Here is a 227,493-nt window from a genome sequence, read left to right on the forward strand (position 1 = left end):
TGCTGCCTTCGTAGATCTGGGTGATGCGTGCATCGCGGTAATAGCGCTCTACCGGGTAGTCCTCAAGATACCCATAGCCACCGTGAATCTGCACGGCGCTGGAACATACCTGCTCGGCCATTTCCGAAGCGAACAGCTTGGCCTGGGAAGCTTCGGACAGGCAGGGCAGGCCGGCGCTGCGCAGGCGGGCGGCATGCAGCACCAGCAGCCGACTGGCATTGATGCGGGTGTGCATGTCGGCCAGCAGGTTGGCGATGCTTTGATGTTCGATGATCGGCTGGCCGAACTGCACCCGTTCACGGGCATAAACCAGCGCGGCCTCAAAGGCGGCGCGCGCGATGCCGAGGGCCTGGGCGGCAATGCCGATGCGCCCGCCTTCCAGGTTCGACAGGGCAATGGCCAGGCCCTTGCCGCGCTCACCCAGCAGGTTGGCGGCCGGAATCCGGCAATCGCTCAGGCTGATGGCGCAGGTGTCTGAGGCCTTGATGCCCATCTTGTGCTCGCGGCGTTCGACCCTGAACCCTGGGGTGTCGGTGGGGACCAGAAACGCCGACAGGCCCTTTTTGCCCAGCTCCGGGTCGGTCACGGCAAACACGATTGCCAGTTGTGCACGCTGGCCGTTACTGACGAACTGCTTGGCACCATTGAGCACCCAGCTGTCACCTTGTCGTTCGGCGTGGGTGCGCAGATTGTGCGCCTCTGAGCCCGCCTGCGGTTCGGTCAGGCAGAAGCAGCCAATGGCCTTGCCGGTTGCCAGTTTCTCCAGCCAAGCGGCTTGCTGTTCAGCGTTGCCGTACTTGAGGATCGGCCCGCAACCCACTGAGCTGTGCACGCTCATCAGCGTTCCGGTGGCGGCATCGGCGGCGGAGATCTCCTCCACGGCCAGGGCATAGGCGACGTAGTCAAGGTAGCAACCGCCGTATTGCTCGGGGACGATCATGCCCAGTAATCCCAGCTCGCCCATGCGCGTGACCAGGGCGTCGTCGATCCAGCCAGCCTGCTCCCAGGCTTTGGCATGCGGGGCAATTTCGTTGCGGGCGAACTCGCGCGCCATGTCGCGGATCATCACCTGTTCTTCGCTCAGTTCGATGTCGTGCATGATCAGCTCTCCAGTGGGGTGAAGAAACGCTGCACATCTTCTTGCCTGACCGCCTGGACGGTGGCGTGCTTCCAGTTGGGTTTTTGGTCTTTGTCGATCATCAACGCACGCACCCCCTCGATCAGGTCGCCGTGCTCGAACCATTGGCGGTCCAGGCTCAGTTCCAGCTCGAAGCACTCGGGCAATGACAACTGGCGACCGCGGCGCAACAGTTCAAGAGTCACGGCCATGGCCAGCGGCGAGCGGCTGTGCATCGCCGCGACGGTGTCCAGCGCCCATTCCCGGCTGTCAGCCACCGAGACCTGCTGCAGTTGTTCAAGCATGCTGGGGATGTCCGGCAGACCGAAAAAATGATCGATGGCCGGGCGCAGCGCCTGTAATGGCGGGTCTGGCAGGCGCTGGCTGCCCAGCCGGGCCATCACGCCTTGCAGGTCCTTGAGCGGGTTGATATGCCATTTCAGGTGGTCGAGCATGTGGTCAAGGCGCGCCAGCGACTGGCTGGGCATGTGCCAGTCGGCCAGCCCGCAATACAGTGCGTCAGCGGCGCCGATGCGGGTGCCGGTGATCCCCAGGTACAGGCCCACTTCGCCGGGCAAACGCGGCAGGAAGTAGCTGGCGCCGACATCGGGAAAGTAACCGATGGCCACCTCCGGCATGCCCAGTGAGCTGCGCTCGGTGACCACTCGCAGGTCGGCGCTTTGCACCAGACCCAGCCCGCCGCCCAGCACCAGCCCGTCCATCAGCGCCAGGATCGGTTTGTGATAGGTGTGAATACTCAGGTCCAGCCGGTACTCTTCTTCAAAAAAACGCTGATGCTGATCCTGGCCGCTCTGGTGGCTATGATACAAGGCTCGGATATCGCCACCGGCGCAGAATGCCTTGTCACCGGCACCGCGCAGTACCACGGCATACACCGTGTCATCCTCGGCCCAGGCGTCGAGCTGCGCTTGCAGGCTGCGCACCATCTCCAGGTCCAGCGCGTTCAGACCGGTCGGGCGATTGAGCACCAGGTGGCCGATGTGGTTGCGCACCCCGGCAAGGATGGCTTTGTCGCTGCTGTGCTGGGGTTGGCCCGAGGATGAAGCCGATGAACTCATGGTGAACTCCTTGTAGTTGTTGTGGGCTTTGGGCCTGGCCATTGAGGTGTCAGCTCTGAGCATAGCCGGTCGGTGTTCGACTCTGGCGGTTTATGCCCGGTTGCGCTTCACTGCCGGCACTGGCAAGTATTTTTTGCCCGCCATGAGCAATCGATGTGTTGTGAATGTCACAAGGTATTCTGGAAGGACTGCCTCTTGAAAGCTGCCTCATGAAAGATACGTTCGCCCCTCGCCAGTGGCAGCCCCACGAGCGCCCGAGCATGCCGGGTTCGCCGTCCACGCCGTTACATCCCACCCACAAGCGCTGGGCCTTCGCGCTGGTCGGGGTGATCGTGGCATTGACCGGCGGCCTGGGCAATGCGCTGGTCGTCGCCAACCTGCCTTACCTGCAAGGTGCGCTGGGCGCCACCTCACAGGACATCGCCTGGTTGCCGGCAGCCTATGTGATGACCAATGTTTCGATGAACCTGCTGCTGGTCAAGTTCCGTCAACAATACGGGCTTCGGGCCTTTACCGAACTGTTTCTGGTGCTCTATGCGCTGGTGACCCTGGCGCACCTGTTCGTCAACGACATCGATTCGGCCATCGCGGTACGCGCGGCCCACGGCATGGTCGGCGCAGCACTCAGCACCCTGGGCCTGTACTACATGATTCAGGCCTTCCCGCAAAAGTGGCGGCTCAAGGCGTTGGTGCTGGGCCTGGGCACCGCGCAACTGGCTACACCGATTGCCCGACTGGTGTCGGAAGACCTGCTACAGATTGCCGAGTGGCGCGGCCTGTACCTGTTCGAACTGGGCCTGACCCTGCTGTCGCTGGGGTGTGTGCTGATCCTCAAGCTGCCGCCGGGGGATCGTTTCAAGGCTTTTGAAAAACTCGACTTCCTGACCTTTGGTCTGCTCGCCAGCGGTTTTGCGCTGCTCTGTGCGGTGCTGTCGCTGGGGCGTATCGAGTGGTGGCTGGAGGCACCGTGGATCGGCATTGCGTCGGCGGCGTCGATCGCCTTGATCTGCGCGGGCCTGGCCATCGAGCACAACCGCTGCAACCCTCTGTTGATTACCCGCTGGCTGGGCAGCGGCGCAATCCTGCGGCTGGGGCTGGCGGTGGTACTGTTTCGGATCGTGCTGTCCGAGCAGTCGGTGGGGGCGGTGGGATTCTTTCAGACCCTGAACCTTGGAAGCGAGCAATTGCACACGCTGTACCTGGTGATGCTGCTGGGCAGCGTCGCCGGATTGCTGGTCAGCGCCCTGACTATCAACCCGGCGCACCTGATCAAACCGCTGCTGATTTCGCTGGTGATGATGGCGGTGGGCGCCTGGATGGACAGCAGCTCCACCTCCCAGACCCGCCCGGAAAATATGTACTTCAGCCAGTTCCTGCTGGCCTTTGGTGGCACCTTTTTTCTTGGCCCGACGCTGGTGATGGGCATCAGCGGGGTATTGGCCAACCCGCGCAACATGGTCAGCTTCTCGGTGCTGTTCGGCATCACCCAAAACATCGGTGGGCTGATCGGCTCGGCGGCGTTGGGCACCTTTCAGGTGGTTCGTGAGAAATTTCACTCCAGCCAGCTGATGGAGCACCTCACCTTGTTCGATCCGCTGGTGCAGGCGCGCCTGCAAAGCGGCGCGGCCGCCTATGGCGGGGTGATCGCCGACCCGGCTGCCCGTACAGCCCAAGGCATGCGTGCGCTGGCCAGCACCGCGACCCGTGAGGCCAATGTGCTGGCCTATAACGACGTATTCATGCTGATTGCCTTGATCGCCGTGCTGACCATGCTGTGGATCAGCGTGCGCGTGCTGTGGCTGAAGATGACCACCAAACCTATTGCGCCGCTGTCGGCGGCGCCCGTTTCCACCAGTAGTGCGCAGGCTTCATGAACGACACCACTCGCAACGACCCGACCCCGCCAGGCGCATCTTCAGGCGCTTCATCCTCGCCGGCCAGCGCTGCGCCGCCAGCGCCGCTGACCTCGCCGGCGACCAGCAAGCCGCGTTCGACCCGCGCGCGGCTGATATCTTCAACGCTGTTTGGCCTGGTGGCCCTGGCCGGCATTCTGGTGGTGCTGTATGCCTGGCAATTGCCACCGTTCACCAGCCCGATCCAGAGCACCGAGAATGCTCAGGTGCGGGGTCAGACCACGTTGATCGGTCCGCAACTGAGCGGCTATGTGCATGAGGTGCTGGTTCAGGACTTTCAGCACGTCAAGGCCGGGCAATTGCTGGTGCGCATCGATGACCGCATCTACCGCCAGCGGCTGCAGCAGGCCGAGGCGCAAGTGAGCGTGCAACAGGCTGCACTGGCCAATAACCTGCAGCAACGGCGCAGTGCCGAAGCCACCATCAGCCAGCGCGAAGCGGCGTTGCAAAGCTCAAGCGCCCAGGCGCGTAAAAGCGCTGCGGATCTCAAACGCAACAGCGCGCTGGTCACCGACGGTTCGGTGTCGCGCAGCGAACTCGACGTCGCCCGCGCCGCCGATGCCCAGGCCCAGGCGGCCGTGGCCGAAGCCAAAGCGGCATTGCAGATCGCCAGAGAAGACCTGCAAACGGTCATCGTCAACCGCGACTCTCTCAAGGCCCAGATCGAAAACGCCAATGCGGCCCTGGAACTGGCGCGCATCGATCTGGATAACACCCGCATCACCGCGCCAAGAGACGGCCAGCTTGGTCAGATCGGTGTGCGCCTGGGGGCCTATGTCAACTCTGGCGCGCAACTCATGGCGCTGGTGCCAGACACCCTGTGGGTGGTCGCCAACATGAAGGAAACCCAGATGGCCCACGTACGGCTGGGCCAGCCGGTCAGCTTCACGGTGGACGCGCTGGATCATCAAAAACTCAGCGGCAAGGTCGAACGCATCTCGCCGGCTACCGGTTCCGAGTTCAGCCTGTTGCCGGCTGACAACGCCACCGGCAACTTCGTCAAGATCGCTCAGCGCATTCCGGTGCGCATCAGCGTCGACGCCGACCAGCCACTGGCTCAGCGCCTGCGACCGGGGATGTCGGTGGTGGTGAGTATTGATACGTCGTTTGAGAACGACAGTACGACGCCTTAGGTTTTGTACGAAAAGTCGGCGAGCGAAGGCCAGGCCAGGCTGAAACAGGCCAGCAAGTGGAGTTTGGCTGTTGGCCTTAAACAGCCTGCCACTGTACCTGTTGCCAGGTCTGCGCACTGAGCTATTGTCCGGGGCTTGAGCCTATGGAGGGGCATTGATGCTGGACGCGACGAATCTGTACCTGTTCCTGATCGCGGCGATGCTGCTGCTGATCGTTCCCGGCCCGAACATGCTGTTTGTCACCAGTCACGCCATGGCGCATGGCTGGCGCGGCGGCTTTGCCGCGGCGCTGGGGATTTCTGTGGCGGATCTGCTGATGACTGCGCTGGTCAGTGCCGGCGTCGGGGCTTTGGTGATGAGCTGGCAGCCGGCGTTTGATGTGCTGCGCCTGTTGGGCGCCGGGTATCTGTTATGGATTGCCTGGCAGACCTTGCGCGCCGCGTCTGCTGATGATCAGGCCCCGGCAAGGCTGGCCTCGCTGCGCAAGGTCTTCATCCGCGGCGCACTCAACTGCCTGCTCAATCCCAAGGCGCTACTGTTTTTCATGGTCTTTCTGCCGCAGTTCGTCAACGTTGCCAACGGACAGGTTGGCCTGCAATTGCTGATGCTTGGCACCTTGCTGGCGCTGATCGCACTGATCTTCAATACCGTATTGGGAATCTGCGCTGCGCGGCTGGGCGCCAGCCTTGGCGGAAGCCGGGTGGCCCGACGCTGGGGGGATTTCGGGTTTGCCGGGGTGATGACGGCCCTGGCGGTGCGGCTGCTGTTTCTGGAACGGGCGGGGTGAGCGTTGCCCGGGGGCAGGACCGGTCGGCAGGTCCTGCCGCAGCAATCGGTCAGCGGTGTTTCAGTAACCCATGACTGTCGGCCAGTTCAACCGGGCGCCGGTCCATGCTCCTGTTCCACAGCCTGTGCCAGAACCCTGATGGAGGTGGCACCTGTGGAATCAGGTTGGGCATGTCCTGCCAGCGTACCCAGGATTCATTACGCCAGCTCAGCATCAACAGGGTTTTGCCCAGCCACTGCAGGCGCTCCACCTGCGGTTCATCCATCAATAGTTCATCGCGGCGGCGCAATTGCGGTAGCACCTCGTGGGTGAGCCACTGGCGCAGGGCGCGGTTTTCCGGCACGTAATGATGAATGAGCAGGGCAAAGACGCCGGACTCGCTGATCATCACGCATTTTTCCCATTGGCTGTGGCATTCGAGCCAGGCCAGGCGGCGCTGGTCAGGGTCGAGCTTAAGCGTAGAGCGCTCATCCAGACGAATGCCCATCAGTCGCGCCAGATCAGCCAGGCAGAACCACGCCTGACCCAGATGACGCATGGCACGCAGACGTCGGTGATGGCGGAAGAAGGATTCGGCGCGATAGTGTTCTTTGCATGGCGTACAGATATCAAAATTTTGCATAGCGTATTCTCTGTTGATGTATCGGTTATTGCCACTTCACCGTCGCCAAACGATAAGGTGGCAGCTGTGCGCAGGTTGGCGAACCGGCCAACAGATAAACCGGCAGACCCGAGGGTCTCCCACGCACAGCTACCATGACACGCTATCAGGCACTATTGTACGTGCGTGAGAGCGCTATGGTTCGCTATGTGTCTGTTGAGTTCGGGTCGCCAAACCCTACCCGCTGGGTTTCAGCGAGTGACGGGGAGGTTAGTCACGCAGAATACCCGGCTCAAGTGATGGCCGGGTTTTACTGGTAGATCGAAAATATTTCAGAAATACCCTACAAGGCAGGCGGCGGTCTTCGCACACCTTGTCAATACGGTAAGGTTTTATTCAGACACGTACTGCCGTTCATAACGCCGCTGAATCCGCGCCAGTTCGCCCGATGCACGCAGTTGCTCAAGGGCGCGGGACCAGGCGGCCACCTGTTGGTCTTCGCTGTCGAGGCTGAAGGCGATGTAGAGCGTTGAGCGATACAACTCGACGGGAATCCGCCGCAGCATGCCGGGGGCGATCTGCAACTGGCGGCTGTAGTGAGCCACCCCGGCGTCGGTGTCGCCAGCGATGATCGCTGTACGCCCGGCCAGCAGCATGCGATACAGCTGCAGGTTCTCGGTGGCGCTTCTGTCGAGGTTGGTGAAACCCTGCGCTTGCAGCGTGTCTGGCAGCAGGCCGGCGTGCCGGGTAGTGATTTGCGCGGCCCGCATCAGTTGTTCAAGGGTTTCGAGGGGCGCAGCATCGGCCCGTTGCCAGGCGTGGATGGACTCTTCGACGATGGGGCCGACCCACTTGTACAACGGCTCGCGCGCAGCGGTGCGAAACATTGAATACATGATGGTCTTTGAGCGGGTCTGCAAGGTCTGGCTGGCGCGCATGGACGGCAGCAGTGTCACTTCGAAGTCGTCACCGGTCAGGTTCATGATGGCACGCACGATCTCGGTGGTCATACCGGTGAGCCGGTCGCCCTCCAGGTAGTTGTACGGCGCCCACTCTTCGGTCACGACCTGATACGGCCCGGCCTTGGCGAAGGTGCCGAGCGACAGGCAGAACAGTACGGCAATGAGTGTCGATTTTTTCACGTGTTCTGCCTGGCCAAGGGAATGCTGTCAAAGGCGTGTATCGTTTGAAGCAGCAGGCTAAGAATAGCCCGTCGTAGTGTTCTGTTATCGCTATTGCGGCGGGTGGATCAATGCAACGCTCACGTGCAGGAGGTTTTCAGGCAGGCATGGCTGCCATGAGGGAACTTGAGCGAGCTGTGTGAGTCAGTGCGCTGAACCTTGGCCAGGACAATGCCTGGCTGGACCCTGCGCTTTCTTCTCAAGGAAGATAACCCATGATTGCTGTTCTGAAAAAAACAGCGCTGCTGGCGATGGTGGCAGGCGCTGCCATTGTGCTGAGCGCGTGTAATCACAGGGCTGGCTCACAGCCTGACCCACAGACTCGCGAGGCAATGATTGAACAAACGATCAATGCCGCGGTGGTCGATGGCATGAAGCCACTCACCGGCCCGGCAATGCAGTCGGCGCGGGAGGCCGCGTTGGAGGCTGCGATCACCCAACGCAAAGAGACGATGGGCATTGCTCTGAGTCCTCAGTATTGGAGCGAGTACCGGCGCAACATGGATCTGGCGCTGACTGAAATCGAAGCGGGCAAAGACCGTGTATTGCAGTCGACCATCGATTGGTATCGCGATAGCCTGCAAAAAAGGGACCCCGCGCTTCTTAAGTACGGCGTTCCGGGCAATGAACATGCTGACTACCGTGCCATCAGGGCGAGTAACCTGATCTTCGCTGATAAATACAAGCGTGAGTTTCAGGTTGCGCTGCTTGAGTATGGCCGTATCCACCAGGCACGCATGGCCGATCTTGATCGGCGTTACGGGGTTTGCGCGCGCTACCCGAAGTGCTGGAAGGATGATCCGCCCAGTGCAGCCAACCCGGCAGGAGACTTCTGAGGGCCTGCCGTCTTCACTCTTGAAAGGAACTCCTGCATGCAGGCCGCTCGTGACGCTCTGGAAAACAACCAAACCAGCCTCTATTTCATTGCCGTGTTGCTGGCTGGTGCTTCAGCGTTTGCGTTGCCGGCGACTGCTGAGCTAGAGGCGCTGATCAATCCCGCGCTCGCGTTCATGCTGTTCGTCACTTTTTTGCAGGTGCCGGTCGCTGAACTGGGCCAGGCCTTTACCCGGCTGAGGTTTCTCGGTGCGTTATTGACCGCCAATTTCATTGTGGTACCGCTGCTGGTGTTCGCCTTGCTGCCATTGATGCCCGCCGATCCGCTGATCCGGCTGGGTGTGCTGCTGGTGCTGCTGGCGCCGTGTATCGACTATGTGGTGACGTTCACCCATCTGGGGCGTGGTGATGCCCGCCTGCTGCTGGCGGCGACTCCGGCGCTGTTGTTGGCCCAGATGCTGGCCTTACCCCTGTACCTCAATGCCTTTCTCGGTGAAGCAGCAGCGGCGGTGGTACAGGTCGGGCCGTTTGCCCATGCGTTTGCCTGGCTGATTGCGGCGCCGCTGTTGCTGGCCGCTGTGGTGCAGTTGCTGGCTGGCAAAAGCCCGCCAGTTGCGCGCATCAATAGCGTGTTGGGGCTGTGCCCGGTGCCGGCCACTGCGCTGGTGCTGTTTATCGTGGTGGCGGCCGTGGGCCCGCGTATCGAGACTGCGCTGCCAGCCACGCTGGCGGTGATTCCGGTGTACCTGGCGTTTGCCGTGGCAGCGCCGTTGCTCGGTTGGTGGGTCGCCCGCTGCTGGCTCCAGGCGCCAGCAGCGGGCAGGGCGGTAGCGTTCAGCAGTGCGACGCGCAATTCGCTGGTGGTGCTGCCGCTGGGCCTGGCGGTGCCAGGTGCACTTGCGGTACTGCCAGCGGTGATTATCACCCAGACTCTGGTCGAGTTGCTGAGTGAGCTGGTGTATGTACGGGTGTTGCCAAGACTTGGTGCAACCAGCGCGGGCACGCTGGCTGATCAGTAACACCCGGCTGGGTGGCACCGCAGCTGTGGTTCAGGTGCCGGTCTTGAGGAACTTCACACACAACCCCGGGCGCATGCGCAGGTGTTGCACTGGCTCGACGCTCTCTACGCCGTTTTGGCTCTTGATGACCTGTACGCCGCAGTACTCCTGGTCGACGGTCTGATTGAACAGGAAGCTTTGTTTGGGCTGGGTCCAGCTTCCGGCTCGCAGGGTATAGATCGCGCCCGGTTCAGGAATGAACGAGAAGGGCACCTGGCAAACCTTGTCGCCACTGCTCAGTGCATAGGCCAGAACCAGTTCTTTACCGACGTGTACTGGTGTGTCGAAGAAACCATTGGCGCCAGGGGCGGGCGTGTAGCCAGCATAGCAACGGTCTTCGCCAATGCTGATCAGCCGCAGATTAGTGCCTGGCGTGTATTGCAGGCGCACCGTGGCTGAAGGTTCTTCGGGCTTGGGAAAGACATACTGTTTGCCCATCATCAGCGAGCTGCAGCCACTCATGCCGAGCACGGCCCCCAGCCACAGGCAGGTGCCGAAGGTCTTGAAATTTGAACGCATCATCCGCTCCCTGGCAGCTCTGGCGGCGCGGCAGGCGCGCCACCGATATCGAGAAAACATCCCGTTGGGCGCCCCCTCTGACCGCCGATTGCAGGATGAGTTCTGCTGATTGCCAGGCCGGTGCGTTTTCACACGGTGCCGGGTGTTTACACCATCTCTAGCGGCATCTTCCTCTGCGGCGCGGGCCAGGCGCGGTCAAGGTCGGCCAGGTCCTGTTCGCTCAGACGGATGTCCAGCGCCGCGACGTTTTGACGGATATGCTCGGGATTCACCGCCTTGGGAATCGCGATCATATTGTCCTGGCGCAATACCCAGGCCAGGCTGACCTGCGCGGGGGTGGCGTTGTGGCGACGGGCAACGGCTTGCAGGGCCGGGTGCCAGAGCAGGTCGCCGCCCTGGCCGATCGGGCAGTACGCCATCAGCGGCAGATGACGGTCGGCGGCCCATGGCAGCAGGTCGAATTCGATCCCGCGCTGTGACGGGTTGTACAGCACCTGATTGCTCGCGCAGCGCGAGTCGTCCAGCTCCAGCAAGTCTGAGACGTCGAAATTGGACACGCCCCAGGCGCCAATCTTGCCTTGCTCGCGCAGGCGCTCGAAGGCTTGCACGGTTTCGGCCAGTGGATACTGGCCGCGCCAGTGCAGTAAATACAGGTCGATATGTTCGGTGCCCAGTCGGCGCAGGCTGGCTTCGCAAGCCTTGGCCGTGCCCTGCTTACTGGCGTTGAACGGGTAGACCTTGCTGACGATAAACAGCTTGTCGCGTTGCCCGCGAATGGCGTGTGCAACGACCTCTTCAGCGCCGCCATCGGCGTACATTTCGGCGGTGTCGATCAGGGTCATGCCCTGATCGATGCCTTGGCACAGCGCCGCAATTTCGTCCGAGCGCTGATGACTTTTCTCGCCCATGTGCCAGGTTCCTTGGCCCAGCGCGGGCACGGTTTGGCCCGCCAGTTTCAGAGTACGCATATCAAGGGCTCCTGTTGGTCTGGATAACAGGCTTGGATAGGCAATTGCCCGCCGGGTTCAACCCCGGCAGGCCGGTCCTTGCAGCTTGATGGCCCAGGGTCTGTTGCCGTTTCAGCGCAGGCCGCGTTGCAGCGCCAAATCGTGTCAGGCGAGGCGAAGGACGCGGGAAATGGTCACTCCCTTTTCAAGCTCCCTAGACCTTGAATGGCCGCAGCCAGTCATTCAACTGCTGGCTCAGGCGCGCGAGGTTGAGGCTGGCGGCGCTGGACTGCTCGGCCGCCAGGGTGGTGCTCTGCGACAGTTGCGCGGTCTGGGTGACATTCTGGTTGATGTCATCCACCACATGGGACTGCTGCAGGGTGGCGCTGGCGATCGAGGCGTTCAGGCCATTGAGGTTGCGCAATGCCTGGCTGATCGAGTTCAGGCTTTGCCCGGCCAGGTTGGCCTGGTCGATGGTCAGTTGCGAGGCGCGGCTGCTGTCGCCGATCACTTTCACGGCGGCGGCGGAATGGCCTTGCAGGCTTTCGATCATGGTCTGGATCTGCGCCGTGGACTTCTGCGTGCGCTGCGCCAGCAGCCGCACTTCATCGGCCACCACGGCAAAACCGCGGCCCTGCTCACCGGCCCGCGCCGCCTCGATGGCGGCATTGAGCGCCAGCAGGTTGGTCTGCTCGGCAATGCCGCTGATGACTTCCAGCACACCGCCGATCTGGGTGGTTTCGCTGGACAGGGTGCGAATCACTTCGACTGCCTGTTCGATGGTGCCGGACAACTGCTGGATCTGCCGCAGGCTGCCGTCGATGTTTACCAGACCCTGTTGCGCCTCGGATTCGGCATTGCGCATTTCGCTGGCGGCGTGTTCGGCATTGCGTGCCACGTCCTGTACGCCATAGGTGACTTCGTTGATTGCAGTGGCGACCAGCTCCATCTGTTGTGATTGTTGCTGGCTGCGTTCCTGGGCCTGCTCGGCGCTGCCGCCCATTTCCCGCGAGGCTTCGCCCAACGCGACGGCCGATTGCTGCAACTGGCTGATCACATGGCGCAACTGGGCGGTGAAGGTGTTGAAGTGCTGGCTGAGCAGGGTGATTTCGTCATTGCCGTCGGTTTCCAGGGTTCGGGTAAGGTCGCTTTCGCCGCTCGCCACGTTGGCCATGGCCTGAACCGCCTTGCGTAATGGCAATACGATGCTGCGCACGATGACGATCACCAGCAGCGCCATGATCAGGCTGATGCCCAGGCACACCAGCGCAGCCTTGATCACCTGACCGCGGAACTCGGCGGCCACATCATCGACGTACACCCCAGAGCCAAGTACCCAGCCCCATGGCTCGAACAGTTGCACGTAGGAGGTCTTGAGCACCGGCTCGCTGGCACCGGGTTTGGGCCAGCGATAGTCGACGACCCCGGCGCCCTGGCGCTTGGCTATGGCGACCATTTCATTGAACAGCGCCAGCCCGTCCGGGTCCTTGATGGCCGACAGGTCCTGGCCTTCGAGCTTGGTGTTCATCGGGTGCATGACCATGAACGGGCGCAGGTCGTTGATCCAGAAGTAGTCATTCTGGTCGTAGCGCAGCCCGCGCACGGCTGACAGCGCCTGCTGTTGGGCGGCTTCGCGAGTCAGGGTGCCGGCAGTTTCCAGACTGTTGTAATACTTGAGGATACCGCTGACGGTCTGCACCACATGCATGGTTTTCAGGGTTTTGGCCTGGTAGAGATCGTCATGGGTCTGCTTGAGCAACGCTGCGGCAAGCACGAAAAGCATCAGGATGCAGACGACGAGAATCAGCCACAAACGCCGGCTGATAGAGAGATTACGCATGCTCATGGCATTGGTCGCCTTATGTTGTTGTTATTGGGGGAGGGGCTGGCAGCAAGGCACTCTGTTATCAAGACTGTCGGCGTATGCTGACCAAAGTTTAGAAGTCGGTCACGTTAATTTTTATGTCATGTTGCTACTACTTTAGTCGTGTTCGTTTTTCGGGGTTAACTCTGTAAGTTTTTGTTTCTAATGATTTTTTATTAAGGCTATTGATGCTGATCTGCGCTCATGCAAGGGCTGACGGATCATCGTTTGAGCCTTGCCTGCCCAGCCTCCAATCTGCCTGGCACAACAGATCCACTGCCAGATGCATCACGGAGGTCACTGCATGAGTCCCACCACTTCACTGCTCATCCTGGGCGCTGCCATCGTGACGATCGTCGTCATGATCGGTCGTTTTCGCATCCACCCGTTTCTGGCGTTGCTGACCGCCAGCCTCATGGTCGGTGTCGGGGCTGGCATGGCGCCGCTGGCGGTATTGGCCGCCATCGAAAAAGGCGTCGGCGGCACCCTGGGTTTTCTGGCCGGAATCATTGGCCTGGGCAGCATTCTCGGCAAGCTGCTGGAGGTGTCCGGCGGCGCCCGGCGCATCGCCGAGGCCCTGCTGTCGTCGCTGGGCAGCCAGCGTGCAGCCTGGGTCATGATGCTGGTCGGGTTCATTGTCGGCATTCCGGTATTTTTCGAAGTCGGCTTTGTCTTGCTGATCCCGCTTATCTATGTGGTTGCCCGGCAGACCGGTTTGAGCCTGGTCTATCTGGGGGTGCCGCTGGCCGTGTCGTTGATGGTGGTGCATGCCATCCTGCCGCCGCACCCGGCGGCCACCGCAGTGACCAGCCTGCTCGGCGCCGACATTGGCAAGGTGATCATCTATGGCGTACTGGTGGGGCTGCCGACGGCGGTCATCGCCGGTCCCTTGTGGGCCAGATTGTTCTGCCCGCGTCTGGCGCCGCCCGGCCAGCAGGCTTTTCTTGCCGGGCACAACGAGCAACAGCCTCTTGAGGTTCGTGCGCCGGGTGTCGTTCTGACCCTGTTCACCGTGTTGTTGCCGCTGCTGTTGATGGTTGGCAAGACGCTAGCGATTACCGTGCTGGAGCAAGGCAGCGTGGCGTATGAATGGGTCGCTTTTCTCGGCAGCCCGCTGATCGCGCTGCTGATCGCGGTGTCCTTCGCCTACTGGTCGTTCGGTCTGCGTCAGGGCCAGGGGATGGCGCAACTGCTTGAGCTGACCGGACGTTGTCTCGCGCCACTGGCTGGCATCGTGCTGATCATCGGTGCTGGCGGGGCGTTCAACGAGGTGCTGATTGGCAGCGGTATGGACAAGGCAATGGCCGCAGTGCTGCAGCAGTCATCCTTGAACCCGATCATCTTGGCCTGGCTGATCGCGGGGCTGCTGCATTTTGCCGTCGGGTCGGTCACTGTGGCGATGATCAGTGCAGCCGGCATCGTCTTGCCGGTCATGGCCCAGTACCCGCAATACAGCCCGGAAATCATGGTCATTGCGATCGGCGCCGGTGCGATTGGCTGGACCCACGTCACCGACTCGGCGTTTTGGGTGGTGAAAGAGTATCTGGGGCTGTCGCTGTCGGAGGCCATCAAAAAATTTACCGGCGCGACGGTTGTGGCGTCGTTCACTGCATTGTTGGCCACGCTGCTGCTGGCCCGGTTTGTCTGATCTATCTGGAGATACCCCATGATTCACAACAAGACCCTGCCCGCCTGGTACCAGTCTCACCCGGTGCTGGAGACGATGGTCGCACTGCGCGAAACCCAGTGGTTCAACCCGTCTGTCGCGCCCACGGCCCAAGCCCTGGGCGATGTGGGGCTGACCGCGCAGGATGTGGCTGCCGCCAGTGCCCGGCTGCGCCGCTTCGGGCCTTACCTGGCCAGTGTTTTTCCCGAGACGGCCGAGGCTGGCGGGATCATCGAATCTGGCGTGGTGCCGGTCGAGTCGTTGCGTCGACACCTGTTGAGCGAGGCCGGTCTGCACGACAGTGGCAGGTTATGGCTCAAGACCGACAACCAGTTACCGGTGTCCGGATCAATCAAGGCCCGCGGCGGTATTCATGAAGTGCTCAAGCATGCCGAAGACCTCGCGCTGCAGGCCGGTCTGATCGTTCCGGGCGATGACTATCGCAAGCTGGACAGCGACGCGGCCAGGGCATTTTTCGGCCAGTACCGCATCGCGGTAGGCTCGACCGGCAATCTGGGGCTGTCGATCGGCATCATCAGTGCCACGCTGGGCTTCCAGGCCTGCGTGCATATGTCTGCCGATGCCCGGCAGTGGAAGAAAGACCGGCTGCGCGCGCATGGTGTGCAGGTGCTGGAGTACGAGTCTGACTACAGTGTTGCGGTTACCGAGGGTCGGCGTCAGGCCGAGGCGGACCCAATGTGCTACTTCGTCGATGATGAAAACTCGCCACATCTGTTTCTCGGCTATGCCGTGGCCGCTGAACGCCTGGCCGGGCAGTTGAGCGAAGCGGGCATCGTCGTCGACGAGCAGCATCCGTTGTTCGTTTATCTGCCTTGCGGCGTGGGCGGTGGTCCCGGCGGCGTGGCGTTTGGCTTGAAGCTGGTATTCGGTGACGCTGTGCATTGTGTATTTGCTGAACCCACTCATTCCCCCTGCATGTTGCTGGGCGTGTACACCGGCTTGCACGATGCGGTGAGCGTTCAGGATTTCGGCATCGACAACCTCACCGCCGCCGACGGGCTGGCGGTGGGGCGTGCGTCGGGGTTTGTCGGCAAGGCCATGCAGCGGCTGATCGACGGCTACTACACGGTGGGCGATGCGCAACTCTATCGGCTGCTGCGCTGGGTTTTCGAGCACGAAGGCATACGTCTTGAGCCGTCGGCACTGGCTGGCGCGCCAGGGATGCTCAGGGTGTTGCAGGACCTGCCGTACCGCAAGCGTATCGGGCTTGATCCAGAAACAGCCGCCAGGGCAACGCACCTGATCTGGGCTACCGGCGGCAGCATGGTACCGGCTGACGAATTCAGTGACTATTTGCGCAAGGCTCAGCCAGCGCCGACCCTCTTATAATCGCGGCCCGCAGTTTCGCGAAGGAGGTGAGTATGCCGTACTGGGGACACCGGGCAGGAGAACGGCTGACCGGCCGCAACCTGACCAATTTGCATACGTTTCTGGTGGTGGCCCGGCACATGAGCTTTGCCCGGGCCGCCGATGAGCTGTGTCTTACGGCCAGTGCGGTCAGCCACCGGATTGCCCGGCTCGAAGGCAGCCTGCATGTAAAACTGTTCTGGCGCCTGCCCCGGGAAATCAGCCTGACCGATGATGGCGAACGGATCTTCCTGATCATGCAGGGCGCCATGGACAGCTTGTCTGAAGTGTTCCAGCAGCAGGCCGACGCGCCGGTGGCCGGCCCGCTGACCCTGTATGTCAGGCCTTCGATTGCGCGTTGCTGGCTGGTTCCGCAGTTGGGCCGGTTCGCCGCACAGTATCCGCAGGTGCAACTGGACATCCGGGTCGGTAACGAACGAATCGACTACCGTACGCGCAAGATCGATCTGGCGCTGTGCTATTCCAGCGACGGTTTTCCCGGTCTGGTCAGCACGTTGCTGATGAGCGAACGCATCGCCCCGGTGTGCAGCCCGGAGTATGCAAGGCGGCTAGCGCTGCTCCACACCCCGTCTCGCTTGCATGCCTGCACCTTGCTGCATGACGTCGAAGCCTGGGAAAACGCCGCGTTCGATGCCGAGTGGCGACTCTGGGCCAAGGCGGCGGGTGCGCTGGATTATCTGCCGGAACATTCGATCACCTTTGACCGGTCAGACCTGTGCGTGACCAGTGCGCTGGGCCATGGCGGCATCGCGATTGGCCGCGAACGTCTGGTGCGTAGTCATATCAAGCGCGGTGAACTGGTCTTGCCTTTCGGTGACTTCGTCGATTGTGGCAACCATGGCTACTATCTGGTCCATCCTGCTCACTCAAACATGCCCAAGCGCCTGCAGGTGCTGATCGACTGGCTGCGGGCACTGGCCGGGGAGGCAACACAGCCCTGAAACCGGCAGCGCAGAGCGCTTGAAAGAAGTATTTCAGAGCATTTCCGATAAAAGGTTCGGGCAGATGTGAAAAAATTGTGATTTCATACGAACGGTTCTCAAAAGCGCTTATTACTCTTTGTCTTTTGAGAAGCGTCCGTATTGCCAGGAAGGCCTCAATCACTCTTGCCCAGGTACCCCGTTTCATGGCCCTTTGTTTTCCTTCCCGCCCGACCCTGCTCGCACTCTGCTGCTGCGCAAGCTTCACCACTCACGCTGCTGATCAGGTCGTCGAGCTGGGCGCTACTGATGTCAATGCCACGGCCGTTAAAGCCAATACCAGCACCCAGCCCGAGGCGTATGCCGGCGGTCAGGTCGCGCGCGGCGGGCAGATGGGCATTCTGGGCAATCAGGACAACATGAATGTGCCGTTCATCATGACCAGCTACACCTCCAGGCTGATCGAAGACCAGCAGGCTGAAGACGTTGGCGACGTGCTGCTCAACGACCCGTCGGTGCGTCAGTCGTTCGGTTTCGGCAACCAGTCTCAGGTGTTCGTGATTCGTGGCATGCCTCTGAGCGGTGACGACATTTCCTACAACGGTCTATACGGCGTGCTGCCACGCCAGATTCTCTCGATCGATGCGCTGGAGCGGGTCGAGGTGTTCAAAGGGCCGAACGCCTTTATCAACGGCGTGCCCCCCACCGGCAGCGGCTTGGGCGGCGGTGTCAACCTGCAGCCCAAGCGCGCCGGCGACACCCCGACTCGTCGCTACACCCAAGACATCAGCACTGATGGCCGGATTGGCGAACACCTGGATCTGGGCCAGCGTTTCGGCGCAGACAACCGCTTTGGCGCGCGCGTCAACCTGAGCCAGCGCGAGGGCGAAACCGCCATCGACGATCAGGACCAGCGCAGCAAGCTGTTTGTGGCCGGCCTGGACTACCGTGGCGACAATTTCAGGGTATCCAGCGATTTCGGTTACCAGAAAGAGCGCATCAACCACCTGCGCAACACCGTGCAGATCGGCAATGCCACTCGTGTACCCCGCGCGCCGAGTGCCAGCCACAACTATGGCCAGGACTGGACCTACAGCGAGACCGAAGACACCTTCGGCATGCTGCGCGGCGAGTGGGACCTGAGCGACAACTGGACCGCCTACCTGGCCGGTGGCGTCAAGCACACCCGTGAAACCGGGATCTACGGCACCCCGACCCTGGTAGGCAACAACGGCGCGGCAACCGTCGGCGGTTCGGAAATTCCGCACAACGAAGACAACACCACCTTCAGTGCCGGCCTCAACGGCCGCCTGCAGACCGGTCCGGTCAGCCATCAGATTGCTGTTGGTGCGTCGACCATCTGGACCCAGCAGGAAAACGCCTACGTCTTTTACCGCTCGACACCGGGCAACACCAATATCTACAGCGGCGGGCGCCTGCCGATGCCGACGGTGGTTTCCAGCACCGGTGGTGAAATGGGTGATCCGGGCGTGACCGGCAAGACCCGCAACCGCAGCCTGGCGATTTCCGACACCCTGGGGCTGTTCGATGACAAGCTGCTGGTGACCTATGGTTTGCGCCGTCAGCAACTGCGTGTCGAAAACTACCTGTATGACGGCACAAGTTCCAACGGGGTTATCAACCCGGCCAACAACGGCAGCCGCAGTTCGCTCTATGACGAGTCCATTACCACTCCGGTCTATGGCATCGTCTACAAACCGGTTGAAAGCGTTTCGTTGTACGCCAACCGCATTGAAGGTCTGGCCCGTGGCCCCATCGCTTCAGGGACCAACATCACCAACCTGGGCCAGGCCTTCCCGCCGGGTCGCACCAAGCAACTGGAAGCCGGTGTAAAGCTTGACCTGCAGAGCTTTGGCGCCAACCTGGCGGTGTTCCGCATCGAGAAGCCCAGCGACGGTTACGTTGACAGCAACCAGCAGCTTTATATCCGCGACGGCGAGCAGGTCAACAAAGGTATCGAGCTGAGCGTGTTCGGCGAACCGGTCGAAGGCCTGCGCCTGATGGCCGGCGGCACCCGTATGAGGTCGCAGCTGGAAAACACCGCAGGCGGCACCAATGACGGCAACCACGCCATTGGCGTGCCGACCTTCCAGCTCAATGCCAGCGTCGATTGGGACGTGCCGGGTATCGAAGGTTTGGCCCTCAACGCCCGCGCCCTGCGCACCGGTGGCCAGTACGCCAACGCCAGCAACACCCTGAGCCTGCCGACCTGGAATCGTTTCGACGCCGGCGCCCGCTACAGCTTCAAGGCCTGGAAAGACCTGACCCTGCGTGTGAATGTGGAAAACATCACCGACAAAAACTACTGGGCCTCGGCCAACGGCGGCTACCTGACCCAGGGTGAGCCGCGTCTGGTGAAGTTCTCCGGGACGATTGACTTCTAAGCAAGGATCACTGCCCTGCGCGCCGCCTTGCTTTTGCGGCGGCGCTCAGGCCGATGACTGACCAGTGTTGAAAGGGGCCGTCTCAAGCGTTGCGAAGCTGCTCGATCCGAGCGCGACCGGCATGGGTGATGGCGTATTCCCCCTTGTCACTGAGGCGATAGCGTCCTGACTCCAATCGCGTGATCGAGATTCTTACCCATCCGCTTTCGGCAAGCGCTTGGCCGACTTCAAAGCTCATTTCGCGCTCCAGATCAAGAATCCGTAACTCTCCGATCTTGTAGCGGTAAAACGCGATCAACGCTGCATCGACAGCTTCCTGGTTGACCACTTGAGCCTCTTGCATTTGACCTCCTAGGCCTGGCTGGTTGCTCCATGGGGCCTGGCAAAACGTGCCAAGCGACTGATTCGAGGCACACCGTACTACGGGCTTGCGGGCGTAGGTACTGGCTTTGCATCCAACTGGGTGGGTGGCCGGGAGGTGGTGTCGCCAAGAGGCTCATGAGGGTCGGCTTTGTTGAAAAAAACAGTACTAGAAGTCGTCAATGACTTCTTGTCGCTGGCCACTCCAATGGTGGGATACGTCTAGGTCGAGGTTGGTTTTTTGGGGCGCACTGGTCAGCGCAAGCCTGTCTGTTGGCGTTGCCCCACGGCGGCTAGCTGACCCTGGGTGAGCCGAGCCTGGTCAAACTCTCCGGGGATAAATTTTCAAAAGCGTTGCTCTAAGAAACGGTTCAGCTTTGTCTGTTGTTAGATAATGTAACTGCAGTTTGTTGTCTTTTCGGTTCGCTGTGTAGGAATGGTTCTCTCTGTGTGTGGTTTTTGATTTTTGCCTAATAAATTTCTGTTGATATAAATATGTATGTCGAAGCGTATTTTTTGTATCTGTAGCTTCGCCGGTGAACAGCTAATGTTCATCGGTTGCTTTGCTTTGGGATGATCAGTTATGTTCTGTGCGCAAGTATGACGGGCTCGCCTTATTAGTGGGTGCCAGAGGCTGCGTTAAGTAATACCTGTCCGAAGCAAGGCATTAAAAATGCTTCAGTCAGGATGTTGCTTTTGAATACCAATACATTATACCTGCCACCTATCTCGGTATCGGATAGCCGTGATCTAGACGATTTCAGACGACATCAATGGGAGCAAGAGTTTCATCGATACCAGCCTGGTGGCTGGGGAATAGATGCAATGGACTTAAGGGAGTCAATGGGCTCTATTGGCAGCTGGGTAGCGCAATTTAATTCTGCTGCGCAGTCACTTGCACAAGAACACGAGAAGAGTCTGAGTGAATTGGGCAGGGCGCTGTTGGTAGAAATCGACAGCGTGGCGCTGCACAGCCCGTTGTGGGGGCCAAGTCATCTACAACAACTGACGGCGAAAATATCCGCACTTCATCATCTGTATGTTCATAAAGATAACGAACTGACGAGCATCGGTCCCAGAGTGAGTAGGGGCTTCGGGCATGATCGCAACGCCAATCTATCCCATTTCATGAAATGGGCAGGGCACGGCCAAGAGGGTTATGAAAAATGGCATGACTCGATCGTGGCTTGGTACCGAACGCGGGTGCTGTGGGAGGCGAAAAGCTTTCTTGAAAGACACCTGCCTGCGCTGGAACGGGATCTGCAAATCGAAACAGCGGGCCTTGAGCATGAACGACATCTGCAAGTTATGGCTCACCAGCGCGATGTGGAGCGCAGGGCACGGGAGGCTGTTGAGCAACAGGTCAGGCAACTGGCTGCCGAACAGCGTGCCCGCGAGCACGCGTTACAGCAAGCTGCCGCCGAGCAAGCGCGCCTTCAGGCCGAGCAGCAAGCTTTGCAACTTGCACAGCAAGTCGCAGTAGAACAGGAGGCACAGCGGCAGGCTGACGAAGCTGCACAAAAAGCACAGGCCGCCGCAGAGTCTGACCCGCAATCCATCCCGCTTACCGAGTTGAAGCCCCTTACCGGGACGCTGATTCCGGTAATGGGGCCAGGTAGAGTTGCCAGTTGGCTGAACACGCCTCAAGCCAAGGCCGCAGCAGCAAAGGCTGCGGGCTCTCTGGCCAGGTATCTGGACTCATTCATCCGCTCAGCCGATCAGATGGGCGCCGAAGTCTCGCGCCAAGCCGTCAGCGCAGTGGCGTCGCTGCGTACCACGATCCAGGATTTCGGTGGTTTCTTTTCCGGCAGTCTTCCGGCTGCGGATGTCCTGCCGCCAAACCGGGCTGAACTGTCAGATATCGCCGCCCGACAAGGCTCTGTCGAAGTTCCCGGCTGGGGGCTGGTGTTGGGAGAAGTTGCCGGCGCCGTTGAGCTGCCAGAAATCTCGGTCAACGCAGCGGCTCATGTCGAGGTGCGCAGTGCAACGTTCCATAGCGCGAGTAATACCTGGAGCGTGGCGTTGCCGGCCCATCCGGGTGTCAGCCTGATCTGGACCCCGGTGGCGCCACCGCCAGACAGCTCTACTGCTCTGCCTGCCGCTCCGCCTACGGAAATGCCCTACATTGGGGTACCGCTGTCTCCCATCGAATCAGAGACTTATCCGCTACCGGTTGCGCCGCCGGAGCTGCATGGTTTGATCACCGTTTTTCCCGCAGAGTCCGGGGTGGCACCGTTGTTTACGGTGTATAGCAGTCCCTATCCCGGTGCGACAGTCAAAGGGATGCATAGTGGAAGGTTCTATAATTCTGAGAAAGCGGGTGGTTCGATCCAAAATTTGCGATGGGAAGATGCAGTGGTGACTAGAGTCGGTATTGATCTCGTGAAGTTGCATACTGGGCGTTTAAGCTACTCAGCCGCCAATGCAGTAATGATTGAACGATTAGAAATTATTCTTGCTGGTGGTCTGGAAATGAGTGATACGGACAGGCGCTATTATACTCATGAGCTCAGAGAGCTGGAGCGTTATCGGAGCGCCGGTGTGGATGATGGTCCGGTCCCGGAAGGGATCATGGGCGAGGTCTGGAATAATGCTCACACTGCTACGCTGGAGGATTTTAAGTTAAAAGATGATTCAGAATTACTGTACACTCCAGAAGCCAGGGCGGCTGAAGCTGAGCGGGTTCAACGTGAATATAAAGAGATTTTGCGAGGTGTCCAATGAATGTTGTGGAAGAGATTGTCAGAAATGAGCCGCTAGAAGATGTTCTTTCTGTCATTGCGCTTAAGTTTGGTATTCCGTCAATTGATATGACGTATAGCAAGTATCGTAAAGATGTTGTGTTGAGTGGTGAGCTTTTTACTGTGTATCAACGTCTTGTCAGTGACGGCGTGCTTGTCAGTAGTGGGAGTTGGCATGCCGCTAAAGGGCCGAACTGGAAGGAACCTGCATTTGTGAGAGATGGCAAATACTCACACCTTTTAATGGACTGATTTCTCATTTAGTTATTCAGGGCCTCGGCAGCCGGATGACCGTCGAGGTTTTGATATGGGCTTTTCAATGTGTACTTAAGGCTGGCCACTGACTACTGCTTGAACGCCCCACTGAACGAAGTATCGATAATGCCCTTGGTATCGAACGCCTTGGGCAGCGCACCGGTTTGCACCAGAAAATCGGCAGTGCCTTGATAATCCCTGGCTGCCTGTTCGTCCACCGGGCCGACGGTCATGTTGGCCTGGCCGATCCAGTGGCGTGACACGGCCGGGTCGAGGTTGGCCTTTTTTGCCCACTGGTCAGCGTAGGTCTGCTTGTTGGCTTCGACCCAGGCGCGGGCTTTGTGCAGGCGGCCGAGGAAGTCGGCAATGGCTTCACGCTTGGGCTCGATGCTGTCGGCATTGGCCGCAATGCTCGACAGGCCGGGCATCAGGTCACGGGCAGTGATGATCGGCCTGGCGCCTGAGAACACTACCTGCTGTGAGATATAGGGCTCCCAGACCGGGAAGGCGTCGATGCTGCCCCGTGGAAAGGCGGCTGCCGCGTCGATCGGCATCAGTTTGACAAACTCCACGTAGTCATGGGGCAGGCCGACTTTATCGAGGGCGCGAAGGGTCAGCTGTTGACTCCAGGCACCCGGCCAGTAGGCGACTTTCTTGCCCTTGAGGTCTTCAATGGTCTTGATCGGCGAGTCCTTGCCCACCAGCAGGGCGATGGTGTCCGGGTTCTGCCGGGATACTCCGATCAACTTGACCGGTGCGCCTTTGGCGGCCAGAAACAAAAAGCCCGAGTCGCCCAGAAAACCCAGGTCCAGGGCACCCACCTCCAGGCCTTCGGCCACCGGCGCGGCGGACTGGAAGTGTTTCCATTCCACCCTGTAAGGTGCGCCTTCCAGTACCCCGGAGGCTTCCACAGAGGCGCGCACGTTGTAGTAGTTCTGATCGCCAATGCGCAGCACCGTGGTGTCGGCGGCATGGGCGAGCGGGGTGATGATCGCCAGCGCCGCAAGGCTGCGGCGCAGTACACGAGGCAGTTTCATAGGTCAGGTTTCCTTAGCCGACCTTGCGCGGTTGCAAGGTGGCAATATGTTCACGGATCGCCGGGATCAGGCCCCGACCGTAGAGTTCGGCATCGTCCAGCGGATCGAAACCGCGAATCAGAAAGGTGCTCGCCCCATGCTCCCAGTAGCGGCCCAGCGACGCGGCGACCTGTTCAGGCGTGCCGACCAGCGCGGTGGAGTTCCACTGCGCACCGGTCAACCGCGCAACGCCGGTCCATAAGCGCTCATCGAGCACCTCGCCGCGCTGGGCCGCGGCCAGCAGGCGCTGGGATCCGGTGTTGCCTGGCGCATGGCCGTGCAGCGGCAGGCCGAGGCGTTCGCGGTTATCGCGGATGCGTTCGAGAATCTCGGCGGCGCGTTTCCACGCGGCCTCTTCAGTGTCGGCGACGATGGGCCGGAACGACACCGAGATCCGCGGCTGGCGGCCACTGGCCCGAGTGGCCCGGCGCAGGTGCTGCACGTGTTCGGCAAAATCGGCCAATGGCTCGCCCCACAGCATGTAAGTGTCGGCGTGGCGGGCGGCCACTTGCAGCGCGGCCGGGGACGAGCCGCTGAAGTAGATCGGGATGTGCGGCTTCTGCCTGGGCCGCACGTTGGGCAACGCGCCCTTGAAGTGATAGAACTCACCCTGATGGTCCACCGGACCTTGCGCGGTCCAGATTGCCTTGAGCGCTTGCAGGTATTCGTCGGTGCGCGCATATCGCTGATCATGGTCCAGCCAATCGCCATCGCGCTGCTGGTCGACGTCGCTGCCGCCGCTGATCACATTAAGTGACAGGCGGCCGTTGCTGAACTGGTCAAGGGTCGCCAGTTGCCGGGCGGCCAGTGGCGGGGCGATCACGCCGGGACGATAGGCCAGCAGGATACCCAGGCGCTCCGTGGCCGCCGCAATGAACGAACTGACCACTGCGCCTTCGGCACCGTTGGAGAAATAGCCCACCAACGCCTTGTCGAAGCCGGCCTGTTCATGAGCCTGGGCGAAGCGACGCACGAAGTCGGCGTCTACTGCGTCGCCCAGCGGCTGGTCCACCTCGGCACTGGGGGTGGCGGTGATCATGCCGATGATTTCCACGCTCATGAAAACTCCTTCGCTGTTTGCCAGGATATGGTCGTCGGTTATAAGCAAGGCAATGCAGCCTGCCTGATGCTTATAAGAGTATTGGCGAGTGCGTGCGAAGGGAAATTCGTTTTTGATATAAGCTAATATTTTAAAAATGCATCAAAACTAATATTTAAAATGCAATAAATATATTTTAAGCGTGATCATCATGCGTATCGGTCATGCATGAGGTGCAGGCACCCACGTGCCGAGTGTTTTTTTCAACCGCAACAACGGCTTGCCGAGGCTGGTGCCAGAATAATGACGTTGCGCGAAATATCACTGCCGCTTGATCTTTATCTCTGCTGGTATGCAGCTATTCTCCAGCCTGACCCCGCTTTAATCTCACCTGGAATCAAGGTCGCTCTCAATAGCCGGTATTTGAGGAGTCTGCGATGCGCCTGCACTCGATTCGTGTTCAGATGATTTTGCCCATAGCGCTGCTGGCCCTGATTATGGTGGGCTTGCTGCTGTTCATGTTTCTCATGACCCAGGTGCAGCAGGATGCAATGCGCCGTCAGGCGGAGACCTATTTCGAGTCGGTGGCGGTGGTGCTCAACGCTGATCGGGATATCTATCAGGCACTGATCGCGCAAGAGCGGCTGATGGCCGGCGAGGGCAAGGTCGCCGACAACCAGCGCGAATTCACTGAAAACGCCCAGCAGGTGTTTGATCGGTTCCAGAAGTTTCGCGGTTTCATGGCCGATGAACCTCAGGTGCTGGCCCCCTTCGCCAATTTCGACCCGCTGTATCGCGAGTGGCTGGACGCCAGCACCTCATTGAATGCCTCGGCCGAAGCGGGACGCTCGCTGGCCAACACCTTGCAACAGCAGGACAGCCAGTTTCAGATCATCCGCGACATGCTTGACCAGGCCGGCGAGCGCTTGCGTGAGCACACCAGCCAGCGCAAGGCCGAAGCGGATGGCAGTGCTGACTTGCAGCAGTATGTTGAAGCGCTCTCGGAGGTTCTCAATGCCGACCGTGATGTCTATCAGGCGCGGCTGGCCCTGCAGAAAATGGCCGCAGGTTCAGGCGATGTAGCCGAAAATCGCGCATTTTTCGAAGAGAATGTCGAGCAGGCACTGCGGCGTTTCCATAATTACCGCAGCTACCTGATCCGCGAACCCGAGCTGGTTGCGCCGTCAGCGCAATTTGATCTGATCTTTAATCAATGGGTGCAAGCCAGCCGGGCGATGTTCGACTCGCCGCCGGCACGTACCCAGGCCAGCGTGCCGCAGGCCAGAGTCATTGCCGATCAGCGCTTTGCCGCTATTCGTGAGGTGTTGAACAAGGCCGGTGAGTCCGTGACCGCCCACGCCCGCCAGCAGAAAGAGGCGGTTCGCAAGCAGGTTGCCAGCTATGAGCACATTGCGATTGTGGTCATTGCCCTGGCCTTCGGCGTGGCCTTGTTGATCGGCTATTACATGCCGTTGATGCTGACCCGCAAGGTCGAGCATGTGACGCGGCGGATCCGGGAAATCGCTGAAGGCGATGGCGACCTGACCCAGCGCATCAATTCGGGCTCGCGTGACGAACTCGGTGATCTGGCCAGGGAGTTCGACGGCTTTGTCGAGCACTTGCGCGCAATCATCCGCGCCATCCAGAGCCAGTCAGTCACGCTGGGTGGCATGACCGGCGAGCTCAATACCGTTTCCGACCAGGCCGGGCGGATCAGTGAAGGGCTAGTGAGCGCGTCCGACTCGATGGTCAGCGCCGGCAACCAGATGAACGTCTCCAACCAGCAGATGGCCGATCTGGCCAAGGGCACCGCCGATGAGGCCAGCCACTCCAGCCAGTTGACCCATCAGGGCGGCACGGCGGTGAGTCTTTCCAATAGCGCCATCGAACGCCTGGTGGTCGATATCGAACTGGCTCTGGAGCGCTCAGTGGATCTGGAGCAGAGCTCGGCGGCCATCACCTCGGTGCTGGAAGTGATCCGAACCATCGCCGAGCAGACCAACCTGCTGGCGCTCAATGCCGCCATCGAGGCGGCCCGGGCCGGCGAGCAGGGCCGCGGCTTTGCCGTGGTGGCCGATGAAGTGCGGACCCTGGCGACCCGTACCCAGGACAGCACCCGCGAGATCGAGACCATGATCGAGCGGCTGCGCCAAAGTGTCAGCGAGTCGAGCACGGCGATTCGCAACAGCCGCAGCAACGCGCGTAACACGGTGGAGCATATCAATCAGGTCAGCACGATTTTCAGCTCCCTCAACACCTCGTTCGACCGGGTTCAGGAGATGGCGGCGCAGACTGCGCTGGCCACCGATGAGCAGGCCAAGGTTTCCCATCACATCAGCGAGAACCTGACCTCACTCAGAGAACAGACTGACGGTGTGCGCGGCATGTCCAATCAGGTGCATAGCCAGTCCAGGCAGATTTCCGCGCTTTACCAGGAACTCAGCCGCCAGGTAGACAGCTTCAAGGTCTGAGCCGCATTGATTACACCTGGTCGCGCCGGTGCACCTGCTGCCCGGCCGACCAGGTTTCGCGCACCACCCGGTCATCGCCCAGGGTCATGAGCACAAACAGAATCTCTTCAATAGTGCGCGTCTGTTGCAAACGCTGGCTGAGCAACGGCGTGGCGTGATAATCGAGGACCACGAAGTCAGCTTCATTGCCGGGCTTGAGGCTACCGATCCGGTCGTCCAGGCGCAGCGCGCGGGCGCCGCCCAGGGTGGCGAGGTACAGCGACTTGAACGGGTGCAGCTTTGCACCTTGCAACTGCATTACCTTGTAGGCCTCGTTGAGGGTCTGCAGGATCGAAAAGCTGGTGCCTGCGCCAACATCGGTACCCAGCCCCACCCGAACCCGATGCCGTTCGGCCATCGGCAGGTTGAACAGGCCGCTGCCCAGAAACAGGTTCGAGGTCGGGCAAAAGGCGATGGCCGACCCGGTTTGCGCCAGCCGTGCGCACTCGGCATCACACAGGTGTACCCCATGGGCAAACACCGAGCGCTCGCCGAGCAACTGATAATGGTCATAAACATCCAGGTAGCCGCTGCGCTGTGGGTACAGCGCCTTGACCCAGTCGATTTCCTGAAGGTTTTCACTGAGGTGGGTTTGCAGGTACAGACCGGGGTACTCCTGCAACAGGCGTCCGGCCATGGCCAGTTGTTCAGGGGAGCTGGTCGGTGCGAAGCGTGGCGTCACCGCGTAACTGAGGCGGCCCTTGCCGTGCCAGCGCTCGATCAGCGTCTTGCTGTCGGCGTAGGCTGACGCCACCGTGTCTGTCAGATCGTCGGGGGCATTGCGGTCCATCATCACCTTACCGGCGATCATCCGCAGGTTATGCTGCTCGGCGGCCCGGAAAAATGCCTCGACCGACTCACGGTGCACGCTGCCGAACACCATCGCGGTCGTGGTGCCGTTACGCAGCAGCTCATCAATGAATGACTGCGCAGCCGTGGCGGCATGGTGCGGGTCGGCAAATTGCCGCTCGCACGGGAAGGTGTAGGTGTTCAGCCAGTCCAGCAGTTGTTCGCCATAGGCGCCGATCATTGCGGCCTGGGGCAAATGAATATGGGTGTCGATAAAACCAGGCGTGATCAGTGCATCGCGGTGCTCGATCACGCTGACCTCGCTGCCCAGCGTCGGCAGCAGGTCGCCAGCCTCGCCCACGGCGCTGATATGCCCGTCCTCGACCAGCAGCAGGCCGTCGGCGAAATACTGGTAACTGGCCTCAATACCGACCTGGGCAGGATCCTCGATGCTGTGCAGCAAAGCCCCGCGGTGAGCAGTGCGATGGGCTGAAGCAGGACTCATGAATACCTCTTGCAAGACCGGTTGATAAATACAGGTTACAGGACGCCGGTTCGACGTGTTTGCAGCGCTGGAGTTTCCGGATGTTTTGCTCATCCATGTTTGTGCGCTTGAGATACACTGCGCCGCCATGTGTAGCGCGGAATCTGAAGGAATTACATGATGTTCAAGGCGCCGGACAGTCTGGCAGAGCAAATTGCCCAACATTTGGCCGAGCGGATCATCCGTGGCGAGCTTAAACCCGGCGAGCGTATCCAGGAGCAGAAAGTCACCCAGGCGCTGAATGTCAGCCGCGGCTCGGTACGTGAAGCACTGCTGGTGCTGCAGCGCCGGCACCTGGTGGTGATCCTGCCGCGCCGTGGCGCCCAGGTCACGGCGCTCAACGCCCACCATGTGACCAGCCTGTGCAAGCTGATGAGCGAGCTGTACATCCTGCTGGCCATCGCGGTGTCCGAGCGCTGGCAAACGGAAAGTGACCTGCATGGGTTTCTGGCCATCCAGCAGCGCCTGACCGCCAGTTTCGAGCGTCAGGACGTCCAGGCCTTTGTCGATGACAGCTTCAGCATTATGCGCGCGGCGTTTCCGTTCGCCGACAACCCGTACCTGCAAGAAACCATCGAGAACCTGCAGCCGTCGATGAGCCGCAACTATTACCTGGCCCTGGAGCAGCGCAAGGCCGAAATGGGCGATTTCCTGGTGCTGTTCGCGCAATTGCTGCAGGCGGTGATTGATCGCGAGCCGGCGCGCATCCGCAGCGTGCTCGCCGAATACGGCCAGCGCAATTGCCAGCTGGTGCTGGCTGCTTTGACGGCAGCCTGACCCCATGCGCCTCAAATGCATCAAGCTGGCGGGGTTCAAATCCTTCGTCGACCCGACCACGGTGAACTTCCCCAGCAACATGGCGGCGGTGGTCGGGCCCAACGGTTGCGGCAAATCCAACATCATCGACGCGGTACGCTGGGTGATGGGCGAGAGTTCAGCGAAAAACCTGCGCGGCGAGTCGATGACCGACGTCATCTTCAATGGCTCGACCAGCCGCAAACCGGTCAGCCAGGCCAGTATCGAGCTGGTGTTCGATAACTCGGCCGGCACCCTGGTCGGTGAATACGCCGCTTACGCGGAAATCTCGATTCGCCGCAAGGTGACCCGCGAAAGCCAGAACACTTATTACCTCAACGGCGTCAAATGCCGCCGCAAGGACATCACCGACATCTTCCTGGGCACCGGTCTGGGGCCGCGCAGTTACTCGATCATCGAACAAGGCATGATCTCCAAGCTGATCGAAGCCAAGCCTGAAGAACTGCGTAATTTTATCGAAGAAGCCGCCGGCATTTCCAAGTACAAGGAGCGCCGCCGCGAGACCGAAAGCCGTATTCGCCGCACCCAGGAAAACCTGGAGCGCCTGACCGACCTGCGCGAAGAACTCGAACGCCAGATCGAGCGTCTGCACCGTCAGGCCCAGGCGGCCGAAAAGTACCAGCAGTACAAGGCCGAGGAGCGTCAGCTCAAGGCGCAACTGTCGGCCCTGCGCTGGCAGGCACTCAACGATCAGGTTCGCCAGCGCGAGTCGGTGATCGGCGACCAGGAAGTGGCTTTCGAGGCGCTGGTGGCTGAGCAGCGTAACGCTGACGCCGGGATCGAGCGGCTGCGTGACGGCCATCACGAGCTGTCAGAGCGTTTCAATCTGGTGCAGGGCCGCTTCTATTCGGTGGGCGGCGACATTGCCCGGGTCGAGCAAAGCATTCAGCACGGCCAGCAACGCCTGCGCCAGTTGCAGGACGACCTGCGCGAGGCCGAACGGGCGCGGCAAGAGACTGAATCGCACCTGGGCCATGACACCACCTTGCTGGCGACCCTGAACGAAGAGCTGGAAATGCTCGAACCCGAACAGGAAATGACCGCCGCCGCTGCCGAAGAGTCGGCCGTGGCGCTGGAAGACGCCGAAGCCGCCATGCATGGCTGGCAAGAGCAATGGGACCAGTTCAACCAGCAGTCCGCCGAGCCACAGCGCCACGCCCAGGTGCAGCAGGCGCGCATTCAACAACTGGAGCAGGCCCTGGAACGGCTGGCCGAGCGCCAGCGGCGGCTGGCAGAAGAGTTGCAATTGCTCGCAGCCGACCCTGAAGACGCGGCGATCCAGGCGCTGGACGAAGAGTTGGCGACCCGCCAATTGACCCTTGAAGACCTGCACATGAGCGAGGAGCAGGTCGTCGAGCAACTGGAAAGCGTGCGTGCAACGCTGCAGCGCAGCACCCACGACCAGCAGCAGGCGCAAGGCGAACTGCAGCGGCTGCACGGTCGCCTGGCTTCGCTGGAGGCCCTGCAACAGGCTGCGCTGGACCCCGATAGCGGGACCGCCGAGTGGCTGCGTGATCAGCAGTTGAGCCAGCGGCCACGATTGGCTGAAGGGCTGAGCGTCGAATCAGGCTGGGAGCTGGCGGTCGAAACCGTGCTGGGCGCCGATTTGCAGGCGGTGCTGGTCGATGATTTCGCTGGGCTGGATCTGGCCGGTTTCAGCCAGGGCGACCTGCGGCTGGTCAGCCCGGCCGGTGACGCGGCGCGGCTGCCGGGAAGCCTGCTGGATAAAGTCAGCAGCGATACTGACCTGTCGGCCTGGCTGGGCCAAGTGCTGCCAGTGCAGGATCTTGACGAAGCGCTGGCCAAACGTAGCGCCCTGAGCAGCGGGCAAAGCCTGATCAGCCGTGATGGCTATTGGGTAGGCCGGGACTTTCTCCGGGTTCGACGGGTCAGCGAGGCGCAGAGCGGGGTGTTGGCCCGTGGTCAGGAAATCCAGCAGTTGCAGCTCGAGCGTGACGAGCGTGAAGCGGCGCTGGCTGAGCTTGACGAGCGTCTGCAGGGGTTGCGTGAGCAGCAGACTCAGCACGAACAGCAGCGGGAGGAGCTGCGCCGCAAGTTACAGGACGAAAACCGCCAGCAGGGCGAGCTCAAGGCACGCCTGTCGGCAGCCAAAGCCAAGGCCGAGCAACTGACCCTGCGCCGCGTGCGGCTTGAAGAGGAACTGGCCGAACTGGCCGAGCAACGCAGCCTGGAGCATGAAAACCTCGGTGAGTCGCGCCTGCAATTGCAGGAAGCGCTCGACAGCATGGCGCTGGACACCGAGCAGCGTGAAGTGCTGCAAGAGCGCCGCGACAGCCTGCGCGAGCGGCTCGACCGGGTGCGCCAGGAGGCGCGCCAGCACAAGGACCGCAGCCATCAGTTGGCGGTGCGCCTCGGCTCGCTCAAGGCCCAGCACAACTCCACTCATCAGGCCCTGGAGCGGCTGCGCATGCAGTCCGAGCGCCTCAGCGAACGCCGCGAGCAACTGAGCCTGAACCTGGAGGAGGGCGCGGCGCCGCTGGAAGAGTTACGCATGAAGCTCGAAGAGCTGCTGGAGCGGCGCATGGTCGTCGATGACGAAATGCGCACCGCCAAAAATGCCCTGGAAGATGCCGACCGCGAATTGCGCGAGGTCGAGAAGCGCCGCAGCCAGGCCGAGCAACAGGCACAGCTGTTGCGCGGGCAACTGGAGCAGCAGCGCATGGACTGGCAGTCGCTGACCGTACGGCGCACCGCCTTGCGGGATCAACTGCACGAGGACGGTTACGATCTCGATGGGGTGCTCGCCACCCTGTCGGCCGATGCCGACGAGCGTCAGGCCGAGCAAGAGCTGGAAAACATCGCCGCGCGCATCCAGCGCCTGGGGGCGATCAACCTGGCGGCCATTGATGAATACCAGCAGCAGTCTGAGCGTAAGCGTTACCTGGATGCCCAGGACGCCGATCTGGTCGAAGCTCTGGACACGCTGGAGAACGTGATCCGCAAGATCGACAAGGAAACCCGCAACCGTTTCAAGGACACCTTCGATCAGATCAACAGCGGCGTGCAGACGCTTTTTCCAAAAGTTTTCGGTGGCGGCTCGGCTTATTTGGAACTGACGGGCGAAGATTTACTCGATACAGGGGTGACAATCATGGCGCGCCCCCCAGGCAAGAAGAACAGCACCATTCATTTGTTGTCCGGTGGCGAGAAAGCCCTGACTGCTTTGTCTCTGGTGTTTTCGATATTCCAGCTCAATCCGGCGCCGTTCTGCATGCTCGACGAGGTCGATGCGCCGCTGGACGACGCCAACGTGGGCCGCTATGCACGTCTCGTGAAAGAAATGTCACAAACCGTGCAATTCATCTACATCACCCACAACAAGATTGCCATGGAAATGGCTGATCAATTGATGGGGGTCACCATGCACGAACCCGGATGTTCGCGCTTGGTGGCGGTGGATGTCGAGGAAGCCATGGCCATGGTGGACGCCTGATTGCGGGCCGCCATGGCGGCAAATATGGCTTTTTGATAGGACGGTTGTGCGCCAGATAACGGTTCAGGACACAACAGGTGATACAGACGGTGTTAAGTTACCGAAGGTCGTGCTAGTTTAATGACCACTTTTTTATTTCAGCGTGGGCAAAATGCCAGTTAGAACATAGACTTGGCTCCACGTTTTAAAGGGGTTTAACCCCCTGGTTTTCGAATTTCTCATTTGAGGCACTGGATTACATGGAAATCGGTCTGCGTGAGTGGCTGATCGTCATCGGCATTATCGTCATCGCCGGCATTCTCTTCGACGGCTGGCGCCGTATGCGCGGCGGCAAGGGTAAATTGAAATTCAGGCTTGACCGCAGCTACTCCAACCTGCCGGATGACGACGAAGCCACGTCGCCTGAGCTGTTGGGCCCCTCCCGGGTGCTGGAGTCGCAAAAAGAACCGGAGCTCGACGAGCATGACCTGCCATCGATGAGCGCCGAAACGCGCGAGCCGCGTCGGCGCTACAACGACAAGAAGCCGCGCAAGGACGAGCCGCAGGCGGGTGACCTTGAGCTGGACGACGAAACCCCCAGCTTCTCGGCCCGTGATCGTGAGCGTGACCGCGAAGAAGTGCTGGTGGCGGAAGAAAAACCGGCCTCACGCACCTCGTCCGGCTATGGCAATGTTTCTGACGACAAAGAGCAGACACCGCTGGAAGAAGTTCTGGTGATCAGCGTGATTTCCCGCGACGAAAGCGGCTTCAAGGGCCCGGCACTGCTGCAGAACATCCTGGAAAGCGGCCTGCGTTTCGGTGAAATGGACATTTTCCACCGCCACGAAAGCATGGCTGGCAACGGCGAAGTGCTGTTTTCCATGGCTAACGCGATCAAGCCGGGTGTGTTCGATCTGGACGACATCGACCATTTCAGCACCCGTGCGGTGAGCTTCTTCCTGGGGCTGCCAGGTCCGCGTCACCCCAAACAGGCGTTTGACGTGATGGTTGCGGCGGCGCGCAAGCTGGCCCATGAGCTTAACGGTGAACTCAAGGACGATCAGCGCAGCGTGCTGACCGCCCAGACCATCGAACATTATCGCCAGCGCATCGTCGAATTCGAGCGCCGTGCACTGACTCAGCGCCGCTGAGCGAGGCGGGCGCGGCATGCAGGCCCGCCCGTGTTTCACCCTTGCGTACTGAGCAGCCCCGGCTGCTCTTTTGCTTTTTGAGATTGAGAGAACACTTCCCATGAAGGCAGTCGAGACCCGAATCCTGGAACTGCGTGCAGAGCTGGATCAGCACAACTACCGCTATCACGTGCTGGACGAGCCGAGCATCCCGGACGCCGAATACGACCGACTGTTTCATGAACTCAAGGCGCTGGAGGCCGACCACCCACATCTGGTGACCCCGGATTCGCCCACCCAGCGGGTCGGCAGTGCTGCCCTGAGCGCGTTCAGCCAGGTCCGTCATGAGCTGCCGATGCTCAGCCTGGGCAATGCCTTTGAAGAAACCGACCTGCTGGACTTCAACCGGCGGGTCGCCGAAGGGCTGGATTTGCCGGCCGGCGATCTGTTTGGTGGCGGCGCCAAGGTGCAGTACAGCTGCGAACCCAAGCTCGATGGTCTGGCGGTCAGCCTGCTGTACCGTGATGGTGCACTGGTGCGCGGCGCGACCCGTGGGGACGGCACGACCGGTGAAGACATCAGTGTCAACGTACGAACCATTCGCAACGTGCCGCTCAAGTTGCACGGCACGGGCTGGCCTGAGCTGCTTGAAGTGCGCGGTGAAGTGTTCATGTCCAAGGCCGGTTTCGAAAAACTCAATGCCAGCCAGGCAGAAGTGGGTGGCAAGACCTTTGCCAACCCGCGTAACGCGGCGGCTGGCAGCCTGCGGCAGCTGGATTCGAAGATCACTGCCAGTCGTCCGCTGGAGTTCTGCTGTTATGGGCTGGGCCAGGTCACTGCAGATATTTCCGACACGCATGTAGGTGTACTTGAGCAACTTAAAACCTGGGGGTTGCCGGTCAGCCGCGAATTGAAACTGGCTGATGGCGTTGAGCAATGTCTTGAGTACTACCGTGATATCGGTGAGCGGCGTTTAACCCTGCCCTATGAAATCGACGGCGTGGTATTCAAGGTCAATAACCTGGGTTATCAGCGTGAACTTGGCTTTCGTGCCCGTGAACCGCGCTGGGCCATTGCTCACAAATTCCCGGCCCTCGAAGAGCTGACCGAACTGCTGGATGTGGAATTTCAGGTCGGCCGCACCGGCGCAGTCACGCCTGTAGCACGCCTCAAGCCGGTCAAGGTGGCAGGGGTCACGGTGTCCAACGCCACGCTGCACAACATGGATGAAGTGGCCCGTCTGGGGGTGATGATTGGCGACACCGTGATTATCCGCCGGGCCGGTGACGTGATTCCGCAGGTGGTACAAGTGGTCACCGAGCGGCGCCCCGAGGACGCCCGGCCGGTCGCAGTGCCAGAAGCCTGCCCGGTGTGTGGCTCGCATGTCGAGCGCACCCAGCTGGTCAAGCGCAGCAAGGGCAAGGAAACCCTCAGTGAAGGCGCGGTGTATCGCTGTATTGGCCGTCTGGCCTGCGGTGCACAGCTCAAACAGGCCATCATCCATTACGTATCGCGCCGCGCCATGGATATCGACGGGCTGGGCGACAAGACCATCGAGCAACTGGTCGATGAAAAACTCATCGGCTCGCCAGCGGACCTGTACGCACTCAAGTACGAGCAGATCATCGACCTGGAAGGCTTTGCCGAGGTGTCGACCAACAAGCTGCTCAAGGCCATTGACGACAGCCGGCAGCCGCCGCTGGCCCGCTTTATCTACGCGTTGGGCATCCCGGATGTCGGTGAAGAGACCGCCAAGGTTCTGGCCCGCTCGCTGGGCGCGCTGGCGCGGGTCAGGCAGGCCTTGCCACAAGTGCTCACCTACCTGCCGGACATCGGCCTGGAAGTGGCCCACGAGATCCACAACTTCTTCGAAGACCAGCACAACCGCAACGTCATCGACGCCTTACTGGGCGAGCGGGGCCTGAAGCTGCAGGACGAAGGCGAACTGAGCGCGGACTTCGCCGCCAGTGCGACCCTGGGCAGCCTGCTCGACAAGCTGCACATCCCGTTTGTAGGGCCGGGCGGTGCGCAGAAGCTGGCCGAGCGTTTCGGCTCGCTGGACGGCGTGCTGCAGGCCGACTGGCTGGACATGCGCCAGGCTTTGCCAGAGAAACAGGCCAACTCGGTGCGTGAGTTCTTTGCCAATCAAGACAACGTTAAACGCGCCCAAGCCATCGAAGCCCAGCTCAAGGACTTCGGCATGCACTGGCAAAGCGAAAAGAAAGTGGCCGAAGGCTTGCCGCTGGCCGGTCAGACCTGGGTGCTGACCGGCACGCTGGAGCGCATGAGCCGCGATATCGCCAAAGACAAACTGGAAAGCCTCGGTGCCAAGGTCTCAGGCTCAGTGTCGGGCAAGACCCACACCGTCGTCGCTGGCCCCGGTGCCGGCTCCAAGCTGACCAAGGCCAATGAGCTGGGGGTCAAGGTGCTGGATGAAGATGCTTTCGTCGAGTTTCTGGCCGGGCAGGGCATCAGCGTCTGACGCTGCATGGTTTTTTGTGGCGCTCATGCTGCCTCTGAGGGAGCGAATGGGGCGCTGTATCGTTAAACCTGTTGTGGCAGTTGCCGCTAAACCAGGCAGCGAATAAACGGAACCCCTGTAAACACCCATGATCTAGTCATGCAGGCCTACAGGGGAATCCGCCATGTTCCAGTTCTTCGAGCAGTTGAGTTCGCGCATCGCCGCGCCGTTCATCGGTGAAACCCGGCGCAATAGCAAAGTCTGGCAGTGCCGTTGCGGCCAGTCGGTGTTTTTCCCCAATACCCAATGCCTGGCCTGCGAAGCCGCGCTTGGCTGGCTGCCGGAGCAGGGTCGGGTCGTGGCGCTGGAACCGGCCGGTGAGGCCGGTAGCTGGCGGGTTGCGGATGAGGCGGGCGAGGGTGTTTATCGGCGCTGCGCCAACCTGGCCACCCCGGCGGCCTGCAACTGGCTGCTGCCGGTGCATGATGCCGGTGACTTCTGTGTGGCCTGCAGCCTCAATCGCACCATCCCTGACATGAGCATCCCGGAAAATCATGAGCGCTGGCGCAAGGTCGAGACCGCCAAGCGGCGCTTGGTGGCGCAGCTGATCGGCCTGGGCCTGAAGGTCATCCCCAAGAGCGTGGATGAACAGCGCGGTCTGGCCTTCGACTTCATCGGCATCGACCTGGAGGGCCGCAAGCCCACCACTGGCCACGCCAACGGCTTGATCACGCTGGATATCAAAGAGGCCGACGACGCCCACCGCGAAGCGGTACGGGTGCAGATGCGCGAACCCTATCGGACCCTGCTCGGGCATTTTCGCCATGAAGTCGGCCACTACTACTGGGACCGGCTGATTGCCAATACTCACTGGCAAGCGCCGTTTCGCCAGTTGTTCGGCGACGAGCAAGCCAGCTACGCCGATGCGCTGGAGCGGCATTACCAGAATGGTGCACCTGCCGACTGGCAGGCCCGCTATGTCAGTGCCTACGCCACCATGCACCCCTGGGAAGACTGGGCCGAAACCTGGGCGCATTACCTGCACATGGTCGATGCGGTCGACACTGCACTGGGTTTTGGCATGAGCGCCCGTGACATGGAGCTGGACTACCAGCCATTCCCGCTCGACACCCTCTACCAGCCGCAGCACCCCGGCGGTCCTGCGTTCCTGGCCTTCGTCAACGCCTGGATCGAACTGGCCAGCATGCTTAACGAACTGTCGCGCAGCATGGGCCAACCGGACTTCTACCCCTTCGTCCTGACCCCGGCAGTGATCGCCAAGCTGCACTTTATCCACCTGGTGATCCAGGAGGCCGGCGGCAAGGCGGATGAGGTGGTGCAGGTCTGAAGAACTCGCAAGGGGCAGCGTCGAGCCTGGTAGGAGCGAGCTCGCTCGCGAAAAGGCCGGTTGGGGCAATGCATCTCCATCGTCTGAACCGCCGCCACCGCCAGCACCCAAGTGCTTGAACCCCTTAAAATTTTTAATCTCAATCAAAGGTTGTAACTTCGCGTCAGACCGGTACAATGGCGCGGCTCGCTGATGGCGAGCTGCGTTATGGTGACCCCACCGGTCCCCCCGCAACGATTACCCGTTAACCTGGTCAGGTCCGGAAGGAAGCAGCCATAGCGGGAACATTGTGTGCCGGGGTGTGGCTGGTGGGGTTGCCACCAATTACCTAAACCTTTAGAAATCAAAGGGTTAGGAATCTCCTAAACCGTGAGTGTGACAGTCCAGTGGTACACCTAAGTGGTGCGCTCCATCAGTGACTTTATCGAACCGGTTACATTTTTTCTAGTTCTCCATTTTCTGTCTCCTTAGCGTATCTCCAGTCGCCATCGTGTGCGGTTCACGGTCCTATTGGCGCCGACAAGCAACCCCTGCCGCTACGCGCCAGGAAGGACTGTTTATTGGGTACAACTACCCATTGGGCGCAAATCGAAACCTAGTCGACGTCGAATTACTCCGAACCGGCATCGCCTGAGCCCGCTTGACTCCCCTGGCGGGGGAAATGCCACGGGGTGTTGAACATGGACACGGCTCGTCTCAACAGGCTTGCTTGACATCTGTTCGCTTCTATTCTGCGATAGGCGCTAGCGGGTTCCCCTCATCCGTCAGCTCTCTGTCTGTTTTCAGCGTGGAGGGGAGCAAGAGAAAGTAAAAAGGGGCTTGGGAGGTTTGGCTCGCCAGAATCCATGTGCTGCCAACTTCACCCGCTCCCTCTGTGGGCATCCTATAGGATGCTGGGCCATGTTTGTCGCAAGTCTATTGCAGCACAGCAAGGCAGCCCAAGTGCAAAACGGGGCGCGCGGATATCGCGCTGAACCTGATCGACAGGCTCTACGATATCGTACGCGACCTGAAAGCTTTCAGTGACATCGAACGTATAACGGTCTTTGCGAACAACGCCTGCCGGTGCAGGCTCAGTTGAAAAGCGAGATTGGGAAGAGGTAGCCACCTGCCGCTCGATAACGCCGCTGAACCGGCGATGCGCCTTTCCGTGATCGGAAGAAGCAACAGGTGATTGGCGATACGCCCATGGGGCGACGGCCGGTTCTCAACTTTAGAGCACGGTCGAGATTGCCAAAGCCAACGGCCAAGACTTCTGTGCGTGGCTGCGACACGCATACGAGCGGCCTGCCAACGGCGACATCGGTTGAAGATTACAGGGCCTTCGTGCCGTGGAAGCGCTGACCCGCACCAACTAGTTGAGCGCGCTACGCATTTAACCTCGGTGGTGTTTCTGGAGTGCTTCACTGCCACTCGTCGTCCCGCGACATTACAAGCCTGAGCTAACAAGCGTTCAGTTATGAACGTCAGGTTGTCGATGACCTGGGTGGTATCGTCGTACGCAGCGGTGGTAATTACCGGACAGACACTGGCGCTATCTGGTGGCTGATTTTACGTAATTTTTATTGAGCGGGTTGCAAAAAAGATGCACCTAAACCTACGCCTATTAAAACGTGGCGTAATTATTTAGATGCATGTTTTTCTGTGAGGGCAGGAAGTAGTTATTCGGCCCGAAGTTGTGGCTGTTACAGGAGTGGAATACTATAGCCAATTATTAATCGGTTTTGGTCCTGGTCTGAGGTCGCGTTGCCTCTTAAGGACCCGTTACGCCAGCTGAATTTCAATCCTTTGAGGGTTCCAGTTTGCACTAGATAGTCCATCGTAATATCTCTTTCCCATTCGTCCTGGGCTTCACCACGAGTATTTTTTATGTGACTGCCAACAATGTACGCAACTCCAGCGGACAAGCCAGGTAGGCCCACAGATTTAAAGTTATAGTCATATTTAGCGAAGGTTGATTGCTCACCTGCTCGCGTAAAATTGGTGACCAAGCTGTCAGTCAAAATATAGTTGCTGGTGCCGCCGGCTCCTTCTCCTGTACCACCCTGGTTGGGCTGCACAAAATTACTATTGCCGGATACGCGCTGGTGTCCGAGCATCAGGCTATGCCCGTCTTGTTTGTAAGTAAATGCAGCGCTCCATGTATTATTATCGATCTCACCACTACTTCCATGGGTGTATCCACCCACACGGTAACCTTGGGCACGTCCTTGGGCCGAGGCATTGGCACCGTCTGACTCGGTATGAAAATAACGCAGATCGGTCGTTAGAGACCTGTCGCTACCCAGGGGCAAGGTATGCAGAAAGCCTGCAAAATGTTGCCCATAATAGTCTTCCATATTGGCGTAGTAATACTGCAACAGGAGGTTCGGAGTGGCTTTCCATTCTGCCCCTGCGAAACGGAATTTATTGCTTTGAGGCATAAGCCGGCCGGATGGGCCACCTACTGCAAAACCTGATTTGTTGGTTGAGCCACGCCCCACCATATGTTCCAGCTGCCCTGCGACGAGTGTAAGGTTATCGAACTCTTCTGAGGTGATCATGCCTCCAGAATAGGTCTGTGGGAGTACACGTCCGTCGTTGGTTTTGAGGATGGGCAGGATCGGTTGCAATGTATCGCCGTAGCGCAAGACAGTCTTTGATACGCGTAGCTTCGCCGTTGCTCCCGCACGGCTCCATTCGTGTCTGGCAGAACCATCGCTTTCATCCGGGATCATTGTACTTCCCGTGTGTTTTCCTTTTCCTCCATCCAGGCGCAATCCAAGCATACCGAGTGCATCGACTCCCACACCGACGGTCCCGTCGGTAAAACCGGAGCGGTAATTGATGATGGCACCTTGCCCCCATTCTGCTGTGCGCCCAGTTGCATTTCGCGTGTCATTATCGAAATAGAAATTTCGCAAATTAAGTGATGCTGAACTGTCTTTTACAAAGTCAGCCCATGACGAAGAGGACATGAGGAGTGTGCAGGCGAAAAGTGGCAGCGCAAAGCGTTGATTCATATTTCATCGTTCCGTTGGTTTGTCAGTTATCGTTCTATGTTGAACTTTATTTCTGAGGTGCACGAAACTTAAAAACAATAAAGTTCCGAGCTTTTGACTGATTGACGGACAATGCCAAAAAACGGCAGTGCCTATCAAAAGGCGAGCGAGACCGATGCAGCGATAGATATCGCCAGTCAAATAGTAAAATTAATGCAAAGTTTAAAAGTCGCTCAAGCAACTAATGCCAGTATTGTGAGTAATGGGTGTCGACTCTTGCCTTTGGTCGGGCTGTTATAGTTATCAGAAAAATCAAGCTCTCGGAACATCCAGGATTCGTCGGATTCCCTCCAGAGCAAGAATATAGGAGTCAACACCAAAGCCGCAGACGTAGGCCCGTGAAACTTCCGCAGTCGCGGACTTGGTACCCCGTCCAGCAGAGTTTCGGATATGGACCTCAATATAAGGAAGTGTGCTGTCGCGGATGCAGTCTCGTAATGCGAAACCAGAATAGACAAAGCCCGCCGGGTTCATGATCAGGCCATCAACCCCTGAGTCGACAGCTTCATAGATCCGAGCTATCGCTTCACCTTCCACGTGGGTATAAAAGATCTCAATATCGTAGTCGATTTTTTCCGCATATTCATAAAGTAATTGGTCAAGTTCAGCAGCTGTCGTTCGGCCATAAAGTTCGGGTGACCGCTTTCCCAGACGTGACATGTTGGCGCCTTGTACCACCAAGATCTTTCTTCTGCTCATGTATTCTTCACTCTCTAGATGTGTTTGTTAAATAGCATGGAAATCGTAGTTAAGAGTTGGTATGTGTATGGTGTTAATTAGTCGCCTACGAAAACTACTTCTCGTTTTGACCGGATGTGTGGCAGTGCCACCAGCACGAACAACCCAATTGCTAACGCGAGAAAGCTTAGGCTGATAGGGCGCTGGACAAATACCGTCCAATCACCTCTCGACAGCAGTAACGCTCTTCGTAAATTCTCCTCCATCAATGGGCCAAGAATATAGCCGATGACCAAGGGAGCAGGTTCGAAACCGAGCTTTATAAACAAGTACCCAATCGCTGCAAACGCGGCAACTACGTAGATATCGAACGTAGAGTTACTTACGCCGTAGGCACCTATGCAGCAGAGCAATAACACGCCCAGATACAGTAATCGGTAAGGAATACGTAGAAGGGACACCCAGATCCCAATCATCGGGAGGTTGATAATTACCAGCATGAGGTTACCTATCCACATGCTAGCGATAAGTCCCCAAAATAGACCAGGTTGAGCCGTCATTACCTGAGGACCCGGAGTAATGCCATGGATCATCATTGCCCCGGCCATCAGCGCGATTAGAGCATTTGATGGAATGCCTAAAGTCAGCAACGGGATAAATGAGGTCTGTGCGCCCGCATTATTGGCACTTTCCGGTGCAGCCACGCCTTCAATTGCCCCATTGCCAAAGCGCTCTGGCGATTTGGAAATGCGCTTTTCAACCATATACGCGGCGAAGGACGAGAGCAGGGCGCCCCCACCTGGGAGGATGCCTAGAATGCTCCCGATTGTTGTCCCGCGCAGGATTGGACCTACAGATTGCCCAAGCTCCTTGCGTGAGGGCATAAGCCGACCAATCTGAGAGACGGATGCTTGCTCGCCGGGTTTCTTCTCAAGATTGGTAATGATTTCGCCAATCCCGAAAAGCCCCATCGCAACGCCAACAAAGTCGATACCGTCCATCAACTCAAGTACACCAAAGTCAAAACGAGGTATGCCTGAGTTGACATCCATCCCGACCAGCCCTAACAAAAGGCCGAGTAACACCATCCCTACAGCTTTCAGGGCAGAGCCTCGCGCCAGGACAATCGAGGAAACGATGCCGAAGACCATCAGTGCAGTGTAATCCGCAGGGCGAAACTGCATGGCGAGGCTGGTCAGCGAAGGTGAAAATAGAGCGATTAGCAGAGTGGCAACCGTGCCCGCAAAAAAAGAACCGATAGCGGCGATGGCCAAGGCAGATCCTGCACGTCCTTTGCGTGCCATTTTGTAGCCGTCAATGCAGGTGACTACTGATGAGGACTCGCCCGGCAGATTCAATAGAATCGCTGTGGTGGAGCCGCCGTATTGGGCGCCGTAGTAAATGCCAGCGAGCATTACAAGTGCCGTGACAGGGTCTACGTAATACGTCATCGGCAGCAACATCGCGATAGTCGCAAGTGGCCCTATGCCAGGTAGTACTCCGACCAACGTTCCCAGTAACGCTCCAAAAAAACAGAAGAGAAGGTTGATTGGCGTGCCAGCCACTTGAAACCCAAGAGTCAAATTATCAAGTAGCCCGCTCATAGTGGAAAAATCCTGATGGGGAGTCCAAGACCGATGATGAACAACGCGGCAGCGGCTGCTGTCAGACTGATGTAGACAAGCAACACTTCACGAACGCGTGGCTCATAACCACCTAGAGAGCCAATCGAGATAAGCAGGAATGTCGCAACGGCCAAACCTGCACGGTCGATGCTCAAACCAAAGGCGACCATGGCAAGGACCACAAAGCCCACACTGCGTAGGTGGATCCGTTCGATCAGCAGATCGCCTGCCACGAGACTTTTAGTGATCAGCAGCAGGCCAACGATCAATATTCCGAGTGATAGCCCCATCGGGAAATATCCGGGCCCCATCTCGCTCGCAGTGCCGATATGATAATCACGCCCAAAGAACAATCCTGCTGCGCCAACACTGCCAAGCAACAAGCCTGAAACAAAATCTTGTTGTTTGAAGATACGAACTAAGTTCATCTCAGTACCTCAGTGAATCAAAAACATACGACTGACTACCTTACGGCGAAGTCAGAAGTCCGGCGGTGCTTTCAAATTGTTTGTATTCGGCCGCAAGAAACTTTGCATAGTCTTCGGGAGAACCGCCTACGGCGACTTGCCCATTCATAGTCAAACGCTCACGTACATCAGGAAGGCTCAGTACTGTGGCCAGTTCCTTTGCGATCTTCTCGGTGATAGCAGAGGGGGTTCCCTTGGGTGCAACCACGCCATAGGACGCATTGATTTCAACATCGCTAACGCCGTATTCCGCAAGGCTGGGAACCTCGGGCAGTAATGCAAAGCGCTCTTTCGAGACGGTGGCAATCGGCTGCAACTGGTCCTCCTTGATATAAGTCATCGTTCCACCTGGATCGAGGATGACAAGTGGTACTTCATCAGCGAGCAAGGCTGTAACAGCGGGGCCAGCACCGCTGTATGGGATAAAGACCATATCTAAGCCCAGTCTTTTCTTCAGAAGCTCACCTGCCAGATTGCCCGCGCCGCCTTGACCGGTACCGCCATAGCTAAGTTTTTCCCGCGTTTTCTTAGCAAGCGCGACAAGTTCTGGAAGGGTTTTAACCTTGAGCTTGGGATTGGCGACAACCAGCATAGGAGCCTTTGCCAGTAACGCGACGGCATCAAATGCCGTCAGCGGATCGAAAGGGCGCTTGGGTGCCTGGACAACACCCAGAGAGATACTCGCTGTCATCAGTACCAGTGTGTAACCGTCAGGCTTCGCGTGTGCACCTACCGTCGCTCCAAGAAGCCCACCTGCGCCAGGACGGTTTTCCACTACGACTGGTTGGTCCCATTTTTCGGAAAGCTTCTGCGCAATAACACGTCCGAGAACATCAGCGCCCCCTCCTGGTGGGAAAGGCACGATCAAGGAAACGGGCCGCGAAGGATAGGTCTCCGCGAATGCCGAAATTGAGGTTAATAATAAGGCTCCTGTTGTGCAGAGCAGAGAGCGCCACAGTTTATTCATTGGATCAGCACCTGTAATAATTCCAAATTTGGCATGAAGGGTTAATCTGGGCTCGTACGACCTGGCGGTGCTCAAAGGCAGCGTCAGGTGACCGTGTTATAAGCGCCGTGCAAGGGAGCGTATTACTTGTCGATACCATTGGCGGAAGGGACGAAGGGCTCAACGCTAGACGCGTTGTACTGCCAAAGAGTGGTGTGTACTCGACGTGTAATTCGCCAATACCCGTCGACTTTTTCAAGTTCATCCCGATAGCGGACTCCTCGTACCAGTACATGCCCATCTTCGGTTGGCTTGGCGAAGCACAACTGGGCAGAGCCGAAAACATCCGCAGTGGCGCGGTTTCCTTCAATGGAAATGAAAGGACTTGCTGTGAGATGGAGGGTGGCTTCAAAGCGCCCCATAAGACGCACTAGCGTTGAGGCGATTTCGCTTGCACCATTGAAGACAATCTTTCGGCCTTGACCGGTATTTGCCTCGTAGTAAGCCTCGTTGGAAAAGCATGAGTGCAGAGCGTTTTCATCACGGGCATCAAGACCAAAAAAATAACGCTCCAGAACTGAGCGTATTTCGGCGCGAGCTATCACCAGACGTAGCGATTCATGTTCGTGCGGGGTCAATGGCGCTCCGGTTTTGGGTTCGTTCACAAGCGTCTCCTGGGCGAGCCCGAGTCAGGCGCAGGCACAAAATTTCCTGGCGCTGCGCATGAAATGGGTTCGTCATCGTTTCGTACGGTACGGAGCTGAAAACTCGCCGTATAAGGTTGGCTGATACCAAGCGCATCAAGCCTGATGTGGATGGCCGGTTGCCCTGCTACAGAAGAGCGAGCTTGTAGCTGACGATTAATTTGGTTTCGTCGGTGTCGCGTGCGCCGGGAAAGGCCGTTCTGAAGCTACCGTTGCGCCAGATCAGACTCAGGCCTTTAAGGGGCTGCTGCTGAAATGCATATTCCAGTGAAGTTCCGCGATACCATTCGTGGCTGCTGCCGCTACTGGTAGCGATGTGGTCACCTTTGAGATATTCCGCTGCGAACTTAAGCCCTGGAATACCGACCGCCGCGAAGTCATATCCATAATTTGCAAAAACGGTTCGCTCGCCTGCGTGCTGGAACGTGTTCAAGCTACGGTCCGTCGCCAAATAGGCACGTACGCCATCACCCATGGTAAGGAACGGAGCATCACTGCTACCTGTGAGACGCTGATAACCAAGGCCGATGGAGTGACCCGCAAGTGAGTAGGTAAACGCTGCACTCCACGCCCGATTATCGATTTCCCCTTCATTACCATAGCCATTGCCGACATAACCTTCGGCCCTGCCGGCTCGGCTGGCGTTTTTGCCTGTGGAGTCACTGAGAAATCCCCGGAGGTCCGTTTTTAGCGAGCCTACTGGAAGTGCGTGAATATCGGTGAGGCCGAAAAAGTGCTGTACGTAAAAATCTTCGAGCTTGCCGTAGTAGTACTGCGCAACGAGATTTTTAGAGATCGCATAGTCGCCCCCAGCGAACACAAAGCTGTTCACAAAGCGGCCCGTTGTGGCGTTATTCGCCCCCAGAATCGACAACCCCTGATTGTCCGTCGAGTTGCGACCCTTGGCCTGGGTTAGCTTGCCCGCCGTGAGAGTTAATCCATCTATTTCCCGGCTGGTGACCTGGCCGCCAAGGTAGGTCTGGGGAACCATGCGGCCATCGTTGTAAGTCACCACTGGCAATGTAGGTAGCAGGGTGCCGACACGAACCTCTGTCTTGCTGACTCGCGCTTTTAGAGTGGGGCCCAGGCTGGAAAACTCGTCCACCGCCCGGCCATCCTTGTCGGTTGGGAATACCTGGCCACCGCGATTGCTACTGGTGGGGTTGTAATGAGTACCTTTGCCCGAGTCCAGTCGTAGCCCAAGAAGGCCAATAGCATCAATTCCGAACCCGACAGGGCCTTCGGTGTAGCCGGAGCGATAGTTGAGGATGAAGCCTTGGCCCCATTCGGACTGACGAGAAGGGTTGGCTACACCGCTGCGATTGTCGCGATCAATATAGAAATTACGCAGCTCCAAGTCGGCCTTGCTGTCGTCGATGAAACCTGCGGCGCTGATTGCGGTGTGCATGCCTAATGCACTCAGACCGACACATACAACGCTAGAAAATCGCTTGCTCAATGGAACGCTCCACAACTGGTTAAAGGGCTGACCGGAGCGTTCCGTTGTCGAATCGGCTGAAAAGGTCGATACCCTCAAGGGGCAGGACGGGACTCTAAATAAAATTAACTTTTTTCAAAAGAATTGATTTGTTATTAAGTTATGCGTTTTTTGCTGAGCGATGGAGGCTGGTATTCCGGCATAATGCGTTCTGAGAAATTCTTTGACCGTACCTAGCCACGAACCGAGCTGATCGATGAGCAAGACGACTATTTCTTCCATGGGCGTAATCGAAACCGTTTACCAGCAGCTGCGCGTCCGCCTGGTGACCGGCCAGCTACGTCCTGGATTACGATTAAAAATCAGCCTGATAGCCGATGATATTCAGGTGAGTACGGGGGTAGTGCGCGAGGCATTGACGCGTCTGAGCGCAGAAAACCTGGTCATTGCTACTCCACAGCGTGGTTTCAGTGTGGCTCCTATGTCTGCCGCTGAATTGATGGATATCACGCGAACCCGGATTGACATTGAAGGGCTTTGCATTCGGCGCTCTCTGATCGCCGGGGACATAGAGTGGGAGTCTGCTGTCGTGGGTGCCTATCACCGACTGATGCACACGCCTGCACGCGACGGTCATCGCCAAGCCTTGCCTTCAGCGGCTTGGTACAGTGCACACAATCACTTTCACGACACCATCGTCTCGGCCTGCGATAGTCCGTGGTTGCTGAAGCTTCGCGAACAGCTGCATGTTCAGGGTGAACGCTATAGGCTGATCTCTGCCTCGATGATTCATCACGACGAGCGGGATCTGGACCATGAGCATGAGCAATTGCTCAACGCGGTCACCAGCCGTGATGCGGACCTGACCGTTAACCTGATAGGTAGTCATTTTTTCTCGACTGCTCAAGGTCTGCTGGAGCGAGGCGCCGAGTTGTGGCTGGACAATCAGGCATAAATCCCGGCATTCCTGGATTCGCCTTTGCTGCATTGATTCTGGCGACAGTGATCGCCGTGTTTGATTTGAGCATGATCAATCTTGCTCTCCCGCTAATCGCTGCCGATCTCCAGGTGCCTGTGGCGGATGCGCTGTGGCTGAGTAAAACCAACCTTCTTGCATGCGCTTTCTGTATTTTGCCCTGTGCTGCGCTGGGTGATGTGCTTGGCCATCGACGCATGCTGGGCGTGGGACTAGGTGTGACCCTCGCGACAACCTTGGGCTGCGCCTTCGCGAATGAACTAGAGCAGTTGATTGTGCTCCGTACACTTCAGGGTGTCGGTAGCGCAGCCATTATGTGCAGCTCATTGGTGCTGATCAGGGTTGTTTGCCCTGATACATCACTCGGCAAAGCGATGGGACTCAATGCAATGTTCGTGGCCGTCACAACGACTGCCAGTCCCGTGTTGAGCGGACTGTTGCTTGAGCTGTTGAGCTGGCGATGGCTGTTTGTGCTACCGGTGCCACTAGGTTTGGTGGCATTGGCACTGGCGCGAGCAGTACTACCCGTCGCTCAGATACCCCACAAACGTTTCGACAGCCTTGGCGCACTATTGCTGATGGGTGGATTGCTCATGTCGCTGCTGGCATCTGGTGAGCATGCTTACGCTGGGATTGGGGTGGCAGGTGCAATGATCATGATTGGGCTCTTCGTCCTCCGACAGACGCGTTGCAGTTCACCACTATTACCTATGTCGGTATTGCGTAACGTACGTTTTAACACCGCACTGCTTTCCTCCAGTGTGGCATTCATCGGCCAGAGTGCTGTTTTCGTCAGTATCCCCTTATTGTTACAACGCAGCCTGGATTATGGACCTTTAGGTGCCGCTTTCGTTTTTCTGGCATGGCCGCTGACAACAGCTCTGGTTGCGCCTTTTGCTGGGCGGTTGGCAGACAGTCACGACCCGCGCCGGGTTACTCAGGTTGGGCTGTTGTTGCTGACTGTAGGTTTTGCGGCGCTGGCATGGCTGCCCATCGCTCCCTCTGGCTGGGAGGTCGCATGGAGAATGGCTTTATGCGGATTTGGTTTTGGGCTGTTTCAGTCCCCGAACAATCGCGAGATCATGGGTAATGTGATCTCTGTCCACGCAGCACGTGGCGCCGCATTGTTATGCCTCGCACGTATCTGCGGACAGGCTCTCGGGGCGATAGTAGTCGGGATTGGTCTAGGACAAGTAGGGGCTAGCGTTGATCCGCATGGTGATGCGGTAAGGCTGGTAGTTAGCAAGGTTTTCTGGGGATTGGTCGCTCTGCAATTGTTGTCAATTACCTTTGCAACGCATGCACGCTCCCGATGGGCATAATCATCGGATGCTTGGGCCAGGTGATGCCAAGTACGGGATCGGGCTTTGGCAGTATTACCAAGGCCCGTCAGTCGTTGCTTTGGCAGAGAGGACTTACTGTTCTGTGACGTGAGCTAGCTCATGGTACTGGCGATTGAAGTAGACGAGTCCATTTGCTTGCTCAGCGATTGTTACTCCAGTCACTTCGCAAATCATGATGTCGTGAGTGCCCACTTCCGTGACCTGGCTGACAATGCAATCAAAGCAGACGCTAGCATCTTCTAGTCTAGGCAATCCGGAAGACGTTTGTAGCCAGTTGGTCGCATTGAAACGCTCCTGCATCTGGATCTTTCCACCAAAGAGGTTGGACAGGTCTTGATGCCCGGCTCTGAGCACATTTACGCAAAGCACGCCGTTTTTCTTAAAGACCTCATGGACCGATGCCGCTCTGTTAAGGCAGACCAATAAGCTGGGTGGACTGTCGGTCACGCTGCAAACGGCAGATGCTGTGAAACCTGCGCGGCCACCAGGGCCATCAGTGGTCACAATGGAGACTGCGGAGCTTAAGCGCGCCATCGCGTCGCGAAAGACCACTTTTTCAAGTACAGGCGAGCAAGCAGAGGTAATGCAGGTAGAAGCGTTAGGCGTTGTCATGAGCTATTTCTAAAGTGAGTGACGAACTGCATCGAGGCTGATTATGTGAACGTAGCATGTGTTGATCTGTAATCTGCGAGCCATTCCCGTGCACAGGTGATCGGAGTCAGCGGATACTTACTCCGCATGCCGCTCCAGACGGTGCACCACCTACGCTAGGTTTGTGATGTCATGGACTTATGGCTCGTAGCAGGTACTTTCAACTTTCCCCGTTCTGATATGAGTTTCAACGGGTTTCGCTCGCTCTTCCCCCATCGACCGGGAGGCAGCTTCCAGTGATATGAGCGGCGGAAGGCGAGAGTAAAAATGCAACTGCCTGAGCCACGTCTTCTGGCGTTCCCGGACCACCAAGAGCAGAGCGGGCGTTGGCAACTCCCTTCGCCATAAGATCCAGGCGTGGAGAGGCGATCGGCCCAGGAGCAATAGCATTAACCCGGATACCGTATGAGCCGTACTGAGTGGCCAGCCCTTGGGTCAGGAGGTTCAGTGCAGCATTGGCACATGCACCGGGTAAATGCTGTGGCGGGGGAACGGTGCCCCCACGACCACTGATCATTACGATGCTGCCGCTTCGCTGTTCGATCATCGCCGGCAAAACAGCTCGGGCCGGCCGGATAGAACCCAACAACTTGGTATCCAGTACTGCAATCCAGTCTTCATCCTTTAACGCAAGAAAATCGCCAAAGCCAGGAATTGTCGTACAGGTTACTAATCCGTCAATCCGCTTGTGAGTTTTCAGGATACTGTCAAAAGCAGACCTGACGCTGTCGGGATCCGTGACATCAACGTTCACCCGGTGCAACTGATCACGTTCTTCGGGCAATGTATCAAGGTTACGCCCTGAGACGATAACTTGCGCACCGGTCGCAGCCAGTACCTCAGCAATGGCACGCCCCAAAGCGCCTCCGGCGCCGGTGATCCAAAACACTCGTTGTAGCGACTCAGTCATTTTCACTCCAAACACAATCAAGCCTTGGCAGCTCGGTGAGACGTTCAAGCCTGCTTAACACGCCTGAGAAGGCTTCATCAGATGCACCGCCTGCGGCTGCGCACTCTAGGGCCTTCGCTTGCCATTGTTCGTGAGTCAGGGGAGCGGTTGGCGAACCGGGTAGGTCATTGCAGGCATGGTTCAAAAGACGCCCATCTTTCAACTGCACTGTCACACTGGCCGGTGACAGTTCATGAATGTTGTCGAGGTCGACCTGTAGGTGGATGACTGGCAGGCAATTACCTATCACTGGGTCCAGCACGGCCTCAGGTGACAGATGCGGCAAGCTCATAGGCCCACGTACTAACGTCGAGGCCAACTGGTAGCGCAAATTGAATTGCGCGATCACTTGCAGATCTCCGGACGGCTCAAATTCACCGCCGACCAAGCGATGCATGAAAGGCGAAATAGTCGCGGTTAATTTCACGACATCCGTAGACTTAAACCCATCTGCCACTTGTAACTCCCATAAGGCATGCACTGCCGCATGGCTGCATGCGCAGATCGGATAACGCTTTATAAGTGTTTCGAGCACTTGCCAATCTTGCCCCCAGCCTTCGAGGATTAGAGAGTCATCGCCATCTTGGTAAAGGTTACGCATACCAAACTTGCCTTCCAGCGCGAAAACCGGCGCAGTTGCACCGGCTTGGGCTAGCAGCGCAGCGAATACTCCATCGCGAGCGGCCAGAGCCGGCTGTAGACGTTTAGCTAGCGTGTTCTCCAGGTTCGCCTGCTGGCTGCCTGCCGCTTGAGCGGCTGCCAATCCCAAAGCGTGCGTCATCTGAACTTCATCGAGCCCTAACATCAGTCCGCTGGCAATCGCAGCGCCCATACCGCCATAGATCGATGTCCCCGACCAGCCTTTAGAGGGCTTGGTGCTGCCTCGTGACAGGCGACTAACCACTTCACTGGCAATCATATGCGCAGCGACCATCTCGCGGGGCTGCCGCTGACAATGTTCGGCCATTGCCCAGGCAGCTGGTAGGCACACCAGGTCTGCATGCACTGCGGCGTTAAGGCTGTCAAAGTCCAACGCGCCGGCATTCAGGGTATTGATGAATGTCGCATCGACCGGAGGACGTGACTCACCAATGTCCCCAAACCAGATCCGACTGAGCCCAGACGATGAGCCTGTTACAGCACTCATCGCAATGCCACTCGGTTCAGCGCGCCCAGCCGCAGCCGCGATCAATGTGTCAGCGATCAAAACACGTGACTTATCGATCACCGCCGCTGGCAGATCGTCATAACGTAGACCACAAACAGCCTTGGCCACATGCTGCGTTACAGAGTTATCGGACATGCCGATTTACCGGGCGCGCCAGCCCCAAGTGCTCGCGCAAAGTGCTGCCGCTATACTGGCGCCTGAACAGCCCTCTGCGCTGCAACTCAGGGACCACCAGATCGGTGAAATCACGAAGGCCCACTGGTAGGTGCCCTGGCATGATATTGAATCCGTCGGCACCACCTTCTTCCAACCATTGCTGCATGACGTCTGCAACCTGCGTTGGCGTACCAATCACAGTGAGATGGCCGCGCGCTCCCACTACTCGCTGGTAAAGCTGTCTGATGGTGAGGTTGTCCCGACGAGCCATCTCGATCAGCAACTGACGACGGCTTTTCGGACCATTGGCTTCGGGTAGATCGGGTAGCGGGCCGTCAAGGTCGTAACCACTGAGGTCCACCTCTCCCAAGGTAGTCGCCAGAGTGGCCAAGCCTACTTTGGGCAATACCAGTTCCTGAAGGGCGTCAAACTTCGCCTGAGCTTCGGCTTCGGTGGCAGCTACCACCGGCAACAATCCCGGCATGATCAACAATTGGGCTGGGTCACGACCCGCCTCTCGTGCCAAGCGTTTCATGTCGCTATAAAAGCGCTGAGCCCCTTCAAGATTTTGTTGCGCCGTGAAGATCACATCAGCAGTGCTGGCTCCAAGCTGCTTACCCGTATCCGACGAGCCTGCCTGTACCAGGACTGGATATCCCTGAGGCGGCCGCGCCTGGGTAAGAGGTCCTTTGACAACAAAATTCTCACCGTGATGGTCGAGCACATGCAGCTTTGCGGGATCAAAAAATTGCCCAGCTTGTTTATCATCAAGGAAGGCATCGTCTTCCCACGTATCCCATAGGCCTTTAACAACCTCCAGGAACTCCGCAGCACGGGCGTACCGATCCCCATGCACCGCATGTTCAGTGCGACTGAAATTCAACGCTTCCGCTTCATTATTGGATGTCACCAGATTCCAGCCTGCCCGGCCTTGGCTGATGTGGTCCAGTGAAGCGAAACTTCGAGCGAGGGTGTATGGCTCGTTGTATGTCGTAGTCGCGGTGCCGATCAAACCGATGCGTTCGGTGACCATGGCCAGCGCCGAAAGGGCAGTCAATGGATCCCAATGAATGGCTCTAGCGCTGTGTTGAAACGCATCGACATCGTTTGCCCCACGCATGGCATAAGAGTCCTGGATAAACACAAGGTCAAAGCAGGCAGCTTCGGCCAGTTGTGCCAGTTCGATCTGGTGCCGGAAATCCCGCGCAGCGTTCGCAGCAGATGAAGGTTCGCGCCAGCCAGCAATGTGATGACCGGTTTCCTGAAGAAATAACCCCAGACGCAATTGACCTGACATGCTCAGCCCTCAGCGTTGCAGAGTAGAGTCAAAGCTAGCGCCCAGTTGCGCCTGCCCGATGATTTGCGCAGTACGGTCATGCCCGGCATGCACAACGAAAGTCTCAATGTTACGTACAGTGCGGCCCAACGGGTGCTCTTCGAACTGGGCAGTAGCACCTGCGGACAGCAGTACGCTTTGCAAGGCATCAAACGCGGTGTGAGCGGCGGTCGATTTGGCACTCATTGAGCGCAGCTCCGCCTGCACCACATCGCTATGACGCCAGCTTTGGATGGCGCTCTCAAACATGGCAGCAGCAGCATCAAGCTTCATTTTGACTTCACCGACACGCAGTTGTGTGTAAGGGTCATTTCCCTTGTTGCGTCCGCGTTGATATTCCAGATACCAGTCGAAAAGGCCCTCGCTAGTCCCTAGATAATTAGCAGCGAAACCCAAGTGGAAGCGACCCTGCCAACGTTGGCGGGCAAAGGCTCCCGGTTCACCAAGCAGATGGTTATCGGGCACGAAGACGTTTTCAAGACGCATGATCGGGCTGCGCGCTCCGCGCATACCGTGCGGTTGATACCACGCGTCGTCCCAGGTAACGCCTGGCATGTCAGGACGAATCAGCATGATCTGAAGGTTGTCGAGATAGCCTTCTACGCCCTCAAGGGCAACCGATGTCAGGATAAGATCGGCGATTGTCCCGTTTGTAACGAAGTTTTTGACGCCGTTAACCAACCAGCCGCCGTCGACGCGTTGGGCGCGGGTTTTCATTTCATACATGTTGACTCGGCCTGGCTCACTGCCAACGGCGGAGAAAATGCTGCACTTCTGCAATGCTGGTTTGACGAAAAGTTCGATCTGCTCCGGGGTGCCGATCTCCTCCAGTTGCCACAATGCATGGTTGTGCAACTGGAAGCAGTGGCCTGCGGCGCTGTCAGCGCGGCAAATGGCACGCAGCATGTTAAGAAACAGTTCAGGCTGCTTGCCTTTAAGGCTGCCATCCGGCCCTCCTAAAGACGCTGAATGGGTGATGTGAAGCAACCCGCGAGCATGCAGTTGCTCAAGGCTGGCCTTCGGTGCAATTCCTTCGCTATCGGCACGTTCACCTTCTTTGCGAAAATCGTCAGCCAGGGCATAAATCTGTGGCAGCGCGTCGTTGAGGTGTAAGTGTTGAGACATGATTTTCTCCAGAAATAAAGATCACGCTTTAGCGGCTAAGCACCGAAGCATGGAACAAGCGTTGGATCGCAATCGCTTCAGGCAACAGCAACTGATCCACCAGGTAGTCGATAAACCATTCAAGGTTTTTTTGGTTGGCTGCCAATCCCGCAGCAAACAACTCATCACCAAAATCCCGCCGACTTTGATCCCATGCCAGACGACCTAACGGCATCTGGGTGTAGGCATAGTCGTCATAAGCTCGTCGGGTTTTGGCTTGTGCGTCCTCCCAGGCATCAATGAGATACGCTGGCAAGTGAGGGAAGCGCTGCACGGTCTCGTTACGGATCGCCAATACGTGCATGGCCGGAAAGCACTGGCGCTCTCGGAAGTACTCCAGGCACTCGCCACGGGGATCCGTGAACAGATTGCGCACGCCGCACTGGCCCTCCAATATTTCGCGAGGAGGCTTGGGATCGATAAACGCATCGACTTCACCGGACAGCAGCATATGCGCACCCGTCTTACCGGCTGGCATGTTCTGCAAACGCAGGCGTGAATCGGCAAATGTAATTTGCTCTGGGCCTTGTACAACCCAATCGATGTCTTGCCAGTCGACGCCGTAACGGCTTTTCAGATCGCCCTTGGCAAGCACTGACAGGCTTACCTGCCAGCCGCGGATAGCGACCCGTTTTCCTCGAAGGTCTGTCGGCTGGTGAATACCGGCTTTTGCGCCTACATAAATATGGTTCGCGCTGAATAGCCGGCGCGGAAAGATGGGTACTGCCGTGAACGGCGCGCCTCGGGACTTGGCCAGGATGTAGGAGGCTAGTGACACCTCGGCAATGTCGAATTCGGCATCCCGTAACATGCGTCCGTGGCGATCACCTCCATCCCGGCCAGGCGGGCTCATCCCCACGTCCAGCGCTTTCAGATGGAAACCCTCGGCCTCAGGTAGCCAGCCAAGGAAGAACGGCATGTGCCGATCAAAGTTTGCCAGCGCGATTGTCACAGCTGCTGACGTACTCATGAGACACCTTGCATTATGGTGCCAGCCCCGCAACGTTGAGCCCAGTTATCCCAGACTCGCGAGGTTGCTTTAGGACTGCCCATAAGAGCGTTGACTGCCGCAATCTCGCCAGAGCTTAGAAAGGTAACTGGCCCCAGCGCCATGGCAGCTTGCTGTGCCTGAGCGTTGACCTTCAAATACATGGCCACGCGTACTGCAAGTTCGAGCGAAGCTGCTGCCGCAGTAAAACCGTGGCCGCGCATCAGTACGACTCTGCCTTGTCCCAAGGTCGAGGCCAAGGACTGAGCGTGTTCTGTGGTCGTGACCAGAAGGTCGCTATCGCCAAAGTGGTGATTCATATCCCACACGGGAATATCGTCACCGATAATGCCCGCCACGTGCAGCAGGGGGCGCAGTTTTACCGAGGTGACTGTAAAGGGCAGAACAGCTTCGGTGTGTGCGTGAACTACTGCTTGAACGTCAGGGCGCTGGCGATAGATTTCTGCGTGGATAACCCGCTCTGAATACTGCGCACGGGTTGTGGCTATCAGCGTCTGCCCATCAAGTCCGTATTCCAGAATGTCCTCGGGCTTCACTTGTTCGGGGCTTACTGACGCGGACAATAGGAAGCGGCTGGCATCTTCAGGGTGGCGCAGGCTCACGTGTCCATAACTGTCGAATACTTGTTCATGGGCAAGGATTCGGTTAGCAATAGATAGCTCATGTCGCGCTGCCGCAAGAGTGGTCATTGCATAGCCTTTTGAGCCAGTTCCGTGGCTTGCTGAGCTTTGTCTGCGTTCTCTTCAGAGTTGAACGTCACGCCTTTATGAAACGCATCGGCGGTCAGCGCGCTGGCCGCAAGACCAGGTGCTACGTCGGTGCGGCGAGAATTGACGAATCCACGTTTTGCCCAGTCCTCTTGAGCAGGCTGGGACAGGAACCAGTTTATGAATACCTTGGATGCATTGGGGTGTGGGGGCTGGTGCAGCAAGGCGATGGCCCCCCAACCGGGTGTCCATGCAGTTTGCTCTGGAGTTGTTTGCAAAGCGTTAACCGTCTTGGCTAGCCCCTGATCCTTGAGCGTAGCGATCTCTGAAGGGCTGAGTCCTGATGTGATCGGGTAGGCCCCTTGGGCAACCCAGTCGGCCAGTTGACGGTTGGTCGATGCAATCACCGGTTGCTGTTCGGTAAGGAACTGTCGAGCCTTGTCAGCCCCCAAAGCGGTTTGCAATAGGGTAATCAAGTGGCCGCTTCCACGCGTGCGAGGGTCCAGGATCGCAATCTTGCCTTTCCATTTCGGATTAAGCAGATCCTCCAGAGAACTCAGCTCTGACTCGGGGACTACGCTGCGATCAATATTGACGTTGTTTTGTTTGCCAGCCTGAAAGGCGAAGATGTACTGCTGTTTCTTATCAAGAAAACCGGCTGCAAAACCGCCCAACCAATTCTGGTCGGCCAGCACATCTTGTTTGACGATCAAGGGTCTGATCGGGTCAAACCAGCCTTCCGGCAATTGCTGGGTGAATGCCGATCCGCTGAAGCCGAGCACGGTCACGTCCCACAAGTAGCGATTGACCCGTCGCTCACTGCGAACCCGTGCCTCGAACTCAGGAGATGTCACACCCGTATACTGCAACTGGATCTTGGGGTAAGCCTTTTGAAATTGCTCGATGGCTTGTCGGTAGGGCTGGATCACCGGCCCTAGCAGGGTCAGCTTGCCTTCTTTTTCAGCAGCAGCCACCACCTTATCCCAGTCCTCAGCCTGACTGGCTGGTAGATAAGTGGTCCCAATTACCGCTGCGGCCAAGACCCATGAACGTTTGATTAGATGCATGACATTACCCCTGAATATTCAAAATGCTTGCATGAGGGAGAGAGGAAAACTCGATTCCGACCCAAGAACCGGGCGCGCTGAGTTGTCCATGCGACTGGAAGGCCATCAACTGCTGCTGATCACTCAGGCGTACGTACGTTTCATAGCGATCACCAGCAAAAACGCTGTGGCTAACTTGTCCTTGCAACCCGATGCCGGGTTGTGAGAGCTGATTGAGGGTTACAGATTCGGGCCGCACCCATAGCGCGAGTGGAGCGCGATTAGGAGCGATCACTCGCACAGCCAGCTTGACCTCGATACCGCCTAAGGCGGCGAATTCGCCATTGCTTGTCAGGTGGGCTTGTAACTGGCTACCGCGCCCGATGAACCCCTGCACGTAAGCGGTTGCTGGCTCGTTGTGAATCTGTTCTGCCGTTCCGATTTGCTCAACCCGTCCGTCCTTGAGTACGGCAATACGGTCAGACAATGCAAAGGCGTCGTCTTGATCGTGAGTGACCAGGACGACGGTCAGGCCAAGGCGCTTTTGCAGGTCCTTGAGTTCTTGGCGCAACTGCTTACGAAGGCCAACATCCAGGTTGCTGAAGGGTTCATCGAGTAGCAGTAGTGCTGGATCGCCGACAAGCGCCCGAGCCATTGCTACCCGCTGTTGTTGCCCCCCGCTCAACTGGTGCGCAGCTCTCTGCGCCAGACCGCCTAGTCCTACGCTGTGTAACGTCCGCATGACCTTCTCTTGGATTTGCTCCCGAGCAATTTTGCGATTGCGCAATGGGTAAGCGACGTTGTCGAAGACACTCAAATGCGGCCAAACCGCATAGCTCTGGAACACCAGGCCGATCCCGCGTTGCTGAGGTGCGACGAAAGTGCCATGAGAACGGTCAACCCAAGTCTGTCCATCAAAATAGAGCTGGCCTTGATCGGCAGTTTCAAGTCCTGCGAGGATGCGCAGTAGTGTGGTCTTGCCACAGCCACTAGCACCCAGCAGTGTAAAAATCTCCCCCTTACCAATATCCAGCGAGAGGTCGTGAAGTACCGGATGGCCGGTAAAGGATTTAGTGATATGACGAATTTCCAGCATGATCAGACCTGATGAGAAGCGGGACGGTAGCCCAGACGGCGGGCGACTAGAGCAGCAACAATGGCAATTACAGCGATCACCAGTCCGACCACGGCTGAGGCCTCGTTGCGGCCTTCAGCTATGTACTCAAGTTGAAGCAGCGAGAGTGGTCTGTTATCGCTGCTCACCAGCAACGACAGATGGCTGATATCCCGTGCAGCCGATACAAATGCCATCACGCTCACTACTACGATGGAGCGTATGCATAGGGGGATTACGATTGTCAGTACGGTTTTCCAGCGCGAGGCGCCGCTGATCCATGCGGCCTCTTCAAGCTCTCGGTTGATCTGTAGCAACTGGCTACGAATCAGTTGCACACCAAGGGTTACTGAGGCCAGCCCCACAGTGATTACTAGGCTTAATGTTGAGCCGTATAACCAGTCCATCCCGGTATGCAGAATCAGCCAAAGCATGGCGAGAGAGAACAGCACGCCGGGGATACTGAACGGTACCCAGGCTGCAAATTCGAGAATGGCTCGCCCGGCACGGGAGGAGCGTACGATGGTATAGGCAACTACCAAGCTGAGAGCCGCTGCAAAAACGGCACTACCGCTAGCTATAACCAGAGTGTTACGGACAGATCCGAAGAAGATTGGATCGCCTACGACACTCTGCCAATGCTCCAGCGTCCATACACGATCTAGGTTGAAAAAGCCGAAACGGCTCATAAAGCTACTGGTTGCCAGAAAGACCAGAGGTATGACCGTGAGCAACAACGCCAAAGAGGCGACAAGCACACCAAGCGGCCAACGCCATTTCCCCAATGACATTACCGTCGGTTTAGCTTGGCCAGACACCGTGACATGGTTGCCATTCTGCGTACTTTTGCGCGATGCAATTGCCAGCAGTCCCATGATGGCGATGATGAGCATCCCAAGCGCAAAGGCGCTTGCGAAATTGATGGGGTCATAGCGCGTCATGTCGTAAATCAATGTGCTGTACACGTCGATACGCTTGGGCGCGCCCAGTACCAGCTCTATTTCAAACGACTCAAGCGCCCGAATAACGCCCATGATCGCTGTCACAATCAGTGCAGGTTTGAGCAGTGGCAAAGTCACTTTGCAAAGCGCTTTAAAGCGGCTGTCGCCCGCCATCAGTGCTGCTTCTTCGTAGCGTGCATCCATGCTTTGGAAAGCAGGAGTCAACATCATGACCTTGGCCGATACAGTGGTGGTGGCCAGGTGCGCGAAGACAATGCCCCACCAACTGTAAATATCCAACGGTGCTTGTTGCAGACCGAAAGTCTGCATCAGCCAACGGTTGAGCAAACCGTTGTTGGGGTCGAGCAACAACGTCCATCCTTGGACCACTGCGAGTGCAGGTAGGAAAAAAGATACCCAGAACGCGAACTCCAGGCCGCGCCGTCCAGGTAAATCAGTGCGCCCCAATAGCCATGCAAGGCCAATACTCAAGGGCAGAGCAATACCTTGGCTCACCAGAGTCAGGCTGAGGGTATTGCCCAGCGCACCCAGAATCCGTGGCTCATGCAGAAGTGCTCGCCACCCGTCCAAGGTAAAAGGTTGCGCGCCGGCTACCTGATTTTCAAAGCTGCCTTGCACAACTGCCAGAAGAGGCAGAAGTGTCAAGCCAAGGAATGCGATTACCAGCAGGCTGTAAAGGACGCCTTCAAGTGTCAAATAACGCCCGTGGTTGGGCCTGGGCAGGCCAATAGCAAGCCGGGTGGATGTCGACATCTGGACTCTCAACTTATGAAACTGTGTGATAGGCGCCTGATCGCGGCCTTGCCGGTTTGCGATCTTTCATGTGCGGGGCAGTGGACGAACATGCGGACAAGAAAGTCGACGGGCAAAGAGGTTCTTCATGAGTGCGTGTGTGCGCCAGCGAGCTTGTAGGTGGGCACTTTAAATAAAATTAATTTTTTTACAAAGAATTGATTTGTTCTTACGTTATGCCTTTTTGATGATGCTCAGGCGGCAGGTCATCATGCAGGCCGTTGGAGGTGTGATCGAAAAGCAGATGTTTGACCGGCCTTTGTCAGCTCGCATGAAGAAGCCCCCGTCAGAGTCGATCTGTACAGGAGCTTTGCAACACCTTAGCTGCCGGGATATCGCAGGAGTGAGCCCTGCCGTAACAGAGAGGGTCGCAGACGCAATGTATTCATGGTGCTGCCGACCAAGCCTGCATGGGTACCGTAACGGACACTGGTGTATCAATGGACGACGGTCCTAGCGCAAAGCGATATTGACCAGGGGCTACAACCCAGCGCTGAGCCTTGACGTCGAACTGAGCCAAAAGTCGCGGATCAACAGTGAGTGATACTTGTTGTCGTTCACCACTCTCCAGCGAGGGCTTCGCAAAACCCAGTAGCCGCCTGGTGGTGCGCCCGTTGACCTCCGTCAGATACACTTGAGGTACGGCATTACCAGCGCGAGGCCCATTATTTTTCACGTCAAACGTCACAGTAACGCCGTTGCCGGTATCGACTTTCAGGTCCGTGTAATCAAAGTTCGTGTACGACAATCCGTAACCGAACGCAAACAACGGCTGCTCTCCTGTCTTGGCCAGCCAGCGATAGCCCACATCTGCACCCTCTGGGTAACTGACCGTTACTGGGGTGCCTCGTACCACACCCCAACCGGTTAATACTGCTCGTGGATACTGTTCTATCTTTGCTGGAAAGGTCACTGGCAACCGACCTGATGGATTGATGTGACCAAACAGTACATCGCCGATTGCATTGGCGCCGTCAGCTCCGCTGTACCAGCTGGCTAGTACCGCAGCAGTTTGCTTGAGCCAAGGCATAGCTATCGCGCCGCCAGTTTGTAGTACGACTACAGTGTTTGGGTTGGCTTGACTTACTGCTTCGATCAAAGCGTCCTGGCCATCGGGCAAACTTAGATCAGGCGCATCTTCACCTTCAGCCATCCATTGATTGACGAACACAATCACTACATCTGCCTGGCGCGCAAGCTGTGCCGCAGCACCTGGATAGCGACCATCATAGAAACGAACCTGAGCTTGGGGGGCACGTGCACGGATTGCTGCAAGTGGTGACGATCCTTGAAAATGCATGACGCCCCACTTGGACATATCGGCTTCACCACCCAGTTTCACAAAGCTGCGGGGATCGGCATCGGCGGCGACGACTTGCGACGAGCCACCGCCTGAGAGCACACCAAAATCTGCACGCCCACCTACGACAAGAATCGTTTGAGTACCGCTCTTCAACGGCAATGTATTACGCTCGTTCCGCAATAGAACCAGTGCTTCTTGCGCAACCCGACGTGCCACCTTCAAGTTTGCCTGTGTATCAATAATGCCCTCGGGCTGGCCTGCTGGGTGATATAGAGCACCGGTACTGGCCATGCCATGGAGAATCCGTCTGGTCATTTCGACAAGCCGACTTTGCGGTATGTGCCCATCAAGCACCGCTTGTTTGAGCAGGTCCCCGAACCATACCTGACGATCAATCTGCGATCCGGATTGCTGGTCAAGACCCTTGAGCGCGAAATCCGTTGCGCCTACCGCCCCCCAGTCCGAAATCACTGGCCCCGGATAACTCCAGTCACCCTTGAGAACCTGGTTCAGTAGAAAGTCGCTAGCGCAAGAGGGTGACCCATTCACTTGGTTATAGGCACACATCACTGCGCCTGGCTTACCGCGTTCAATTGCCAGTTCAAATGCGAGCAAGTCGGACTCACGCAGGCCGGCCTCATCAATGCGAGCATCCAGATCGTGTCGTGCACTTTCCTGATCGTTGAGCGCGAAGTGTTTAATGGTCGACGTAACAGCGTTCGACTGTACGCCTTGAATGATCTCGCCTGCCATTACCCCCGTTAACCAAGGATCCTCCCCCAGATTTTCGAAGTTACGGCCTCCTCTCGGATCCCGAGCCAAGTTCGCGGTTCCGGCAAGCACGACATTGAAGCCCTTGGCCCGCGCTTCACTACCGATCATCGCGCCGCTGGCATATGCCAGCTCAGGGTTGAATGTAGCAGCCAGGCCAAGTGCAGAAGGCAGAGCCGTAGAGCCTTGGCCAGGCCTTCGGTCGGTAACGCCCGATGCGCCATCGATCTGGTATTGCGCCGGGATACCCAAGCGAGCGACGCCGGGTACGAAGCCACCACCAGGGATTGCGCCCTCGGGAAGTATCCGGCCAGGTTTAGGGATGGCGCTGAAGCCATGCACCAAGGAGATCCGTTCATCGAGTGTTAGTGCGTCGTTAAGACGGTCCACGACCTCTTGCGCCGCTGACGCGGTTGTACCCGCCAAGGCCTGCAATATGGTCAGTGCGAACAAAACATGTCGCATCATATAAAACTCTTTAGCGAAAGGGAGGCATACCGTTTTCCATTCGAAGGCACAGCGGCCTTGTCGAAAGCCGTCTTACCAGTCGTAACTCAGCCGAGCGAAGTAAAACGCTCCGTTGGTACCCCAAGGTGTGTTGCGATTGGCCGTCGGGTTTTCCTCGTTGATTGAGGACGCCAAGCTATCGGGCATGTCAGGCGCACGCTTGTTGAACACATTGTTAGCGCCTGCGGTGGCTTTCAAATTATCGGTAACCCAATAGCTGATGCTGGCATCGGTTGTGAAAGCATCAGTTGTGACAGAATCCTGACTCTTATTGAGCACATTGTTGACCGCTCGTGTTTTAGAGTAGTAGTGCTGAGTCAGTTGAATCTGCACGTTCCCAAGTTGCCAATTCAGGCTCCCGTGTAAGGTGTTCTGTGGGATTGCCTCCTCTAACAGCACTACTCGCTCGCGATCAAGAAGGCTCAGCCCACTGTTGGCCAATACTGCTGGATTATTGATCCGCTTTACGTTCGTCTTGTTCCGCGCATAGGCAAGGCTCCAGTGAGCTTGACCATAGGCGCCATACTGGGCATCGTAGTCTAGTTTCAGCTCGGCCCCTTGAGTTTTAGTGTCACCTACGTTAGCGAAATAGCGAACCTGTTGTTGGCTAGTCAGTCCGGCAGAAGTCAGGGCATTAGCCACTGACGAGTTGTTGAACCCGTTAAAGGCTCCGGTCAGGTAGATTCGGTCACTAATATCAATCTGGTACGCATCGAGGGAAACAGAAAGTTGATCGGTTGGGGTAAATACCAAACCAAGGCTAAAATTGATGGATTTTTCAGGTTTCAGCTCTTTTGCACCTAGCGCTCTAGCCGCAGGTGCGTCGGTACGCAAGGTGTCGTAGTAATATGAGACGTAGGTCGTATTGGTAATCGGATCGTTGACTGGCCTGACCAAAGCACTTTGGTAGTATTGTTCTGCCAGTGATGGAGCCCTGAAACCATTACTGATAGTTCCGCGTACCGCGACCTGCTGATTGAACTGGTAACGATTGGAAAATTTACCGGCCAAGGCCGATCCAAAATCAGAGTAGTTCTCGTAGCGAACTGCAAGGCCTGAGTTCCATTTGTCTGTAAGCTGCTGTGAAAAGTCAGCATAATAGGCGACATTATGCCTGGCTTTATTGAACTCGAATTCGGGGCTATAGCCGGTGAAGAACGAGGATCCGGTCCCGGCAAAGGTATCGCGAAGGTTGGCTGCCGGGTAATCGCTCGGGTATTTATAGCCGCCGTTGGCATAGGAATAGTATTCGCCGGCCCCTAGCGCCAGTGTGTTGTAGCGATACTCAGCCCCCAGTGTCACATTGAGCGGCTGTTCGAACACGTGGGTGTCTATATCTCGTTGGGCAGTGAGTGAGGCGATACTTTCAGTAAATTTTAAGCTGCCAGCGTCCATATTTTGTAGGCTCAACAGTGAGCCAAACGAAGCATTGGTGGTGTTCCACACATTTATATCCGCTTGGTTCTGGCCGTAGCTTAAGCCTGCATCCCATGACCATCCCAGCAACGCTTCGTTTTTAATACCTAAATTGAGTTGGAGATCTTCTTCCTTGGTTTGCAAGTCTGGTGAGTAACCTCCTGGCGTCGTAGCAATGTTGGACGTCGCATTGGTTTCTGAGCGATAGGATCCCTTGGCGGTTGAATTGCGTGGGCTGTAGGTGGCGAAGGAATACAGCGATACGGTGTCGTTGATTGGCAAGCTAATATTATAAGCTGCCTGAATGGTTTCTTGTTTGGGCAGCGTTTCGTACTGACCGTCTTTGACATGCCGGTCAGCTGTGGCTTCGCGGGGATCATCAGAAGCGGCATAGATCTGCCACACTGACTTGGATGGCTGTTTCCAAGCTCCTACAGTATTAACGTCTCCTATTTTCGAATACTGCAAGCTGAGATTGGCAAAGCCACCATTGTCACCTAAAGCAAAACCGGAGTTCAGGCCGGCGGTACTCGTCGCCCCAGCATCACCCAAGTTATGCACTTTTGATACATCATGGTTGTACTCGCCATAGCTGATATCTGCGGAGCCTCCCGACAGTGCTGACTTGAGGATCACGTTTATCACCCCAGCAATCGCATCGGAACCATATTGCGCCGCAGCGCCGTCAGTTAAAACCTCAACCCGCTCAACCGCTGAAATCGGAATCAGGCCCAAATCTGCGGCTGAAGACCCCAAGCTTGCACCGCCGCTATTGTTAATCATTGAGGAGCCATGTCGGCGCTTGCCGTTGACCAGCACCAGAACCTCATTTCCTGACAAGCCTCGCAAGGAAGATCCTCCGACCGTCTTACCCAGCGCGCCACCATTGAAATTGATGGTCGAGAAAGCAGGCGACACGCTTGCCAGCGCTCGGCGTAGATCCCGTTCGCCGGTTGCACGTAAGGAATCACCCTTGATCAACTGAACTGGCGCAAGTGCTTTCAACGCTGTTGTTTCAACCCGAGAGCCAGTGACTACAACGGCGTCCAATTGATCTTGTGGCTGGCCAGGTCCGGCACCAAAGGTACTGGGCGCAATTGTGGCGGCACCCAGATACAGCACGGCACCCACAGAAGGGCGCGTGAGGTTGCGTATTGGCATGGTGTGTAAAACCTCGATGTAGCATCTGCGTTCTTGGTTTTCGCAGTGGTCATTAGATGCTGGCTGGGTGTGCCTGGCGGAAGAGAAGAACAGCCTCAGACGATGGATGACGATTGTGTCGCATCCCATGCCTGAGCTTGCCCTTGGATGGGGCGCAACGCGACGCTAATGAAGCGTCGTCCTTGATGCATGGCCCTGCATCAAGGACGGCGCTCACAGTAGATAAAATTAATTTTATTATGAAGTATTTATTAATTATTAGTTTATTCTATTTTATTCTACTGACACCCTTGGTTTACGCCGCCAATGCCTGTGCTGGCTCCAGAGCACAGGACTGAATACAAGGTATTCTGGCGAGCATTTGCACGCTTCATTTTCGCGTGCCATGTTGAGCTTTGGACTTTGGTTTTGAGTGTCGTAGGGATTCGTCGACACTGTCAGCGAGGGCCGTTTCTGCCGTTTGTAGACGCGTCTAGCTCAGATCTGCATCGTTCAAACCACAGTTTAGAAAGCGTGACTCTCGGTTACCCGAAGACACGACTGTCATGAGCCTGTGACTTGTTCGGAGACTCCTTGGAAATGCCAAGCATTGGATGATTGTGAGAGACCGTTTCTCATGCCAGGATCTGCGAGGCTAGTCATGAGAAATCTAAGCACTTGGGGGGTTGCTCTTCACGATATCCAAGACTGCGCGAGAGGGTGTCAATGAGCCAATGAGTGCGGTGCGAGGAATCTGGAGAGCGCTTATTGAAAGCCTGCGGGAGCGTGACCGTCATTGATACGCTCCCGCAGGATGGTGAAGAAACCAAAGCCCTTGAGCAAGATGCTGGTAATTGACCCGAGGCTCTCAGGCTGGAGCGTTCCGTAGCCCATACCACGCAAGCTCTAGTGCTGCATTCGCCTGCCTGATGTATTTTTCTTCAGTCCGTCTGATCATGAATCGTATGCTGACAAGTAGAATTGTTGATACGACCCACAGGGCGATGTGGAAGTGAACCGTATCTTCAAGCGTCACGCCTTTCTGCACAAAACCGAGCGCACCTATGCCAAGCATCACAAGACCGGCAAGCCTGCTAGCGCCAATTCCGTAGAAGCGCCTGCCGAACCAACTGTAGCCTGTTGCCAGTCCGTATAGGCCGCATACGAATCCAGCCAGGTAGCCGATGACCGGAATGTTAAGCAGGAGGGCGACCCACAGCGCGCTCCATTTCACATCCTGCCCAGCGAGTTCTACAGGAATTTCAGGACTTCGTTTGAACGCAATAATCTGCTTGTCGTGCAAAAACGCTAGGCCGATCTTCGATCCTGGGTTGAGTGGTATTTCGCTGTCTGTGAGCTTTACCTGCCTCACGGCTTGGGTCTGTAAATTTTTGATCCAAGCTTGTTTTTGGTGCGTTGTCGTTATGCCTTCAGAGTTTCCGTGAATAGTGCTCGTGGCGTCAGCATTGAGTACTTCATAAACTGCCGTTGTAATCGTCATGTCATACCTTATGAATCGAGCAGCTACTGGCTGACTTCGACTTCGTTAATGATTCTGCAAAACTCGTTCGACGCGCCTGCTTCGGGTGTATAGATTCCAGCTGCTGCGACAAATACGAGGCTGACCCTGGATCCCATGCCTTCCTTTTCAACGATGGCGTTGAGCGGTGCGCGTTTGTTGCTCAAGTTCACATTCTGGTATGAAGAGATGATTCCTTTCTTCTCGTCGGTGCTCTGGATGTAATAGCCGTCGCGGGCTAGCAGAGTATAAAGCCGTTTAAACGCCAAATCGCTTGACGTTTTTGGGAGGGATGCTGAGGTAGAAAATCGTTTTCCTGTGATGAGGCTTCCCTCAGTATGAAAGTTTGCTTCGCAACCGCTTGGGCTCGTTGTGTGTGTTGAGCATCCTTGCAGCAAGGCAAGGACGCTCAATGTAGAGAATATGCGGCGCATAGAGTGCTCTGCCATCAAGGCTGAATTAATTTAAGGAAATGGTTTCGTGGTGCTGAGTAATCACATTTTTGTGGTCGCTATTACATCACCAGTGGAGTTGTCTACAACATCAACCCGTTGAGGTGCGACCATCACATACCGCCTATCGAACAGCCGTCCGCCAAGCCTTTCACGCTGCACGCTTTGCACATATCCATACACAACCAGGTGGGATTTATCCCGGTTTGCCTCGATTTTTTTGGCCAGAGCTTCGTCTGCTATTTCGAAGAACACTTTTGAGCCACCTACGATGCCAACGTTGAAGTCAGCCATCGTTCGCAGATAGCAACGAGGCTTCTGGGCTCGGCTCATTGCTTGCTGGTTTCGAGATTCTTCTGCGGTGTAATCGAGCTTGTCAGAAAAAAGGCAGCCGGACGTTTTGAACCCTTTTGAATCAAAATTATAAGGGTCTAACCCCTGCCTCGTCTCAACTTTAACTAGCCGATTGTTTTTGCCGACCTTCGCGGCCTCTGCTTTTACAATCGTATAAACCTTTTCCCCTAAGTCGCGTTTTTGGAATGCATCCTCGGTGGTTATTATCCCGTACCCGTATTCATATAGTGGCAGGCTGTCGATTTTCATCGAAGGTGCAATTTGATCTGTCACCGACTTAATTACATCTTCTTTGCTCTCGTCCCAGCTCCGTAAGGCCGTGTAGTAGCGAAGAGGTGCTACTGGGGTGAGCAGATTTTGATAATCCGAGACCTCACCCATCGGGATAGTGGGCAAATCAGTCTTAAGGGGCTGGTTTTCTGCTGCAATTTTGGCAATCGCTTCCAGGTCTTCCTTTGTATGCGATCCATTAACCCCACCTGCCCAACGATGGGTTAACGGTTTACTGTGGCATTTCTGGCGAGCAGTTCCACGGTAGCAGAGCTTCGTAGTCTGCTACTGACGAGGCGTGCGGCAGCCGCTCGAGTACGTGGCGCAGCCACGTATAAGGCTCTTGGCCGTTGACCTTGGCTGTCTCGACCAGGCTGTAGATCTTCGCGCTGGCACCGGCGCCGTTGACGGTGTCGCTGAACAGCCAGGCCTTGCGCCCGATGACAAACGGCTTGATCGCTCTTTCGGCCGCATTGTTGTCGATGGGCAAGTAACCCGCTTCGACGTAGCGCTCCAGCCGGCTCCAGTTATTCACTAGGTAATGCACCGCCTTACCCAGTGCACTTTGTGCCGTCACCTGCGACTGGGTTTTATCCAGCCAGCTTTTCAGTTGCGCCAGGATCGGCAGGCTCTTTTCCTGACGACCGATAAACCGCTGTTCATCGCTGACGTCCTTGAGCTCGCGCTCGGTGCCGTACAGTTTGTTGATCATCGTCAGCGCGATATCAGCCCGTCCGGTTTTACCCTTGGGCTGCACTTTCTGCGCGTCCACGAACTTGCGTCGTGCATGGGCCATGCACGCAAGACGTTCCACACCCGGCTGCAACGCCAGGGCGTTATAGCCCGCGTAATCGTCGGTCATGACATAGCCACGGTAACTCTCCAGCAAGCGCAACGGCACTTCCTGCGCACGGCTGGACGTGTAATCAAACAGCACAACTTTTCGATCCGGCGGGCCACTGGCTTGCACCCACATCCAGGATTGGCTGGTCGGGTCTCGATCCGGCTCTTTCAACACCTGGACGCGGGTTTCATCGCAGTGGATCACTGGACTTTCCAGCAGCCGGTCACGCATCAAATTAAGCAGCGGCTGGAAGTGTTCGCTGCACTGGATGATCCAGCGAGCCAGCGTTTGCCGAGGGATATCGATACCGTGTCGACTGAGTACCGTTTCAAACCGATGCAGCGGTAAACCGTCAGCATACTTGGTGGTGAGTAGCATGGCCAATACGCTCGGGCTGGCCATGCTCTTTTCGATCAGTTGCGCAGGCTTGTCAGCCGTAACCGGGGCTGCTTCGCAGCCTCGGCAACCGTAGATTTTACGGATATGTTTGATGACCCGAATCTGCATCGGCACGATGTCCAGTTGCTCGCTGGTCTCTTCGCCGATGGCGTGTCTGCGGCAACCGCAAACACAGGCCAGTTCGTGTGGGTCATCAGGAAGGTCATCGGGCAGAGAAATCATGGCCCGGATTATACCGGGTCACGCCACGTAGCGCGGCATCAAAACTTGATGGGGACGGTTGCGCCACAGATCAAAACCGTCGAGCAGCCAATTCAGTTCCTGGACGCTGAGGATAATCGCATCGTCCGTGGCGTCGGGCGATGTTTTGAAACGCTCTGACTCCAGACGCTTGAGCCAAAGGCAGAAGCCGTTGCGCTCCCAATACAAGATCGTCACTCGATTGCGGGAGTTGTTGAGAAAGACGAAAAGCACAGGATCGAATACCGCCACTTTTATATCCAATTCGACCAGCGCGGCCAGGCCGTCGATGGACTTTCGGAAGTCCACCGGCTTGGGGTAGAGATAGACTTTTTCGACTTTGGCGTCGGGTCGCATCATGAGGTGCTGGCTCCGGAGGGAATCGGGAGCACAGCATCCAAGATCATCTGGCCGCTTTGAATGTGGGGTTCATGGAGCGGTTACGCTCGTCATCAACGACCGCGCCGACAATCGGCACGGTGACACCCCCATCAGCGCCTGGCCGTTGTGGTTCCGGGAGCAGGTCGGCCAAGCGCAGCCGCTGTTCTATCTCACCCAATCGCCGACTTCGGCGCACCTGTCGATGTTGAGCCAGCAGATCGGTGAGCGCGGCATCGTTCTCAATGATCTGGAGTCCTCGCCTTCGCGCTGGGCCAAGGGTGCGCATCCCTGGTTACCGTTGTGGCTGGCCGGTAACCGGCAGTGCCTGCCGTTCGATCCGGCTTGCGGTGAAGAGGCGCTGGCGATCGTCGCCGGTGCATTACAGTCGTTGTACGTCGATGCTCAGCAAGGTTTCTGTTACCTGACCCTGCATGATGAACCGGGCGACGGGACGGTCTGTGACTGGAGTCAGGCGTGGCTGGGTATGTACCCGCTGGGCCGGGGGCAGTCGTCGAACGCGTCGATGCGCTTGCTCGGTGCCGGGCAGATGCTCGGCGAGGTGCGGGCGGCGGCGCAGTCGCTGGCGCAGGACTGGGGCGTGAGCTGTGAGGTGTGGAGTTGCCCGAGTTATACCCGGCTGGCGCGGGATGCCGAAGCGGCGCGTACCTGGAATCGCCGGCATGCGGATCAGCGAGCACGAGGCTGCCACTTGCTGGACTGTCTGGGGCGCGGTGATGAGCCGGTATTGGCGGTGACCGGCTACGCCGAGTTTGTCGCCGGGCAGATTGGCGCGCATCTAGAGGCGCCGTTTCGGGCGCTGGGGGCCGACAGCCTGGCAGCGGATCAGCGACTGGACCGGCACTGGGTGGTTTATTCGGCGTTGCAGATGCTGGTGAGTACGGGGCAGTTAGAGCGCGGCTGCCTTGATGAGGCGCTTAGGCATTATCGGTTGGTTTGAAAGTGACGCAGCGGGGCCGGACAGAGTATTCGCCGGCAGAGCCAACTCACACCGGTCTGACCAAACAGTCCTGGTTCAGTCCAGGCCGCCGCGCCGCGCATTATTCATCGCATTCTCCAATGCCAGAGCAAACACCTTCTGCTGTTCTTCATCGAACTCGGCCAGAAACAGCTCATCCACCGCCTGTTTGTAAACCTTCCACATCCGCAGGCGCAGGGCTTTGCCGCTGTCGGTAATGCAGGCCAGAGCGGCGCGGCCGTCGTCGGCGACTTTGACCCGTTGTACCAGCTGTTCCTTTTCCAGGCGGTCGACCAGCCGGGTCAGGTTGTAGCGCTCAATGGCCAGCGCGTCGGCCAGTTCATGCATGCGCCGGGTGCCGCTCGGGCCGCTTTCGATACCCCACAGCGTGTCGTACCAGGCGTAAGGCGGCAGCTTTTCATCGGCCAGGCGGCGCTCTATCTCGCGGATCAGGCTGCGGTGGGCACGGATGAAATTGAACCAGAGATCGGGTGCTTTGCTGGCCATTGCGGCTCCATGACAGGTAATTGCAGTTGCAATCATACGTCGCTTGGCGATAGATTCAATTGCAATTGCAACCATTTGGCCTGGCGCATCATCGCGGGCCACTGCCTGTCCAGGAGGATGTTCCATGGCGCAACGCTACCCACACCCAGATGCTGACCCCCAGGAAACCCGTGAATGGCTGGACTCGATCGCTTCGGTCGTCGAGGCCGAAGGCCGCCCGCGTGCACATTTTCTCATCGATCAGTTGCTGGATTTCGATGTGTCCCTGCACGGCGACTTCCATGGCAGAGTCACCACGCCCTACGTCAACAGCATCACCCCTGACCGGCAACTGCCGTATCCGGGTGACCTGGAGATCGAACAGCGCCTGAACGCTTACATCCGCTGGAACGCCCTGGCCATGGTGTTGCGTGCCGGCAAGCACTCCGGGGTAGGCGGGCATATTGCGACTTATGCGTCAGCCGCCGTGCTGTACGACGTGGGTTTCGATCACTTTTTCCGTGGCCGTACCGAGACCTTTGCCGGCGACATGCTGTACATCCAGGGCCATTCCTCGCCGGGTATTTATGGCCGCGCTTTTGTCGAAGGCCGCCTGAGCGAAACGCAACTGGACAACTTCCGCCGCGAGACCGACCGCGACGGCATCTCTTCCTACCCGCACCCACGGCTGATGCCGGACTTCTGGCAGTTCCCCACGGTGTCCATGGGCCTGGGGCCGATTACGGCGGCGTATCAGGCGCGTTTCATGCGTTACTTGGAAAACCGCGGTCTCAAGGAGCACCAGGGGCGCAAGGTCTGGGCCTTTCTGGGTGACGGCGAGATGGACCAGCCTGAGTCCCTGGCGGCGATCTCCCTGGCGGGGCGCGAAAAGCTCGACAACATCATCTTTGTGGTCAACTGCAACCTGCAGCGCCTCGACGGCCCGGTGCGTGGCAACGCCAAGGTTATTCAAGAGTTCGAAAGCCTGTATCGCGCCGCTGGCTGGAATGTGATCAAGGTGGTCTGGGGCAGTGGCTGGGATGCGTTGCTGGAGAAAGACCAGACCGGCCTGCTACGCCAGCGCATGATGGAATGCGTGGACGGCGACTATCAGACCTATAAGTCGCAGAACGGCGCCTATGTGCGCGAGCACTTCTTCGGCAAATACCCTGAGCTGCTGGCGCTGGTCAGCGACATGAGCGACGAGCAGATCTGGAAGCTGTCACGCGGCGGCCATGATCCGCTCAAGGTGTTCAGCGCCTACAGCGCTGCGATGCGCCACAAGGGCCGGCCAACGGTGATTCTGGCCAAGACCGTTAAAGGTTTTGGCATGGGCGAGGCGGGTGAGGGGCAGAACATCAATCACCAGTTGAAGAAAATGGGCAGTGACGCGGTCAAGGCGTTTCGCGACCGCTTTGGCCTTGAGCTCAACGACGAGCAACTGGGTGAGATGCCCTACCTGCGCCCTGCGCCAGACAGCCCGGAGGCGCGTTACCTGCAAGCACGCCGCGCCAGTCTGGGTGGTGTATTGCCGGCCCGGTATGCCGAGGTCGCCCCGCTGGCGATCCCGCCACTCAGTGCGCTGGACGCTCAGCTCAAGGGCACTGGCGAACGAAGCATTTCCACCACCATGGCCTTTGTGCGCATCCTCAGCACCTTGCTCAAGGATCCCGATGTTGGTCGGCTGGTGGTGCCTATCGTGCCGGACGAATCGCGCACTTTCGGCATGGAAAGCATGTTCCGTCAGGTGGGCATTCATTCCCACGTTGGCCAGCTGTACACCCCGCAAGACGCCGGCACGCTGTCATATTACAAAGAAAGCAGCGACGGCCAGATCATGCAGGAGGGGCTTAACGAGTCTGGCGCTACTTCGTCGTGGATCGCCGCCAGCACCTCGTACGCCAACCACGGGGTGATGACTCTGCCGTTCTATATCTTCTATTCGATGTTCGGTTTCCAGCGTGTCGGTGACCTGCTATGGGCCGCAGGCGATGCGCGGGCCAGGGGCTTTTTGCTCGGTGCGACGTCTGGGCGTACCACATTGATGGGGGAGGGTTTGCAACATGACGATGGCCACAGCCATGTGATGTCGGCCACGGTGCCGTGCTGCATCTCCTACGATCCGACCTATTCCTATGAACTGGCGGTAATCATCCATGACGGCATGCAGCGCATGTTCGTCGAGCAACAAGACATCTACTACTACATCACCGTGCTTAACGAAAACTACCCGCACCCGGACATGCCTGAGGGTGTGCAGGAAGGCATTCTCAAGGGGCTGTACCGCCTGCCCATGGAACGGGCTGTCCAAGGGGCGAAGCATGTGCAATTGATGGGCAGTGGGGCGATCCTGCCGCAGGTGATCGCTGCCGCAGAGATGCTGGAGCGCGATTACGGCGTCAGCAGCGAGATCTGGAGCGCCACCAGCCTCACCGAGCTGCGTCGCGAGGCCCAGGCGGTCGAGCGCTGGAACCTGCTGCATCCGCTGGATGAGCCGCAGGTGCCCTATGTGCGTCAGGTGCTGGAAGATCATCCGGGGCCGGTCGTCGTGGCCACAGACTATATGAAGATTCATGCTGACCAGATACGCCCTTGGCTGGGAGACCGGCGCTTTGTAGCGCTGGGTACCGACGGCTTCGGCCAGTCCGATAGCCGCGAGGCGTTGCGTCGGCACTTTGAGGTCGACCGGCAGTTCATTGTCCTGGCGGCGCTCAAGGCGCTGGCTGACGACGGCGTGATCGAGCGCAGCGTGGTGGCCCAGGCGCTGGTGGATCTGGGTATTGATGCGGGCAAGACCGATCCGGTCAGAGTCTGAGTCATGCAGGCGGGCACGGCGTCAGCCTGATGAGTGGGTTATCATGCCACCCAGTCCCCCGCGAGCCTTTCTATATTCATGTTCACCATCACCCGTCTGGAAAACCCGCCGCCCGAGTCGATCAAGAACCAGATCATGCAGATGGTCGTCAATTACGTGACCGATATCGGCATGGCGGGCATCTTGCCCAGCAACCCCTTGTACCCGCTGTACCAGTACGGGGTCGGCTTTGAGGTCAACCGTTATCAGGAAGCCATGGACGGGTCGTTGGGGTTGTCGGTGGAGCTGGTACTGGCGCTGGACGCTGAAGATCCGGCCACGGTCGTCGGCTTTTTGCTGTATTTGCCTTATGAAGACGATCCCCAGGCTTGCGCGGTCGCCTATATGGCGGTGCTGGCCAGCCGGCGCCGGCAGGGTGTGGCGCGGGGCATGCTGGCGGCGATGCTGGCGCGTTATCCGCACGCCGAACTGGCCTGCTTTGCCAGCAAGGTGCCATGCTTTGAGGCACTGGGCTTTCAGGTGCTGGGCGCGCGCGGGCCGCAGGTGTTGATGAACAGCCACTCGCGCAGTTCCGATGGGCGGCTGGCGGTGCTGGATGTTGAGCCGATCTACCGCAGCGAGCAGGTGCAGCAGATCCACGCCTACCTGCTGAACCGTCATGGTCGGCGGGCGATGATCGATGCCGAGAAGAGCCGTGACCGTAACCTTGATCGCCTGGCGCGCCAGGCCGATGCATTGGTAGCCGAGCGGCTGGGCGAGGGCGCGTTGAATGCCGACCGGCGGCCGCTGCGCCTGGTTCAGGCGCCGGGTACTGAGGTGTAACGCTCGATGATCTGCTGAATCTCTCCGGATTCGGTCATGTTCTGCAAGCTGTCCAGAATCTGCCTGACCGGCAGTGCCGGGTCGTTGCGTACCACGCAGGCGGTGGGCTGTTCGCTGATTACTGACACCACTTTCAGGCGCTGCGCGGCGGGCAGTTCACGGTTGATCCAGTTCATCGTCAGTTCGTTACTCACTGCATAGTTATAGCGAGCGGCTACCAGTTTGCGCAGCACATGCTCCTGGTTGCGCGCATCTTCACGCACCAGATTGTGGCGGTCGAACAAGTGTTGCAGTTGCGGGTAGTTATAGCCCAGCACGGTGCCGACCACTTCGTTGTCGAACTGGTCCGGATAAGGGCCGACGGTGACCGGCGAGGCAAGCAGCAGGTCACGCTGGATCAGGATCGGCTGGCTCCAGAGAAAATCACCTTTCAAGGGTGTGATCCAGGCTTTGGCGGTGTAGCAGCGCACGTCGATTTCTGCGCTTTCCAGGGCGGCCTGGATGCGCAGGCGCGGCAACACATGAAATTCAGCCGGGCGCCCGACCTGCTGTGCCACGCGGGTCATGATATCGAACAGAATGCCGGAAGTAGGCTGATGTTCGTCGATCTCGGCCAGTGGCATCGACCAGCTTTCGGACACCGCAAACCGCAGCGCAGGCTCATTGGCCGTGCTGGCCTGGCTGACCAGCAATAACAGGCTCAGCAGAATGCGGTGCATGGAGCCTCGCGGGGATCAACGGATTGAATTGACGGCATCGGCAAAGATTCTGACAGTGTAGATCGGGCTCTGTTCGTACTCTCGCTGCTCAGGGTGGCCGAGAGCAGATGCAATTTTAGCCTTCCTCCATTAGCATTGGCGGTCTTTCTGCTACCAGTCGCGACGGATTTCAATGAGTTATCAGGTTCTTGCACGTAAATGGCGTCCGCGCTCGTTCCGCGAAATGGTCGGCCAGACCCATGTGCTCAAGGCCCTGATCAACGCTCTGGACAGTCAGCGGCTGCACCATGCTTATCTGTTTACCGGTACGCGCGGGGTGGGCAAGACCACCATCGCGCGGATCATTGCCAAGTGCCTGAACTGCGAAACCGGGATCACTTCAACCCCGTGCGGCAGTTGCTCGGTGTGCCAGGAAATCGACGAAGGGCGCTTTGTCGACCTGATCGAGATCGACGCCGCGAGCCGCACCAAGGTCGAAGACACCCGTGAACTGCTGGATAACGTGCAGTACGCGCCGAGCCGCGGGCGCTTCAAGGTCTACCTGATCGACGAAGTGCACATGCTCTCCAGTCACTCGTTCAATGCCTTGCTCAAAACGCTGGAAGAGCCGCCGCCCTACGTCAAATTCATCCTGGCGACCACTGATCCGCAGAAGCTGCCGGCCACCATTCTGTCGCGCTGCCTGCAGTTTTCCCTGAAGAACATGACCCCGGAGCGGGTGGTCGAGCACTTGAGTCATGTGCTCGGTGCCGAGAACGTGCCGTTCGAAGATGATGCCCTGTGGCTGCTGGGCCGCGCCGCCGACGGCTCGATGCGCGATGCCATGAGCCTCACGGATCAGGCGATTGCCTTCGGCGAGGGCAAGGTATTGGCCGCTGACGTGCGGGCGATGCTCGGCACCCTGGACCATGGTCAGGTGTTCGACGTACTCGGTGCGTTGCTCGCAGGCGACGCCCGGGCGCTGCTTGAAGCCGTGCGCCACCTGGCCGAGCAAGGCCCTGACTGGAACGGCGTGCTGGCGGAAATGCTTAACGTGCTGCATCGGGTGGCGATTGCCCAGGCGTTGCCTGAGGCGGTCGATAACGGCCATGGTGACCGCGACCGGGTATTGGCGCTGGCCCAGACCCTGCCCGGCGAAGACGTGCAGTTCTATTACCAGATGGGCCTGATCGGCCGCCGCGACCTGCCGTTGGCACCGGACCCGCGAGGTGGTTTCGAGATGGTCCTGCTGCGCATGCTGGCATTTCGTCCCGCCGACAGTAGCGATGCGCCGAGCCAGGCGTTAAAGCCAGTGGGGGTCAGCCAGGCCAAGGCTGATCCCCGCCCGACACCGGCCGCCGCGGTCAGCCCGGTCTCTGCTGCCAGCCAACAGTCCGCGCCGGCACCGGCGCCCGCCATCGAGCCCGCCCGCCCGGCACCGCAGGCGGCCCAGCCGGCCATTGCCCGGCCTGAGCCCGCGGCTGCACCGGTGGTCGAGCCCGCGCCGGTTATGGCGCCTGCGCCAGTCGTCGAGGCTGCCGAGGTCGTTGATCTGCCGTGGGAAGACTCGCCTGCCAGTGCCCAGCCAGTCCCGGCCACGCCGATCACTCCTGAGCCGGTGCTGGACACCGTCGCCGAGCCTCCCGAGCTGCCGTCGATGCCGGTGCCCACGCCGGCCAGTCCGGTGCCGGATGCTCCGCAAGTGGTCGAGCCTGAGGCCCTCGCGCAGCGCAGTGCCGGTGCGCTCGAAGACATCCCCGACAGCGCCTACCTGTCGGCCCCGCAGCAGCGTGATGACGAGCCGCCGCAGGATGACGATTATGTCGAGCCGGATATCGATATCGACCCGGCCTCGTTCAGCTATCTGGACGAGCTGGCCCAGGATCATGTGCACGCCGATGAAGCCCCGGAGCCTGAGCCTGAACCGGCGGCAATGCCGGCCACGGGGCTTGCCGCGCAATGGCTGGAAATCTTTGCGCAATTGCCGATCTCTGGCCTGACCGGCAGTATTGCCGCCAACTGCACGCTGATCAGCGTTGAGGGCGATCGTTGGTTGCTGCATCTGGATCCGGGGCATGGCGCGCTGTTCAACTCGACCCAGCAGCGGCGCTTGAGTGATGCGTTGAACCAGTACCACGGCAGTCCGATCCAATTGACTATCGAGCTGATCCGTCCGCAGCAGGAAACCCCGGCGCAAGCGGCGTCACGTCGGCGTGCCGAACGTCAGCGCCTGGCGGTGGCCTCGATCCACGCCGATCCGCTGATCCAGCAGATGATGCAGCAGTTTGGCGCGGTGGTGCGTGAAGATACGATCACTCCGGTGGACGCCGCGCAATGATTGACGGCACGCTGTCAGTGACGGCGTGCAAACCAAGTAACCCCCTATTTCGAGGAGATATCCCATGATGAAAGGTGGCATGGCTGGCCTGATGAAGCAGGCCCAGCAAATGCAGGAAAAAATGGCCAAGATGCAGGAAGAGCTGGCCAACGCGGAAGTCACCGGCCAGTCGGGCGCAGGCCTGGTCAGCGTGGTGATGACCGGCCGTCACGACGTCAAGCGCATCACGCTGGATGACAGCCTGATGCAGGAAGACAAGGAAGTGCTCGAAGACCTGATCGCCGCCGCCGTCAACGACGCGGTACGCAAGATCGAGCAGTCCAGTGCCGAAAAGACCGCCAGCATGACCGCTGGCATGCAGTTGCCGCCAGGCATGAAGCTGCCGTTCTGACGGCCGTTCACTGCTGTACACGATGCCAGGCTTGCCCTGGCATCGTGCTTTCTGGCCATTGTTGATCGAACATCAGACGGCGAAGGTGGTCTGCTTTTTATACCCCCAATGCATTCAAGGAGAGGTCCCGATGACCCAAGAGCTGATCCTCAACCAACGTATTGTGCTGGCTTCACGCCCGAAAGGCCGTCCGGTTCCGGAGAACTTTCGTCTGGAGCGTGAAGCACTGCCGGAGCTCAAGGGCAGCCAGGTGCAACTGCGCACTCTGTATCTGTCCCTCGACCCCTACATGCGTGGCCGGATGAGCGACGCGCCGTCCTACGCCGATCCGGTGGCGATTGATGCGGTGATGGAAGGTGGTGCGGTCAGTGTGGTCGAGCAGTCGCTGGACTCGCGGTTTCAGCCCGGTGACCTGGTGGTTGGCCAGACCGGCTGGCAGAGCCACAGCATCAGTGATGGTTCGGCGCTGATCAAGCTGCCTGCCGACTTGCCCAACCCGTCACTGGCGCTGGGTGTGCTCGGCATGCCAGGCATGACCGCTTACATGGGCCTGATGGACATCGGCAAGCCCCAGGCCGGCGAAACCCTGGTGGTCGCGGCGGCGTCCGGCGCGGTCGGCTCGGTGGTCGGTCAGGTCGCCAAGCTGCACGGCCTGCGGGTGGTCGGTGTGGCCGGTGGCGCGGACAAATGCCGTTATGTGGTCCAGGAGCTGGGCTTTGATGCCTGCATCGACCACCGCAGCGAGAACTTTGCCAGTGAACTGGCCGAGGCCTGCCCCAAGGGCATCGATGTCTACTATGAGCTGGTGGGCGGCAAGGTCTTCGAAGCGGTGCTGCCGCTACTCAACCCACGTGCGCGTATTCCGCTGTGCGGGGTGATTGCCCAGTACAACGCTCAGGGCGAATTCGCTGGCCCCGATCAGTTGCCATTGCTGATGCGTACGCTGCTGACCAAGCGCATCGTCATCGAGGGCTTCATCGTGTTCGAGAAATACGCCAGCCGTCGTCAGGAGTTCATCGACGCCATGACCCCGCTGGTCACCAGCGGCAAGGTCAAGTTCCGCGAAGACGTGGTGCAGGGTCTGGAAGCTGCGCCACAGGCGTTGATCGGCCTGCTGGAGGGACGCAACTTTGGCAAACTGGTGGTCGAGGTTTCCCGGCTTTGATTGACGCTGACGACAAGGCGCGGGTATAAACCGCGTCTTTCGATTATCCGGGATCTTTGTTCATGAGCTTCAGCCCCCTGATTCGCCAACTGATCGATGCCTTTCGTGTGTTGCCAGGCGTCGGCCAGAAGACCGCCCAGCGCATGGCATTGCAGTTGCTGGAGCGTGATCGCAGCGGCGGCTCGCGGCTGGCACTGGCGCTGCAACAGGCCATGGACGGGGTCGGGCACTGCAAGAGCTGCCGGACCCTGACCGAACAAGACCTCTGCCCGCAATGCGCCGACCTGCGCCGCGACGATACGCTGCTGTGTGTGGTGGAGGGGCCGACCGACGTGTACGCGGTGGAACAGACCGGTTATCGCGGTCGTTACTTCGTCCTCAAAGGCCACCTGTCGCCCCTCGACGGCCTTGGTCCCGAGGCCATCGGCATCCCACAACTGATCGAGCGCATCGACAGCCAAGGCACCTTCACGGAAGTCATCCTGGCGACCAACCCCACTGTCGAAGGCGAAGCCACCGCGCACTACATCGCCCAGTTGCTCAACGACAAAGGCCTGATCGCTTCACGCATCGCCCATGGCGTACCGCTGGGCGGCGAGCTGGACCTGGTCGACGGCGGCACCCTCGCGCATTCCTTTGCCGGGCGCAAGCCGATTACCCTGTAAGCCCAATGCTGTTCAGATAAGCACTGCGGACCCAGTGGGAAGAGCCGGCCGGCGCCCCGGTCTGCTCGCGAAGAGGCCGGTAAAAACACTACATCTGCTGCGAATGTGCCGCCGTCTTCGTTGGCAACCGGAGCGCCGGCCGGTCGCCAACGAAGGCGGCGGCGCATTAGCGATATATCTTGCGCAGCTTTCGCGACCAAGCTCGGGCCCACCACGTCTCGCCGAAAAACCACTGCATTGGTCGTACAACCACACCCATAGAAAGCCCTTTGCCCTCGCTGGGGCATTTCGCCGTACCTCCGAGAACCTCCGGTATATAAGCCTTTAGTCGATGTCGGGCGCTTTCAAAATGCGTTGTACGATAACATATATCATGCCAGAATTATTTTGAAACAAATTGCCTCGTCGCTGCAAGACGGTAGGGGCGATCACCAGCAATCTAAAAATAATTCAGGTGAAACATGAAAATAAAAGGCATCCGGTGGTGGATGGTTAGCCTCGTGACGGCTGGCCTGGTGGTCAACTATCTAGCCCGCAATACCCTGTCCGTGGCCGCGCCTACGTTGATGACCGACCTGTCGATCACCACCGAGCAATACGCCAAGATCGTCGCTGCCTGGCAGCTCTGCTACGCGTTCATGCAGCCGGTCGCCGGCTGGATCATCGACTTCATCGGTACCAAACTGGGCTTTGCGGTGTTTGCCCTGGCCTGGTCGGTCGCCTGTGCCGGTGCGGCCTTGGCCACGGGTTGGCAGAGCATGGCGTTCATGCGCGGCTTACTGGGTATCACCGAAGCAGCCGGCCTGCCGGCGGGGGTCAAGGCCACTACCGAGTGGTTCCCGGCCAAGGAACGCTCGGTGGCTATCGGCTGGTTCAATATCGGTTCCTCGCTGGGCGCATTGCTGGCACCGCCACTGGTGGTGTGGGCGATCCTGCACAGCGGCTGACAGTTGGCCTTTCTGGTGGTCGGTGGCTCCGGGGTGGTGTGGACTGTGGCGTGGATGCTGCTGTACAAGCACCCGCGCGACCAAAAGCGCCTCAGCGAGGCCGAGCGCGACTACATCCTGAGCGGTCAGGAGTCCCACTTTAAAGTCGAGAAGCGTGAGAAGGGCGCCTGGAAACGCATCTTCAAAGAGCGCAACTTCTACGCCATCGCTTCGGCACGCATCCTCTCCGAGCCGGCCTGGCAGACCTTCAACGCCTGGATCCCGCTGTACCTGATGACCGAGCGGCACATGAACATCAAGGAAGTGGCCATGTTCGCCTGGCTGCCGTTCCTGGCGGCTGACATCGGCTGTGTACTGGGCGGTTACCTGAGCCCGTTCTTTCATCGCCACTTCAAGGTCTCGCTGTTCACCTCGCGCAAGATGGTCCTGGTGTTCGGGGCCAGTTGCATGATCGGCCCGGCCTGCATCGGTCTGGTGCAAAGCCCTTACACCGCCATCCTGCTGCTGTGCATCGGCGGGTTCGCGCACCAGACTCTGTCCGGCGCGCTGTACTCAATCACCTCCGACTCTTTCAGCAAAGACCAGGTGGCGACTGCCACTGGCATGGGCGGCATGTTCGGTTACCTGGGCGCCGCAGTGTTCACCCTGGTGTTCGGCATCCTGGTTACCCAGATTGGCTACAGCCCGCTGTTCGTAGTGCTCGCAGCCTTCGATATCGTTGCTGCGGTGCTGGTCTGGAAGGTTGCGCGGGAGATTCGCCGCGAACCTGTCCGTGAAGCGCCTTTGGCCAGCGGTGGGACGCTCACGCCCGGTCACTGATTGATGTAACGACAAACCCCGCCAAATGGCGGGGTTCTTTGTTTCAGAGCAGCAATATCAGGCTTCTGCATGCCGGCCCTTGAACGCAGGGTTCAGTCGAACGGGCCGACCGCCGCGAAGGCCCCGCCCTGGTATACCATGCTCGGATCGTCAGCCGCGGGTGCCGGCTGCGCTTCAACCTTGGCGCGAAATGGCTCAGAGCTGTCCTTGGGTGTATAGCCGAGGTGCGCGGCATGGCGGTTGTCCCACCACTGTGGCGTATTGTCGGAGGCACCATAGACGATGGTGTGGCCGACATCGGCAGTGAACAGCCCGCGCTCAATGAGCTGCACCAGGTCGTCGTAGCTCAGCCAGGTGCACAGCATGCGCCGATTGTTCGGTTCCGGGAACGATGAGCCGATGCGGATGCTCACCGTCTCGATGCCGTAGCGGTCGAAATAGAAACTGGCCATGTCTTCGCCATAGCACTTCGACAGGCCGTAATAGCTGTCCGGACGGCGGGGCGAGTGGGCGTCGATGCGCTCGTCTTGCCGGTAGAAACCGATGGTGTGGTTGGAGCTGGCGAAAATCACCCGCTTGACGCCGTGTTTGCGCGCTGCCTCGTAGATGTGGAACACGCCGCAGATGTTCGGGCCGAGTATGGCTTCGAAGGAGTGCTCGGTGGACACACCGCCGAAATGCACGATGGCATCCACACCAGCCACCAGTTCGTGAACGGCAGCCTTGTCGGCCAGATCACAGGTCACCACTTCTTCATGGGGGCCAGCAGCCGGGGCCATTACGCTGATATCGGAAAGACGCAGGATCTCGGCGCAGCCCTTGAGGCGTTCACGCAGCAGGGTGCCCAGCCCGCCGGCAGCTCCCGTGAGCAATAGGCGGTTGAAGCGGGGAGTAGTCATCGCCAGGGTTACCTAACTGTTATTAATGTTGTGCGTTATCGTACGACTTGGAAATTATCCATGGCCGCAAAAGCGCCTGTCAACGACTGTTCCAGCACGGCAGGCCAGCCTTTGGTCGTGTAGCCAGGGTGGGGCAGGCCGTTAACATGCTGCCCCGGCGCTCCGGTTGCCGGAGTGCCGGACTACGATTATTTGTAGAAGCTATTCTGATACGGCCTCTTCGCGAGCAGAGCGCCTTCCCACATCACGTGTCTGGCGCTGAGTCTGCGAGCGACCCGGATTTTATCGGAGGGTGCCACTCTTACCGCTGCACGTCAGCTCAAAGCTCATCCAGCGCAAAGCTGGTGAGGCTGAAGGTCGGCACTTGCAGGTCATTCAGGCGTTTTGAGCCACCCAGCTCCGGCAGGTCGATGATCGCCGCCGCCTCATGAACCCTGGCGCCCATGCGGCGAATCAGGTTGACCGCCGCCGTCAGCGTGCCGCCGGTGGCAATCAGATCATCGAACAGCACCACACTGTCGCCGTCGCACAGGCTGTCAGCGTGTACTTCCAGAAAGGCTTCGCCGTATTCGGTCTGGTAACCCTCCGACAACACGTCGGCCGGCAACTTGCCTTGCTTGCGAAACAGCACCAACGGTTTGTTCAACTCGTAAGCCACCACCGAGCCGATCAGAAAACCGCGCGCGTCCATCACACCGATCTGGTTGAAATCAGCGTCGATATAGCGCTGTACGAAATGATCAATCACCTGGCGGGTCGCCTTGGGCGACTGGAACAGCGGGGTGATATCGCGGAACACCACACCGGGCTTGGGAAAGTCCACGACAGGCCGGATATGGGACTTGAGCAGGGAGACATCGAAAGACATGCGTACAATCCAGAACAGGTTTGCCCGACAGTATAAGCTGGACTGCTCTGGATCGCAGTTGGGCACCCCTAAAAACTACCTACGTTGCTATCGCTGCGTTGAAGCCAGGCTCAGAATGCTCATTTACAACCCGTAAAGTCGGACGCGACCCCGGTCGCTTCTTCGCCTGTCTTCGCCTTGCGCTGGCTGCCTCGCTTACGTTTTTAGAGGCGCCCAGTTGTTCTCAAATTTCAGCGTGCAACCGGCAGTGGCTCAGCTTTCCATCGCGCCACCGGCCAGGGCGCACAGCTGGATCGGGTCAATGATGTGGATTTCCTTGCCTTCGGCGGCAATCAGCTCGTTCTGCTGGAAGCGGGTAAAGACCCGCGATACGGTTTCCACAGCCAGGCCCAGATGGTTGCCGATTTCGTTGCGAGACATGCTCAGGCGGAAATGGTTGGCCGAAAAACCGCGGGCACGGAAGCGCGCCGACAGGTTGACCAGAAAGGTCGCGATACGCTCATCGGCGGTTTTTTTCGACAGCAACAGCATCATCTGTTGATCGTCACGAATTTCCCGGCTCATTACGCGCATCAACTGGCGGCGCAGTTGCGGCAGTTGCACCGACAACTCGTCGAGACGCTCGAAGGGGATTTCACACACCGAGGTGGTCTCCAGTGCCTGGGCCGATACCGGATAGGCTTCGGCGTCCATGCCCGACATACCGACCAGTTCGCTGGGCAGGTGGAAACCGGTCAGTTGTTCGGCACCGCCGTCACTGATGCTGAAGGTTTTCAGGGCGCCGGAGCGCACGGCGTAGACTGACTCGAACGTATCGCCCTGACGGAACAGGAACTCACCCTTCTTCAAAGGGCGGCCGCGCTTGACGATCTGGTCCAGCGCATCCATATCTTCCATGTTCAGCGAGAGGGGCAGGCACAGCGGGGCGAGACTGCAATCCTTGCAATGAGCCTGATTATGAGCACGCACCTTGACTGGCTCGGACATCACTTGATTCCTTGTGGGAGAAGCACACATAGGATGTAAGGGTAACTCAGGCGTGATGACTTGGGCCAGCATGGCAGCTCTACCTTGATGTCTGATTGATGTCATATGACGCGTGAAAACCGTTGGCTGCTCGCAGGGTTGAGATAAGCATCAAACAGCATGCACACGGCGCGCACCAGCAACCGACCAGCCGGTAGCACGCGGATACCGTGGTCATCCATCACGATCAAACCGTCGCGGCACATGTTCAGCAACGGTGGCCAGAGTTCATGGAAATAGCCGCGAAACTCGATGGCAAAGGCTTGCTCTATGGCTGCGAAATTCAGTTCGAAGTGGCAGATCAGTTGCTGGATGACCGCACGGCGGATACGGTCGTCCTGATTGCACAGCAGCCCGCGCTTGGTCGCCAGTTGATCGCTGGCCAGCAGGCTCTGATAGTCGCTGAGGTCGTTGCTGTTCTGGCAATACAGGTCACCGATCTGGCTGATGGCCGAGACCCCGAGGCCGATCAGGTCGCAATGGCCGTGGGTGGTGTAGCCCTGGAAATTGCGTTGTAGCGTGCCTTCTTCCTGAGCAATGGCCAGTTCGTCGTCGGGCAGGGCGAAGTGGTCCATGCCGATGTAGCGATAGCCGGCCCCGGTCAGTTGCTCGATGGTGCGCTCAAGCATGCGCAGTTTCTGTTCCGGTTTGGGCAGGGCGTTATCGTCGATGCGCCGCTGCGGCATGAAGCGTTCGGGCAGGTGGGCGTAGTTGAACACCGACAGCCGGTCTGGCTGCAGGGCGATCATCTCTTCCACCGTGCGCGCGAAGCCTTCCGGCGTTTGCAGGGGCAGGCCGTAGATCAGGTCGATATTGACCGAGCGAAACTGCAGGGTGCGCGCCGCTTCAACAATCGCCCGGGTTTGCTCCAGGCTTTGCAGGCGGTTGACGGCGCGTTGCACCGCCGGGTCCAGGTCCTGCACGCCGAGGCTGACCCGGTTAAAGCCCAGCTCGCGCAGCAAGCCCATGGACGACCAGTCGGCTTCGCGGGGGTCGATTTCGATGCCGTAGTCACCGGAGTCATCCTCCAGCAGGTTGAAGTGGCTGCGCAGGCAGGCCATCAATTGGCGTAGCTCACCATGGTTGAGAAAGGTCGGCGTGCCGCCGCCCAGATGCAGTTGCTCGACCACCTGATCGGGTGCCAGATGGCAGGCCAGGGTCTTGATTTCATGCTCCAGGCGCTGCAGATAGGCCGGGGCGCGGCTGCGATCCTTGGTGATCACTTTATTGCAGGCGCAGTAGTAACAGATGTTGGCGCAGAACGGGATATGCACGTACAGCGACAACGGGCGACGCGCCTTGCGGCTGTCACGCAGGGCATGCAGCAGGTCGAACGTGCCCACCTGCGTGCTGAACTGCACGGCGGTGGGGTAGGAGGTGTAACGCGGTCCTGCCAGATCGTAGCGACGGATCAGGTCAGAATCCCAACGAATGACGTCGAGCATGCGGGCATTCCCCTGGTTAGGCTGGCGATGCCCGAGTCTAGATCAGCGTGGGCAGGCGGATCTTGATGTACATCAATGCAGTCAATGCCCCATCAACCAGTGTTGATGCGGGCCTGGCAGGCTCCATAACCCAAAACCAATCACCAGCAGGCCACCGGCGGTGCGTAGGCCACGGCGGCGCAGCAGTGCACGGGTGCGCTCGGCTGCTGCGCCGGTAAGCAGCAGTACCGGGCAGGTGCCCAGACCGAACACCAGCATCAATGCGGCGCTGGTCAGTGCATTGCCCTGAATCGCCGCCCACAGCAGGACGCTGTACACCAGCCCGCATGGCAGCCAGCCCCATAGTGCACCCACTGCGGCGGCGCGGGGCAGGGTGCTGATCGGCAGCAAGCGGCTGGCCAGCGGTTGCAGATGGCGCCACAGGCCACGGCCGAGGCGCTCGATGCGGGTCAGGCCGCTCCACCAGCCGGCCAGGTACAGGCCCATGGCAATTAACAACAGGGCGGCGATGACCCGCAGCACCATGGCCGCCGGGCCGTTGGCCACCGCGTGACCGAGCAGCCCGGTGAGCAGCCCGGCCAGGCCATAGCTGCTGATCCGTCCCAGGTTATAGGCCAGCAGCAGTGGCCAGCGCCGCGGGTTCGGGGCGGACAGGCTCAGCGCGCCCATTAGCCCGCCACACATACCGATGCAATGCCCGCCGCCGAGCAGCCCGAACATCACGGCCGAGCCCAGCAGGGCAAGGATTTCAGGCATGCCGGTCGCGGTCCTTGTCCTGTTGTTGGCGGATCGCGGCCTGGTGACCGGGGTCCTGATCGTCGAACAGGATGCTGTGCGCCGGGCTGTCGAGATCGTCGTACTGGCCGCTGTCCACCGCCCAGAAAAAAATCCAGATGGCCAAGGCGACCAGTAACAGCGCGGCGGGAATCATGATGTAGAGCGCAGGCATGTTTGCTCCGTGACCACAGGTGAATCGGAGGTGGCCGGCATGCGGCTCAGGCGCAGGGCATTGAGCACCACGGCCAGTGAACTGAGCGACATGCCGATGGCCGCCCACACCGGGGTGATCCAGCCCAGTGCGGCGAACGGCAGCATCAGGCCATTGTACAGCGCAGCCCACAGCAGGTTCTGGATGATGACTCGTTTGCTGCGCCGCGCCAGACGCAGGGCATCAACCAGCGTCTGCAACCGGTTGGACAGCAGTACGGCATCGGCGCTGGTCTTGGCCAGGTCGGTGGCCGAACCCATGGCAATGCTGATATCGGCGGCGGCCAGCACCGGCACGTCGTTGACCCCGTCACCGAGCATCAGCACTTTGCGACCTTGCTGATGCAGGCTGTGCAGCACGGCGAGTTTGTCAGCCGGGCGCAGACCGCCCTGATATTGATCGATACCCAGCTCAGTGGCCACGCTGGCGACCATCGGTGAGCTGTCGCCCGACAACAGCAGGGTTTTCCAGCCCCGTGCCCGGCAGGCATTGAGCAACGCCGGGGCATCGCTGCGCAGGCGATCGTCGAGCACCAGCCAGGCCAGCGGCCCGTGTTGGTCGCCCAGCAGCAGCCATTGCCCGGCTTGATCAGGCATGGGCGGCGCCGTATGGCCGCTCAGGGCGCAGACAAACGCGGCTTGGCCGATGCGCAGGGTGCGGCCGTCGACCTTGCCTTCCAGACCCATTCCGGCATGGGCCTGGGTTTGCGTGGCGCGTTGCGTGGCAGGTCCGAAGGCGCGGGCGATGGGGTGTTCGGAGCGGCTTTCCAACGCAGCCGCCAGGGCCAGGCAGGTATCGGCATCCAGGGCTGCAAGCGGCAAGATACGGCGCAGTTGCAGGCGACCTTCGGTCAAGGTGCCGGTCTTGTCGAAAATCACGGTGTCGACTTGCTCCAGTGCTTCGAGCACGTGGCCACGGGTCACCAGCAAGCCCAGGCTGTGCAGGCTGCCGGTGGCGGCGGTCAACGCGGTGGGGGTGGCCAGCGACAGTGCGCAGGGGCAGGTGGCAACCAGCATGGCCAGGACAATCCAGAAGGCGCGGTCGGCGTCCAGTTGCCACCACAACGCGCCGATCAGCACCGCCGCCACCAGCGAGATGACCAGAAAAACCTGTGCGGCGCGGTCGGCCAAGCGTGCCAGTCGGGGTTTTTCTGTCTGGGCGCGTTCCAGCAAACGGACGATGGCCGACAGCCGGGTGTTCTGGCCCAGCGCCCGCACCTGCACGGTCAGTGGGCTGTCGACGTTCAGCGTGCCCGCAGTGACCGCATCGCCGGGGTTACGGGGTTGCGGCAGGTACTCACCGGTCAGCAGCGACTCATCGATGCTCGAATGCCCCTCGATGATCGTGCCGTCAGCGGGCAGCACCGCGCCGGGCAGTACCAGCACCTGGTCGTCGAGCTGCAGTTCGCTGAGCAGAATGCGTTGCTGCTGGCCATCGGCAGTCAGGCGCAGGCATGACGCCGGCAGCAACCTGACCAGTTGCGTGGTGGCTGCGGCGGTGCGCTGCCGGGCGCGGCGCTCCAGATAGCGGCCAGAGAGCAGAAACAGCGCGAACATGCCTACGGCATCGAAGTACAGCTCGCCGCTGCCGGTAATGGCGGTCCAGATCCCTGCGCCGTAGGCCAGGCCGATGGCCAGCGACACCGATACGTCCATGCTCAATTGCCGGTTGCGCAGGTCGCGCAGTGCACCGCTGAACAGTGGGGCACAGCTATAGAACACGATCGGTGTGGTGAGAAACATCGCCACCCAGCGCAGGATGGTATGCATCCCGGCGCTGAGGTCGACATTGAACTCCGGCCAGGTCGCCATGGTTGCCATCATCGCCTGAAACCACAGCAGGCCTGCCACACCGAGGCGGCGCAGGGCCTGGCGGTTCTCACGGGCCAACTGCTCACTGGCCTGGTCAGCTTGCCAGGGATGCGCGAGGTAGCCGATCAGGCGCAGCCGTTCGAGAATCTGGCTCAGCGGCAACTGCGCGGCGTCCCAGCTCAGGTGCAGGCGATGTGTCGTCAGATTCAGCCGTGCGTGGGCAACGCCGGGCAGGCTGTGCAACTGGCGCTCGATCAGCCAGCCGCAGGCCGCACAACTGATGCCCTCGACCAGCAGGGTGGTGTCGCTGAGTGGGCCGTCCTGGCGGACGAAGCCTTGCTGGACCTCGGGCCGGTCGTAGAGCCGCAGCTCATCGGCCAGCAGGTCGGGTAGTTGTTGCGGGTTGCTGGCCGCCGCGCTGCGGTGCTGGTAGTAGTGTTCCAGGCCGCTGGCCACGATGGTCTCGGCCACGGCCAGGCAGCCGGGGCAGCAGAACTGCCGAGGTTCGCCGAGCACTACTGTCGTGAAAGGGCGGGCGCCGGGCACTGGCAGGTCGCAGTGGTAGCAGGGTGTGGTGCAGGCTTGCTGGTCAGCCAGGCCGCCGTCTGCCACTGCATCTGACGCAGCGGGGTGGCTCAAGGTGCCGCCTGCAAAGGCTCGTCACCCAGCCTCAAAGTGCGCCCCTGGGCGATGAATTCCTCTTCGAACAACCGCCATGTACGGTTCTGCTCGCGGCCCAGCAGTTCGACAAAGCGCCGTCCCTGGACCTTGTCATCGAGCTGCCCGACATAACGGCCGGGCTCGGCCGGGCTGCGGTTAAGCAGCACATGACGGTCTTTGTCCGGCTGGGTCGGCGACAGCAGGTTCAGCTCCAGCGTGGAGGGCAGGTGCTCACCGCTCAGGCGCAGGTCCACTTCGCCGGTCAGTTCGTCCAGTTGCAGACTGGCGCGCAGCTTCAGGGCCACCGCCAGTTGTTCGCGCTCCAGCGAGCGGTTGATGCCCTTGCCGGCGTCGTAGTAATTGTCGCTGACCAGATTGACCGGGTTATTCACCGCGATCACCACCATGCTCAGGCTCAGGGTCACCGAACAGGCCAGCAGGCCGATGATGAACCAGGGCCAGCGATGCCGGTACCAAGGGGCGACGGGGGAGGTAAGGTGCATGTCGAGTACTTCCTGTTAGCGAATCTGCGGGCCAATGAAACGGCTCTTGGCTTCGATACGGCTGCTGTTGTCGTCGATATCCTGAAGGGTGAACGTCACCTCGTTGGTGGTCGACGGCATCTGCTCAGGAGCGCTGGACAGCTCCACCGCCAGGCTCAGGCTTTCGCCGGCCGGCACCCGGATTTCCTGTTGGCCCTGCAGGCGCAGGTCAGGCAGACCGCTGGCTTGCAGCAGATAGCTGTGCGGTTTCTGGTCCTTGTTGAGGATTTTCAGGCTGTAGACGTTCTCGATCCGGCCTTGCGCGTTTTCACGATACAGCATGCGATCCTTGCTGACATCGAAGCCCACCAGCGGACGCAACAGGAACGCGCTGACCAGCGCGCCGATCATCACCAGCAAGACCACGGCATAACCGATCAACCGGGGGCGCAGGGTCTTGGTGACCTGGCCGGACAGGTTGTGCTCGGTGGTGTAGCTGATCAACCCGCGCGGGTAGTTCATCTTGTCCATCACGTTGTCACAGGCGTCGATACAGGCCGCGCAACCAATGCACTCGATTTGCAGGCCGTCGCGGATATCGATACCGGTCGGGCACACCTGCACGCACAAGGTACAGTCGATGCAGTCACCCAGGCCCTCGGCCTTGTGATCGGCCTGCTTGCGCCGTGGGCCGCGTTGCTCGCCACGGCGCGGGTCATAGGAGACGATCAGGGTGTCCTTGTCGAACATCACGCTCTGAAAGCGCGAGTACGGGCACATGTGGATGCACACCTGCTCACGCAGCCAGCCGGCGTTACCGTAGGTGGCCAGGGTGAAGAACGCTACCCAGAAATACGCCCAGCCGTCGGCCTGGCCGGTCAGCAATTCGATGCACAGCTCACGGATCGGCGCGAAATAGCCGACAAAGGTCAGGCCGGTGGCGATGCCGATCAATAACCACAGGCTGTGCTTGGCGCCTTTGCGCAGCAGCTTGTTGGCACTCAGCGGCGCCTTGTCGAGCCTGATGCGCTGGTTGCGGTCGCCTTCGGTGACCTTCTCGCACCACATGAAAATCCAGGTCCACACGCTTTGCGGGCAGGTGTAGCCGCACCACACCCGGCCGGCATAGACGGTGATGAAAAACAGGCCAAAGGCCGCGACGATCAGGATACCCGACAGCAGGATGAAGTCCTGCGGCCAGAAGGTTGAACCAAAAATGTAGAACTTGCGCTCCGGCAGGTTCCACCACACCGCCTGGCGGCCGTTCCAGTCGAGCCACACGGTGCCGAAGTAGATCAGAAACAGCAACGCACCACCGGCCATGCGCAGGTTGCGGAACAAACCCTTGAACGCCCGGGTATGGATCTTTTCACGGGCGGCGTACAGCTCGACGCTGTTGCTGCCCTTGTCAGGTGGCGGGGTAATGTCTTGAAGCGGTATCCGATGACTCATCGCAACGTCCCACGGCAGTACGAAAGTGCCCGGTTCAGGCCGGGTCGAGCAGTGCTTTCTTATGCCTCGATGATACGCCCGGACCTTGGCAAGGGCCTGCGACATTGGGTCGCTTTGCCCCCTTGTGGCGCCCTGTGCGGGTGACCTGGATCAATTGACACACTAAATAGACGAGTAGCCGGGCCGATCTTCATGCCACTGGCTGACCCATGGGTTGAGAACCGGCATGCGGCAATGCTGGAAATCCTGAGTGTTACGGGTCACCACCGTCAACCCATGAACCCGCGCGGTGGCGATCAGGGCATCGCATTGCATTGGGGGGCGAGCTTGCCAACGAATACAGACATAGCGGATGCGGTGATCTCGCCGACCCCTTCGCCAGCAAGCTGGCTCCCTCCGGATCTGAGTCATGCCGGCTACTTGAGCCCGACGCGGGAACGGTGTACTCAGAAAGTGGGTATGACACGGCTCCGGTGGGAGTCGGCTCAGCCGACGAATGCTGCGGGACATGCACAGCAGGTGTGCCGGTTTTACGAGGTCCGTGTCTGCTGCGAGCGCGCGGCGCCGAGGCGGCGGGTGATCTCCTACGGTTCAGGTTTCTGCGACAAGCTGTAAATGTAAGCCGCCAACACATGCACCCGGTCATCACCTTGAGTCGCTTTCTGGGCCGGCATTTGTCCCTGGCGCCCATTGCGGATGCTCTCCTGCAACTGGGCAAAACTGCTGCCGTAGATAAACGCCTCAGGGTGCTTCAGGCCCGGCGCGCCGAGCAGCGGCTGACCCTTGAGCTGCGGGCCGTGGCAGGCGATGCAGGTCGTGGCGTAGAGCTTCTGGCCGGCCTGCGGGTCGGCCTTGGCATCGGCCGGCAGCTCGCGGCCCAGGCCGGTGTACACATACGCCGCGACGTCTCTCACCCCTTGCTCGCCAAGCACCGCGCCCCAGGCCGGCATCACCGCCTGGCGACCATTGAGAATGCTGGTCTTGATCGATTGCGGATCGCCGCCCCAGCGCCAGTGCTCGTCAGTCAGGTCGGGAAAACCGTAGGCGCCCTTGGCGTCAGAGCCGTGACACACAGAGCAGTTGGAGGCGAACAGGCGCGCACCCATTTGCAGTGCCTCGGGGTCTTTGGCGACGGCCTCGACCGGCATCGCGGCGAAGCGCGCAAAGGTTGGCGCGTAACGCGCCTCGGCCCGCTGCATTTCCTTTTCCCACTCATGCACGCCACTCCAGCCTTGCTGGCCGTCGGCGAAGCGCACTTTATTGTCGGCATCCAGCCATTGGTAACCCGGCATCAGCCCGCGCCAGTTGCCCAGGCCCGGATACAGCAGCAGGTAAACCAGCGAAAACACCAGGGTGGCGATGAACAGGTTGAACCACCAGCGTGGCAGCGGGTTGTCGTATTCCTCGATGCCGTCAAAGCTGTGTTTGAGGGTTTCATCGGTCTGATCCTGGCGCTCGCCCTTGCGGGTCGCCAGCAACAGCCAGGTCAGACCCGCCAGGGTTGCGAGGGTCAGCAGGGTAACGTACAGGCTCCAGCCGCTGCTCATGCGTCAGGCTTCCGGCGGTCAGGGTCAAGGCTGTCGGGCTCGTCGGCGAACGGCAGCAGGGTCGCTTCGTCGAAGTCCTGTTTGCGTTTGGGGCTGAACACCCAGAGCGCCAGGCCGATGAACGCCAACAGCACCACCAGCGTACCCAGGCCACGAATCATTCCGCTGTCCATGCGCTCACCTCTTGCTCTTGATCTGCACGCCCAGACCTTGCAGGTAGGCCACCAGGGCGTCCAGTTCGGTCTTGCCGGTCACGGCGGCCTGGGCACCGGCGATATCGGCATCGGTATACGGCACGCCCAGGCTGCGCAGGGCCTGCATCTTCTTTGCGGTCTGGCTGGCGTCCACCGGTTTATGGGCGAGGAACGGGTAGGCCGGCATCTTTGACTCGGGCACTACATCGCGCGGGTTGATCAGGTGAATGCGGTGCCACTCATCCGAGTAACGTGCGCCGACCCGCGCAAGATCCGGCCCGGTACGTTTGGAACCCCATAGAAACGGATGGTCCCACACGCTCTCACCGGCCACTGAGTAATGGCCGTAACGCTCGGTTTCAGCACGAAACGGGCGGATCATCTGCGAGTGACAGCCCACGCAACCGTTGGCGATATAGACGTCGCGGCCTTCGAGTTGCAGGGCGGTGTAGGGCTTCATGCCGTCCACCGGGGTGTTGACCGTGTCCTGGAAAAACAGCGGCACGATCTGGGTCAGACCGCCAATGCTGACCGCCAGCACCATCAACAGGGTCAGCAGCCCGACGTTTTTCTCGACGACTTCGTGCTTCATGACTGAGCACCTGATGTGGGTGCCTTTGACACCTGAATGCCTGCGGCCTCGGCGGCGGCCTGCGGGTCGGCGCCGCGTACGGTGAGCCAGGTGTTCCAGGCCATCAGCAGCATGCCGCTGGCGAACAGCGCGCCGCCGATCATCCGCACCACATAGCCGGGATGGCTGGCGACCACCGACTCGACGAAGGAAAAGCTCAGGGTGCCGTCGGCATTCACTGCCCGCCACATCAGCCCCTGGGTAATGCCGTTGACCCACATGGCGGCGATGTAGAGCACCGTGCCGATGGTCGCCAGCCAGAAATGCGCGTGGATCAGACTGACGCTGTGCATCGCCGTGCGGCCAAACAGCCGCGGGATCATGTGATAGGTCGCGCCAATGGTAATCATCGCCACCCAGCCCAGCGCGCCGGCGTGTACGTGGCCGATGGTCCAGTCGGTGTAGTGCGACAGGGCGTTGACGGTCTTGATCGCCATCATCGGCCCTTCGAAGGTCGACATACCGTAGAACGCCAGCGACAGCACCAGAAAGCGCAGGATCGGATCGCTGCGCAACTTATGCCAGGCGCCGGACAGGGTCATCATGCCGTTGATCATCCCGCCCCAGCTCGGCACCAGCAGGATCACCGACATGACCATGCCCAGCGACTGTGCCCAGTCTGGCAGGGCGGTGTAGTGCAAATGATGTGGGCCGGCCCAGATGTACAGGGTGATCAGCGCCCAGAAGTGCACGATCGACAACCGGTACGAGTACACCGGGCGTTCAGCCTGCTTGGGCACGAAGTAATACATCATGCCGAGAAAACCGGTGGTGAGGAAAAAGCCCACCGCGTTGTGGCCGTACCACCACTGGATCATCGCGTCGGTGGCCCCGGCATAGATCGAGTATGACTTGAACAGGCTGACCGGTACGGCCAGGTGATTGACCACGTGCAGCATCAGGGTCACCACAATGAACGCACCGTAAAACCAGTTGGCGACATAAATATGCGGCGTGCGGCGACGCATCAGGGTGCCGAAAAATACAGTGGCGTATACCGCCCAGACCACCGCCAGCAAGATTGCGATGGGCCATTCCAGCTCGGCGTATTCCTTGGTCGTGGTGTAGCCCATCGGCAGGCTGATCAATGCTGCGACAATCACCGCCTGCCAGCCCCAGAAAGTAAAGGCCGCCAGCCGGTCGGACATCAGCCGTGTCTGGCAGGTGCGCTGCACCACGTAATAGGAGGTGCCAAACAGCGCACAGCCGCCGAAAGCGAAGATCACCAGGTTGGTGTGCAACGGCCGCAGCCGGCCGAAGGTCGTCCACTCCAGGTCGAGGTTCAATTGCGGCCAGACCAGTTGCGCGGCGATGAACACCCCGAGCCCCATGCCCACGATCCCCCAGACCACCGTCATGATGGCGAACTGGCGGACCACCTTGTAGTTGTAGGCGGTGCTATTCATTAAGGGGGTCAAAACTCCTGAAGAAACGACAACAAGGCAGCCGAACACCGCGACATTCGCAATGGACGAGCAGGGTGCTGGAAAATTCAACGCCGGCCAGCTTAATGCCTCGAATGCGGGGAGGGAAGCGCGCAGTGTGCGGCTAAATCGCGGGCAAAAAAAACGCACCCCGATCGGGGTGCGTCATTCTCACAAGAGACAGGGTTACAGGAGCCAGGGTCTCAGTGGGCGCCTGCCTGAGCCTGGGTCGCTGCGGTGGGTTTGGACAGGCTGTAGACATAGGCCGCCAGCAACTGCACTTTGTCGTTACCGAGCAGCTCAGCCTGCGCCGGCATATGACCCTGACGGCCCTGACGGATAGTCTGTTGCAGTTGCGCCAGGCTGGTGCCGTAGATAAAACCGCCTGGCTGGGTCAGGTCGGGCGCGCCCATCAGCGCCATGCCCTTGCCGCCCGCGCCGTGACAAGCCACGCAGGTAGTGCTGTACGCTTGCTGCCCGGCGGCCAGGTCAGCCTGATTGCCTTCCGGCAGTGGCAGCCCCGCCAGTGAGTGACGTACATAGGCTGCAACATTTTTTACGCCTTCTTCGCCCAGCACCGGCCCCCAGGCGGGCATCGCGGCGATGCGCCCGGCCATGATGCTGGCCTTGATGGTGTCGGCATTGCCGCCCCAGCGCCAGTTGTCGTCGGTCAGGTTTGGAAAACCGAAAGCCCCCTTGGCGTCGGAGCCGTGACACACCGAGCAGTTGGAGGCGAACAGCCGAGCGCCCATGCGCAGTGCCTGCGGGTCTTTGGCCACGTCTTCAAGCGGCATGGCGGCATAGCGGGCAAAGATCGGGCCGAACCTTGCGTCAGCCTGCTGCATCTCTTTCTGCCACTCGGCATCGCTGGTCCAGCCGTTTTCATAACCGGGCATGATGCCTTTCCAGTTGCCCAGGCCTGGGTAGAACACCAGGTAGATCAGCGCGAACACCAGGGTGCCGACAAACAGCTGGAACCACCAGCGTGGCAGCGGGTTGTCGTATTCCTCGATGCCATCGAAGCTGTGCCCCATGGTCTTGTCGGCGCCGTCGGCCGGCTGGCTTTTGCGGGTACCGATCAGCAACCAGGTCAGGCCAAACAGGCTGCCCAGGGTCAGCACGCTGATGTAGATACTCCAGAAGGTACTCATGGCTGGTTACTCCGCTCAACGGATTGTGCTTTATCGACTGGCGGCTGTGAGGCCAGGGGTTCGTCGGCAAAGGGCGCCATGCGCGCTTTGGCGAAGTCCTCGTTGCGGCGGCTGCTGCATACCCACAGCGACATGCCAAGGAACGCGATGGCCACCACCAGGGTGCCGAGCCCGCGCAGGTCTGCGATGTCCATGTTTCACCTCTTGCTCTTGATGGCGGTGCCCAGCACCTGCAGGTAGGCGACCAGCGCGTCCATTTCGGTCTTGCCCTTGAGGCTGGCCACGGCGCCTTCGATGTCGCTGTCGGTGTATGGCACGCCCAGCGTGCGCATGGCTTTTAGCTTGGCCACCGTGTCACGGCTGTCGACCGGGTGCTCCACCAGCCAGGGATAGGACGGCATCTTCGACTCCGGCACCACGTTGCGCGGGTTGTACAGGTGGGCACGGTGCCAGTCGTCCGAGTAACGGCCACCGACCCTGGCCAGGTCCGGGCCAGTGCGCTTGGAGCCCCACAGGAACGGGTGCTCCCAGACGCTTTCGCCGGCCACCGAGTAATGCCCGTAGCGTTCGGTTTCCGCGCGGAACGGGCGGATCATCTGCGAGTGGCAACCCACGCAGCCTTCACGGATATAGATGTCGCGGCCTTCGAGTTGCAGCGCGGTGTAGGGCTTCATGCCTTCGACCGGGGTGTTGACCACGTCCTGGAAGAACAGCGGCACGATCTGGGTCAGGCCGCCGATGCTGACGGCCAGCACCATCAGGATCATCAGCAGGGTGACGTTCTTTTCGATCACTTCATGTTTCATGGCGCTCTCCTCAGGCCATCTGCGCGGCAGATGCGATTTCGTCAGGCTGCGCGGCGCGCACCGTGCGCCAGGTGTTCCAGGCCATCAGCAACATGCCGCTGAAGAACACCGCACCGCCGACCAGCCGCACGATAAAGCCCGGATGGCTGGCCACCAGGGTTTCGACGAAGGAGTAGGTGAGCGTGCCGTCGTCGTTGATCGCCCGCCACATCAGGCCCTGAGCGATGCCGTTGACCCACATCGAGGCGATGTACAGCACGGTGCCGATGGTCGCCAGCCAGAAGTGCGCGTTGATCAAACCGATGCTGTGCATGGCCGGGCGGCCGAACAGGCGCGGGATCATGTGGTACATGGCACCGATGGAAATCATCGCTACCCAGCCCAGCGCCCCGGCGTGTACGTGGCCGATGGTCCAGTCGGTGTAGTGCGACAGGGCGTTGACGGTCTTGATCGCCATCATCGGCCCTTCAAAGGTCGACATGCCGTAGAACGCCAGCGACACCACCAGAAAGCGCAGGATCGGGTCGCTGCGCAACTTATGCCAGGCGCCGGACAAGGTCATCATGCCGTTGATCATTCCGCCCCAGCTCGGTGCCAGCAGCACCAGCGACATGATCATGCCCAGCGACTGCGCCCAGTCTGGCAGCGCGGTGTAGTGCAGGTGATGAGGGCCGGCCCAGATGTACAGGGTGATCAGCGCCCAGAAGTGCACGATCGACAACCGGTAGGAATACACCGGACGTTCGGCCTGCTTGGGCACGAAGTAATACATCATGCCCAGAAAACCTGCGGTGAGAAAAAAGCCCACGGCGTTGTGGCCGTACCACCACTGGATCATCGCGTCGGTGGCGCCGGCGTAGATCGAGTAGGACTTGGTCAGGCTGACCGGCAGTTCCAGGTTGTTGACGATGTGCAGGATCGCCACGGTCAGGATAAAACCGCCGAAGAACCAGTTGCCCACATAGATGTGTTTGGTCTTGCGCGTGGCCAGGGTGCCGAAGAACACCACGGCGTACGCGACCCAGACAATGGTGATCAGAATGTCGATCGGCCATTCCAGCTCGGCGTATTCCTTGGAAGAGGTGTAGCCCAGCGGCAGGGTAATGGCCGCCAGCACGATCACCAGTTGCCAGCCCCAGAAGGTGAACGCTGCCAGTTTCGGCATGAACAGCGGCGTCTGGCAGGTGCGCTGCACCGAGTAATAGGAGCTGGCGAACAGCGCGCAGCCGCCGAAGGCGAAGATCACGGCGTTGGTGTGCAACGGTCGCAGGCGCCCGAAGCTGGTCCATGGCAGATCAAAGTTCAACTCCGGCCAGACAAGCTGTGCAGCCAGAAAAACGCCTAACCCCATCCCGACAATTCCCCAGACCACCGTCATAATGGCGAACTGGCGAACCACCTGATAGTGATAGGCAGAGCGGTGTGTTGTATTCATTTTTAGCGGTATCCCATCCAGCGTGGTCGGAGCCAGCGCCCTACGGTCCAAAGGTGTTGGCAGACTCATCAGAAGCGAGGCAAGCATGGGTAATGGGCTAACTGCCTGTATTGACAGGGATCAATGCGCACAATGGGCGCATGACCAGGGCTGGTTATGGACGAGGGGGGCGGTCATCGACGGGCAGACGCCGCCGACCCTGATCCTGGCGCATGGCGCTGGTGCGCCCATGGATAGCGAATTTATGAGCGAAATGAGCCGATACCTGGCAGAACTTGGGGTGAACGTGCTGCGTTTCGAGTTCCCCTACATGGCTCAGCGGCGGCTCGGAGGCAGCAAAAGGCCACCTAACCCGCAAGGTCAACTGCTTGATGTCTGGCGTGAGGTGTATACCAGGGTGCGACTTCATGTCGCTGGGCGTCTGGCCGTAGGCGGCAAGTCGATGGGCGGGCGGATGGCCAGCCTGTTGGCCGATGAGCTGCACGCCGATGCACTGGTGTGTCTGGGGTATCCGTTCTATGCAGTGGGCAAACCCGAGAAGCCCCGGGTTGCGCATCTGGCCGATCTGCAGACTCCGACCCTGATCGTGCAAGGCGAGCGTGATGCGCTGGGTAATAAAGACGCGGTGCAGGGTTATGCGTTGTCGGCCGCCATCGACGTGCATTGGTTGCCGACAGCGGACCACGACCTCAAGCCATTGAAAGCCAGCGGCCTGAGCCACGCCCAATGCTTGAGCGAAACGGCGCAACGCATTGCCCGATTCTTGCGCCGCTAACGTTGTGGCTCAGCCTGCCACGGACACGGCAAATTGAAGCGCCCGCCACTGACCCGAAAACCGAGCGCGGAAATCCCGAACTCGAACTCACCCTGCAAGTGGCGGTGTTCCCGATCAACCCTCTGTAAGTTCAGGGTGCCACTTTGCAGATGCCGGGAGTGATAGATCCGGTTGCGGGCGTTGGGCGTGTCGTTATAGACCACCTGGATTTTCGGGTTGCCTACCAGGGCGTGGTGGCCCGGCTGCAGATCGTGGTCCAGATAAAGACCAATGCTGACGCGCATTCGGCCGGCTTTGCCTTTGGCGATGATCTTCCAGATCCAGTGGCCGCTGGGTTGGGACAGTTCCGGGCGTAAGGTCAGGCAGCCGAGCAGCGCGTCGATATGGACCGGCGTGCCATTGACGCAAACGCGGAAAAGCTCAGGGTTGATAACCGGCGGGACGTCACCGGGGTGGCGGGTACAGAGTTCGGGCATGGTATGCATCATGGCAATAATAAAGACGAACAAAAGGGCGCTACCTTGTCGGTAGCGCCTTGCTGTGGTGTGAGTAGCGGTCAGCGCAGGCCAACCCCCAGCGCGGGTTTATGGTGCAGCAGGTTGGTTTCTGTACCGGTCACCAGGTTTTTCAGGAAGAACCACTGCCAGCCCGCCAGGTTCTGTTGGGCGACGGTTGACGACCAGTACAAGGCGTTGCCCATCGGCCAGCGACTGCCATAGGCAGTGTGCAACTCCCGCAATTCATGGATCGAACACAGCCGTGCGCCCAGTTGAGTGGCCGCCGCGACAACCGTGGCAACGCTGCCGTTGCCCAAGCCCAGCGCATGAATCACGCCGGTCACGGTAACCTGATAGCTGAGTTTTTCTCCGCGGCTGTCGGTTGCCGTGATATGTGCGATGCCTTTGCCACGGGCGGTCACCAACCCATTGCCATCGACCTTGGCCACCAACGGATTGCTGGTGCTATAGGTGTAAGGCGCCTGGCCGCCACTGGCGGTACGCTGAACCGTCGTGCCCGCCGGCATATTCGGCAGCAGGTCGGGTGTGCCGGGTAGCAGGTACACCTTGCCGTCCAGCGTCACCGGCCGGGTGTCCAGGCTCAAGCCTTGACGAACGGTCAGCCACAACGGTGCCGAGCTCTGCGGGCGACCGGCCCGGGTGACGGTATAGCCCAGGGTTGCCGTGCTGCCGATACTGGCCAGGATCAGCGCTTTGGGCAGCTTGAACAACAACTCAGGCTGGTTGCCGACACTTTGCTCGGGCGTGTCCTGATGCACCGCACCGCGCCAGTTGACCACCACCCGGTCATCACTGCTCATACCCGGATAGCGCACCCGCACCGTGGCGCCCGACTCAGGGATGCGCGCCGGGTCCAGCACACCGTCGGCCCCGACAGTGTCCATGCTCGGGGCCGGCAGGTCATCGAGCCGGTCGAGAATATGCAGGTTAAGGGTTTCGGAAGTCTGAACCTGGCCATTGACCCGGTTCACGGTGTAGGCAATGGCTACAGTCTGACCGGCATTGGCGATGACCAAGGCATAGGCGAACAGCAACGCCAGCGGCTTGCCGGCCTCGTCCTGAGCAATGGTTTTTTCCTTGCTGTCACTGCCCTTGGGGCCTTGCCAGGTCATGGTTACCCGGTCACCGACTCGCAAATCGGCACTGGCTGCAACCTGGGCAGTGGCACCGTAAGGCGCAAGGGCGGGGTCGAGCTGGTTGCCTTGTGCTTCTTTTACTGTTGGGGTGGGCAATGGGGCAGGCGCCGTTTGCCGAATGCTGATCCGTTGCTTGACCGATGCCGATGTCCGACCGCCGCGCTGCACATCATACCAGACGTCGATGCTGCCATTGAGGTTGGCGATAACGAAGCTGCGTGGCACCCTGAAGATGACCTCTTTGTTCACGGTACCGCTGTTGATCACCGTGTAAGTGTTATAGCTGCCATCCGCATTGCGGCCATCCCAGTGCACCGCGACCCGGTCGCCCACCGCCATGGCCTGGTAAGGCAGCACCCTGACCACGGCTTCAAGCACCACGTCGTCCGGGTCAAGCACGCCCTCTTCATTGACCTTATCCACCTGCGGCGCGGGCAACAGATCGTTGTGATCGGTGTCGACCAGCAGATGCAGGACAGGAGACTTGAAAAATTCCTTGGCAAAGGTGCTGACGGTGTAATTGACTTCCAGCGTCCCCCCGGCCAGCGTGATGACTTTCTCATCCGGGATCAGGAATTCCAGAGTCTTGCCGACATCCGCCTGATTGAGATTTTTGACTTCTTCGTGAACCACCGTAGACCCACTGGCGGTCTTACCCCTCCATACCAGCGTCACATCATGTCCATCGGCCATGAAATGGTAGGCCGGAACCTGAGCGATCACCTTGCGCAAGGTTGGATCCAGCAAACCGTTCACCGCAGCAGGAACGACTGGCAGCGCCAACTCCTGCGCACGGCTCAGGATGCTTAGCGGCAAGCTCTTGGAGCGCAGTTGCTCGCCGGATGCTTTTCTCACCACATACTTCAGCCGCGCACGACCCTGAGCAATCGGCTGAAACTGTTCATTGGGGATCAAAAATTCGACAAAGCTGCCCGGAATGCTGACCTGCCTTGTATCGGTATAAGGCTGCAGTGCAATACCCTCGGCAGTATTACGTTCGACAGTGAACTGGATGATGTCGCCAATGCCGATGTTCGCATTGGCCAACACCAGCGCTTGAACGCCAGCACCGCCCAACTTATCCAGATCCAGTTCCATGTTCGGAGCCTGAGGCGCGATGGGGGCAGGCAGCGTCGAATTACCGGCCTCGGCCTCCACATAAGTTGGCAGTGAGAAGCGCGACCAGTTGTTCACCACATCACGAATGTCGTAGCGCACCACGATGTTTTCCGAGTCACCGGCTTCGATGACCACCTCGCGGGGAATATCCACCACCACCGGATGGCCGACCTGCCCGAGTTGCAGTGCAGGCACACGCACTTGAAGGCCATGCCAGTAAACTGAAAGCAGATCGCCTTCACTCATGTTTTCCCATGGCAATACCGTGACCGAAACCCCGTCTGGCGAGATGATGACGCCTGGGGGATTAACGGCAGGCTTGGGCAGTTTTTCGTTTTCGTAAGGCGATTCGGGGTCAGGGTCCCGACCGCCGGGGATGGAGAGTTTAACGGTGACGGTTTTGATGGGGGAGGGTTCAGGAATATTCGCAGGATAGGGCGTGTAGATGTATCTGACATGGGTGGTGCCTGACTGGATCCACCGTGGATCGACGTACAACGAGAAAATGCCATTGGTATTTGGTGCGTCAGGAGAGTGAATATAGCTATCCACCGGTAATTCACTATTTCCCCAAAAAAGATCGAGGCGATCTTGTTGGCTTAGAAGAAGGGGGCCGATGAGAACCTCAAGTGATTTTGACGGGTCGGCCACGTCAGTATCGCCGACACCTTCCGGATAATGACTCAGGATGTTCAGTTCGGGCAAGGCTCTTGTGGTATTCATAATGATTGGTCTTTATCGTTGAGGAAGAGGTGAGCTGAACTCACCTCTTTCTGAGGGGTTAAATTGGGCAGATGCCAAATTCACGCATGTCTACAAAACTATTTTGCTTCTTAGAATTTCCTTGACCTTTGTCGCTTCTGACTTTGAAGTGAGCTTCGGTGTGGCCGAAGCAATGCTGATTCAAAATGCTGCGAGGGATAAGCAAGTGGTAACCATTTTGGACTTCGTTTTCTGTTAGCTCGGCCGATGTGTGTGTCCATTCAAATTTAACTTCGCCGCCGACCAAGCTGTCATAAGCCTCGTAGATGAAATGGACAGTTTGTCCTGGTGCGATATTTAGATAGGGCTTGATAAATACAGGTGCACCATTGATGCTATTGATACGGTTGAGGGTGTTGTTATCACCAATTGCAGTAAACTCGGGTGCTGCGGGGCCGTCAGGGCCGCCCGGAAGTTCATCCTTGGATTGGACGACGATTGACTGCGTTTCAGAAGTTGATACGTTTGGATTACCCGATGACGAGACTGTGTAATTAACCCGAATGTCACTTCCTGTGCCGACAGGCGTGAATAGCGAGTTCAGTGCAGTTAAGAGCAGCGGGCGACCGGCGACGACGTCGGTATTGGTGATGAGGTAAGGTTGTTCAAGCACCGTTACCCCCTCCCAGAATACAGTTATCAGCTGTGAAGCCTTGAAGCCGGGGTTCCAATTAATCATGATGGTCGCGTTTAGCTCGAAGTCATTTTCATCGATGAAGTTGTCTTCGTTGCTTGGCGTGCTGCTGGCACCCTTGATGATTGGGCTACTTAAAGGCGTTGGGACGGGGAGTGTGATGTGAACGTTGACTGGAAGTTGGGTTGAAATGCCGACAGGATGGCCTTCTCTTAGAACTTCATATTTAAGCTGAATGACACCATCTCCAGCGATTTCAATGGTGCGATACTCGACGTCGAAAATCAGGATGAAAGGCTCCTCAAGATCTTCCGGAGCAACGGGAACGGGACCCAGCAATTCACTCCCCCAATGCAGGACGATTTGATCTCCATCCATGATGATCTCGGAGCTTGGGATTTTTACTTCAATACCGTTCAGAGCTTCAATGTGAGTGATTAAACCATCATTGTCGTCAATCACTGGCGCAGGCAGGTCGGGTGTGATTTCTGTCAGGAACAGTGGGATTGTAATTTTCTTTGAGTCGGCCGAGGTGTTTCCTGCCCGGTCAGTCACGGTGTAATAGGTCGCGCCTGCAGGGTTCGGGAGGCTTCCAAGAAATGCTTTGGTAAAGCCAATATCAATAGAATCATTTTCATCTTCCTCACCGCTCAAAATAAGTTCCGGGCCAGGTACCTCTCCCCAATATGATTTGATTACATCGCCGCGCTGCAGGCCGGAGTAACCGAAGATACTGCCTGTCAGTACATCCCCCATGTTAAGTAGTTCTTCGGCGGTAAGGCCATCCTTGGCTTCAGCAGGGAAATCCATATAACCGAGCTGGTGAGTGCCGGGCGGGGTCCGGTCGACAATAATTGTTGTAGCCGGTGACTCATCGGGCACGCCTCCTGGGAAACCAGTTACCACGTAATCAAGTTTGTAGGCGCCGTCTGCTTGCAACTCAGTGTCTACGGGGATATCGAGTTGCAAGATTGTTCCGATAGGGGGGACTGGCTTAAGCAAACCCTCTATCCCGACTGTATGATCATTCAATCGCAGCTGGTAAGTGTCGTTCTCTCTGGCGCCCTCCCACAGAGGGAACTCAACGGTAATGTCTGATGCAAGGTCAGCTGTCTTGATCAAACCATCTACTGGGTCAGCAATCGGGACCAGCGGTGGTGGAATAATTAGCTCTTTAAGAAGCTTGGGGCGTCGAGCACGTTTGTTGATGTGGCTATTATTCATGTTGTTGTTCCTGGTTTGTGAATGGTATTTGAAAATAACTGTATGTCTATAAGTTGAGATGTCACTTTCATGAGTGAGGGTCTTCACAACTGTTAATTACGTAATCGCAACTATCTTTCTGTGTCAATGATTTTTTTGGAGCCTCCAGGGGTTTTTTAGAAAATAGTCAGTGCTGTTTTTTGCAAGTGTTTATGGAGTCTTTTTTCTGTAGGAGAGATTGGCTTGGAGGCTAGGAAAAAGACTACAAAATATGGAAATGTAGGACGGTCTGAAGGACGTTTCTGATCTCTAGAGTGAGGCTGTCATCTGTTTAATTAGAGTGAGTAAAGGATTGAGCGTTAATACAATGCAAAAAAAGCGTTTTAGGAGCGGGCTTGGAGGTGGGATGATGTTGGTCTGTGCTCCTTTGATGGCTGAAAGTAGTGCCTATTGGGTGCCTATAGATAATGAGCGTTTTACCATTGATGCCTCTTATCCGGTTGAGTCTTACAGTGTGATTAATGGGGCATACGTATTGGCGACAGGAGCTGAAATAAAGCACATGTCAGTGATGAACTCTGATGTAGATGTTGAGCGTGGTACCCGAATATTTGGTGGAATGCAAATTGGTGGCAAAGGAAGGCTGACTGTCAGCGATTCATCTATAACCAACGAGCGCGCGATTGGACTGACTCTTCATAATGGGTTTCGAGCTTATATCACCGATAGCGTGCTCGCTGGTCATGGGGCTGGGCTAAGCGTAGCGTTTAGCTATGCTTATTTGGAAAATGTAAAGGTCTTTGGGGCCGGAGGCGTTTTCGACCATTGGTCAGGTTGGGGGATTGGCGTTTTGGGGGGGGAGGCAAGTATTTCTCGCGGTAGCCACATAACAGGCGATGAGTATGCGATTTACATGACTCATCCTGAGACAGCTGTCGGAGTTAATTACAACTACGGAAAAGTTCAGGTTAACAACTCTACTCTTGAGTCTTTTAAGGGGGCTGCGATCAGGGTAGAAGGGCGGGATGGAATAGCTCACAAAGCCGATATTGATATCAGTGCTGGCTCTATTTTACTCTCCGGCAATGGCAACCTTCTAGAAACCTTCAATCAAAGCACCACCCATTTCACCGTCGACAACAGCCGCCTGACCGGCAATCTGGTCGCCGATGAAACCAGTACCCTTAACGTCACCCTGCAAAACAACGCGCAACTCACCGGCAATATCATCAACGGTAACCGGTTGGTTCTGGCTTCCGGTGGCTATTGGCAGATGACCGGGGAGAACAGCCTCAAGACGCTGAACATGGATGGCGGTGCGGTCGGTTTTGGTGACGGGGCCTTCAAAACGCTGTCGCTGAACGAGCTGTCGGGGCATGGCAATTTCGCTATGCGGGTCGATCTGGACCACGGTATTGGCGATCTGCTGAACGTCAATGGTCAGGCGAACGGGCAATTCGGTTTGCGCGTGCAGAACACCGGGCATGAGGTGGTTTCGCCGGATCTGCAGCCGTTGCGGGTGGTGCACACCGAGGGCGGCAGCGCTCAGTTCAACCTGATCGGTGATCGCGTTGACCTGGGCGTCTACTCCTATGGTCTGGAGCAGCAGGGCAATGACTGGTTTATTGTCGGCCAGGACAAAACCATCAGCCCTTCCACGGGCAGCGCCCTGGCGTTGTTCAATGCTGCACCGGTGGTCTGGATGGGTGAGTTGTCGACCCTGCGCAGCCGCATGGGCGAGGTGCGCGGCACCGGTCTGGGCGGCGGCTGGATGCGTGCTTATGGCAACCGCTTCGAGGCCTCGACCAGTAACGGCATTGATTACCGGCACAAGCAGCAAGGCTTCAGCCTGGGAGCCGATGTGCCGGTGCAGCTCGGCAATGGTCAGTTGTCGCTGGGTGTTCTGGCCGGTCATAGTCAGTCGGATCTGGATCTGAGCCGGGGCAGCAATGGCACGATCGACAGCGTGTATGTCGGCACCTACGGCACTTGGCTGAGTGAGCAGGGGTATTACCTGGATGCGGTGCTCAAGCTCAATCGGCTGCGTAATAAAGCCAAGGTGGCGATGAGTGACAATACCAGGGCCAAGGGCGATTACGACAATACCGCGGTGGGCGCTTCACTGGAATTTGGCCGCCAGATCCGCCTAGCCGATGGCTGGTTCGTCGAGCCGTATACTCAGTTGGCAATGGTGGATGTGCAGGGCGAGGGCTACCGGATGGACAATGGTTTGCGGGCCGATAACAGCCACACCCGATCGGTGCTGGCCAAGGCCGGTGCCTCGTTGGGGCGGGATATTGCGCTCAAGGACGGTGGCGTATTGCAACCCTATGTGCGGCTGGCCGCAGCCCAGGAGTTCTCACGCAATAATGAGGTGAAGGTCAATGATCGTCACTTTGACAACGACCTGTCCGGGTCGCGGGTGGAGGTCGGCGCCGGGGTGTCGGTGTCGTTGTCTGAGCGCCTGCAGTTGCATGCCGATTTCGATTACATGAACGGCAAGCGGGTCGAGCAACCCTGGGGGGCTAATGTGGGGCTGCGTTTTGCATTCTGACAATAGGGCATCTTTAAACTCTGCCTGCAGGCGGCCTCGCCTGCGTTGTTAGAGGCATCCATCTGAACCTTGGTTGAGCAAAGCCCCCGGTGAGTGATCACCGGGGGCTTTGTGCTTTAGCCGATGGTCGTTGGCTGCTCCACGACCACTTGCAGGACGGGTGATGTGCCGATCAACTGGTCAGCGCGATAAACCTCGTAGTACAGGTTCAAAGTGCCGTATTGCGGTCGGTCGATCAGTGGATATGCCAGGCATAATAGCCAGACGACGTCCTGATCGCCGCTGTTGTGATGCAGGGGTTGGTAGCATTCATGGTTGCCCCAGTAGAACAGAATGACGTCTTCCTTGCGCATCTGTGGCGAGCCCGGAATCAGTACGGTGACGCCGCTATTGGCCTGTTCCAGGGTGATGGCTTCGGGGTTGGCGTTGGGCAATTGTGGCGCTTTGAGACTGGCTGAAATGGTCGGCAATGAGCGCAGCAGATCAGGGTCTTTAATGAACTGGCGTTTGATGGTTTGTTGTTCCTGAGTGGTAGCGAGTGGCTTGTCAGTGTTGGGTGTGTTTTTTTCTATGTCGTCCATTAGAGCCTCTATGTTGTGAGTGGTTGCGATTGTGCGGGGATATTTAATCCATCTGTCAGAGCTTTGATCAAGAGATGCCAAAATGATGGTTTTCTTGAGCGGTTTTTGTTTTGGTGTTTCTGGATATTTCAATTATTTCTCGGTGGCTATTTAGTGGCGTCTAGCATAGCCCCGTAGTTAAAGGGTTTTCCAATTGTGCAGGAATAAGTGCTGAGATTTCATACGGCTCTGCAGGTAGGAAGAGGATTACAGAGCTGCTTATTTATAAGTAGGAATAATCTCCAGTGTCTCGAATCCACTGAAATCATCAGAAAAATCCTTCAACATTTTGCAAGTCATCCTGCACTCAAATAGGTGCAGGATGAATTTTTTGGTGCTCAGACGGATTGGCCGTCGTTTGTTTCATTGCTGCATGGACAGAGTGACGGGGCTGGCCAGCCGGGACTGATTACCGGCCCGGTCGGTGACCTGATAGGTCATGGTGATGGTAGGGCTCTGCAGGCTTTGCAGAAAATCACGGCTGAAGCTGATCTGCATGGCTCGCTCGGCCAGGTCTTCGTTGCCGACCTGATAGATCGGACCCTGCACGCCATTGCACAGGGTCATGAGCGTGTCACCGGCAGCCATGTGCGCGTAGCCCGGTACATGGCCGGCCAGCGCATCGCCGAAATTGATCTGCCGGAACATCATGGGGGCGAGCAGGGCGGCGCCAGGGGCGGTTCGGTCGATGCGGATCAGTACGGTCGGAGAATCGATAGCGACTCCGCCAGGATAGCCCGTCAAACGATAACCGATTCGGTAAGTACCTTCTGCTTGTAGTGCCTCAAGGGGAAGTTTCAGTTTGATGGGGTCTTCTGGAATCGTACCGGGTAACGGGAACGCTACTCCAACTGGCGAATGGTTGACTATTAATTGACAGATATCTCCTGGTTTCGGCTCTTGCCAGATAGGGCACATGACGAGAAGATCATGCGCCAGATCGATTAGTTTGATCAGTCCATCTGCTTCGGCTACAGGGACGGTGGGTGGCATGAGTGGAAAGTTTTTTTGGTTGTACATAGGTGCTTTCACTGTGGGGGTCGTAGAAGGTCGTGATCTTGCAATTGCTTAAGGCAAGGTTTGATTTATGCGGTGGTCAATTGACTTGCCTGGTAAATTACCTAATCGCCTGGTAATCCCTCTGTCAACACCTCTGCGGGAACTTTCCCTGTTTGTTAGAGATTTAAGAAATCTCCTACTGGCTCTAATTGAAAGAGCCTACTCTGTTCTATTCATAAGTTACTGTTCTGTCCCGCCAGACCCTGAGCAAACACCAATAAAAAACCCCGTCAGGCCTGCACCTGACGGGGTTTTTATAAGCGCGCGAATTAGCGGTTGAAACGCTCTACCAACGAGTATTGCGAGTTGGCGGTATGGGTCAGTTCGGCGCTGAGCACTGCCGAGCGCTGGGCGCCGTCGGAGGTCTGGTCGGCGAGGTCGGCAATGTTGGAGATATTGCGGCTGATCTCGTCGGCCACCGAGCTTTGCTGTTCAGTGGCCGCAGCGATCTGGGTGGCCATGTCGGTGATGTTGGCCACTGCTTCGCTGATGCCCACCAATGCCTGGTCGGCTTCCAGTACCCGGGCCACGCCTTCTTCAGCCTGGCGGTGGCCGGCGTTCATGGTTTGTACGGCGTTGTTGGCGGTTTGCTGCAGCTTGGCGATCAGGCTGTGAATCTGCCCGGTGGATTCGCTGGTGCGTTGCGCCAATTGCCGGACCTCATCGGCGACCACGGCAAAACCACGGCCCATTTCACCGGCGCGGGCCGCTTCGATAGCCGCGTTGAGGGCCAGCAGGTTGGTCTGGTCGGCGATGCCTTTGATCACATCGACCACGCCGCCAATTTCATCGCTGTCCTTGGCCAGTTGGGTGACGGTCAGGCCGGTCTCGCCCACCGACGCCGACAGGCGCTCAATCGCTTCGCGGGTTTCCCCGGCGATGTCGCGACCCCGGCGGGTCAGAGCGTTGGCCTGCTGGGTGGCGTCGGCGGTGTTTTGCACATGCCCGGCCACCTGCTGGGTGGTCGCGGCCATCTCGTTAATGGCGGCGGCCACTTGCTCGGTTTCGACGCGCTGGCGTTCCAGGCCGACAGAGCTGGCGTTGGCCAGATCGTTGGACTGCCGCGCTTGGGTGTTCAGGTGCTCGGCGGTGTCCTGCAGACGGGTCAGGCAGGTTTTCAGGCGTGCGTCCTGGCTGAGGATCGACATTTCCAGACGTGCCTGCGCACCGCGGCTGTCGGTGTACATCTGCGCGATCAGGGCGTCGGAGGTGGTCTGTTCCGCCAGCCGCAACAGACGCTTGATACCGCGCTGCTGCCAGCTCAGGCCAAGCAGCCCCAGCGGGACCGACAGGGTGGCGGCGAGGATGAAGCCCCACCAGGAGTTGAGCCAGATGCCGATCAAGAAGCCGATCTGGCTGACCATGATAAATGGCAGCCAGTCCTGTAGCACCGGCAGCCAGGTATCGCGTTTGGGCAACGCCGACTTGCCGGCATTGAGGCGGGCATACAGGGCCTCGGCACGGCGTACCTGTTCGGCAGTCGGTTTGACCCGCACTGACTCGTAACCGACAACCTTGCCGCCGTCCAGAATCGGCGTTACGTAGGCGTTAACCCAATAGTGGTCGCCATTCTTGCAACGGTTCTTGACGATCCCCATCCACGGCAGGCCCTTTTTCAGGGTGCTCCACATGTGTTCGAAGACGGCTTGCGGAACATCGGGATGGCGGACCAGATTGTGCGGCGCCCTGAGCAGTTCATCCTGGCTGAAGCCGCTGATCTGCTGAAACGCTTCATTACAGTAGGTGATCACGCCTTTGGTGTCGGTCGTGGAAATCAACCGCTGTTGTGCTGCGAATGTCCGCTCACGTTGGGTGATGGGCTGATTGTTGCGCATGGGCTGTTCGATCCTTCGATCCAATAGGCTTTGGCGGGTTATCGGCAGGGACGATAAAAAATTGAGGTGCCGCTCACATTTATGAGCGCAATGCTTGTCAGCGATCAATACTCAAGGTTCCAGCATTGGGTAGGCAAACAGGCAGAAATGCACCAGGTTCAGGCCAAAGTGGGCCAACACCGCAGCCCAGAGCCCTCCATAGCGCCAGGCCAGTCCATAACCGACGCCGGCCAAACCGGCCAGCACTGCCCAAAGCCAGCCACCGCCGATATGGGCCAGGCCAAACAATGAGGCGGTAATGCCTACTGGCAGTATGCCCTGCAGTCGCCGACGATGACAGTAATGTTGCAACGCGCCCTGAATATAGCCACGAAACAGCAATTCTTCTGTCAAGGTCACCAACAGCAGATTGTTGAGCAGCCAGAGCATGGCGTAGGGCGGCCATTTCGGCGCCCAGGTGGTCAGGCCGGCCATCCAGGCCAGGGCCAGAGTCAGGCTGATGGTTGCAATGACGACGACCGCTGCTTGGCGGTAGGCCCTGCTCTGGCCGTGCAAGATCCACGGGCAGGCCAACAGCAGCCACAGGCCGATCAGCGGCTTGTCCAGGTTCAGGTTGCTGATAAAGGGGGCTGCATCCGGGCTGGAGCGGCCGTATTCCATGATCGGCGCATTATTGAAGCCCGGTAGCCCATGCAACGCCAGCGTCAGGCTGGTGACAATAAACAGCACATGACCCAGCCTGCGCAGCCATGGCGGGTTTGTGTGGCGCACGGCCATGGCGGCCAATACCAGCAGCCCGAAGGCGAGCAGCGCCGGCGCTTGCAGTGCGCCGTGACTCAGGGCGATGCCATACCCGAGGCCCAGCAAAGCCAGGGCCACCCAGCGCGTAGTGCTCATCAGAATCTCCCGCAGATCAGGCGGGCGATTCTACTGAGACGGGTGCATGAGCGGGTGAGAGTTTGCTGCCCGCCGCCCTTTTTGGTGGACGGCGGGCAGAGCGGTCAGGCAGCGATCAACTGGCGCAGCACGTAATGCAGAATGCCACCGGATTTGAAGTACTCGACTTCATTGAGGGTATCGATCCGGCATAGCAATTCGATTTCTTGCTGACGACCGTCTTCGAAGCGGATGTGCAGCGTCAGGTTCATGCCCGGGCGCAGCTCAGCCTGGCTTAAACCGGTCAGACTCAGGGTTTCCCGGCCGGTCAGGCCCAGGCTCTTGCGGGTGTGTGGCGCTTTGAACTGCAACGGCAAGACGCCCATGCCGACCAGATTGGAGCGGTGGATTCGCTCAAAACTCTCGGCGATCACCGCCTTGACCCCCAGCAGGTTGGTGCCCTTTGCTGCCCAGTCACGGCTCGAGCCGGTGCCGTATTCCTGACCGGCAACGATCACCAGTGGCGTGCCTTCCTGCTGATAGCGCATTGAGGCATCGAAAATCGGCAGCTTCTCGTCGGTAGGGATATGCAGGGTATAGCCGCCTTCTTCGCCGCCCAGCATTTCGTTACGAATGCGGATATTGGCGAAGGTGCCGCGCATCATGACTTCATGGTTGCCGCGCCTTGAGCCGTAGGAGTTGAAATCCACCGGTTCCACGCCTTGCTCGCGCAGGTAACGGCCTGCCGGGCTGTCGGCCTTGATGTTACCGGCCGGCGAAATATGGTCGGTGGTGACCGAGTCGCCCAGCAAGGCCAGGATGCGTGCGTTCTGGATGTCTTCAATCACCGGCAGAGGGCCATCGATACCCTCGAAAAACGGCGGGTGCTGGATGTAGGTCGAGTCGGCCTGCCAGACATACGTCGCGGCCTGCGGCACCTCGATCGCTTGCCATTGCGCGTCGCCCTCGAAGACCTGGGCGTATTCCTTGTGGAACATGGCAGTGTCGACCTGTTGCACGGCCTCGGCGATTTCCTGCTGGCTGGGCCAGATATCGCGCAGGTAGACCGGCTGGCCATCGCTGCCTTCACCCAGCGGATCGCGGCTGAGGTCAACGCGCACGTTACCGGCCAGCGCGTAGGCGACCACCAACGGCGGGGAGGCCAGCCAGTTGGTTTTGACCAGCGGATGCACACGGCCCTCGAAGTTACGGTTGCCTGACAGCACCGACGCCACCGTGAGGTCGGAGCGCTGGATAGCATTTTCAATCGGTTCGAGCAGCGGACCTGAGTTGCCGATGCAGGTGGTGCAGCCATAGCCGACCAGGTCGAAGCCCAGTTCGTCCAGGTAACGGGTCAGCCCGGCGGCGTTATAGTAGTCGGTGACCACCTTGGAACCTGGCGCCAGCGAGCTTTTTACCCATGGCTTGCGTTGCAGACCCTTCTCCACGGCTTTTTTCGCCAGTAACCCGGCGGCCATCATCACGCTGGGGTTGGAGGTGTTGGTACACGAGGTAATCGCCGCGATTACCACCGCGCCGTTTTTCAGACGATAGCTCTGGCCGTTGTGCTGGTATTCGGCTTCACCGGTCAGTTGTTCGGCATTGCCCACTGCCACGCCACCGCCGCCTTCGCTTTCCAGACGGCTTTCTTCGACCTGGGCCGGCTTGAGTTGCAGGCCGAGAAAATCATCGAAAGCCTGGGCAACATCGGCCAGTGCAACCCGGTCTTGCGGGCGTTTCGGCCCGGCCAGGCTGGACTGTACTTCACCCATGTCCAGCGCCAGGGTGTCGGTGAACAGCGGCTCCTGGCCTGGCAGGCGCCACAGGCCCTGAGCCTTGCAATAGGCTTCTACCAGTTCGACCGTCTCGGCAGGGCGGCCCGACAGGCGCAGGTATTCCAGAGTGACCTCGTCAACCGGGAAGAAGCCGCAGGTGGCGCCGTATTCCGGGGCCATGTTGGCGATAGTGGCGCGATCCGCCAGCGGCAGTTCAGCCAGGCCGTCGCCGTAGAACTCGACAAATTTGCCCACCACGCCCTTTTTCCGCAGCATCTGGGTCACGGTCAGCACCAGGTCGGTGGCGGTGATGCCTTCCTTGAGTTTGCCGGTCAGCTTGAAGCCAATCACTTCAGGAATCAGCATCGACACCGGTTGGCCCAGCATTGCCGCTTCCGCCTCGATACCGCCGACGCCCCAGCCCAGCACCCCCAGGCCGTTGATCATGGTGGTGTGTGAGTCCGTGCCCACCAGCGTGTCAGGGAATGCGTAAGTGTGGCCGTCTTGTTCGTTGGTCCACACCGTGCGGCCCAGGTATTCAAGGTTGACCTGATGGCAAATACCCGTGCCCGGCGGCACCACACTGAAGTTGTCGAACGCGTCCTGGCCCCAGCGCAAGAACGCATAGCGTTCGCCATTGCGCTGCATCTCGATGTCGACGTTCTGCTTGAATGCGTCGTCCGAGGCATAGGTGTCGACCATCACTGAGTGGTCGATCACCAGATCCACTGGCGACAGCGGGTTGATCCGCTGCGGGTCGCCCCCGGCCTTGGCCACTGCTGCGCGCATCGCGGCCAGGTCGACCACCGCCGGCACGCCGGTGAAGTCCTGCATCAGGACCCGGGCCGGGCGGTACTGGATTTCCCGATCCGAGCGGCGTTCTTTGAGCCAGTCGGCCAGCGCCTGGAAGTCTTCGCCGCTGACAGTCTGGCCGTCTTCCCAGCGCAGCAGGTTTTCCAGCAGCACTTTGAGCGACATGGGCAGCTTGTCCAGATCACCCAGGGTGCGCGCGGCATCGGGCAGGCTGAAGTAGTGGTAGGTCTTGTTATGAAGGTCCAGGGTCTTGTGGCTTTTCAGGCTATCCAGGGAGGGCATTTAACGACTCCTTCAAACGGTAAGCGAACGGTGGCAGGCGAGCTTTTGTGACAGGTCTGGCTCAAGCGCTACTGTTGTTGTGGACCCACGCGGCACGTCAGAGGTTCAGCTTTTCAGCTATCATGCGCGGCTTTGATTGCGCAGGCTGGGAGTTGCCCGTGAATACGCTGTTTATGCATTGCCGGCCGGGTTTCGAGGGCGAAGTCTGTTCGGAGATCTCCGATGTCGCAGCCCGCTTGAATGTGGCCGGTTACGCCAAGGCCAAACCTGACAGTGCTTGCGCGCAGTTCATTTGCCTGGAGCCCGAGGGCGCTGCAAGGCTGATGCAAGGCCAGCGCTTTGACCGGCTGATCTTCCCGCGTCAGTGGGCGCGGGGTTCGTTTGTCGAGTTACCGGAAACCGACCGCATCAGCGTGCTGCTGGAGCATCTGCAGGAGTGGCCGGTGTGCGGCAGCCTGTGGCTGGAGGTGCTGGACACCAATGACGGTAAAGAGCTGTCGACCTTCTGCCGCAAGTTCGAAGTGCCGCTGCGCAAAGCCTTGAGCAAGGCTGGCAAGCTGCGCGACGACGCCAGCCTGCCGCGCCTGCTGCTGACGTTCAAGAGTGGCCGCGAGGTGTTTCTGGGGCTGGCTGAGGCCGCTAACAGCGCCATGTGGCCGATGGGCATCCCGCGCCTGAAGTTTCCCCGCGAGGCGCCCAGCCGCTCGACCCTCAAGCTCGAAGAGGCCTGGCACCACTTCATCCCGCGCGACCAATGGGAGCAGCGGCTGTCTGATGACATGACCGGTGTCGACCTGGGTGCAGCACCCGGTGGCTGGACCTATCAACTGGTGCGTCGCGGCATGCTGGTCACCGCCATCGATAACGGCCCGATGGCCGAAAGCCTGATGGACACCGGCCTGGTGCAGCACCTGATGACCGACGGTTTTACCTGGAAGCCGCGCCAGACCGTCGACTGGATGGTCTGCGATATCGTCGAAAAGCCGGCGCGCAGCGCAGCGCTGCTGGAAACCTGGCTGGGCGAGGGGTTGTGCCGTGAAGCGGTGGTCAATCTCAAGTTGCCGATGAAACAGCGCTACGCTGAGGTGCGGCGCCTGCTCGATCGCATTGAAGAGGGTTTCAAGGCGCGCGGGGTGAGGGTTTCGATCGGCTGCAAGCAGCTGTATCACGACCGCGAGGAAGTGACCTGCCATTTGCGTCGGCTGGATCTGGTTCGCTCTTGAGCGATCCGATAGCTGAAGCATCCCGACACTATTTGCTCGTTTGTGGAGTCATCCATGTCTGAACCCGTTGAAAACCTTGCTGCCGACGCCACCCTGGACGCGAGCGGCCTCAATTGTCCCGAGCCGGTGATGATGCTGCACCAGAAGGTCCGTGACCTGGCTGCCGGCGGTTTGCTCAAGGTGATCGCCACCGATCCCTCGACCCAGCGTGACATTCCCAAGTTTTGCGTGTTTCTAGGCCACGAACTGATCGAGCAGCAGGTGGCTGGCAGCACTTACCTGTACTGGATCCGCAAGAAAGCCGATTGACGGTCACAACGGCGGCTTATCATTTTATTCCCGATTGCGGAGCATCCCATGCAGATCGTTGCTGACGAAAATATCCCGCTGCTTGACGCCTTCTTCGCCGGGCTGGGCAGCATTCGCCGCCTGCCCGGCCGGGCCATCGACCGTGCGGCGGTGGCGGATGCCGATATCCTGCTGGTGCGTTCGGTCACCCAGGTCGACCGCGCCTTGCTTGAAGGCAGCCCGGTGCGGTTTGTCGGCACCTGCACCATCGGCACTGATCACCTGGAGCTTGGTTACTTTGCCGAGGCCGGTATCCAGTGGTCCAGCGCACCGGGCTGCAATGCCCGTGGCGTGGTGGACTATGTGTTGGGCAGCCTGCTGACCCTGGCGGAAATCGAAGGCGTCGAGTTGCCCGGTCGCACCTACGGCGTGGTCGGCGCCGGCCAGGTGGGCGGGCGGCTGGTCAGCGTCCTGCGCGGCCTGGGCTGGAACGTACTGGTCTGTGACCCGCCTCGGCAAAAGGCCGAAGGTGGCGACTTTGTCAGCCTTGAAGAGATCATCCGCCGGTGCGACGTCATCAGCGTGCATACCCCGCTGGAGCGTGGCGGGGACCATCCGAGCTGGCACCTGTTCGACCGCCAGCGCTTGCAAAACCTGCGCCCAGGCGCCTGGCTGATCAATGCCAGTCGCGGTGCGGTGGTGGATAACCAGGCGCTGCACGATGTGCTGCTTGCCCGCGATGACCTGCAGGCGGTGCTGGATGTCTGGGAAGGTGAGCCGCAGGTGCATGTTGCGCTGGCCGAGCTGTGCACACTGGCGACCCCACACATCGCCGGTTACAGCCTTGATGGGCGCCAGCGCGGCACTGCGCAGATCTATCAGGCGCTGTGCGCGTTCCTCGGTCAGCCGGCCAGCATTGAACTGCAAGACCTGCTGCCCCGTCCGTGGCTGGCCCAGGTCGGTCTGGATGCCGAAACGGACCCGGCCTGGGCGCTGGCCATGCTGTGCCGGGGGGTTTATGACCCGCGCCGCGACGATGCGGATTTTCGGCGCACTCTGGAAGGCGGCACCGATAGCCAGCGCCTGGCATTCGATGCGCTGCGCAAGCACTACCCGCCGCGCCGTGAGATCGATGCGTTGCAGGTCCGGCTGCAAGGGCAGGGCGCTCATGCTCAGCTGTTGCAGCAGATGGTCAAGGCACTGGGGGCCACGCTGCTCTGACCAGCAGGCAAAAAAAAGCCCGACTGAAAAGTCGGGCTTTTTTTGAGCAGTGGTTATTCCTGTTTGTCAGGAGTAATCCAGTGCTTGTCGCATTCCTGACAGGCCTGCTGCACCATCGCTTCGGTAATCAGCACTTCTTTGCCGTGCTCATCCAATACTGCCCCGCCGACCGGCAGGCTCGGAGTGGAACGAATGACTTCGACCTGGTTGCTGTTGTCTTGCAAGCTCATGATCCTTCTCCTTATCAGGTGTAGCCGTTCAAACTAGCCATGCTCTGTGACTGCGCCATGACATCCGCCCACCGTTGGGCCGATGCCTGATTGCAGCAGAGGTTTGCGTAAATCTCCAGTCAGTGACCGGCGAACACAGCGCTTGCGGGCAGACTCGCCGTCACAAGGTGTGTAGCCTGCGCCTATTGTGTGAGCTTAACAGGTGGTCAAAGTTCATGGTTTCAGTGTTACGCGGTAATCCGGCTCAGTCCCTGAGCCTGGTGTGGCGCTTTATTTCTCCTTATCGCTGGCGGGTTGGGGCGGCGCTATTGGCACTGCTGGTCACGGCGGGGATTACCCTGTCGATGGGGCAGGGCATCCGTTTGCTGGTCGATCAGGGCTTCATGACCCGCTCGACCGAACTGCTGAACCAGTCCATTGGTTTGTTTTTGCTGCTGACGCTGGGGCTGGCGGTCGGTACGTTCGTGCGTTTTTATCTGGTCTCGTGGATCGGCGAGCGGGTGGTCGCCGATGTGCGCAAAGCGGTGTTCGAGCACCTGATCGACCTGCATCCGGGGTTTTACGAGCACAATCGCGGCTCGGAAATACAGTCGCGGCTGACCGCCGATACCGCCTTGTTGCAGTCAGTGGTCGGTTCATCGCTGTCAATGTTTTTGCGCAGCGCCTTGATGGTCATTGGCGGCATTGTGTTGCTGTTCGTCACCAACCCGCGCTTGACCAGTATCGTGGTGGTTTCCCTGCCCTTGGTGTTGGCGCCAATCCTGATTTTCGGCCGGCGGGTTCGGCGCCTGTCACGGCTCAATCAGGATCGGGTCGCGGATGTCGGCAGCTACGTGGCCGAGACGCTGGGTCAGATCAAGACCGTGCAGGCCTACAACCATCAGGCCCAGGACCGGCAGCGCTTCAGCGGTACGGTGGAGCAGGCGTTCGATATCGCGCGTCGGCACATCTTGCAACGAGCCTGGCTGATTACGCTGGTGATCGTGCTGGTGTTGGGCGCGGTGGCGGTCATGCTCCGGGTTGGCGGCATGGACGTCATAGAAGGGCGCATTACCCACGGTGAGCTGGCCGCCTTTGTGTTCTATGCCTTGGTGGTCGGCACCTCATTTGGAACGATCAGTGAAGTGATTGGCGAGTTGCAACGTGCTGCCGGGGCCGCGCAACGGATTGCCGAGCTATTGCAGGCACGCAGTGAAATTGTTGCCCCCGCCCCCCAGGTGCAGGCCTTGCCGGGGCGGGTCAGCGGTCGCCTGGCGTTGGACAATGTCGGCTTCAGCTATCCGTCGCGGCCCGAGCATCCAGTGCTCAAGGGCCTGAGCCTGGAGATCGAGGCCGGAGAAACGCTGGCGCTGGTTGGTCCCTCCGGGGCTGGCAAGTCGACGCTGTTCGATCTGCTGTTGCGCTTCTACGACCCGCAGCAGGGTGAAATCCGTATCGAAGGCGTGCCTGTGCGGCAACTGAATTTGCACCAGCTGCGCCGCAGCTTTGCCATCGTCGCGCAAACTCCGGCACTGTTTTTTGGCAGTGTTGCAGACAACATTCGATATGGTCGCCCCGAGGCTACGGACGAGCAGGTTGAAGCTGCAGCGCGAATGGCCCACGCCCATGAGTTTATCCAGCAGATGCCGGAGGGCTATGGTACCCACTTGGGTGAAGGCGGTTTGGGACTGTCAGGCGGGCAGCGGCAACGTCTGGCGATTGCCCGTGCGCTGCTGGTCGATGCGCCAATCCTGCTGCTCGACGAAGCCACCAGTGCCCTGGATGCGCAAAGCGAACACTTGATTCAGCAGGCTCTGCCCGGCCTGATGCAGGGCCGTACTACGCTGGTCATCGCCCACCGCCTGTCGACCGTACAAAACGCCGACCGCATCGCGGTGCTGGATCAGGGGCAGTTGGTCGCGGTAGGCACGCACCGCGAACTGATCGCCAGCAACCCGCTGTATGCACGGCTGGCGGCGTTGCAATTCAATGTGGAGGGGTAGTTGGGGGCAGGACCGGCCGGGCGCGAGCCGCATGAGCCGTCAAGCAGCCTGATCGGTCCTGAGCGGCATTCAATCAGCGGTATTCACACAGGTAAGCGGTGTCGACGCTGACCTTCAACTGGAACTTGCTGTTGGCCGGTACGTTGAACAGGCTGCCCGAGGCAAAGGTCTGCCACTGTTCGCTACCCGGCAGCTTGACGATCAGCTCGCCAGAGATGACGTGCATGATTTCGGCCTGTGCGGTACCGAACTCATATTCGCCCTTGGCCATCACGCCAATGGTAGCCGGACCTTCAGCCTGAGCGAATGCAATGGACTTGACGGTGCCGTCGAAATACTCGTTGACCTTGAACATGGTGAATCCTTGGAAAAGGCTGAAAAATGGCCGCTCAGTATGCCCAAGCCGTTTGCCTGCGTCACTCTTATCAGGCGGGTGTCAGTTGGGCAGTATCAAGGGCAGAAGACGCGCAGTATTGCGTGCATCGACCAGGGCCCGGTGTTGCTGGCCGCTGAAATGCATGCCGGCCAGTTGCAGGGCGTTATTGAGCCCGACCGGGCGCTGCAACTGGCGGGCCTGGGCAAAACGGTCTTTCAGATTGACGTAGGGTAATTCGTGCAAGGCGCTATCGAGTTGATGGCTGCGCCATTCCTGTTGCAACTGGCGATGATCGTAATCACCCCAACTGGCCCAGCCCACCACCCGCGCCTGATGATGGCTCAGCCAGCGTTCGAACTGCGGCCAGACACTCTCCAGCGGCTCGGCGCTGTCGATATCGTGCTGGCTGATATGCGTCAGCTCGCGGCAGAAGTGGGTCAGCAGCGGTCGGCGCGCCGGACGCACAAACCGTTCGAAGTGGTCCAGCTCCCGCCCATACTGATTCACCAGGGTGGCACCGATTTCGATGATCTCCATTTCCGCGACCGGCCAACCGCCTTCCTCGGTGGTGGCCTCCAGGTCAATCACCAGCCAATGCGGCATGCTCTAGCTCCCATCCAACGGTTTCGATATACAGACAACAGCCTCCAGCGTAGTCATGTTCGCCCCGGTATGCGCAAGGAGGTTCTACATCGACCGCGAACACCATTAAATGTGCCAGGCTGGACGATCATTGGTCTGAATTATGCCGGGGCATTGATGCGTCGGGCAGCATAGGCGAAGCGTCAGGAGCGTGCTGGTTGTACATAGCCTTGTTGTGTAAACGGATAAAACCGCATAGCGTGTGGCAATTTGTCACTGTACGCGTTCCATGATGACTTTATCTCGCCCGTTGATGTTCCTGGCAGCAGGAGTCTTGCTGACAGCCGCAGATCATGCTGGCGCTGCTCAGTTGGTCAGGGTCGGCGCTGCGCATTTTCCGCCCTATGTCGTGCGCCCCGAGAAAAGCGATCAGCAAGGGTTGCTCCCGCAACTGCTGGCCAGCCTCAACCGTAGCCAGTCCACGTACAATTTTGTGATGGTCCCGACCTCGGTCACCCGTCGCTTTCGCGACTTTGCCCAAGGGCGCGTGGACCTGGCGATATTTGAGAACCCGCAATGGGGCTGGCGCGACATTGCACATACCGCGGTGGACCTGGGCCTGGAAGACGAAGAAGTGTTTGTTGCGCGCCAGCTGCCGGGGCGTGGGCAGGACTACTTTAATGAGCTATCTGGCAAGCATCTGGCGCTGTTCAACGGCTATCACTATGCGTTTGCCCAGTTTAATGCCAGCCCCGATTACCTGACGGCCCATTTCAAGGTGACACTGACCTACTCGCATGAGAGCAACCTGTTGATGCTCAACCGGGGGCGGGTGGATATTGCCCCGATGACCCGGTCATTTTTGCGTGACGCGGCGCTGCGTGGGGTGGTGAATGCCGATGAATTACTGATTTCAGAGCGCGTGGATCAAGTCTATCGTCACTATGCACTGATACAGCCCGGCAGCCCTATCAGTGGTGCCGAACTGACCCGACTGCTGCGCCTGTTGCATGACAGCGGGCAGATGAAGCAGATTTTCAGCCCCTATGACATTCGGCAGGTCAGTGCCGCCCGTTCGAAAGCCCCGGTGGGCCTGTCAGCGAACGCGGCGGCACATTTGCAGTAGATACTGTGAGTTGTCGGGCTGCTCCCAGCGGTCTAACAACAGTATTGGGTTAGCGGTCTTTGGCTTCCTTGGCATCCATTTCGGCATTGCGTTCATGGACGCGCTTGAGCTGCTCTTCGGTCAGGGGCAGTTTGTGCGCAGTGTCACGCAACAATAGCAATCCGCCGACAATAGAACCGATCGCGATGATCAGGATCAACCAGGCATACCAGGGCATAGCGTGCACTCCTTTTGCTGATACTCGTTTGAGATGTTGCTGAGGCTATTGGTTCCAGTGCGTTAACCCTTGCGCCGGTCGTGCAGCCAATGCCCCGTGGGGCGAGCGGATCGGCTACAATGCGCGCCGATTTCGACTTACCTGAGAACCCGCTCATGTCCGTTTGCCAGTCCCCTGTCATTGTTGCCCTGGATTTCCCGACCCGTGAGGCAGCGCTGCGCCTCGCCGATCAGCTCGATCCTAAGCTATGCCGGGTCAAAGTCGGCAAAGAACTGTTCACCAGCAGCGCCTCGGGCATCGTCGCCAGCCTGTGCGAGCGCGGCTTCGAAGTATTTCTCGACCTGAAATTCCACGACATCCCCAACACCACCGCCATGGCGGTCAAGGCCGCAGCAGAAATGGGCGTATGGATGGTCAACGTACACTGTTCCGGTGGTTTGCGCATGATGCAGGCTTGCCGCGAGGTCCTTGACCAGCGCAGCGGCCCGCAGCCGTTGCTGATCGGGGTGACCGTGCTGACCAGTATGGAGCGTGAAGACCTGGCCGGTATCGGTCTGGATATCGATCCGCAGGAGCAGGTTCTGCGTCTGGCAGCCCTGGCCGAGAAGGCCGGCATGGATGGTCTGGTGTGTTCGGCCCAGGAAGCCCGCGCACTCAAGGCGGTGCATCCGGCGCTGCAACTGGTGACCCCCGGCATTCGCCCGGCCGGCAGCGCCCAGGACGATCAACGCCGCATCCTGACCCCGCGCCAGGCGCTGCAAGCCGGTTCCGATTACCTGGTGATCGGCCGTCCGATCAGTCAGGCCGCCGACCCGGCCCAGGCACTGGCCGCAGTGGTTGCAGAGCTGGCTTGAGGTTCAGATCTTCAGCACCAGTTTGCCGAAGTTCTCGCCGCTGAACAGCTTGAGCAGGGTGTCGGGAAAGGTTTCCAGTCCTTCGACCACATCCTCGCGGCTGCTCAGGCGGCCCTCGGCCATCCAGCCAGCCATCTCCCGGCTGGCTTCGGCATAGCGTGCCGCGTAGTCCAGTACCACGAAGCCCTCCATGCGCGCGCGGTTGACCAGCAGCGACAGGTAGTTGGCCGGGCCTTTGATCGCCGTGGTGTTGTTGTACTGGCTGATAGCGCCGCAGATCACCACTCGGGCCTTGGGCGCCAGACGCGCCAGCACGTGGTCGAGAATCTCGCCGCCGACATTATCGAAAAACACGTTCACATCGTTGGGGCACTCGCGTTTCAGGGCTGCCGGGACGTCTTCGTTTTTGTAGTCGATGGCTGCGTCGAAGCCCAGTTCGTCGACCAGCCAGGCGCATTTTTCAGCGCCGCCAGCGATGCCCACGACCCGGCAGCCTTTGATTTTGGCGATCTGCCCGGCAATGCTGCCCACCGCACCGGCCGCACCGGAGATCACCACGGTCTCGCCCGTTTGTGGCTGTCCGACCTCCAGCAAGGCGAAGTACGCGGTCATGCCGGTCATGCCCAGTGCCGAAAGGTAGCGCGGCAGGGGCGTCAATTGCGGGTCGATGCTGTAGAAGCCTTTGGGCACCCCGAGAAAGTAGTCTTGTACGCCCAGTGCCCCTTGCACATGATCGCCCACCGCAAAGCGCGGGTGTTGCGAGGCCAGCACCTCACCGACGCCCAGCGCGCGCATTACCTCGCCCAGGCCCACAGGCTCGATATAGGACTTGCCTTCGTTCATCCAGCCGCGCATGGCCGGGTCCAGTGACAGGTAGTGGTTACGCACCAGGATCTGGCCTTCTTCAAGCTCTGCAAGCGGAGCCTGCTCGAAGTGGAAGTCGTCCCGGGTTACCGGGCCGACAGGGCGTTTGGCAAGTACAAAGCGGCGGTTGGTCGGCTGGGTCATGGTGGTTGCTCGGTCGACAGAGTGAAAATTCATTGAAGCCGCTGATGCGCCTGCGAGCAAATGCCAAGAGCTGCTGTGCTGCGTTCTGGCGCAATCACCACGCTTGAGTCGCAGGCGTGGCTGCTCTACATTGCAGGTTTGCCAACTGCCTGGAATGTCTTGATGTCTAGCCTGACGCTGCCTACCGTTCACCCCAAGGTTCTGCGTCCGGGCGATGCGGTGGCGCTGGTTTCGCCTTCAGGGCCGGTGGCCGCCGAGAAGATCGAGGCCGCCGCACGGGTACTCGAAAGCTGGGGGCTACGGCCCCGCATCTACCCCCATGCTTGTGAGCGCCATTCGTTCTATGCCGGCACCGACACGCAGCGCATCAGCGACCTCAATCACGCGCTTGGCGACCCGCACATTCGTGCAGTGATCTGCAATCGTGGCGGCTATGGCGTGCAACGAATTCTCAATGAGGTTGACCTTGAGGCGGTGCGCCGTGACCCCAAGTTGCTCAGTGGTTTCTCCGACATCACGGCACTGCATGGGCTGCTCTGGGCGCAAGCGCGGCTGGCCAGTGTGCACGGGCCGGTGGCCAACCAGCTTGGTCACAATCCCCTGATGGCCAGCGGTCTGCGCCATGCGTTGATGAGCACCGAACCGGTTTTGCTGCAGGCTGATCCCAATGCAGGCACTGGCAGCGTACGCACCCGCGGTCGGGCGACCGGCACCTTGCTGGGCGGTAACCTGAGCATGCTCAGCACCTGTATCGGTACACCGTTCATGCCGGATATGGACGGTGCAATTCTGCTACTGGAAGATGTGGGGGAGGCCGCGTATCGGGTGGACCGGTTGTTGACTCATCTGGGTAATTGCGGTTTGCTGCAGCGGCTCAACGGCATTGCCTTGGGCGATTTCAGCGTGCCGGCGCATGCCGCGGGCAGCATTAGCCCCGCCGATGTGTTGCTCGAGCGTCTTGGCAGCCTGGGCATTGCGGTGCTGGGCGGTTTGCCGGTCGGCCACGGTGAGGTCAATCAGGCGGTGCCGCTGGGGACTCGGGCGGTGCTGGACGTCGAAGCCGGTACCTTGCTGGTCGAGTCTGCGAACGTGGCCTGACCTGCCCCCGCATAGGGCCGCAACGATCGTTGGCGGCCTTTGCTGATCCTGAAAGCGACCTTCGCATAGCTAATTGCCACCCCTGACCCATTCCCTGCTTGTGCGGCTGACCGCCCGGCGCGAATCTGCACGGATATCGCGGGCTTGCGTGGCATGACGGGCTTATATGGGGATGGGATGCTATGAGGTCGACCGGATTTACCCACTTGGGGATGGCCAAGAAGTTGGGGTTGGGCTTTGGCCTGGTGTTGCTGCTCACCGCCTTGGTGGCCGGTATCGGTGTCTGGTCGCTGCAGCGTATCACTCAGCATTTCGATGGCCTCAAACAGACCTCGGCGCTCAATACGGCGGTACTTGGCGTGCGTGTGCTGGAGCAGGATTACGCGCTGCGCAGCGATCCGAAGCTCATCGAGCAGTTGCATGCGCAGTTGCAGGCTCTTGATGAGCGTGCTGCGGCCCTCAAGATTCTCATGCCTGGCAATGCTGCGGTGGTGGAGCGCGTGCAACAAGCCCTGGTGGCCTATCGCAGTTCGTTCGATGCCTATGTAGATATCAACCAAAGCAAAGACCTGGCACTGGAAATGGCCAACTGGTCAGTCTCCAGTGTGTCCAACAGTCTGGAGTTATTGCAGTCAGGACTGACCGACGATGGCACCTGGACCCTGAAGGACTCTCAGGGCCAGGATGGCGCGCAATTTATCGAACAGGCCGGCAAGATCAGCCAGGTCGGGCGCCTGATGTTGCTCGCCATGGACGAGGCCAGGGTGCGCCTGGAAAAAAACCGTCGCACTGGAACAGGCGAAGAGGCCGCTACCGGCACGATCGAACAAGCGCAGCAGGCCAGTGCGCTGGCCGAGGAACTCAAGTCGGCGATCACCGATCCTGGCTACCAGGCCGTGATCAATGAGGTGGTCGGTCACATCGCCAATTTCAACGAAAAGCTCAAGGAGTACACCGAGCTGCTGGGCAAACAGGCTGGTGTGGCGACACAACTGGGCGAGAGTGCTCGTCAGGTGGTCGAGCTGGTGGGGCAAGCCTACGCTGCCGAAGACCAGTCAATGCAAGCTCAACTGCGCGCCGACACTCTGTTGATCATTGGCTCTTCCATTGCCGCATTGCTGGTAGGGCTGCTGGCTTCGTGGCTGATCACCCGGCTGATTGTCGCGCCACTGCGGCTGGTGATCGGTCAGGCGCAGCGCATCGCTGCCGGAGACCTCAGTGGCCGTGTTGAGGTGGACCGGCGTGATGAAATTGGCCAGTTGATGGCGGCCATGCAGCAGATGAGTAACGGCCTGAGCCAGATCGTCAGTGGCCTGCAGGCGGGCATCGAGAAGCTTGCCCACTCGGCCCATGAGCTGTCAGCAGTGACCGAGCAGACCAATCTGGAGGTCGGCAGTCAGAAGGAAGAAACCGAGCAGGTCGCCACGGCCATGAACCAGATGACCGCTACCGTGCATGATGTGGCGCGCAATGCCGAAGAGGCCGCGCTGGCCGCGCAGAGCGCTGATGAGAAAGTCAGCAGTGGCCAGGCTGTGGTGCGTCAGAGCATGCAGTGTATCGATGCGCTGTCACGCTCTTCGGCGTCTGCCTGTGAGGGGATCGAAAACCTCAGCGCGCAGGTGCAGAACATCGATCAGGTGCTGGGGGTGATCAAAAGTGTCGCTGAACAGACCAACCTGCTGGCGCTCAACGCCGCCATCGAGGCCGCGCGGGCCGGTGAACAGGGCCGGGGTTTTGCCGTGGTGGCAGATGAGGTGCGGGCGTTGGCACGGCGTACCCAGCAGTCCACCGAGGAAATCGAAAGCCTGGTGGCCAGCTTGCGTGGCGGTGCACGGGCTTCGGTGGAGCAGATCCAGAGCAGTGGTGAGCTGGTCAAGCGCGCGGTGGGTGAAGCGCAGCAGACCGAGCGTGCATTGAGCAGTATTGCCAGTGCGGTATCGACCATCCAGCAGATGAATCAGCAGATCGCCGCCGCCGCCGAACAGCAAAGCTCGGTGGCCGAGGAAATCAACCGCAGCGTCACCAGCATTCGCAGCAGCGCCGATCAATCGGCGCTGGCCATGCGCGGCAACGCCGCCTCAAGCGTAGAGTTGGCGGCGCTGGGCAATGAGCTCAAAGGCATGGTCGGGCATTTTCGTTTGTAGCGTCGGCGCTGTTGCGTTGCGGTAGCGTTTGCTCAGCCCTTGCGTACATTAAGAATCAGCAGGGTCAGGCCGCCGGCAACAATTCCCCAGAACGCCGAGCCGACCGAAAACAGGGTCAGGCCTGAAGCAGTGACCATAAAAGTGATCAAGGCCGCTTCGCGCTCGTTGGGCTCGCTCATGGCCACGGTCAGGCCGTTGATGATCGAGCCGAACAACGCCAGCGCAGCGATCGACAGCACCAGCTCTTTCGGGAAGGCCGCGAACAGCGCGGCCAGGGTCGCGCCATACAGGCCGGCAATGGCATAGAACACCCCGCACCAGATCGCAGCGGTATAGCGTTTGCTTTTGTCTTCGTGGGCATGCGGGCCGGTGCAAATGGCTGCGCTGATGGCCGCCAGGTTGATGCCGTGGCAGCCAAACGGTGCCGTCAGCAACGAGGCCAGGCCTGTGGTGGTGATCAGTGGCGAGGCGGGGGTGTGATAGCCATCGGCGCGCAGTACCGCAATCCCTGGCATATTCTGCGAGGCCATGGCGACCACGAATAGCGGAATGCCGATGCTGATGGTAGCGGCCAGCGAGAAGCTGGGTGTGGTCCACACGGGGACGGCCAGCTCCAGAACGAAGCCGCTGAAATTCAATAGCCCCAGCGCGGCGGCCAGCGCAATCCCCACCAGCAACGCTGCCAGTACGCTGTAGCGCGGCGAAACGCGTTTGACCAGCAGATAGGTAAAGAACATGCCCAGCACCAGGCCGGTGCGGTGTTGCGCGGCGACAAAAATATCACTGCCGATCTTGAACAGAATGCCGGCCAGCAGCGCAGCGGCCAGCGAGGCGGGCAAGCGCTTGACCAGCCGCTCGAAACTGCCGGTCAGGCCGCACAGGGTCACCATCACCGCGCAGGTGATAAAGGCGCCTATAGCTTCCGGGTAACTTACACCGCCCAGGCTGGTCACCAATAACGCCGCACCCGGTGTCGACCAGGCGACGGTAATCGGTGTTCGATAGCGCAACGACAGGCCGATGCTGCACACCGCCATGCCCATGAACAGCGCCCATAGCCATGAAGAAATCTGCCCGCCGGTCAGGCCCGCCGCCTGGCCGGCCTGAAACATCAGCACCAGTGAGCTGGTGCAGCCGGTCATCATCGCGATGAAGCCGGCGACTACCGAAGATAGCGAAGAGTCAGCCAATGGACGCAGAGGAGTCTGCAGGGCGGTCTCGGACATGCGGGAATTTCCTTAAAGCGCGCAGGTAACAGGGCGCACAGCCTAAACCCAAGCCCGGCAGCGTATTGCGATACAGCGACAGGCGTATTGGCCCGTACAGTTGGCCGCCTGTCGTCAGCCCAGCGGCCCGTCACCTGGATGCCGGGTCTTGCCCAGCGCCTGGTTGACGGTCAGCCAGCCTTCGACAGCCTCCAGGCCCACCTCGGCAAATACTCGCTGCAAGAGCCTGACCTGCTCGCGACGCAGGGCGGCCTCGAACTTCTGCCCCTCGGCACTGAGCCCCAGCAGACGCTTGCGTTTGTCCGTTTCGGGCGTGGTGGTGTGCACCATGTTCATGGCAATCAACTGACGCAAGGGCACATTCAGTGCCTGTTTGCTGACCCCGAGCACGGTCAGCAGCTCCTTGACGCTGAGTTCCGGGTAGCGAGCGATGAAGAACAGGATGCGCTGGTGAACGCGACTGAACCCGCGTTTGGCCAGCATTTCATCCGGTTTTGCGGTGAACGCCTGATAGCCGAAGAAAAAAGCTTCCATGGCCATTTGTTGATTGGTGCAGTTTTTAAGGTCAAGCATGTTGACGTATCTGCCAATAGCATCGTAAGTTTTGGTCAACAATTTTGACGTATTCCCTTCTACCCGGCTACAGGTGAAAGTGATGGCTTTTTCTGAAAGAGTTTCACGCCTCAAAGGTTCCTTGATTCGCGAGATCCTTGCCGCTGCCCAGCGTCCCGAGGTCATGTCGTTTGCCGGTGGTCTGCCTGCCGAGTCGATGCTGCCGGCCGTACAGTGGGCCGAGATGCCGGTAGCTCTGGGTCAATACGGCATGAGTGAGGGCGAGCCGGCGTTGCGCGAAGCGCTGGCGGCCGAAGCGCGGGCGTTGGGGCTTGACTGTCAGGCCAGCCAGGTACTGGTTGTCAGCGGCTCGCAGCAGACTCTGGATCTGGCCGCCAAGCTGTACATCGATCGAGGCACCGAGATTGTCGTTGAGGGCCCCACCTATCTGGCCGCCTTGCAGATCTTTCAGTTGTTCGGTGCTGCCTGCCTTAGCGTACCGGTAGAAGCCGAAGGGCCCGACCTGGCAGCGTTGCGCCAGAAGCTCGAACAGCATGCACCCGCGTTCGCCTACCTGATTCCGACGTTTCAGAATCCGTCCGGCGTGCGTTACAGCGAACAACGTCGCGAGGCGGTAGCGGCGTTACTCGATGAGTTCGGTGTGACCCTGATCGAGGATGAACCCTATCGTGAACTGACCTTCGATGATGGCCGTGCCCGGCCCATCGTGGCGCGCTTGCGCAAGTCGAGCTGGATCTACACCGGTACTGTGTCCAAGACTCTGTTGCCCGGCCTGCGGGTCGGCTACCTGATTGCCAGTCCTGATCTGTTCCCGCACCTGCTGCGCTTGAAGCAGGCGGCCGATCTGCATACCAACCGCATTGGTCAGTGGCAGGCGCTGCAATGGATCGGCACCCAGCAATATCGCGACCATCTGGGTGTTTTGCGCGATTTTTACCGCGAGCGCCGTGATGCCTTTGACGCCGCCCTGCAGACCCATTTCACTGATCTGGCTGAGTGGAACACACCGCAAGGCGGGCTGTTCTTCTGGCTCACCCTGAAGCAGCCGCTGGACACTCGCACCTTGCTGGATGCGGCGTTGGCCCAGGATGTAGCTTTCATGCCGGGTGAGCCGTTTTTTGCCGACCCGCAGGCGAACCCTGGATACCTGCGATTGAATTTCAGCCATATTGACTCGTCACGTCTGGACGAGGGGCTACGGCGTCTGGCTGACGTGGTGCGTCAAGCTCTGGCCAAAGGGCTGGTCAAGTAAGTGTCGATCGTCTTCAAAAGTGCATTGATTTCATGGGGGAACGGCTGATGTACAAGATTCATGGCGATTACAACTCCGGCAATTGCTACAAACTCAAGCTGATGCTCAGCTTGCTGGGCCAGCCTTATCAGTGGGTGCCGGTGGACATTCTCAAGGGTGAAACACAGACCCCGGAGTTTCTGCACAAGAACCCCAATGGCAAGATTCCGGTACTGGAGTTCGAAGACGGCACCTGCCTGTGGGAGTCCAATGCGATTCTCAATTTCCTGGCCGATGGCAGCGCCTACCTGCCAAGCGATGCGCGTTTGCGCACCCAGGTGCTGCAATGGCAGTTTTTCGAGCAATACAGTCACGAGCCCAGTGTCGCGGTGGCGCGGTTTATCCAGTTTTATCTTGGCCTGCCTGCCGAGCGGGCTGAAGAGCATCGGCGCAAGCTCAAGGAAGGCTACCGTGCGCTCGCCGTGATGGAGCAGCAACTGCAACGTACGCCGTTTCTGGTGGCTGAGCAGTTCTCGATTGCCGATATCACCCTCTACGCTTACACCCATGTCGCGCACCAGGGTGGTTTTGATCTGGCGCGGTATCCGGCCATTTCGAGCTGGCTCGAGCGGGTCCGGGCTCAGCCCGGTTATGTCGGAATGCTGGACTGATCCGACGCTGGATCGCCTTGTCCGAGCGAGTGAAACCTAGACGCACACGAATAGAAACAGCGTCGCCTTGCGTAAGATTTTTTACCTATTGATGAGGGGCTTTTCAGTAGGGCTTGCAGTGGCGCAGTTTCTGCAATACCCGCTCTCGCTCCGGAATCAATCGCAATGATTTTTCATGGCCCACTGCTGGCAAAGGTCGACAACACAATGGCTTTTTCCAGCAGGGGAGTAAGGGCTCATGCTCGACGTAATCCGGACCGCGGCGGTCATTGTTTTGCTGACGTTTGCTGTTCAGGCACGGGCCGACGACTGCGACGACAACCAGGCGGCGATGAATCGCTGTGCGGCGGTTGAGCTGGCAAGGCTTGACCGGCAACTGAACGAGACGTTCAAGAACCAGCTGGCCTGGTTACAGGACGCCCGGAAAAAACTCGAATTGCGCAGTGCACAGCGGCAGTGGATCGCCTTTCGTGATGCTGACTGTCTGTATCAGGTGGGTAAGCTGGCGGATGCCGGAACCCTTGGGCCGATGCTGCAAGCCCGTTGTCTGGCCGCGCATACCGAGGTAAGAGTCAGGCAGTTGCAGGCCTATACGGCCTGTCGCCAGCAGGGGTGCCCGCGTTGATTCAGTGCATTGAATGAAACACCGCGTCCGAGTTGATGTGCTCGGTGACATTGAGCCCGGCAGCCAGCAAATGCGCTTTGAGGTTGGCTGAGTTACTGACCACTGCCCAGGGCTGCTCGCTTGGCAGGTTTGGCTCGTCCAGGCTGCTCAGGGCCTCTAGCAGTTGTTCTGGGGTAATGTGCCAGGCCAGTATGCCGTCGTTTTTCCATCCTGCCTTATGAATGCCCAGCGCTTCGCATAGACGCTTTTTGCGCTCAGCGTCCTGTCGATCCTGCTGGCGGGAGCGCTCGATCAGCTCGACCGCTTGAGGGTCGGTGTACTTGCCCTCGCGCCAGATGATTTCACCGGTGCCCCATGCTTCGGGCGGGCAGTCCTTGCCGACAGGCGAGGGCAGAATGGTCGGGTTGATCTCCAGCGGATAGATGCGGCACACCAGTGGGCGCTGTTCATAAATGGTACACAGGTTGTCGGCGCCCAGATTGGGGCAGCCGGCAACGATATCGGCTACCAGCAGGGTGATGACCTCTGCGTCCTGATCTCCAAAACTGGCCGCAAAGGCCCGCAAGGTCTGGTGCTGGTACTCTCCCGGCCTTCCTGACCACAGCGAGTCGCTGATGGTTTCGGTCATGAGTACCACGTTGTCGCCGCGCGCTGCCCAGGCCCGCGCCTCATCGACCGTCAGTGGCACGTATTTGCCCCGGCAGCATTTGCCACAGGCTGTGCAGTTGTACCTCAAGCCATCGTCTGACATCGCAATCGATCTTCTGCCGGAGCGGTCGCCTTGGCTCGGGCATGGATGAACACGCCGCCGGCCCGCTGATTTATCGAGGCAGGCAGCTTATCCGGCGGATTTGTATCCGTACCGTTAACATTTGTATCAAAATGAATACAACCGCCCCCGTGCCGTTCAGGACGGCCAAGGGGCTGTATTCAAGGCAGGAGGATTGAGCGCTTCAGACTGCGCCGAAGCGCTGATTGAGATAGTCGATGATGACTTTGGATTCGTACATCCAGGTCACTTTCTCGCCTTCCTGAATGCGCAGGCAGGGCACTTTGATCCGGCCACCTTCGTTGAGCAAAGCCTGGCGAGCGGTCTCGTCGTTCTTTGCGTCATGCAGTGCCACTGGCACATTGAGACGGTGCAGGGTGCGGCGGGTTTTTACGCAGAACGGGCAGGCATGGAACTGATACAGGCTCAGCTCTCGGGCGGCCTGCTCGACACTGGCCTGGGCCTGCGGGCTGCGCTTCTTGCGGGCCGGGCGGGTGATGAAGTCGCCGAAGACGATAAGTTGGCCAAGACCAACCCGCAGGGCTTTGATGATCACAGGCATACCTCTGAGTGTGGCGGAGCGGGCAGGGCACCAAGTGCCCTGCAGGGTTGGGGCTTACTTGATCAGGCTGAGAAACTCGCTGCGCGTGGCGGCGTTGTCGCGGAATTCACCGAGCATCACCGAGGTGATCATCGCCGAGTTCTGCTTCTCGACGCCGCGCATCATCATGCACATGTGCTTGGCTTCGATGACCACCGCAACGCCCAGGGCGCCGGTGACCTGCTGGATGGCTTCGGCAATCTGGCGGCTGAGGTTTTCCTGGATCTGCAGGCGGCGGGCATACATGTCGACAATGCGTGCGACCTTGGACAGGCCCAGTACCTTGCCGTTGGGGATATAGGCCACGTGAGCCTTGCCAATGAACGGCAGCAGGTGATGTTCGCACAGCGAATACAGCTCGATGTCCTTGACCATCACCATCTCGCTGGCATCGGAGCTGAACAGCGCATCGTTGGTGACTTCTTCGAGGGTCTGCTGATAGCCGCGGCACAGGTACTGCATGGCCTTGGCAGCGCGTTTTGGCGTATCGAGCAGGCCTTCGCGGGTGACGTCTTCACCCAGTTGACCCAAGATGTCGGTGTAATTCTGTTCCAGTGTCACGGGGCTGTGTTTCCGTATGGATAGCGATCAGGGCGCACATATTACCCGAGCCGGACGGTCAGGTGTATGGCCGCTGTGCAAATCGGTCAGGCGCAATTTCCTCGTCTTACGTCCGTGTATCCGTTTGCTTACCATCGTGCGACTCGCTCGCTACCTACTTTGACCCCGCCATGCAGTCTCATGCGGCAGGTCATTCCTGACCCTGATTCGAGAGTATGAAACGCATGTTGAGTCGAGTAGTGAAAATTGCGATGGTCGTTGCCGTCTTGTCGGCCGTATCCGGCTGCTGGCCGTTCTGGGGGCCGGGGCCGGGTGGGCACGGGGGTGGCGGCGGGGGTGGTGGCCATCATCAGGGTGGGCCGGGCGGCCATGGCGGGCCGGGCGGCGATGGGCCAGGTTTTGGCCCGCGCTGAGTCTGCCATGTGGGGTGTTGCGGGGCGACGTTACTCGTCGCGACCTTCAAGCATGGTCCGCCGCAACATCACATAGACCGCGCCCGCTCCGCCATGCCGTGCCTGGCATGAGCAAAAGCCCAGCACCTGCGGGTGCTGACGCAGCCAGGTGTTGACGTGGCTTTTGATCATCGGCCGCTTGCCATCGAGGCGCACCGCCTTGCCGTGGGTGACACGCACGCAGCGGATTTCAAGCCTGGTGGCTTCGGCAAGAAACGCCCAGAGGGTTTCGCGAGCGACTTCCACGTTCATGCCATGCAGGTCCAGGCTGCCTTCGAAACTGATCTGGCCCAGTTTCAGCTTGCGCATCTGCCCTTCCTGAACCCCGTCACGGGCCCAGTGCAGAACGTCCTCCGGGCCTACATCAATAACGAACTGGTCGGACAGGCCATCGACCTTGATCGACTCGTGGCTGGCGGTGGCCGACTCGCGCAAGCGATTGAGCTGGCGGCGGTCGGCCTTTGCCTTGCCGGTGTCGGCATAGGCCTGCTCGATGCGCTTGACGCCACGCATCTCGTTCTTGAACAGGGAAAAATCATCGTCTTGCATACAGGGCCTCCCCTAAGCCATCCAGTTCAACGGGTCATGATGCGGGCTGTTTCATGGCAAACAGCCCGGGAGGCGTCAAATCAGGTCTTTGGTCAGTGCGAGGGTGGCGAAGTTGTCCGCCATAATCGCCATTTCGGTACGGTGCACGACGTGCGCGCTGACCACGCCGTCCGGGGTCGGCAGGTCGCGGGTGGCACAGGCATCGTCGACCAGCGTGCAGCGATAGCCGTAGTCCTTGGTGGCACGTACGGTTGTACTGATGCTCGAATGGCTCATGAAACCGCACACGATCAGGTCCAGGCGGCCCAGGCTTTGCAGCAGATCATGCAGGCCGGTGCCGTTGAAGGCATTGGGCAGGCGTTTTTCGACGACGTGTTCACCGGGCAGCGGCAGCAGTTCCGGGACCAGTTGGCCACGCTCGCCTTGCGGGTCGAACAGGCCGCCCACAGTACCCAGATGGCGGATGTGCACGATCGGGCATTTGGCGGCGCGTGCCTTTTCTACCAGCAGGCCGATGTTGGTCAGTGCCTCATGGACGCCGCTCAGCGCCAGCGGGCCGCTGAGGTACTCTTTCTGGGCATCGATGATAATCAGCGTGGCATTGCTCAGGCTGGCCTGGGCGTGAACCCGGCCACTGAGTTGAAACATGGTCTTGGGAGAAGACATGGGGGCTCCTTCAAGTGGGGCTTGGGGACGCCTCTAAAAACTGCCCGCGTTGCCGGCCTTGCCAACACGTTTAGAGGTGCCCTTTTTGGCGCATTGTCCTCTCCCCGAGTCATTCTGTGAATCTTGACAATTGAGAACCGCGGTTTTAGCGGGCTGCAGGGCAGAAGATGTAGCAAAAGGTGATGGCTGTTTGCCTTGCTGGATGGGGCGCAATGGTAGACACTCCGTTGCTTTACGTCACTCGCGGGTTTGCGAGTCCTGCTAGAATCGCCCGCCGTTTTCCTCCAAGGAGCTTGCCCATGATCACTTCCCGTTTGCGCACCATACGCGATCATATCCGCTGGGCCGTCAGCCGCTTTCACGAGGAAGACGTATTTTTCGGGCACGGCACCGACAATGCCTGGGACGAAGCACGGCAACTGGTGCTTGGCGCCCTGAGCCTGCCTTGGGAAATTGCCGACAGCTATCTGGATTGCCGCCTGGAAATCGACGAGATTTCCGAACTGCAGCGGCTTATTCGCCGCCGTATCGATGAGCGCGTGCCAACCCCTTATCTGTTGGGTGAGGCGTGGTTCTGCGGCATGTCGTTCATTGTCGATGACCGTGTGTTGATCCCGCGTTCTCCAATTGCCGAACTCATTGAGGACGGTTTTCAACCCTGGCTGGCCCAGGAGCCAGCGCGGATACTGGACCTGTGCACCGGCTCGGGCTGTATCGGTATTGCCTGTGCCGACGTGTTCCAGGATGCAGAGGTGGTACTGGCCGATCTGTCCTATGCCGCACTGGAAGTGGCTAATCAGAATATCGAGCGCCATGGTGTGGATTCGCGGGTCTACACCGTGCAGGGCGATGGCTTCGATGGCCTGCCAGGGCAGCGCTTCGACCTGATCGTGTCCAATCCGCCGTATGTCGATGCCGAAGATTTCGCTGACATGCCGGATGAGTTCCAGCATGAGCCTGAACTGGCCCTGGCCTGCGGCAGCGATGGCTTGAACCTGGTGCGCCGCATGCTCGCCGAGGCGGCTGACCACTTGACCGAGAAAGGCTTGCTGATCGTTGAGGTAGGCAACAGCCAGGTGCATGTCCAGGCGCTGTATCCAGAGGTCGATTTCGCCTGGCTGGACTTCAAGCGCGGTGGTCACGGGGTGTTCATGCTCTCGGCCGAGCAGTGCCGCGAGCATCGCGCGCTGTTCGAGTCGCGTCTGTAAGACGCTACCGCCAAGGCCGGGCCAATTCCCGGCCTTATCGGCTTAGCGATGCGTGGCGATCCAGATCAACAGCCCGGCCTGAAACACCGCAAAGGTCACCAGGCAGGCGATGGTAAAGCGCAAACCGGCATCATCGCGGCGGTACTTGTTGACCCGCTCTTCATGTTTGCGGATGGTCACGTCCTGCTCTTGTAGCCGCTGCTCGGCTTTTTCAAGCATCTGCGCCGCATCGAGTATTTCAACGATCTGGACTTTTTCGTTGTTCCAGGTGCTGTGCAGGTTGCCGACCTGGACTTGCTTGACGCTGCCCTTCATGTGTTGCGCGTCAGCGTAGCCGACCTCGAAACCCTGGGTGCGCAGGAAGTGGTCGCGGCGCATCCGGGTGTCTTCATTCAAGCCGTCTTTGCTGGCCAGGTCAAAACTCTCGACCTTGTAGGTTGCCCAGCGCTTTTGCGCCCAATGGATGCCGGTTGCGATCAGAAAACGACCCAGGCCGCGGTTCCAGGGTTCGATCTGCAGGCCCGAGTCCGGCCCGAAGCGCACCACATGCTCAAGGTGGTCGACCCAGATATCCAGATGGTTTTGTTCGCGCCGCACCCGTTGCCCCGGCAACTGGATATTCAGGCGCAACAGGCTCAATTCTTTGCTGTGCCGCTCAGCCTGACCCATCTGGACGAAGCGCAGCGGGCGGCCGCCGGTCGCGCGATCGGTGGGCAAGGGCGCCAGGCGCAGCATCTGGAAATGTTCCGGGACGACATCGTCCCATGGCTTTGGCGGTGCGGCGTTTTCGCTTTCAGCGGTCTTTTCTACAGCGTCAATGGTATCGGTCATTCGTGGCGATCCTGTCCATGGCCTGTTGCGGCACACACTCTGCCAGTGCCTCGCTATCGGCTGGCAGCAGCAACACTTAAGCGCACAGCCTTCAAGGCTGCAGATTTTCGATGAACTGCAGGATCTGCCTGGTCAACTCGCTGGCCAGCGGCAAATCGGGGTTGCGATACGACTGCAGTTGTTGCTGCAGATCGTCAGGTACGATGCGCAGCACATGGTTCATGCCGTCGATCAACACCAGTTGCGCATCCGGCTTGGCTTGCTGCAGGCGTTGCGCGTCTTCGACCCCGACCTGAATATCGTTGCGTCCCTGCACGATCAGCGCCGGGACCTTGATCCGGGCGAAGGCCGCAGCCGGGTCCTGGCGTAACAGCGAGATCAGATACGGCTGGACGCTGGGCCTAAACACCACCATCAGTTCGGCCGGCACTTGCGCGTCGGTGTGGCCGGCTTTGAGGCTGTCGAGTAACTGTTGGCTGCGCTGCGCCAGCTCCGGTGGCAGTCGATCATTGAGTTGCTCGCGCAGGACCTGATCCACCGGCCGGCCCGTGCCACCAATGGCAATCACCGCGCTGGCGCCGGCCGGTCCTGCGGCCAGCGAAGCCATGAGTGCGCCCTCGCTATGGCCGAGCAGTATCAGCGGGCCGAGCCGCGAATCGGCCTTGAGCAGGCGACTCCAGGCCACGACATCGGCGACGTAACGCTCAACGCTCAGATTGCGCTCATCAGGGGTGGCAGGCTTGCTGGCGGCCACACCGCGTTTATCGTAACGGACACTGGCAATGTTGTGTCTGGCCAGGGTGATTGCCAGTTGCTTGAGGCTGTCGTTGCGTCCGCCTTCGGGGTTGTTGCCGTTACGATCGGTGGGGCCGGAGCCGGCAATCAATAGCACCACTGGCACCGGGCTGCTGGCACGCGGCAGCAGCAGGGTGCCATACAGCGTGCCGTTGCCGGTCTGCACACTGATCGGGCGCTGCATAACACTGGGTGTCGCGGCTTGGGCTGCGGTGCTGAGCAGCGCCACAGCCAGCAATAGCCATGCTGACAGGGCTTGAATCGTGGTTCGTTTCGGGTGCATCACAAAGCCATCATCAGGAAGGTAACGCTTGGACGCATGCGTTCGGCGAAGGTTCTAGTGTGTATACTGCGCACCTGCTTAAATCGAACTGGTTTTTCTCGGAGCCCCCGCATGTCCGGCAACACTTTCGGCAAGCTTTTCACTGTAACCACTGCCGGCGAAAGCCATGGCCCGGCGCTGGTCGCTATCGTCGATGGCTGCCCGCCTGGCGTTGAGTTGTCGCTCGATGATCTACAGCGCGACCTGGACCGGCGCAAGCCCGGCACCAGTCGGCACACCACCCAGCGCCAGGAAGACGACCAGGTCGAGATTCTCTCCGGCGTCTTCGAGGGCAAGACCACCGGTACCTCGATCGGTCTGCTGATTCGCAACACCGACCAGAAGTCCAAGGACTACTCGGCAATCAAGGACCTGTTCCGCCCGGCGCATGCTGACTACACCTATCACCACAAGTACGGGGTCCGCGATTACCGTGGCGGTGGCCGCAGCTCTGCGCGGGAAACCGCTATGCGCGTAGCGGCCGGTGCGATCGCCAAGAAGTACCTGGCCAGCCAGGGTATTACCGTACGCGGCTACATGAGCCAGTTGGGGCCGATCCCGATCGAGTTCAAAACCTGGGACAGCGTCGAGCAGAACGCCTTCTTCTCACCTGACCCGGACAAGGTTGCTGAGCTGGAAGCCTATATGGACCAGTTGCGCCGTGACCAGGACTCGGTCGGGGCGAAGATCACCGTGGTGGCCGAAGGTGTGATGCCGGGGCTTGGCGAGCCGATTTTCGACCGCCTGGACGCCGAACTGGCCCACGCGCTGATGAGCATCAACGCCGTCAAGGGCGTCGAAATCGGCGCCGGGTTCGCCTGTGTGGCTCAGCGTGGCAGCGAGCACCGCGACGAACTGACACCGGACGGATTCCTGTCCAACCAGGCGGGCGGCATTCTCGGCGGTATCTCTTCGGGCCAGCCCATCGTGGCTCATCTGGCGCTCAAACCGACCTCCAGTATCACCACGCCGGGCCGTTCCATCGACGTCGATGGCAACTCGCTGGAGATGATCACCAAGGGCCGTCATGACCCCTGCGTCGGCATCCGTGCCACGCCGATTGCTGAAGCCATGATGGCCATCGTGCTGCTTGACCACCTGCTGCGCCATCGTGGACAGAACGCCGATGTGCAAGTGACTACACCGGTGCTGGGCCAGCTGTGACGGAGCATGGCGGGCAGCTGCCTTATTGGCGGCTGTCCGGCTTTTACCTGTTCTATTTCGCCCTGCTGGGCTCTTCGGCGCCGTTTCTGGCCCTGTATTTCCATCATTTAGGCTTCTCCAGTGCGCGTATCGGTGAACTGGTCGCCATTCCGATGCTGATGCGTTGCATCGCGCCGAACCTGTGGGGTTGGTTGGGCGATTACAGTGGCCAGCGGCTGGCGATCGTGCGCTTCGGCGCGGTCTGCACGCTGCTGGCGTTCGCCTTGATTGTGTTTGATAAAAGCTATGCGTGGCTGGCGATGGTCATGGCTGTGCATGCCTTTTTCTGGCACGCGGTATTGCCCCAGTTCGAAGTCATTACCCTGGCGCATTTGCACGACCAGCCCGGCCGCTACAGCCAGGTGCGGGTCTGGGGCTCGGTCGGCTTCCTGCTGGCAGTGGTGGCGGTGGGCTTTTTACTCGAACACTTCAGCCTTGACCTGTATCCGTACCTGTTGCTGGTGATCCTGGCCGGTATTGTCCTGGCCAGTTGGCAGGTTCCCAACGCCCGGCCTGTCGATGAACAGAGCAAGGTCGATGGCGACGGTTTTTTTCGTCAGTTGACCCGCCCGGGCGTCATTGCGTTTTACCTCAGTGTCGCCTTGATGCAGTTCAGCCATGGTCCGTACTACACCTTTTTGACCCTGCATCTTGAATACCTGGGCTATGGCCGCGGTGCAATCGGTTTGCTGTGGTCGCTGGGGGTGGTGGCTGAAGTGCTGATTTTCATGGTCATGAGCCGCATCCTGCAGCGTTTTTCCGTGCGTCAGGTATTGGTGGTCAGTTTCCTGCTGGCCGCACTGCGCTGGATGATCCTCGGCCAATGGGCTGAATTGCCAGTCGTGCTGCTGTTTGCCCAACTGCTGCATGCCGCCACTTTTGGTAGTTTTCATGCCGCTGCCATTGATTTCGTACGCCGCAGTTTTGCCGGACGCCAGCAAGGCCAGGGCCAGGCGCTGTACGCCGCGCTGTCCGGAACCGGTGGGGCGCTGGGCGCGCTGTATGCCGGTTATAGCTGGAACAGCCTGGGGCCGGCCTGGACCTTCGCGATCGCCAGTCTGGCGGCGCTGCTGGCAAGTGCATTGATACTGTCTGGCAGGCGAGGGCGGGCGGTATGAGCCTTGCCGATCGGTCCTGCCGTTGTTTTTCGCAGGCGTCGTTGTGGCGCTGCATTTTCCGTTCAGGAGTTGCCTGATGAGCAGTCTGTTCGTCTATCACGTTTCCAGCCCCGAAGTCCCTTTGAAAGTGCTCAACCACCTGGAGGACATTGCACCGACGCTGGCCGAACAGGGCATCACCTTCGAGCGCTGGCCGGTCTCGACTGCGGTGGCGGCGGGCAGTTCGAGCGAACAGGTGCTTGCCAGTTGCCAGGCGTCGCTTGAGCAACTTGCCCGGCAGCGCCAGGTCAGCGTGCAGCAGGTCATCAGCCTTGACCGGCCGGCAGAGGCGGGCGATGAACTGCTGAGTGAGGAGCATCATCATGCGGGCGATGAAGTGCGCTGGTTCGTGGCCGGTCGCGGACTGCTTTATCTGCGCAAGGAAGAGTATGTCTACGCCGTGCTGTGTGAAAAGCACGACCTGATCAGCCTGCCCGCCGGGACGGCGCAGTGGTTCGATGTTGGTGAGCATCCTTATCTGGTGGCCATTCGTCTGTCTGCCAGCGCAGATGAGCTGCGTGCGGTTGCCAGCGGTGACGGGCTGGCCAGTCGCTTTCCACGCCTGGATGATTGATTACACCGCGGCCTCACTGGCGCGCTGTTGATGCTCATTATCTGTGTTGAGTGTCAGGTATATCCGTTCGGAAAGTAGGACGTTTTTCGTATAAAAGTCAGTAAATCCTGTTTGTTTTGCCTTAGGGTTTTAAACGGATTTATTCGTGTAAGTTGGTTCTGGATCACTCATCACCACGTGGGCTGCGGCGACTTTAGCCATGGCTGCGACCGGCAAGGGCCAGGACAATCAAGACGACAATGGACTTACTGATACGACAGATGGTCAGCAGCATTTCCGAACGCGATGGTCTTTTGGCCATCGAAAACGCACTGCAGTGGCTCAGGCAAGAGTGCCGTTGCGAGCGGGCTATGTTCTACCAGTTCAAGGGCTCGCTGCTGCTGACGTTCGCGGCGTCCAATCTGGCGCCGGCCGAAGCCGACTTTTTCCGTGGCGAACGCCAGCTTGCAGAAGATCCGGTCATTCGTTGCTATCGCAACCAGTTGGGTTTTCTCGACTGGCGCGATGCGCTGCGCCAGTACCCGGCGTCTGTCGAGTACCTGCAGATGCTCCAGCGTTCGGGGTTGTTGCCAGCGCAGTCTTACGGGTATACCAGCCAGTGCAGCGCGACCTCCGGGGTGATTTCGGTCTGTACCCTGGGCGCTATGCAACGCAGCCTTAACAGTGACGACAAGTACCTGCTGAGCAGCCTGGTGCCGGTGCTGCACATGGTTGGGCGCGGAACCCGGATGCGTGGCCATAGTCTGACCGAGCGTGAGCTGGAAATTCTGCGCTGGGCACGAGAAGGCCGCACGACCGCAGAAATCGCCCTGATCCGCGAGGTCTCCGAGTCGACGGTGAAATATCACCTCAAGACCATCTACGGCAAGCTGGGAGTCGCCAACAGAGCGCAAGCAGTCGGCGAGGCGTTGTGCCGCGGCCTGATCTAGTTTTTGCCATGCAAAAAAAACCGCGGCGTTGAGGCCGCGGTACAAGCGAGGGTGTGGAAACGCAAAGCGAACAGCGCTGCACTCAGGCAGCAGGGTCCAATCAACGGCTGTGGTAGGTCGGCAGGTCGAAACGATGCTGGCTTTGCAGCATGGAGATGGCTGGCAACTCACTGGCCTGGGCGGCCAGGTCACGACGGATGGCGCTGATTACCCATTCCAGCTGGACCGGGGTATGAAGCTGGGCATAGGACACACAACGGCGGGTCACTTTGCCTTCTTGATCGCGCAGGGTCAGCAATACACCGCCATCAGGACGAGCCTGGGTGCTGACGTTGTAGTCGGAGAATACAGAAGCGAATTTTTCCTGGATGAAAGTCATGTCTGGCGGCTCCGTTGATCAGTATTAACAAACTTGATCAATGGATTGCAGTGTCTGTGCCAGTATTGAATTTAAATAAAATGCTTATAAATCAATAACTTATATTTTTAGGATTTTTCACTCTTCGTGCAAATTGCATGAATGGCCATCCTGGGCACTGCATTTTGCCAGTCGTAGTACCTTCACAAACGCGAATGGTTCCCTGAACAACGTATTTTCTATCAGCGCCATAGAAGACACTGCTTTGACCCCAGGCGAACCCCCGGACAGACTGGCGGTCATTGTTTGCACAGTGTGTAAAGCCTGATTCTGCCAAGGAGTGATTCATGACCAATGCCCACCGCAACCCGCCGCAGGTGATGACCGACGATGAGGCTGCCGAGTTTGCCGAGCAGGTGTTTGATGTTGCTCGCCAAGGCAATGCCTACATGCTTGAGCGCCTGCTGGAAAAAGGCCTGCCGGTCAATCTGCGTAATCACAAAGGCGACACTTTGCTGATGTTGGCCTGTTACCACGGCCACCTGGCTGCCGTGCAGGTGCTGCTCAGGTTCAAGGCCGATCCGGAAATTCGTAATGACAACGGCCAGAGCCCGATTGCCGGGGCCGCCTTCAAGGGCGATCTGGCGGTTGTTCAGGCGCTGGTCGAGGCGGGGGCGCAAGTTGAAGGTGCCTCGGCCGACGGGCGTACCGCGTTGATGATGGCAGCGATGTTCAACCGCACCGCGATGGTTGATTACCTGATCGCCAACGGCGCTGACCCGCAGGCCCGCGATGCCCGCGGTGTCACCCCGCTGGGGGCGGCCCAGGCCATGGGTGCGACAGACACCGCCGAGCAATTGGCTCGTATCTGAGCGCATTTGATAGAGGCGTGCCGGATTTCCCGCTATCCTGCGCGCCTCTTACGCTTGCCCAAGGATCTGCGCCAATGAACGCTGCACTCGTCGAACTCATCAGTAAAATCAGCTCCGGCTGCATGGGCGAGCAGGACATCCAGCGCATCGCCGATGAAGCGGCCCAGGCTTACGCCGATGCCGATGGCTTTCTGGCCGCCAATCCCGACATCAATTATGACGATACCTTTCCAATTGCGCTGGGAGAGTGGGTGGTGGTGGGCAGCCTGCCCGATACCGTGCTGTTCCAGGCCGATAACTACATGGACCTGTTCAGCCAGATCACTGCATCCTTTGGTCCGGGCGTCGCGTTCAATATCAAGCCTAAACAACTGGCCAAAACCGAGCCACTGACGGCACTCAACCGTATTCAGGTGCAGTTGAGCAGCATGAACAAAGAGGCGGGTGGCTATGTACTGATGGACTTCAGCCAGCCACTGGACGATGAATTGCAGGCGGTGCTGGTGTATGGCTGTGACGAGCAGCGGGTGCTGGAACTGGCCGCCGAGTTGGGTATTCATGCCGCGCCCGCTCTGAAGGCGCTGCGCGGCGAGGCCTGATTCAGCCCAGTGCGGTATCGAGGAACATCATTACCGCAAAGCCGCCCATCAGGCCCAGTGTGGCAGAGGTCTGGTGGCCGTTGCGATGGGTTTCCGGAATCACTTCATGGGACACCACGAACAGCATCGCGCCAGCGGCCAGCCCCAGGCTCAGCGGGTAGGCGATGGCGAAGCCGCTGGAGATGCCCAGGCCCACCACTGCCCCCAGTGGTTCCATCAGGCCGGAGCCGATCGCCACCAACATCGCCTTCAGCGCAGAAAGCCCGGTTGAGCGCAGCGCCAGGGCCACGGCCAGCCCTTCCGGAATGTCTTGAATGGCAATGGCGCTGGTCAGCGGCAAGCCGACACTCATGTCGCCGCCGGCAAAGCTCACGCCAATGGCCATGCCTTCGGGCAGGTTGTGCAGGGTAATTGCCAGAACGAACAGCCAGACCCGGTTGATGCGTTCTGCAGCCGGGCCTTGCCGGCCCACGCTCTCGTGCTCGTGCGGGGTAAACTTGTCCAGGCCCAGCATAAGCAGCACCCCAAGCCCCAGCCCGCAGACGACCGTGGTCGCTGCCAGAGGCCCGCTACCGGTGATTTCCCGGGCCGCTGCAAGGCCTGGCAGGATCAGCGAAAAAGAGCTGGCCGCCAGCATCATCCCGGCGGCAAAGCCGAGCATGATGTCTTGGGTGCGCTGGCTGATGTCGCGCAGTAACACCGCCGCGATAGCGCCCAATGCCGTGGCTGCGAAGCCGGCGCTGCCGCCGAGCAGGGCGTGCTCAAGGTTAATCTTGTTGGCGCCCTGAAAGGCGTTGTAAAGACTGGCGATGCCCAGGCCCAGGATCATCAGCAGGGCCAGGAAAAACCCCAGGCTCAGCAGCGGCGAAGACTGGAACTGAGCGATCCAGGTAGAGCGTAGCGAGCGCAATGGCGCAGATGTAGGCATGAAAACGGCACCTTAATAGGAAAGCAACGGCGGCTATCTGGATGTCCGAGCCTGCAGGTGGCAGGTTGGTTCAATGCAAACTTTTACTCGCGCAGCGGTCTGCTGGCGTACAACCTGTACCAATAAATGCTTTGGAGCAATACCGGTGGGATCGACTTTCAACAGCCTGATCGGCTTGATTATTCTGGCCCTGGATATCTGGGCCATCCTGCAAGTACTTAGAAGTGGCAGCGAGGCGGGTATCAAGGTGTTGTGGATCCTGCTCATCGCACTGCTGCCAGTGCTGGGGTTGATCATCTGGGCGCTGGCCGGGCCGCTCGGCAAGCTGCGTGTCTGAGCGATTATCAGGCCTGGCGTGGCTGGGTGCGGGCGGTCTGATCCGGCAGACAGCCTGTTTATCTTCACATTGTTCGTAACTGACTGTAAGCCCACACAATTTTCACATTGCGTGGCTCATGATGCGCGGCGATCATTGACCGCCGTCGCAGTGCGTCGGCAGCACACCATGGATGGGGCGGTGCGCACTTCAGCCTGATCGGCATTGCACCCCTCTGTGGTCTGTAACAATTCCAACCCTGAATCCTTCGGATCTCCCTTTATGGCCAAATCGGACGCCCAGAGTCGGCATGCCTTGTCCCGGCTGCCTGACCCAACGCTGAAACATCATCTGCTTTATACACTGCTTAGCGGGCTGACCCTGATGGTCATGTACACGCTGCTGCGCATTGCACTGCTGGTGTATAACCGCGAGATGATCGGCGATACGCCGATCTCGACCTTCGTCGAGGCGTTGATCAATGGCATGCGCTTTGACTTGCGTCTGACCATCTACTTGCTGATTCCGCTGTTCTTCTCGGTGTTCAGCGTGCGGGCGATGCGTGCCCGGGGCTTTTTCCGTTTCTGGCTGACCCTGGTCGGCAGTATCACGCTGTTCCTGGGCCTGATGGAAATGGACTTCTATCGCGAATTCCACCAGCGCCTCAATGGTCTGGTGTTCCAGTACGTCAAAGAAGATCCGAAAACTGTACTGAGCATGCTCTGGTACGGCTTCCCTGTGGTTCGCTACCTGTTGGCCTGGGCGCTGGTCACCTGGCTGTTGAGCCTGGTATTCAAAGGTTTCGATCGTCTGGCCCGGCCTGCGCAGGGCGTGACTGCCAGCCGCGGTTTTTCTGGTGCCGTCGCCCCTTGGTACATGCGCGCCAGCGTGTTCGTGGTCATCCTGCTGGTGGCTGTGGTCGCCGCCCGTGGCACCTTGCGTCAAGGCCCACCCCTGCGCTGGGGCGATGCCTACACAACCGATTCGAACTTCGCCAACCAGTTGGGCCTTAATGGCACTCTGACGCTGATCGCAGCAGGCAAGAGCCGGTTCTCGGAAGACCGCGACAATATCTGGAAAGCCACCCTGCCACAGGATCAGGCCCAACAGACCGTGCGTGACATGCTGTTGACTGCCAACGACCAGTTGGTCGAGCCGGATATCGCTGCCGTGCGCCGTGACTTCAACCCGCCGGCGCAGAACACGCTGCCAATTCGCAACGTGGTGGTCATCCTGCTGGAGAGCTTCGCCGGTCACTCGGTGGGTGCCCTGGGCAGCCAGGCGAACATTACGCCGTACTTCGACAAGCTGGCCGAAGAGGGTCTGCTGTTCGACCACTTCTTCTCCAACGGTACGCATACCCATCAGGGCATGTTCGCGACCATGGCCTGTTTCCCGAACCTGCCGGGCTTCGAATACCTGATGCAAGAACCTGAAGGCAGCCACAAGTTGTCCGGCCTGCCGCAGTTGCTCAGTACCGGTCGCGATTACGACGACGTCTACGTCTATAACGGCGATTTCGCCTGGGACAACCAGTCGGGCTTTTTCAGCAATCAGGGCATGACCAACTTTGTCGGTCGCAATGACTTCGTCAACCCGGTGTTCTCCGATCCGACCTGGGGTGTGTCCGACCAGGACATGTTCGACCGTGGTGCTGAAGAGCTCAAAGCCCGTCAGGGCCAGGGCAAGCCGTTCTATGCCTTGCTGCAGAGTCTGTCCAACCATACGCCGTATGCCTTGCCCAAGGATTTGCCGGTCGAGCGGGTTACCGGCTACGGCTCGATGGACGAGCATCTGACGGCGATGCGTTACTCTGACTGGGCGCTTGGGCAGTTCTTCGAGAAGGCCAAGAAAGAGCCTTACTACAACGAGACCCTGTTCGTGGTGCTGGGCGACCATGGCTTTGGCAACAACCGCCAACTGACCGAAATGGACCTGGGCCGCTTCAACGTGCCGTTGTTGTTGATCGCACCGGGTATTCAGGACAAGTTCGGCAAGCGTAGCAGCATCGTCGGCACTCAAGTGGACGTGGTGCCGACCATCATGGGCCGTCTGGGTGGCAAGACCCGTCATCAATGCTGGGGGCGTGACCTGCTGAACCTGCCCGAGGGTGATCAGGGCTTTGGCGTGATCAAACCGTCTGGCAGTGAGCAGGTGGTTGCCATTCTCAGTGGCAATCACATCCTGATCGAACCGGTAGACATGCCTGCCAAGGTTCTCAAGTACACCTTGGGCACTACACCATCGGCCGAAGTGATCGAAAATGCGGCGCAGACTGAAGAACTCAAGCAAAAACTTGAAAGCTTCCTGCAAACCGCGACCAAGAGCCTGCTGGACAACACCGCAGGCGTAGAGGCCAGCAAGAACTGAGCAGCATGAAAAAGGCCCCCTCCGGGGCCTTTTTTCTGCCGGTGTAAAAACCGCCGACATGCAGATTCCCGTTTGCTTGGGCGTCACCCAAGTGTCTTCCCGACCTTGCCGCCGTCTGGTAAAAAACACCCTGTATCAGGCTGAACAAACCGCCTCACGGACCGGTCAAGATCACGTAAGCCGATTGTCCGGCTGTTGCGGAGGTACTGATGAAACTGTGGGCCGTTTCGTATCTGGATAAGGATGGCGTGCAACAACGCCTGGAGATTGATTCGCAGCAGTGCCCTACACATGAGGAGGCTGCCCGTCTGCTGCGCCCGAAACTGTTCCCGGTGGCCGGTGAACTCGATCTCAATGATCTGGAGGGGCGAGCGTCAGAGCCGACGGTGAAGACGCTCAGAGAGCAGAACAGCGTGCAGATCCTTTCCATTACAGAGCTTTCCTGAGCGACCATGCTCTGCCAACCGCTTGGCAGGTGCTCAGGCTAAGGCTACTCTGCAAACGGGGCCGCCAGAGGGCGTACGTAAAGTCGCTGAACAGCCACTTGAGTGCATCGTCTGACGGACTCTTCCCGGCGGGTGTCCGGCCCTTTGCAGGCCGACTTCACCCAGCTCCATGCTTGATCGCCAGGCTGGCGGCACGGCCGCACAGCCAGCGTTGAAACTCTATCTATCGTTGCATAGGAGGATGTTTCATGAGCACAGCCCACCCTGAAGACATCAGCACTCACGTGCTGCGTTGCATGAAAGAGGGCGGTTTTGATTTTGCCCGGATTCATCCCATTGAGTTCTACGCCATCTTTCCCGACGAAAAACGCGCTCGCCAGGCCGCGCAAAAATTTCGCGGCGAATCGCTGAACGCTCAGGTCAACGAGCGCGATGACGGTGCCTGGCATTTACAGGTCAGCAAAATGATGTACGCCACTTACCACGGGATCGGGGACTTTGAGCAAGACCTGCAGTCTGCGATTTCCCCGCTTGACGGGGAGGTTGAAGGCTGGGGAGTCAAACATGAACTCAGACGCTTGAACTGAACAGCAGATTCACCCTTGACGGCCCGGCGGGAACATTGCTCCCGCCGGGCCGTTTGCGTTGTAAAGAGCGGGATTGATGTGCAACAGGCAGGCAAAAAAAAGCCACTGAAAACAGTGGCCATAACGGGAATCGGGTTGACGGATGAGTGGTATAAGGCGCTTGATGAGTGACGCCTTGCAGGTGGTGGCTTCCGTTCATGTGAGCGATTGTGGCGAACTAATGGCAAGGCTGGAAATCAACTCGTTCTATAGCGCCTATAGTTTTGATGCATGGTTATGAGGCGTGGGCGATAAAAACGGGCGCAATTTTGCACAAGGAGGGTGCGCGGTGGGCGTTGCGTAAAAATAACTTATTGAAAAATAAAGATTTATGCCGGTGGCACGAGGCTTGCGAAGGCCTTGGCGTCCTGGGTGACAAGGAGTTCGGCATGATCCGCAACTTTTACGATGAGATGTACGATGCTGGCGGGCAGGTTCGCCCGCATTACCGGGAGTTTGCCCGGTGGTTGGGAAATACGCCGCCTGAGCTGTTGGCTCAGCGGCGTCGCGAGGCCGATCTGCTGTTTCATCGTGCCGGAATTACCTTCACGCTCTATGGCGACGAGCAGGGCACCGAGAGGTTGATTCCTTTCGATACCATTCCGCGCAGCATTCCGGCCACTGAGTGGCGGATTGTCGAGCGCGGCTGTATTCAGCGAGTCAAGGCGCTGAACATGTTTCTGGCCGACCTGTATCACGAGCAACGGATCATCAAGGCCGGGATCGTGCCTGCCGAACAGGTACTTGCCAATGAGCAGTACCAGTTGGCAATGCAGGGGCTGAACCTGCACCGCGATCTGTATTCGCATATTTCCGGCGTGGACCTGGTGCGCGACAGTGACGGCACTTATTACGTGCTCGAAGACAACCTCCGCACCCCCAGCGGTGTGAGCTACATGCTCGAAGACCGCAAGATGATGATGCGCCTGTTTCCCGAGCTGTTTGCGGCGCAGCGCATCGCGCCGATCGATCATTACCCGAACCTGTTGCTCGATACCCTGAAAAGTGCCAGCCCGCTGGATAACCCCAGAGTCGTCGTGCTGACGCCGGGGCGCTTCAACAGCGCATTTTTCGAGCATGCGTTCCTGGCGCGGGAAATGGGCGTCGAGCTGGTAGAGGGGGCTGACCTGTTCGTGCGTGATGACCGGGTCTATATGCGCACCACTTCCGGTCCGCGGCCGGTCGACGTGATCTACCGACGTCTGGACGATGCATTTCTCGACCCGCTGGCGTTCAGGCCTGATTCGGTGCTGGGTGTTCCGGGCCTGCTGGCAGCCTACCGCAGCGGCAACGTGGTGCTGGCGAACGCGGTGGGTACCGGCGTTGCCGATGACAAGTCGGTTTACCCGTATGTGACCGACATGATCCGCTTCTATCTTGATGAAGAGCCGATCCTGATGAACGTGCCAACCTGGCAGTGCCGCAAGCCTGACGAGTTGTCTCACGTGCTGGCCAATCTGAAAGATCTGGTGGTCAAGGAAACCCAAGGCTCCGGCGGCTACGGCATGCTGGTCGGCCCGGCGGCAACGGCAGCCGAGATCGAAGCCTTCCGGGCCCGCCTGATTGCCCGGCCACATGCGTATATCGCCCAACCCACCCTGTCCCTGTCGACCTGTCCGACTTTCGTCGAGAACGGCATCGCCCCGCGACACATTGATCTGCGCCCCTTTGTCTTGTCTGGCCGCGAAACTCGCGTAGTGCCCGGCGGGCTCACCCGTGTGGCCCTGCGTGAAGGCTCGCTGGTGGTGAACTCGTCTCAGGGCGGCGGAACCAAGGACACCTGGGTGGTCGAGGATTAAGGATGCCTGCCTATGTTGAGTAGAACTGCCTCTGATCTGTTCTGGATGTCACGTTACCTGGAGCGGGTTGAAAACCTCGCACGGATGCTTGATGTCAGTTACTCGTTGTCATTGATGCCCCAGGACGGGCGTGGTGACGGCCTGGATGAAATCGCCATGCCGCTGTTGATCACCGGCACCCTGGATGCCTATCGAGAGCGTCATGGCGAACGGCATGCCGAACGCATGCTGCACTTCTTTGCTCTGGATGCCAGCAACCCGGCCAGCATCTACAGTTGCCTGGGTGCCGCACGGGCCTGTGCCCACGCGGTACGCGGGCGAATTACCGCTGATATGTGGGAGAACATCAACTCCACCTGGCTGGAAATCCGCGACATCGCCCAGCAGGGCCTGAACCGCTATGGCATGAGCCGCTTTTGCGAGTGGGTCAGGGAGCGTGCCCATCTGTTTCGCGGTGCAACCTACGGCACCATCATGCGCAACGATGCCTTCAGCTTCATTCGCCTGGGGACATTCATCGAGCGTGCCGACAACACTCTGCGCATGCTCGATGCGCGCTACGAGATGCTCGAGCTGCGTGGTTCGCATGTGAAAGCGGCGGCTGACAGCTCTGCTGCCGGCTATTACCAATGGAGTGCGTTGCTGCGTGCCTTGTCGTGCTTCGAGGCCTACACCGAGCTCTATCGCGAGGCGCCTGGAGCCCGGCATGTGGCCGAGTTGCTGTTGTTGCGCGCCGATACGCCACGTTCATTGCTGGCGTGCCTGGAAGAACTCGATGAAGTGCTTAGCAGCCTGCCCGGCATCAACGGGCGGCCCGCCCAGCGCATGGCCGCCGAGCTGCATGCGCGGTTGCGTTTCACCGGCATTGATGAGGTTCTGGAAGCAGGGCTGCATGCATGGTTGAACGACTTCATCCCTCTGGTCGCCGATCTGGGCGATGCGATCCACACTTCCTATCTGGAGGCTGCATGAGACTCTCCATCAGTCATGAGACCAGTTATCACTATGAGGCTCAGGTACGAGCCAGCATCCAGTACCTGCGCCTGACCCCACACGACAGCGAGCGCCAGAAGATTCTCAGTTGGCAACTGAACCTGCCGCGCCCGGTGCGCCCTCAGGTCGACCCATACGGCAATATCCTGCACGTGCTGACCCTCGACGAGCCGCATCAGGCCATTGTGATCGGTGCTCGTGGTCAGGTAGAAATCGACCCGCGCTGCGAGGCCGAGCCTGACAGCCAGTCGCCGTTGCCGTTTCTGCGCTCGACCCGGCTGACCGAGGCTGACGAAGCACTGCGCTCGTTTGCCGCCAGCCAGTGTCAGCGTGGCACTGACCGTACTGCCCTGATCGGCTTGATGCATGCCTTGAACCAGCACATGGTCTATACGCCGGGCAGTACCGAAGTCGAAACCAGTGCGGCGCAAGCCTTCGCCGGCCGCAGCGGGGTCTGTCAGGACCACACCCATGCGTTTCTGGCATGCGCGCGCAGCCTGGGCGTGCCGGCGCGCTATGTGTCGGGTTACCTGTGCACTGCAGACAGCGACCACCTGTCCAGCCATGCCTGGGCCGAGGCCTGGATTGATGACGGCTGGTACAGTTTTGACGTGACCAATCAACTGGCCATTCCTGAGCGGCATCTGAAGGTGGCGGTTGGGCTTGATTACCTGGATGCGTGCCCGGTGCGCGGTATGCGCCGTGGCGGCGGCTTCGAGCAGATGCATGCCCGAGTGCTGGTGTCGCCTGCAGCACCGATTGCCGCTGCGCAGACGCAAGTGCAGCACCAGTGAGGGCCGGGCGGGCTGTCTGAGCGCCCGCCATTTCACTGACGATTACTCGGCGGGGTCGTCGGTGATGTCATAGAGCGCGTTGTGCAGCTCTTCGTAGTTACCGCCATTGATGACGCTCAGGTAACCGGCCTTGTTTAGCTGGTCTTGGGCTTTGTTGGCTTTCTGATCGCTGCTGGCGAAAATCACGAATACCGTATTGCGGTCGGTCAGTACCTGCTTCATCTGGTTGACCAGCCGCACCGGGTCGACCCGCACTGCGTTGAGGACAGTGCCTGCGTCATATTCGATCTGGCTGCGCACATCCACCGCCAGGCGGCCTTCTTTCAAAGCGGCCACGGCGACGGCCTGAGTGACCTCTCCGGCCTGCGCGCCTGCGCAAGCAACCAGCGTTACCAGGGCTATCCACTGACGCATGAGCCTGTCTCCCTTGATCCTGATGGATAAAGAGTGGCACAGACTTGGGCCATTCGACAGCACGTGGTGTTATTTCAGCCGAACAGACGGGTCAGGTTCGGCACGATAAGTACCAGTAGGGTGCCGAACAGAATGAGCCCCGCTTGCCGCAGTTTCGTGTGTTTGAGCATGGCTGACTGCCTTTTGTTGTTATTCCTGAGCGACAACAGCCCACCGGATTTCTTGCGGGAAATCGGTTGGACTGGCAAAGGTAAAGCCATCTGGGCAGTTGGGTGTGGTCTCCGACCGACGTTCCCCGGCGCTGTATAAAGAATTATTGCGCCCTGCCTTTTCTACAGATTTAACCTTAGAGCCCGTGTTTCATAAGGCTTAGAACTATTTGGCCTTTAACTCGCCTCTGATAGTCGTTAAAAATATCAAAAGCTGGCGGCTGTCTGGCCGATCCTTCTACTAGACACTTCGGTCTGGGTTTTACCGTTCGTCTGACTGGTCTGAGCTTCAGGTTGGAGCAAACCTGATCATCGGGTGAGCCTGTCAGCGACAACCCTGTACCTGTCAGCGAACTGGCAGCGCGGCGTGTACACCTTGATTTACAGGGGGTATCAGGGCAGGCTTGGCGCGCCGATCTATTCAACTTCACCGCTTCAGGTCAATTCTTCATGCCGTTACGTATCTGCATCCTGGAAACCGATGTCCTGCGCCCGGAACTGGTCGATCAATATCAAAGCTATGGCCGCATGTTCGAGCGGCTGTTCGCCCGCCAACCGATCGAGGCCTGGTTCGTTATCCATAATGTGATGCAGGGCGATTACCCGGCCGAAGGCGAGCGCTTCGATGCCTACCTGGTGACCGGCAGCAAGGCCGATTCGTTTGGTAGCGATCCGTGGATACAGACCCTCAAGGTCTATCTTCTGGGGCTGTACGAGCGTGGTGAAAAACTGCTGGGTGTCTGCTTCGGCCATCAACTGCTGGCATTGCTGCTGGGCGGCCAGAGCGAGCGCGCTGCCCAGGGTTGGGGCGTCGGTATTCATCACTACCGGTTGGGCAATGAGGCGGCATGGATGACTCCGGCGCTTGAGAACTTGACACTGCTGATCAGCCACCAGGACCAGGTCACCCGCCTGCCGGAAAACGCGACAGTGATTGCCTCAAGCGAGTTCTGCCCGTTCGCGGCCTATCACATTAATGATCAGGTGCTGTGCTTCCAGGGCCACCCCGAGTTCATCCATGACTATTCCAGAGCGTTGATGGACATTCGTCAGGAGTCACTGGGCGCGGCCCTGTACGACCGCGCAGTGACCAGCCTGGTGGAGGATCACCACGGCAGTATCGTGGGTGAATGGATGATGCGCTTTGTGGCGCACAAGACCGTTTAGTCGCAATACTGTTCAATTAGGTACTGTATGCCCTCGGTGGGAGCAGCACCTGATTGACCAGCATTGTGTTGAGCTGATGATCTGCTACAGCCAGCCTGAGCGCTTGAAACTGGCAAACAGCGCGGTGCAGCCGCCGACGATCACCCCCAGCACAATGAAGTAGCCGTAGTGCCAGTTCAGTTCCGGCATGTTCTGGAAGTTCATTCCGTAGATGCCGGCAATCGCGGTAGGGAAGGCCAGGATCGCCGCCCAGGCGGCGAACTTTCTCTGGATCAGGCCCTGGCGTGATGACTCCAGCAGCAAGCCGATTTCAATGGTCTGGCTGGCCAGGTCACGCAGGTTGGCCAGGTCTTCCATCTGCCGTTTGACGTGAATCTCGACATCCCGAAAATAAGGACGCATGTTCTTGTCGATGAATGGAAAACTGAGCTTTTGCAGTTCTTCGCCGACCTCGACCATGGGCGCCAGGTAGCGCCACAAACGCAGCAAATCACGGCGCAGGCCGTGAATGCGCTGGATCTGCGCATCGTTCATCACGCCATTGAGCACGCTCTGTTCCAGTTCTTCGAGCTCGCAATGAATGGCTTCGGCGACCGGTTGATAGTTCTCGGTGACAAAGTCCAGTAGCGCGTAAAGCACGAAGTCCTCGCCGTGAGACAGCAGCAGCGGGCGCGCTTCGCAGCGTTGGCGCACCGCGCTGTAGGACTTCGAATGGCCATTGCGCGAGGTAATGACATAGCCCTTGCCGGCAAAGATGTGGGTTTCGATGAATACCAGCTTGCCGTTTTCCCTGACCGGCGCATAGGTGACGATGAACAAGGCATCGCCAAAGGTTTCCAGCTTTGGTCGGCTATGCACCTCAAGGGCGTCTTCGATGGCCAGCTCATGCAGGTTGAACTGCTTCTTGAGGCTGGCCAGCTCATGCGGGTCGGGCTTTTCCAGGCCAATCCAGACAAAGTGACCTGGCTTGGCGGCCCAGGTTGCACCTTCTTCCAGAGTAATATCGCTAACTTTTCTGCCTGCGCTGTAAACCGCTGCTGCAACTACTCGGCCCATATCGGTATCGCTTCTTCCGGATGCTGGTTCAGGTTGATCAGAGTATTGCAGCAGCCGCGAGTTCGGGCATCAGACAAGATGTTGGCGATCGAGCTCTATGGCTGCGTCGAGGGTTTCCAGCAGTGCGCGGCGGGCCTTGAGTTTGGTGTTGCGATGCGCGGTCATGTTGATTTTTTTCAACTGCCCGGCCACCTGGCGTGCGGTTTCAATCAAATCCTGGGGGGCGACCACCTGATCGAGAAAGCCGGCCTCACGTGCCGCTTGCGGGCCGAACATCTCGGCGTTGATCACCGAGCGGTGAAAGGCTGATTTGCGCAGCCGGTCGCGGGCCAGCTCGATGCCGACGTTATGCATGGTCATGCCGATCTGCACTTCATTCAGGCCGATCTGGAACGGGCCCTCGACACCGATCCGGTAGTCGGCCGACAGCAGCAGGAAGGCGCCTTTGGCCACGGCATGGCCAGGGCAGGCCACCACGATGGGGAAGGGGTGGGCCAGCATCCGCCGGGCCAGAGTCGAGCCCTGGGCGACCAGCGCGATCGCAGCTTCCGGGCCTGAGGTCATCACCTTGAGGTCGTAGCCGCCGGAAAGAATGCCCGGCTGGCCGGTGACGATAACCACTGCGCGATCCTGCACGGCCTGGTCCAGCGCGGCATTGAATGCATCGATGAGCAGCGGCGAGATCGCATTGACCTTGCCATTGTTCAGGGTCAGGGTGGCAATGCCTTCTTCGAGCTGGTACGAGATCAGGTCACTCATGGCGCAATTCCTTATTGGCGTATTCGGCAGACGTTACCCATGCAAAGGGTGCAGGTAAAGAACTGACTAACCGGTCATCAAAAGCCCGATTGGACACGCCACCGCTGCTGGCTGCTGCACCCGGTCTGGGTATGGATCAGGACTGGATGTCGTTGAACGAGCAGTACTCGTCCCATTCCATGCCGAGCGCTTCGGCAACCTGGCGGTGGGCTTCCAGGCGCATTTGCTGGCGTTGCTGCTCAGACTCGGCAATCAGTTCGATGGCCAGCTCCCAGGCCTCGATCCCTTGTTCATCAGCCGCATCTTCAAAGGCCCACTGCACCTGTTGCTGTTGCTCTTTGGCGCTGAGCTGGCTGATTTCATCCTTGAGCGTCGGGTGGGTGGCCAGGTATTTGGCCAAGGCGGCTTCTTGCCACTCGTTCATGTTCATCATGCGGCTCCTCGGGTGCGTGGCATCACGGTTGATGCCCAAGGGCGCCATTATCGTTGGCGCATGCTGCCTGGCAAGCCTTGCGGTATCGCTTCGTTGCTGCCCATCGCGCGGCGCAGCGCTTCGTCGAAGGATGACTGGCCGGCACTGGGGTCGAAGCACTCGCTGTAAAATTGCTTGCCGGCGCATTTGGAGGCGACGGTGGGCGCGGGAAGCCGGTTCTCCTGCAGCTTCTTGTAGTTCTCGCCCTCAATCACTTTGGCGTTGGTCTTGCCGCTGATCTGCAGGTTCTTGATTGCCCGCAGATGAACTTCATGTACATGCTCACGAGGCGTGTCCGGGGTCATCAGCGGCGGGCCGGGGCGCTGCACGGTGGTTTCACCGCGATTGAGCGGGCAGGGCGTGGCGGCGTAGCCGATTTTGCCTTCCGGTGAAACACACTTGAATATTTCGCCCTGCGCGTAGTCGCACAGAACAATAGCCAGCGCGAATGCGATCAATGATGAACGGCGTTTCATCTGCTCCTCCCTGAGTGGCGCAAGGCTACCATTGCCGCGCTTCAGGGAACAGTCCCTGGCACCGTTCGTCTGCCGGGCTGCACCATTGTCAACGGCTTGGTTCCCACAGCTATGAACCCATTCATTCCTGTCGCGGAGGCTGCACATGCCGACCCATAAAAATGACCCGCTACCCACCGACAAGCCGGATTTCGACCCCGACTCACCGGATCTGGAAGACCCGCAGATCGACCCGCCAGAACCTGCCAAGTCACCTGACGACAAGCCACCGGCAGGCGATTACCCGCCCTATAACGAGAATAAGTAATCGGCGCTATGGATTGGCCTGCAGATACTCCAGCAGGTCTTCCATGCGCTGCTCATTGCCCATCCACCAGAGCTTCATGCGGGTGCCTGGCACCACGCCGTCGGGATCCTTGACCAGTGTTGCGATGTTCTCGCGGGTCCAGACAATTCCGGAGTTGTGCATGGCGTCCGTGTATTTGTAGTCGGCCGTAGCCCCGGCGTTACGGCCGATCACCCCGTTAAGCTGGGGGCCGAAGGCGGCTCGTGCATGCGGGCCGATCTTGTGGCAGCCGGCACACAGTTTGGTAAATACCGCCTTGCCGGCCTCGGCATCCCCCGCGCCATAGGCACTGCCGGCCGCCAACAGTGCCAAAAGCAGTAATACGGTGTTGTTCATGGGGCCTCGTCAGCACGATTTTCAAGGCCGGGATGCTAACCCACACCGATGGTGAGGAAAACCGGGTCTGTGGTCATGAGCGTGGACAACCTATGTCAGCCGGGTTGTCACCCCAGCCAAAGCCTGCTTGAAGGACGGCAGGCCCTCGCTGGTTTAGATCTGGTTTTCAAACGGTTTGCCAGCCCTGCTGAGCCGTCCAGCGCCACAGGCGCGGTTCGCCGTGGCGGTCCTTGCGCTGCGCTTTGCAAACCATCGCCTGCTGATCGTCATGCCAGAGCAGTTCAGGGAAGGTCATTGAGACCAGCAGGCCGCTGGCAACCTGATCGACGCTGATCTCGGCCTGCGGGCTGTGCAGCGGCTCAAGCGGGTTGTCCAGCGTGCGCAGGCTGTGCGGCAAGTGCAACTGCCAATCGAACACCGGGCCACCCGGCGGCGCGGGGGACGGAAATGGCTGCTCATGGGCCTGGCGCAAAATGTCCCACTGGTTCTGCGCAATCCACAGATCGGCAACCTGAACCATCTTGTGCGACTGCGCATGGGTGATCAAATCGTCGATCATCGCGCTCCAGGTCTTGTTGGAGACCAGCGGGCTTTCCCGGCCGGTGATTGTCAAGTTGCCGACCAGATCGATCTCCCAGAAACGGCTGTCGACATCGCAGACATGCAGCAGGTGTTGCTTGCGGTCGTAGATCATCAACGGCCAGTGGCTGCGCGAAGGTGCTGGGGTCACGAAATAGCGTCCGTTTGGAGAGAAGCCGCTCGACGCACCGCCGCCGTAAATGACGCTGCCATCAGGCAATAGGTAATCGCACACGGCAGGCCCGCCCATGACAAACTCGCTGCAAGACAGCACCCGCACTGCCTCGCCTTCGGGGCTAAGCGGCGCCTGACCGCTCCAGGCGTTGGGTCCCGCAATGTCCAGGGGCGTGCATTCGCTAAGCCGCGGCTTGCTGTGCGGCTCGGGAATATTGAGCCTGGCGAGCTTCTGCCAGCCCTTATGCACCACTACAAGCATGATGAAGCACAGGATGCCCACCAGCGCCCCGGTAAAGCCGGACGACACCAGGCTACCCAGCAGATAACTGACGCCGAAACAGCTGCCCAGCATCCACATGAAGGTGCTGTCTACTTCACCGCGAATGCGGTTCTCTAGCCATTCGGCAAGGTGCGCCAGGACCCAATAGGCGATGATCAGGGCCGGCGGCAGATAGAGCGGGATGACAAAGGGAATGACCAGCAGCGCCAGGTTGATCAACAGCTTTGCAAGCACGATGAAGAAATTGTCTTTGTCTTGATAGGGAATGCCAGACATCGTGCCAGCTCAGGTTTTACTAGAAGGCCGTGATCATAACCGTGGCGCGGGCAGGGCGACGACGCTGTTGGGTGGATTTCGGGACGGGGTTCGCAGCCTTTGCCAATCAGACCTTTTGCGGATGGGGTAACCCACGCCAGGCCGTGGTTTTGCACACGGCCTGCGTGAGCTGCACGCGCTCAGAGATCTTTCTTGGCCTCTTTGTCGACATGCTTGTCGGCCTTGTGTCGTTCATCATCGGCGTGCCGCGCACCTTTATCGACTTCATCAGCATCGTGCTTGACGCCCTTATCGAGCTCTTTGGCGTCATGCTCGACCCCTTTGTCCAGCTCGCGGTTGTCATGGCGAACGCCCTTTTCCAGTGGCGTCTCGGCAAACGCCTGTGCCGACAGGGTGGCGGCCAGAACCAGAGCGCCTGCCAGGGCCAGAATCGGTTTACGCATGGTATTACTCCTGAATTCGACGACCAGTCCGTCATGGACTGCTGAATTTCAAGCTGGCTCAGGGGTCGGGTAATGGCAGGCCGTTGGTCGGCAGTTCGAGGCCCGAAGCGCATCGCTTAATCGGCAAGGCAGAAAAACACGTATCGTTTTAATGAAAAACACAATAAATGTAGACACAGGTATTTCATTTCGTGGTCAAATCCTGCGTATGAACGAAACCATCGGAAAACGCATCAAGCGTCTCAGAACAGCCGCAAAGATGTCGCAGGCTCAGCTTGCGCAAGCCTGCGGCTGGAAATCGCAATCACGGGTGGGCAACTATGAGGCTGACTCGCGCGAGCCCTCGTTTGCCGATATCGAGGCCATTGCCACGGCCCTGCAAATCGACAAATCGCAGCTGTTGCTGGATATGCGCGCGCTGCAGCCGGGTGGGGGCCTGACCAACCTGCCAGCGCCTGCCAAGACTTCTGCCGCTGATCTGGTGACCCAGATGCTGGTCAGGCACGGCAAGAACCTCGACGAGCAAGCGCGCAAGAAGATCGCTGACGCAGTGCGCGACACCGCAGATGAAGTGAGTGCCGGCAATGTGATCCAGGCTGATTTTTCCGGGTTGAAGGCCACCCCGGACGAAATCGTGATTCGTCAGTACGACATACGCGGCTCGATGGGGCACGGCCAAATACCGCCAGATTACAAAGAGGTCATCCGCAACCTGATCATCAGCGAAGATGTGTTGCGTGAAAAGGGCGTGACCTACACCTCCAGGCACTCTCTGGCGATGATCACTGGCTGGGGCCAGAGCATGGAAGGCACGATCAACGACAAAGACCCGGTCATTGTGGATCGTGGCGTCAATGAGTTCATCGGCGACGGCGTGTACGTGATCACCTGGCACGACATGCTGTACATCAAACGCCTGCAGGTGTTCGACGCTGAGCGGTTCTGGCTGATCTCGGACAACGAGAAGCACAAGGACCAGCAAGCCCGTATCGAAGACGTGACCATTCACGCCAAAGTGCTGCTGGTCTGGAATGCCAAAAAGGTCTGAGGCCAATACAGTTCGGTTAAGCGCCGCATACCCGATGGGAGTGGCCGGTCGGCGCTCCGGTTGCGGACGAAGAAGCCAGCACATTCGCAGCAATTGCTCTGACTTTGCCGGCCTCTTCGCTACCAAGGTAGCTCCCACAGAGGTATACAGTGCCTAAACGAACAGTATTGGATCTATGGCTGATTTAGCCTGAACGTTTGCGGGTGCCGGTCAGTCCGGTACCTGTCGCCACAGCCGGCGCGCGCTTGCCCGGCTGCTCTCGCCAATCTGTCGTGCTGGCCGCAAAGCCCCCCTCGTTGGTTCAGAAAGGCGCCGCTTCGACGGTCTCGACCTCTGCCTGCTCCACTATCCGATCCTCATCGGTCGGCTTGACCCATTCCAGCAGCACGCCCCCGTCATCCTGAAAGGTCATATTGATCCCGTCGGTTTCCGCCAAAAGCTCCATGACCGCTTCCCATGCCTGATCCGTATCTGTGTCCAGCCGGTGGATCAGCGCGGCACAGCGTTCCTGGGCTCTGGGTGAATTGATCATCTCTGCGATACGCAACCCCAGCCGTTCTACCTCACTCATTACCCGGGCTTCAGGCTTGTTCTGTTCGGTCATAGTGATCTTCCTTTGCTGTATATATATCCAGTTGTTGCGAGAGGATATAACACGTTGCGTGGCTTGATAACCCTTCGCGATAGGAAATTTCAGCAACGTCCGCCAAAAATAAAAACACATTTGGTGTTTGACAGATAAAACACGTTGGGTGATATTTGTGTCCGTCGCAGCGAACAGCACACAGCGACAGACAAGCTGGAGGCTCACCGGCTAGCATGCGGCAGCGAATTGCCGATACAGGCCCCGCAAGGCAAATGCATCAAGCGGAACCGACCTGAACCGACAGTTTTTGAAAGGGATTTCTGGCCCCGGATCAAGTGAGGCCGGATGCAGAGTCAGCTTGCATGCCGCCTTTCGTCACTGGCGATAGCGGGGTGGGCATGGCAGATAAAGGAAGATTATGCAGATGCTTAAAGATTGCAGATGCGGTAAGTGCAACAGACTTCTCGCCCGTGTGGGCGTTTTTACCGAACTCCAGATCAAATGTTCCCGTTGCGGAACGTTGAATCATGTGAAGGCCACGAGCCTCGAGAAAGCGCCTTTGAGCGAGCCAAGCACGGCCAGTCCGTGCGATTTGAATCCAGCTCAACATCAACTATCGAGGTGAACCATGAAACTGCACAACAAACTCCTGCTGGCTATGGCGCTGGTGTCTTCACTTGCGTCTGTCAACGCTATGGCCGCGACCCAGACGTGGAACCTGGCTCGTGACATGTACCTGATGGATAACGGCATTCCAGCGGGCTCGCCCTGGTCATTCATGCGCAATACGACGGCAACAAGTGTTTCGGCCAACTACACTGCGTTTCCGTTGTTCTACGCCCAATGCCCTGGTGGCCCGTCGCTCTGCTGGCGTGCTGCAGCTACCGGAGCTGGGTCTATTGCTATCCCTAAGCAAACCTTTACTGGTGGCGGTGGCGGCTACAGCCTGAAGCAGGGTGACGTTTACGCTCACCCTGGCCCTGCCTTTCAAACCATCTTCCGCTGGGCCAGTCCTGTCGAAGGGGGCGTCAACGTGCTCGGGCGGGTGAATGATCTGGATCGCTCTTGCGGTGACGGGATCAGATGGTCGCTAAATCTGGGTGACACCGTGATCAAGTCCGGCAATCTGGCAAATGGTGGTAGTGCGCAGATCAAGGCAGACGACGTGGCTGTTACCAAAGAATCGTCGCTCTATCTGGTCATCGACAAGAAAGGGAATTACAGCTGTGATTCCACGAGTGTTGATCTGCTGATTGCAAACTAACGCTGCTGCTTCGCTGACTCTCGACAGCTTCTGATAAGCCCGCCACCGAGCGGGCTTTTTTTCGTCTGGAAAAAATCATATGGCACGAATTGACGCAACACAGGCCGGCGGTATTAACGTCCTGGCGTTCCTCGACATGCTCGCCTGGTCGGAGGGTACTTCCACCATCAAGGCCTCTGACGATGGCTACAACGTGCTGGTCGGCGGCACCCTGTTCAGCGATTACAGCGCGCACCCTCAGGTGCTGGTCGACTTGCCGCGCTACAAGATCAAGTCCAGCGCAGCCGGCCGTTACCAGTTTTTGGCACGCACCTGGAACGCCATTGTGCGCAACTACGGCTTCAAGGGTCGGTTTATTCCCGAGGCTCAGGATCTGGCCGCGATCAAGCTGCTGATCGAGTGCGGCGCCATGCCGTGCATCAAGGCCGGTGACATCAAGACGGCTATCGCCAGGGCCGCGCCGATCTGGGCCAGTTTGCCCGGCGCCGGTTATGGCCAGCGAGAGCACAAGCTTGCCAGCCTGCTGCAGATTTACGCTGCCGAGCGGGCTCGGGAAGAGGCATCGGAGGCGGATCTGTTGGCCATGTATTCTGCTTGCGGCGGGGTGCTGATATGACGCGCCTAGTCCTGATTGCGGGCCTGCTGCTGCTTCAGGGCTGCGCCGTTCAGGCCATGCGCTACGCAACCGGTGCCTATTGCGCGGCTCCGGAGCCGGCGCGCCTGGCAAACCGTATTCTAGTCAATGCCTCAATTGCGCCCGATCGCATTGAGGTCACTTGCGGCGGCGCGCCATGACCGGCCGCTTCCCTGATCCTTTGGTACTGCAGGCCTACGCCAGAGGCGAGTGGGTGCTGATGCACGACTTCCGCTACCAGTCGGCTGACGGCGAGACCTACACAGCGCCGAAATACTTCATCACCGATCTGGCGTCCACACCCTGGATTGTCAGGCCATTGCTGACCGGAATTGAAGATCGTGCATGCGGTGTGATCCATGATCTTCTTTATTGCGTAAATCAGTTGTCCCGAGCTGTATGCGATGCACTGTTTTACGAAATGCTGCTCGTGGCCGGTGCCGATCAGCGTCGGTCGGGCCTGATGCACTGGGGATTGAGGGTCGGCGGGGGGGCGCGCTATAGCGCTTGCGCAGGCGGGATGAAAGTTGAGGATCTGGCGTTTGAGCTGATGAGCGAGGCTGAGAGGATGGCGTGGCGGGCGAGGCTCAAACCGAAAGACATGAGAGCCCCAGGTTGATACTGGCGAAATGGAGTTAAAAAATTATCGCGCTGTCAGACTAATGCTATAGCGTGCGTTCGGGTGGTGTCGGATAATTTTTGTTCCTGACAGCCCTCCGTATTATTCCGCCCCCTCGCAGCGTTGAAGCTCGGATAACATGGAGATTTTGTATGGATACTTCCCTTGTAGGCATGAATGCCTACGGGACGAACGGCGTGCATCTTGGGCAAATGTGTAGTGATAGATGCATACGCAAGGATGGTGTTGTGATATTCAGGATCATTGATTTTAAGGTCTATTCGATGCATTCCCAGTGCCTGGGACGTTACGCAAACGGAGTTGGAACGCATTGGGGAGGGGGTGTGATTTTCTCGCTTTTGGAGGGTGACGATCTGAACAGCAATGCCGGTTGGTCATAAAATCAGCTGATTCTCCGAAAAAAGATGGCAACCAGCTATCTATCAGATAATTTGATGCCCAATTGGATCGCAAGGTGAGCGGCATGAACGGCATCGGCAGGCGATTGAAATATGAGCGCATCAGGCTTGGCTTTACTCAGGCCCAATTCGGGTCCGTCGGTGGTGTGGCAACTAACGCACAAGCGCACTACGAAAGCGGTGTGAGAGTACCTCGAGCAGATTATTTTGCGGGTGTCGCGGCAGCGGGCGCGGATGTCATGTATGTGTTATCAGGCGGCCGCTCCAGACCCTGCGGGGTAACTCTGCCTGAGCATGAGCGCTTTTTCATTGAACGCTATAGATCGCTGCCTGGTAGTGGGAAGCATCTGATTCACCAGCTGCTTGAGATGCTTTGTGATGAGCGCTTCGTTCGGTGCTTGATGTGTCATGTTCAGCACGTTGGCTCTTGTGGGTATGACACTCAAAATGCAATGTCGCCTGACTGATGGTTTTTTGAGGGGATTTGGTTCGGCAGAACGCCGGAGATTGCCATGAATGGCCGGAGGCGGCCTGTTGCGGCCTGAGAGTTGTTCTTTTTGCCCTAAATTTGCCCTAAAGCTATAGGGCGCAAAAGAAAAAGCCCCGATTTTATCTAGTAAAATCAGGGCTTTAGCTTACATCGAATGTGGCGGTGAAAGAGGGATTCGAACCCTCGATACGATTTCTCGTATACACACTTTCCAGGCGTGCTCCTTAAACCACTCGGACATCTCACCGTATCTCGTTTCAGACGTTGCGTCCGTCGAGGTGCGCTAATGTAGTCGAACGTTTTTCCTTATGCAAATGTTTTTTTCAGATTTTTCATGTGCTTAAGCAAAAAAGCCGTCCTGGTGGGGTTATGGGTTCTGCAGGAATACCACATAACCCTTGAACCAGGGACTGTCTTGTAAAAAATCCGGCTCTTGCCATTCGCCACCCTGGATCAGGCCGACCTTGAACGGCAGGCCCAGGCGGCTCAGGCGTGGTAGGTAGGCGCCGTAGTCGGGGATGCTGTGGCGGCCCTGGTAGGTCTGGACCACGACTTCGTCGATCACGCCGTTGAGTTGGCCAATCACGCTGGCGTCGGCGTTGCTGCTCCAGTCCATCAGGCCGGTGATGCTCAGGCGGTAGTCGGGAGGCAGGCGCTGGCGCAGGTCGCGCAGGAAGGTCACGTATTCGTCGAGGTGGCGGGTGCGGGCGTCGAAGTCGATCTGGACGCCGACCACCGGGTTGCCGGCCCTGCGCCAGCGCTCGACCTGGGCGAGCAACTGGCGATATACGGTGTCGGGCCAGCGCAGAGTGTGGGCGCGGTAGACGATCCACAGCTGTTTTTGCGGCAGGCGGGCCACGCCCGGCCCTTGAGCGATGAAGTGCACCTGCGGGTCGCGGCGTGACTGGCTGATCTGGCCTTGCAGCACGTAGAGCGTATTGGCGTGTTGCAGCACCGGCTGCTGGTCGACGCCGGCCCATAGCCAGAACTGGTCGTAGTGGCTGGCGTCTACCGCCGCATGGCCGGGCTCAGTCGCCAGCAGCCAACTGAGCAGCAGCCAGGGCCAGGTTTTCATCATGGCTTTACCAGTAATACTGCAGGGTTTTGCCCCACTGAGTGCTGGCGTAGCTGCCTTTGAGCTGGCGGAACCAGGCTTTGCGGGTGGCCGGCTCGACTTCCTGGCCGCCACAGCTGTTGTAACCCGAAGGTGCATAGCAGTTGATGGCGCGAAACAGCGCATAGGCTTTGTCGTCACGGCCTGCCTTGGGGTTGTCGATCACCTGGCGATAGCCGTCGAGCCGTGAGAACACCTCGCCGGCAAAGCCCGGTGCGCTGCCTCCTAGGGTGTCGGCATCGCGGCGCTGATCCAGCGGCATGCTGTCGAGGCGGTTGCGCAAGATGAACTCGCCCAGGCAATTGAGCGCCTGAGGGTCTTTGCTATCAGCCTGCAAGGCGGCAGCGGTCTGGGCGATGCTCGGGCAGCTGTAGCCAGACTCGGCCTTGTCGCCTTGCCACTGGAACAGTTCCAATGATGGACCTTGCTGGTAGACGTAGCCCAGGCCGTAGCCCAATTGCTCTTTGGGCAGCGGTTCAGGCAAGCGTTTGAGGTCTTGTGCGAAGTCGGCATAGCGACCGCGCAGCAGGTCTTTGTAGAGCAGCACGAACAGCGCCAGGTTGCGTTCGCTGGTGTCCAGCCCGTTCAGGGTCTGCTCGCGCAGCAGTTGCGCATCGGCCACATGGCTGAGCAGGATGTTACGCACTTGCCGGGATTGGATCGGCGAGTCGGCGGCAAACACGCCGGACAGTTGCTCGTCGTGCTCGTAGCTCATCGACAGGGCCAGCTCCAGTTGCTCGCGTTGCAGCGGCGCCTTGGCTATCGGCAGGATGGCGAGCCACGTCTGTTGCGCTCCCTTGAAGTCCTGGCGAGCTTGCAAGGCCAGGCCGCGCAGCATTTGCTGGCTGAAGCTCAGATAACTCAGGGTGTCGCCTGCGGCAGGTGGCTGCGGCAAGTGCTCCAGTGCCTTCGCTGGATTGTCTTGCACATAAAATGCGTGGGCGGCCAGCAGGTAGTCATAGATGGCCGGATCGTTGGCAAATACCGGCTGCTGGGCCTGCAGATCTTCCAGCGACAGGCCGGGGCGGGCCTGTTCGCGCATGCTCATCAGGTCAATGACCGCCAGCAGCAGAGGTTCTTGCAGCGTATGGGCACGGTTGATGAGTAACTTGATATCGATCTCGTTGATCAAACCATCCAGGCTGGCGCTGCGCTGTGCGTCGCTGGCCTGGGTCAGCTGCCAGACATATTCGTCAGCCAGCTTGTCGTCGTTACCGGCCAGCCAGTGTACGCGGCGCAGCAAGCCGCGCGCTGATGCCGCGTAATCACCTTGCGGCCATTGGGCCAGGTATTGCTGGAACGCCTGGTCAGCGCGACCCAGCAAGGCCAGGTCCAGGCGATCAGGGTCGATTTCACCGTACTCAGTGAAGCCCGTTTCTTGAACCTGGTTGAGCAGGGTGCGAGCACTCATGTAGGCAGCGGTCTGGTTCAGCCATGGCTGGCGGCTGTCGGCCAGGCGGGCGAATCCGCTGGCGGCTGCATCAAAACGACCACTGTAGAAGTCCGCTGCTGCAGCCAGGTAGAGAGCAAATGCCTGGGCCTCACTGGACGCCAGATTGGCCGGTAGCAGGCTCGTTTGCTGGTCCGGATCCCAACTGCAGGCACCGAGCATTTGCAGACGGCTGTCGGCCAATGCCTTGCGCTCGTTGTCTGTCAGTTCGGGGCTGTTCAGCACGGCGCTAATGAAGGCCGTGGCGCTGGCCTGATCGTTACTGCGGCAACGGCTGCCTTCACCTTGCAGAAACTCCTGCCCGGCGGTTGTTGCCGGTCGGCTCAGGCCCAGTCGTTGCAGTGGTGCAGCCAAGGGGTCGACAGCCTGGCTGGTTGGTTGTGCGTCGGCAGGCGTCGCTTCTGGCCTGAGCCGGTAAACCGGGAATGGCACCTGACCGTAGCCTTGTTCCAGGTCGAGGGCTTGCAACGGCTGCGGGCTTGGCGGCAGCACGCTCTTGTCGGCCAGCAACAGGCGCAGGTTGATCTGGCTATCGTTGCCAGGGCTGAGAAAGGCCAGGTTGCTGCACGGCTCCAGATTGTCCTTGATCAACGACCAGCGCGGGTAGCAGGAGTCGTCGCTGCTGGCCTGGGCTTGAAGGGAAAACGCGCAGCCGACAGTCACTGTCAGGGCAGTCAACAACCGCATGTGCATGAAGAGTCCTTGAATCATGGCTAGAACACAGGCGCAGATCATAGCCCGCCTTGTCCGTCATGTCCGTCATGCACGGCGGTGTGTTGAAAATTCCCACAGGGTTCACAGCATTCTGCTGAGGGTGTCGTCCTTGCGGATGAAGTGATGCCAGAGCGCGGCGGCAATGTGCAGGCCGACCAGGTAGTAAAACAGCGAGGCGAACAGCTTGTGCAGGTCTTCAAAATACTCGGCGGTACGTCCCGAGGTCGGCAGCGGCCAAGGGATGGCCAGCCCGGTAAACAGGATCGGCAGTTCGCCTTTTTCTACCAGTACGGTGAGCATGCCCAATATCGGCTGCACGAACAGGAACCCGTACATCAGGTAATGCGTCACTCGGGAGGCCACGCGTAATCTGTTGTGCAGGGGCGGGGTAATGGCTGGCGGCGCATGACGGCGTCGTTCGGCCAGGCGAAAGAACGCCAGGCCCAGCAACAGGATGCCGGTCAGGTAATGCCCTTGCACCACCATCATGCGGTATTCGGAAAAGCGGCTGAACTCACTGCGGCACAGAATCAGGCCATAAGCCAGGACAACCAGCAGTGCCATGAGCCAATGGAGCCAGCGGGCCTTTGCGGTATAGCGTGCGATTGACGAAGCGGCCACGGCTCGGTTCCTGTCGTCGTCTTGAATGAAATCAGCTTAGCCGGTTTTGCTGCGTTTCCAGCGAGTGGAAAAATCTGTCACCGGTGGCTCTCAGCCCCCTGTGCAAGCAACCCGCGTGCCGTTTCAGGTTTCAGTGTTCAGTAAAAAACCAAACGCCCCGCCAGGTGCGTGGGCCGCGCCATCACAGGCTTTGCCCGCACCTATGAGCGGGTAAGTGCTGTGCGCGGCATAACGCTCATTTATCGCTGACCAGCGTTGCATTCTGCGCGTTGGTCGATAAACGACGGAACCGGCTCGTTTGGCAAGCTTCATATGCAGTGATTGCCCTCAAGGAGTAAACGTTCTTGACCCGAGCCCATACGCCCGTCGGCCAATTGCAGCCGGTATCGGCCAACCTCTCACTGAATGTACTGACCATGAATATGCATATGGGCTTTGGCTTTTTGAATCGGCGCTTCATCCTTCCCGAACTGCGTGAGGCCGTGCGCAGCGTGTCGGCCGATGTGGTGTTTCTGCAGGAAGTGCACGGTGAGCACCAGCGCCATGCCAGCCGGGTCAAGGACTGGCCGAGCATCTCGCAGTACGAGTTCCTGGCCGACAGTATGTGGAGCAGCTACGCCTATGGCCGTAATGCGGTTTACCCGCATGGCGATCACGGTAACGCACTGCTTTCCAAATACCCGATCCTGCGCCACGAGAATCTCGACGTGTCCATTCATGGCACTGAAGAGCGCGGTCTGCTGCATTGTGTGCTTGATGTTGCACACCATGGCCAGGTGCATGCGATCTGCGTGCATCTGGGCCTGCGTGAGAAGCACCGTGAGGCGCAGATCCGGCTGCTCGCGCAGCTGGTCAAGGGCCTGCCGGACGGTGAGCCGGTCATTGTGGCCGGCGACTTCAACGACTGGCGCCTGCGTGCCGATGCGCTGCTGGCCGGCACCGGGTTGCGCGAAGTGTTTGTCCAGCACACAGGGGCGCCGGCGCGCAGTTTCCCGGCGCGCTGGCCGCTGCTGCGGCTGGACCGGATCTATGTCGCCAACGCCACGACCCGGCGGCCGCAGGTGTTGAGCCATCGGCCCTGGTCTCATCTGTCCGATCATGCACCGCTGGCGGTGGAGGTGAGCTTATGAAACAAGGGCAATGGCGTGACGGTAACTCGGTTGAGTTGCTGATCAATGGCGAGGATTTCTTTACCGCCGTATTCCAGGCCATCCGCTCGGCACGCCGTCAGGTGCTGGTCGAGACCTTCATCATTTTTGAAGACCGGATTGGCGAAGGCTTGCAGCAGGCGCTGATCGAAGCGGCGGGTAATGGCGCACAGGTGGTGGTCACCGTGGATGACTACGGCACCTGTGATCTGAGTTCAGCGTTCGTCAAGCAAATGATCGATGCGGGTATTCATATCCAGTTGTTCGACCCGCAACCGCGTTTGCTGGGCATGCGCACCAATCTGTTTCGCCGTCTGCATCGCAAGGTGGTGGTGATCGATGGTGAGCTCGGCTTTATTGGCGGGATCAACTACAGCGTCGATCACATGACTGAAACCGGGCTGACTGCCAAGCAGGATTATGCGGTGCGGGTCCGTGGGCCGATCATTGCCGATATCCACCGCAGCGCCTTGGGCATGCTCAGCGCGGCGGTGCGTGAGCGGTTGGCGCCGGTGCCGCTGCGCCTCGAGCAGGCCGGCCATGCCCGGATGTTGTTGGCTGAACGGGACAACCGTCAGCACACCACCGACATTGAAGAGCAATATTTGCAGGCGATCAGGGCTGCCAATTCGCGGATCACCCTGGCCAATGCCTACTTCTTTCCCAGCTATCGGTTCTTGCGCGAGTTACGTAACGCCGCGCGACGCGGGGTCAAGGTCACTCTGATTCTGCAAGGCAAGCCGGACATGCCGTTCGTACGGGTCTGCTCAAGGCTGACCTACACCTACCTGTTGCGCGACGGGGTGGTGATCCACGAATACAAGCAGCGCGCGCTGCATGGCAAGGTGGCGCTGATCGACCATGAGTGGTCGACTGTGGGCTCCAGTAACCTCGACCCGCTGAGCCTGGCGTTGAATCTGGAAGCCAATTTGTTCATCCGTGATGCGTCACTCAATCAGCAGTTGCAGGAGCATCTGCTTGGGCTGGCGGCTGCCCACAGCGTGCCGATCACCCTCAAAGGGGCGGCGCGTGGCCAGTGGTGGAGGGCGCCGATGATTTTTCTGTGCTTCCACTTCCTGCGCCACTTTCCGGCCATCGCCGGGCTGTTTCCGGTGCACGGCATGCGCCTCAAGCCCCTGCGTGCGGCGGACGTGATGCCCGAGGCGCGGGTTGTTGAAGAGCGACAACAGGCGGCCCATGAGCTGTCCAATTCGGAGAAATCGTCATGAGCCAGGCTGGCGCTGCTGCATCCGAAACCCAATCAAGCAAATGGCTGTGGGCCAAACGCTTGCTCAATGTGTTTTTCATCGTACTGATCCCGGTGTTGCTGTTTCTGCTGGTCAAGAACCTTGATTGGCAGGAGGTCATGCAGGCTTTGCGCTCCTACAAGGCCAGTACCTTGTTCATCGCCGTGCTGGTGGCGGCCTGCAGCTACCTGGTCTACTGCGGCTTTGACATCCTGGCGCGCTTTTACACCCGGCATCGGCTGAGCATTGCCCAGGTCGTGCCGGTCACCTTCGTGTGCTACGCGTTCAACCTCAACCTCAGTTCCTGGGTAGGCGGCATTGCCTTGCGCTATCGGTTGTACTCGCGGCTGGGGCTTGATGTGCCGACCATCACCCGCGTTCTCAGCCTGAGCCTGATTACCAACTGGCTGGGCTATATGCTGCTGGCAGGTCTGGTATTCGCCTTGGGCTTTCTTGAGTTGCCGCCGGAGTGGGCGATTGGCAGCACGAGCTTGCAGCTGATAGGCGTGGCGCTGCTGATCCTGTGCGCGGCTTATCTGGCGGCTTGCCGGTTTTCCAAGCGCCGGTGCTGGACCATTCGCGGCCAGGAGATTGTCTTGCCGACCCTGAGTCAGGCGCTGATCCAGGCCAGCCTGGGTGCCTTGAACTGGTCGCTGATGGCGCTGGTGATTTACACCCTGCTGCCGGACAAAGCGTTTTACCCGGCAATTCTGGGTGTGTTGCTGATCAGCAGCATTGCCGGGGTAATTACCCACATCCCGGCCGGGCTCGGTGTGCTGGAAACCGTATTCATGACCCTGTTGGCGCACCAGTTTTCCAAAGGTACCTTGCTGGCGGCGCTGATCGGCTACCGGGCAATTTACTTTTTGCTGCCGCTGCTGTTGGCGGTGGTGGTGTACCTGGTGCTGGAAAAGCGCGCCAAGCGCCTGGGTCAGAAAAATCGCCAGGCGCTGGAGGCTCAGTAGCGCGGTTCAGTGAGCGACTCTGGCAAACATCTTCACAGCGTCCACCGCGTGATTGGTGCCCTCGCTGATTCGCACGATGACCGAGCCGGCCTGGTCGGCGAGGTCAACGCCCTTGATCGCGTTGTTGCGGGTATTGTCCATGCTGTCGATGGCCTGGCGCGTTTCGTTCTGGATCATCCCGATCATCTCGGAAATCTCCGCCGTCGAGCGGCTGGTGCGCCCGGCCAATTGCCGGACTTCGTCGGCCACCACAGCAAAGCCACGGCCCTGATCACCCGCCCGTGCCGCTTCGATAGCGGCATTGAGCGCCAGCAGGTTGGTCTGCTCGGCAATGCTGCGAATGGTATTGACGATGGCCGTGATCTGCTCGGAGCGTGCGCCCAGTTGGGTGATGATCTTCGACGAATCTTCGATGCTCGATGAGATCTGGCGCATTTCCTGGGCGGCCTGCTGAATCACTTCGGTGCCGTGTTCGGTGACTTTGCGGGTCTCGACCGAGATGTGATACGCCTGGGCGGCACTGCTTGCATCACGTTCGTGCTGCTCAATACGCGGGGTGATATCGGCGGCGAACTTGATCACCTTCCACAGCTTGCCGCTGGCGTCGTAGATCGGATTATAGGTCGCCTCCAGCCAGACGGGCTGGCCGCTACGGCTGACACGCTTGAACTGGCCGCTGAACGATTCTCCCTTGTTCAGGCGTCGCCAGAAATCGGCGTATTCGTTGCTGTTGCTCTGCTCCGGCGGGCATAGCATGCGGTGGTTCTTGCCGATCAGATCGGTTTCGCTATAGCCCATGGTGCGTGTCAGATTGTCATTGACGGCCAGAATCCGGCCCTCAAGGTCGAACTCGATCACGGCCATGGCGTGGTCGATGGCTTCGAGCTTGCGGCGCGCCTCGTTGTCGGCCTCGATTCGTACCGTGACATCGGTGGCGTATTTGATCACCTTGGTCACTTTGCCATTAGCATCGCGCACCGGGTTGTAACTGGCCTCAAGCCAGACGATGTGGCCGTCGCGGGCGACACGGCGGAAGGTCGAAGAAACGAACTCGCCGTTACGCAGGCGTGACCAAAGCCGATCGTACTCGCTGCTGCGGCCATCTTCAGGCGTGCAGAACATCCGGTGCTGTTTGCCAAGGATATCTTCGCGGCGATAGCCCATGGCGCTCAGGAAGTTGTCATTGGCATCGAGCACGACACCGTTCAGATCGAACTCGATACTGGCCATCGAGCGGTTGATCGCCTTTAGCAGGCTGGCCTGCTGCTCGACGAGCTGTTGCAGGGCAATAATTTCTTTAGTGTTTGATTTGAAGAACATAGCGGCAGGCTCACGAAGCGGCAGGCTCGGGTCCGGTCCATGATGATGCGAACAGGTTCGCATGCTTGTCCGTGTGCATTGAACGCACTATAGATGGCACTTTGCTGCTTTGTACAATGCAATTTGTCTGAAGTTAAAAGATGTTAAGAGAGTTGCTCGAATACCCCGGTCATTGTGAAAAAAGTACGTTGTAGTGATGCGTATGAGGGAACGATAACTAATGCAGTCTGTCTGGTTACATCCGGGTGTGATGAGGGCAGGCTGGTTTGCCTGCGCCAGCAAATCCCGGGCGCGTTCCATGGGGTAGAGGCTTGCTGGCTGGGCACTCTGGTCGAGTCGCGGCGAACGCCAGCCTTTTTGCACATTTTTTGCGCAATTGTTCGGCATAGATGGGTCAAACGGGTTGCCGACTGAGCATGGCAGCCGTAGACTGCCGCCCCTCTTGAGTGGAGTGCAGGGCGGTGCCTTTAAAAGCCATGGCGTCGACACGCCACGCCAAGGCCTCTCCAGACCGGCTAAATGCACGTTTTTATTAGAGAATTCAATGACAAAGGACCAGTTGCTGGCCATGCCGGCCGATGACTACATGAATGCTGAACAGCACGGTTTTTTCACCGAGCTGCTGCAATCGATGAAGGTTGAAATCCACGAGCGTATCGAAAAGAGCCGTGTTGCCATCGAAAGCCTGGACACCCCGGCAGATCCTGCCGACGCCGCTTCTGTAGAAGAAGAGCGTCACTGGCTGGTGAACTCCATCGACCGTGACCAGCGCATGCTGCCGCAACTGGAAATGGCCCTGACCCGTATCGCTGACGACTCTTTCGGCTGGTGCGATGACAGCGGCGAGCCGATTGGTCTCAAGCGTCTGTTGATCAGCCCGACCACCCGTTACTGCATCGAAGCGCAGGAACGTCACGAGTCGATTGACAAGCACCAGCGTCAGTACTGATCGCTCAGTGCTGAGGGGAACCTGACCGGGAGGCAAGCAACTGCCTCCCGGTTTTGTTGTGCCTGCCGTTTATCGTTTTTTACTGCGTTGTATTGATCCGGGCCGGATGTACCACTAACGAATCATGGCAAATAGCCTGTTCGTGGCGTTTAATGTTTTTCAATAAGAAAAACGACAGGTGGAGGGATCATGACCGACAACGTAGCCTTTGCAGGGAAGCTGGCAGAGCCCGGCGCGCAGGCCCCCGTTTCACACGTATTCGCGCCCTTGTGGCTGGCGCTGACACAAAGCCTTGGCATTGTCGTGCTACTGGTCGTCACCGGCTTGAATCTATTGCCCGTGTGGCTCGCAGCACCGTTGGCTGTTGCGCTGATCTGGCTGCCCCGGTTGCGCAAGCGCCAACCGGCATCGGCCCCTGAGGCCGCAAGCGCCAGTGATATCACCCGCCTGACCCGCGACCTGTCATTCACCACCAGCCATAACGCGTTGTCCGCCGCCAGTGTGTCGTTTTCGGTGCGGCAACTCGCCGGCCGGATTCAATCGCAGCTCAAGGCCGCCGAGCAGGTGGTAGGCAGTGCCGAGGTGATGATCGCCACCGAGCAGCAGGCTGCGCAATTGAGCCAGCAGGCCCTGAGCGCAGCCAGTGAAGCGCGGCAGAGTAGTGAGGCCGGGCGTACGGTGCTGGTTGAGTCTATCGAGTGCATGCGCCGCCTGAGTCAGGGCGCGGTGGACAGCCGCCAGGTCATCCAGGCGCTGAGCCAGCGCAGTGAAGAGATCCAGCGGGTCGCTCAGGTCATCCAGTCGATTGCCAGCCAGACCAACCTGCTGGCACTCAATGCCGCCATTGAGGCGGCGCGGGCCGGCGAGCACGGCCGAGGTTTTGCGGTGGTCGCCGATGAAGTGCGCGGTCTGGCGGGGCGTACGGCGACGGCGACCGAGGAGGTCAGGCAGATGGTTGCCGATATCCAGCAGCGGACCACCCAGGTGGTCGCGCAGATCCAGCAGTTATCCGTCGATCTCGACACAGGCGTACGTCAGGTCGAGGACACTGGCCAGCATCTGGAACGCATCGCCAGCCTGGCTGCCGACGTCGAAGTTCAGGTCAGCGAGATTGCTCAGGGCACGCAGATCAATCAGGAGCAATTGGGCAGCCTGTTTGGATCCATCGAACACATGCGCGCCGACCTGTCGGTCAGTAACCAGCAGACCCGCCAGCTGGCCGACTCTGCCGTGCAGATGGAAGGTCAGGCAGAGAGCATCAGCCAACGCCTGGCCGAGGTCGGGCTGGATGATTACCACCAGCGTATCTACGATCTGGCCCGCGAAGGCGCTGTGCAGATCGGCGCCCGCTTCGAGGCTGATATCGCCAGGGGCGCGGTGAGCCTGGATGATTTGTTCGACCGCAGTTACCAGCCTATCGCCAAGACCAGCCCGCCGCGCTTTCATACCCGCTTTGACGGCTACACCGACAAGGTGCTGCCGGATATTCAGGAGCCCTTGCTCAAGCGCCATGAGGGGCTGGTGTTTGCCATTGCCTGCACCCAGCAGGGTTATGTGCCGACCCATAACGCGGCTTTCAATCAGCCATTGACCGGCGACCCGGCAGTGGACACCGCGCGCAATCGTAGCAAGCGCAAGTTCGATGACCGCACCGGAATTCGTTGTGGTAGCCATCAGCAGGCGGTGCTGTTGCAGACCTACACCCGTGATACCGGTGAGCTTATGCATGATCTGTCGGTGCCGATCATGGTCAAGGGGCGGCACTGGGGTGGATTGCGTCTGGGGTATCGGCCCGAGCAGGCATAACAGCATTTTTGAAACCGACTTGCTGGCAGCCTAGCCTGTGTTTTTTAAAGGCGCCCCCCATAGGGGGGGGCTGGTCAGCCAAGGTTGTTGTAATTGATAACAGCTAAAGAATTATTGGGCGTGGGGTGTGTAGGAATTGGTTTAATTGTGTAGGAATATTCTGAAATATCTATGACTGCTTGACTGTCGTGTCACGTTGAGCAAGCTGTTTGTATGCGCAGAAAAAAGGCGCCAATAAATAGTTTGCAGTCGACGCATCTAAGGATGGATACACGATGAATACTACAGCACATGTAAATGTACACCCTGATACTGCGCAAGTTACCCGGTTCCCTGTGACCGTGCGGGTCGGGCTGTTTTTCGATGGCACCGGTAATAACCGGGTCAATAGCGGTATCGCCGCCCACTGCCGCGAACAGATGCAGGCCGGCCAGCAGGAGCATACCCGCGAGTGCGCCGGGCGCCACGCCGGGTCACACGGTAGTTACACTAACGACTACAGTAATATCGCTCGTTTGTTCGAGCTTTATCGTAAACAGGCCGTTGCCCGGCGTGAAACGGATGGCTGGAAAGTTTACTGGCCGGTGTATATCGGCGGGGTCGGCACCACCTCAGGCGGGCGCGATTCGCGTTGGCCTGGGCAAAGTCTGGGGCGCGGCAGCACCGGGGTGCTGGCCAAGGTCGACAAGGCGGTCAGTCGGCTGGCCGAGTGCCTGGCGCTTTTTGCGCTGGATAATCCGGGGTGTGTAATTGATGTTCTGGAACTGGACATCTTCGGCTTCAGCCGCGGCGCCGCATCGGCCCGCCATTTGGTCAACGAGATTCTCAAGCAGGAGCGCGGAGCGCTAGGCCGTCTGCTGGCCGATACGGCACTGGCCTGGAGCCCGACTTTCGGCTGGCAGCAAGGCAGTGTGCGGATCATGCTGGTCGGCCTGTTCGACACTGTTGCGGCAGTAGGCGGCTGGCGAGACCTGGGCAATGTGCGCGACTCTCATAACCGTCGGGTCAATCTGTATCTGCCACCTGGCTGCGCCAGGCAGGTGCTGCATCTGGTGGCACGGGACGAGTGGCGGCGCAATTTCGCCCTCAACAGTATTGCGCCGGGCTGGGAGCGGGAGATTGTGCTGCCGGGGGCGCATTCGGACATTGGCGGTGGCTACCATCAGTTGACCTACGAAGAGGTCCTGATGAGCCGCCCGCACACCAGTGTGGTTGGCCGGTATGTCCGTGATGAGGACAGCCCGGCCTGGCGAGAGGCTGAGGCAGACTTGCAGGCCATGGATGCCGCGTATTGGGTTGACCCTGCTGATCCACACGCCTGCCTGCAGGTGCAAAGCTCAACGGTGGCCAGTGCCAGGCATGCCGCAGGTTCCGGGGGCCGCCTGGTGATGGCCACCGTCTGTATGCGGCGGCAGGTCTGCGGGCATCTTTCGCGCATTCATTTGCGCATCATGCACACGCTGGCCTGTGATGAGGGGGTGCCCTTTGAAGCCATTGGTGATAGCCCTGACCTGGCGTTACCGCCCGCGCTCGAAGATATCTGCAGGCGCCTGATCGGTCAGGCGCGGGGCGATACCGTCGGGCTGACGCCAGAGCAGCAACAACTGCTGCGCTGGCGCTATATCCACCACTCTGCCCACTGGGAGCCGCTCATCGGGACGCTGGGCGGACTGGGCGATGCATTGTTCGTGCATGCACCCCAGCCTGGGGGGCGTAAAATTCACCCTAATGTCGCCCCGTCCGATTATCCGTATTAAAGCCAATGCCGTTCACTTAGGTGCCTTATGCCCCGGTGGGAGCCAGCTTGCTGGCGAAGACGGCAGCACATTCGCAGCAGAGGCTATGATTTGACTGGCCTCTTCGCGACCAAGGTCGCTCCCACAAAGGCAAGCATTGCGCGTGGCATCGGCTGTTTATCAAACCGGCGGCAGATGCAAGCGCTCATTGAGTTCATCGACCACCAGAGCCCAGTCGTCATCGCTGCGCAGCTTTTCTTTGAGCAACTGGGCCTGGGCCGGGGTCCAGAACTCGGCATCGATCAGTTTGATCCCGTCGGGCAGCGAGTGATTCGCGATGAAGGCTTCAATGCTCGCCTCGTCGCTCTCAAGGCCCAGTTGGGCGAACAGGTCGGGCAGGCTAGGGTTTGGCAGTTCCATGGTCTCTCCTGAGCGTAATGTGAGCAGTTGTTGAGTATCCGATTGTCCCTGGGCAGGGGAGTTCGATCAAAAATGGCAGATAGGGCAACAATGAGCAGGAACTGTATACACACTCTGGATGCCATAGTTGTGCGCAGGCGGTAGAATCGCCGCCTGCCTGCCTGCGTCGTCAACTGCAGCGCACCAGCAGGTGCCCATCAGGAGTTTCAGCCGCCAGACGGCCACATAGGAGTGATAACAATCGGTTGACTGCCCTGGCATTGTCAGAGCAGTTCATTTTTCAGTTCGTTGGGGGTTTGTACTTTGGCTGTAAGTAACCTGGATACGCACGCCTTGTTCGTGCTTGGTGATCTTCGTGCAAAGTTGGTAAAGCAGTTTCAATCGCGCTTCGTCTATGTCGCCGAGCAATCGCCTGATGGCGTCTACATGGCTGAGATCGATACCGAAAGTGCGCTGGTGGTTGATGACAAGCCTCGGCTTGAGCTCAAGGTAGGCGACCACTTCCGTGCCGCCGTGTTGCCCAGCCGCGAAGGCGGCAAACTCGAGCTGCGCTTTCGCGATATCAAAATGACAATCTATGGGCTGGGGGAGTACGCGTTCGTCGACACGCCTGCCGGCCACGGCATCGTTTTCAAGGAAGGCCATGGTGTCATGCTGGTCTTCGCCGCTACCGAACAACTGCAGACCGGCCTGACCCAGACCCTCAAAGCCGCCATCGCCAAAGCCGCCAAATGGCGCAAAGGCGAACTGACCTTTCGTGCCAGCGAGTAACTGACTGCTGCAAGTTTGAGATCCTGCTTTCGCTTTTTGGGTTTCGTGCCGAGCAAGCGCCGCTGTGCCAAAACGGCATATCGGCGCGTAACGGCGATGCGGCGAGGATCAGGGCGTCGCGCTGAGGACGGGTCAGACTTTGGTCTGCGTGGCTGAAGCCGCGCCTACGCCTGCTTGCTGTCCGGTCGGTCACCACTGACCTCCGGCGGTACGTCCTCACCCGCCATCCGCTTGCGAAACAGGCTGGTTCGTGCCAGTAGCAAGGTCGTCACCGGCACGGTAATGGCCAGCAGAATCGGAATCAGCCAGGCGTGCAGCACCGGCCCGGACTTGAGCGCCGAGAAATACACAATCGACGCCAGCGCCACACACCATGCACCGATTGTCGACGCCAGTGCCGTGGGGTGCATGCGCTGGAAGAAATCCTGCAAACGCACCAGGCCGATGGCACCGGTCAGGGTGAACAGGCTGCTGGTCAGCAACAACAGGGCGGTAAGCACCTCGACCCAGAAGGGAACATCGTAGGTCATTCGATCACCTCACCACGCAACAGGAACTTCGCCAGGGCGAAGGAGCCGACAAAGCCAAACAGCGCAATCAGCAGCGCGGCCTCGAAATACGTGTCGCTGGCATAACGGATACCCAGCACCAGCATCATCAGCATGCCGATGATGTACAGATAATCCAGCGCCAGCACCCGATCCTGCGCCGACGGTCCGGTGAACAGACGCCACAGCGTCAGCACCATGGCCAGGGCAAATATCGACAGGCTGATCAGAATCGTCACACTGAGCAAGGCACTCATTGGAAAATCTCCATCAGGGGGCGCTCATAGTGGCTCTTGAAATGCTCGATAAACTGCGCCTCATCCTCCAGATCGAACACATGCATCAGCAAAATGCTACGGTCCAGCGCCAGTTCCGACCAGACCGTGCCGGGTACCACGGTGCAGACCATGGCCAGCGCCGCCAGGCCGTGGGCGTCATGCAGCTCCAGCGGCACCTTGACGAAGGCCGAGCGCGGCGGCCGACGTTTGAGGGCCCATACCGAACGCGCCACTTGCAGGTTCGATATCACCACATCCACCCCCACCCGCAGGATGAAACGCAGGATGGTGCCGGGCTTGCGAATCCGCGCCGGCATTGGTCGCAGCGAGGCAAACATCAGCGGGGCCAGAAATGCCAGGATGGCGCCGAGCAGGATGTGCCCGGCACTGAGCGAGAGGTTCAGCAACAGCCACAGCGCCCATAGCGCCAGCGACAGGAACGGGGCAGGGAAGAAGTGCTTCATGGCTGCACCTGCGAAGTCTGAAGGGTTGGCCCCGGCACCGGGCGGGTCGCCATGACCGACTGGATGTACTGCTGCGGATCATGCAGGGTCGCTGCGGTGTCCTGGGTGTACTGCAACAGCGGTTCGGCCCGGAAGGTCAGGGTGATGCACAGGCCCAGCAACACCACAATCGGCAGGTACTCACTGTGGCGCAGCAACGGCGGGACGGTTTCAGTCGGCGTCCAGAAGCGTTGCACGCCCAGGCGGACGAACGACATCAGCGCTGCCAGGCCTGAGAAAATCAACAGCGCAATTAACAGCCAGGCCTCAAGTGACACGGGTTGATCCTTGGCGACATCCAGGCCGGACGGGTTGAGCAGGGCGCTGAGCAGGGTCAGCTTGCCGATAAAGCCCGACAGCGGCGGCATACCGATGACCAGCAGCGCGCAGGCCACGAAGCACAGGCCCAGAAATGCCATGGTCATCGGGATCACCTGACCGACCACGATATTTTCCTCTTCATCGAGGTTGACGCCGCGGGGTGGGTGCAGGGACTCAAGATTGTGTGGCAACTGGTCGGCGTCCTCGTCCTCGCCATACTGGTTGGCCGAGCGTGAACGCTCGATCAGTTCGCCGAGCAGGAACAGTGCGCTGAGTGCCAGCGTCGAGCTGACCAGATAGAACAGCGCGCCGGCGGTCAGGCTCGGTTGGGCGAAACCGATCGCCGCCAGCAGGATGCCGGCCGAGACCAGGATGCTCAGGCTGGCCATACGCTCCAGACGCTGGGCTGCAATCACCGCAATGGCTGCCGTGGCAATGGTCGCCATGCCGCCGAAAATCAGCCATTCACCGCCGAAGAACGCTGACTCGCCAGCATGGCTGGAGAACAGCAGGGTCCACAGCCGCAGCAAGGTGTAGATCCCGACCTTGGTCATGATCGCGAACATTGCCGCCACCGGCGCACTGGCGGCCGAGTAGGCCGGCACCAGCCAGAAGTTCAGCGGCCACATGCCGGCCTTGGCCAGAAATGCCGTGGCCAGGATCGCCGCACCGGCGTGCAGCAGGCCGCGGTCGGCCTCAGGCACCTGCGGGATCTTGACCGCAAGGTCGGCCATGTTCAGCGTGCCGGTCACGCCGTAGATCAACGCTGCGCCAATCAGGAACAGCGACGAAGCCAGCAGGTTGATGGCGATGTAATGCAGGCCCGCCGATACCCGCGCACGCCCCGAGCCGTGCAGCATCAGGCCGTAGGAGGCGGCGAGCAGCACCTCGAAAAATACGAACAGGTTGAACAGGTCGGCGGTCAGGAATGCACCGTACAAGCCCATCAGCTGGATCTGGAACAGCGCATGGAAACTGGTACCGGCCTTGTCCCAGCGCGCCAGGGCAAACAGCAAGGCGCAGACCCCGATGATCCCGGTCAGCACCAGCATCAACGCTGACAGGTGATCGACCACCAGCACGATGCCGAACGGCACGTCCCAGTTACCGGGCATGTACACGCCGATCGAGCCCATGCCGCCGCTTTCCTGAACCCACATCAGCAGGCGGATCGAGACGGCCAGGCCGAGCAGGGTCGAGAACAGGTTGATGCGCGCCTTGAGTGGGCGGTGCTTCTCGCCGAGCATCAGCATCAGCCCGGCGGTGAACAGCGGCAGCAGGATCGGGACAATGATCAGTTGGTTGATTGCACTCATGCTTTCGGCTCCCGGCCGTCGACATGGTCAGTGCCGGTCAGGCCACGGGAAGCCAGCAGAACCACCAGAAACAGCGCGGTCATGGCAAAGCTGATCACGATCGCGGTCAGCACCAATGCCTGGGGCAGCGGGTCGGTGTAGTGCAGCAGGTCATGCGGCACACCGTCCTTGATCACCGGCTCTTTGCCGATGAACAGGCTGCCCATACTGAAGATGAACAGGTTCACCCCATACGACAGCAGGCACAGGCCCATGATCACCTGGAAGGTCCGTGGGCGCAGGATCAGCCAGACGCCCGAGGCGGCCAGTACGCCGATGGCAACGGCAATCACTTCTTCCATCACAAGACTCCTTCTGGTGCGTGGACAGGCTGGCCCGGTGGCAGGGCGCCCACCGGCTTGGGCAGCGCGGTCGGGCGATGGCTACGCACCGCCTGGTGACCCAGGGCGGTCAGCATCAGCAGGGTCGAACCGACCACCACCGCATACACGCCGATATCAAAAAACAGCGCACTGGCCACATGCATGTCGCCGAGCACCGGCAAATGCAGATGCGCGGTATGGGTGGTCATAAACGGGTAACCCAGGGCCATGGCGCCCAGGCCGGTGAGCACCGAGCACAGTAGGCCGACGCCAATCCAGCGTTGCGGACGCAGGCTCATGTGCGCCTCGACCCACTGGGTGCCGGCGACCATGTATTGCAGGATGAACGCCACCGACATCACCAGCCCGGCGACGAAGCCGCCACCGGGCTGGTTATGACCGCGCATGAACAGGTACATCGAGACGATGAAGGCAATCGGCAGCAGCAAGCGTACCAGGGCTGCCGGGACCATCATAAAGCCCAGTGCGGTGTCGCTGGCGCTGCGCGGGTTGACCAGGTCGGTGGCCACATCGCGGGCCAGCAGGCGCTGCTGGGCGGGCAGCGGGATGCTTTCTTTGGGCGGGCGGAAGCGCCGCAGCAGGGCAAACACGGTCAGCGCCACCACACCCAGTACCGTAATTTCACCGAAGGTATCGAAGCCGCGGAAGTCCACCAGCATCACGTTGACCACGTTGGTGCCGCCGCCTTCGGGCAGCGCTCTGCTCAGGTAGTAGGACGAAATCATGTTCGGTGTCTGGCGGGTCAGCATCGCGTAAGACAACGCCGCCATGCCGCCACCGACCAGAATCGCCAGGCTCAGGTCGCGCACCCGCCGGGTACGGGCCTTGAGTCGCGAGCTGACCGTGGCCACTTCTTCGCTACGCCGTGGCAGCCAGCGCAGGCCTAGCAGGATCAGCACTGTGGTGACCACTTCGACCACCAGCTGGGTCAGGGCCAGGTCCGGTGCAGAGAACCAGACGAAGGTGATGCAGGTCATCAGGCCGCAGACACTGACCATGATCAATGCCGCCAGGCGGTGATACTTGCCTTGCCAGGCGGCGCCGATGGCGCAGGCAATCGCGATCAGCCAAAGCGTGACGAACACCCCGGAGCCGGAAATCTTCGGCCGGTCGCCCCAGCTCAGACCGCTGTAATACATCGGGATAAAGCCCAGCACCACGGCGGTGAGAACCAGCGCGAACAACTGCGGTTGCAGGCGGCGGGTGGTCAGCCGGCGCTCGACCCGACGCGCCCAGTGCATGGTTGCCACCAGCAGTTTTTCGAACGAGCGCTTGCCGTTGAGCCGGCCGATCAGCGGCGGCCCGCTAAAGCGCTCGTTGCGCAGCGGGTTGCGCAGCAACAAGTACAGCAAAATGCCGCCGCCCATCGCGATCAGGCTCATGATCATCGGCGCATTCCAGCCATGCCAGATGGCCAGGCTGTACTCGGGCAACTCTGCGCCGACCACCGGTTGCGCCGCTGTAGCCAGTATCGGACCCACCGACTGCGCCGGGAAAATACCAACCACCAGACACGCCATGACCAGCAGCTCGACCGGCATGCGCATCCAGCGCGGCGGCTCGTGGGGCGAGAGCGGCAGGTCCTTGGCCATCGGGCCGAAGAACACATCGACGGTAAAGCGCAGTGAGTAGGCGACGCTGAACGCACCGGCAATGGTTGCCACCACCGGCAGGGCGATTTCGACCCACATTGACGAGGTAATGAACACTGTTTCGGCGAAGAACATCTCTTTGGAGATAAAGCCGTTCATCAGCGGCACGCCGGCCATCGCCGCACTGGCGACCATGGCCAGCGTGGCGGTGTACGGGATCATCTTGACCAGCCCCGACAGCCTGCGGATATCCCGCGTGCCGCTCTCGTGGTCGATGATTCCGGCGGCCATGAACAGCGAGGCCTTGAAGGTTGCGTGGTTGAGGATATGAAATACTGCAGCGACGGCCGCCAGCGGGCTGTTCAGGCCCAGCAGCAAGGTAATCAGGCCCAGGTGGCTGATGGTTGAGTAGGCGAGCAGGCCCTTGAGGTCATTCTGGAAAATGGCGGCAAACGCACCCAGCAGCAGGGTGCAGGCGCCCGCGCCGCTGACGATCCAGAACCATTCCTCCGTGCCGGACAATGATGGCCATAGCCGGGCCATCAGGAATACCCCGGCCTTGACCATGGTCGCCGAGTGCAGATAAGCCGAGACCGGGGTCGGCGCGGCCATGGCGTGGGGCAGCCAGAAATGAAACGGGAACTGCGCGCTCTTGCTCAGTGCGCCGATGAGAATCAGCGCCAGCAGTACCGGGTACAGGGCATGGGCACGAATCGCATCACCCGATTCCAGCACCCGCTCAAGATCATAACTGCCGACCACATGACCGAGCACCAGCATCCCTGCCAGCAGCGCCAGGCCGCCGGCGCCGGTGACCAGCAACGCCATGTAAGCGCCGCGCCGCGCATCGTTGCGGTGGTGCCAGTAGCCGATCAGCAGGAACGAGAAGACGCTGGTCAGCTCCCAGAAAAACACGATCTGGATAATGTTGCCGGAGATCACCAGGCCGAGCATCGCGCCCATGAAGGCCAGGAAAAACGCGAAAAAACGCGGCACCGGGTCATCCGGCGACATGTAGTAACGGGCATACAGCGACACCAGCGCGCCGATCCCCAGCACCAGCATGGAGAACAGCCAGGCAAAGCCGTCCATGCGCAGCACGAAGTTAAGGCCCAGGCTGGGCAGCCACAGATACTCCTCGCGGATCACCCCGCCATCGGCAATCTGTGGGTACCACAGCGCGACCTGCAGTGCGCCGCCAATGGCAATCAGGCCGGCCAACAGGGATTCCGCGTTGCGGGCGTTATGCGGCAGCAAAGCTGCCAGACAGCTGCCGATAAAGGGCAGAAGCAGTAGAACTATCAGGGACATAGGCTTCTAATCTGCGGAGAAATATTAAGCATCATACGTGCCAGATCGTTCATCACCAAACGCCGTTGCTCTGAAATTTCCTACAAAAAATGTCTGGAAATCAATGAGCTGTCACTGAAAGGACCAATCGGTCATGTCATGACGGCAGTAGGTGATGGCTGTCAGGTAACAGCTATGACCCTGAGGCCAAAGCCAAGGTGCCAACGACAGGCAGAGTATTTTCCGCAGATTGAGACAGTGTCATGAAGCTTGCGGTTTGACGGGCAGACAAGGGGCGATGGCTTTTTCGAGCGCGATCTTGACGGCCATGGCGTCACCGGGTTGTGTAGCGGTTTTAAACGGCCTGGCAACTTCGGGCAGCGTGGATTCCGGCATCTGACTGTCGCTTGCCATGATCGAAAATAATGTTTGTTGGGGCTGCGCGGTCAGCCAGCGGCGCAACACGTCGTACAGTGAAACGTCATGCCACTGGTCCGGGTTATCGATGATGCTGGTGATCTTTTCCAGCAGGTGCTTCTCATGGTTGTCGGGCATCTGTGCTTGTTCGATGGCTGGTTGGGTGCGGTAGTAGTCCAGCATTTGCCCGTAAATTCTCGTGTCGCCGCGGGTCAGGCTGTACTCCAGCATCGCTTCGGCTACGACCTTATGTTTCCAGACTTGTCTTTGATCGTAAGACTCCGACCAGGCGGCGTTGCGTTCATGAAGGGTAAAGGCACCGCTTTCATCGTAGGTGATGGCCGCAAGCAACTCAGGCGACATGCCCTTGAACGGGTTGGGGCCAAGATTGTTTTTAAAGTCCGTAGCTTTACGCGCCCGTTCCAGAATCTCGGAGTCATCACTATCTGGTCGTTCGTTATCGTGGATAGCGTGAGGGGGGGCGATTCGCACGCTATGGATCTGGGCAAGCGCTTTCTGCGCTAACGCTCGTAATTGATCGCGGTTCAGGCTGGCATCGCGTTGATTGGCGCGCTGCAAGGCATCGCTCAACTGGCGGGCCACAGGCGATATCTTGTCTGCACCAGGCTCATCGGATGGAGCCTTCAGGTTCTGGGTCAGGGTTGTGGATACTTGAGCGGGTTTAGGCGTTGGTGTCAGCGCTTTGCAGGCACTGCTCGAGGATGTGCAATTGGTCAGACCAGACATGATTCACTCCCATGGTTCAATGGTCGCAATGTGGGTCTGGTAGCCGTCTTGGTCGATCAGTCTTGTTTGACACAGTTGGTAGGGCATTTCCGAGATTTTCACCGTTCAAGTAAAAACACCGGTAACCCTTTGTTTCGCCAATGTTTAAGAGGATGAAGCGCGGCGGCCCATTGCAGGCCGCCGTTGAGGGCTTGATTCAATCAGCAGAAAACGTCAGTCAGCCTTGGGCAATGCTTCGCTTGCCTGCTGTTGGTCTTCAGCCTTGCGCTTCTTCATTTCGCTGACGATCACCCCGGCGACGATCAGCGCGCCGCCCAGCAAGGCCAGGCCTGGCAGGCGTTCGCCGGCAAGGCGGCCGAGGATGCCGGCCCAGACCGGTTCGCCGGCATAGATAACGGTGGCGCGGGTCGGCGAAACGCTTTTCTGTGCCCAGTTCATGGCTACCTGGATCACTGCACTCATCATCCCCAGGCCGATGGCGGTGCTCAGCAGCAGCCAGGAAAAGTCTGGAATACGTTCACCGGTCGGCACCACCATTAAAAACGCCAGCAGTGATGCCGTGGCCAGTTGCACGACGGTGACCCGGCGTACATCGACCTGGCCGGCATAGGCGCTGATCATGATGATTTCTGCGGCAATGGCCACGGCGCTGATGATGGTGGCGATTTCACCGGGGCTGAAATTCAGGGCTGCGCCTTGCGGGCCTGACAACAGCATCAACCCGCTAAACGCCAGCATGATGCCCAGGCTCGGCATCAGGCCGGGGCGGCGGCCGAGTACCAGCCATTGCAGTAGCGGCACAAAGGGTACGTACAGCGCGGTAATGAAGGCCGACTGGCTGCTGGGGATGGTCTGTAAACCGACAGTCTGCAAGCCATAACCGAGCATGATCGCAGTGCCGATAAACACCCCGGCGCGCAGTTCCAGCCAGGTCAGGTCGCGCAGCACCTTGAGGCTGAACAGCGCGACCAGCAGCGCTGCTGCCGCAAACCGCAGGCCGACAAAGAACATCGGCCCACTGACGGTCATGGCGTGTTGCACCAGCAGGAACGTGCCGCCCCAGAGCATGGTGATAAAGATCAGGACGGCTTCTGCTTTACTGACTCGGGGCAATCGGTTGGGTAATTTCATTGCGCTACCGCTGCGGAACCTTGCATGGTGAGGGAAGGGCGGCCCACAATGCGCCGCAAGTTGAGCAGTATAATGCGCAAGCGCTTCGAGTGAGCAATATGATGCACAAAGATATTTCCCCGCGTGCCCCGGTGTTGCAGCATGTGGGTCTCAATGTTCGACGACTGCGCAATGCCGCTGGCATCAGCCAGAGCGCATTGGCCGACAAGTCCGGGGTCAGCCGGCGCATGCTGGTGGCCATCGAGGCCGGTGAGAACAATGTCAGCCTGGCGACCCTGGACCGGGTTGCCGAGGCACTGGATGTGGCGTTCAGTGACCTGATCCAGGCACCGGATGTGCACGACCATAGTCGTATCAATGAGCTGGCGTGGGCCGGCACCCAGCCGGGCAGCAAGGCTGTGTTGCTGTCCAAGGCGCTGGCCCGACGTGAGGTGGAGTTGTGGGAGTTCTGTCTGGAGCCAGGCGATCGCTATGATTCCGAGCCTGATCCGGAAGGCTGGAGCGAGCAGGTGTATGTGATCGAAGGCCAACTGAGCCTGCGGCTGGGCAGCCATGAGCAGCCTCGGCAGATCGCGGCCGGTGAGTTCTTCATGTTCCCCAGCAACCAGACCCATTCATTCTGCAACGACGCTACGACACTGCTGCGCTTTGTGCGCAATGTCGTGTTGTAGCCTTGTTTTTTGCCTGGAGCATCTGAATGAGCCCTGACAGCGTCGATGTGCTGATTATCGGCGGCGGTCTGAGTGGCAGCTTGCTGGCCATGCAGTTGCTGCGCTTGCCGGGCCGGCGACGGATCATGATTGTCGAGTCACGCGCCGAACTGGGCCGTGGCGAGGCCTACAGTGCCACCGAGCTGGGGCATACCCTGAACGGCAACGCGGCACGCATGGGCGTCGAACCGGATAACCCGGATGATCTGAGCCACTGGCTGGCCGGACATCTGGCTGCAGGCGGCTGGCCGCAAGCCCATGCGCAGCAGCTGCCGGTGGCCGAGCTATTCCCGCCGCGCGGGTTGTTCGGCACTTATGTGCAGGAGCGTCTGGAGCAGGCTCGGCGGCTGGGCGCCAGTCATGGTTCGACTGTCGAACACCGACGTGGCGAAGCGGTTGACCTGCAAGCGGCTGAGCAAGGCATGACGCTGACCCTCGACAACACTGACACCGTGCATGGCCGGGTGGTGGTGTTGGCCACCGGTATGTACGCGGCGGCGCGCACCCCGCAGCATCGCAGCGACGCGTTGGGTGCCGCCGCGCTGGATCCCTGGGGAATCGAGGCCATGCGCGGTCTTGATGCGCAATCGCGGGTGGTGATCGTCGGTTCCGGGCTTACCATGGTCGATGCCCTGGAGTCGTTGCAGCAGGCCGGGCATCGTGGCCCCATTCAGGTGATTTCACGCCACGGATTATGGCCTCACGTGCGTCGCCAGCCGCCGCAATGGCCGGACTTTCTCGCTCACGACCACAGTATCCGCAGTCCCTTGCAGTTGCTGCGCAGCCTGCGTCAGCAGTGCCGCCAGGCGATGGCCGCCGGCATTGACTGGCAGGCCCCGCTGGATACCGTGCGGGCGCATATCGGCCGCCTGTGGAGCCAGGCCAGTGATCGGCAGCGCCGGCAGTTCGTGCGGCATGTGCGGCCCTGGTGGGAGAGCCATCACCACCGCTCGCCGCCGCAGGGAGCTGCGTTGCTGGAGCGGCTGCTGGGCGAAGGGCGTCTGGGCATACTGGCTGCGACCCTGCTGGGTGTCGAGTCACGGCCCGGTGAGCCGTTGCAGGTGCGCATTCGGCGTCGCGGCGCGACACAAGCCGAGTTCATCGGTGCTGATGCCTGGATCAACTCCAGCGGTATTCAATACGATTGGCGTCGGGTCGACCGGCCGTTGCCGCGCCAGTTGCTGGCGCACGGCCTGGTGCGCCCTGGTCCGCTGGCGCTGGGTATCGACGCGGATCCGGGCGGCGCGGTACGCGGTGCCGATGGGCAACCCTCGGCGTGCCTGTTCGCCATGGGCCCACCGCTGCGCGGATTATGGTGGGAAAGCACTGCAGTGCCGGACGTAGCCAGTCATGCCAAAGCGTTGGCGGCGCGTCTGGTTGAGGTGTTGGCTTAACGGCTCTGGCAGGCACCGCAGGCCCCTGTAGGAGCGACCTTGGTCGCGAAGACGGCGGTACATTCGCAGCAGATGCGATGACTTTACCGGCCTCTTCGCGAGCAAGCTCGCTTGTGTCTTTGATCAAGGTAAAGTCTGGGGTGAGAGGGGTGGATGGCAAGCTGACAAATCGCGGTGCCTAGAGCACGTGTGGGAGCCAAGCTGCCATCCACTCTTCCCGCTTTGGCTCAAAGCTCGAACAGTTGACTGAGTCCGACCTCGAACAACAAGCGTGAGTCAGGCCAAAGCGCCTCTCACTCTTTATCCTAGAGGTTTTACTCATGTCCGCCTATGCCGGTATTGATGTTTCCAAGGCCACGCTGCAGGTTGCGCTGTTTCCCAAAGCCGATGAGCTGTGTGTGCCTAATACTGAAGAAGGTCTCGCCAGCATCGCTGAGTACCTCAGCGCCCATCAGGTTGAACGAGTTCTTGTTGAAGCCACCGGTGGTTACGAGAAACTGTCGGTAAAGCTTCTGGCTAATGCCGGGTTCAAGATCCAGCGTATTAACCCTGTTCGTTCACGTCAGTTCGCTCTGGCCATGGGCAAGCGTGCCAAGACCGATCCAATCGACGCGCAAATGCTGGCCATGTTCGCCTCCAGCCTGGAGGCAAAGGGCTTCGCAAAGCCTGACGAGGAGCGCGAAGTCCTGCTTGAGCTGGTCAACTTGCGCAACAATCTGCTTCAACAACGTGACGACAACCGGCGCCGTATCAAACAGACCATAGTGCCCAGCGTGGTGGACATCTACCTCGCGTTGGAAGCCAGCCTCAAAGTGCAGATCAAAGCGGTAGATCAACTTGTCGATGCACAAGCGCGCAAGGTCGACTCAGAACTGCTGCAGCGGCTGCATGCCGTAAAGGGCGTAGGCCCAGTGACAATCGCCAGCCTGTTCTGCTACCTGCCAGAGCTGGGTGATCTGAGTCGTGGACAAATCGCAGCGTTGGCCGGTGTGGCACCGTATAACAACGACAGCGGTAGCAAGGCCGGCAAGCGGCAGATCTACGGTGGGAGGACGAAACTGCGCCGTGCGACCTACATGTGTGCGCTGGTGATGGTGCGCTACAACGCCGATTTCAAGGAGCGCTATGCGAGGCTGCGTGCCAAAGGCAAGTGCGCGAAAGTGGCCCTGGTGGCCTGCATGCGGGTGCTGCTGATACGTCTGAACGCCATGGTGCGCGACGGAACACCATGGCGTGATCACGTGGTTTGAATGGGGGGCGGGCTTTGCCCGCCATCGCGGAATCTATCCGCGATGGCATTATAAAATGCCCATTCATCGGGGGATGATGAAAGACAGTTGGCTCCCACCGGGGGCATAAAGCACTTAACTGAACAGTATTGAACCTATGCCTGGTCCAGCAACTGCGGCCCCGCACCCTGGCTGCCCAGTTCGTCGCCCCAGTTACGCAGTGGGCAGGCCTGCATCGACAGGCAGCCGCAGCCGATGCAGCCGGTGAGTTGATCACGCAATTGCGTGAGTCCCCGAATGCGCTCGTCCAGCTCGACGCGCCATTGTTCTGAAAGTTTCTGCCAGTCAGTAGCGGTCGGCGTGCGGCCCTCGGGCAGTGCCTGCAAAGCCGCATGGATACTTGCCAGTGGCAGGCCCAGACGCTGGGCCACCTTGATCAGCGCGACACGGCGCAGCATCTCGCGGGGATAACGGCGCTGGTTACCGGCGTTGCGCTGGCTGCTGATCAGCCCTTTGCTCTCATAAAAGTGCAGTGCCGTGACCGCCACGCCGCTGCGCGCCGCCAGTTGCCCGACACTGAGCTGCTGTTGGGCCGGGGCGGGTGTCTTGTTCATGGGCAAATTCCTGCTTGACCTCGAGTTAACTCAAGGTTTTACCCTGCGCAGCCATTACCCGCAATCATCGCGCTCAGGGAGATGCCTATGCATGGCTACAGTCAACTTGTCGAATTCAGCGTCGAAGCTACTCAGCAATCAGCGCTGGTCACTGCCTTGGCGCAAGTAGATGAGCAATACACCAGCAGTTGCCCCGGATTCATGGGGGCGAGTGTGCAGGCCAGCGAAGATGGCAGGCGGGTGCTGCATCAGGTGCTCTGGCAATCACGGCAGGCCTGTGAGGCGGCGTTGTCAGCGATCGAATCCAGCGTGTATGACCTCAACGGCCTGATTCGCCTGCATCGGGTCCGGGCGGCGAGCTTCGGCAGTTATCAGGTGCTTAGCCACGTGCCGCCTCGCGTTTGATTTCAGACCGACAGGTTCAATACCCGGTCACCTTGGCGATACTGGCCGACCCGGCGTTTGTTGACGGTCAGTTCGCCCAGGCGAATCAGGTGGCTGCGGGTCACATTGCGGGTCAGGCCCAGCAGATTCGCGGTATGCACCTGATTTTGATGACAGAAGCGGTAGGCCGCACGCAGCAGGGCATCTTCGACCTTTTCATGCAGCGCGCCGGCCTGATCCTCGAACAGTTTGGCAAAGGCCTGAGCGAGTAGCTGCTCGGTCGTCAGCCCGTCTGCCTCGCTTGCCGAAGGGCTCACTGACGGTGCGGGCTGGCGCTGCGAGAGGTGCAGGTCGTCGGCTTCGAGCAGGCCGTTACGACACACCAGCAGGCTGTGATGAATCACGTTTTCCAGTTCGCGGATATTGCCTGGCCATGGGTGTTGCCTGAGTTTGAGTTCGGCTGCGCGGGCGAGCCGTGCCGGTGCATGACCGAGGCGTCGGCAGTAGCTTTCGATGAAGTGCCGGGCCAGCGGCAAAATGTCCAGTGGCCGCTCACGCAAGGGTTTCAGGACCAGGCTCACCACGCTCAACCGATAGAACAGGTCTTCACGAAACTGCCCGGCGCTGATGGCGTGGTCCAGTTGCACATTGGTGGCCGCCAGCACCCGCACGTCGATAGGCTGGCTCTTGCGTGAGCCCAGCCGCACCACTTCGCGCTCTTGCAGGACGCGCAGCAGCTTGACCTGCAGGGCCACTGGCAAGTCGCCGATTTCGTCGAGAAACAAGGTGCCGCCGTTGGCCGCTTCGAACCAGCCGGGTTTGGCCGCGTGGGCGCCGGTGAAGGCGCCTTTTTCGTGGCCGAACAGCTCGGCCTCGACCAAGGACGCGGACAGCGCCCCACAGTTGACCGCTACAAAGGGTCCTGCACTGCGGCTACTGAGGGCGTGGATCTGCCGGGCGACCAGTTCCTTGCCGGTCCCGGTGGCGCCGATGATCAAGACACTGGCGTCACTGGGTGCGACCTGGCGGACATGCCCGAGCAAGGCCTGCGAGGACGGGTCTTCGAACACCAGCGGCGGCGCAGGCAGCGCACGGTCACGCAGCGGCACGGCCATGCTCACTTCGCCTGCTGTGGCGGCAGGTCATTGGCGATCATCTCGCCGAACGGCCCGGTCAAATTGGTCACCCCACGCCCGGCCAGGCTGGCGTAGGGCTCGGGCAGCAGCGGGAACACCAGTTCAGCGAAGCGGTAGGCTTCTTCCAGGTGCGGGTAGCCGGAGAAAATGAAACTGTCGATGCCCAGGTCGGCGTATTCCTTGATCCGTGCTGCCACCTCTTGTGGATTGCCGACCAGTGCGGTGCCGGCGCCGCCGCGCACCAGGCCAACCCCGGCCCACAGGTTCGGGGCGATTTCCAGATTGTCGCGCTGGCCATCGTGCAGCGCCGCCATGCGCCGCTGGCCTTCGGAATCAAAACGCGAGAAGGATTTTTGCGCGGCGGCGATGGTTTCGTCACTGATCGGCTCGATCAGGCTGGCAGCGGCTTGCCAGGCCGCTTCGCTGGTTTCCCGGACAATCACGTGCAAACGAATCCCGAACTTCACGGTACGCCCCTTGCGCGCTGCACGCTCACGCACGTCGGCCAGCTTGGCGGCGACCGCAGCGGGGGGTTCACCCCAGGTCAGATATACGTCGACCTGCTCGGCTGCCAGGTCATGGGCTGCGTCGGAAGAGCCACCGAAATACAGCGGCGGGTAGGGCTGTTGCAGCGGTGGGTACAGTGCCTTGGCATTTTCCACATGCAGATGTTTGCCCTTGAAGTCCACCGCCTCACCCTGCAACACCCGGCGCCAGATCTGGAGAAATTCGTCGGTGACTTCATAGCGTTCGCTATGGCTCAGATGAATGCCATCGCCGCGGTTCTCGTCCGGGTCGCCACCGGTGACCACATTGATCAGCAGCCGGCCGCCTGACAACCGGTCCAGAGTCGCAGCCATGCGCGCCGAGACCGTCGGCGAGATGATCCCCGGACGAATCGCCACCAGATAACGCAGGCGTTGGGTCAAGGGGGCCAGTGCCGAAGCCACTACCCAGGAGTCTTCGCAAGAACGGCCGGTAGGAATCAGCACCCCGTAGTAGCCCAGATCGTCAGCCGCCTGCGCGACTTGCTTGAGGTAGTTGAGCGTCACCGGGCGCGCGCCTTTGGTGGTGCCCAGATAGTGGCCGTCGCCATGGGTGGGGAGAAACCAGAAAACGTTCATAGCAGTCCTTCAGAGGCTGGGGTCGACCAATGGGTACTGTTGGCTGGCAGACAGTGGGTCAACAGAGCAGGGATCATCCAGTCTTTATACGGACGTATTTTTATTCCTCAAAATATCTTGGAATCATATTTTTATCTCTATATGGAATATATGGCGTTTTGAATGTTTTCTGGCTACTGACTGAACCGGGCACTGTTGCTGGAGCAACAGCCAGTTGGGGCGTTGGTCTCACAGGTGAAACTTTGCTGTTCGCCGGGCAGTCACCTCTGAACCAACGCGTGGGGAACAGGACAATGGCAAGGGCAATCTGGAAGGGCGCGATCAGCTTCGGTCTGGTGCATATCCCGGTGGCACTGGTGTCAGCCACCAGCAGCGAGGGCGTGGATTTCGACTGGCTCGACAAGCGCAGCATGGACCCGGTGGGCTACAAACGGGTCAACAAGGTGACCGGTAAAGAGGTCAGCGCAGAAAACATTGTCAAAGGCGTGGAGTATCAGAAAGACCGCTACGTGGTGCTCAGCGAGGAGGAAATTCGCGCCGCCCATCCCGAGGCGACCCAGACCATCGACATCTTTGGCTTTGTCGACAGCCAGCAGATTCCCTTGCAGCACATTGATATGCCTTACTACCTGGCGCCGGTGCAACGTGGTGAAAAGGTCTACGCCTTGCTGCGTGAGACCCTGCATACCAGCAACAAGGTGGCCTTGGCCAATGTGGTGCTGCACGCCCGCGAGCATTTGGCGGCATTGATGCCGTTGGCTTCGGCGCTGGTGCTGGTATTGCTGCGTTGGCCGGAGCAGGTGCGTGATATGGATGAGACGCTGCAACTGAGCGAGGCGGTGACGGACGTCAAACTAAGTAAAGGCGAGCGGGATATGGCGAAAAAGCTGGTCAAGGACATGAGTGTCGACTGGCGGCCCGAGGACTACCGCGACACGTTTCAGGACAAGATCATGGCGTTGGTCAAGACCAAGGCCAAGCGCGGCAAATTGGAAGCCGTGGGTGGGCAAAGCCCGGATCCTGAGCGCAAACAGGCGGACGTGATTGACCTCACCGAGTTGCTGCGCCAGAGCTTGGCCGGCCAGAGCAGCCCGCGCAAGACCAAGGCGTCAGCCAGGGCTTCGGCCAAGCCTGCCGCCAAGTCCGGTGAGGCCAAACCGGCAAGCCCTGGCAAACGCCGCCGCGCCGGGTAGTGATTGAAGGAGTCGCCAGATGGTCAGCGAGTACACCCGCAAGCGCCGTTTCGATATCACCCGCGAACCGCCAGAGACCGGCACCCGCAGCAAGCGCAAGGCCGCTGGAGAGGCGCTGAGCTTTGCGATCCAGAAGCACGACGCCAGTCACTTGCACTACGACTTGCGTCTTGAACTGGACGGTACCCTGAAAAGCTGGGCGGTACCCAAAGGCCCGAGCCTGGACCCGGCACACAAGCGCCTGGCAGTGCAGGTCGAAGACCACCCGCTGGCGTACGCCAGCTTTGAAGGGCGTATTCCCGAAGGGCAGTATGGTGCCGGTGAGGTCATTGTCTGGGATCGCGGTATCTGGCAGCCGCACGGTGATCCGCGCAAGGGGTATGAAGCCGGCAAGCTGGAATTCACCCTGATCGGGGAAAAACTCAATGGTGAGTGGGCGTTAGTGCGCACCCGGCTCAAGGGCAGCGGGAATCGCAAGCAATGGCTGCTGATCAAGCGCAGCGACGATGCGGCGCGGCCGGTCGATGAATTTGATATCACCGTCGAGCGCCCCGACAGTGTCTTGAGTGACGCCACCCTCAGCCGAACCCGGCCGGCCAGGCCTGAGCAGCCGAAAAAAACCACAGCCTTCGTACACACGTTGAGCCCGCAACTGGCCACCCTGATGGACCGACCGCCGCTCGGCGACTGGCTGTATGAGATCAAGTACGACGGCTATCGGATCCTGACCTGCATCCACGCCGGTGAAGTGCGCCTGCTGAGTCGTACCGGCAATGACTGGACAGCACGGATGCCAAGGCTTGCCAAGGCGCTGGCCAGGCTGGGGCTTGAAGACAGCTGGCTCGACGGCGAGGTGGTGGTTCTCGATCGTGACGGCTTGCCGGATTTTCAGGCATTGCAACGGGCATTTGATGAGCACAGCGATGCACAGATCGTTTACTACCTGTTCGATGCGCCCTGGCTCAACGGCGATGACCTGCGCAAGCAGCCGCTGCAAGTGCGGCGTGAGGCTCTGGCCCAGGTGCTTGAAGGTCAGCGCAGCAAATTGATCAGATTCTCCGCAGGCTTTGCCGCCAGTCATCACGACATTGTCGAGAGTGCAAGGGCCATGGGCCTGGAAGGGGTCATTGGCAAGCGTGCTGGCAGTCTCTACCAGGGCAAGCGCAGTGCTGACTGGATCAAGCTCAAGTGCCGTCTGGCTCAGGAGTTTGTGATCGTCGGCTACACACCGCCCGAGGGTAGCCGTAGTGGTTTCGGCGCGTTGTTGCTGGCGGTCAATGATGCCAGGGCGGCAGGATTGGTGTACGCCGGGCGGGTCGGCAGCGGCTTTGATGGCAAGACGCTGCGCCAGCTCAAGCAACAGCTTGATGCATTGCAGCGTGACAGCTCGCCGTTATGCAAGCCGCTCAGTCGTGAGTTGAGCCGCGATGTGCAATGGGTTGAACCGCAGCTGGTCGCCGAGGTGCAGTTTGCCGAATGGACCCGAGATGCGGTTTTGCGTCAGGCCTCGTTCATCGGCTTGCGTACCGATAAGCCGGCGGCGCAGGTGGTGCGTGAGGTCGCCCGCCGAGCAGGTCTGCCGTTGGTGGATGAGGCGCAGCCGGACTCCTCAGAGCAGGCCACTAAAGCCTGCGTCGCCGGCGTCGCGATCAGTCACCCTGAACGGGTCATTGATCCGCAAAGCGGCGTCAGCAAGGCCGTTCTGGCGCAGTTCTATCTGGCCATTGCCGACCGGCTGCTGGCTGAGCTGAGCAAACGTCCAGTCGCGTTGCTGCGTTGCCCGCAAGGCATCGAGGGCGAGCAATTTTTCCAGAAACATGCCCAGCGCTTGAGCATCCCGAAAATCACTCAACTTGACGCGTCCCTGGACCCCGGTCATGCGCCGCTGCTGCAGATCGATAACCGGGCAGCGCTGGCCGGTGTGGTGCAGATGGGGGGAATCGAGTTGCATACCTGGGGCGCTACCAGTGACCGGATTGAAACTCCGGACCGGCTGATCTTCGATCTTGATCCCGATCCGGCGCTGCCGTGGTGCAGCATGATCGAGGCCACCCAGATGCTCCTGGCGGTGCTCGATGAGCTGGGCCTGCAGGCCTTTCTGAAAACCAGCGGCGGCAAGGGCATGCACCTTATTGTGCCGCTGGCCCGGCACACCGGTTGGGATCAGGTGAAGCGCTTTGGCAAGGCGGTCGCCGAATTCATGAGTCGCCAGTTGCCCGAACGCTTCAGCGCTACGGCCGGCCCACAGAACCGGGTCGGGCGGATCTTTATTGACTATCTGCGCAATACCCGCGGCGGCACTACGGTGTCGGCCTGGTCAGTGCGCGCCCGACCTGGCCTGCCCGTGTCAGTGCCTGTCGGTCGCGATGAACTGGCGACCCTGAGCTCGGCCCGGCAATGGCACGTTGGCAACCTGGCGGAGCGCTTGCGCGATCTGGACGAAGATCCATGGGCGGGCTATCACAATCGCCAGCGCATCACTCAGGCGATGTGGCGACAGTTGGGTATTGATGATTGAGCTTACGATTCGCGGTTGCCGCGTGCGGGTCTAGGCTTATGGTTTTGCTTGCCCGGCGCTGAGCGTTCAGCGCGGGTGCGTCACATACAAGGAGAATCCGCATGACGCCATCCTCATGCCTGACCCGTCGCCGTCTGCTGGCGCTGGCCGCTGGCACTGCCGCAGCCCTGAGCCTTGATTCGGCCAGCGGTGCTCAGCAGCCGGTCATGCAGCCTGTCACCGATTTTTCCGCCAAGCTTCCAGGAGACCGCACCATGCAGACTCGTGCAATCCCTTCAAGCAACGAGCCTTTGCCGGTGATCGGCGTGGGTACCTATCGCGGCTTCGACGTCGCCACGTCAAGCCCGGCCTATAAACAATTGCGTAGCGTACTCGATGCGCTGTTCGCCGCCGGTGGCACCGTGATCGACAGTTCGCCCATGTATGGTCGGGCCGAGCAGACCACCGGCGAACTGCTGTCTATCCACGAGCCGCGCTCGCCGGCTTTTCTGGCCACCAAGGTATGGACCCGCGGCCGCAAGGAGGGCATTGCACAGATGGAGGAATCATTGCGTCTGTTGCAGACCGAGCGCATCGACCTGATGCAGATTCACAATCTGGTCGACTGGCAGACCCATTTGCCGGTGCTGCGTGACTGGCAAGCGCAGCGGCGGATTCGCTATGTCGGCATCAGCCACTACACCTCGTCGGCCTACGATCAGGTCGAGGCGGTGCTCAAGACTGAACAGCTGGATTTCCTCCAGATCAACTATGCATTGGATGATCGCGCGGCCGAAGCCCGGCTGTTGCCGCTGTGCCGGGAGCGTGGGGTGGCGGTGATCTGCAACCGGCCGTTTGGCGGTGGCGGACTGTTGTCGCGGCTCAAGGATAAGCCGCTGCCCGGCTGGGCGGCGCAGGTGGAGGCCAGCAGTTGGGCACAACTGGCGCTCAAGTTCCTGCTCGCCCACCCGGCGGTCACCTGTGTGATCCCCGGCACCGGCAACCCGAAATACATGGCCGATAACGCCGGTGCAGGTTTCGGCCCGACCCTGACCGATGCCCAGCGCCAGCAGTTGATCGCCCTGATCTAAGGGGCCCTGGCGCCAATACTGTTCGGTCAGACCGGTGGGAACAGCCGGCCGGCGTTCAGTTGGCTGTGGTCCGGCATTCCGCCGTCTTCGCTACCAAGGTAGCTCCCACAGAGGTATATAGCGCCTAACCGAACAGTATTGACCCTAGCGGCGGTCCTTCTTCGGCGCTGGCGGCAACGGCGCGAACAGCGCCTTGAGATCGTCATCGCTGAGCTTCCAGTCGCCTTGGGTACGGCCATCGAGAACACCGGCGGCCAGTGCGGATTTATCCTGCTGCAGGCGCTGGATCTTCTCTTCCACCGTACCCCGGGCAATCATCTTGTAGACGAACACCGGCTTGTCCTGACCGATCCGGTAAGCGCGGTCGGTGGCCTGATTTTCCGCCGCCGGGTTCCACCACGGATCGTAATGGATCACGGTGTCGGCAGCCGTGAGGTTAAGGCCCGTGCCGCCGGCCTTGAGGCTGATCAGGAACACCGGATGGCGGCCTTCCTGGAAGTCGCGGATCGGCGTGCGCCGGTCACGGGTCGAGCCGGTCAGCAGCGAATAGGCGATGTTGCGTTGCTCAAGCTCCTGCTCGATCAGTTCGAGCATCGAGGTGAACTGCGAAAACAGCAGGATGCGCCGTCCTTCGGCGAGCAGTTCCTCAAGCATTTCCATCAGCCCGGCAAGTTTGGCCGAGCTGCCGTGGCGCGGGTTGATCGGCATGTTGTTGACCAGCCGCAGGTCGCAACACACCTGGCGCAGCTTGAGCAGCGCTTCAAGGATGACGATCTGGCTGCGCGCCATGCCCTTGCGGTCGATCTCGTCGCGGACTTTCTTGTCCATCGCCAGGCGCACGGTTTCATACACGTCGCGCTGGCCATCGTTGAGTTCGACCCACTGGATGATCTCGGTCTTGGGCGGCAGCTCGGTGGCAACCTGCTCCTTGGTGCGGCGCAGCAGAAACGGTTTGATCCGCGAGTTCAGGTGCTTGAGCCGATCAACATTGCCATGCTTTTCGATCGCGGAGCGGTAGTTGCTGTTGAACTCCTTGCTGCTGCCCAGCCAGCCGGGCATCAGGAAGTGAAACAGTGACCAGAGTTCCCCCAGGTGGTTTTCCAGCGGTGTGCCGGACAGGCACAGGCGCTGTCGGGCCTTGAGCTGACCGGCCGCCTGGGCGGCCTTGCTCTTGGGATTCTTGATGTACTGCGCTTCATCGAGAATCAGTACATGCAGGGGCAGTTTTTCCAGATGCTCGACATCGCGGGGCAGCAGCGCGTAGGTGGTCAGGATCAGGTCATAGCGTTGCAGGTCGGCCAGGTCCTGATGGCGCTGGGCACCGTACAGGGCCAGTACCTTCAACTGCGGGGTGAAGTGTGCTGCTTCGTCGAGCCAGTTGCCGATCAGGCTGGTGGGCATCACCGCCAGTGCCGGACGATCAAGACGCCCGGCCTGTTTTTCCAGCAACAAGTGGCTGAGGGTCTGCAGGGTCTTGCCCAGGCCCATGTCATCGGCCAGCACGCCACCGACTTCCAGCTCGCGCAGCGACTGCATCCAGCTCAGGCCCTCAAGCTGATAAGCGCGTAACTGGGCGTTGAGTCCCTCGGGCAGGTTGACGGTCGCATCCTTGATATTGGCCAGGCGTTCAGCGAAATGCCGCAGTCGGTTACCGCCTTCCCAGGACAGCGGCAGCTCGTCGAGCTCGACCAGCCGCGCCGCGTCGGCGGTGTTCAGGCGCAGGCGCGTGTTGTCCGGCTCGCGCCAGTAGAAGTCGCCAAGCGTGGCCAGCACCGGTTTGAGCCGGCCAAAGGGCAGGGCAATCTGCACCGGGCTGCCACCGCTCTGGGTGAAGTGGTTGAGCTGCACCAGCAATTGTTCTTCATCGCCGCGTTTGGCCACGGCGGCGGGGCTGGTCAGTTCGGGGTGGCTGCGCAGCAGGTTGATCAGGATCGGCAGCAGGCTCAGGCGCTCGCCATTGACGATGATCCCCAGTTCCAGGTCGAACCAGTTACGGTCTTGCTGCTCGTCGACCACGGCATACCAGTCATCCACCGGCGTGACATCGAAGCCGAAACCGTCGCGGATGTCGATTTCCCAGCCTTGCTCACGCAGTTTCGGCAGGTCATCGAGCACAAAATGCAGCCAGGCTTTTTCGCCGGGCAGCTCGTACATTTCGCCGGCGCTGTCAGGCAGTGCCTTGCTTTGCCGGGTGGCGATCTTGAAGCCCATGTCGCTCAGTTGCTGGCGCAGCTCGCGTTCGCGCTCGCCTTGACGGCGGATGCGCAGGGTTTCGGTCGCGGTGTGTTCGAGGATGTCACTTTTCTGGTTGACCAGATCGCTGCCCAGGCTGCTGGTCAGGATGCTTACATGGGTGGTGCCTATCGCATAGTGCTTGCCGTAGGCAAATGCCAACGCCGCACGGTGATGAGTCTGCCGCTGCATGCGCCCGTTACGCGGTTCGAAGGCGGTGAATTCGAGGCTGGCCAGGGTCAGGCGCGGACGCGGTTGCAGGTCATCGATCAGCCGCTCGGGCAGTTTCGGCTGCGCGAGCGCTGGCGCTGGCATGGCCTGCAGCAGTTCATCGCGGTTGTGCGGGTCTTGCAGGTAATGCAGCGCCGCCACGCAGTGCTTGCAGTCTCTGCGTACCGGGCAGGTGCAGGTGCATACCAGGTAATGCGGGGTCAGCGCCGGGTCCTGAAGCACCAGCGACTGGCTGTAGCGCTCGCCACCGCTGCCACGACAGCGGGTACGCACGACCTGGTCGCTGACCTGCTCAAGGCTGATGCGTTTCTGTCGCGCATAGTCGCGACCGCGCTCAAGCGTCTGGGCTTTGAAGAAGTGTGTCCATGGTCTGGCCAGGACTTTTTCAAGAATCGATGACACCGGTGTGTAAGGCCTTGCAGTGGCGATGCTTTGAACAAGCCGGACAGTGTACCCGGCTTTGCGCGGATCAGAGTGGAGAAACCTTGATCAGCAGGGCCAGGCTGCCGTAGTCGAGGAAGGTCAGCTCGCCGTTCTTGATCCGGGCGCTCTGCTTGAGCCGCTCGCTGCCTTGCAAAATACCGTGGCTATCGAGGCGGTTGACCCAGAATTCTGCGTCGTAGTCGGTGAAGCGGCCGATCGCCACGCTCAGCGTGCCTTGCACCGGGAAATGACCGAACTGCTCATCACCCTGGGTCACGGCCACGCGGCTCGGTTGCTCGCCGATCTGTTGCTGCCAGGCGCGGTGCATCAGTACCTGATACTGGCCGCTGGCGGTGAGTTTTTCGGCCAGGCCGTTGAGTGCAGTGGCGCGCTGGTTGCCGGCTTCAATCCGGGGCGCGCCGGCGTCCCAGTGCTCGGGCGCCGGTTGTGGGGTCGCGGCCGGCTCACCGAGTTGGCGGAACAGGATGGCTTCGACCAGGTATTGATCATTGGCAAAGGCGCTCGGGGACAGCGCAGCCAGTAGCACGGTGGTGAACAGGATCAATGAGCGGTACAGGCGCATGAACACATCCTTCAGGCAGATTTCGGGGTCAGGCGCTCCAGCAGCGCCTCAATGGTGTTGAAGCGCTCCTCAGGGCGTTCCATCGGCACCATGAATTTGAACAGCGTGGCGCCTTCGAATTTGTAACGGTTGGGCTGGCCCTGAATCAGCTTGATCAGGGTCAGCGGGTCGACCGGCGTGTTGGCCGCGAACTCGATACGCCCGCCCTGCGGCCCGGCGTCGATCTTGCTGATCCCCAGTTGCTCGGCCACCAGTTTCAGGTGAGTGATGCGCACCAGGCTTTTGGTCGGCTCAGGCAGCAGGCCGAAGCGGTCGATCATTTCGACCTGCAGATCCTTGAGGCCGTCTTCGTCGGTGGCGTTGGCGATGCGCTTGTAGAGGATCAGCCGTGCATGCACGTCGGGCAGGTAGTCCTCGGGAATCAGTGCCGGTACTCGCAGGTTGATTTCCGGGCCGCCGCCCAGCGGCTGGTCGAGGTTGGGCTGTTCGCCTTTGCGAATGGCCTTGACCGCACGTTCGAGCATTTCCATGTACAGAGTGAAGCCCACCGCCTGGATCTGGCCGCTCTGGCCGTCGCCAAGCAGTTCACCGGCGCCGCGAATTTCCAGGTCGTTGGTGGCCAGCACGAAACCGGCGCCCAGGTCCTGGGTATTGGCGATTGCTTCCAGACGCTTTTCGGCATCCGGGGTGACCTGCTTGCGCGGCGGGGTCAGCAGGTAGGCATAGGCCTGGTGGTGACTGCGCCCGACCCGGCCGCGCAACTGGTGCAACTGGGCCAGGCCGAACTTGTCGGCACGCTCGATGATGATGGTGTTGGCGCTCGGCACGTCGATGCCGGTCTCGATGATGGTCGAGGCCACCAGCACGTTGAAGCGCTTGTGGTAGAAGTCGCTCATCACCTGTTCGAGTTCACGCTCGCGCATTTGTCCGTGCCCGATGCCGATGCGGGCCTCGGGCACCAGTTCAGCGAGGTCGGAGGCGCATTTCTCGATGGTCTTCACGTCGTTGTGCAGGTAGTACACCTGGCCGCCGCGCAGCAGTTCACGCAGTAGCGCTTCCTTGACCGTGGGCTTGTTCTGCTCCATGACGAAGGTGCGCACCGACAGCCGACGGGCTGGCGGGGTGGCGATGATCGACAGGTCGCGCATGCCTGACACTGCCATGTTCAAGGTGCGCGGGATCGGTGTGGCGGTCAGGGTCAGGATGTCGACTTCACTGCGCAGGTTTTTCAGCTGTTCTTTCTGGCGCACCCCGAAGCGGTGTTCTTCGTCGATGATCACCAGGCCCAGGTTCTTGAACTTCACATCGTCCGAGAGCAGCTTGTGGGTGCCGATGACGATGTCGATCTTGCCTTCGGCCAGATCGGCCACGGCGGCGTTGACTTCCTTGGCCGATTTGAAGCGGCTCATCACCTCGACCTTGACCGGCCAGTCGGCGAAGCGGTCGCGGAAACTGTTGTAGTGCTGCTGGGCGAGCAGGGTAGTGGGCACCAGCACCGCGACCTGGCGGCCGCCATGCACGGCAATGAACGCAGCGCGCATGGCCACTTCGGTCTTGCCAAAGCCCACATCGCCACACACCAGGCGATCCATGGGTTTGGCGGCGAGCATGTCGGCGCGTACGGCCTCGATGCTCGACTGTTGGTCGGGAGTTTCTTCGAACGGGAAGCCGGCGCTGAACGTCGCGTAATCGGCTTTGGGGTCTTCGAAGGCATAACCTTCGCGAGCTGCGCGGCGGGCGTAAATGTCCAGCAGTTCGGCGGCCACGTCGCGGACCTGTTCGGCCGCCTTGCGCTTGGCCTTCTGCCAGACTTCCGAACCCAGCCGGTGCAGCGGTGCCAGTTCGTCATCGCTGCCGGTGTAGCGGGCGATCAGGTGCAGGTTGGCCACCGGCACGTAGAGCTTGGCGTCGTCGGCGTACACCAGGGTCAGGAACTCGGCGACCTGGTTGTCGACCTCAATGGTCGCCAGCCCTTGATAGCGGCCCACCCCGTGGTCGATATGCACCACCGGCGCGCCTTCGCGCAGTTCGGTAAGGTTCTTGATAACCGCATCGTTGCCGTGCTCGGCGCGTTTTTCCCGGCGCCTGCGCTGCATGACCCGCTGACCGAACAGCGGGCTCTCGGCGACCAGCGCCAGGGATGGGGCATCGAGAACCAGGCCTTCATCCAGCGGCGCGATGGTGATTGCCAAACGTTCAGTGCCGGCGACGAAATCCTGCCAGCCCTCGACGGTTTTCGGCCGCAGTTTGAGGCGATCAAGCAGTTCCAGCAGCACCTCGCGGCGCCCGGCCGATTCGGCGGTGAACAGCACTCGGCCGGGGAACTGATCGAGGAAGTTCGACAGCGCCGCCAGTGGCTGACTGGCCTTGGCTTCGATGGCCAGTTCTGGCAAGGGCTGGGCCGGGAAACGTTCGCGACCGGCACCGGCTTCGATGTCCTGCTGGCTGGCGACCACCCGCGGCCAGTTCTTCAGGCGGGCAAAGCAGTCTTCCACCGGCAGGAACAGTTCGGCAGGCGGCAGCAGCGGCCGGTTGGGGTCGATGCGCCGTTCTTCATAACGATTGCGTACGTCGTTCCAGAAGTTCTCGGCGGCCTGCTCGATGCCGGGCAGGGAGAACACCTGGGTGTCCTGCGGCAGGTAATCGAACAGGGTCGAGGTTTCTTCGAAAAACAGCGGAATGTAGTACTCGATCCCGGCCGGGGTGATGCCGCTGTTGAGGTCCTGGAAGATCGGGCTGCGGCGAAAGTCGACATCGAAGCGTTCGCGAAAGCGCGCCTTGAAGCGCACCACTTCATCTTTGTGCAGCGGAAATTCCTTGGCCGGCAGCAGGCGCACAGACTCGACCTTGTCGATTGAGCGCTGGGTGTCCGGGTCGAAGGTGCGCAGGGTTTCAATTTCATCATCGAACAGGTCGATCCGATAGGGCTGCTTGCTGCCCATCGGGAACAGGTCCAGCAGGGCCCCGCGCACGGTGAATTCGCCATGCTCGTAAACTGTGTCGACGTAGCGGTAGCCGCTGGCCTCCAGCCGAGTGCGCATGGCTTCGACGTCAAGCTTCTGGCCGACATCCAGCACCAGGCTGCTGCCCAGCAGGAATCGGGTCGGGGCCAGGCGGTGCAAGGCGGTGGTGATCGGCACCACCAGCACACCGTGGTCCAGCTCCGGCAGGCGGTACAGGCTGGAGATCCGCTGCGAAATGATGTCCTGATGCGGCGAGAACAGGTCGTAGGGCAGGGTTTCCCAGTCCGGGAAATGCAGCACCGCAAGCTCCGGGGCGAAGAATTTCAGCTCCTGCTCAAGACGCTCGGCACTCTGGCTGTCAGCGGTCAGCAACAGGGTAAAGCGCCGCGCGGCGCTGGCAGCTTCGGCGATGGCCAGGCTTAAGGCGGCACCTTGCAGGTTGCCCCAGTGTTGTTTGCCGGCGGCGGCAGGCAGATGCGGTAGGCGCAGAACAGACACGGACGGTCGGACTCCAGCTGGGCGACAAAGGCGGCGATTGTAACGGGGTGCAGTGGGGCTGTCAGTTTTCCAGCGCTGTCGGCGGGCTTTTAAACATGGAATTTATGTAGTGCCAGAAGATCTGACAACCGCGCATTGCTCATAAACACTGGGGCGGTCATAATGTAGCCCCTTTTTTCAGCCCCTACATGTGGAAGGTTCCCGTGACTCAGAAGCCCGACCAGTGCCTTGGTGAATGGATCGATCGTGAAGCCCTCGCCGAGGCGATGATCCCGCTCCTCGGCCAGCTGTACCGCAATAACAATGTGGTCACTTCGATCTACGGCCGCAGCCTGATCAACCGTTCAGTCATCGCGATTCTCAAGGCTCACCGCTTTGCCCGTCATCGCCAGGCCGATGCGAGCGAGTTGTCCGTACACGAGACTTTCCCCCTGCTCAAGGCCATGAGCGAGCTCAAGCTGGGCGCCGCTTCCGTGGACCTGGGCCGTCTGGCCGTCAAGTTCAAGACCGAAGGCAACGGCCGCAGCGCCGAGGAATTCGTGCGTGCCGAACTGGCTGCCGTGGTGGGTCAGCAAAGTGCTACGCCTGCCAAGGGCAAGGACGTGGTCCTGTACGGTTTCGGCCGCATCGGCCGCCTGCTGGCGCGTATCCTGATCGAAAAAACCGGCGGTGGCCTGGGCCTGCGCCTGCGCGCCATCGTGGTGCGCAAAGGCGCCGAGAACGATCTGGTCAAGCGTGCCAGCCTGCTGCGCCGCGACTCGGTGCATGGTTCGTTCGACGGCACCATCACCATCGATGAAGCCAACAGCACCATCACCGCCAACGGCAACCTGATCCAGGTGATCTACGCCAAGAGCCCGACCGAGGTGGATTACACCCAGTACGGTATCAGCGATGCGCTGCTGGTGGACAACACCGGTGTATGGCGTGACGCCGACGGTCTGGGCCAGCACCTGACCTGCCCGGGTGTTGATCGTGTGGTGCTGACCGCGCCGGGCAAAGGCAAGCTCAAGAACATCGTGCACGGTATCAACCACGGTCAGATCACTGCCGATGACAAGATCATCTCGGCGGCGTCCTGTACCACCAACGCTATCGTGCCGGTGCTCAAGGCGGTCAATGACAAGTACGGCATCGTCAACGGTCACGTTGAAACCGTTCACTCGTACACCAACGACCAGAACCTGATCGACAACTTCCACAAAGGTTCGCGCCGTGGCCGTAGCGCCGCGCTGAACATGGTCATCACCGAGACCGGTGCCGCCACCGCAGCTGCCAAAGCACTGCCGGAACTGGCTGGCAAGCTGACCGGCAACGCGATTCGCGTGCCGACGCCGAACGTCTCGATGGCGATCCTGAACCTGAACCTGGAGAAGGCCACCACTCGCGAAGAGATCAACGAATACCTGCGCGACACCGCGCTGTATTCGGATCTGCACAAGCAGATCGACTACGTCAACTCGCAGGAAGTGGTTTCCACCGACTTCGTCGGCTCGCGTCACGCCGGTGTTGTCGACGCCGAAGCGACCATCGCCAACGACAACCGCGTTGTGCTGTACGTCTGGTACGACAACGAGTTCGGTTACAGCTGCCAGGTGGTGCGCGTGATGGAAGACATGGCCGGGGTCAACCCGCCAGCGTTTCCTGCGTAAACGCAGCTTTAAGTTGTAAGCGGCAAGCTGCAAGTGGGTGTTGTCTGGGCTGACCGGGCATCACCAGAAAAAACGGGTCGATTGTTCGACCCGTTTTTTTTCGTCTGCAGTTTGTGCAGGCGGCGCGCTCAGCTTGCGGCTTGAAGCTTGCCGCTTGTAGCGCCCTTGGCCCGGAACAGCACCAGGGTGGCTATGAGGCCAAGGATCGCCGCGCCGGTCAGCCAGATGCCTGGTGCCGCTTTGTTGCCCAGTTCATGAATCAGCCAGGTGCAGGCTGCCGGGGTGAAGCCTCCGAAGGTGGCGGTGGCCAGGCTATAGGCCAGCGAGAAACCGGTGGTGCGTACCTCGGCGGGCATGATCTCGGTCAGCGCCACGACCATCGCGCCGTTGTAACTGCCATACAGGAATGACAGCCACAGCTCGACGGTCAGCAGGTTGGCAAAACTGGGGTGCGCGACCAGCCAGGACAGGGCAGGGTAGGCGGTGAGAATGGCCAGCACGGTGGCGCCGATCAGCAATGGCCGCCGCCCGATGCGGTCGGACAGGCTGCCCATCACCGGCAGCCAGATGAAGTTCGACACGCCGACGCAGACGGTCACCAGCAAGCTTTCCAGGTCGCTCAGGTGCAGTTCGTTCTTGCCGAAGGTCGGGGTGTAGGCGGTGATCAGGTAGAACGATACGGTAGTCATCACCACCAGCGCCATGCCGGCCAATACCAGGCCGAAGTTCTGGCGGATCGAGCGCAGCACTTCACTCAACGTCGGGCGATGCTTGCGCGCTTCGAACTCTGGAGACTCCTCAAGCGAACGACGGATGATAAACAGCGCCGGCACGATCAGGCAGCCGATGAAGAACGGCAGGCGCCAGCCCCAGTCGCCCATCTGCTCAGGGCTCAACCAGTGATTCAGCGCCACACCCAGCAGCCCGGCAAACACCACAGCAGCCTGTTGGCTGGCCGACTGCCAACTGACAAAGAAGCCTTTGCGACCTGGCGTTGAAATTTCCGCGAGATAAACCGACACGCCGCCCAGCTCAACGCCGGCCGAGAAGCCCTGCAACAAGCGGCCCAGCAGAACCAGCAAGGGCGCGGCCAGGCCGATACTGTTGTAGCCGGGCACGCAGGCGATCAGCAACGTACCCATGGCCATCAGACCCAGAGTAATTAGCAGCCCTTTACGGCGCCCGTGGCGGTCAATGTAAGCGCCCAGAAAAATCGCCCCTAACGGCCGCATCAGAAAGCCGGCGCCGAAGGTGGCCAGCGACAGCATCAGCGAGGCAAATGCGCTGTCGGTAGGGAAAAATGTCTTGGCAATGGCCGTGGCGTAGAAGCCATAGACCATGAAGTCGTACATTTCGAGAAAATTGCCGCTGACAACGCGAAAAATCGCCTTGCCTTTGCTGGTGGTTGTGGTCATGGCTCTGACTCTTCAGGCTGGATATTGAGGTTGTTGGTCAGTCTGCTGGCTGCCGTGGCAGCACTCCGGGTCTGTGCCCGGACGAGGGCTATTTGTAACAGTATGTGTAAAAATGCCCTCAAACAACCTGTCCAGAGCCGTTAGCGAGCTAATGAAAGGCTGGTTCAAGGTTTGTTCAGGTTGGCAGGGGCAGCAGGCAAAAAAGGATTACCCACACGGAAACAATGTATTACCCACGAAAAAGTGGCCTTCGTCACGACCAAGGGGTAATGTTCCCGGCTTGAGCGCAGCACTAGACTGCAACGCGTCATTTAGCCGCAGGCGCCAACCCGGCGCGCGGCCTGTTCTATAGGAGTACGCATGGCTGTCTACAACTACGATGTCGTGGTATTGGGGTCCGGTCCCGCCGGCGAAGGCGCAGCAATGAACGCTGCCAAGGCCGGTCGCAAGGTCGCGATGGTCGACAGCCGCCGTCAGGTCGGTGGCAACTGCACCCACCTGGGTACCATCCCTTCCAAGGCACTGCGTCACGCGGTCAAGCAGATCATCCACTTCAACACCAATCCGATGTTTCGCGCCATTGGCGAGCCGCGTTGGTTCTCTTTCCCGGATGTGCTGAAAAGCGCCGAGGTGGTGATCGCCAAGCAAGTGACCTCGCGCACCAGCTACTATGCGCGTAACCGCGTTGACGTGTTCTTCGGCACCGGCAGCTTCTCTGACGAAAACAGCGTCAGCGTGGTCGGCAGCAACGGCGTGGTCGACAAACTGGTCGCCAACCAGATCATCATCGCCACCGGCTCGCGGCCTTATCGCCCGGCTGATATCGATTTCAACCACAAGCGAATTTACGACAGCGACACGATCCTGAGCCTCAGCCATACCCCGCGCAAGCTGATCATTTACGGCGCCGGTGTGATCGGGTGTGAGTACGCCTCGATCTTCAGTGGTCTGGGCGTGCTGGTCGAGCTGGTCGACAACCGCGATCAGTTGCTGAGCTTCCTGGACAAGGAAATCTCCCAGGGCCTGAGTTACCACTTCAGCAACAACAACGTCATGGTTCGTCACAACGAAGAGTACGAGCGCGTTGAAGGCCTGGAGAATGGTGTGGTCCTGCACCTCAAATCCGGCAAGAAGATCAAGGCCGACGCGTTGCTGTGGTGCAACGGACGGACTGGCAACACCGACAAGCTGGGCCTGGAAAACGTCGGCCTGAAAGCCAACGGTCGCGGGCAGATCGAAGTCGATGAAAACTACCGCACCGAGGTCAGCAATATCTATGGCGCCGGTGACGTGATTGGCTGGCCGAGCCTGGCCAGTGCGGCCTATGACCAGGGGCGTTCAGCGGCGGGCAGCCTGGTGGATAACGGCAGTTGGCGCTACGTCAACGACGTCCCTACCGGCATCTACACGATTCCCGAGATCAGTTCGATCGGCAAGACCGAGGCTGAGCTGACCGAAGCCCGGGTGCCGTATGAAGTCGGCAAGGCATTTTTCAAAGGCATGGCCCGTGCGCAGATCTCCGATGAGCGGGTCGGTATGTTGAAGATCCTGTTTCACCGTGAAACCCTTGAGGTGCTGGGCGTGCATTGCTTCGGTGACCAGGCCTCGGAGATCGTTCACATCGGCCAGGCGATCATGAACCAGCCAGGTGAAGCCAATACGCTGAAGTACTTCGTCAATACCACCTTCAACTACCCGACCATGGCCGAAGCCTATCGGGTAGCGGCCTACGACGGTCTCAACCGGCTTTTTTGAGCGGCTCCGGCCGGCGGCCTGAGCCGGCCGGAGAGATCAGCGATTCCCGAGGGTGGCAGTGGCCAAACCGGGAAAGTCTGTGATCAGGCTGTCTACGCCGAAGTCGGCGAGCCGGCGCATCAGCGCCGGTTCGTTGACTGTCCATACCGACACGTGCAACCCCTGGCGCTGAGCCTTGAGCAGGCGTTCCGGGGTGCACAACGTCCAGTTCAGGGCGAGAATCTCACAGCCATAGGCTTGCGCGACCTTCAACGGGTCGAGCCAGGCGTATTCGGCTACCAGCCCACGAGAAATGTCCGGCGTCAGCTCCAGTGCTGCGCGCAGCACTTGCCGTGAGCTGGACGTGATGGTCACCTTGTCGAGCAGCCCGTGGCGCTGCACCAGCTCGCGGATGGCCAGTACCGTATTGGCGGCGCGAACCCTTGATGCGCTTTTGACTTCCAGTTGCCAGTGATCGAAATCGCAGTGTTCGAACAGGGTTTCCAGGCGCGGGATCGGACAGGGGCTGACCCAGCCGGGACCGCCGCGACGAGCGTCGTAGGTCACCAGATCGCTGGCCAAATGTTCATGAACCTTGCCGCGCCGGTCGGTGGTGCGTTTGAGGGTCGGGTCATGGATAACCATCAGTTCGCCGTCGCGAGACAGGTGCAGGTCCAGTTCGCAACGGCGCACGCCGTGCTCCAGGCACTGCTGGAAGCTGGCAAGGGTGTTCTCGGGGGCTTCGCCCTTGGCGCCGCGGTGGCCATAAATTAGCGTCACAAATACTCCGTAGCAGCGGCCGGGCAGCGATCCGCTTCAGCCGCGAATAGACAATTGATGGACCCGACGCTCATGCGTCGGGCGCTGTGTTCTGTTCCCGCGCCTGACGTCGCTGCTGGGCCTGGCGTTGCAGCACATGACGGGCGAGCAATTGCCGCTGTGCATCGGGCAGGTCGACAAATTCGGTATCAATTTCGAAGGCGTTATCCGCCTTGGGCACGCAACTCACCACTCGGGCTTCGAGCATCATCCCGGCCGCTTGCGGCATGAGGACCATTTTGATCGAGAGGCGTGAGTCAGGCGTGTAGGCCTGGGCTGAACTGAACTGGATCCCGCCTTCAGACAGCAGTACCGGTTGCGGGGTGCCCAGTTCGCCCAGAGCGGTATTGGCCACGACCTGGCCGAGCAGGTCGATGCGCTTGCTCATGGCTTTGAGGAAACCGTTCAACACCCGGTCGCGGTCATCGAGCTGGCGTAGCAGGTGCTGGGACTCGAACTCGCTGACATGCAGCTCGCTGAGCAACTGAAACAGCGCGGTAATGCGCGGCATCGTGCAGCTGGCGGCCTCGTCGAGCGGGTTAATTTCCAGTGCGACGCTGTCTTCGATACGGTAGTATTCGCGGCGTCTTTCTTCATCTAATGTCGACATGGCGAACCCGTGCCTGCGGCTGTGGTCAGATAGTTTCGAGTGTAAGGCCGCACATGGCAGCCCGCCACACGGATGTCCCATTCCTGCGAACAATTCCTTAAATGTTCAGACCTCTTTTTGCTTTTATCGGCACCCGCTACACCCGTGCCAAGCGACGTAATCATTTTGTTTCCTTTATTTCCCTGACGTCGATCATCGGCCTGGCCCTTGGCGTGGTGGTGATGATTGTCGTGCTGTCGGTCATGAACGGTTTCGATCACGAGATGCGTACCCGCGTGTTGGGCATGGTGCCGCATGCCACGGTCGAAGGTGACGAGCCGATCCGCGACTGGCCGCAGCTGGCCGCCAAAGTCAGCGCCAGCCCGGGCGTGCAGGCGGTGGCGCCGTTTACCCAGATGCAGGGCTTGCTCAGCCACGAAGGCATGGTCCAGAAAGTCCTGCTCAATGGTATTGACCCGAGCCAGGAAGACAAGGTTTCGATCATCAGCCAATTCATTCGTCAGGGCGCGCTCAGCCAGCTGGCACCGGGTGAGTTCGGCATCATCATCGGCGACCGCGCCGCGAGCAAGCTGGGCGTGAGCGTGGGTGACAAGCTGACCTTTGTCGCGCCCGAAGTGGCAGTGACCCCGGCCGGACTGTTTCCGCGCATGAAGCGCTTTACCGTGGCTGGCATCTTTCATGTCGGTGCCGGCGAGATCGACGGTTTTCTCGGCCTGACCAATATCGAGGACCTGGGTCGCCTGCGCCGTTGGCAGCCCGATCAGGTGCAGGGCCTACGCCTGAAGTTCGATGACCTGTTCGAGGCCCCGCGTGGCGCCTGGCAGATCGCTCAGGATCTTGGCGGCAGCAAGTATTACTCGCGTGACTGGACCCGCACTCACGGCAACCTGTACCAGGCCATCCGCATGGAGAAATCCATGATTGGCTTGCTGCTGTTGCTGATCGTTGCGGTGGCGGCGTTCAACATCATTTCCACACTGGTGATGGTGGTCAACGACAAGAAGGGCGATATCGCGATCCTGCGTACGCTGGGTTCCACGCCGGGGCAGATCATGGCCATCTTCATGGTCCAGGGCACCGTGATCGGCGTGGTCGGCACCCTGATCGGTGCCGGGGTGGGCATTCTGGCTGCGCTCAATGTCAGTGCTGCGATTGCCGGTCTGGAACGCCTGATCGGCCACAAGTTTCTCAATGCGGATGTCTACTTCATCGACTACCTGCCGTCACAAGTGATGGCTCAGGATGTGCTTCAGGTGTGTGGCGCCGCATTGCTCCTGAGTTTCCTCGCCACCCTGTATCCAGCCTGGCGCGCAGCGCGCACCCAGCCGGCAGAGGCGTTACGTTATGAGTGAGTCGGGCATGTCTGAAAAAGCTGTGTTGAGTTGCCGCAACCTGGGTAAGTCCTACGATGAGGGGCCGGAGTCAGTTGTGGTGTTGTCTGGCCTGCAACTGGAACTGTTTCCCGGCGAACGGGTGGCGATCATAGGCAGTTCGGGTTCCGGCAAGAGTACCTTGCTCAACCTGCTGGGCGGTCTCGATACACCGTCGCAGGGCAGTGTCTGGCTGGCCGGTGAAGAGCTGTCTGCGCTGAACGAGAAAGCGCGTGGCCTGCTGCGCAACCGGGCGCTGGGCTTCGTTTATCAGTTTCACCACCTGCTGCCTGAGTTCACCGCGCTGGAGAACGTCTGCATGCCGTTGCTGATCGGCAAAACGCCGATCCCTGAGGCGCGCGATCGGGCCACCGCGTTGCTCAAGCGGGTCGGCCTGAGCCATCGTCTGGCGCACAAGCCCGCCGAGCTGTCTGGCGGTGAGCGTCAGCGCGTGGCGATTGCCAGGGCACTGGTCAACGAGCCAGGTCTGGTGATGCTCGACGAGCCGACCGGCAACCTCGACCATCACACGGGGCAGGGGATTCAGGACCTGATGCGTGAGCTGAGCACCGCGTCGCGCACCGCGTTTCTGGTGGTGACCCATGACTTGAATCTGGCCAGGCAGATGGACCGTGTCCTGCGCCTGGAAGACGGCCGGCTGGTCGCCGACTGATTCAGCCGGCCCGCTACCTCCTGAGGTGGCGGGTCGATTCTTTGCCTGGCGTGGTGAGTCACAAGTTCGCGTGATAAATGGCGAGTGATTTTTGCAGCCAGGCAAGGCGCCGCGACGAGCCATAGCAGGGCTATGGCGAGGAGTGGCAACGCTGCATGGCAGTGCAAGGCACCGCCAGTATTGTGCAGTTAACTTGTGATTCACCACGCTAGGTGCCCTGCGAATGTTCAGACCCTTATTCATCTTCATCGGCGCGCGCTACACCCGGGCCAAGCGTCGCAAAAGTTTTATCTCGTTCATTTCCATGACCTCGATGATTGGCCTGGCCCTCGGTGTGCTGGCGATGATCGTTGTGTTGTCCGTGATGAACGGCTTTCAGCGGGAAATGAGCTCGCGCATCCTCGGCATGGTGCCGCACGCTTCGATTCTCGGGGTCAAGCCGCTGGACGACTGGCAGCAGGTTGCCGATGCAGCGCTGCGCAATCCTGAGGTGGTGGCGGCTGCGCCGTTGACCGAAATGGAAGGCATGCTGTCGTACCGTGGCGCCATGCAGCCGATTCAGGTCAGCGGCATCGATCCGGCCCGTGAGCATGAAGTCTCGATTGTGACCCGGCACATCACCCGTGGCAGCCTGCAAGACCTCAAACCCGGCGAGTTCGGGGTGGTACTGGGCGAGATCACGGCGCGGCGTTTTCGCTTGAATGTGGGCGATGCGCTGACCTTGATTGTGCCGGAAATCAGCAATGCGCCTGGCGGCATCACGCCGCGTCTGCAGCGTCTGACCGTGGTGGGGCTGTTCAAGGTCGGTGCCGAGCTGGATGGCTCGATGGCGTTGATGAATATTGCCGATGCCGGGCAGATGCAACGCTGGCAGCCTGGTCAGGTGCAGGGGGTGCGTCTGGCGCTCAAGGATCTGTACAAGGCGCCAGAGGTGTCCAGGTCGATTGCCGGCGGGCTCGGCAGTGCCTATCGCGCCGATGACTGGAGCCACACCCAGGGCAGTCTGTTCAGCGCCATGAAGATGGAAAAGACCATGATTGGCCTGCTGCTTCTGATGATCGTTGCGGTGGCGGCGTTCAACATCATTGCCACGCTGATCATGGTGGTCAACGACAAGGGCGCCGATATCGCGATCCTGCGCACCCTGGGTGCGACGCCGCGGCAGATCATGGGGATCTTCATCATTCAGGGCTCCCTGATCGGTGTGGTGGGTACCCTGATCGGCGGCGTGCTGGGGGTGATCGCAGCGCTGAATGTCAGTGCGCTGGTCGGCTGGCTGGAGCGGGTTACCGGCCAGCATGTGTTCAGCGCTGATGTGTATTTCATCAGCAACCTGCCGTCCGAGTTGCAGGCTGCTGACGTGCTGCTGATTTGCAGCGCCGGCTTCATTCTCAGTTTTCTGGCCACCATCTACCCGGCCTGGCGTGCCGCCAAGGTCGAGCCGGCGACTGCCCTGCGCTACGAATAAGCTGGCAGGCGGATCACGAAGCGGGTCAGCCCGCCTTGTGACTGGCACTCGATCGTCCCGCCATGGGCGTGGATGATCGAGCGGCAGATCGCCAATCCCAGCCCTGCATGCTCGTGACGGTCGGCCCGCGAAGTATCGGCGCGATAGAAACGATCAAACAGGCGCGCCACGACGTGGGGCGGGATGTCCGCCCCGGGATTCTCTACGGTCAGCATCGCGCCTGCGGCGCTGTCTTGCAGTATTACGGCAATCTGGCCGCCGCTTGGGGTAAAGCGCAGGGCATTGCTCAGTAGGTTGGACAGCACCCGGCGTAACAGGGCGCGATCACCACGCGACGCTGCCTGACCCACGCGGTGCAGCTCGATGCCGGCATCCTCGGCCAGCGGTGCAAGGTACTCCAGCACCGCATCGGCTTCATCTTCCAGGCGCAGTTCATCCTGCGCCGGGGCCAGCAAGCCTTGTTCGGTTTTGGCCAGCAACAGCATGTCATTGACCATCTGCGCCAGGCTTTGCAGCTCTTCCAGATTGCCGAGCAACGTTTCGCGGTAGTGTTCGGGCGTTCGCTGCCGGGTCAGGGTCACCTGGGTCTGGGTCAGCAGGTTGGACAGCGGCGTGCGTAACTCGTGGGCAATGTCGGCACTGAACGCCGAGAGTCGCTGAAAGCTGTCTTCCAGGCGGGTGAGCATGGCGTTGAAGGTGCGGGTAAGTTCGGCCAGCTCGGCTGGCATCCGGGCGTCGGGCAGGCGAGTGGTCAACGAGCTGGCCGAGACCCCGGCCGCCACTGCGCTCATGCGCTGCAGCGGCCGCAAACCGCTGCGCGCTGCCCAGGCGCCGAGCAGTGCGGTGGCCAGGGCGCAGAGCCCCACGGTCAGCCAGATCAGGTGCTGCATGCGCTGTAGAAAGTGCTGATGGTGAGTGATGTCCAGCACCAGCGTCAGGCGCGGCGAGCCGGGCTGCGCCGGGTCCAGCGGTGCCGTGAAGACCCGATAGTCGCCCAGAGTCTCGCTCAGGGTATGCAGGCCAGTGCTGGACGGCAGCGAGAGTTGCGAGGGGGTGTTATCGAACCAGATATGACCCTGGGCGTCGCTGATGCGCAGCATCAGATCGGCATGGCTGGTCAATTGCGTTTGATGCGTTGCCAGCGCCGCAGGATCCTGTACGTCTTGCAAGGCAGCCCGCAGGCTGGCCAGCCGACTGTCGAACAATTGCTGATCCAGTTCCACGAAGTGACTGGCACTGGTCTGGCTGAACAGCGCCCCGGCAATCAGTGACACCAGCGCTGTGCAGCCCGCGAACAGCAGCGCCAGGCGGCTGCGCAACGACAGTCTTGCCAGCCAGCTCACGGCGCCTGCTCCTGCAGTACGTAGCCCATGCCGCGCACGGTGTGGATCAGCTTGTGGTCGAAGTCGTCATCGACCTTCATGCGCAGGCGGCGCACCGCCACTTCGATGACATTGGTGTCGCTGTCGAAGTGCATGTCCCAGACCTGGGCAGCAATCAGCGACTTGGGCAGCACTTCGCCCTGGCGGCGCAACAGCAGTTCCAGCAGGGCGAATTCCTTGGTTGTCAGATCCAGGCGTTGACCCTCGCGCTCGACCTTGCGCTGCAACAGGTCCAGACGCAGCTCGCCAAGTTGCAGGCAGGTCTCCTGAGGCGGCGCCCGGCGCAGCAAGGTGCGGACCCTGGCGAGCAACTCGGAAAATGCGAACGGCTTGACCAGATAATCATCGGCGCCCAGCTCCAGGCCGCGGACCCGATCTTCGATGGCATCGCGGGCCGTGAGAAACAACACCGGGGTCTGTAGCCCGTTGGCGCGCAGTTGCTCAAGAATCTGCCAGCCATCGACGCCGGGTAGCATCACATCGAGAATCAGTAGCGCATGTTCGCCGCTCAGTGCGCGGTGAAGGCCGCTGTGGCCGTCATTAGCCAGCTCGCTGTCGAAGCCGGCTTCGTTGAGCCCCTGGCGCAGGGATTGGCCGGTGCGGGCCTGGTCTTCGACGATCAGTAATTTCATCTGCCGGTCGCTGCTTGCTTGAAACAGGCTTTATACCGTGTCAGGCGGGCCAGCGGTGCAAGCTTACCAAGCTGGCGCGAAAAGCCCCTTCCTTCAGGTGGGGGATGAAAGCGCCACCGCGAAGCGGTCATAGGGGTTAACATCCATAAAACCGCCCCTATTCTGTGTTTCATGACTGAAATGAAAGCGACCAAAACCCTCAGGATTCGAGTGCGAGACAAGCACGCAGCGCAGCTGCGTGAAGCGTCTCATGCTGTGAATTTTGTGTGGAACTACGTAAACGAGTTGAGCAGTCGCTCGATTCGTGAGCGTGGTCGTTTTCTGTCGGCGTTCGACATTCACAAGTACACCAACGGGGCCGGCAAAGACCTGGGACTGCACAGCCAATCGGTGCAGGCTGTTGCCGACGAATATGTCACACGGCGCAAGCAGTTCAAAAAGCGCCAGCTACGCTGGCGGCGCTCGGGCGGCGCTCGGCGCAGCCTGGGCTGGGTGCCCCTCAAGGCCGGCGCTGCTGTCTGGAAAAACGGCCAGGTCGTCTTCAACAGACAGCACTTCAAGGTCTGGGACAGCTACGGCCTGGCGGGTTTTAAATTCAGATCCGGTAGCTTCAACGAGGACAGCCGTGGACGCTGGTATTTCAACGTCGTGGTCGAGGTCGACCGGCAGTTATCGCCAGGCCAGGACGCGGTGGGGATCGACCTCGGACTGAAAACCACGGCCACCTGCAGCGACGGTGATTGCCTTGAAAGCGGCAGGTTCTACCGGGATCTGGAGAGCGCCCTGGGCACGGCCCAGCGCGCCGGCAAGAAGGCTCGTGTGCGGGCGATTCACGCCAAGATTGCGAACCGCCGCAAGGATGTCCTGCATAAGTTCAGCAACGCGCTGGTAGCGCGTTGTGGCGTCATTGTGGTGGGCGATGTGAACTCACTGAAACTCGCGAAAACCAGGATGGCCAAGTCGGTGCTGGACGCCGGCTGGGGGCAATTGAAAACCATGCTGGAATACAAATGCGATCACGCAGGCACGGTTTTCAAGGTTGTTAGCGAGAGAAACACCACCCAAACCTGTTCGAGCTGCAAGCAATTGCCGGACTCGAGGCCCAGAGGTATCGCAGGGCTTGGAATAAGGAAATGGACTTGTTGTGGGTGTGGTGCCACCCACGACCGCGACGTCAACGCCGCAAAGAACATTCTCGCGCTCGGGCATGAGCGTCCAGTTGTGGGAATCCCCGCCCTTTAGGACGGGGAGGATGTCAATGTGTTGTAATCCGCCGCATGGCCGCACGGGCTGAACGCTGCCGGCAAAACAGGTAGACTTGCCGGGTTATTTTCCGAGATTCCTATACCGCCATGCATCCTGCCGCCGAACACTCGCCCCTGGGCAAGTCCAGTGAGTACGTCTCTAGCTACACGCCTGAGTTGCTGTTTCCGATTCCGCGCGCCGCGAAATGGGCCGAATTGGGCCTGAGCGCCGAGACGCTGCCGTATCAGGGCGTCGATGTGTGGAACTGCTATGAGCTGTCCTGGCTGCTGCCGTCGGGCAAGCCGGTGGTGGCGATTGCCGAGTTCAGCGTGCCGGCCGACTCGCCGAATATTATCGAGTCCAAGTCGTTCAAGCTGTACCTCAACTCCCTGAATCAGACCGTATTCACCAGCCGTGAAGCCTTGCACGAAGTGTTGGTCAACGACCTGTCGGCAGCGGCCGGCAAACCGGTTGGCGTGCGTATCAGCAGCCTGGACGAGATCACTGCACAGGGTGTGGCGGCCTTGCCTGGCGAGTGCATCGATGAGCTGGATATCGAAGTCAGCAGCTATGATCATCCGCGTCCCGAGTTGTTGCGCTGTGACCCGGCCCAGGTGGTCGAGCAGAGCCTTTACAGTCACCTGCTCAAATCCAATTGCCCGGTGACCAGCCAGCCGGACTGGGGCACGGTGGTGGTGGAGTATCGCGGCGCGCAACTGGACCCGGCCAGCCTGCTGGCGTACATCGTCAGCTTCCGCCAGCATTCGGATTTCCATGAGCAGTGCGTCGAGCGCATCTTTCTCGATCTTCAGCGCTTGCTCAAGCCGGAAACACTCACTGTGTATGCGCGTTATGTACGCCGTGGCGGGCTGGACATCAATCCATACCGCAGCACCCATGCCTTGCCGATCAGCAACGAGCGTCTGGCACGTCAGTGAAATGTTTTGCAATGAAAAAGCCCGTCAAATGACGGGCTTTTTTATGAAGGATGTCAGATGCCGATATTGCCCAAGGTCACGACGATATTACGCAGCGTGCCGGCGATACCCGGATGTTCCAGTTCGAAGCGCTCGACCGCCAGGTTGACGCCATCCACCAGGCTGGTGTCTTGCGTGTGAGTGGCGTCTTCCAGTTCGATCTTGCTTTTGATCTGTTGCATCAGTTCATGCAGCTCAACACGCTCGGTTTCCGACAGCGGCGGGTTCTGTTCCAGTTGCTCATGCAGGGCATTGAGTTGTTCTTGCAGTTCGCGGGCGGGCATGGCGTGCTCCTTCTTCGATAAGCCTCACTCATGGACCCTTGGTGCAGGCGAAAGGTCCCTGTTGCCAGTAAGCCTAATCCAGATCGGAGTGCTTTGCCGCTGACCGGCGTCAGGGTTTTTCGCCCTTGCTGCGGCGCAGCACGATATCGGCCAGACACGACTCCAGATCGCCCAAGTGATCGATCACCGAGTGGGCGCCCAGGCTGTACAGGTGCAGCGTGGCCTGGGCACGCTGACGCTCGCGCTGGTCGTGATCCAGTGCCTGCCATTGCTCGGCGCTCAGGCCGCACAGTGAACCGCAGGAGGCCAGGCCGATGGTCCATAGCCCGGCGTTCAGGCCTGATTGCAACAGCTGTGGATTACCGCTGACCAGCACGCAGCCGTCGAGCTGGCTGACCTTCAGGGTCATCAGGGCCAGCCAGCAGGCATCCGGCGCCGGCCACTGCACCGGGCTGCGCGGGGTGGCGCAGATCAAGTCGCCCAGCGGGCTTGAAAGGCTCAGGCTCAGCGGGTCGGGCAGATCGTCCAGCCAGGCGCAGGGAATGCCTTGCTGGCGCAGGCTGTGCAGGCTTTCCAGTGCGCCGGGCGTGAGTTGCGCGTGGCTGTCGAGAGCGGCCTCGCTTTGGCTGTCCATTTTGCTGGCAGCTTGCCCGCCAAAATCCACCAGACAGCCACTGAGGCCGAACAGCAGGGCGGAAAAAGCCGGCATGGGCGTGTCGACCGGTGCAAGCATGGCGGGATTCTCCGAAATAGCCTGCACGCTACCGGAGCTCGATGACAGAAATATGAATGCGCGGTGACCGTCAGCGATGCTGGCGCGCGTATGCAAGTCTGCCTGATTGGTCACGAAGGCTTTATACTGCCTGCCTTTGCCCGCCGTTGTGGCCGGGTCATCACCTCTGACAGGAGTTTGCGTTATGCCCCAATCGCGTAACGGCTTTATCCAGCGACTGGCCCGTCTGTCTCTGTGCGCCGGCGTCGCTATGGTCCCGATGGCTGTCCAGGCCGCCGAGGATGACCCTTGGGAAAGCATCAACCGGCCGATCTTTCGCTTCAACGACCTGGTTGATACCTACACCCTCAAGCCGATCGCTCAGGGCTATCAGTTCATCGCGCCACAGTTCGTGGAAGATGGCGTGCATAACTTCTTCAACAACATCGGTGATGTCGGCAACCTGGCCAACAACGTGCTGCAGGCCAAGCCTCACGCTGCCGGGGTCGACACCGCGCGGCTGATCGTCAACACCACGTTCGGCCTGCTGGGGTTCGTCGATGTCGGCACGCGCATGGGCCTGCAACGCAGCGACGAAGATTTCGGCCAGACCCTGGGTTACTGGGGCGTAGGCAGCGGTCCCTACGTTGTACTGCCGCTGTTCGGCCCCAGCACTGTGCGCGATACCTTTGCCAAATACCCGGACAGCTACACCACACCGTGGCGTTACATCGATCACGTGCCGACCCGTAATTCGGCATTGGGTGTGAACCTGATCGATACCCGCGCCAGCCTGCTGTCGGCCGAGCGTCTGGTGACCGGCGACAAGTACACCTTTATTCGTAACGCCTACCTGCAAAACCGCGAATTCAAGGTCAAGGACGGTCAGGTCGAAGACGACTTCTGATTGTTGCCGACAATCCGCTGTCAGCTTTCGGCGAAGGTCTTCAGTGCCTCGCCTTCCATTCGGTAGCGCACCCACTCGGTCTGTGGGCGCGCACCGATTGATTCATAAAAGCGAATGGCCGGTTCATTCCAGTCCAGCACGCTCCACTCGAATCTGCCGCACGCTTTGGCACAGGCCTCACGGGCCAGGTGTTTGAGCATCAGCTTGCCGGCGCCGGTGCCGCGGTGTTCGGGGCTGATGTAAAGGTCTTCCAGGTACAGTCCATTACGGCCCTGCCAGGTCGAGTAGTTGAAAAAGTACACCGCGAACCCGATGGGCTGCTCGTCGCGGCAGCAGATCAGGGCATGGCTGGTGACCTGTTCGACAAACAGCGTGCGCTCGAGGTCAGCAACACTGGCCAGCACCTGGTGACGGGCTTTTTCGTAATCGGCCAGTTCGGTGATGAAGGCCAGGATCTGTGCGGCGTCTTCGCGGCGGGCTGGGCGGATATTCAGGTTCATGCTGGCGGCTCGGTGGTTGGGATGTACAGCAGGCTAAATCAGTCAGTAAGCTGCATGTAGTGCAATTTATTCAGGGTTGAGTGAGCGCTATGCATTCAGTGTTAAGCCGACTGGATTTGAACCTGCTACGCATCTTCGATGCCCTGTACCGCCACGCTACGGTGGCCGCTGCGGCGCAGGAAGTCTCGCTCAGTGCATCGGCGTTCAGTCACGCTCTGGCGCGGCTGCGCGAGGCGCTGGGCGATGAACTGTTCATTCGTCAGGGTAATCGTATGCGTCCTACGCAGCGGGCCGAGCAGCTTGCCAGCGTCGTTGCGCTGAGCCTGGCCACGTTAAGCGATGAGCTCGAACAGTGGGCGCCGTTCGAGCCGCTGACCAGCGAGCGGGTGTTTACCTTTGCCGCCACCGACTACACCGCCTTGCAACTGTTGCCTGGGTTGCTGGCGCGGCTGCAGCACTGCGCGCCACGCTTGCGGCTCAAGGTCGTGCACGCCGAGCGCAAGATCTGCATCGAAGACCTGGCGTGTGGGCGGATCGATTTCGCCCTTGGTTATGGCGAGGAGCGTGACAGCCTGCCGCCGGGTATCAACTGCGAAGACTGGTCGAGCGGGGAGTACGTGGTGATCGCCCGGCGCGGCCATCCGAGGATCGGTAACAGCCTGGACCTGGCGACGTATCTGGCCGAGCGGCATGTGGTGGTGACGCCGTGGGGCGAGAGCTGCGGGGTGGTGGATCTGGTCCTGCAAAGTATGGGCTTGCAGCGCGATGTGGCCTTGCAGATTCCGGCGGTGCTGGTCGGGCCATTCATCATCGGCGGCAGCGATCTGATCATGACCCTGGCCGGGCACGCCGCGCGCCAACTCGCGCCGGCGGCAGATATCGTGCAGTTTGCGCCACCGTTTCCGATCAAGCCCTACGTGCTGCGGCTCTACAGCCACCGCAAGTATGCGCGTAGTGACGCCCATGCATGGATGGCGAGTCAGTTACGCACATTGTTTGCCGGGCTGCCGCCCGCTTGAGCGCGGGTTCAGCTCATGGAAATGATCGACAGCCCGAGCTTCTGACCGCCATCGTCCTGGTCGGCCAGCCAGACCACTTCGGTTTCAGCTTCCAGGCCTTTGAGGGCAGGGTGGTCAGAGTCGATCCGCACTTTCAACCGGTCACCGACCTGGAACGTGCGGGGCGCCTGTACCTGCATGCCACTGCTGGACAGGTCCAGGCATACGGCTGGAATGATCTGCCCGGCATGGATGATGCTGACGTCGGCATCGACGCGCATACGGATGAAATCCCGCTTTTCGGCATATCCCTGATCGATACGGCTCATGGTTTGTCCTAAGTTTTGGTTGCTGAACTAAGCGTTCTTATAACTCCCGGCGATTTGTGATGTAAAGACGTAAATCAAGCGTGGAAGTTCGCTTGAAACGCCCGGCGGATGGGAGTACCGTCTGCGCCTTGAAGGGCACCTCTGAAGCGTCGGCGTATTGTCGTCCAGAGTGGCTAGAAAGCGAATCCAGTAAGCAGCACCGGCATGTACCGGGCCGCCTACCTCAACCTGATCTGGCGCCGTTTGCCCACATGCCTAAAACCAGTGCAACGCTGCTGATTATCGATGACGACGAGGTCGTGCGTGCGAGTATCGCCGCCTACCTGGAAGACAGTGGTTTCAATGTCCTGCAGGCCATCAATGGCCAGCAGGGTGTCGAGATTTTCGAGCAGGAAAACCCTGACCTGATCATTTGCGATCTGCGCATGCCCCAGATGGGCGGCCTCGAGCTGATCCGCAAGGTCACTGCTAGCTCGCCACAAATGCCGGTGATCGTGGTCTCTGGTGCCGGTGTCATGAGCGACGCCGTCGAGGCTTTGCGCCTGGGCGCCGCCGATTACCTGATCAAACCCCTCGAAGACCTCGCAGTGCTTGAGCACTCGGTGCATCGCGCCCTGGATCGCGCGCGCCTGGAGCAGGAAAACCGGCTCTACCGGGAAAAGCTCGAAACCGCCAATCGCGAGCTTGAAGCAAGCCTGCACCTGTTGCAGGAAGATCAGGATGCCGGTCGGCAAGTGCAGATGAACATGCTGCCAACCAGCCCCTGGTCCACCGAGCAGTTCAGCTTCGCCCACCAGATCATTCCGTCCCTGTATCTGTCGGGTGACTTCGTTGACTATTTTCGGGTCGACGAGCGCCGTGTGGCGTTCTATCTGGCGGACGTCTCGGGTCATGGCGCGTCATCGGCGTTCATTACCGTGCTGTTGAAGTTCATGACCACGCGGTTGCTGTTCGAGTCCAAGCGGGGGGGGACGCTGCCTGAGTTCAAGCCTTCCGATGTGCTGGGGCATATCAATCGCGGGCTGATCAGCTGCAAGCTGGGCAAACACGTGACCATGGTGGGCGGGGTGATTGATGAGCAGGCGGGCACGCTGACCTATTCGGTGGGCGGTCATTTACCGCTGCCGGTATTGTTCAGCGAAGGTCAGGGCCGTTATCTTGAGGGCCGCGGCCTGCCGGTAGGGTTGTTTCAGGAAGCCACCTATCAGGATCACGTCCTGGAGTTACCCGAGGCGTTCAGCCTGACCCTGTTGTCTGATGGCATACTGGATCTGCTGCCCGGTGATACACTCAAGGAGAAAGAAGCTGCCTTGCCAGAGTTGGTCAAGACGGCGGGCGGCAGCCTGGATGGTCTGCGTCAGGTTTTCGAATTGGCTACGCTAGGGGAGATGCCGGATGATATCGCCTTGTTAGTGTTGAGCAGGAATCTTTGATGAGTACCGGTAGAATCCAGTTCGCCGAGCAAGAAGGCACCTTCGTTCTCAAGTTCGTCGGTGAAGTACGTCTGACCTTGTGCTCGGCCTTGGATGCGACGATCGAGCGGATCTTCACCGCGCTGAATTTCTCGGCCATCGTGATCGATCTGACCGAAACGCGCAGCATTGACAGCACCACATTGGGCCTGCTGGCCAAACTCTCGATATTGTCGCGGCAGAAGGTCGGGCTATTGCCAACCCTGGTGACCACCCACGAAGACATCACCCGGCTGCTGCAGTCGATGGGCTTCGATCAGGTGTTCAATATCGTCGATCACCCGGTCCCGTGCCCGGAGTGCCTGACTGACTTGCCCTCCCAGGATCAGGGTGAGGAAGTGGTCAAGGCCAAGGTGCTGGAAGCGCACAAGATTCTGATGGGGCTCAACGAGTCCAATCGTGAAGCGTTTCACGACCTGGTCAATGCCCTGGAGGGGCAGCGCTAGTTTTTGGCGGGCGTTAGCTGACGTCAGCAAAGAAGGGGCGATACCTGCGCAGGTATCGCCCTTTTTTGTATCAGGCCTTTGCCGAAAGCAGGGCTTCGAGCTTTTCCTGATCGCGGGCAAACTGACGAATGCCTTCGGCCAGCTTCTCGGTGGCCATTGCATCCTCGTTGGACAGCCAGCGGAATTGTTTCTCGCTCAGGCTCAGACGCTCTTCACCGGCCTGGCCGGGCGCCAATTGCCGGGTCAGGCTGCCTTGGTCTTCATCCAGCTGTTTGAGCAGCTCGGGACTGATGGTCAGGCGATCACAGCCTGCCAGCTGTTCGATCTGACCGATATTGCGAAAGCTCGCACCCATCACCACCGTGTTGTAGCCATTGGCCTTGTAGTAGTTGTAGATGCGCGTCACTGACTGCACGCCAGGGTCTTGGGCGCCGGTGTATTCCTGCCCGGTGGACTTCTTGTACCAGTCGTAGATACGCCCCACGAACGGCGAAATCAGAAACACTCCGGCTTCGGCGCAGGCAACCGCCTGGGCGAAGGAGAACAGCAGGGTCAGGTTGGTCTGGATACCGTCCTTTTCCAGCTTCTCGGCAGCGCGGATGCCTTCCCAGGTCGAAGCCAGTTTGATCAGGATGCGATCACGGCCCACGCCTGCCTCTTCATACAGGCCGATCAGGCGCTGACCGCGCTCGATCATGGCTTGAGTATCGAACGACAGACGCGCGTCCACCTCAGTGGAAACCCGGCCAGGAACGACGTCCAGGATCTTGCGGCCGATGGCCACGGCGAAGCGGTCGCTGGCCAGGCCAATATCACCCTGACTACCGCTGAAGGCCTCGGCCAGCAGCGCAGCATTGCTCTCGTTAGAGGCCGCCTTGAGCAGCAACGAGGGGTTGGTGGTTGCATCCACTGGCTTGAGACGAGCGATGGCGTCGAAATCGCCGGTATCGGCCACAACAGTGGTGAATGCTTTGAGTTGTTCCAGCTTGGAAGTCATGAGTGTGCTCTGTCCTGTGCGATGCGATGACATTACCCGAGCCTAGTCGACCGCTCAAGACGGCCGGGCTAAAACAGCCCGTGTGGGTTAGCGGTGATTTTTCATGGCCGCCGGGTATGTGAATTAGGGAAGGCTGAATGAGTTGGAGTGTCATTCAGTGAGCTTGTTCCAAATGATCTGCAGGTGGTTGCCGGGCATCAATCAGCGTCAGTGCCATCCACTCAGTGCGGCCCGAGGCGCAGGTTGAGCTTTTCAGAGGGCCACCATGAAAATGACGGTGCGGGCTGGTAACAGCCCGGCTGGTTCGGTGGGCTGGCATCGCACCTCACGGTGTAGCCGTTTTCGCCAATCTCTCGTCCGCCTTCGCCAGTGCCTCGTTCGCTGTACGACGAGCAGCCGGCCAGAAGCACTGTCAGTGCCAGGGTTTTCATTGCCAATCCCTTTTAACCGAAACGTCCGGACTCTAGCACGCCTGGCGGCGGCACGTGCTTGTAGCCACTGATGGTCTCGGGAAGTGATCTGCATTTAATAAAATCACATATCGTGATTGATTGAATTCACGAAAAGTGATTAATTGCATGTGGATTTTGCAATTCTGCTGATTGCTCAGCCCCGGTCGAAAAGGGCTTAAGCCAAGGAGCAGCCTTGCATTGCAATCAGATACGACTTTCGATTGGGGACATCACATGAACTACAGCAGCGTATTGAGCGCCGTCAGTGCCGCCCTGGCCGCCGAGACCCGGGATAACACCAGCAAGCAGGCGTGGCAAAAACTGTACAACGCCGACGCCACCGGGCAGGCCGATGCCTGCGTGCTGGGCGGTGAGCGCTTTGCCGGTATCGATCCTGCGCAGGTGGGGTGCTGGATGCATGCGCGTCTGCAGGCCCAGTTGGCGCCTTGCCATTGGCGGGTGCTGCAAGCCCGGTATGGCACGCACAAGGCCCGCAAGGTCGAAGCCATCAGCGCGTTGATCGCTCAAGTCAACTGCGCAGCGCCACGGCTGTTTGTCTACAAGGCGGTAACAGCCTGGGCGATTCCGCCGCTCAAGGGGCTCAAGGCCGGCTCTCAAGGTGTGCGGCGTTCCACTGACATCATTGTCTTGCCGGACGGGTTCTACGACATCACCACCTGGGATACCCAAGGTTTGAGCCGCACCACCTACTGGCGTTGGAAAAAATCTGTGGAAGCCACACTGGATCAGTGGGTGGGTGAGGCTCTGGCACAGGCAGAAACTGTTTTATTGCATGAGGGCATTTTATTTTCAAAAACAGCTTGATTTGTTTGCAACAAAGCAATATTGTTTTCTCCATCATGTGATCACTGCGACCGACAACCCGGTTGTGCAAATCACCAGAACCCGGCCATCGAGCCGGGTTTTTTGCGTCTGCAGGTTCGACCGGGCAACCCGTTGCCCATTTCATTGACATATCTGAACTGGAGGTCCGGAGATGGAGTTTCTTCATCGCCTGTTCGACAAGGCCGAATGGGCGTTGGCCGGGCTGATCGGCGCCGTGGTCGCTAGTTGGTGGCACAAGGACGACCTGACCAGCCTGCGCGCCTGGGTCATCTTTCTGGTAACCGGCGTGGCCTGCGCGCTGTATCTCACCGGCATGCTCAGCGACTATCTGGGCGTAACCGAGCCAAACAACGTTG

At 59.5% G+C, this 227,493-nt stretch carries 204 protein-coding genes, 1 tRNA gene, 1 other RNA gene and 6 pseudogenes (2 of these 212 cut by a window edge); 92 read left to right on the forward strand and 120 right to left on the reverse strand.

The features are described 5' to 3' along the window. Both NJC40_RS15705 and NJC40_RS15710 read right to left on the reverse strand, forming a co-directional pair. A protein-coding gene (locus tag NJC40_RS15705; RefSeq protein ID WP_253140180.1) for an acyl-CoA dehydrogenase family protein crosses the window boundary here: on the reverse strand, positions 1-1,099 show its 5' portion. 53 nt of this gene lie to the left of the window's left edge; 1,099 of the gene's 1,152 nt are visible here — the first part of the coding sequence; the start codon lies at positions 1,097-1,099; its stop codon lies beyond the left edge, outside the window. A 2-nt stretch (positions 1,100-1,101) separates the two neighbouring features. After that, complete coding sequence (locus NJC40_RS15710; protein ID WP_253117291.1) at positions 1,102-2,196, reverse strand: enoyl-CoA hydratase/isomerase family protein; 1,095 nt, start codon at positions 2,194-2,196, stop codon at positions 1,102-1,104. Positions 2,197-2,405: 209 nt separating this feature from the next. Here NJC40_RS15710 and NJC40_RS15715 point away from each other — a divergent pair, with 209 nt between their 5' ends. From NJC40_RS15715 to NJC40_RS15725, 3 genes are all read left to right on the forward strand, one after another. Further along, positions 2,406-4,070, forward strand: a complete 1,665-nt coding sequence (locus NJC40_RS15715) for an MFS transporter (protein ID WP_045489781.1) — start codon at positions 2,406-2,408, stop codon at positions 4,068-4,070. After that, a complete protein-coding gene (locus NJC40_RS15720) occupies positions 4,067-5,242 on the forward strand; it encodes an HlyD family secretion protein (RefSeq protein ID WP_253140181.1) in 1,176 nt (391 codons plus the stop codon). Before NJC40_RS15715 ends, NJC40_RS15720 begins: the two co-directional genes overlap by 4 nt. Before the next feature lie 157 nt (positions 5,243-5,399). Continuing rightward, positions 5,400-6,029, forward strand: coding sequence for a LysE family translocator (locus tag NJC40_RS15725; protein ID WP_045489787.1), 630 nt, complete (start codon positions 5,400-5,402; stop codon positions 6,027-6,029). A 49-nt stretch (positions 6,030-6,078) separates the two neighbouring features. On the opposite strand, the gene NJC40_RS15730 is transcribed toward NJC40_RS15725, so the two are convergent. Together NJC40_RS15730 and NJC40_RS15735 are read right to left on the reverse strand one after the other, a co-directional pair. After that, complete coding sequence (locus tag NJC40_RS15730) at positions 6,079-6,651, reverse strand: BRO-N domain-containing protein (protein WP_045489789.1); 573 nt, start codon at positions 6,649-6,651, stop codon at positions 6,079-6,081. Positions 6,652-7,022: 371 nt separating this feature from the next. Continuing rightward, positions 7,023-7,772 carry a substrate-binding periplasmic protein gene (locus NJC40_RS15735; protein WP_253140182.1) on the reverse strand — a complete coding sequence of 250 codons (750 nt, stop codon included), beginning with the start codon at positions 7,770-7,772 and terminating at the stop codon, positions 7,023-7,025. Between the two features lie 254 nt (positions 7,773-8,026). Here NJC40_RS15735 and NJC40_RS15740 point away from each other — a divergent pair, with 254 nt between their 5' ends. Together NJC40_RS15740 and NJC40_RS15745 are read left to right on the forward strand one after the other, a co-directional pair. Beyond that, positions 8,027-8,647 carry a hypothetical protein gene (locus NJC40_RS15740; RefSeq protein ID WP_045489793.1) on the forward strand — a complete coding sequence of 207 codons (621 nt, stop codon included), beginning with the start codon at positions 8,027-8,029 and terminating at the stop codon, positions 8,645-8,647. A 36-nt stretch (positions 8,648-8,683) separates the two neighbouring features. Next, on the forward strand, positions 8,684-9,664 hold the full coding sequence (locus NJC40_RS15745) for an arsenic resistance protein (protein ID WP_253140183.1): 981 nt from the start codon (positions 8,684-8,686) through the stop codon (positions 9,662-9,664). A gap of 30 nt (positions 9,665-9,694) precedes the next feature. Here NJC40_RS15745 and NJC40_RS15750 read toward each other — a convergent pair whose 3' ends face one another. The 3 genes from NJC40_RS15750 to NJC40_RS15760 all read right to left on the reverse strand — a co-directional run bounded on the left by NJC40_RS15750 (position 9,695) and on the right by NJC40_RS15760 (position 13,015). Further along, positions 9,695-10,222 (reverse strand): hypothetical protein, encoded by a 528-nt coding sequence (locus tag NJC40_RS15750; protein ID WP_253110053.1) that lies wholly within the window; start codon positions 10,220-10,222, stop codon positions 9,695-9,697. A gap of 146 nt (positions 10,223-10,368) precedes the next feature. Then, positions 10,369-11,190 (reverse strand): aldo/keto reductase, encoded by an 822-nt coding sequence (locus tag NJC40_RS15755; protein WP_045489800.1) that lies wholly within the window; start codon positions 11,188-11,190, stop codon positions 10,369-10,371. Between the two features lie 193 nt (positions 11,191-11,383). After that, positions 11,384-13,015: a methyl-accepting chemotaxis protein gene (locus NJC40_RS15760; protein ID WP_045489802.1), complete on the reverse strand. Its 1,632-nt coding sequence runs from the start codon at positions 13,013-13,015 to the stop codon at positions 11,384-11,386. 322 nt (positions 13,016-13,337) lie between these two features. On the opposite strand from NJC40_RS15760, the gene NJC40_RS15765 reads away from it, so the two are divergent. From NJC40_RS15765 to NJC40_RS15780, 4 genes are all read left to right on the forward strand, one after another. Beyond that, complete coding sequence (locus NJC40_RS15765) at positions 13,338-14,681, forward strand: GntT/GntP/DsdX family permease (RefSeq protein WP_045489803.1); 1,344 nt, start codon at positions 13,338-13,340, stop codon at positions 14,679-14,681. 18 nt (positions 14,682-14,699) lie between these two features. Next, positions 14,700-16,049 (forward strand): D-serine ammonia-lyase, encoded by a 1,350-nt coding sequence (dsdA, locus tag NJC40_RS15770; RefSeq protein ID WP_253140184.1) that lies wholly within the window; start codon positions 14,700-14,702, stop codon positions 16,047-16,049. A 32-nt stretch (positions 16,050-16,081) separates the two neighbouring features. Continuing rightward, positions 16,082-17,029, forward strand: a complete 948-nt coding sequence (gene dsdC, locus NJC40_RS15775; protein ID WP_253140185.1) for a DNA-binding transcriptional regulator DsdC — start codon at positions 16,082-16,084, stop codon at positions 17,027-17,029. A 185-nt stretch (positions 17,030-17,214) separates the two neighbouring features. Continuing rightward, positions 17,215-19,413 (forward strand): TonB-dependent receptor, encoded by a 2,199-nt coding sequence (locus NJC40_RS15780; protein ID WP_253140186.1) that lies wholly within the window; start codon positions 17,215-17,217, stop codon positions 19,411-19,413. A gap of 82 nt (positions 19,414-19,495) precedes the next feature. Here the strand turns inward: NJC40_RS15780 and NJC40_RS15785 are convergent, their stop codons facing one another. Continuing rightward, positions 19,496-19,756: a hypothetical protein gene (locus NJC40_RS15785; protein WP_253140187.1), complete on the reverse strand. Its 261-nt coding sequence runs from the start codon at positions 19,754-19,756 to the stop codon at positions 19,496-19,498. Positions 19,757-20,460: 704 nt separating this feature from the next. Between NJC40_RS15785 and NJC40_RS15790 the strand changes: the two genes are divergently transcribed. Continuing rightward, positions 20,461-22,497 carry an S-type pyocin domain-containing protein gene (locus NJC40_RS15790; RefSeq protein WP_253140188.1) on the forward strand — a complete coding sequence of 679 codons (2,037 nt, stop codon included), beginning with the start codon at positions 20,461-20,463 and terminating at the stop codon, positions 22,495-22,497. Further along, on the forward strand, positions 22,494-22,766 hold the full coding sequence (locus tag NJC40_RS15795; RefSeq protein ID WP_253140189.1) for an immunity protein: 273 nt from the start codon (positions 22,494-22,496) through the stop codon (positions 22,764-22,766). The genes NJC40_RS15790 and NJC40_RS15795 overlap by 4 nt, the downstream gene beginning before the upstream one ends. 92 nt (positions 22,767-22,858) lie before the next feature. On the opposite strand, the gene NJC40_RS15800 is transcribed toward NJC40_RS15795, so the two are convergent. Together NJC40_RS15800 and NJC40_RS15805 are read right to left on the reverse strand one after the other, a co-directional pair. Next, entirely contained in the window at positions 22,859-23,806 is a 948-nt protein-coding gene (locus tag NJC40_RS15800) for an ABC transporter substrate-binding protein (RefSeq protein ID WP_253140190.1), read from the reverse strand. A 13-nt stretch (positions 23,807-23,819) separates the two neighbouring features. Continuing rightward, positions 23,820-24,905: an LLM class flavin-dependent oxidoreductase gene (locus NJC40_RS15805; RefSeq protein WP_498056026.1), complete on the reverse strand. Its 1,086-nt coding sequence runs from the start codon at positions 24,903-24,905 to the stop codon at positions 23,820-23,822. 1,454 nt (positions 24,906-26,359) lie between these two features. Between NJC40_RS15805 and NJC40_RS15810 the strand changes: the two are divergent. Both NJC40_RS15810 and NJC40_RS15815 read left to right on the forward strand, forming a co-directional pair. Next, a pseudogene (locus tag NJC40_RS15810) lies at positions 26,360-26,452 on the forward strand (hypothetical protein); the annotation flags it as partial. Between the two features lie 387 nt (positions 26,453-26,839). After that, positions 26,840-27,355 (forward strand): annotated as a pseudogene (locus NJC40_RS15815) (methyl-accepting chemotaxis protein); the annotation flags it as partial. Positions 27,356-27,365: 10 nt separating this feature from the next. Here the strand turns inward: NJC40_RS15815 and guaD are convergent. Continuing rightward, positions 27,366-28,688: a guanine deaminase gene (gene guaD / locus NJC40_RS15820; protein ID WP_253140192.1), complete on the reverse strand. Its 1,323-nt coding sequence runs from the start codon at positions 28,686-28,688 to the stop codon at positions 27,366-27,368. 156 nt (positions 28,689-28,844) lie between these two features. Between guaD and NJC40_RS15825 the strand changes: the two genes are divergently transcribed. From NJC40_RS15825 to ffs, 6 genes are all read left to right on the forward strand, one after another. After that, entirely contained in the window at positions 28,845-29,504 is a 660-nt protein-coding gene (locus tag NJC40_RS15825; protein WP_045489817.1) for a GntR family transcriptional regulator, read from the forward strand. Between the two features lie 4 nt (positions 29,505-29,508). Beyond that, positions 29,509-32,997, forward strand: a complete 3,489-nt coding sequence (gene smc, locus NJC40_RS15830; RefSeq protein WP_253140193.1) for a chromosome segregation protein SMC — start codon at positions 29,509-29,511, stop codon at positions 32,995-32,997. Between the two features lie 239 nt (positions 32,998-33,236). Then, positions 33,237-34,127, forward strand: coding sequence for a cell division protein ZipA (gene zipA, locus NJC40_RS15835; protein WP_045489821.1), 891 nt, complete (start codon positions 33,237-33,239; stop codon positions 34,125-34,127). Between the two features lie 100 nt (positions 34,128-34,227). After that, entirely contained in the window at positions 34,228-36,588 is a 2,361-nt protein-coding gene (gene ligA / locus NJC40_RS15840; protein ID WP_253140194.1) for an NAD-dependent DNA ligase LigA, read from the forward strand. A 163-nt stretch (positions 36,589-36,751) separates the two neighbouring features. Continuing rightward, positions 36,752-37,915 (forward strand): zinc-binding metallopeptidase family protein, encoded by a 1,164-nt coding sequence (locus tag NJC40_RS15845; protein WP_253110073.1) that lies wholly within the window; start codon positions 36,752-36,754, stop codon positions 37,913-37,915. Positions 37,916-38,132: 217 nt separating this feature from the next. Then, an RNA gene (gene ffs, locus NJC40_RS15850) (signal recognition particle sRNA small type) lies at positions 38,133-38,229 on the forward strand. A 1,371-nt stretch (positions 38,230-39,600) separates the two neighbouring features. On the opposite strand, the gene NJC40_RS15855 is transcribed toward ffs, so the two are convergent. From NJC40_RS15855 to NJC40_RS15885, 7 genes are all read right to left on the reverse strand, one after another. Continuing rightward, positions 39,601-40,917, reverse strand: coding sequence for an OprD family porin (locus NJC40_RS15855; RefSeq protein WP_253140195.1), 1,317 nt, complete (start codon positions 40,915-40,917; stop codon positions 39,601-39,603). A gap of 291 nt (positions 40,918-41,208) precedes the next feature. Continuing rightward, positions 41,209-41,655: a type II 3-dehydroquinate dehydratase gene (locus NJC40_RS15860; protein ID WP_253140196.1), complete on the reverse strand. Its 447-nt coding sequence runs from the start codon at positions 41,653-41,655 to the stop codon at positions 41,209-41,211. A 77-nt stretch (positions 41,656-41,732) separates the two neighbouring features. Beyond that, positions 41,733-43,238, reverse strand: coding sequence for a tripartite tricarboxylate transporter permease (locus tag NJC40_RS15865; RefSeq protein ID WP_253140197.1), 1,506 nt, complete (start codon positions 43,236-43,238; stop codon positions 41,733-41,735). After that, positions 43,235-43,687 (reverse strand): tripartite tricarboxylate transporter TctB family protein, encoded by a 453-nt coding sequence (locus tag NJC40_RS15870; RefSeq protein ID WP_253140198.1) that lies wholly within the window; start codon positions 43,685-43,687, stop codon positions 43,235-43,237. The genes NJC40_RS15865 and NJC40_RS15870 overlap by 4 nt, the downstream gene beginning before the upstream one ends. Before the next feature lie 40 nt (positions 43,688-43,727). Next, complete coding sequence (locus tag NJC40_RS15875) at positions 43,728-44,693, reverse strand: Bug family tripartite tricarboxylate transporter substrate binding protein (protein ID WP_253140199.1); 966 nt, start codon at positions 44,691-44,693, stop codon at positions 43,728-43,730. A 122-nt stretch (positions 44,694-44,815) separates the two neighbouring features. Continuing rightward, positions 44,816-45,337, reverse strand: coding sequence for a nuclear transport factor 2 family protein (locus tag NJC40_RS15880; RefSeq protein ID WP_253140200.1), 522 nt, complete (start codon positions 45,335-45,337; stop codon positions 44,816-44,818). 166 nt (positions 45,338-45,503) lie between these two features. Then, positions 45,504-46,784, reverse strand: coding sequence for an OprD family porin (locus NJC40_RS15885; RefSeq protein WP_253140201.1), 1,281 nt, complete (start codon positions 46,782-46,784; stop codon positions 45,504-45,506). 286 nt (positions 46,785-47,070) lie between these two features. Between NJC40_RS15885 and NJC40_RS15890 the strand changes: the two genes are divergently transcribed. Both NJC40_RS15890 and NJC40_RS15895 read left to right on the forward strand, forming a co-directional pair. Further along, positions 47,071-47,769 carry a GntR family transcriptional regulator gene (locus tag NJC40_RS15890; protein WP_253140202.1) on the forward strand — a complete coding sequence of 233 codons (699 nt, stop codon included), beginning with the start codon at positions 47,071-47,073 and terminating at the stop codon, positions 47,767-47,769. Next, a complete protein-coding gene (locus NJC40_RS15895) occupies positions 47,748-49,112 on the forward strand; it encodes an MFS transporter (protein ID WP_253140203.1) in 1,365 nt (454 codons plus the stop codon). The genes NJC40_RS15890 and NJC40_RS15895 overlap by 22 nt, the downstream gene beginning before the upstream one ends. Positions 49,113-49,205: 93 nt before the next feature. Here the strand turns inward: NJC40_RS15895 and NJC40_RS15900 are convergent, their stop codons facing one another. The 17 genes and pseudogenes from NJC40_RS15900 to tnpB form a co-directional block, all read right to left on the reverse strand. After that, positions 49,206-49,745, reverse strand: coding sequence for a flavin reductase (locus NJC40_RS15900; protein WP_253140204.1), 540 nt, complete (start codon positions 49,743-49,745; stop codon positions 49,206-49,208). A gap of 226 nt (positions 49,746-49,971) precedes the next feature. Next, entirely contained in the window at positions 49,972-50,694 is a 723-nt protein-coding gene (locus NJC40_RS15905; protein WP_253140205.1) for an SDR family NAD(P)-dependent oxidoreductase, read from the reverse strand. After that, positions 50,687-52,036 carry an MmgE/PrpD family protein gene (locus NJC40_RS15910; protein ID WP_253140206.1) on the reverse strand — a complete coding sequence of 450 codons (1,350 nt, stop codon included), beginning with the start codon at positions 52,034-52,036 and terminating at the stop codon, positions 50,687-50,689. The genes NJC40_RS15905 and NJC40_RS15910 overlap by 8 nt, the downstream gene beginning before the upstream one ends. Then, positions 52,026-53,354, reverse strand: a complete 1,329-nt coding sequence (locus tag NJC40_RS15915) for an LLM class flavin-dependent oxidoreductase (RefSeq protein ID WP_253140207.1) — start codon at positions 53,352-53,354, stop codon at positions 52,026-52,028. Before NJC40_RS15915 ends, NJC40_RS15910 begins: the two co-directional genes overlap by 11 nt. A gap of 9 nt (positions 53,355-53,363) precedes the next feature. Next, entirely contained in the window at positions 53,364-54,518 is a 1,155-nt protein-coding gene (locus NJC40_RS15920) for an acyl-CoA dehydrogenase family protein (RefSeq protein WP_253140208.1), read from the reverse strand. A 28-nt stretch (positions 54,519-54,546) separates the two neighbouring features. Beyond that, positions 54,547-55,527, reverse strand: coding sequence for an ABC transporter substrate-binding protein (locus NJC40_RS15925; RefSeq protein WP_253140209.1), 981 nt, complete (start codon positions 55,525-55,527; stop codon positions 54,547-54,549). Further along, complete coding sequence (locus tag NJC40_RS15930) at positions 55,524-56,255, reverse strand: class II aldolase/adducin family protein (protein WP_253140210.1); 732 nt, start codon at positions 56,253-56,255, stop codon at positions 55,524-55,526. Before NJC40_RS15930 ends, NJC40_RS15925 begins: the two co-directional genes overlap by 4 nt. After that, the gene (locus NJC40_RS15935) at positions 56,252-57,340 is read right to left on the reverse strand and encodes an ABC transporter substrate-binding protein (protein WP_253140211.1); all 1,089 of its coding nucleotides are present in this window, start codon (positions 57,338-57,340) and stop codon (positions 56,252-56,254) included. The genes NJC40_RS15930 and NJC40_RS15935 overlap by 4 nt, the downstream gene beginning before the upstream one ends. A 4-nt stretch (positions 57,341-57,344) precedes the next feature. Then, complete coding sequence (locus tag NJC40_RS15940; RefSeq protein WP_253140212.1) at positions 57,345-58,415, reverse strand: ABC transporter ATP-binding protein; 1,071 nt, start codon at positions 58,413-58,415, stop codon at positions 57,345-57,347. Positions 58,416-58,417: 2 nt separating this feature from the next. Continuing rightward, positions 58,418-60,148 carry an ABC transporter permease gene (locus NJC40_RS15945; protein WP_253140213.1) on the reverse strand — a complete coding sequence of 577 codons (1,731 nt, stop codon included), beginning with the start codon at positions 60,146-60,148 and terminating at the stop codon, positions 58,418-58,420. Positions 60,149-60,572: 424 nt separating this feature from the next. Continuing rightward, entirely contained in the window at positions 60,573-62,729 is a 2,157-nt protein-coding gene (locus NJC40_RS15950; protein WP_253140214.1) for a beta-glucosidase, read from the reverse strand. 72 nt (positions 62,730-62,801) lie between these two features. Next, positions 62,802-65,345 carry a TonB-dependent receptor plug domain-containing protein gene (locus NJC40_RS15955; protein WP_253140215.1) on the reverse strand — a complete coding sequence of 848 codons (2,544 nt, stop codon included), beginning with the start codon at positions 65,343-65,345 and terminating at the stop codon, positions 62,802-62,804. 847 nt (positions 65,346-66,192) lie between these two features. Then, positions 66,193-66,825, reverse strand: coding sequence for a hypothetical protein (locus NJC40_RS15960; protein ID WP_253140216.1), 633 nt, complete (start codon positions 66,823-66,825; stop codon positions 66,193-66,195). Positions 66,826-66,848: 23 nt separating this feature from the next. Further along, on the reverse strand, positions 66,849-67,277 hold the full coding sequence (locus NJC40_RS15965) for a hypothetical protein (protein ID WP_253140217.1): 429 nt from the start codon (positions 67,275-67,277) through the stop codon (positions 66,849-66,851). 60 nt (positions 67,278-67,337) lie between these two features. Then, the gene (locus NJC40_RS15970) at positions 67,338-68,045 is read right to left on the reverse strand and encodes a hypothetical protein (protein WP_253140218.1); all 708 of its coding nucleotides are present in this window, start codon (positions 68,043-68,045) and stop codon (positions 67,338-67,340) included. A gap of 106 nt (positions 68,046-68,151) precedes the next feature. Further along, positions 68,152-69,363, reverse strand: a pseudogene (tnpC, locus tag NJC40_RS15975) (IS66 family transposase); the annotation flags it as partial. Between the two features lie 39 nt (positions 69,364-69,402). Further along, entirely contained in the window at positions 69,403-69,762 is a 360-nt protein-coding gene (tnpB, locus tag NJC40_RS15980) for an IS66 family insertion sequence element accessory protein TnpB (protein WP_253141986.1), read from the reverse strand. A 145-nt stretch (positions 69,763-69,907) separates the two neighbouring features. On the opposite strand from tnpB, the gene NJC40_RS15985 reads away from it, so the two are divergent. Continuing rightward, positions 69,908-70,741 (forward strand): transketolase-like TK C-terminal-containing protein, encoded by an 834-nt coding sequence (locus NJC40_RS15985; protein ID WP_253141988.1) that lies wholly within the window; start codon positions 69,908-69,910, stop codon positions 70,739-70,741. A 75-nt stretch (positions 70,742-70,816) separates the two neighbouring features. On the opposite strand, the gene NJC40_RS15990 is transcribed toward NJC40_RS15985, so the two are convergent. After that, positions 70,817-71,266 (reverse strand): MarR family winged helix-turn-helix transcriptional regulator, encoded by a 450-nt coding sequence (locus NJC40_RS15990; protein WP_253141990.1) that lies wholly within the window; start codon positions 71,264-71,266, stop codon positions 70,817-70,819. A gap of 124 nt (positions 71,267-71,390) precedes the next feature. On the opposite strand from NJC40_RS15990, the gene aceE reads away from it, so the two are divergent. Then, complete coding sequence (gene aceE / locus NJC40_RS15995; RefSeq protein ID WP_253141992.1) at positions 71,391-74,060, forward strand: pyruvate dehydrogenase (acetyl-transferring), homodimeric type; 2,670 nt, start codon at positions 71,391-71,393, stop codon at positions 74,058-74,060. Between the two features lie 78 nt (positions 74,061-74,138). After that, positions 74,139-74,882, forward strand: coding sequence for a GNAT family N-acetyltransferase (locus tag NJC40_RS16000; protein WP_253141994.1), 744 nt, complete (start codon positions 74,139-74,141; stop codon positions 74,880-74,882). On the opposite strand, the gene NJC40_RS16005 is transcribed toward NJC40_RS16000, so the two are convergent. Beyond that, positions 74,858-75,601 carry a substrate-binding periplasmic protein gene (locus tag NJC40_RS16005; protein ID WP_045489828.1) on the reverse strand — a complete coding sequence of 248 codons (744 nt, stop codon included), beginning with the start codon at positions 75,599-75,601 and terminating at the stop codon, positions 74,858-74,860. The two genes, NJC40_RS16000 and NJC40_RS16005, sit on opposite strands and share 25 nt — an antisense overlap. A 172-nt stretch (positions 75,602-75,773) precedes the next feature. Between NJC40_RS16005 and dnaX the strand changes: the two genes are divergently transcribed. From dnaX to NJC40_RS16030, 5 genes and pseudogenes are all read left to right on the forward strand, one after another. Further along, a complete protein-coding gene (gene dnaX / locus NJC40_RS16010) occupies positions 75,774-77,918 on the forward strand; it encodes a DNA polymerase III subunit gamma/tau (RefSeq protein WP_253141997.1) in 2,145 nt (714 codons plus the stop codon). Positions 77,919-77,982: 64 nt separating this feature from the next. Continuing rightward, on the forward strand, positions 77,983-78,309 hold the full coding sequence (locus NJC40_RS16015; protein ID WP_045489832.1) for a YbaB/EbfC family nucleoid-associated protein: 327 nt from the start codon (positions 77,983-77,985) through the stop codon (positions 78,307-78,309). A gap of 130 nt (positions 78,310-78,439) precedes the next feature. After that, positions 78,440-79,474 (forward strand): NADPH-dependent curcumin/dihydrocurcumin reductase, encoded by a 1,035-nt coding sequence (curA, locus tag NJC40_RS16020; protein WP_253142000.1) that lies wholly within the window; start codon positions 78,440-78,442, stop codon positions 79,472-79,474. Between the two features lie 62 nt (positions 79,475-79,536). After that, entirely contained in the window at positions 79,537-80,139 is a 603-nt protein-coding gene (gene recR, locus NJC40_RS16025; RefSeq protein WP_253142003.1) for a recombination mediator RecR, read from the forward strand. Positions 80,140-80,600: 461 nt separating this feature from the next. After that, positions 80,601-81,905: pseudogene (locus NJC40_RS16030) on the forward strand (MFS transporter). A 92-nt stretch (positions 81,906-81,997) separates the two neighbouring features. On the opposite strand, the gene NJC40_RS16035 reads toward NJC40_RS16030, so the two are convergent. From NJC40_RS16035 to ccoN (NJC40_RS16120), 18 genes and pseudogenes are all read right to left on the reverse strand, one after another. Then, positions 81,998-82,804, reverse strand: coding sequence for an NAD-dependent epimerase/dehydratase family protein (locus NJC40_RS16035; protein WP_253110083.1), 807 nt, complete (start codon positions 82,802-82,804; stop codon positions 81,998-82,000). Positions 82,805-83,123: 319 nt separating this feature from the next. Beyond that, complete coding sequence (locus tag NJC40_RS16040; protein WP_045489838.1) at positions 83,124-83,672, reverse strand: adenine phosphoribosyltransferase; 549 nt, start codon at positions 83,670-83,672, stop codon at positions 83,124-83,126. Between the two features lie 252 nt (positions 83,673-83,924). After that, on the reverse strand, positions 83,925-84,659 hold the full coding sequence (gene fnr, locus NJC40_RS16045) for a fumarate/nitrate reduction transcriptional regulator Fnr (protein WP_045489840.1): 735 nt from the start codon (positions 84,657-84,659) through the stop codon (positions 83,925-83,927). 101 nt (positions 84,660-84,760) lie between these two features. Continuing rightward, a complete protein-coding gene (hemN, locus tag NJC40_RS16050; protein WP_253142006.1) occupies positions 84,761-86,143 on the reverse strand; it encodes an oxygen-independent coproporphyrinogen III oxidase in 1,383 nt (460 codons plus the stop codon). Positions 86,144-86,224: 81 nt separating this feature from the next. Next, complete coding sequence (locus NJC40_RS16055; RefSeq protein ID WP_253142008.1) at positions 86,225-86,899, reverse strand: sulfite exporter TauE/SafE family protein; 675 nt, start codon at positions 86,897-86,899, stop codon at positions 86,225-86,227. After that, positions 86,892-87,092 (reverse strand): cbb3-type cytochrome oxidase assembly protein CcoS, encoded by a 201-nt coding sequence (gene ccoS, locus NJC40_RS16060; protein WP_045489846.1) that lies wholly within the window; start codon positions 87,090-87,092, stop codon positions 86,892-86,894. The genes NJC40_RS16055 and ccoS overlap by 8 nt, the downstream gene beginning before the upstream one ends. Continuing rightward, the gene (locus NJC40_RS16065; RefSeq protein ID WP_253142159.1) at positions 87,071-89,539 is read right to left on the reverse strand and encodes a heavy metal translocating P-type ATPase; all 2,469 of its coding nucleotides are present in this window, start codon (positions 89,537-89,539) and stop codon (positions 87,071-87,073) included. The genes ccoS and NJC40_RS16065 overlap by 22 nt, the downstream gene beginning before the upstream one ends. Positions 89,540-89,577: 38 nt before the next feature. Continuing rightward, on the reverse strand, positions 89,578-90,105 hold the full coding sequence (locus NJC40_RS16070; RefSeq protein WP_253142012.1) for a FixH family protein: 528 nt from the start codon (positions 90,103-90,105) through the stop codon (positions 89,578-89,580). A gap of 15 nt (positions 90,106-90,120) precedes the next feature. Next, positions 90,121-91,536, reverse strand: a complete 1,416-nt coding sequence (gene ccoG, locus NJC40_RS16075; RefSeq protein WP_253142029.1) for a cytochrome c oxidase accessory protein CcoG — start codon at positions 91,534-91,536, stop codon at positions 90,121-90,123. Positions 91,537-91,698: 162 nt separating this feature from the next. Further along, positions 91,699-91,857: pseudogene (locus NJC40_RS16080) on the reverse strand (type II toxin-antitoxin system VapC family toxin); the annotation flags it as partial. Between the two features lie 263 nt (positions 91,858-92,120). Further along, positions 92,121-93,083 carry a cytochrome-c oxidase, cbb3-type subunit III gene (gene ccoP / locus NJC40_RS16085; protein ID WP_253142044.1) on the reverse strand — a complete coding sequence of 321 codons (963 nt, stop codon included), beginning with the start codon at positions 93,081-93,083 and terminating at the stop codon, positions 92,121-92,123. Continuing rightward, the gene (locus NJC40_RS16090) at positions 93,080-93,256 is read right to left on the reverse strand and encodes a cbb3-type cytochrome oxidase subunit 3 (RefSeq protein WP_253110141.1); all 177 of its coding nucleotides are present in this window, start codon (positions 93,254-93,256) and stop codon (positions 93,080-93,082) included. Before NJC40_RS16090 ends, ccoP (NJC40_RS16085) begins: the two co-directional genes overlap by 4 nt. 4 nt (positions 93,257-93,260) lie before the next feature. Then, the gene (ccoO, locus tag NJC40_RS16095) at positions 93,261-93,869 is read right to left on the reverse strand and encodes a cytochrome-c oxidase, cbb3-type subunit II (RefSeq protein ID WP_253110144.1); all 609 of its coding nucleotides are present in this window, start codon (positions 93,867-93,869) and stop codon (positions 93,261-93,263) included. Then, positions 93,866-95,314, reverse strand: a complete 1,449-nt coding sequence (ccoN, locus tag NJC40_RS16100; protein ID WP_253142046.1) for a cytochrome-c oxidase, cbb3-type subunit I — start codon at positions 95,312-95,314, stop codon at positions 93,866-93,868. The genes ccoO (NJC40_RS16095) and ccoN (NJC40_RS16100) overlap by 4 nt, the downstream gene beginning before the upstream one ends. A 221-nt stretch (positions 95,315-95,535) precedes the next feature. Next, complete coding sequence (ccoP, locus tag NJC40_RS16105) at positions 95,536-96,483, reverse strand: cytochrome-c oxidase, cbb3-type subunit III (RefSeq protein ID WP_045489860.1); 948 nt, start codon at positions 96,481-96,483, stop codon at positions 95,536-95,538. After that, on the reverse strand, positions 96,480-96,677 hold the full coding sequence (locus NJC40_RS16110) for a cbb3-type cytochrome oxidase subunit 3 (protein WP_045489862.1): 198 nt from the start codon (positions 96,675-96,677) through the stop codon (positions 96,480-96,482). The genes ccoP (NJC40_RS16105) and NJC40_RS16110 overlap by 4 nt, the downstream gene beginning before the upstream one ends. A gap of 3 nt (positions 96,678-96,680) precedes the next feature. Continuing rightward, positions 96,681-97,289 (reverse strand): cytochrome-c oxidase, cbb3-type subunit II, encoded by a 609-nt coding sequence (gene ccoO / locus NJC40_RS16115; RefSeq protein WP_045489864.1) that lies wholly within the window; start codon positions 97,287-97,289, stop codon positions 96,681-96,683. A gap of 10 nt (positions 97,290-97,299) precedes the next feature. Beyond that, positions 97,300-98,724: a cytochrome-c oxidase, cbb3-type subunit I gene (gene ccoN / locus NJC40_RS16120; protein ID WP_045489866.1), complete on the reverse strand. Its 1,425-nt coding sequence runs from the start codon at positions 98,722-98,724 to the stop codon at positions 97,300-97,302. An 85-nt stretch (positions 98,725-98,809) separates the two neighbouring features. On the opposite strand from ccoN (NJC40_RS16120), the gene NJC40_RS16125 reads away from it, so the two are divergent. Continuing rightward, positions 98,810-99,499 (forward strand): alpha/beta family hydrolase, encoded by a 690-nt coding sequence (locus NJC40_RS16125; protein ID WP_253142048.1) that lies wholly within the window; start codon positions 98,810-98,812, stop codon positions 99,497-99,499. On the opposite strand, the gene NJC40_RS16130 is transcribed toward NJC40_RS16125, so the two are convergent. The 3 genes from NJC40_RS16130 to NJC40_RS16140 form a co-directional block, all read right to left on the reverse strand. After that, positions 99,496-99,975 carry a hypothetical protein gene (locus tag NJC40_RS16130; protein ID WP_253142051.1) on the reverse strand — a complete coding sequence of 160 codons (480 nt, stop codon included), beginning with the start codon at positions 99,973-99,975 and terminating at the stop codon, positions 99,496-99,498. The two genes, NJC40_RS16125 and NJC40_RS16130, sit on opposite strands and share 4 nt — an antisense overlap. Before the next feature lie 80 nt (positions 99,976-100,055). Beyond that, a complete protein-coding gene (locus NJC40_RS16135) occupies positions 100,056-102,824 on the reverse strand; it encodes an immunoglobulin-like domain-containing protein (RefSeq protein ID WP_492180343.1) in 2,769 nt (922 codons plus the stop codon). Positions 102,825-103,053: 229 nt separating this feature from the next. Next, positions 103,054-104,892 (reverse strand): hypothetical protein, encoded by a 1,839-nt coding sequence (locus NJC40_RS16140; protein ID WP_253110182.1) that lies wholly within the window; start codon positions 104,890-104,892, stop codon positions 103,054-103,056. 385 nt (positions 104,893-105,277) lie between these two features. On the opposite strand from NJC40_RS16140, the gene NJC40_RS16145 reads away from it, so the two are divergent. After that, a complete protein-coding gene (locus NJC40_RS16145) occupies positions 105,278-107,425 on the forward strand; it encodes an autotransporter outer membrane beta-barrel domain-containing protein (protein WP_253142057.1) in 2,148 nt (715 codons plus the stop codon). 116 nt (positions 107,426-107,541) lie between these two features. Here the strand turns inward: NJC40_RS16145 and NJC40_RS16150 are convergent, their stop codons facing one another. The 5 genes from NJC40_RS16150 to acnA all read right to left on the reverse strand — a co-directional run bounded on the left by NJC40_RS16150 (position 107,542) and on the right by acnA (position 114,685). Then, entirely contained in the window at positions 107,542-108,006 is a 465-nt protein-coding gene (locus tag NJC40_RS16150; RefSeq protein ID WP_253142065.1) for a cupin domain-containing protein, read from the reverse strand. Between the two features lie 402 nt (positions 108,007-108,408). Then, positions 108,409-108,789, reverse strand: a complete 381-nt coding sequence (locus NJC40_RS16155; protein WP_492180344.1) for a hypothetical protein — start codon at positions 108,787-108,789, stop codon at positions 108,409-108,411. 584 nt (positions 108,790-109,373) lie between these two features. After that, entirely contained in the window at positions 109,374-110,939 is a 1,566-nt protein-coding gene (locus tag NJC40_RS16160; protein ID WP_045489873.1) for a methyl-accepting chemotaxis protein, read from the reverse strand. Positions 110,940-111,050: 111 nt separating this feature from the next. Next, a complete protein-coding gene (locus NJC40_RS16165; protein WP_253142078.1) occupies positions 111,051-111,836 on the reverse strand; it encodes a CPBP family intramembrane glutamic endopeptidase in 786 nt (261 codons plus the stop codon). Between the two features lie 104 nt (positions 111,837-111,940). Next, on the reverse strand, positions 111,941-114,685 hold the full coding sequence (gene acnA / locus NJC40_RS16170) for an aconitate hydratase AcnA (RefSeq protein ID WP_253142088.1): 2,745 nt from the start codon (positions 114,683-114,685) through the stop codon (positions 111,941-111,943). Between the two features lie 158 nt (positions 114,686-114,843). On the opposite strand from acnA, the gene rlmM reads away from it, so the two are divergent. From rlmM to pdxB, 3 genes are read left to right on the forward strand one after another with little or no spacing between them, the layout of a single operon-like run. Beyond that, positions 114,844-115,908 carry a 23S rRNA (cytidine(2498)-2'-O)-methyltransferase RlmM gene (gene rlmM / locus NJC40_RS16175; RefSeq protein WP_253142090.1) on the forward strand — a complete coding sequence of 355 codons (1,065 nt, stop codon included), beginning with the start codon at positions 114,844-114,846 and terminating at the stop codon, positions 115,906-115,908. A 54-nt stretch (positions 115,909-115,962) separates the two neighbouring features. Next, complete coding sequence (tusA, locus tag NJC40_RS16180; protein ID WP_045489878.1) at positions 115,963-116,217, forward strand: sulfurtransferase TusA; 255 nt, start codon at positions 115,963-115,965, stop codon at positions 116,215-116,217. A gap of 48 nt (positions 116,218-116,265) precedes the next feature. Further along, the gene (gene pdxB, locus NJC40_RS16185) at positions 116,266-117,417 is read left to right on the forward strand and encodes a 4-phosphoerythronate dehydrogenase PdxB (protein WP_253142093.1); all 1,152 of its coding nucleotides are present in this window, start codon (positions 116,266-116,268) and stop codon (positions 117,415-117,417) included. A 53-nt stretch (positions 117,418-117,470) separates the two neighbouring features. Here the strand turns inward: pdxB and NJC40_RS16190 are convergent, their stop codons facing one another. Further along, complete coding sequence (locus NJC40_RS16190; protein WP_045489882.1) at positions 117,471-117,647, reverse strand: PA1571 family protein; 177 nt, start codon at positions 117,645-117,647, stop codon at positions 117,471-117,473. A 215-nt stretch (positions 117,648-117,862) separates the two neighbouring features. On the opposite strand from NJC40_RS16190, the gene NJC40_RS16195 reads away from it, so the two are divergent. After that, positions 117,863-119,629, forward strand: a complete 1,767-nt coding sequence (locus NJC40_RS16195) for an ABC transporter transmembrane domain-containing protein (protein ID WP_253142095.1) — start codon at positions 117,863-117,865, stop codon at positions 119,627-119,629. 73 nt (positions 119,630-119,702) lie between these two features. Here NJC40_RS16195 and ppnP read toward each other — a convergent pair whose 3' ends face one another. Together ppnP and NJC40_RS16205 are read right to left on the reverse strand one after the other, a co-directional pair. Then, entirely contained in the window at positions 119,703-119,984 is a 282-nt protein-coding gene (gene ppnP / locus NJC40_RS16200) for a pyrimidine/purine nucleoside phosphorylase (protein ID WP_045489886.1), read from the reverse strand. 81 nt (positions 119,985-120,065) lie between these two features. After that, positions 120,066-120,608: a 3'-5' exonuclease gene (locus NJC40_RS16205; RefSeq protein WP_045489888.1), complete on the reverse strand. Its 543-nt coding sequence runs from the start codon at positions 120,606-120,608 to the stop codon at positions 120,066-120,068. Positions 120,609-120,900: 292 nt separating this feature from the next. On the opposite strand from NJC40_RS16205, the gene NJC40_RS16210 reads away from it, so the two are divergent. Further along, positions 120,901-121,713, forward strand: coding sequence for a transporter substrate-binding domain-containing protein (locus tag NJC40_RS16210; protein WP_253142161.1), 813 nt, complete (start codon positions 120,901-120,903; stop codon positions 121,711-121,713). A gap of 49 nt (positions 121,714-121,762) precedes the next feature. Here NJC40_RS16210 and NJC40_RS16215 read toward each other — a convergent pair whose 3' ends face one another. Beyond that, a complete protein-coding gene (locus tag NJC40_RS16215; protein WP_084710019.1) occupies positions 121,763-121,930 on the reverse strand; it encodes a DUF2897 family protein in 168 nt (55 codons plus the stop codon). A 155-nt stretch (positions 121,931-122,085) separates the two neighbouring features. On the opposite strand from NJC40_RS16215, the gene pyrF reads away from it, so the two are divergent. Beyond that, on the forward strand, positions 122,086-122,784 hold the full coding sequence (gene pyrF, locus NJC40_RS16220) for an orotidine-5'-phosphate decarboxylase (RefSeq protein WP_253110222.1): 699 nt from the start codon (positions 122,086-122,088) through the stop codon (positions 122,782-122,784). Between the two features lie 3 nt (positions 122,785-122,787). Here the strand turns inward: pyrF and NJC40_RS16225 are convergent, their stop codons facing one another. After that, positions 122,788-123,792, reverse strand: a complete 1,005-nt coding sequence (locus NJC40_RS16225) for an NADP-dependent oxidoreductase (RefSeq protein ID WP_253142099.1) — start codon at positions 123,790-123,792, stop codon at positions 122,788-122,790. Positions 123,793-123,954: 162 nt separating this feature from the next. On the opposite strand from NJC40_RS16225, the gene NJC40_RS16230 reads away from it, so the two are divergent. The 3 genes and pseudogenes from NJC40_RS16230 (at position 123,955) to NJC40_RS16240 (ending at position 127,034) form a co-directional block, all read left to right on the forward strand. Continuing rightward, complete coding sequence (locus NJC40_RS16230; RefSeq protein WP_253142100.1) at positions 123,955-124,890, forward strand: S66 peptidase family protein; 936 nt, start codon at positions 123,955-123,957, stop codon at positions 124,888-124,890. A gap of 1,058 nt (positions 124,891-125,948) precedes the next feature. Continuing rightward, positions 125,949-126,128, forward strand: a pseudogene (locus tag NJC40_RS16235) (HAMP domain-containing protein); the annotation flags it as partial. Between the two features lie 201 nt (positions 126,129-126,329). Then, positions 126,330-127,034 (forward strand): methyl-accepting chemotaxis protein, encoded by a 705-nt coding sequence (locus NJC40_RS16240; protein ID WP_492180570.1) that lies wholly within the window; start codon positions 126,330-126,332, stop codon positions 127,032-127,034. Between the two features lie 32 nt (positions 127,035-127,066). Here NJC40_RS16240 and NJC40_RS16245 read toward each other — a convergent pair whose 3' ends face one another. Both NJC40_RS16245 and NJC40_RS16250 read right to left on the reverse strand, forming a co-directional pair. Then, on the reverse strand, positions 127,067-128,260 hold the full coding sequence (locus NJC40_RS16245) for a benzoate/H(+) symporter BenE family transporter (RefSeq protein ID WP_045489896.1): 1,194 nt from the start codon (positions 128,258-128,260) through the stop codon (positions 127,067-127,069). A gap of 114 nt (positions 128,261-128,374) precedes the next feature. After that, positions 128,375-128,833 carry a MarR family winged helix-turn-helix transcriptional regulator gene (locus NJC40_RS16250; protein ID WP_253142102.1) on the reverse strand — a complete coding sequence of 153 codons (459 nt, stop codon included), beginning with the start codon at positions 128,831-128,833 and terminating at the stop codon, positions 128,375-128,377. A gap of 82 nt (positions 128,834-128,915) precedes the next feature. Between NJC40_RS16250 and NJC40_RS16255 the strand changes: the two genes are divergently transcribed. The 3 genes from NJC40_RS16255 (at position 128,916) to NJC40_RS16265 (ending at position 131,360) form a co-directional block, all read left to right on the forward strand. Then, the gene (locus tag NJC40_RS16255; protein WP_253142105.1) at positions 128,916-130,085 is read left to right on the forward strand and encodes an aminotransferase-like domain-containing protein; all 1,170 of its coding nucleotides are present in this window, start codon (positions 128,916-128,918) and stop codon (positions 130,083-130,085) included. Between the two features lie 47 nt (positions 130,086-130,132). Then, the gene (locus NJC40_RS16260) at positions 130,133-130,735 is read left to right on the forward strand and encodes a glutathione S-transferase family protein (RefSeq protein WP_045494553.1); all 603 of its coding nucleotides are present in this window, start codon (positions 130,133-130,135) and stop codon (positions 130,733-130,735) included. Positions 130,736-130,973: 238 nt separating this feature from the next. Next, complete coding sequence (locus NJC40_RS16265) at positions 130,974-131,360, forward strand: lysozyme inhibitor LprI family protein (protein ID WP_253142106.1); 387 nt, start codon at positions 130,974-130,976, stop codon at positions 131,358-131,360. Position 131,361: 1 nt separating this feature from the next. On the opposite strand, the gene NJC40_RS16270 is transcribed toward NJC40_RS16265, so the two are convergent. From NJC40_RS16270 to NJC40_RS16290, 5 genes are all read right to left on the reverse strand, one after another. Then, complete coding sequence (locus NJC40_RS16270) at positions 131,362-132,048, reverse strand: YkgJ family cysteine cluster protein (RefSeq protein WP_253142108.1); 687 nt, start codon at positions 132,046-132,048, stop codon at positions 131,362-131,364. 265 nt (positions 132,049-132,313) lie between these two features. Continuing rightward, positions 132,314-132,685 (reverse strand): glutaredoxin, encoded by a 372-nt coding sequence (locus NJC40_RS16275; protein ID WP_492180346.1) that lies wholly within the window; start codon positions 132,683-132,685, stop codon positions 132,314-132,316. Between the two features lie 60 nt (positions 132,686-132,745). Then, on the reverse strand, positions 132,746-133,291 hold the full coding sequence (gene folE, locus NJC40_RS16280) for a GTP cyclohydrolase I FolE (RefSeq protein ID WP_045489902.1): 546 nt from the start codon (positions 133,289-133,291) through the stop codon (positions 132,746-132,748). A gap of 443 nt (positions 133,292-133,734) precedes the next feature. Continuing rightward, positions 133,735-134,292, reverse strand: a complete 558-nt coding sequence (locus tag NJC40_RS16285; protein WP_253142113.1) for a Smr/MutS family protein — start codon at positions 134,290-134,292, stop codon at positions 133,735-133,737. Between the two features lie 75 nt (positions 134,293-134,367). Next, positions 134,368-134,958, reverse strand: coding sequence for a cysteine hydrolase family protein (locus NJC40_RS16290; protein WP_045489906.1), 591 nt, complete (start codon positions 134,956-134,958; stop codon positions 134,368-134,370). A 299-nt stretch (positions 134,959-135,257) separates the two neighbouring features. Here NJC40_RS16290 and prmB point away from each other — a divergent pair, with 299 nt between their 5' ends. Continuing rightward, positions 135,258-136,166, forward strand: coding sequence for a 50S ribosomal protein L3 N(5)-glutamine methyltransferase (gene prmB / locus NJC40_RS16295; RefSeq protein ID WP_045489908.1), 909 nt, complete (start codon positions 135,258-135,260; stop codon positions 136,164-136,166). A gap of 42 nt (positions 136,167-136,208) precedes the next feature. Here the strand turns inward: prmB and NJC40_RS16300 are convergent, their stop codons facing one another. Then, positions 136,209-136,997, reverse strand: coding sequence for a hypothetical protein (locus NJC40_RS16300; protein ID WP_045489910.1), 789 nt, complete (start codon positions 136,995-136,997; stop codon positions 136,209-136,211). A 91-nt stretch (positions 136,998-137,088) separates the two neighbouring features. Further along, positions 137,089-138,075 (reverse strand): alpha/beta hydrolase, encoded by a 987-nt coding sequence (locus tag NJC40_RS16305; protein WP_253142115.1) that lies wholly within the window; start codon positions 138,073-138,075, stop codon positions 137,089-137,091. 111 nt (positions 138,076-138,186) lie between these two features. Between NJC40_RS16305 and aroC the strand changes: the two genes are divergently transcribed. The 4 genes from aroC (at position 138,187) to NJC40_RS16325 (ending at position 141,977) form a co-directional block, all read left to right on the forward strand. Further along, positions 138,187-139,278 carry a chorismate synthase gene (gene aroC / locus NJC40_RS16310; RefSeq protein ID WP_045489914.1) on the forward strand — a complete coding sequence of 364 codons (1,092 nt, stop codon included), beginning with the start codon at positions 138,187-138,189 and terminating at the stop codon, positions 139,276-139,278. Beyond that, the gene (locus NJC40_RS16315) at positions 139,275-140,435 is read left to right on the forward strand and encodes an MFS transporter (RefSeq protein WP_045489916.1); all 1,161 of its coding nucleotides are present in this window, start codon (positions 139,275-139,277) and stop codon (positions 140,433-140,435) included. Before aroC ends, NJC40_RS16315 begins: the two co-directional genes overlap by 4 nt. A 76-nt stretch (positions 140,436-140,511) precedes the next feature. Next, a complete protein-coding gene (locus NJC40_RS16320) occupies positions 140,512-141,048 on the forward strand; it encodes an acireductone dioxygenase (RefSeq protein ID WP_253142117.1) in 537 nt (178 codons plus the stop codon). Between the two features lie 239 nt (positions 141,049-141,287). Further along, positions 141,288-141,977 (forward strand): helix-turn-helix transcriptional regulator, encoded by a 690-nt coding sequence (locus NJC40_RS16325; RefSeq protein WP_253110262.1) that lies wholly within the window; start codon positions 141,288-141,290, stop codon positions 141,975-141,977. Positions 141,978-142,077: 100 nt separating this feature from the next. On the opposite strand, the gene NJC40_RS16330 is transcribed toward NJC40_RS16325, so the two are convergent. Further along, on the reverse strand, positions 142,078-142,356 hold the full coding sequence (locus tag NJC40_RS16330; protein WP_045489921.1) for a DUF3509 domain-containing protein: 279 nt from the start codon (positions 142,354-142,356) through the stop codon (positions 142,078-142,080). A 326-nt stretch (positions 142,357-142,682) separates the two neighbouring features. Between NJC40_RS16330 and NJC40_RS16335 the strand changes: the two genes are divergently transcribed. Both NJC40_RS16335 and NJC40_RS16340 read left to right on the forward strand, forming a co-directional pair. After that, positions 142,683-143,207 (forward strand): ankyrin repeat domain-containing protein, encoded by a 525-nt coding sequence (locus tag NJC40_RS16335; RefSeq protein WP_253142119.1) that lies wholly within the window; start codon positions 142,683-142,685, stop codon positions 143,205-143,207. Positions 143,208-143,281: 74 nt separating this feature from the next. Then, the gene (locus NJC40_RS16340; RefSeq protein WP_045489924.1) at positions 143,282-143,806 is read left to right on the forward strand and encodes a hypothetical protein; all 525 of its coding nucleotides are present in this window, start codon (positions 143,282-143,284) and stop codon (positions 143,804-143,806) included. Between the two features lies 1 nt (position 143,807). Here the strand turns inward: NJC40_RS16340 and NJC40_RS16345 are convergent, their stop codons facing one another. After that, complete coding sequence (locus tag NJC40_RS16345) at positions 143,808-144,734, reverse strand: ZIP family metal transporter (RefSeq protein ID WP_253142120.1); 927 nt, start codon at positions 144,732-144,734, stop codon at positions 143,808-143,810. 145 nt (positions 144,735-144,879) lie between these two features. Here NJC40_RS16345 and NJC40_RS16350 point away from each other — a divergent pair, with 145 nt between their 5' ends. The 7 genes from NJC40_RS16350 (at position 144,880) to NJC40_RS16380 (ending at position 152,078) form a co-directional block, all read left to right on the forward strand. Continuing rightward, positions 144,880-145,071 carry a PLDc N-terminal domain-containing protein gene (locus NJC40_RS16350; protein ID WP_253142122.1) on the forward strand — a complete coding sequence of 64 codons (192 nt, stop codon included), beginning with the start codon at positions 144,880-144,882 and terminating at the stop codon, positions 145,069-145,071. Positions 145,072-145,332: 261 nt separating this feature from the next. Then, a complete protein-coding gene (locus tag NJC40_RS16355) occupies positions 145,333-147,420 on the forward strand; it encodes an LTA synthase family protein (RefSeq protein ID WP_045489930.1) in 2,088 nt (695 codons plus the stop codon). A 209-nt stretch (positions 147,421-147,629) separates the two neighbouring features. Beyond that, the gene (locus tag NJC40_RS16360) at positions 147,630-147,866 is read left to right on the forward strand and encodes a hypothetical protein (protein ID WP_045489932.1); all 237 of its coding nucleotides are present in this window, start codon (positions 147,630-147,632) and stop codon (positions 147,864-147,866) included. A gap of 248 nt (positions 147,867-148,114) precedes the next feature. Continuing rightward, entirely contained in the window at positions 148,115-148,453 is a 339-nt protein-coding gene (locus tag NJC40_RS16365) for a ribonuclease E inhibitor RraB (RefSeq protein WP_045489934.1), read from the forward strand. A gap of 428 nt (positions 148,454-148,881) precedes the next feature. Further along, positions 148,882-150,291 (forward strand): circularly permuted type 2 ATP-grasp protein, encoded by a 1,410-nt coding sequence (locus NJC40_RS16370; protein ID WP_253110280.1) that lies wholly within the window; start codon positions 148,882-148,884, stop codon positions 150,289-150,291. Positions 150,292-150,303: 12 nt separating this feature from the next. Continuing rightward, positions 150,304-151,263 (forward strand): alpha-E domain-containing protein, encoded by a 960-nt coding sequence (locus NJC40_RS16375; RefSeq protein WP_045489938.1) that lies wholly within the window; start codon positions 150,304-150,306, stop codon positions 151,261-151,263. After that, positions 151,260-152,078 (forward strand): transglutaminase family protein, encoded by an 819-nt coding sequence (locus NJC40_RS16380; RefSeq protein WP_045489940.1) that lies wholly within the window; start codon positions 151,260-151,262, stop codon positions 152,076-152,078. Before NJC40_RS16375 ends, NJC40_RS16380 begins: the two co-directional genes overlap by 4 nt. Before the next feature lie 42 nt (positions 152,079-152,120). On the opposite strand, the gene NJC40_RS16385 is transcribed toward NJC40_RS16380, so the two are convergent. Then, positions 152,121-152,492 (reverse strand): rhodanese-like domain-containing protein, encoded by a 372-nt coding sequence (locus NJC40_RS16385; RefSeq protein WP_045489942.1) that lies wholly within the window; start codon positions 152,490-152,492, stop codon positions 152,121-152,123. A 659-nt stretch (positions 152,493-153,151) separates the two neighbouring features. On the opposite strand from NJC40_RS16385, the gene NJC40_RS16390 reads away from it, so the two are divergent. After that, on the forward strand, positions 153,152-153,868 hold the full coding sequence (locus tag NJC40_RS16390) for an amidotransferase (protein WP_253142124.1): 717 nt from the start codon (positions 153,152-153,154) through the stop codon (positions 153,866-153,868). Between the two features lie 84 nt (positions 153,869-153,952). Here NJC40_RS16390 and NJC40_RS16395 read toward each other — a convergent pair whose 3' ends face one another. From NJC40_RS16395 to NJC40_RS16410, 4 genes are all read right to left on the reverse strand, one after another. Further along, positions 153,953-154,924 (reverse strand): magnesium and cobalt transport protein CorA, encoded by a 972-nt coding sequence (locus NJC40_RS16395; RefSeq protein ID WP_253142126.1) that lies wholly within the window; start codon positions 154,922-154,924, stop codon positions 153,953-153,955. 69 nt (positions 154,925-154,993) lie between these two features. Next, positions 154,994-155,683 carry a crotonase/enoyl-CoA hydratase family protein gene (locus NJC40_RS16400; protein WP_045489947.1) on the reverse strand — a complete coding sequence of 230 codons (690 nt, stop codon included), beginning with the start codon at positions 155,681-155,683 and terminating at the stop codon, positions 154,994-154,996. Positions 155,684-155,819: 136 nt separating this feature from the next. Next, positions 155,820-156,113, reverse strand: coding sequence for a DUF6388 family protein (locus NJC40_RS16405; RefSeq protein ID WP_045489949.1), 294 nt, complete (start codon positions 156,111-156,113; stop codon positions 155,820-155,822). Between the two features lie 50 nt (positions 156,114-156,163). Next, positions 156,164-156,631, reverse strand: a complete 468-nt coding sequence (locus NJC40_RS16410) for a DUF4124 domain-containing protein (protein ID WP_045489951.1) — start codon at positions 156,629-156,631, stop codon at positions 156,164-156,166. Positions 156,632-156,776: 145 nt separating this feature from the next. Between NJC40_RS16410 and NJC40_RS16415 the strand changes: the two genes are divergently transcribed. Beyond that, positions 156,777-156,938, forward strand: coding sequence for a DUF6021 family protein (locus tag NJC40_RS16415; RefSeq protein WP_253142128.1), 162 nt, complete (start codon positions 156,777-156,779; stop codon positions 156,936-156,938). A gap of 6 nt (positions 156,939-156,944) precedes the next feature. Here NJC40_RS16415 and NJC40_RS16420 read toward each other — a convergent pair whose 3' ends face one another. The 3 genes from NJC40_RS16420 to NJC40_RS16430 all read right to left on the reverse strand — a co-directional run bounded on the left by NJC40_RS16420 (position 156,945) and on the right by NJC40_RS16430 (position 159,068). Further along, a complete protein-coding gene (locus NJC40_RS16420; RefSeq protein ID WP_253142130.1) occupies positions 156,945-157,313 on the reverse strand; it encodes a c-type cytochrome in 369 nt (122 codons plus the stop codon). A 166-nt stretch (positions 157,314-157,479) separates the two neighbouring features. Further along, positions 157,480-158,625 (reverse strand): hypothetical protein, encoded by a 1,146-nt coding sequence (locus NJC40_RS16425; protein WP_253142131.1) that lies wholly within the window; start codon positions 158,623-158,625, stop codon positions 157,480-157,482. A 179-nt stretch (positions 158,626-158,804) separates the two neighbouring features. Further along, positions 158,805-159,068, reverse strand: coding sequence for a hypothetical protein (locus tag NJC40_RS16430; protein ID WP_253142133.1), 264 nt, complete (start codon positions 159,066-159,068; stop codon positions 158,805-158,807). A gap of 259 nt (positions 159,069-159,327) precedes the next feature. Between NJC40_RS16430 and NJC40_RS16435 the strand changes: the two genes are divergently transcribed. Continuing rightward, on the forward strand, positions 159,328-160,116 hold the full coding sequence (locus NJC40_RS16435) for an XRE family transcriptional regulator (protein ID WP_492180348.1): 789 nt from the start codon (positions 159,328-159,330) through the stop codon (positions 160,114-160,116). 301 nt (positions 160,117-160,417) lie between these two features. On the opposite strand, the gene NJC40_RS16440 is transcribed toward NJC40_RS16435, so the two are convergent. Both NJC40_RS16440 and NJC40_RS16445 read right to left on the reverse strand, forming a co-directional pair. After that, complete coding sequence (locus NJC40_RS16440; protein WP_253142135.1) at positions 160,418-160,720, reverse strand: DUF1654 domain-containing protein; 303 nt, start codon at positions 160,718-160,720, stop codon at positions 160,418-160,420. A 313-nt stretch (positions 160,721-161,033) separates the two neighbouring features. Then, complete coding sequence (locus tag NJC40_RS16445; RefSeq protein WP_253142164.1) at positions 161,034-161,231, reverse strand: hypothetical protein; 198 nt, start codon at positions 161,229-161,231, stop codon at positions 161,034-161,036. On the opposite strand from NJC40_RS16445, the gene NJC40_RS16450 reads away from it, so the two are divergent. From NJC40_RS16450 to NJC40_RS16470, 5 genes are all read left to right on the forward strand, one after another. Next, a complete protein-coding gene (locus NJC40_RS16450; RefSeq protein ID WP_253142162.1) occupies positions 161,175-161,327 on the forward strand; it encodes a Com family DNA-binding transcriptional regulator in 153 nt (50 codons plus the stop codon). The two genes, NJC40_RS16445 and NJC40_RS16450, sit on opposite strands and share 57 nt — an antisense overlap. Positions 161,328-161,330: 3 nt before the next feature. Next, positions 161,331-161,966, forward strand: a complete 636-nt coding sequence (locus NJC40_RS16455) for a hypothetical protein (protein ID WP_253142137.1) — start codon at positions 161,331-161,333, stop codon at positions 161,964-161,966. 79 nt (positions 161,967-162,045) lie between these two features. Further along, entirely contained in the window at positions 162,046-162,582 is a 537-nt protein-coding gene (locus NJC40_RS16460) for a glycoside hydrolase family 24 protein (RefSeq protein WP_253142139.1), read from the forward strand. A gap of 175 nt (positions 162,583-162,757) precedes the next feature. Beyond that, positions 162,758-163,219: a DUF1353 domain-containing protein gene (locus tag NJC40_RS16465; RefSeq protein ID WP_253142141.1), complete on the forward strand. Its 462-nt coding sequence runs from the start codon at positions 162,758-162,760 to the stop codon at positions 163,217-163,219. 484 nt (positions 163,220-163,703) lie between these two features. Continuing rightward, positions 163,704-164,105, forward strand: coding sequence for a helix-turn-helix domain-containing protein (locus NJC40_RS16470; protein WP_253142143.1), 402 nt, complete (start codon positions 163,704-163,706; stop codon positions 164,103-164,105). A gap of 180 nt (positions 164,106-164,285) precedes the next feature. Here NJC40_RS16470 and NJC40_RS16475 read toward each other — a convergent pair. The 4 genes from NJC40_RS16475 to NJC40_RS16490 form a co-directional block, all read right to left on the reverse strand. After that, positions 164,286-164,375, reverse strand: a tRNA-Ser gene (locus NJC40_RS16475). 120 nt (positions 164,376-164,495) lie between these two features. After that, positions 164,496-165,203: a DUF3142 domain-containing protein gene (locus tag NJC40_RS16480; RefSeq protein WP_253142163.1), complete on the reverse strand. Its 708-nt coding sequence runs from the start codon at positions 165,201-165,203 to the stop codon at positions 164,496-164,498. Between the two features lie 7 nt (positions 165,204-165,210). Beyond that, entirely contained in the window at positions 165,211-167,385 is a 2,175-nt protein-coding gene (locus tag NJC40_RS16485; protein WP_253142145.1) for a PA5441 family protein, read from the reverse strand. Positions 167,386-167,487: 102 nt separating this feature from the next. Continuing rightward, positions 167,488-167,970: a cytochrome b gene (locus tag NJC40_RS16490; protein ID WP_045494573.1), complete on the reverse strand. Its 483-nt coding sequence runs from the start codon at positions 167,968-167,970 to the stop codon at positions 167,488-167,490. Positions 167,971-168,371: 401 nt separating this feature from the next. Here NJC40_RS16490 and NJC40_RS16495 point away from each other — a divergent pair, with 401 nt between their 5' ends. Genes NJC40_RS16495 through NJC40_RS16505 form a run of 3 tightly spaced genes read left to right on the forward strand, consistent with a single transcriptional unit; the run spans position 168,372 to position 171,387 of the window. Further along, entirely contained in the window at positions 168,372-169,157 is a 786-nt protein-coding gene (locus NJC40_RS16495) for an endonuclease/exonuclease/phosphatase family protein (RefSeq protein WP_253110325.1), read from the forward strand. Further along, positions 169,154-170,404: a cardiolipin synthase ClsB gene (clsB, locus tag NJC40_RS16500; RefSeq protein WP_253142147.1), complete on the forward strand. Its 1,251-nt coding sequence runs from the start codon at positions 169,154-169,156 to the stop codon at positions 170,402-170,404. Before NJC40_RS16495 ends, clsB begins: the two co-directional genes overlap by 4 nt. After that, positions 170,401-171,387 (forward strand): lysylphosphatidylglycerol synthase domain-containing protein, encoded by a 987-nt coding sequence (locus NJC40_RS16505; protein WP_253142149.1) that lies wholly within the window; start codon positions 170,401-170,403, stop codon positions 171,385-171,387. The genes clsB and NJC40_RS16505 overlap by 4 nt, the downstream gene beginning before the upstream one ends. 6 nt (positions 171,388-171,393) lie before the next feature. Here the strand turns inward: NJC40_RS16505 and NJC40_RS16510 are convergent, their stop codons facing one another. Then, positions 171,394-172,707 (reverse strand): methyl-accepting chemotaxis protein, encoded by a 1,314-nt coding sequence (locus NJC40_RS16510; RefSeq protein WP_045489980.1) that lies wholly within the window; start codon positions 172,705-172,707, stop codon positions 171,394-171,396. Positions 172,708-173,251: 544 nt separating this feature from the next. Between NJC40_RS16510 and NJC40_RS16515 the strand changes: the two genes are divergently transcribed. From NJC40_RS16515 to NJC40_RS16525, 3 genes are all read left to right on the forward strand, one after another. Then, complete coding sequence (locus NJC40_RS16515; protein ID WP_045489981.1) at positions 173,252-173,656, forward strand: TraR/DksA family transcriptional regulator; 405 nt, start codon at positions 173,252-173,254, stop codon at positions 173,654-173,656. A 585-nt stretch (positions 173,657-174,241) separates the two neighbouring features. After that, positions 174,242-175,462, forward strand: coding sequence for a methyl-accepting chemotaxis protein (locus tag NJC40_RS16520; protein ID WP_492180571.1), 1,221 nt, complete (start codon positions 174,242-174,244; stop codon positions 175,460-175,462). A gap of 275 nt (positions 175,463-175,737) precedes the next feature. Then, complete coding sequence (locus NJC40_RS16525; protein ID WP_253142152.1) at positions 175,738-177,219, forward strand: T6SS phospholipase effector Tle1-like catalytic domain-containing protein; 1,482 nt, start codon at positions 175,738-175,740, stop codon at positions 177,217-177,219. A 159-nt stretch (positions 177,220-177,378) separates the two neighbouring features. Here the strand turns inward: NJC40_RS16525 and NJC40_RS16530 are convergent, their stop codons facing one another. Beyond that, the gene (locus NJC40_RS16530) at positions 177,379-177,618 is read right to left on the reverse strand and encodes a DUF2789 domain-containing protein (RefSeq protein WP_045489988.1); all 240 of its coding nucleotides are present in this window, start codon (positions 177,616-177,618) and stop codon (positions 177,379-177,381) included. A 303-nt stretch (positions 177,619-177,921) separates the two neighbouring features. On the opposite strand from NJC40_RS16530, the gene NJC40_RS16535 reads away from it, so the two are divergent. Then, complete coding sequence (locus NJC40_RS16535) at positions 177,922-178,389, forward strand: hypothetical protein (protein ID WP_045489990.1); 468 nt, start codon at positions 177,922-177,924, stop codon at positions 178,387-178,389. A gap of 164 nt (positions 178,390-178,553) precedes the next feature. Here NJC40_RS16535 and NJC40_RS16540 read toward each other — a convergent pair whose 3' ends face one another. From NJC40_RS16540 to NJC40_RS16575, 8 genes are all read right to left on the reverse strand, one after another. After that, on the reverse strand, positions 178,554-178,919 hold the full coding sequence (locus NJC40_RS16540) for a Na+/H+ antiporter subunit G (protein WP_045489991.1): 366 nt from the start codon (positions 178,917-178,919) through the stop codon (positions 178,554-178,556). Then, entirely contained in the window at positions 178,916-179,194 is a 279-nt protein-coding gene (locus tag NJC40_RS16545; RefSeq protein ID WP_045489993.1) for a K+/H+ antiporter subunit F, read from the reverse strand. Before NJC40_RS16545 ends, NJC40_RS16540 begins: the two co-directional genes overlap by 4 nt. Further along, positions 179,191-179,679, reverse strand: coding sequence for a Na+/H+ antiporter subunit E (locus NJC40_RS16550; protein WP_045489995.1), 489 nt, complete (start codon positions 179,677-179,679; stop codon positions 179,191-179,193). Before NJC40_RS16550 ends, NJC40_RS16545 begins: the two co-directional genes overlap by 4 nt. Continuing rightward, positions 179,676-181,355, reverse strand: a complete 1,680-nt coding sequence (locus tag NJC40_RS16555) for a monovalent cation/H+ antiporter subunit D (protein ID WP_045489997.1) — start codon at positions 181,353-181,355, stop codon at positions 179,676-179,678. Before NJC40_RS16555 ends, NJC40_RS16550 begins: the two co-directional genes overlap by 4 nt. Continuing rightward, positions 181,352-181,696, reverse strand: coding sequence for a Na+/H+ antiporter subunit C (locus tag NJC40_RS16560; RefSeq protein ID WP_045489999.1), 345 nt, complete (start codon positions 181,694-181,696; stop codon positions 181,352-181,354). Before NJC40_RS16560 ends, NJC40_RS16555 begins: the two co-directional genes overlap by 4 nt. After that, the gene (locus NJC40_RS16565) at positions 181,696-184,641 is read right to left on the reverse strand and encodes a monovalent cation/H+ antiporter subunit A (RefSeq protein ID WP_045490000.1); all 2,946 of its coding nucleotides are present in this window, start codon (positions 184,639-184,641) and stop codon (positions 181,696-181,698) included. Before NJC40_RS16565 ends, NJC40_RS16560 begins: the two co-directional genes overlap by 1 nt. A gap of 240 nt (positions 184,642-184,881) precedes the next feature. Continuing rightward, positions 184,882-185,784 (reverse strand): hypothetical protein, encoded by a 903-nt coding sequence (locus tag NJC40_RS16570; RefSeq protein ID WP_253142154.1) that lies wholly within the window; start codon positions 185,782-185,784, stop codon positions 184,882-184,884. Between the two features lie 213 nt (positions 185,785-185,997). Further along, positions 185,998-186,915 (reverse strand): DMT family transporter, encoded by a 918-nt coding sequence (locus tag NJC40_RS16575; protein ID WP_253110342.1) that lies wholly within the window; start codon positions 186,913-186,915, stop codon positions 185,998-186,000. 101 nt (positions 186,916-187,016) lie between these two features. Here NJC40_RS16575 and NJC40_RS16580 point away from each other — a divergent pair, with 101 nt between their 5' ends. From NJC40_RS16580 to NJC40_RS16590, 3 genes are all read left to right on the forward strand, one after another. Next, complete coding sequence (locus NJC40_RS16580) at positions 187,017-187,586, forward strand: helix-turn-helix domain-containing protein (RefSeq protein ID WP_045490003.1); 570 nt, start codon at positions 187,017-187,019, stop codon at positions 187,584-187,586. Positions 187,587-187,612: 26 nt separating this feature from the next. Continuing rightward, entirely contained in the window at positions 187,613-189,019 is a 1,407-nt protein-coding gene (locus tag NJC40_RS16585) for an FAD/NAD(P)-binding protein (RefSeq protein WP_253142156.1), read from the forward strand. A 320-nt stretch (positions 189,020-189,339) separates the two neighbouring features. Continuing rightward, positions 189,340-190,269 carry an IS110 family transposase gene (locus NJC40_RS16590; RefSeq protein WP_253143071.1) on the forward strand — a complete coding sequence of 310 codons (930 nt, stop codon included), beginning with the start codon at positions 189,340-189,342 and terminating at the stop codon, positions 190,267-190,269. 134 nt (positions 190,270-190,403) lie between these two features. Here NJC40_RS16590 and soxR read toward each other — a convergent pair whose 3' ends face one another. Further along, entirely contained in the window at positions 190,404-190,862 is a 459-nt protein-coding gene (soxR, locus tag NJC40_RS16595; protein WP_045490005.1) for a redox-sensitive transcriptional activator SoxR, read from the reverse strand. 87 nt (positions 190,863-190,949) lie between these two features. Here soxR and NJC40_RS16600 point away from each other — a divergent pair, with 87 nt between their 5' ends. Beyond that, positions 190,950-191,267, forward strand: a complete 318-nt coding sequence (locus NJC40_RS16600) for an antibiotic biosynthesis monooxygenase (RefSeq protein ID WP_253140337.1) — start codon at positions 190,950-190,952, stop codon at positions 191,265-191,267. A 2-nt stretch (positions 191,268-191,269) separates the two neighbouring features. On the opposite strand, the gene NJC40_RS16605 is transcribed toward NJC40_RS16600, so the two are convergent. Both NJC40_RS16605 and ssuD read right to left on the reverse strand, forming a co-directional pair. Beyond that, a complete protein-coding gene (locus NJC40_RS16605; RefSeq protein WP_492180350.1) occupies positions 191,270-192,361 on the reverse strand; it encodes a sigma-54 interaction domain-containing protein in 1,092 nt (363 codons plus the stop codon). 2 nt (positions 192,362-192,363) lie between these two features. Beyond that, a complete protein-coding gene (gene ssuD, locus NJC40_RS16610) occupies positions 192,364-193,506 on the reverse strand; it encodes an FMNH2-dependent alkanesulfonate monooxygenase (RefSeq protein ID WP_045490008.1) in 1,143 nt (380 codons plus the stop codon). A 293-nt stretch (positions 193,507-193,799) separates the two neighbouring features. On the opposite strand from ssuD, the gene ku reads away from it, so the two are divergent. From ku to NJC40_RS16625, 3 genes are all read left to right on the forward strand, one after another. Next, positions 193,800-194,699, forward strand: coding sequence for a non-homologous end joining protein Ku (gene ku / locus NJC40_RS16615; RefSeq protein ID WP_253140338.1), 900 nt, complete (start codon positions 193,800-193,802; stop codon positions 194,697-194,699). A gap of 19 nt (positions 194,700-194,718) precedes the next feature. Continuing rightward, a complete protein-coding gene (ligD, locus tag NJC40_RS16620; RefSeq protein WP_253140339.1) occupies positions 194,719-197,217 on the forward strand; it encodes a DNA ligase D in 2,499 nt (832 codons plus the stop codon). A gap of 101 nt (positions 197,218-197,318) precedes the next feature. Further along, positions 197,319-198,287, forward strand: a complete 969-nt coding sequence (locus NJC40_RS16625; RefSeq protein WP_253140340.1) for an aldo/keto reductase — start codon at positions 197,319-197,321, stop codon at positions 198,285-198,287. Between the two features lie 144 nt (positions 198,288-198,431). On the opposite strand, the gene NJC40_RS16630 is transcribed toward NJC40_RS16625, so the two are convergent. The 3 genes from NJC40_RS16630 to mfd form a co-directional block, all read right to left on the reverse strand. Then, complete coding sequence (locus NJC40_RS16630; protein WP_253140341.1) at positions 198,432-201,152, reverse strand: DEAD/DEAH box helicase; 2,721 nt, start codon at positions 201,150-201,152, stop codon at positions 198,432-198,434. Between the two features lie 67 nt (positions 201,153-201,219). Next, a complete protein-coding gene (locus NJC40_RS16635) occupies positions 201,220-201,756 on the reverse strand; it encodes a CsiV family protein (RefSeq protein ID WP_253110366.1) in 537 nt (178 codons plus the stop codon). Between the two features lie 11 nt (positions 201,757-201,767). Beyond that, complete coding sequence (mfd, locus tag NJC40_RS16640; RefSeq protein ID WP_253140342.1) at positions 201,768-205,217, reverse strand: transcription-repair coupling factor; 3,450 nt, start codon at positions 205,215-205,217, stop codon at positions 201,768-201,770. Between the two features lie 188 nt (positions 205,218-205,405). Between mfd and NJC40_RS16645 the strand changes: the two genes are divergently transcribed. Next, the gene (locus tag NJC40_RS16645; protein ID WP_253110369.1) at positions 205,406-206,869 is read left to right on the forward strand and encodes a glyceraldehyde-3-phosphate dehydrogenase; all 1,464 of its coding nucleotides are present in this window, start codon (positions 205,406-205,408) and stop codon (positions 206,867-206,869) included. A gap of 128 nt (positions 206,870-206,997) precedes the next feature. On the opposite strand, the gene NJC40_RS16650 is transcribed toward NJC40_RS16645, so the two are convergent. Then, positions 206,998-208,284, reverse strand: coding sequence for an MFS transporter (locus NJC40_RS16650; protein WP_253140343.1), 1,287 nt, complete (start codon positions 208,282-208,284; stop codon positions 206,998-207,000). A 360-nt stretch (positions 208,285-208,644) separates the two neighbouring features. Between NJC40_RS16650 and sthA the strand changes: the two genes are divergently transcribed. Further along, on the forward strand, positions 208,645-210,039 hold the full coding sequence (gene sthA, locus NJC40_RS16655) for a Si-specific NAD(P)(+) transhydrogenase (protein ID WP_045490016.1): 1,395 nt from the start codon (positions 208,645-208,647) through the stop codon (positions 210,037-210,039). A 36-nt stretch (positions 210,040-210,075) separates the two neighbouring features. Here the strand turns inward: sthA and NJC40_RS16660 are convergent, their stop codons facing one another. Further along, positions 210,076-210,798, reverse strand: a complete 723-nt coding sequence (locus NJC40_RS16660; protein ID WP_253140344.1) for a glycerophosphodiester phosphodiesterase — start codon at positions 210,796-210,798, stop codon at positions 210,076-210,078. 70 nt (positions 210,799-210,868) lie between these two features. Continuing rightward, entirely contained in the window at positions 210,869-211,447 is a 579-nt protein-coding gene (locus tag NJC40_RS16665; protein ID WP_253140345.1) for a PilZ domain-containing protein, read from the reverse strand. A gap of 101 nt (positions 211,448-211,548) precedes the next feature. Between NJC40_RS16665 and NJC40_RS16670 the strand changes: the two genes are divergently transcribed. From NJC40_RS16670 to NJC40_RS16680, 3 genes are all read left to right on the forward strand, one after another. Continuing rightward, positions 211,549-212,799, forward strand: a complete 1,251-nt coding sequence (locus NJC40_RS16670) for a lipoprotein-releasing ABC transporter permease subunit (protein WP_253140346.1) — start codon at positions 211,549-211,551, stop codon at positions 212,797-212,799. A gap of 7 nt (positions 212,800-212,806) precedes the next feature. Beyond that, a complete protein-coding gene (gene lolD / locus NJC40_RS16675; RefSeq protein WP_173426691.1) occupies positions 212,807-213,490 on the forward strand; it encodes a lipoprotein-releasing ABC transporter ATP-binding protein LolD in 684 nt (227 codons plus the stop codon). Between the two features lie 223 nt (positions 213,491-213,713). Beyond that, complete coding sequence (locus tag NJC40_RS16680; RefSeq protein WP_253140347.1) at positions 213,714-214,958, forward strand: lipoprotein-releasing ABC transporter permease subunit; 1,245 nt, start codon at positions 213,714-213,716, stop codon at positions 214,956-214,958. Here the strand turns inward: NJC40_RS16680 and NJC40_RS16685 are convergent. Both NJC40_RS16685 and NJC40_RS16690 read right to left on the reverse strand, forming a co-directional pair. Further along, entirely contained in the window at positions 214,949-216,292 is a 1,344-nt protein-coding gene (locus tag NJC40_RS16685; RefSeq protein ID WP_253140510.1) for a heavy metal sensor histidine kinase, read from the reverse strand. The two genes, NJC40_RS16680 and NJC40_RS16685, sit on opposite strands and share 10 nt — an antisense overlap. 5 nt (positions 216,293-216,297) lie before the next feature. Continuing rightward, positions 216,298-216,972, reverse strand: a complete 675-nt coding sequence (locus tag NJC40_RS16690; RefSeq protein WP_045490022.1) for a heavy metal response regulator transcription factor — start codon at positions 216,970-216,972, stop codon at positions 216,298-216,300. A gap of 180 nt (positions 216,973-217,152) precedes the next feature. Here NJC40_RS16690 and NJC40_RS16695 point away from each other — a divergent pair, with 180 nt between their 5' ends. Beyond that, positions 217,153-218,214, forward strand: a complete 1,062-nt coding sequence (locus NJC40_RS16695) for an RNA-guided endonuclease InsQ/TnpB family protein (RefSeq protein WP_253140348.1) — start codon at positions 217,153-217,155, stop codon at positions 218,212-218,214. A gap of 110 nt (positions 218,215-218,324) precedes the next feature. Then, positions 218,325-219,155 carry an NADPH-dependent 7-cyano-7-deazaguanine reductase QueF gene (queF, locus tag NJC40_RS16700; protein WP_253140349.1) on the forward strand — a complete coding sequence of 277 codons (831 nt, stop codon included), beginning with the start codon at positions 218,325-218,327 and terminating at the stop codon, positions 219,153-219,155. 53 nt (positions 219,156-219,208) lie between these two features. Here the strand turns inward: queF and NJC40_RS16705 are convergent, their stop codons facing one another. Further along, the gene (locus NJC40_RS16705) at positions 219,209-219,478 is read right to left on the reverse strand and encodes a DUF4404 family protein (protein WP_045490025.1); all 270 of its coding nucleotides are present in this window, start codon (positions 219,476-219,478) and stop codon (positions 219,209-219,211) included. Positions 219,479-219,587: 109 nt separating this feature from the next. Further along, positions 219,588-220,211 carry an HAD superfamily inactivated hydrolase PcrP gene (pcrP, locus tag NJC40_RS16710; RefSeq protein WP_045490027.1) on the reverse strand — a complete coding sequence of 208 codons (624 nt, stop codon included), beginning with the start codon at positions 220,209-220,211 and terminating at the stop codon, positions 219,588-219,590. Positions 220,212-220,395: 184 nt separating this feature from the next. Between pcrP and NJC40_RS16715 the strand changes: the two genes are divergently transcribed. After that, entirely contained in the window at positions 220,396-221,097 is a 702-nt protein-coding gene (locus NJC40_RS16715) for an MlaA family lipoprotein (RefSeq protein ID WP_253110397.1), read from the forward strand. Positions 221,098-221,117: 20 nt separating this feature from the next. On the opposite strand, the gene NJC40_RS16720 is transcribed toward NJC40_RS16715, so the two are convergent. Further along, positions 221,118-221,597, reverse strand: a complete 480-nt coding sequence (locus NJC40_RS16720) for a GNAT family N-acetyltransferase (protein WP_253140350.1) — start codon at positions 221,595-221,597, stop codon at positions 221,118-221,120. Positions 221,598-221,686: 89 nt separating this feature from the next. Between NJC40_RS16720 and NJC40_RS16725 the strand changes: the two genes are divergently transcribed. Further along, complete coding sequence (locus NJC40_RS16725) at positions 221,687-222,616, forward strand: LysR family transcriptional regulator (protein ID WP_253140351.1); 930 nt, start codon at positions 221,687-221,689, stop codon at positions 222,614-222,616. An 8-nt stretch (positions 222,617-222,624) separates the two neighbouring features. Here NJC40_RS16725 and NJC40_RS16730 read toward each other — a convergent pair whose 3' ends face one another. Next, positions 222,625-222,924 carry a PilZ domain-containing protein gene (locus tag NJC40_RS16730; RefSeq protein WP_045490035.1) on the reverse strand — a complete coding sequence of 100 codons (300 nt, stop codon included), beginning with the start codon at positions 222,922-222,924 and terminating at the stop codon, positions 222,625-222,627. Between the two features lie 251 nt (positions 222,925-223,175). Between NJC40_RS16730 and rssB the strand changes: the two genes are divergently transcribed. Together rssB and rssC are read left to right on the forward strand one after the other, a co-directional pair. Then, positions 223,176-224,357, forward strand: coding sequence for a two-component system response regulator RssB (gene rssB / locus NJC40_RS16735; protein WP_045490037.1), 1,182 nt, complete (start codon positions 223,176-223,178; stop codon positions 224,355-224,357). Beyond that, complete coding sequence (gene rssC / locus NJC40_RS16740; RefSeq protein WP_045490038.1) at positions 224,357-224,842, forward strand: anti-sigma factor antagonist RssC; 486 nt, start codon at positions 224,357-224,359, stop codon at positions 224,840-224,842. The genes rssB and rssC overlap by 1 nt, the downstream gene beginning before the upstream one ends. 70 nt (positions 224,843-224,912) lie before the next feature. Here rssC and tal read toward each other — a convergent pair whose 3' ends face one another. Continuing rightward, positions 224,913-225,839, reverse strand: a complete 927-nt coding sequence (tal, locus tag NJC40_RS16745) for a transaldolase (RefSeq protein WP_253140352.1) — start codon at positions 225,837-225,839, stop codon at positions 224,913-224,915. 221 nt (positions 225,840-226,060) lie between these two features. Further along, the gene (locus NJC40_RS16750; protein ID WP_253140353.1) at positions 226,061-226,270 is read right to left on the reverse strand and encodes a hypothetical protein; all 210 of its coding nucleotides are present in this window, start codon (positions 226,268-226,270) and stop codon (positions 226,061-226,063) included. A 255-nt stretch (positions 226,271-226,525) separates the two neighbouring features. On the opposite strand from NJC40_RS16750, the gene NJC40_RS16755 reads away from it, so the two are divergent. Then, a complete protein-coding gene (locus NJC40_RS16755) occupies positions 226,526-227,116 on the forward strand; it encodes a hypothetical protein (RefSeq protein ID WP_253140354.1) in 591 nt (196 codons plus the stop codon). 172 nt (positions 227,117-227,288) lie between these two features. After that, a protein-coding gene (locus NJC40_RS16760) for an MFS transporter (protein WP_253140355.1) crosses the window boundary here: on the forward strand, positions 227,289-227,493 show its 5' portion. The gene runs 122 nt beyond the window's last position; only the first 205 of its 327 coding nucleotides appear in the window; its start codon is at positions 227,289-227,291; the stop codon falls past the right edge of the window.

The organism is Pseudomonas sp. 21LCFQ02 (assembly GCF_024129895.2).
Classification (GTDB): Bacteria; Pseudomonadota; Gammaproteobacteria; order Pseudomonadales; family Pseudomonadaceae; genus Aquipseudomonas.

What these genes read in the sequence shown, in the direction of transcription:
- NJC40_RS15860 (WP_253140196.1), bottom strand. Translation starts at nt 41,655, where the DNA reads ATGAGCAGAAGAAAGATCTTGGTGGTACAAGGCGCCAACATGTCACGT.
- NJC40_RS16255 (WP_253142105.1), top strand. Translation starts at nt 128,916, where the DNA reads ATGGCTTTTTCTGAAAGAGTTTCACGCCTCAAAGGTTCCTTGATTCGC.
- NJC40_RS16365 (WP_045489934.1), top strand. Translation starts at nt 148,115, where the DNA reads ATGAGCACAGCCCACCCTGAAGACATCAGCACTCACGTGCTGCGTTGC.
- smc (WP_253140193.1), top strand. Translation starts at nt 29,509, where the DNA reads ATGCGCCTCAAATGCATCAAGCTGGCGGGGTTCAAATCCTTCGTCGAC.
- NJC40_RS16130 (WP_253142051.1), bottom strand. Translation starts at nt 99,975, where the DNA reads ATGCCCGAACTCTGTACCCGCCACCCCGGTGACGTCCCGCCGGTTATC.
- ccoO (WP_045489864.1), bottom strand. Translation starts at nt 97,289, where the DNA reads ATGAAACATGAAGTGATCGAAAAGAACGTCACCCTGCTGATGATCCTG.
- NJC40_RS16635 (WP_253110366.1), bottom strand. Translation starts at nt 201,756, where the DNA reads ATGCGCCTGTACCGCTCATTGATCCTGTTCACCACCGTGCTACTGGCT.
- NJC40_RS16210 (WP_253142161.1), top strand. Translation starts at nt 120,901, where the DNA reads ATGTTCCTGGCAGCAGGAGTCTTGCTGACAGCCGCAGATCATGCTGGC.
- tnpB (WP_253141986.1), bottom strand. Translation starts at nt 69,762, where the DNA reads ATGATGCGACCCGACGCCAAAGTCGAAAAAGTCTATCTCTACCCCAAG.
- ccoN (WP_045489866.1), bottom strand. Translation starts at nt 98,724, where the DNA reads ATGAATACAACACACCGCTCTGCCTATCACTATCAGGTGGTTCGCCAG.
- NJC40_RS16230 (WP_253142100.1), top strand. Translation starts at nt 123,955, where the DNA reads ATGTCTAGCCTGACGCTGCCTACCGTTCACCCCAAGGTTCTGCGTCCG.
- NJC40_RS16580 (WP_045490003.1), top strand. Translation starts at nt 187,017, where the DNA reads ATGCACAAAGATATTTCCCCGCGTGCCCCGGTGTTGCAGCATGTGGGT.
- NJC40_RS16430 (WP_253142133.1), bottom strand. Translation starts at nt 159,068, where the DNA reads ATGCGTAAACCGATTCTGGCCCTGGCAGGCGCTCTGGTTCTGGCCGCC.
- NJC40_RS16725 (WP_253140351.1), top strand. Translation starts at nt 221,687, where the DNA reads ATGCATTCAGTGTTAAGCCGACTGGATTTGAACCTGCTACGCATCTTC.
- NJC40_RS15960 (WP_253140216.1), bottom strand. Translation starts at nt 66,825, where the DNA reads ATGACGATTACAACGGCAGTTTATGAAGTACTCAATGCTGACGCCACG.
- NJC40_RS16750 (WP_253140353.1), bottom strand. Translation starts at nt 226,270, where the DNA reads ATGAAAACCCTGGCACTGACAGTGCTTCTGGCCGGCTGCTCGTCGTAC.
- NJC40_RS15915 (WP_253140207.1), bottom strand. Translation starts at nt 53,354, where the DNA reads ATGTCAGGTCAATTGCGTCTGGGGTTATTTCTTCAGGAAACCGGTCAT.
- NJC40_RS16680 (WP_253140347.1), top strand. Translation starts at nt 213,714, where the DNA reads ATGTTCAGACCCTTATTCATCTTCATCGGCGCGCGCTACACCCGGGCC.
- NJC40_RS16715 (WP_253110397.1), top strand. Translation starts at nt 220,396, where the DNA reads ATGCCCCAATCGCGTAACGGCTTTATCCAGCGACTGGCCCGTCTGTCT.
- NJC40_RS16405 (WP_045489949.1), bottom strand. Translation starts at nt 156,113, where the DNA reads ATGAACATGAACGAGTGGCAAGAAGCCGCCTTGGCCAAATACCTGGCC.
- zipA (WP_045489821.1), top strand. Translation starts at nt 33,237, where the DNA reads ATGGAAATCGGTCTGCGTGAGTGGCTGATCGTCATCGGCATTATCGTC.
- NJC40_RS16645 (WP_253110369.1), top strand. Translation starts at nt 205,406, where the DNA reads ATGTGGAAGGTTCCCGTGACTCAGAAGCCCGACCAGTGCCTTGGTGAA.
- NJC40_RS16390 (WP_253142124.1), top strand. Translation starts at nt 153,152, where the DNA reads ATGCCGTTACGTATCTGCATCCTGGAAACCGATGTCCTGCGCCCGGAA.
- NJC40_RS16360 (WP_045489932.1), top strand. Translation starts at nt 147,630, where the DNA reads ATGAAACTGTGGGCCGTTTCGTATCTGGATAAGGATGGCGTGCAACAA.
- NJC40_RS15950 (WP_253140214.1), bottom strand. Translation starts at nt 62,729, where the DNA reads ATGATGCGACATGTTTTGTTCGCACTGACCATATTGCAGGCCTTGGCG.
- tal (WP_253140352.1), bottom strand. Translation starts at nt 225,839, where the DNA reads ATGACTTCCAAGCTGGAACAACTCAAAGCATTCACCACTGTTGTGGCC.
- ppnP (WP_045489886.1), bottom strand. Translation starts at nt 119,984, where the DNA reads ATGTTCAAGGTCAACGAGTATTTCGACGGCACCGTCAAGTCCATTGCA.
- NJC40_RS15805 (WP_498056026.1), bottom strand. Translation starts at nt 24,905, where the DNA reads ATGAGCGTGGAAATCATCGGCATGATCACCGCCACCCCCAGTGCCGAG.
- ligA (WP_253140194.1), top strand. Translation starts at nt 34,228, where the DNA reads ATGAAGGCAGTCGAGACCCGAATCCTGGAACTGCGTGCAGAGCTGGAT.
- NJC40_RS16520 (WP_492180571.1), top strand. Translation starts at nt 174,242, where the DNA reads ATGATCGCCACCGAGCAGCAGGCTGCGCAATTGAGCCAGCAGGCCCTG.
- NJC40_RS15920 (WP_253140208.1), bottom strand. Translation starts at nt 54,518, where the DNA reads ATGTCTCAACACTTACACCTCAACGACGCGCTGCCACAGATTTATGCC.
- ccoO (WP_253110144.1), bottom strand. Translation starts at nt 93,869, where the DNA reads ATGAAGCACGAAGTCGTCGAGAAAAACGTCGGGCTGCTGACCCTGTTG.
- NJC40_RS16755 (WP_253140354.1), top strand. Translation starts at nt 226,526, where the DNA reads ATGAACTACAGCAGCGTATTGAGCGCCGTCAGTGCCGCCCTGGCCGCC.
- NJC40_RS15710 (WP_253117291.1), bottom strand. Translation starts at nt 2,196, where the DNA reads ATGAGTTCATCGGCTTCATCCTCGGGCCAACCCCAGCACAGCAGCGAC.
- pdxB (WP_253142093.1), top strand. Translation starts at nt 116,266, where the DNA reads ATGCAGATCGTTGCTGACGAAAATATCCCGCTGCTTGACGCCTTCTTC.
- NJC40_RS16345 (WP_253142120.1), bottom strand. Translation starts at nt 144,734, where the DNA reads ATGCCTACATCTGCGCCATTGCGCTCGCTACGCTCTACCTGGATCGCT.
- NJC40_RS16605 (WP_492180350.1), bottom strand. Translation starts at nt 192,361, where the DNA reads ATGGCCGTGCCGCTGCGTGACCGTGCGCTGCCTGCGCCGCCGCTGGTG.
- ku (WP_253140338.1), top strand. Translation starts at nt 193,800, where the DNA reads ATGGCAAGGGCAATCTGGAAGGGCGCGATCAGCTTCGGTCTGGTGCAT.
- NJC40_RS16160 (WP_045489873.1), bottom strand. Translation starts at nt 110,939, where the DNA reads ATGCGCAACAATCAGCCCATCACCCAACGTGAGCGGACATTCGCAGCA.
- NJC40_RS15825 (WP_045489817.1), top strand. Translation starts at nt 28,845, where the DNA reads ATGATGTTCAAGGCGCCGGACAGTCTGGCAGAGCAAATTGCCCAACAT.
- NJC40_RS16165 (WP_253142078.1), bottom strand. Translation starts at nt 111,836, where the DNA reads ATGAGCACTACGCGCTGGGTGGCCCTGGCTTTGCTGGGCCTCGGGTAT.
- NJC40_RS16330 (WP_045489921.1), bottom strand. Translation starts at nt 142,356, where the DNA reads ATGACTTTCATCCAGGAAAAATTCGCTTCTGTATTCTCCGACTACAAC.
- NJC40_RS15890 (WP_253140202.1), top strand. Translation starts at nt 47,071, where the DNA reads ATGAGCAAGACGACTATTTCTTCCATGGGCGTAATCGAAACCGTTTAC.
- prmB (WP_045489908.1), top strand. Translation starts at nt 135,258, where the DNA reads ATGATCACTTCCCGTTTGCGCACCATACGCGATCATATCCGCTGGGCC.
- soxR (WP_045490005.1), bottom strand. Translation starts at nt 190,862, where the DNA reads ATGAACAAGACACCCGCCCCGGCCCAACAGCAGCTCAGTGTCGGGCAA.
- NJC40_RS16335 (WP_253142119.1), top strand. Translation starts at nt 142,683, where the DNA reads ATGACCAATGCCCACCGCAACCCGCCGCAGGTGATGACCGACGATGAG.
- NJC40_RS16435 (WP_492180348.1), top strand. Translation starts at nt 159,328, where the DNA reads ATGTCGCAGGCTCAGCTTGCGCAAGCCTGCGGCTGGAAATCGCAATCA.
- NJC40_RS16035 (WP_253110083.1), bottom strand. Translation starts at nt 82,804, where the DNA reads ATGACTACTCCCCGCTTCAACCGCCTATTGCTCACGGGAGCTGCCGGC.
- ccoS (WP_045489846.1), bottom strand. Translation starts at nt 87,092, where the DNA reads ATGCCTGCGCTCTACATCATGATTCCCGCCGCGCTGTTACTGGTCGCC.
- NJC40_RS15790 (WP_253140188.1), top strand. Translation starts at nt 20,461, where the DNA reads ATGTTGCTTTTGAATACCAATACATTATACCTGCCACCTATCTCGGTA.
- NJC40_RS16110 (WP_045489862.1), bottom strand. Translation starts at nt 96,677, where the DNA reads ATGGACATCGCAGACCTGCGCGGGCTCGGCACCCTGGTGGTGGCCATC.
- rssB (WP_045490037.1), top strand. Translation starts at nt 223,176, where the DNA reads ATGCCTAAAACCAGTGCAACGCTGCTGATTATCGATGACGACGAGGTC.
- NJC40_RS16150 (WP_253142065.1), bottom strand. Translation starts at nt 108,006, where the DNA reads ATGGACGACATAGAAAAAAACACACCCAACACTGACAAGCCACTCGCT.
- NJC40_RS16505 (WP_253142149.1), top strand. Translation starts at nt 170,401, where the DNA reads ATGAGCCAGGCTGGCGCTGCTGCATCCGAAACCCAATCAAGCAAATGG.
- rssC (WP_045490038.1), top strand. Translation starts at nt 224,357, where the DNA reads ATGAGTACCGGTAGAATCCAGTTCGCCGAGCAAGAAGGCACCTTCGTT.
- NJC40_RS16320 (WP_253142117.1), top strand. Translation starts at nt 140,512, where the DNA reads ATGAGCAGTCTGTTCGTCTATCACGTTTCCAGCCCCGAAGTCCCTTTG.
- NJC40_RS15760 (WP_045489802.1), bottom strand. Translation starts at nt 13,015, where the DNA reads ATGAGCATGCGTAATCTCTCTATCAGCCGGCGTTTGTGGCTGATTCTC.
- NJC40_RS15720 (WP_253140181.1), top strand. Translation starts at nt 4,067, where the DNA reads ATGAACGACACCACTCGCAACGACCCGACCCCGCCAGGCGCATCTTCA.
- NJC40_RS16565 (WP_045490000.1), bottom strand. Translation starts at nt 184,641, where the DNA reads ATGTCCCTGATAGTTCTACTGCTTCTGCCCTTTATCGGCAGCTGTCTG.
- NJC40_RS16375 (WP_045489938.1), top strand. Translation starts at nt 150,304, where the DNA reads ATGTTGAGTAGAACTGCCTCTGATCTGTTCTGGATGTCACGTTACCTG.
- NJC40_RS15965 (WP_253140217.1), bottom strand. Translation starts at nt 67,277, where the DNA reads ATGCGCCGCATATTCTCTACATTGAGCGTCCTTGCCTTGCTGCAAGGA.
- NJC40_RS15990 (WP_253141990.1), bottom strand. Translation starts at nt 71,266, where the DNA reads ATGGCCAGCAAAGCACCCGATCTCTGGTTCAATTTCATCCGTGCCCAC.
- pyrF (WP_253110222.1), top strand. Translation starts at nt 122,086, where the DNA reads ATGTCCGTTTGCCAGTCCCCTGTCATTGTTGCCCTGGATTTCCCGACC.
- NJC40_RS15800 (WP_253140190.1), bottom strand. Translation starts at nt 23,806, where the DNA reads ATGAAACTGCCTCGTGTACTGCGCCGCAGCCTTGCGGCGCTGGCGATC.
- NJC40_RS16250 (WP_253142102.1), bottom strand. Translation starts at nt 128,833, where the DNA reads ATGCTTGACCTTAAAAACTGCACCAATCAACAAATGGCCATGGAAGCT.
- NJC40_RS16585 (WP_253142156.1), top strand. Translation starts at nt 187,613, where the DNA reads ATGAGCCCTGACAGCGTCGATGTGCTGATTATCGGCGGCGGTCTGAGT.
- acnA (WP_253142088.1), bottom strand. Translation starts at nt 114,685, where the DNA reads ATGCCCTCCCTGGATAGCCTGAAAAGCCACAAGACCCTGGACCTTCAT.
- recR (WP_253142003.1), top strand. Translation starts at nt 79,537, where the DNA reads ATGAGCTTCAGCCCCCTGATTCGCCAACTGATCGATGCCTTTCGTGTG.
- NJC40_RS16600 (WP_253140337.1), top strand. Translation starts at nt 190,950, where the DNA reads ATGCATGGCTACAGTCAACTTGTCGAATTCAGCGTCGAAGCTACTCAG.
- NJC40_RS16305 (WP_253142115.1), bottom strand. Translation starts at nt 138,075, where the DNA reads ATGCACCCGAAACGAACCACGATTCAAGCCCTGTCAGCATGGCTATTG.
- NJC40_RS15930 (WP_253140210.1), bottom strand. Translation starts at nt 56,255, where the DNA reads ATGACCACTCTTGCGGCAGCGCGACATGAGCTATCTATTGCTAACCGA.
- NJC40_RS16225 (WP_253142099.1), bottom strand. Translation starts at nt 123,792, where the DNA reads ATGACCCAGCCGACCAACCGCCGCTTTGTACTTGCCAAACGCCCTGTC.
- NJC40_RS16550 (WP_045489995.1), bottom strand. Translation starts at nt 179,679, where the DNA reads ATGAAGCACTTCTTCCCTGCCCCGTTCCTGTCGCTGGCGCTATGGGCG.
- NJC40_RS16530 (WP_045489988.1), bottom strand. Translation starts at nt 177,618, where the DNA reads ATGGAACTGCCAAACCCTAGCCTGCCCGACCTGTTCGCCCAACTGGGC.
- ccoP (WP_253142044.1), bottom strand. Translation starts at nt 93,083, where the DNA reads ATGAGCAGCGGCTGGAGCCTGTACGTTACCCTGCTGACCCTCGCAACC.
- NJC40_RS16070 (WP_253142012.1), bottom strand. Translation starts at nt 90,105, where the DNA reads ATGCACCTTACCTCCCCCGTCGCCCCTTGGTACCGGCATCGCTGGCCC.
- NJC40_RS16555 (WP_045489997.1), bottom strand. Translation starts at nt 181,355, where the DNA reads ATGAGTGCAATCAACCAACTGATCATTGTCCCGATCCTGCTGCCGCTG.
- NJC40_RS15910 (WP_253140206.1), bottom strand. Translation starts at nt 52,036, where the DNA reads ATGTCCGATAACTCTGTAACGCAGCATGTGGCCAAGGCTGTTTGTGGT.
- NJC40_RS16540 (WP_045489991.1), bottom strand. Translation starts at nt 178,919, where the DNA reads ATGACCTACGATGTTCCCTTCTGGGTCGAGGTGCTTACCGCCCTGTTG.
- NJC40_RS16240 (WP_492180570.1), top strand. Translation starts at nt 126,330, where the DNA reads ATGACCGCTACCGTGCATGATGTGGCGCGCAATGCCGAAGAGGCCGCG.
- NJC40_RS15935 (WP_253140211.1), bottom strand. Translation starts at nt 57,340, where the DNA reads ATGCATCTAATCAAACGTTCATGGGTCTTGGCCGCAGCGGTAATTGGG.
- NJC40_RS16665 (WP_253140345.1), bottom strand. Translation starts at nt 211,447, where the DNA reads ATGTCGACATTAGATGAAGAAAGACGCCGCGAATACTACCGTATCGAA.
- NJC40_RS16285 (WP_253142113.1), bottom strand. Translation starts at nt 134,292, where the DNA reads ATGCAAGACGATGATTTTTCCCTGTTCAAGAACGAGATGCGTGGCGTC.
- NJC40_RS16575 (WP_253110342.1), bottom strand. Translation starts at nt 186,915, where the DNA reads ATGAAATTACCCAACCGATTGCCCCGAGTCAGTAAAGCAGAAGCCGTC.
- NJC40_RS16480 (WP_253142163.1), bottom strand. Translation starts at nt 165,203, where the DNA reads ATGAAAACCTGGCCCTGGCTGCTGCTCAGTTGGCTGCTGGCGACTGAG.
- NJC40_RS15925 (WP_253140209.1), bottom strand. Translation starts at nt 55,527, where the DNA reads ATGAGTACGTCAGCAGCTGTGACAATCGCGCTGGCAAACTTTGATCGG.
- ssuD (WP_045490008.1), bottom strand. Translation starts at nt 193,506, where the DNA reads ATGAACGTTTTCTGGTTTCTCCCCACCCATGGCGACGGCCACTATCTG.
- fnr (WP_045489840.1), bottom strand. Translation starts at nt 84,659, where the DNA reads ATGTCCGAGCCAGTCAAGGTGCGTGCTCATAATCAGGCTCATTGCAAG.
- NJC40_RS15955 (WP_253140215.1), bottom strand. Translation starts at nt 65,345, where the DNA reads ATGCCAATACGCAACCTCACGCGCCCTTCTGTGGGTGCCGTGCTGTAT.
- NJC40_RS16525 (WP_253142152.1), top strand. Translation starts at nt 175,738, where the DNA reads ATGAATACTACAGCACATGTAAATGTACACCCTGATACTGCGCAAGTT.
- NJC40_RS16415 (WP_253142128.1), top strand. Translation starts at nt 156,777, where the DNA reads ATGCCGACCCATAAAAATGACCCGCTACCCACCGACAAGCCGGATTTC.
- NJC40_RS16400 (WP_045489947.1), bottom strand. Translation starts at nt 155,683, where the DNA reads ATGAGTGACCTGATCTCGTACCAGCTCGAAGAAGGCATTGCCACCCTG.
- NJC40_RS15855 (WP_253140195.1), bottom strand. Translation starts at nt 40,917, where the DNA reads ATGAATCAACGCTTTGCGCTGCCACTTTTCGCCTGCACACTCCTCATG.
- NJC40_RS15755 (WP_045489800.1), bottom strand. Translation starts at nt 11,190, where the DNA reads ATGCGTACTCTGAAACTGGCGGGCCAAACCGTGCCCGCGCTGGGCCAA.
- NJC40_RS16440 (WP_253142135.1), bottom strand. Translation starts at nt 160,720, where the DNA reads ATGACCGAACAGAACAAGCCTGAAGCCCGGGTAATGAGTGAGGTAGAA.
- ccoP (WP_045489860.1), bottom strand. Translation starts at nt 96,483, where the DNA reads ATGAGTACCTTCTGGAGTATCTACATCAGCGTGCTGACCCTGGGCAGC.
- NJC40_RS16510 (WP_045489980.1), bottom strand. Translation starts at nt 172,707, where the DNA reads ATGTTCTTCAAATCAAACACTAAAGAAATTATTGCCCTGCAACAGCTC.
- aceE (WP_253141992.1), top strand. Translation starts at nt 71,391, where the DNA reads ATGGCGCAACGCTACCCACACCCAGATGCTGACCCCCAGGAAACCCGT.
- NJC40_RS15865 (WP_253140197.1), bottom strand. Translation starts at nt 43,238, where the DNA reads ATGAGCGGGCTACTTGATAATTTGACTCTTGGGTTTCAAGTGGCTGGC.
- pcrP (WP_045490027.1), bottom strand. Translation starts at nt 220,211, where the DNA reads ATGCTTGCACCGGTCGACACGCCCATGCCGGCTTTTTCCGCCCTGCTG.
- NJC40_RS16560 (WP_045489999.1), bottom strand. Translation starts at nt 181,696, where the DNA reads ATGGAAGAAGTGATTGCCGTTGCCATCGGCGTACTGGCCGCCTCGGGC.
- NJC40_RS16145 (WP_253142057.1), top strand. Translation starts at nt 105,278, where the DNA reads ATGATGTTGGTCTGTGCTCCTTTGATGGCTGAAAGTAGTGCCTATTGG.
- NJC40_RS15725 (WP_045489787.1), top strand. Translation starts at nt 5,400, where the DNA reads ATGCTGGACGCGACGAATCTGTACCTGTTCCTGATCGCGGCGATGCTG.
- NJC40_RS16000 (WP_253141994.1), top strand. Translation starts at nt 74,139, where the DNA reads ATGTTCACCATCACCCGTCTGGAAAACCCGCCGCCCGAGTCGATCAAG.
- NJC40_RS15875 (WP_253140199.1), bottom strand. Translation starts at nt 44,693, where the DNA reads ATGAATAAACTGTGGCGCTCTCTGCTCTGCACAACAGGAGCCTTATTA.
- clsB (WP_253142147.1), top strand. Translation starts at nt 169,154, where the DNA reads ATGAAACAAGGGCAATGGCGTGACGGTAACTCGGTTGAGTTGCTGATC.
- NJC40_RS15940 (WP_253140212.1), bottom strand. Translation starts at nt 58,415, where the DNA reads ATGCTGGAAATTCGTCATATCACTAAATCCTTTACCGGCCATCCGGTA.
- NJC40_RS16690 (WP_045490022.1), bottom strand. Translation starts at nt 216,972, where the DNA reads ATGAAATTACTGATCGTCGAAGACCAGGCCCGCACCGGCCAATCCCTG.
- tusA (WP_045489878.1), top strand. Translation starts at nt 115,963, where the DNA reads ATGTCTGAACCCGTTGAAAACCTTGCTGCCGACGCCACCCTGGACGCG.
- NJC40_RS15750 (WP_253110053.1), bottom strand. Translation starts at nt 10,222, where the DNA reads ATGCGTTCAAATTTCAAGACCTTCGGCACCTGCCTGTGGCTGGGGGCC.
- NJC40_RS16650 (WP_253140343.1), bottom strand. Translation starts at nt 208,284, where the DNA reads ATGACCACAACCACCAGCAAAGGCAAGGCGATTTTTCGCGTTGTCAGC.
- NJC40_RS15785 (WP_253140187.1), bottom strand. Translation starts at nt 19,756, where the DNA reads ATGCAAGAGGCTCAAGTGGTCAACCAGGAAGCTGTCGATGCAGCGTTG.
- NJC40_RS15845 (WP_253110073.1), top strand. Translation starts at nt 36,752, where the DNA reads ATGTTCCAGTTCTTCGAGCAGTTGAGTTCGCGCATCGCCGCGCCGTTC.
- NJC40_RS16300 (WP_045489910.1), bottom strand. Translation starts at nt 136,997, where the DNA reads ATGACCGATACCATTGACGCTGTAGAAAAGACCGCTGAAAGCGAAAAC.
- NJC40_RS15745 (WP_253140183.1), top strand. Translation starts at nt 8,684, where the DNA reads ATGCAGGCCGCTCGTGACGCTCTGGAAAACAACCAAACCAGCCTCTAT.
- NJC40_RS16420 (WP_253142130.1), bottom strand. Translation starts at nt 157,313, where the DNA reads ATGAACAACACCGTATTACTGCTTTTGGCACTGTTGGCGGCCGGCAGT.
- NJC40_RS16380 (WP_045489940.1), top strand. Translation starts at nt 151,260, where the DNA reads ATGAGACTCTCCATCAGTCATGAGACCAGTTATCACTATGAGGCTCAG.
- NJC40_RS16040 (WP_045489838.1), bottom strand. Translation starts at nt 83,672, where the DNA reads ATGTCTTTCGATGTCTCCCTGCTCAAGTCCCATATCCGGCCTGTCGTG.
- NJC40_RS16425 (WP_253142131.1), bottom strand. Translation starts at nt 158,625, where the DNA reads ATGTCTGGCATTCCCTATCAAGACAAAGACAATTTCTTCATCGTGCTT.
- NJC40_RS16730 (WP_045490035.1), bottom strand. Translation starts at nt 222,924, where the DNA reads ATGAGCCGTATCGATCAGGGATATGCCGAAAAGCGGGATTTCATCCGT.
- NJC40_RS16055 (WP_253142008.1), bottom strand. Translation starts at nt 86,899, where the DNA reads ATGCCTGAAATCCTTGCCCTGCTGGGCTCGGCCGTGATGTTCGGGCTG.
- NJC40_RS16260 (WP_045494553.1), top strand. Translation starts at nt 130,133, where the DNA reads ATGTACAAGATTCATGGCGATTACAACTCCGGCAATTGCTACAAACTC.
- NJC40_RS16190 (WP_045489882.1), bottom strand. Translation starts at nt 117,647, where the DNA reads ATGAGCTTGCAAGACAACAGCAACCAGGTCGAAGTCATTCGTTCCACT.
- NJC40_RS15715 (WP_045489781.1), top strand. Translation starts at nt 2,406, where the DNA reads ATGAAAGATACGTTCGCCCCTCGCCAGTGGCAGCCCCACGAGCGCCCG.
- NJC40_RS16205 (WP_045489888.1), bottom strand. Translation starts at nt 120,608, where the DNA reads ATGCCGCATTGGCTGGTGATTGACCTGGAGGCCACCACCGAGGAAGGC.
- ccoG (WP_253142029.1), bottom strand. Translation starts at nt 91,536, where the DNA reads ATGAGTCATCGGATACCGCTTCAAGACATTACCCCGCCACCTGACAAG.
- dnaX (WP_253141997.1), top strand. Translation starts at nt 75,774, where the DNA reads ATGAGTTATCAGGTTCTTGCACGTAAATGGCGTCCGCGCTCGTTCCGC.
- NJC40_RS16385 (WP_045489942.1), bottom strand. Translation starts at nt 152,492, where the DNA reads ATGCGTCAGTGGATAGCCCTGGTAACGCTGGTTGCTTGCGCAGGCGCG.
- NJC40_RS15740 (WP_045489793.1), top strand. Translation starts at nt 8,027, where the DNA reads ATGATTGCTGTTCTGAAAAAAACAGCGCTGCTGGCGATGGTGGCAGGC.
- NJC40_RS16195 (WP_253142095.1), top strand. Translation starts at nt 117,863, where the DNA reads ATGGTTTCAGTGTTACGCGGTAATCCGGCTCAGTCCCTGAGCCTGGTG.
- NJC40_RS16340 (WP_045489924.1), top strand. Translation starts at nt 143,282, where the DNA reads ATGAACGCTGCACTCGTCGAACTCATCAGTAAAATCAGCTCCGGCTGC.
- ligD (WP_253140339.1), top strand. Translation starts at nt 194,719, where the DNA reads ATGGTCAGCGAGTACACCCGCAAGCGCCGTTTCGATATCACCCGCGAA.
- ccoN (WP_253142046.1), bottom strand. Translation starts at nt 95,314, where the DNA reads ATGAATAGCACCGCCTACAACTACAAGGTGGTCCGCCAGTTCGCCATC.
- NJC40_RS16355 (WP_045489930.1), top strand. Translation starts at nt 145,333, where the DNA reads ATGGCCAAATCGGACGCCCAGAGTCGGCATGCCTTGTCCCGGCTGCCT.
- curA (WP_253142000.1), top strand. Translation starts at nt 78,440, where the DNA reads ATGACCCAAGAGCTGATCCTCAACCAACGTATTGTGCTGGCTTCACGC.
- NJC40_RS16455 (WP_253142137.1), top strand. Translation starts at nt 161,331, where the DNA reads ATGAAACTGCACAACAAACTCCTGCTGGCTATGGCGCTGGTGTCTTCA.
- hemN (WP_253142006.1), bottom strand. Translation starts at nt 86,143, where the DNA reads ATGCTCGACGTCATTCGTTGGGATTCTGACCTGATCCGTCGCTACGAT.
- guaD (WP_253140192.1), bottom strand. Translation starts at nt 28,688, where the DNA reads ATGAGTCCTGCTTCAGCCCATCGCACTGCTCACCGCGGGGCTTTGCTG.
- NJC40_RS16090 (WP_253110141.1), bottom strand. Translation starts at nt 93,256, where the DNA reads ATGGACAGCGGAATGATTCGTGGCCTGGGTACGCTGGTGGTGCTGTTG.
- NJC40_RS16245 (WP_045489896.1), bottom strand. Translation starts at nt 128,260, where the DNA reads ATGTCCGAGACCGCCCTGCAGACTCCTCTGCGTCCATTGGCTGACTCT.
- NJC40_RS16590 (WP_253143071.1), top strand. Translation starts at nt 189,340, where the DNA reads ATGTCCGCCTATGCCGGTATTGATGTTTCCAAGGCCACGCTGCAGGTT.
- NJC40_RS16140 (WP_253110182.1), bottom strand. Translation starts at nt 104,892, where the DNA reads ATGAATAATAGCCACATCAACAAACGTGCTCGACGCCCCAAGCTTCTT.
- NJC40_RS15765 (WP_045489803.1), top strand. Translation starts at nt 13,338, where the DNA reads ATGAGTCCCACCACTTCACTGCTCATCCTGGGCGCTGCCATCGTGACG.
- NJC40_RS16015 (WP_045489832.1), top strand. Translation starts at nt 77,983, where the DNA reads ATGATGAAAGGTGGCATGGCTGGCCTGATGAAGCAGGCCCAGCAAATG.
- NJC40_RS16545 (WP_045489993.1), bottom strand. Translation starts at nt 179,194, where the DNA reads ATGAGTGCCTTGCTCAGTGTGACGATTCTGATCAGCCTGTCGATATTT.
- NJC40_RS16460 (WP_253142139.1), top strand. Translation starts at nt 162,046, where the DNA reads ATGGCACGAATTGACGCAACACAGGCCGGCGGTATTAACGTCCTGGCG.
- NJC40_RS16570 (WP_253142154.1), bottom strand. Translation starts at nt 185,784, where the DNA reads ATGTCTGGTCTGACCAATTGCACATCCTCGAGCAGTGCCTGCAAAGCG.
- NJC40_RS16215 (WP_084710019.1), bottom strand. Translation starts at nt 121,930, where the DNA reads ATGCCCTGGTATGCCTGGTTGATCCTGATCATCGCGATCGGTTCTATT.
- NJC40_RS16625 (WP_253140340.1), top strand. Translation starts at nt 197,319, where the DNA reads ATGACGCCATCCTCATGCCTGACCCGTCGCCGTCTGCTGGCGCTGGCC.
- NJC40_RS16490 (WP_045494573.1), bottom strand. Translation starts at nt 167,970, where the DNA reads ATGGCACTGCTGGTTGTCCTGGCTTATGGCCTGATTCTGTGCCGCAGT.
- NJC40_RS16695 (WP_253140348.1), top strand. Translation starts at nt 217,153, where the DNA reads ATGAAAGCGACCAAAACCCTCAGGATTCGAGTGCGAGACAAGCACGCA.
- NJC40_RS15795 (WP_253140189.1), top strand. Translation starts at nt 22,494, where the DNA reads ATGAATGTTGTGGAAGAGATTGTCAGAAATGAGCCGCTAGAAGATGTT.
- NJC40_RS15780 (WP_253140186.1), top strand. Translation starts at nt 17,215, where the DNA reads ATGGCCCTTTGTTTTCCTTCCCGCCCGACCCTGCTCGCACTCTGCTGC.
- aroC (WP_045489914.1), top strand. Translation starts at nt 138,187, where the DNA reads ATGTCCGGCAACACTTTCGGCAAGCTTTTCACTGTAACCACTGCCGGC.
- NJC40_RS16705 (WP_045490025.1), bottom strand. Translation starts at nt 219,478, where the DNA reads ATGCCCGCCCGCGAACTGCAAGAACAACTCAATGCCCTGCATGAGCAA.
- NJC40_RS16470 (WP_253142143.1), top strand. Translation starts at nt 163,704, where the DNA reads ATGAACGGCATCGGCAGGCGATTGAAATATGAGCGCATCAGGCTTGGC.
- NJC40_RS16395 (WP_253142126.1), bottom strand. Translation starts at nt 154,924, where the DNA reads ATGGGCCGAGTAGTTGCAGCAGCGGTTTACAGCGCAGGCAGAAAAGTT.
- NJC40_RS15870 (WP_253140198.1), bottom strand. Translation starts at nt 43,687, where the DNA reads ATGAACTTAGTTCGTATCTTCAAACAACAAGATTTTGTTTCAGGCTTG.
- NJC40_RS16325 (WP_253110262.1), top strand. Translation starts at nt 141,288, where the DNA reads ATGGACTTACTGATACGACAGATGGTCAGCAGCATTTCCGAACGCGAT.
- queF (WP_253140349.1), top strand. Translation starts at nt 218,325, where the DNA reads ATGCATCCTGCCGCCGAACACTCGCCCCTGGGCAAGTCCAGTGAGTAC.
- NJC40_RS16465 (WP_253142141.1), top strand. Translation starts at nt 162,758, where the DNA reads ATGACCGGCCGCTTCCCTGATCCTTTGGTACTGCAGGCCTACGCCAGA.
- NJC40_RS15885 (WP_253140201.1), bottom strand. Translation starts at nt 46,784, where the DNA reads ATGCACACCGCAATCAGCGCCGCAGGTTTCATCGACGACAGCAAGGCC.
- NJC40_RS16005 (WP_045489828.1), bottom strand. Translation starts at nt 75,601, where the DNA reads ATGCACCGCATTCTGCTGAGCCTGTTATTGCTGGTCAGCCAGGCCAGC.
- NJC40_RS16485 (WP_253142145.1), bottom strand. Translation starts at nt 167,385, where the DNA reads ATGCACATGCGGTTGTTGACTGCCCTGACAGTGACTGTCGGCTGCGCG.
- NJC40_RS16670 (WP_253140346.1), top strand. Translation starts at nt 211,549, where the DNA reads ATGTTCAGACCTCTTTTTGCTTTTATCGGCACCCGCTACACCCGTGCC.
- NJC40_RS16265 (WP_253142106.1), top strand. Translation starts at nt 130,974, where the DNA reads ATGCTCGACGTAATCCGGACCGCGGCGGTCATTGTTTTGCTGACGTTT.
- NJC40_RS16370 (WP_253110280.1), top strand. Translation starts at nt 148,882, where the DNA reads ATGATCCGCAACTTTTACGATGAGATGTACGATGCTGGCGGGCAGGTT.
- NJC40_RS16515 (WP_045489981.1), top strand. Translation starts at nt 173,252, where the DNA reads ATGACAAAGGACCAGTTGCTGGCCATGCCGGCCGATGACTACATGAAT.
- dsdC (WP_253140185.1), top strand. Translation starts at nt 16,082, where the DNA reads ATGCCGTACTGGGGACACCGGGCAGGAGAACGGCTGACCGGCCGCAAC.
- NJC40_RS15905 (WP_253140205.1), bottom strand. Translation starts at nt 50,694, where the DNA reads ATGACTGAGTCGCTACAACGAGTGTTTTGGATCACCGGCGCCGGAGGC.
- NJC40_RS15900 (WP_253140204.1), bottom strand. Translation starts at nt 49,745, where the DNA reads ATGACAACGCCTAACGCTTCTACCTGCATTACCTCTGCTTGCTCGCCT.
- NJC40_RS16410 (WP_045489951.1), bottom strand. Translation starts at nt 156,631, where the DNA reads ATGAAACGCCGTTCATCATTGATCGCATTCGCGCTGGCTATTGTTCTG.
- dsdA (WP_253140184.1), top strand. Translation starts at nt 14,700, where the DNA reads ATGATTCACAACAAGACCCTGCCCGCCTGGTACCAGTCTCACCCGGTG.
- NJC40_RS15730 (WP_045489789.1), bottom strand. Translation starts at nt 6,651, where the DNA reads ATGCAAAATTTTGATATCTGTACGCCATGCAAAGAACACTATCGCGCC.
- sthA (WP_045490016.1), top strand. Translation starts at nt 208,645, where the DNA reads ATGGCTGTCTACAACTACGATGTCGTGGTATTGGGGTCCGGTCCCGCC.
- NJC40_RS16720 (WP_253140350.1), bottom strand. Translation starts at nt 221,597, where the DNA reads ATGAACCTGAATATCCGCCCAGCCCGCCGCGAAGACGCCGCACAGATC.
- lolD (WP_173426691.1), top strand. Translation starts at nt 212,807, where the DNA reads ATGTCTGAAAAAGCTGTGTTGAGTTGCCGCAACCTGGGTAAGTCCTAC.
- NJC40_RS16445 (WP_253142164.1), bottom strand. Translation starts at nt 161,231, where the DNA reads ATGATTCAACGTTCCGCAACGGGAACATTTGATCTGGAGTTCGGTAAA.
- NJC40_RS16125 (WP_253142048.1), top strand. Translation starts at nt 98,810, where the DNA reads ATGGGTAATGGGCTAACTGCCTGTATTGACAGGGATCAATGCGCACAA.
- NJC40_RS16290 (WP_045489906.1), bottom strand. Translation starts at nt 134,958, where the DNA reads ATGTCTTCTCCCAAGACCATGTTTCAACTCAGTGGCCGGGTTCACGCC.
- NJC40_RS15945 (WP_253140213.1), bottom strand. Translation starts at nt 60,148, where the DNA reads ATGTCGACATCCACCCGGCTTGCTATTGGCCTGCCCAGGCCCAACCAC.